This window comes from Stenotrophomonas sp. X (assembly GCF_055721025.1).
The window spans coordinates 3590776-3815234 of record NZ_CM146756.1; the positions used below are offsets into that span (position 1 = coordinate 3590776).

206 protein-coding genes, 1 tRNA gene and 2 riboswitches (2 of these 209 only partly in view) are annotated in these 224459 nt (G+C 66.8%); of the genes, 83 read left to right on the forward strand and 124 right to left on the reverse strand.

Going from position 1 to position 224459, the window contains the following annotated elements; translation table 11 throughout:
• Positions 1–189, reverse strand: partial view of a glutamate--cysteine ligase gene (locus ACZ75I_RS16500; RefSeq protein WP_061479603.1) — the start only. 1176 nt of this gene lie to the left of the window's left edge; only the first 189 of its 1365 coding nucleotides appear in the window; its start codon is at positions 187–189; its stop codon lies beyond the left edge, outside the window.
• Positions 190–341: 152 nt separating this feature from the next.
• Between ACZ75I_RS16500 and ACZ75I_RS16505 the strand changes: the two genes are divergently transcribed.
• The 3 genes from ACZ75I_RS16505 to ACZ75I_RS16515 all read left to right on the forward strand — a co-directional run bounded on the left by ACZ75I_RS16505 (position 342) and on the right by ACZ75I_RS16515 (position 3458).
• Positions 342–1046: a VIT1/CCC1 transporter family protein gene (locus ACZ75I_RS16505; protein ID WP_180867666.1), complete on the forward strand. Its 705-nt coding sequence runs from the start codon at positions 342–344 to the stop codon at positions 1044–1046.
• A complete protein-coding gene (locus tag ACZ75I_RS16510) occupies positions 1043–1867 on the forward strand; it encodes a helix-turn-helix transcriptional regulator (protein WP_180867668.1) in 825 nt (274 codons plus the stop codon). Before ACZ75I_RS16505 ends, ACZ75I_RS16510 begins: the two co-directional genes overlap by 4 nt.
• A gap of 616 nt (positions 1868–2483) precedes the next feature.
• Positions 2484–3458 carry an MBL fold metallo-hydrolase gene (locus ACZ75I_RS16515; RefSeq protein ID WP_134969190.1) on the forward strand — a complete coding sequence of 325 codons (975 nt, stop codon included), beginning with the start codon at positions 2484–2486 and terminating at the stop codon, positions 3456–3458.
• A 99-nt stretch (positions 3459–3557) separates the two neighbouring features.
• On the opposite strand, the gene yihA is transcribed toward ACZ75I_RS16515, so the two are convergent.
• Complete coding sequence (gene yihA, locus ACZ75I_RS16520; protein ID WP_049414655.1) at positions 3558–4160, reverse strand: ribosome biogenesis GTP-binding protein YihA/YsxC; 603 nt, start codon at positions 4158–4160, stop codon at positions 3558–3560.
• A gap of 156 nt (positions 4161–4316) precedes the next feature.
• Here yihA and ACZ75I_RS16525 point away from each other — a divergent pair, with 156 nt between their 5' ends.
• From ACZ75I_RS16525 to ACZ75I_RS16540, 4 genes are all read left to right on the forward strand, one after another.
• Positions 4317–5117, forward strand: coding sequence for a c-type cytochrome (locus ACZ75I_RS16525; RefSeq protein WP_019660638.1), 801 nt, complete (start codon positions 4317–4319; stop codon positions 5115–5117).
• A 106-nt stretch (positions 5118–5223) separates the two neighbouring features.
• Positions 5224–5874 carry a thiol:disulfide interchange protein DsbA/DsbL gene (locus ACZ75I_RS16530; RefSeq protein ID WP_111176759.1) on the forward strand — a complete coding sequence of 217 codons (651 nt, stop codon included), beginning with the start codon at positions 5224–5226 and terminating at the stop codon, positions 5872–5874.
• A 106-nt stretch (positions 5875–5980) separates the two neighbouring features.
• Complete coding sequence (locus ACZ75I_RS16535; RefSeq protein WP_180867671.1) at positions 5981–6817, forward strand: thiol:disulfide interchange protein DsbA/DsbL; 837 nt, start codon at positions 5981–5983, stop codon at positions 6815–6817.
• A 53-nt stretch (positions 6818–6870) separates the two neighbouring features.
• Positions 6871–7608: an endonuclease/exonuclease/phosphatase family protein gene (locus tag ACZ75I_RS16540; protein ID WP_172412138.1), complete on the forward strand. Its 738-nt coding sequence runs from the start codon at positions 6871–6873 to the stop codon at positions 7606–7608.
• Between the two features lie 110 nt (positions 7609–7718).
• Here the strand turns inward: ACZ75I_RS16540 and ACZ75I_RS16545 are convergent, their stop codons facing one another.
• Positions 7719–8588, reverse strand: a complete 870-nt coding sequence (locus tag ACZ75I_RS16545) for an EamA family transporter (protein WP_180867674.1) — start codon at positions 8586–8588, stop codon at positions 7719–7721.
• Between the two features lie 72 nt (positions 8589–8660).
• Between ACZ75I_RS16545 and ACZ75I_RS16550 the strand changes: the two genes are divergently transcribed.
• The 3 genes from ACZ75I_RS16550 to fhuE all read left to right on the forward strand — a co-directional run bounded on the left by ACZ75I_RS16550 (position 8661) and on the right by fhuE (position 12120).
• Positions 8661–9143: an Lrp/AsnC family transcriptional regulator gene (locus tag ACZ75I_RS16550; protein ID WP_049414645.1), complete on the forward strand. Its 483-nt coding sequence runs from the start codon at positions 8661–8663 to the stop codon at positions 9141–9143.
• 77 nt (positions 9144–9220) lie between these two features.
• Complete coding sequence (locus tag ACZ75I_RS16555) at positions 9221–9772, forward strand: M23 family metallopeptidase (protein ID WP_072167157.1); 552 nt, start codon at positions 9221–9223, stop codon at positions 9770–9772.
• A gap of 185 nt (positions 9773–9957) precedes the next feature.
• Complete coding sequence (fhuE, locus tag ACZ75I_RS16560; RefSeq protein ID WP_180867676.1) at positions 9958–12120, forward strand: ferric-rhodotorulic acid/ferric-coprogen receptor FhuE; 2163 nt, start codon at positions 9958–9960, stop codon at positions 12118–12120.
• Positions 12121–12252: 132 nt separating this feature from the next.
• Here fhuE and ACZ75I_RS16565 read toward each other — a convergent pair whose 3' ends face one another.
• Positions 12253–15063, reverse strand: a complete 2811-nt coding sequence (locus ACZ75I_RS16565; RefSeq protein ID WP_428986740.1) for a TonB-dependent receptor — start codon at positions 15061–15063, stop codon at positions 12253–12255.
• Positions 15064–15474: 411 nt separating this feature from the next.
• On the opposite strand from ACZ75I_RS16565, the gene ACZ75I_RS16570 reads away from it, so the two are divergent.
• On the forward strand, positions 15475–15798 hold the full coding sequence (locus ACZ75I_RS16570) for a hypothetical protein (RefSeq protein ID WP_180867681.1): 324 nt from the start codon (positions 15475–15477) through the stop codon (positions 15796–15798).
• Between the two features lie 27 nt (positions 15799–15825).
• Here ACZ75I_RS16570 and ACZ75I_RS16575 read toward each other — a convergent pair whose 3' ends face one another.
• Positions 15826–16233, reverse strand: a complete 408-nt coding sequence (locus ACZ75I_RS16575) for an ExbD/TolR family protein (RefSeq protein ID WP_346477006.1) — start codon at positions 16231–16233, stop codon at positions 15826–15828.
• 151 nt (positions 16234–16384) lie between these two features.
• On the opposite strand from ACZ75I_RS16575, the gene ACZ75I_RS16580 reads away from it, so the two are divergent.
• From ACZ75I_RS16580 to ACZ75I_RS16590, 3 genes are all read left to right on the forward strand, one after another.
• Positions 16385–18370, forward strand: coding sequence for a transglycosylase SLT domain-containing protein (locus tag ACZ75I_RS16580; RefSeq protein ID WP_346477005.1), 1986 nt, complete (start codon positions 16385–16387; stop codon positions 18368–18370).
• 68 nt (positions 18371–18438) lie between these two features.
• Entirely contained in the window at positions 18439–18675 is a 237-nt protein-coding gene (locus ACZ75I_RS16585; protein ID WP_065178058.1) for a hypothetical protein, read from the forward strand.
• A gap of 55 nt (positions 18676–18730) precedes the next feature.
• The gene (locus tag ACZ75I_RS16590) at positions 18731–19951 is read left to right on the forward strand and encodes a multifunctional CCA addition/repair protein (protein ID WP_180867686.1); all 1221 of its coding nucleotides are present in this window, start codon (positions 18731–18733) and stop codon (positions 19949–19951) included.
• Positions 19952–20293: 342 nt separating this feature from the next.
• On the opposite strand, the gene ACZ75I_RS16595 is transcribed toward ACZ75I_RS16590, so the two are convergent.
• Positions 20294–20728, reverse strand: coding sequence for an SseB family protein (locus ACZ75I_RS16595; RefSeq protein ID WP_005419309.1), 435 nt, complete (start codon positions 20726–20728; stop codon positions 20294–20296).
• Between the two features lie 685 nt (positions 20729–21413).
• Between ACZ75I_RS16595 and ACZ75I_RS16600 the strand changes: the two genes are divergently transcribed.
• A complete protein-coding gene (locus ACZ75I_RS16600) occupies positions 21414–22052 on the forward strand; it encodes a hypothetical protein (protein WP_180867692.1) in 639 nt (212 codons plus the stop codon).
• Positions 22049–23533, forward strand: coding sequence for an XVIPCD domain-containing protein (locus tag ACZ75I_RS16605; RefSeq protein WP_180867694.1), 1485 nt, complete (start codon positions 22049–22051; stop codon positions 23531–23533). Before ACZ75I_RS16600 ends, ACZ75I_RS16605 begins: the two co-directional genes overlap by 4 nt.
• A gap of 89 nt (positions 23534–23622) precedes the next feature.
• Here ACZ75I_RS16605 and ACZ75I_RS16610 read toward each other — a convergent pair whose 3' ends face one another.
• Together ACZ75I_RS16610 and ACZ75I_RS16615 are read right to left on the reverse strand one after the other, a co-directional pair.
• Positions 23623–23949 (reverse strand): hypothetical protein, encoded by a 327-nt coding sequence (locus ACZ75I_RS16610; protein ID WP_180867697.1) that lies wholly within the window; start codon positions 23947–23949, stop codon positions 23623–23625.
• Complete coding sequence (locus ACZ75I_RS16615) at positions 23946–24986, reverse strand: S41 family peptidase (protein WP_180867699.1); 1041 nt, start codon at positions 24984–24986, stop codon at positions 23946–23948. The genes ACZ75I_RS16610 and ACZ75I_RS16615 overlap by 4 nt, the downstream gene beginning before the upstream one ends.
• 374 nt (positions 24987–25360) lie before the next feature.
• Between ACZ75I_RS16615 and ACZ75I_RS16620 the strand changes: the two genes are divergently transcribed.
• Positions 25361–25795 (forward strand): hypothetical protein, encoded by a 435-nt coding sequence (locus ACZ75I_RS16620; protein ID WP_180867702.1) that lies wholly within the window; start codon positions 25361–25363, stop codon positions 25793–25795.
• Between the two features lie 103 nt (positions 25796–25898).
• Here the strand turns inward: ACZ75I_RS16620 and ACZ75I_RS16625 are convergent, their stop codons facing one another.
• The 6 genes from ACZ75I_RS16625 to ACZ75I_RS16650 all read right to left on the reverse strand — a co-directional run bounded on the left by ACZ75I_RS16625 (position 25899) and on the right by ACZ75I_RS16650 (position 34838).
• Positions 25899–28925, reverse strand: coding sequence for an autotransporter family protein (locus ACZ75I_RS16625; protein WP_346476999.1), 3027 nt, complete (start codon positions 28923–28925; stop codon positions 25899–25901).
• A 262-nt stretch (positions 28926–29187) separates the two neighbouring features.
• Positions 29188–30255: an acyltransferase family protein gene (locus ACZ75I_RS16630; RefSeq protein ID WP_065178052.1), complete on the reverse strand. Its 1068-nt coding sequence runs from the start codon at positions 30253–30255 to the stop codon at positions 29188–29190.
• On the reverse strand, positions 30255–31403 hold the full coding sequence (gene nagA / locus ACZ75I_RS16635; RefSeq protein ID WP_180867709.1) for an N-acetylglucosamine-6-phosphate deacetylase: 1149 nt from the start codon (positions 31401–31403) through the stop codon (positions 30255–30257). Before nagA ends, ACZ75I_RS16630 begins: the two co-directional genes overlap by 1 nt.
• Positions 31403–32431: an SIS domain-containing protein gene (locus ACZ75I_RS16640; protein WP_180867711.1), complete on the reverse strand. Its 1029-nt coding sequence runs from the start codon at positions 32429–32431 to the stop codon at positions 31403–31405. The genes nagA and ACZ75I_RS16640 overlap by 1 nt, the downstream gene beginning before the upstream one ends.
• 7 nt (positions 32432–32438) lie before the next feature.
• Complete coding sequence (locus tag ACZ75I_RS16645; protein WP_005411045.1) at positions 32439–33506, reverse strand: LacI family DNA-binding transcriptional regulator; 1068 nt, start codon at positions 33504–33506, stop codon at positions 32439–32441.
• Between the two features lie 39 nt (positions 33507–33545).
• The gene (locus ACZ75I_RS16650; protein ID WP_005419333.1) at positions 33546–34838 is read right to left on the reverse strand and encodes a sugar MFS transporter; all 1293 of its coding nucleotides are present in this window, start codon (positions 34836–34838) and stop codon (positions 33546–33548) included.
• A gap of 375 nt (positions 34839–35213) precedes the next feature.
• Between ACZ75I_RS16650 and ACZ75I_RS16655 the strand changes: the two genes are divergently transcribed.
• The 3 genes from ACZ75I_RS16655 (at position 35214) to ACZ75I_RS16665 (ending at position 41506) form a co-directional block, all read left to right on the forward strand.
• Entirely contained in the window at positions 35214–36230 is a 1017-nt protein-coding gene (locus ACZ75I_RS16655) for a glucokinase (protein WP_180867713.1), read from the forward strand.
• A gap of 143 nt (positions 36231–36373) precedes the next feature.
• The gene (locus tag ACZ75I_RS16660) at positions 36374–39037 is read left to right on the forward strand and encodes a TonB-dependent receptor (protein ID WP_061479627.1); all 2664 of its coding nucleotides are present in this window, start codon (positions 36374–36376) and stop codon (positions 39035–39037) included.
• 111 nt (positions 39038–39148) lie between these two features.
• Entirely contained in the window at positions 39149–41506 is a 2358-nt protein-coding gene (locus tag ACZ75I_RS16665) for a family 20 glycosylhydrolase (protein ID WP_180867715.1), read from the forward strand.
• Positions 41507–41624: 118 nt separating this feature from the next.
• Here ACZ75I_RS16665 and ACZ75I_RS16670 read toward each other — a convergent pair whose 3' ends face one another.
• Together ACZ75I_RS16670 and ACZ75I_RS16675 are read right to left on the reverse strand one after the other, a co-directional pair.
• Positions 41625–42017: a VanZ family protein gene (locus ACZ75I_RS16670; RefSeq protein WP_061479675.1), complete on the reverse strand. Its 393-nt coding sequence runs from the start codon at positions 42015–42017 to the stop codon at positions 41625–41627.
• On the reverse strand, positions 42014–43198 hold the full coding sequence (locus ACZ75I_RS16675) for a class I SAM-dependent methyltransferase (RefSeq protein WP_061479676.1): 1185 nt from the start codon (positions 43196–43198) through the stop codon (positions 42014–42016). Before ACZ75I_RS16675 ends, ACZ75I_RS16670 begins: the two co-directional genes overlap by 4 nt.
• Positions 43199–43257: 59 nt before the next feature.
• Here ACZ75I_RS16675 and ACZ75I_RS16680 point away from each other — a divergent pair, with 59 nt between their 5' ends.
• The gene (locus ACZ75I_RS16680) at positions 43258–43995 is read left to right on the forward strand and encodes a pteridine reductase (protein WP_005419347.1); all 738 of its coding nucleotides are present in this window, start codon (positions 43258–43260) and stop codon (positions 43993–43995) included.
• 60 nt (positions 43996–44055) lie between these two features.
• Here ACZ75I_RS16680 and folK read toward each other — a convergent pair whose 3' ends face one another.
• Positions 44056–44541: a 2-amino-4-hydroxy-6-hydroxymethyldihydropteridine diphosphokinase gene (gene folK, locus ACZ75I_RS16685; protein WP_053498221.1), complete on the reverse strand. Its 486-nt coding sequence runs from the start codon at positions 44539–44541 to the stop codon at positions 44056–44058.
• Between the two features lie 90 nt (positions 44542–44631).
• Between folK and ACZ75I_RS16690 the strand changes: the two genes are divergently transcribed.
• Positions 44632–45372 carry a proteasome-type protease gene (locus tag ACZ75I_RS16690; protein WP_154351430.1) on the forward strand — a complete coding sequence of 247 codons (741 nt, stop codon included), beginning with the start codon at positions 44632–44634 and terminating at the stop codon, positions 45370–45372.
• Between the two features lie 284 nt (positions 45373–45656).
• Here the strand turns inward: ACZ75I_RS16690 and ACZ75I_RS16695 are convergent, their stop codons facing one another.
• From ACZ75I_RS16695 to ACZ75I_RS16710, 4 genes are all read right to left on the reverse strand, one after another.
• Positions 45657–47168, reverse strand: coding sequence for an ATP-binding response regulator (locus ACZ75I_RS16695; protein ID WP_111201871.1), 1512 nt, complete (start codon positions 47166–47168; stop codon positions 45657–45659).
• A 4-nt stretch (positions 47169–47172) separates the two neighbouring features.
• Positions 47173–47613, reverse strand: coding sequence for a response regulator (locus tag ACZ75I_RS16700; RefSeq protein ID WP_005411057.1), 441 nt, complete (start codon positions 47611–47613; stop codon positions 47173–47175).
• Positions 47610–49427, reverse strand: a complete 1818-nt coding sequence (locus ACZ75I_RS16705) for a sensor histidine kinase (RefSeq protein ID WP_472958338.1) — start codon at positions 49425–49427, stop codon at positions 47610–47612. Before ACZ75I_RS16705 ends, ACZ75I_RS16700 begins: the two co-directional genes overlap by 4 nt.
• 231 nt (positions 49428–49658) lie before the next feature.
• Positions 49659–50045, reverse strand: coding sequence for a BON domain-containing protein (locus ACZ75I_RS16710; protein WP_053498227.1), 387 nt, complete (start codon positions 50043–50045; stop codon positions 49659–49661).
• A 171-nt stretch (positions 50046–50216) separates the two neighbouring features.
• Between ACZ75I_RS16710 and ACZ75I_RS16715 the strand changes: the two genes are divergently transcribed.
• Positions 50217–51260 carry an oxidoreductase gene (locus ACZ75I_RS16715; protein WP_061479680.1) on the forward strand — a complete coding sequence of 348 codons (1044 nt, stop codon included), beginning with the start codon at positions 50217–50219 and terminating at the stop codon, positions 51258–51260.
• A gap of 184 nt (positions 51261–51444) precedes the next feature.
• Here ACZ75I_RS16715 and gnd read toward each other — a convergent pair whose 3' ends face one another.
• The 7 genes from gnd to ACZ75I_RS16750 all read right to left on the reverse strand — a co-directional run bounded on the left by gnd (position 51445) and on the right by ACZ75I_RS16750 (position 58903).
• Positions 51445–52350 carry a phosphogluconate dehydrogenase (NAD(+)-dependent, decarboxylating) gene (gene gnd, locus ACZ75I_RS16720; RefSeq protein ID WP_180867721.1) on the reverse strand — a complete coding sequence of 302 codons (906 nt, stop codon included), beginning with the start codon at positions 52348–52350 and terminating at the stop codon, positions 51445–51447.
• A 10-nt stretch (positions 52351–52360) separates the two neighbouring features.
• Positions 52361–53599, reverse strand: a complete 1239-nt coding sequence (locus ACZ75I_RS16725) for a hypothetical protein (RefSeq protein WP_219626868.1) — start codon at positions 53597–53599, stop codon at positions 52361–52363.
• Positions 53600–53616: 17 nt separating this feature from the next.
• The gene (locus tag ACZ75I_RS16730; RefSeq protein ID WP_180867726.1) at positions 53617–54207 is read right to left on the reverse strand and encodes a DUF2242 domain-containing protein; all 591 of its coding nucleotides are present in this window, start codon (positions 54205–54207) and stop codon (positions 53617–53619) included.
• Between the two features lie 234 nt (positions 54208–54441).
• Complete coding sequence (locus ACZ75I_RS16735) at positions 54442–56619, reverse strand: carboxy terminal-processing peptidase (protein ID WP_005419368.1); 2178 nt, start codon at positions 56617–56619, stop codon at positions 54442–54444.
• A 278-nt stretch (positions 56620–56897) separates the two neighbouring features.
• On the reverse strand, positions 56898–57908 hold the full coding sequence (gene lipA / locus ACZ75I_RS16740) for a lipoyl synthase (RefSeq protein ID WP_061479683.1): 1011 nt from the start codon (positions 57906–57908) through the stop codon (positions 56898–56900).
• A gap of 18 nt (positions 57909–57926) precedes the next feature.
• Positions 57927–58637 carry a lipoyl(octanoyl) transferase LipB gene (lipB, locus tag ACZ75I_RS16745; protein ID WP_134968132.1) on the reverse strand — a complete coding sequence of 237 codons (711 nt, stop codon included), beginning with the start codon at positions 58635–58637 and terminating at the stop codon, positions 57927–57929.
• The gene (locus ACZ75I_RS16750; protein ID WP_005411067.1) at positions 58625–58903 is read right to left on the reverse strand and encodes a YbeD family protein; all 279 of its coding nucleotides are present in this window, start codon (positions 58901–58903) and stop codon (positions 58625–58627) included. The genes lipB and ACZ75I_RS16750 overlap by 13 nt, the downstream gene beginning before the upstream one ends.
• Positions 58904–59254: 351 nt before the next feature.
• Here ACZ75I_RS16750 and ACZ75I_RS16755 point away from each other — a divergent pair, with 351 nt between their 5' ends.
• Positions 59255–60313, forward strand: a complete 1059-nt coding sequence (locus tag ACZ75I_RS16755; RefSeq protein WP_080376906.1) for a lipid A deacylase LpxR family protein — start codon at positions 59255–59257, stop codon at positions 60311–60313.
• A gap of 244 nt (positions 60314–60557) precedes the next feature.
• Here ACZ75I_RS16755 and ACZ75I_RS16760 read toward each other — a convergent pair whose 3' ends face one another.
• The 9 genes from ACZ75I_RS16760 to ACZ75I_RS16800 all read right to left on the reverse strand — a co-directional run bounded on the left by ACZ75I_RS16760 (position 60558) and on the right by ACZ75I_RS16800 (position 72351).
• Entirely contained in the window at positions 60558–61778 is a 1221-nt protein-coding gene (locus ACZ75I_RS16760) for a D-alanyl-D-alanine carboxypeptidase family protein (protein WP_061479685.1), read from the reverse strand.
• Positions 61779–61878: 100 nt separating this feature from the next.
• A complete protein-coding gene (locus tag ACZ75I_RS16765; RefSeq protein ID WP_053498246.1) occupies positions 61879–63150 on the reverse strand; it encodes a septal ring lytic transglycosylase RlpA family protein in 1272 nt (423 codons plus the stop codon).
• On the reverse strand, positions 63147–64292 hold the full coding sequence (mltB, locus tag ACZ75I_RS16770) for a lytic murein transglycosylase B (protein WP_346477102.1): 1146 nt from the start codon (positions 64290–64292) through the stop codon (positions 63147–63149). The genes ACZ75I_RS16765 and mltB overlap by 4 nt, the downstream gene beginning before the upstream one ends.
• Positions 64293–65277: 985 nt before the next feature.
• Positions 65278–66372: a rod shape-determining protein RodA gene (rodA, locus tag ACZ75I_RS16775; protein ID WP_180867738.1), complete on the reverse strand. Its 1095-nt coding sequence runs from the start codon at positions 66370–66372 to the stop codon at positions 65278–65280.
• A 130-nt stretch (positions 66373–66502) separates the two neighbouring features.
• A complete protein-coding gene (gene rodA / locus ACZ75I_RS16780) occupies positions 66503–67615 on the reverse strand; it encodes a rod shape-determining protein RodA (protein ID WP_097048867.1) in 1113 nt (370 codons plus the stop codon).
• Entirely contained in the window at positions 67612–69684 is a 2073-nt protein-coding gene (gene mrdA / locus ACZ75I_RS16785; RefSeq protein ID WP_472958340.1) for a penicillin-binding protein 2, read from the reverse strand. Before mrdA ends, rodA (ACZ75I_RS16780) begins: the two co-directional genes overlap by 4 nt.
• Positions 69685–69687: 3 nt before the next feature.
• Positions 69688–70173, reverse strand: a complete 486-nt coding sequence (mreD, locus tag ACZ75I_RS16790; protein ID WP_005419400.1) for a rod shape-determining protein MreD — start codon at positions 70171–70173, stop codon at positions 69688–69690.
• A complete protein-coding gene (mreC, locus tag ACZ75I_RS16795) occupies positions 70170–71183 on the reverse strand; it encodes a rod shape-determining protein MreC (protein ID WP_472958341.1) in 1014 nt (337 codons plus the stop codon). Before mreC ends, mreD begins: the two co-directional genes overlap by 4 nt.
• A gap of 121 nt (positions 71184–71304) precedes the next feature.
• Positions 71305–72351 carry a rod shape-determining protein gene (locus ACZ75I_RS16800; protein WP_005419402.1) on the reverse strand — a complete coding sequence of 349 codons (1047 nt, stop codon included), beginning with the start codon at positions 72349–72351 and terminating at the stop codon, positions 71305–71307.
• 283 nt (positions 72352–72634) lie between these two features.
• On the opposite strand from ACZ75I_RS16800, the gene ACZ75I_RS16805 reads away from it, so the two are divergent.
• A complete protein-coding gene (locus tag ACZ75I_RS16805; protein WP_061479692.1) occupies positions 72635–73573 on the forward strand; it encodes a carbohydrate kinase family protein in 939 nt (312 codons plus the stop codon).
• Positions 73574–73794: 221 nt separating this feature from the next.
• Here the strand turns inward: ACZ75I_RS16805 and ACZ75I_RS16810 are convergent, their stop codons facing one another.
• The 4 genes from ACZ75I_RS16810 to ubiE form a co-directional block, all read right to left on the reverse strand.
• Positions 73795–74427: an HAD-IA family hydrolase gene (locus ACZ75I_RS16810; protein ID WP_180867742.1), complete on the reverse strand. Its 633-nt coding sequence runs from the start codon at positions 74425–74427 to the stop codon at positions 73795–73797.
• Entirely contained in the window at positions 74415–75146 is a 732-nt protein-coding gene (locus ACZ75I_RS16815; protein WP_472958343.1) for a hypothetical protein, read from the reverse strand. The genes ACZ75I_RS16810 and ACZ75I_RS16815 overlap by 13 nt, the downstream gene beginning before the upstream one ends.
• A 127-nt stretch (positions 75147–75273) precedes the next feature.
• On the reverse strand, positions 75274–77202 hold the full coding sequence (locus ACZ75I_RS16820; RefSeq protein ID WP_472958344.1) for a M1 family metallopeptidase: 1929 nt from the start codon (positions 77200–77202) through the stop codon (positions 75274–75276).
• A gap of 183 nt (positions 77203–77385) precedes the next feature.
• The gene (gene ubiE, locus ACZ75I_RS16825) at positions 77386–78147 is read right to left on the reverse strand and encodes a bifunctional demethylmenaquinone methyltransferase/2-methoxy-6-polyprenyl-1,4-benzoquinol methylase UbiE (RefSeq protein ID WP_005419407.1); all 762 of its coding nucleotides are present in this window, start codon (positions 78145–78147) and stop codon (positions 77386–77388) included.
• A gap of 81 nt (positions 78148–78228) precedes the next feature.
• On the opposite strand from ubiE, the gene ACZ75I_RS16830 reads away from it, so the two are divergent.
• The 4 genes from ACZ75I_RS16830 to ACZ75I_RS16845 all read left to right on the forward strand — a co-directional run bounded on the left by ACZ75I_RS16830 (position 78229) and on the right by ACZ75I_RS16845 (position 80044).
• Positions 78229–78681, forward strand: a complete 453-nt coding sequence (locus tag ACZ75I_RS16830) for a nucleoside deaminase (protein ID WP_049399252.1) — start codon at positions 78229–78231, stop codon at positions 78679–78681.
• 198 nt (positions 78682–78879) lie between these two features.
• Positions 78880–79140, forward strand: a complete 261-nt coding sequence (locus ACZ75I_RS16835; protein WP_053497535.1) for a hypothetical protein — start codon at positions 78880–78882, stop codon at positions 79138–79140.
• Positions 79141–79215: 75 nt separating this feature from the next.
• On the forward strand, positions 79216–79551 hold the full coding sequence (locus tag ACZ75I_RS16840) for a hypothetical protein (protein WP_005411085.1): 336 nt from the start codon (positions 79216–79218) through the stop codon (positions 79549–79551).
• A gap of 70 nt (positions 79552–79621) precedes the next feature.
• Complete coding sequence (locus ACZ75I_RS16845) at positions 79622–80044, forward strand: low affinity iron permease family protein (RefSeq protein WP_069139167.1); 423 nt, start codon at positions 79622–79624, stop codon at positions 80042–80044.
• 83 nt (positions 80045–80127) lie between these two features.
• On the opposite strand, the gene smeF is transcribed toward ACZ75I_RS16845, so the two are convergent.
• From smeF to smeD, 3 genes are all read right to left on the reverse strand, one after another.
• A complete protein-coding gene (gene smeF, locus ACZ75I_RS16850) occupies positions 80128–81513 on the reverse strand; it encodes a multidrug efflux RND transporter outer membrane subunit SmeF (RefSeq protein WP_180867748.1) in 1386 nt (461 codons plus the stop codon).
• A 97-nt stretch (positions 81514–81610) separates the two neighbouring features.
• A complete protein-coding gene (smeE, locus tag ACZ75I_RS16855) occupies positions 81611–84733 on the reverse strand; it encodes a multidrug efflux RND transporter permease subunit SmeE (RefSeq protein WP_061479697.1) in 3123 nt (1040 codons plus the stop codon).
• 12 nt (positions 84734–84745) lie between these two features.
• Positions 84746–85930: a multidrug efflux RND transporter periplasmic adaptor subunit SmeD gene (gene smeD / locus ACZ75I_RS16860; protein WP_472958347.1), complete on the reverse strand. Its 1185-nt coding sequence runs from the start codon at positions 85928–85930 to the stop codon at positions 84746–84748.
• 207 nt (positions 85931–86137) lie between these two features.
• On the opposite strand from smeD, the gene smeT reads away from it, so the two are divergent.
• Entirely contained in the window at positions 86138–86797 is a 660-nt protein-coding gene (smeT, locus tag ACZ75I_RS16865) for an efflux transporter SmeDEF transcriptional repressor SmeT (protein ID WP_224328590.1), read from the forward strand.
• Between the two features lie 45 nt (positions 86798–86842).
• Positions 86843–87835, forward strand: a complete 993-nt coding sequence (locus ACZ75I_RS16870; protein WP_180867755.1) for a Gfo/Idh/MocA family protein — start codon at positions 86843–86845, stop codon at positions 87833–87835.
• Between the two features lie 96 nt (positions 87836–87931).
• Here the strand turns inward: ACZ75I_RS16870 and hslU are convergent, their stop codons facing one another.
• The 8 genes from hslU to ACZ75I_RS16910 all read right to left on the reverse strand — a co-directional run bounded on the left by hslU (position 87932) and on the right by ACZ75I_RS16910 (position 95411).
• Positions 87932–89305, reverse strand: a complete 1374-nt coding sequence (hslU, locus tag ACZ75I_RS16875; protein ID WP_061479701.1) for an ATP-dependent protease ATPase subunit HslU — start codon at positions 89303–89305, stop codon at positions 87932–87934.
• Positions 89306–89399: 94 nt separating this feature from the next.
• Entirely contained in the window at positions 89400–89951 is a 552-nt protein-coding gene (gene hslV / locus ACZ75I_RS16880; RefSeq protein ID WP_005411093.1) for an ATP-dependent protease subunit HslV, read from the reverse strand.
• An 85-nt stretch (positions 89952–90036) separates the two neighbouring features.
• On the reverse strand, positions 90037–90933 hold the full coding sequence (gene xerC, locus ACZ75I_RS16885; protein WP_180867757.1) for a tyrosine recombinase XerC: 897 nt from the start codon (positions 90931–90933) through the stop codon (positions 90037–90039).
• 16 nt (positions 90934–90949) lie between these two features.
• A complete protein-coding gene (locus ACZ75I_RS16890) occupies positions 90950–91624 on the reverse strand; it encodes a DUF484 family protein (protein ID WP_005419445.1) in 675 nt (224 codons plus the stop codon).
• Positions 91621–92472 (reverse strand): diaminopimelate epimerase, encoded by an 852-nt coding sequence (gene dapF / locus ACZ75I_RS16895; RefSeq protein ID WP_180867759.1) that lies wholly within the window; start codon positions 92470–92472, stop codon positions 91621–91623. The genes ACZ75I_RS16890 and dapF overlap by 4 nt, the downstream gene beginning before the upstream one ends.
• The gene (gene lptM / locus ACZ75I_RS16900; protein WP_134968366.1) at positions 92465–92737 is read right to left on the reverse strand and encodes an LPS translocon maturation chaperone LptM; all 273 of its coding nucleotides are present in this window, start codon (positions 92735–92737) and stop codon (positions 92465–92467) included. The genes dapF and lptM overlap by 8 nt, the downstream gene beginning before the upstream one ends.
• Positions 92738–92819: 82 nt before the next feature.
• Positions 92820–93245, reverse strand: a complete 426-nt coding sequence (locus ACZ75I_RS16905) for a YbaN family protein (protein ID WP_111201669.1) — start codon at positions 93243–93245, stop codon at positions 92820–92822.
• Between the two features lie 54 nt (positions 93246–93299).
• Entirely contained in the window at positions 93300–95411 is a 2112-nt protein-coding gene (locus ACZ75I_RS16910) for a S9 family peptidase (protein WP_134968367.1), read from the reverse strand.
• 143 nt (positions 95412–95554) lie between these two features.
• On the opposite strand from ACZ75I_RS16910, the gene ACZ75I_RS16915 reads away from it, so the two are divergent.
• On the forward strand, positions 95555–96739 hold the full coding sequence (locus ACZ75I_RS16915; RefSeq protein WP_180867761.1) for a pyridoxal phosphate-dependent aminotransferase: 1185 nt from the start codon (positions 95555–95557) through the stop codon (positions 96737–96739).
• A 109-nt stretch (positions 96740–96848) separates the two neighbouring features.
• Here ACZ75I_RS16915 and ACZ75I_RS16920 read toward each other — a convergent pair whose 3' ends face one another.
• Both ACZ75I_RS16920 and ACZ75I_RS16925 read right to left on the reverse strand, forming a co-directional pair.
• Positions 96849–98945, reverse strand: a complete 2097-nt coding sequence (locus tag ACZ75I_RS16920) for a prolyl oligopeptidase family serine peptidase (protein ID WP_235646987.1) — start codon at positions 98943–98945, stop codon at positions 96849–96851.
• Between the two features lie 69 nt (positions 98946–99014).
• On the reverse strand, positions 99015–99314 hold the full coding sequence (locus ACZ75I_RS16925; protein WP_072167208.1) for a hypothetical protein: 300 nt from the start codon (positions 99312–99314) through the stop codon (positions 99015–99017).
• Between the two features lie 128 nt (positions 99315–99442).
• Here ACZ75I_RS16925 and ACZ75I_RS16930 point away from each other — a divergent pair, with 128 nt between their 5' ends.
• Entirely contained in the window at positions 99443–100042 is a 600-nt protein-coding gene (locus ACZ75I_RS16930; protein ID WP_049438993.1) for a lipocalin family protein, read from the forward strand.
• A gap of 93 nt (positions 100043–100135) precedes the next feature.
• On the opposite strand, the gene ACZ75I_RS16935 is transcribed toward ACZ75I_RS16930, so the two are convergent.
• The 3 genes from ACZ75I_RS16935 to ACZ75I_RS16945 form a co-directional block, all read right to left on the reverse strand.
• Positions 100136–100825 carry a methionine ABC transporter permease gene (locus ACZ75I_RS16935; protein ID WP_180867763.1) on the reverse strand — a complete coding sequence of 230 codons (690 nt, stop codon included), beginning with the start codon at positions 100823–100825 and terminating at the stop codon, positions 100136–100138.
• Positions 100822–101829, reverse strand: a complete 1008-nt coding sequence (locus ACZ75I_RS16940) for a methionine ABC transporter ATP-binding protein (protein WP_005419464.1) — start codon at positions 101827–101829, stop codon at positions 100822–100824. The genes ACZ75I_RS16935 and ACZ75I_RS16940 overlap by 4 nt, the downstream gene beginning before the upstream one ends.
• Positions 101830–102008: 179 nt before the next feature.
• Positions 102009–102905 (reverse strand): DMT family transporter, encoded by an 897-nt coding sequence (locus ACZ75I_RS16945; protein WP_019660712.1) that lies wholly within the window; start codon positions 102903–102905, stop codon positions 102009–102011.
• A gap of 151 nt (positions 102906–103056) precedes the next feature.
• Here ACZ75I_RS16945 and ACZ75I_RS16950 point away from each other — a divergent pair, with 151 nt between their 5' ends.
• The 3 genes from ACZ75I_RS16950 to ACZ75I_RS16960 all read left to right on the forward strand — a co-directional run bounded on the left by ACZ75I_RS16950 (position 103057) and on the right by ACZ75I_RS16960 (position 105006).
• Complete coding sequence (locus ACZ75I_RS16950; protein WP_005419468.1) at positions 103057–103539, forward strand: YajQ family cyclic di-GMP-binding protein; 483 nt, start codon at positions 103057–103059, stop codon at positions 103537–103539.
• 100 nt (positions 103540–103639) lie between these two features.
• A complete protein-coding gene (locus tag ACZ75I_RS16955) occupies positions 103640–104206 on the forward strand; it encodes a DUF1415 domain-containing protein (protein ID WP_061479870.1) in 567 nt (188 codons plus the stop codon).
• Positions 104203–105006, forward strand: a complete 804-nt coding sequence (locus tag ACZ75I_RS16960; RefSeq protein WP_111096771.1) for an SDR family oxidoreductase — start codon at positions 104203–104205, stop codon at positions 105004–105006. Before ACZ75I_RS16955 ends, ACZ75I_RS16960 begins: the two co-directional genes overlap by 4 nt.
• A 104-nt stretch (positions 105007–105110) precedes the next feature.
• On the opposite strand, the gene ACZ75I_RS16965 is transcribed toward ACZ75I_RS16960, so the two are convergent.
• Positions 105111–107141, reverse strand: a complete 2031-nt coding sequence (locus ACZ75I_RS16965) for a M3 family metallopeptidase (protein WP_472958355.1) — start codon at positions 107139–107141, stop codon at positions 105111–105113.
• Positions 107142–107306: 165 nt separating this feature from the next.
• Here ACZ75I_RS16965 and ACZ75I_RS16970 point away from each other — a divergent pair, with 165 nt between their 5' ends.
• Positions 107307–107711, forward strand: a complete 405-nt coding sequence (locus ACZ75I_RS16970) for a hypothetical protein (protein WP_061479872.1) — start codon at positions 107307–107309, stop codon at positions 107709–107711.
• A 47-nt stretch (positions 107712–107758) separates the two neighbouring features.
• On the opposite strand, the gene ACZ75I_RS16975 is transcribed toward ACZ75I_RS16970, so the two are convergent.
• Complete coding sequence (locus ACZ75I_RS16975; protein WP_180867764.1) at positions 107759–108871, reverse strand: PLP-dependent cysteine synthase family protein; 1113 nt, start codon at positions 108869–108871, stop codon at positions 107759–107761.
• A 126-nt stretch (positions 108872–108997) separates the two neighbouring features.
• On the opposite strand from ACZ75I_RS16975, the gene gloA reads away from it, so the two are divergent.
• The gene (gene gloA, locus ACZ75I_RS16980; RefSeq protein WP_472958357.1) at positions 108998–109516 is read left to right on the forward strand and encodes a lactoylglutathione lyase; all 519 of its coding nucleotides are present in this window, start codon (positions 108998–109000) and stop codon (positions 109514–109516) included.
• Between the two features lie 95 nt (positions 109517–109611).
• A complete protein-coding gene (locus ACZ75I_RS16985; RefSeq protein WP_019660719.1) occupies positions 109612–110040 on the forward strand; it encodes a VOC family protein in 429 nt (142 codons plus the stop codon).
• A gap of 67 nt (positions 110041–110107) precedes the next feature.
• On the opposite strand, the gene ACZ75I_RS16990 is transcribed toward ACZ75I_RS16985, so the two are convergent.
• On the reverse strand, positions 110108–110539 hold the full coding sequence (locus ACZ75I_RS16990; protein WP_033834978.1) for a CBS domain-containing protein: 432 nt from the start codon (positions 110537–110539) through the stop codon (positions 110108–110110).
• A 544-nt stretch (positions 110540–111083) separates the two neighbouring features.
• Positions 111084–111362 (reverse strand): hypothetical protein, encoded by a 279-nt coding sequence (locus tag ACZ75I_RS16995; protein ID WP_472958358.1) that lies wholly within the window; start codon positions 111360–111362, stop codon positions 111084–111086.
• Between the two features lie 186 nt (positions 111363–111548).
• Here ACZ75I_RS16995 and ACZ75I_RS17000 point away from each other — a divergent pair, with 186 nt between their 5' ends.
• Positions 111549–111689 carry a helix-turn-helix domain-containing protein gene (locus ACZ75I_RS17000; RefSeq protein ID WP_472958360.1) on the forward strand — a complete coding sequence of 47 codons (141 nt, stop codon included), beginning with the start codon at positions 111549–111551 and terminating at the stop codon, positions 111687–111689.
• 25 nt (positions 111690–111714) lie between these two features.
• Here ACZ75I_RS17000 and ACZ75I_RS17005 read toward each other — a convergent pair whose 3' ends face one another.
• The 3 genes from ACZ75I_RS17005 to glmS form a co-directional block, all read right to left on the reverse strand.
• Positions 111715–112344, reverse strand: coding sequence for a hypothetical protein (locus tag ACZ75I_RS17005; protein ID WP_472958361.1), 630 nt, complete (start codon positions 112342–112344; stop codon positions 111715–111717).
• Positions 112341–113417 carry a hypothetical protein gene (locus ACZ75I_RS17010; protein WP_472958363.1) on the reverse strand — a complete coding sequence of 359 codons (1077 nt, stop codon included), beginning with the start codon at positions 113415–113417 and terminating at the stop codon, positions 112341–112343. The genes ACZ75I_RS17005 and ACZ75I_RS17010 overlap by 4 nt, the downstream gene beginning before the upstream one ends.
• A gap of 488 nt (positions 113418–113905) precedes the next feature.
• Positions 113906–115744: a glutamine--fructose-6-phosphate transaminase (isomerizing) gene (gene glmS / locus ACZ75I_RS17015; protein ID WP_472958364.1), complete on the reverse strand. Its 1839-nt coding sequence runs from the start codon at positions 115742–115744 to the stop codon at positions 113906–113908.
• 203 nt (positions 115745–115947) lie between these two features.
• Here glmS and ACZ75I_RS17020 point away from each other — a divergent pair, with 203 nt between their 5' ends.
• The 7 genes from ACZ75I_RS17020 (at position 115948) to ACZ75I_RS17050 (ending at position 123741) form a co-directional block, all read left to right on the forward strand.
• Positions 115948–117225, forward strand: coding sequence for an efflux RND transporter periplasmic adaptor subunit (locus tag ACZ75I_RS17020; RefSeq protein ID WP_472958366.1), 1278 nt, complete (start codon positions 115948–115950; stop codon positions 117223–117225).
• A 35-nt stretch (positions 117226–117260) separates the two neighbouring features.
• A complete protein-coding gene (locus ACZ75I_RS17025) occupies positions 117261–117986 on the forward strand; it encodes an ABC transporter ATP-binding protein (RefSeq protein WP_014038558.1) in 726 nt (241 codons plus the stop codon).
• Positions 117987–117996: 10 nt separating this feature from the next.
• Positions 117997–119295 (forward strand): ABC transporter permease, encoded by a 1299-nt coding sequence (locus ACZ75I_RS17030; protein WP_005419489.1) that lies wholly within the window; start codon positions 117997–117999, stop codon positions 119293–119295.
• A 20-nt stretch (positions 119296–119315) separates the two neighbouring features.
• Positions 119316–120533, forward strand: coding sequence for an ABC transporter permease (locus ACZ75I_RS17035; protein ID WP_472958368.1), 1218 nt, complete (start codon positions 119316–119318; stop codon positions 120531–120533).
• 16 nt (positions 120534–120549) lie between these two features.
• A complete protein-coding gene (locus ACZ75I_RS17040; protein ID WP_472959065.1) occupies positions 120550–120921 on the forward strand; it encodes a hypothetical protein in 372 nt (123 codons plus the stop codon).
• A gap of 124 nt (positions 120922–121045) precedes the next feature.
• Positions 121046–122392: a sigma-54-dependent transcriptional regulator gene (locus ACZ75I_RS17045; protein WP_180867774.1), complete on the forward strand. Its 1347-nt coding sequence runs from the start codon at positions 121046–121048 to the stop codon at positions 122390–122392.
• A complete protein-coding gene (locus ACZ75I_RS17050; protein WP_180867776.1) occupies positions 122389–123741 on the forward strand; it encodes a sensor histidine kinase in 1353 nt (450 codons plus the stop codon). The genes ACZ75I_RS17045 and ACZ75I_RS17050 overlap by 4 nt, the downstream gene beginning before the upstream one ends.
• A 56-nt stretch (positions 123742–123797) precedes the next feature.
• Here the strand turns inward: ACZ75I_RS17050 and ACZ75I_RS17055 are convergent, their stop codons facing one another.
• Entirely contained in the window at positions 123798–124331 is a 534-nt protein-coding gene (locus ACZ75I_RS17055) for a GNAT family N-acetyltransferase (RefSeq protein ID WP_134968205.1), read from the reverse strand.
• On the reverse strand, positions 124300–125667 hold the full coding sequence (gene glmU / locus ACZ75I_RS17060; RefSeq protein ID WP_180867778.1) for a bifunctional UDP-N-acetylglucosamine diphosphorylase/glucosamine-1-phosphate N-acetyltransferase GlmU: 1368 nt from the start codon (positions 125665–125667) through the stop codon (positions 124300–124302). Before glmU ends, ACZ75I_RS17055 begins: the two co-directional genes overlap by 32 nt.
• An 83-nt stretch (positions 125668–125750) precedes the next feature.
• On the opposite strand from glmU, the gene ACZ75I_RS17065 reads away from it, so the two are divergent.
• Complete coding sequence (locus ACZ75I_RS17065; protein WP_154351453.1) at positions 125751–126134, forward strand: GtrA family protein; 384 nt, start codon at positions 125751–125753, stop codon at positions 126132–126134.
• Positions 126135–126217: 83 nt separating this feature from the next.
• Here ACZ75I_RS17065 and ACZ75I_RS17070 read toward each other — a convergent pair whose 3' ends face one another.
• The 9 genes from ACZ75I_RS17070 to ACZ75I_RS17110 form a co-directional block, all read right to left on the reverse strand.
• A complete protein-coding gene (locus tag ACZ75I_RS17070) occupies positions 126218–126640 on the reverse strand; it encodes a F0F1 ATP synthase subunit epsilon (RefSeq protein ID WP_005419509.1) in 423 nt (140 codons plus the stop codon).
• Between the two features lie 113 nt (positions 126641–126753).
• On the reverse strand, positions 126754–128160 hold the full coding sequence (gene atpD, locus ACZ75I_RS17075) for a F0F1 ATP synthase subunit beta (protein WP_005419510.1): 1407 nt from the start codon (positions 128158–128160) through the stop codon (positions 126754–126756).
• A 37-nt stretch (positions 128161–128197) separates the two neighbouring features.
• Positions 128198–129061: a F0F1 ATP synthase subunit gamma gene (gene atpG, locus ACZ75I_RS17080; RefSeq protein ID WP_005411129.1), complete on the reverse strand. Its 864-nt coding sequence runs from the start codon at positions 129059–129061 to the stop codon at positions 128198–128200.
• A 97-nt stretch (positions 129062–129158) separates the two neighbouring features.
• Positions 129159–130706 carry a F0F1 ATP synthase subunit alpha gene (gene atpA, locus ACZ75I_RS17085; RefSeq protein WP_005419511.1) on the reverse strand — a complete coding sequence of 516 codons (1548 nt, stop codon included), beginning with the start codon at positions 130704–130706 and terminating at the stop codon, positions 129159–129161.
• A gap of 44 nt (positions 130707–130750) precedes the next feature.
• Complete coding sequence (locus ACZ75I_RS17090) at positions 130751–131278, reverse strand: F0F1 ATP synthase subunit delta (RefSeq protein WP_005411131.1); 528 nt, start codon at positions 131276–131278, stop codon at positions 130751–130753.
• 2 nt (positions 131279–131280) lie between these two features.
• Positions 131281–131751 (reverse strand): F0F1 ATP synthase subunit B, encoded by a 471-nt coding sequence (locus ACZ75I_RS17095; RefSeq protein ID WP_005419512.1) that lies wholly within the window; start codon positions 131749–131751, stop codon positions 131281–131283.
• A gap of 106 nt (positions 131752–131857) precedes the next feature.
• The gene (gene atpE, locus ACZ75I_RS17100; protein ID WP_005411133.1) at positions 131858–132163 is read right to left on the reverse strand and encodes a F0F1 ATP synthase subunit C; all 306 of its coding nucleotides are present in this window, start codon (positions 132161–132163) and stop codon (positions 131858–131860) included.
• A gap of 73 nt (positions 132164–132236) precedes the next feature.
• The gene (atpB, locus tag ACZ75I_RS17105; protein ID WP_010481316.1) at positions 132237–133037 is read right to left on the reverse strand and encodes a F0F1 ATP synthase subunit A; all 801 of its coding nucleotides are present in this window, start codon (positions 133035–133037) and stop codon (positions 132237–132239) included.
• Between the two features lie 31 nt (positions 133038–133068).
• Positions 133069–133434, reverse strand: a complete 366-nt coding sequence (locus ACZ75I_RS17110; protein WP_014648497.1) for a hypothetical protein — start codon at positions 133432–133434, stop codon at positions 133069–133071.
• A gap of 456 nt (positions 133435–133890) precedes the next feature.
• On the opposite strand from ACZ75I_RS17110, the gene ACZ75I_RS17115 reads away from it, so the two are divergent.
• Positions 133891–134709, forward strand: a complete 819-nt coding sequence (locus ACZ75I_RS17115) for a hypothetical protein (protein ID WP_472958371.1) — start codon at positions 133891–133893, stop codon at positions 134707–134709.
• Between the two features lie 642 nt (positions 134710–135351).
• Here ACZ75I_RS17115 and lpdA read toward each other — a convergent pair.
• The 3 genes from lpdA to ACZ75I_RS17130 all read right to left on the reverse strand — a co-directional run bounded on the left by lpdA (position 135352) and on the right by ACZ75I_RS17130 (position 139671).
• Positions 135352–137160, reverse strand: coding sequence for a dihydrolipoyl dehydrogenase (gene lpdA / locus ACZ75I_RS17120; protein WP_154351455.1), 1809 nt, complete (start codon positions 137158–137160; stop codon positions 135352–135354).
• Between the two features lie 106 nt (positions 137161–137266).
• Complete coding sequence (aceF, locus tag ACZ75I_RS17125; protein ID WP_180871152.1) at positions 137267–138988, reverse strand: dihydrolipoyllysine-residue acetyltransferase; 1722 nt, start codon at positions 138986–138988, stop codon at positions 137267–137269.
• 167 nt (positions 138989–139155) lie between these two features.
• On the reverse strand, positions 139156–139671 hold the full coding sequence (locus ACZ75I_RS17130; protein WP_061479890.1) for a DNA-deoxyinosine glycosylase: 516 nt from the start codon (positions 139669–139671) through the stop codon (positions 139156–139158).
• A 186-nt stretch (positions 139672–139857) separates the two neighbouring features.
• Between ACZ75I_RS17130 and ACZ75I_RS17135 the strand changes: the two genes are divergently transcribed.
• From ACZ75I_RS17135 to glpK, 3 genes are all read left to right on the forward strand, one after another.
• A complete protein-coding gene (locus ACZ75I_RS17135) occupies positions 139858–140493 on the forward strand; it encodes an OmpW/AlkL family protein (protein ID WP_180871155.1) in 636 nt (211 codons plus the stop codon).
• Between the two features lie 191 nt (positions 140494–140684).
• On the forward strand, positions 140685–142169 hold the full coding sequence (gene glpD / locus ACZ75I_RS17140) for a glycerol-3-phosphate dehydrogenase (protein WP_180871157.1): 1485 nt from the start codon (positions 140685–140687) through the stop codon (positions 142167–142169).
• A 102-nt stretch (positions 142170–142271) separates the two neighbouring features.
• The gene (gene glpK, locus ACZ75I_RS17145; RefSeq protein ID WP_180871159.1) at positions 142272–143771 is read left to right on the forward strand and encodes a glycerol kinase GlpK; all 1500 of its coding nucleotides are present in this window, start codon (positions 142272–142274) and stop codon (positions 143769–143771) included.
• Between the two features lie 176 nt (positions 143772–143947).
• Here the strand turns inward: glpK and ACZ75I_RS17150 are convergent, their stop codons facing one another.
• On the reverse strand, positions 143948–144742 hold the full coding sequence (locus tag ACZ75I_RS17150; protein ID WP_049413241.1) for a MetQ/NlpA family ABC transporter substrate-binding protein: 795 nt from the start codon (positions 144740–144742) through the stop codon (positions 143948–143950).
• Between the two features lie 26 nt (positions 144743–144768).
• Positions 144769–145740, reverse strand: a complete 972-nt coding sequence (locus ACZ75I_RS17155; protein WP_061479894.1) for a helix-turn-helix transcriptional regulator — start codon at positions 145738–145740, stop codon at positions 144769–144771.
• Positions 145741–145820: 80 nt separating this feature from the next.
• On the opposite strand from ACZ75I_RS17155, the gene ACZ75I_RS17160 reads away from it, so the two are divergent.
• Both ACZ75I_RS17160 and ACZ75I_RS17165 read left to right on the forward strand, forming a co-directional pair.
• Positions 145821–146423, forward strand: a complete 603-nt coding sequence (locus ACZ75I_RS17160; RefSeq protein WP_154351458.1) for a LolA-like protein — start codon at positions 145821–145823, stop codon at positions 146421–146423.
• A 106-nt stretch (positions 146424–146529) separates the two neighbouring features.
• Entirely contained in the window at positions 146530–147306 is a 777-nt protein-coding gene (locus tag ACZ75I_RS17165; protein ID WP_049413237.1) for a DUF481 domain-containing protein, read from the forward strand.
• Positions 147307–147434: 128 nt separating this feature from the next.
• Here the strand turns inward: ACZ75I_RS17165 and hemC are convergent, their stop codons facing one another.
• The 5 genes from hemC to mdoH all read right to left on the reverse strand — a co-directional run bounded on the left by hemC (position 147435) and on the right by mdoH (position 153421).
• Positions 147435–148346 carry a hydroxymethylbilane synthase gene (gene hemC / locus ACZ75I_RS17170; protein ID WP_061479896.1) on the reverse strand — a complete coding sequence of 304 codons (912 nt, stop codon included), beginning with the start codon at positions 148344–148346 and terminating at the stop codon, positions 147435–147437.
• Between the two features lie 650 nt (positions 148347–148996).
• Entirely contained in the window at positions 148997–149728 is a 732-nt protein-coding gene (locus tag ACZ75I_RS17175) for a LytR/AlgR family response regulator transcription factor (RefSeq protein ID WP_061478104.1), read from the reverse strand.
• 10 nt (positions 149729–149738) lie between these two features.
• Positions 149739–150782 carry a sensor histidine kinase gene (locus ACZ75I_RS17180; protein ID WP_061478105.1) on the reverse strand — a complete coding sequence of 348 codons (1044 nt, stop codon included), beginning with the start codon at positions 150780–150782 and terminating at the stop codon, positions 149739–149741.
• A gap of 3 nt (positions 150783–150785) precedes the next feature.
• Entirely contained in the window at positions 150786–151445 is a 660-nt protein-coding gene (locus tag ACZ75I_RS17185) for an alpha/beta hydrolase (protein WP_180871077.1), read from the reverse strand.
• A gap of 50 nt (positions 151446–151495) precedes the next feature.
• A complete protein-coding gene (gene mdoH, locus ACZ75I_RS17190) occupies positions 151496–153421 on the reverse strand; it encodes a glucans biosynthesis glucosyltransferase MdoH (RefSeq protein WP_346476954.1) in 1926 nt (641 codons plus the stop codon).
• A gap of 496 nt (positions 153422–153917) precedes the next feature.
• On the opposite strand from mdoH, the gene ACZ75I_RS17195 reads away from it, so the two are divergent.
• Positions 153918–155951, forward strand: a complete 2034-nt coding sequence (locus ACZ75I_RS17195; protein WP_346476955.1) for a TonB-dependent receptor domain-containing protein — start codon at positions 153918–153920, stop codon at positions 155949–155951.
• Positions 155952–156011: 60 nt separating this feature from the next.
• Here ACZ75I_RS17195 and ACZ75I_RS17200 read toward each other — a convergent pair whose 3' ends face one another.
• The gene (locus tag ACZ75I_RS17200; RefSeq protein ID WP_005419553.1) at positions 156012–156182 is read right to left on the reverse strand and encodes a hypothetical protein; all 171 of its coding nucleotides are present in this window, start codon (positions 156180–156182) and stop codon (positions 156012–156014) included.
• A gap of 214 nt (positions 156183–156396) precedes the next feature.
• Here ACZ75I_RS17200 and ACZ75I_RS17205 point away from each other — a divergent pair, with 214 nt between their 5' ends.
• Positions 156397–156783: a DUF2628 domain-containing protein gene (locus ACZ75I_RS17205; RefSeq protein ID WP_014648516.1), complete on the forward strand. Its 387-nt coding sequence runs from the start codon at positions 156397–156399 to the stop codon at positions 156781–156783.
• A gap of 77 nt (positions 156784–156860) precedes the next feature.
• Here the strand turns inward: ACZ75I_RS17205 and ACZ75I_RS17210 are convergent, their stop codons facing one another.
• The 3 genes from ACZ75I_RS17210 to ACZ75I_RS17220 all read right to left on the reverse strand — a co-directional run bounded on the left by ACZ75I_RS17210 (position 156861) and on the right by ACZ75I_RS17220 (position 161508).
• Positions 156861–159392, reverse strand: a complete 2532-nt coding sequence (locus tag ACZ75I_RS17210; protein ID WP_061478109.1) for a methyl-accepting chemotaxis protein — start codon at positions 159390–159392, stop codon at positions 156861–156863.
• A 212-nt stretch (positions 159393–159604) separates the two neighbouring features.
• On the reverse strand, positions 159605–160498 hold the full coding sequence (locus ACZ75I_RS17215; RefSeq protein WP_061478110.1) for an NAD-dependent epimerase/dehydratase family protein: 894 nt from the start codon (positions 160496–160498) through the stop codon (positions 159605–159607).
• Between the two features lie 98 nt (positions 160499–160596).
• Entirely contained in the window at positions 160597–161508 is a 912-nt protein-coding gene (locus ACZ75I_RS17220; RefSeq protein ID WP_472958375.1) for a S41 family peptidase, read from the reverse strand.
• Between the two features lie 50 nt (positions 161509–161558).
• Here ACZ75I_RS17220 and ACZ75I_RS17225 point away from each other — a divergent pair, with 50 nt between their 5' ends.
• Complete coding sequence (locus tag ACZ75I_RS17225; RefSeq protein ID WP_346476959.1) at positions 161559–162023, forward strand: MarR family winged helix-turn-helix transcriptional regulator; 465 nt, start codon at positions 161559–161561, stop codon at positions 162021–162023.
• Positions 162024–162344: 321 nt separating this feature from the next.
• Complete coding sequence (locus ACZ75I_RS17230; RefSeq protein ID WP_346476960.1) at positions 162345–162647, forward strand: KGG domain-containing protein; 303 nt, start codon at positions 162345–162347, stop codon at positions 162645–162647.
• 125 nt (positions 162648–162772) lie between these two features.
• On the opposite strand, the gene ACZ75I_RS17235 is transcribed toward ACZ75I_RS17230, so the two are convergent.
• The 3 genes from ACZ75I_RS17235 to ACZ75I_RS17245 form a co-directional block, all read right to left on the reverse strand.
• Positions 162773–163123 (reverse strand): VOC family protein, encoded by a 351-nt coding sequence (locus tag ACZ75I_RS17235; RefSeq protein WP_346476961.1) that lies wholly within the window; start codon positions 163121–163123, stop codon positions 162773–162775.
• Between the two features lie 104 nt (positions 163124–163227).
• Entirely contained in the window at positions 163228–163428 is a 201-nt protein-coding gene (locus ACZ75I_RS17240; protein ID WP_346476962.1) for a hypothetical protein, read from the reverse strand.
• A 91-nt stretch (positions 163429–163519) separates the two neighbouring features.
• Complete coding sequence (locus ACZ75I_RS17245) at positions 163520–164038, reverse strand: SLOG cluster 4 domain-containing protein (protein ID WP_472958378.1); 519 nt, start codon at positions 164036–164038, stop codon at positions 163520–163522.
• A gap of 175 nt (positions 164039–164213) precedes the next feature.
• Between ACZ75I_RS17245 and ACZ75I_RS17250 the strand changes: the two genes are divergently transcribed.
• Positions 164214–167564, forward strand: a complete 3351-nt coding sequence (locus ACZ75I_RS17250; protein ID WP_472958380.1) for an autotransporter domain-containing protein — start codon at positions 164214–164216, stop codon at positions 167562–167564.
• Positions 167565–167697: 133 nt separating this feature from the next.
• Here ACZ75I_RS17250 and ACZ75I_RS17255 read toward each other — a convergent pair whose 3' ends face one another.
• The gene (locus ACZ75I_RS17255; RefSeq protein WP_346476965.1) at positions 167698–168150 is read right to left on the reverse strand and encodes a PA2169 family four-helix-bundle protein; all 453 of its coding nucleotides are present in this window, start codon (positions 168148–168150) and stop codon (positions 167698–167700) included.
• A gap of 467 nt (positions 168151–168617) precedes the next feature.
• Here ACZ75I_RS17255 and ACZ75I_RS17260 point away from each other — a divergent pair, with 467 nt between their 5' ends.
• Complete coding sequence (locus tag ACZ75I_RS17260) at positions 168618–169259, forward strand: glutathione S-transferase family protein (RefSeq protein WP_472958382.1); 642 nt, start codon at positions 168618–168620, stop codon at positions 169257–169259.
• A 23-nt stretch (positions 169260–169282) separates the two neighbouring features.
• Here ACZ75I_RS17260 and ACZ75I_RS17265 read toward each other — a convergent pair whose 3' ends face one another.
• Both ACZ75I_RS17265 and ACZ75I_RS17270 read right to left on the reverse strand, forming a co-directional pair.
• Entirely contained in the window at positions 169283–169690 is a 408-nt protein-coding gene (locus ACZ75I_RS17265; RefSeq protein ID WP_061478117.1) for a hypothetical protein, read from the reverse strand.
• Between the two features lie 49 nt (positions 169691–169739).
• Positions 169740–170159, reverse strand: coding sequence for an H-NS histone family protein (locus ACZ75I_RS17270; RefSeq protein WP_005419573.1), 420 nt, complete (start codon positions 170157–170159; stop codon positions 169740–169742).
• Positions 170160–170277: 118 nt separating this feature from the next.
• Here ACZ75I_RS17270 and ACZ75I_RS17275 point away from each other — a divergent pair, with 118 nt between their 5' ends.
• On the forward strand, positions 170278–170676 hold the full coding sequence (locus ACZ75I_RS17275) for a DoxX family protein (RefSeq protein WP_164092861.1): 399 nt from the start codon (positions 170278–170280) through the stop codon (positions 170674–170676).
• Positions 170677–170807: 131 nt separating this feature from the next.
• On the forward strand, positions 170808–172172 hold the full coding sequence (chrA, locus tag ACZ75I_RS17280; protein ID WP_428986738.1) for a chromate efflux transporter: 1365 nt from the start codon (positions 170808–170810) through the stop codon (positions 172170–172172).
• A gap of 660 nt (positions 172173–172832) precedes the next feature.
• Here chrA and ACZ75I_RS17285 read toward each other — a convergent pair.
• The 4 genes from ACZ75I_RS17285 to dtd form a co-directional block, all read right to left on the reverse strand.
• Positions 172833–172908 (reverse strand) — tRNA-Ile (locus ACZ75I_RS17285).
• A gap of 40 nt (positions 172909–172948) precedes the next feature.
• Positions 172949–173260: a hypothetical protein gene (locus ACZ75I_RS17290; RefSeq protein ID WP_151354729.1), complete on the reverse strand. Its 312-nt coding sequence runs from the start codon at positions 173258–173260 to the stop codon at positions 172949–172951.
• 265 nt (positions 173261–173525) lie between these two features.
• On the reverse strand, positions 173526–175379 hold the full coding sequence (gene rpoD, locus ACZ75I_RS17295) for an RNA polymerase sigma factor RpoD (protein ID WP_005419586.1): 1854 nt from the start codon (positions 175377–175379) through the stop codon (positions 173526–173528).
• Between the two features lie 90 nt (positions 175380–175469).
• A complete protein-coding gene (gene dtd, locus ACZ75I_RS17300) occupies positions 175470–175910 on the reverse strand; it encodes a D-aminoacyl-tRNA deacylase (RefSeq protein WP_005419588.1) in 441 nt (146 codons plus the stop codon).
• A 61-nt stretch (positions 175911–175971) separates the two neighbouring features.
• On the opposite strand from dtd, the gene ACZ75I_RS17305 reads away from it, so the two are divergent.
• The 4 genes from ACZ75I_RS17305 (at position 175972) to ACZ75I_RS17320 (ending at position 180227) form a co-directional block, all read left to right on the forward strand.
• Positions 175972–176892 carry a lauroyl acyltransferase gene (locus ACZ75I_RS17305; RefSeq protein WP_005419590.1) on the forward strand — a complete coding sequence of 307 codons (921 nt, stop codon included), beginning with the start codon at positions 175972–175974 and terminating at the stop codon, positions 176890–176892.
• Between the two features lie 87 nt (positions 176893–176979).
• The gene (gene ribA, locus ACZ75I_RS17310) at positions 176980–178116 is read left to right on the forward strand and encodes a GTP cyclohydrolase II RibA (protein ID WP_346476978.1); all 1137 of its coding nucleotides are present in this window, start codon (positions 176980–176982) and stop codon (positions 178114–178116) included.
• 75 nt (positions 178117–178191) lie between these two features.
• Complete coding sequence (locus tag ACZ75I_RS17315) at positions 178192–178692, forward strand: PH domain-containing protein (protein ID WP_005419594.1); 501 nt, start codon at positions 178192–178194, stop codon at positions 178690–178692.
• The gene (locus tag ACZ75I_RS17320) at positions 178689–180227 is read left to right on the forward strand and encodes a PH domain-containing protein (RefSeq protein WP_346476980.1); all 1539 of its coding nucleotides are present in this window, start codon (positions 178689–178691) and stop codon (positions 180225–180227) included. Before ACZ75I_RS17315 ends, ACZ75I_RS17320 begins: the two co-directional genes overlap by 4 nt.
• A gap of 91 nt (positions 180228–180318) precedes the next feature.
• Here the strand turns inward: ACZ75I_RS17320 and ACZ75I_RS17325 are convergent, their stop codons facing one another.
• Positions 180319–181377: a CDP-glycerol glycerophosphotransferase family protein gene (locus tag ACZ75I_RS17325; protein WP_180868921.1), complete on the reverse strand. Its 1059-nt coding sequence runs from the start codon at positions 181375–181377 to the stop codon at positions 180319–180321.
• Here ACZ75I_RS17325 and ACZ75I_RS17330 point away from each other — a divergent pair.
• Positions 181376–182182 carry a glycosyltransferase family 2 protein gene (locus ACZ75I_RS17330; protein ID WP_061478126.1) on the forward strand — a complete coding sequence of 269 codons (807 nt, stop codon included), beginning with the start codon at positions 181376–181378 and terminating at the stop codon, positions 182180–182182. The genes ACZ75I_RS17325 and ACZ75I_RS17330 overlap by 2 nt on opposite strands.
• A gap of 30 nt (positions 182183–182212) precedes the next feature.
• On the opposite strand, the gene ACZ75I_RS17335 is transcribed toward ACZ75I_RS17330, so the two are convergent.
• The 5 genes from ACZ75I_RS17335 to def form a co-directional block, all read right to left on the reverse strand.
• A complete protein-coding gene (locus ACZ75I_RS17335) occupies positions 182213–183469 on the reverse strand; it encodes an O-antigen ligase family protein (protein WP_180868928.1) in 1257 nt (418 codons plus the stop codon).
• Positions 183470–183621: 152 nt separating this feature from the next.
• Entirely contained in the window at positions 183622–185331 is a 1710-nt protein-coding gene (locus ACZ75I_RS17340) for an ArnT family glycosyltransferase (protein ID WP_072167255.1), read from the reverse strand.
• 22 nt (positions 185332–185353) lie between these two features.
• Positions 185354–186685: a 16S rRNA (cytosine(967)-C(5))-methyltransferase RsmB gene (gene rsmB, locus ACZ75I_RS17345; protein WP_346476981.1), complete on the reverse strand. Its 1332-nt coding sequence runs from the start codon at positions 186683–186685 to the stop codon at positions 185354–185356.
• A gap of 3 nt (positions 186686–186688) precedes the next feature.
• On the reverse strand, positions 186689–187612 hold the full coding sequence (gene fmt, locus ACZ75I_RS17350) for a methionyl-tRNA formyltransferase (protein WP_472958387.1): 924 nt from the start codon (positions 187610–187612) through the stop codon (positions 186689–186691).
• A gap of 120 nt (positions 187613–187732) precedes the next feature.
• On the reverse strand, positions 187733–188245 hold the full coding sequence (gene def, locus ACZ75I_RS17355) for a peptide deformylase (RefSeq protein WP_005419619.1): 513 nt from the start codon (positions 188243–188245) through the stop codon (positions 187733–187735).
• Positions 188246–188371: 126 nt separating this feature from the next.
• Here def and ACZ75I_RS17360 point away from each other — a divergent pair, with 126 nt between their 5' ends.
• The 9 genes from ACZ75I_RS17360 to ACZ75I_RS17400 all read left to right on the forward strand — a co-directional run bounded on the left by ACZ75I_RS17360 (position 188372) and on the right by ACZ75I_RS17400 (position 197911).
• Positions 188372–189502: a LysM peptidoglycan-binding domain-containing protein gene (locus ACZ75I_RS17360; RefSeq protein WP_072167258.1), complete on the forward strand. Its 1131-nt coding sequence runs from the start codon at positions 188372–188374 to the stop codon at positions 189500–189502.
• A gap of 110 nt (positions 189503–189612) precedes the next feature.
• Positions 189613–190740, forward strand: a complete 1128-nt coding sequence (dprA, locus tag ACZ75I_RS17365; protein ID WP_180868915.1) for a DNA-processing protein DprA — start codon at positions 189613–189615, stop codon at positions 190738–190740.
• Between the two features lie 43 nt (positions 190741–190783).
• Positions 190784–191257 carry a DUF494 family protein gene (locus tag ACZ75I_RS17370; protein WP_005419622.1) on the forward strand — a complete coding sequence of 158 codons (474 nt, stop codon included), beginning with the start codon at positions 190784–190786 and terminating at the stop codon, positions 191255–191257.
• 39 nt (positions 191258–191296) lie between these two features.
• Positions 191297–192055 carry a pilin gene (locus ACZ75I_RS17375; RefSeq protein WP_111200423.1) on the forward strand — a complete coding sequence of 253 codons (759 nt, stop codon included), beginning with the start codon at positions 191297–191299 and terminating at the stop codon, positions 192053–192055.
• Between the two features lie 49 nt (positions 192056–192104).
• Entirely contained in the window at positions 192105–193034 is a 930-nt protein-coding gene (locus ACZ75I_RS17380; RefSeq protein ID WP_472958389.1) for an RDD family protein, read from the forward strand.
• A gap of 193 nt (positions 193035–193227) precedes the next feature.
• Entirely contained in the window at positions 193228–195711 is a 2484-nt protein-coding gene (locus ACZ75I_RS17385; RefSeq protein ID WP_134969340.1) for a DNA topoisomerase I, read from the forward strand.
• Between the two features lie 131 nt (positions 195712–195842).
• On the forward strand, positions 195843–196433 hold the full coding sequence (tsaC, locus tag ACZ75I_RS17390) for an L-threonylcarbamoyladenylate synthase type 1 TsaC (protein ID WP_005419629.1): 591 nt from the start codon (positions 195843–195845) through the stop codon (positions 196431–196433).
• 43 nt (positions 196434–196476) lie between these two features.
• Complete coding sequence (locus ACZ75I_RS17395; protein WP_180868894.1) at positions 196477–197166, forward strand: DUF4124 domain-containing protein; 690 nt, start codon at positions 196477–196479, stop codon at positions 197164–197166.
• A gap of 34 nt (positions 197167–197200) precedes the next feature.
• A complete protein-coding gene (locus ACZ75I_RS17400) occupies positions 197201–197911 on the forward strand; it encodes a hypothetical protein (RefSeq protein WP_180868891.1) in 711 nt (236 codons plus the stop codon).
• 94 nt (positions 197912–198005) lie between these two features.
• Here the strand turns inward: ACZ75I_RS17400 and ACZ75I_RS17405 are convergent, their stop codons facing one another.
• Positions 198006–198782: an SDR family oxidoreductase gene (locus ACZ75I_RS17405; RefSeq protein WP_180868889.1), complete on the reverse strand. Its 777-nt coding sequence runs from the start codon at positions 198780–198782 to the stop codon at positions 198006–198008.
• A 111-nt stretch (positions 198783–198893) separates the two neighbouring features.
• Here ACZ75I_RS17405 and ACZ75I_RS17410 point away from each other — a divergent pair, with 111 nt between their 5' ends.
• The gene (locus ACZ75I_RS17410) at positions 198894–199112 is read left to right on the forward strand and encodes a hypothetical protein (protein WP_180868887.1); all 219 of its coding nucleotides are present in this window, start codon (positions 198894–198896) and stop codon (positions 199110–199112) included.
• Positions 199113–199237: 125 nt separating this feature from the next.
• Here the strand turns inward: ACZ75I_RS17410 and sppA are convergent, their stop codons facing one another.
• The 4 genes from sppA to ACZ75I_RS17430 form a co-directional block, all read right to left on the reverse strand.
• Entirely contained in the window at positions 199238–201160 is a 1923-nt protein-coding gene (gene sppA, locus ACZ75I_RS17415; protein WP_061478137.1) for a signal peptide peptidase SppA, read from the reverse strand.
• A 115-nt stretch (positions 201161–201275) separates the two neighbouring features.
• The gene (locus ACZ75I_RS17420) at positions 201276–202640 is read right to left on the reverse strand and encodes an MATE family efflux transporter (RefSeq protein ID WP_005419642.1); all 1365 of its coding nucleotides are present in this window, start codon (positions 202638–202640) and stop codon (positions 201276–201278) included.
• 206 nt (positions 202641–202846) lie between these two features.
• Positions 202847–203428 carry a DUF3106 domain-containing protein gene (locus ACZ75I_RS17425; RefSeq protein WP_180868885.1) on the reverse strand — a complete coding sequence of 194 codons (582 nt, stop codon included), beginning with the start codon at positions 203426–203428 and terminating at the stop codon, positions 202847–202849.
• The gene (locus tag ACZ75I_RS17430; RefSeq protein ID WP_138952333.1) at positions 203421–204425 is read right to left on the reverse strand and encodes a hypothetical protein; all 1005 of its coding nucleotides are present in this window, start codon (positions 204423–204425) and stop codon (positions 203421–203423) included. The genes ACZ75I_RS17425 and ACZ75I_RS17430 overlap by 8 nt, the downstream gene beginning before the upstream one ends.
• 413 nt (positions 204426–204838) lie before the next feature.
• On the opposite strand from ACZ75I_RS17430, the gene ACZ75I_RS17435 reads away from it, so the two are divergent.
• A complete protein-coding gene (locus ACZ75I_RS17435; protein ID WP_180868926.1) occupies positions 204839–207016 on the forward strand; it encodes a primosomal protein N' in 2178 nt (725 codons plus the stop codon).
• A gap of 82 nt (positions 207017–207098) precedes the next feature.
• Here ACZ75I_RS17435 and ACZ75I_RS17440 read toward each other — a convergent pair whose 3' ends face one another.
• Entirely contained in the window at positions 207099–207719 is a 621-nt protein-coding gene (locus tag ACZ75I_RS17440) for a glutathione S-transferase family protein (protein ID WP_180868882.1), read from the reverse strand.
• Between the two features lie 112 nt (positions 207720–207831).
• The gene (locus ACZ75I_RS17445; RefSeq protein WP_049470953.1) at positions 207832–208611 is read right to left on the reverse strand and encodes an NYN domain-containing protein; all 780 of its coding nucleotides are present in this window, start codon (positions 208609–208611) and stop codon (positions 207832–207834) included.
• A 123-nt stretch (positions 208612–208734) separates the two neighbouring features.
• On the opposite strand from ACZ75I_RS17445, the gene ACZ75I_RS17450 reads away from it, so the two are divergent.
• On the forward strand, positions 208735–210015 hold the full coding sequence (locus tag ACZ75I_RS17450; RefSeq protein ID WP_180868880.1) for an NAD(P)/FAD-dependent oxidoreductase: 1281 nt from the start codon (positions 208735–208737) through the stop codon (positions 210013–210015).
• Positions 210016–210095: 80 nt separating this feature from the next.
• Here ACZ75I_RS17450 and ACZ75I_RS17455 read toward each other — a convergent pair whose 3' ends face one another.
• The 3 genes from ACZ75I_RS17455 to ACZ75I_RS17465 form a co-directional block, all read right to left on the reverse strand.
• Positions 210096–210548 carry a hypothetical protein gene (locus ACZ75I_RS17455; RefSeq protein WP_180868878.1) on the reverse strand — a complete coding sequence of 151 codons (453 nt, stop codon included), beginning with the start codon at positions 210546–210548 and terminating at the stop codon, positions 210096–210098.
• Positions 210549–210551: 3 nt separating this feature from the next.
• Positions 210552–210983 carry a nuclear transport factor 2 family protein gene (locus ACZ75I_RS17460; RefSeq protein WP_180868876.1) on the reverse strand — a complete coding sequence of 144 codons (432 nt, stop codon included), beginning with the start codon at positions 210981–210983 and terminating at the stop codon, positions 210552–210554.
• A gap of 144 nt (positions 210984–211127) precedes the next feature.
• Complete coding sequence (locus ACZ75I_RS17465; RefSeq protein ID WP_072167269.1) at positions 211128–211403, reverse strand: GIY-YIG nuclease family protein; 276 nt, start codon at positions 211401–211403, stop codon at positions 211128–211130.
• A gap of 40 nt (positions 211404–211443) precedes the next feature.
• Positions 211444–211533, forward strand: a riboswitch (glycine riboswitch).
• 13 nt (positions 211534–211546) lie between these two features.
• A riboswitch (glycine riboswitch) is annotated at positions 211547–211650 on the forward strand.
• An 84-nt stretch (positions 211651–211734) separates the two neighbouring features.
• Between ACZ75I_RS17465 and ACZ75I_RS17470 the strand changes: the two genes are divergently transcribed.
• Positions 211735–212352, forward strand: a complete 618-nt coding sequence (locus tag ACZ75I_RS17470) for a trimeric intracellular cation channel family protein (protein WP_005411215.1) — start codon at positions 211735–211737, stop codon at positions 212350–212352.
• A gap of 206 nt (positions 212353–212558) precedes the next feature.
• Here the strand turns inward: ACZ75I_RS17470 and ACZ75I_RS17475 are convergent, their stop codons facing one another.
• From ACZ75I_RS17475 to ACZ75I_RS17500, 6 genes are all read right to left on the reverse strand, one after another.
• The gene (locus tag ACZ75I_RS17475) at positions 212559–213632 is read right to left on the reverse strand and encodes a 3-deoxy-7-phosphoheptulonate synthase (RefSeq protein ID WP_111175333.1); all 1074 of its coding nucleotides are present in this window, start codon (positions 213630–213632) and stop codon (positions 212559–212561) included.
• A gap of 295 nt (positions 213633–213927) precedes the next feature.
• Positions 213928–214185: a hypothetical protein gene (locus ACZ75I_RS17480; protein WP_005419663.1), complete on the reverse strand. Its 258-nt coding sequence runs from the start codon at positions 214183–214185 to the stop codon at positions 213928–213930.
• Between the two features lie 185 nt (positions 214186–214370).
• On the reverse strand, positions 214371–215111 hold the full coding sequence (locus ACZ75I_RS17485; protein ID WP_180868873.1) for a DNA alkylation repair protein: 741 nt from the start codon (positions 215109–215111) through the stop codon (positions 214371–214373).
• On the reverse strand, positions 215108–215608 hold the full coding sequence (locus ACZ75I_RS17490; protein WP_472958392.1) for a MarR family winged helix-turn-helix transcriptional regulator: 501 nt from the start codon (positions 215606–215608) through the stop codon (positions 215108–215110). Before ACZ75I_RS17490 ends, ACZ75I_RS17485 begins: the two co-directional genes overlap by 4 nt.
• Positions 215609–215679: 71 nt before the next feature.
• Positions 215680–216978 (reverse strand): sensor histidine kinase, encoded by a 1299-nt coding sequence (locus ACZ75I_RS17495; protein ID WP_180868868.1) that lies wholly within the window; start codon positions 216976–216978, stop codon positions 215680–215682.
• A 32-nt stretch (positions 216979–217010) separates the two neighbouring features.
• The gene (locus ACZ75I_RS17500; RefSeq protein WP_053496943.1) at positions 217011–217718 is read right to left on the reverse strand and encodes a response regulator; all 708 of its coding nucleotides are present in this window, start codon (positions 217716–217718) and stop codon (positions 217011–217013) included.
• 106 nt (positions 217719–217824) lie between these two features.
• Between ACZ75I_RS17500 and ACZ75I_RS17505 the strand changes: the two genes are divergently transcribed.
• Together ACZ75I_RS17505 and ACZ75I_RS17510 are read left to right on the forward strand one after the other, a co-directional pair.
• A complete protein-coding gene (locus tag ACZ75I_RS17505; RefSeq protein WP_061478146.1) occupies positions 217825–218748 on the forward strand; it encodes an aspartyl protease family protein in 924 nt (307 codons plus the stop codon).
• Positions 218749–218816: 68 nt separating this feature from the next.
• Positions 218817–219977 (forward strand): serine hydrolase domain-containing protein, encoded by a 1161-nt coding sequence (locus tag ACZ75I_RS17510; RefSeq protein ID WP_472958394.1) that lies wholly within the window; start codon positions 218817–218819, stop codon positions 219975–219977.
• A gap of 70 nt (positions 219978–220047) precedes the next feature.
• Here ACZ75I_RS17510 and ACZ75I_RS17515 read toward each other — a convergent pair whose 3' ends face one another.
• The 3 genes from ACZ75I_RS17515 to ACZ75I_RS17525 all read right to left on the reverse strand — a co-directional run bounded on the left by ACZ75I_RS17515 (position 220048) and on the right by ACZ75I_RS17525 (position 222815).
• Positions 220048–220659 carry a DUF6445 family protein gene (locus ACZ75I_RS17515; protein WP_154351487.1) on the reverse strand — a complete coding sequence of 204 codons (612 nt, stop codon included), beginning with the start codon at positions 220657–220659 and terminating at the stop codon, positions 220048–220050.
• A gap of 137 nt (positions 220660–220796) precedes the next feature.
• Entirely contained in the window at positions 220797–222446 is a 1650-nt protein-coding gene (gene groL, locus ACZ75I_RS17520; protein ID WP_005411226.1) for a chaperonin GroEL, read from the reverse strand.
• A gap of 81 nt (positions 222447–222527) precedes the next feature.
• Positions 222528–222815 carry a co-chaperone GroES gene (locus ACZ75I_RS17525; protein WP_005411227.1) on the reverse strand — a complete coding sequence of 96 codons (288 nt, stop codon included), beginning with the start codon at positions 222813–222815 and terminating at the stop codon, positions 222528–222530.
• Positions 222816–223126: 311 nt separating this feature from the next.
• Between ACZ75I_RS17525 and ACZ75I_RS17530 the strand changes: the two genes are divergently transcribed.
• Positions 223127–224459, forward strand: the 5' portion of a protein-coding gene (locus tag ACZ75I_RS17530; protein WP_472958398.1) for an endonuclease. Its footprint extends 458 nt past the window's final position; only the first 1333 of its 1791 coding nucleotides appear in the window; its start codon is at positions 223127–223129; its stop codon lies off the right edge, out of view.

Below are 224459 nucleotides of genomic sequence, written 5' to 3' on the forward strand. Positions count from 1 at the left end.
GAGCAGTGCTTCGATGCCGCGCTCCCCCTCGAAGGTCGGCGGGCGCAGGTCATCCAGGCGGAACCCGAACTTCTCGTGCTCGGTGCCGATGCGCCACTGCGCGCGGGGCTTCTCGCCGGAGGCGATCACCTCCACCAGCTGCGAGCGGTCGGTAATGGGGGTATCGGCGACGTGGCTGGGGCTCGACAAGGGGAAGGCTCGCTGGACGGTGGCGGGGGATGTGGGGCTCGCGGCCTTCCATCGCAAGGGCGCACTATAGCGTGGCACCTCGTTGCGTCATGCGACGGTGACGGGTTTCAGCATCCTACCGACGCCCTCTTGACCCTCGTACACTCAACGTCATGAGCCGCCATTCACGACACCCCGAACTGCACCGCTCCGAGCGCGTCGGCTGGCTGCGTGCCGCCGTGCTGGGCGCCAATGATGGCATCGTCTCGGTGGCCGGCCTGGTGGTGGGCGTGGCCGCCGGCGGCGCCTCCGCTACCACCATCCTCGCCACCGGCGTGGCCGGCACCGTGGCCGGCGCGATGTCGATGGCCGCCGGCGAGTACGTCTCGGTACAGACCCAGGCCGACACCGAGGACGCAGACCTGGCAATGGAAAGGCGCGAGCTGCGCGAAAATCCGCACAGCGAGCTGGAGGAGCTGGCCGCGATCTACCGCCACCGCGGCCTGGAGCCTGCGCTGGCACGGCAGGTGGCCGAACAGCTCACCGCCCATGATGCGCTGGGTGCCCACGCCCGCGACGAACTGGGCATCACCGATACCCTGCGCGCCCGCCCGCTGCAGGCAGCGCTGGCCTCGGCCGGTGCGTTCACCTGCGGCGCGGCGCTGCCGGTGCTGACCGCCCTGCTCGCGCCGGTCGACAGGGTCGCACTGATGACCACGGCCAGTACCCTGCTCGGCCTGTGCCTGACCGGCGCGGTGGCGGCCCGGGCCGGGGGCGCACCGCCTGTGCGCGGCGCGATCCGGGTGATGTTCTGGGGCGCGTTGGCGATGGCTGCGGCGGCCGGCGTCGGTCGCCTGTTCGGTGCCCAGGTGTCATGACCGGCATGCTGCCACCGGCCACTGCAGTGCTGGCCGAGATGGCCAGTCTGGCCGGCTGCGGGCGCGCCGAGGGCTACGCCTGCATCACCGCGCGCCGCGAGCATGGCGCAAGTTCGGTAGAGGTTCCGCAGCCGCAGTTCGCGATCCTGCTGGAAGGCCGCAAGCAGGTGCGTACCGCGCACCAGTCGCTGGAGTTCATCCCCGGCGACATCCTGCTGCTGACCCAGCGCTGCCGCATCGATGTGGTCAACACCCCCGACCCACGCAGTGGCCGCTACCTCAGCGCCATCGTGCCGCTGTGTGCCGAAGTGCTGGCGGCCGCACGTACGCTGTGGAGCGGGGAGCTTCCCGCCGCCGGTCATGCGATGGCGCGACTGCCGTTGATCGATCATGGCGTGGTGCTGCGCCAGTGGCGGCAATCGCTGCAGGACGGCCGTTACAGCGAAGCGCGGCTGGCCCTGGCCTCGTTGATACTGACCCTGTGCCGGCAGGGCCACGGCAACCTGCTGCTGCCGCAGGCGCCGAGCCTGGGCGAACAGATCCGCGACCGCATCGCCGCCGAGCCGGCTCGCGACTGGCAATCGCGTGATGTGGAAGCGCTGTTCGCGCTGAGCGGCGCGACCCTGCGCCGTCGGCTCGCCGCCGAGGACACCAGCCTGCGCCAGCTGCTCACCGAGGCCCGGCTGGCGCATGGCATGCAGTTGCTCTACACCACCGACCTGCCGCTGAAGACCGTAGCCGCACGCGCGGGCTACCGGTCTGCGGCCAGTTTCAGCAAGCGCTTCGCCGAGCAGTACGGGCTGGCTCCCACAGATATTTGAGGGGGTTCGGCAGGGCTTGCAGCCCTGCACCTGCAGAGGCAACGGCAACGGCCGAAGCAACAGCAACACCGGGCTATCCGTGGGATGGCAGGGCGGTGCCGGAGTGCGGGGACGCCGCAAGTACGTCCCTGTAGGCTTGGCAGCCGCATCCATGCGGCTGACACCCCGCACTCCGACACCGCCCCACCTTCGACAGGTTCACTCGGCTGTTGGTAGGTGTCGACCTTGGTCGACACATCTGTCAGATATCGAATGAAACTCTGGGGTCAGATCCGTTTTCCTGCGGAAAACGGATCTGACCCCAAGAGCATCTCCAACAGTTCGCGGAAAACTGTCGAAGGCGGGGTGGGTTCGGTTGCGGGGGCGTGAGCGCCATGGATGGCGCGACCGAGCCTACAGGGACGTATTTACGGCGTCCCCCGCAACCGGACCCGCCCCGCCATCCCACGGATAGCCCGCTGTTGCTGTTGCTGTTGCTGTTGCCTCTGCGGGTGCAGGGCGCAGCCCTGCCCCACCCTTCCCTGAGCATTCCACGTAGTGGTTTGAGCGCCGTGCACACGCCGGCCGCGGCACGCTATGCAGCAACGGAATCGCCCGTCGTCCACCGAGAACCGCCATGACCCTGCGTTACCTGCCCCTGCGCACCGCCCTGCTGCTGGCCCTGTCCGCCCTGCCACTGGCCGCGCTGGCCGAAGCCACCTCGCCCGCCCCCACCCAACAGGTACCGGGCGTCTACCACCAGCGCGTCGGCGCCTTGCAGGTCACCGCCCTGTTCGATGGCGTGGTCGCGCTGGGCCGGCAGGAAGTGGTGGACGTGCCGCCCACCCTGGTCAGCCGCCTGTTGGAAGGCCGCTACGTGCCCGAAGACAAGAAGGGCCTGCAGACCGCGATCAACGCCTTCCTGGTGCGCCAGGGCAACCACCTGACCCTGGTCGATACCGGCACCGCGCAGTGCTTCGGCCCCGGCCTGGGCCAGGTGCTGGGCAACCTGCGCGCCTCCGGCGTGGATCCGGCCGAGGTGGACGAGGTGCTGCTGACCCACGCCCATCCGGACCACCTGTGCGGGGTGCTCGATGCGCAGGGCAAGCCGGCCTACCCGAATGCCACGGTGTGGCTGTCCAGGGCCGATGCCGACTACTGGCTCAACCCGGCCAGCGAGGCTTCTGCGCCGAAGGGTGTGCGCTTCGCCTTCCCGCTGGCGCGCAACGCGGTGGCGCCGTACCAGGCCAGTGGCCACCTGCGCACGTTCAACCCCGGCGATGCCCTGCCCGGCGGCGCGGTGGCGATGGACACCCATGGCCACACCCCCGGCCACGTCTCCTACCGGTTCGACAGCCAGGGCCAGTCACTGCTGGTGTGGGGCGACGTGCTGCACTTCCATGCGGTGCAGTTCGCGCACCCGGAGGCCGCGTTCGAGGCCGATTCGGACCGCAAGGCGGCCATCGCCAGCCGTCGCGGGCTGCTGCAGCAGGCCACCGCCAACGGCTGGTGGGTGGCCGGTGCGCACCTGCCGTTCCCCGGCCTGGGCCACGTCCGCAGTGAAGGCCAGGCCTATGCGTGGGTCCCGGCGGAGTATTCGCCGTTGAAATGACCTCGTGTAGCGCCGAGCCCATGCCCGGCTACCACGCGCAGCGTGCCGGGATTCCGCAGCCGAGCGTAGGCTCGGCTCTACAGGAAGGCAGGGAAGGCCTTATTCCAGCCCCAGCCAGCCGCCGATCACGGCGCGGGCTTCGTCCACGCCGGTACGGTCTTCGCCGGAGAACACCTGCACGCTGACGCTGTCACCGTAGGCCGATTGCAGCTCCTTGCGCACCTTCTGCAGGGACTGCATCTGCTGGCTGCGGCTGAGCTTGTCGGCCTTGGTCAGCAGGGCGTGCGCCGGCAGGCCGCGCTGCACGGCATAGGACAGCATCTGCCGGTCGTAGTCCTTCAGCGGATGACGGATGTCCATCACCACCACCAGCCCCTTCAGGGCCTCGCGGGTGCGGAAGTACTTGTCGATGAAGGCCTGCCAGTGCGCCTGCAGGTCCAGCGGCACCTTGGCGTAGCCGTAACCGGGCAGGTCGACCAGATGCGCCTCCGGGGTGACCTGGAAGAACACCAGCTGCTGGGTACGGCCGGGGGTCTTGGAGACACGCGCCAGGGCGTTCTGGCGGGTCAGCGCGTTGAGCGCACTGGACTTGCCGGCGTTGGAGCGGCCGGCGAAGGCCACTTCGGCCCCTTCGTCGGGCGGCAGCTGCCGCACGTTATGGGCCGAAAGGTGGTAACGGGCGCGTTCGATGAGCAATGACATGTGCCTAGGATCGCATGTTGCGGCGCCGCGCGCCCGTGCCGGCGGCCTTTGCGGGCATTTTGCTGCACTGCTGCGTTGACCGTGCGCGGAAACGGCGTTGATAATCCGAACGATGCCGGCGGCCACCGCCCGGCCCGGTCCATACGGAGCTTCAGCATGCGCCACGCTCGCGTTCTTGCCGTATCCGCCCTTGCCACTGCTGTAGTCGTTGCCGCTGCTGCGTTCGCGCAGACCACGTTGACCCCGCTACCCGACAATGGGCCAATCAATACCGCCTCGCTGGAGGTGGATTTCAGCAAGACCCACTGGGGCGATGCCAAGGCCGGCCAGGCCAAGGCCTCGGCCTGCGCGGCCTGTCATGGCGTCGACGGCAATTCCACGGTGGAGATGTATCCGTCCATTGCCGGCCAGAGCGAACGCTACGTGGCCCAGCAGATGGCCCTGATCGCCAATGGCCAGCGCAGTTCCGGCGCGGCAGTGGCGATGGTGCCGTTCGTGCAGAACCTCACCCCGCAGGACATGCGTGATATCGGCGCCTACTTCGCCACGCAGAAAGCCAACGCCGGCATCGCCGATGACACGGCGGTCACCGAGGGCCCCTACAAGGGCATGAAGTTCTACGAGATCGGCCAGCAGCTGTACCGCGGCGGCGATGCCAAGCGTGGCCTGCCGGCCTGCATGGCCTGCCATGGCCCCAGCGGTGCCGGCAATCCCGGCCCGGCCTATCCGCATCTCGGTGGCCAGCACGCCAGCTATGTCGCGCGCCGCCTGCAGGAGTACCAGGCCGGCCAGACCAACGAGACCGACAAGGCGCACTTCCAGATCATGGCCACGGTCGCGCAGAAGCTCAGCGAGCAGGAGGTGCAGGCGCTGTCGAGCTACCTGCAGGGCCTGCACAACAAGGCCGACGATGTGGCCGCCGCGGCCACGCCAACACAACCGGCTGCCGCCCCCTGACCACCACTGGTCGGCCCGGGCCGCGACGCCGGCCCACGGCTGCGGTATGTTTCCTTCACGCCGGCGGCTGCGCCGGCGTTGCTTTTTTCAACGGAGATGCGTGTCGATGAGGTTGATTTCCCGCCTGCTGTTGTCCGTGCTGGTGCTGCTGCCGCTGGCAGCCTGCGCCGCCACTCCCGCCAATGCCCCGCTGGTCGAGGGCAAAGACTACGAGCGCATTGCCCAGCCGGGCCCGTTCCAGCCGCTGGCCGGCAAGATCGAGGTGGTCGAAGTCTTCGGCTACACCTGCCCGCACTGCGCCCATTTCGAACCGCAGCTGGAAGCCTGGGCGGCCAAGCTGCCGGCCGACGTGCGCTTCACCCCGGTCCCGGCGGCCTTCGGCGGTGCCTGGGATGCCTGGGCCCTGGCCTACTACGCCGCCGACGAAGTCGGCGTGGCCAAGCGCAGCCATGCCGCCGTGTTCAAGGCCCTGCACGAGCAGGGGTCGCTGCCGATGCAGAACGTCTCGGCCGATGAGCTCGCCACCTTCTACAAGGCCTACGGCGTGACCCCGGACCGCTACATCCAGGCCCTGCGCGGCGATGCCGTGCAGAAGAAGGTCGACGCCGCGCGGGCGTTCGCCCAGCGCACCAAGATTCCGGGCACCCCGGCCATCATCATCAACGGCCAGTACCTGGTGCGCGGCAACAGCTTCGACGACCAGCTGCGCATTGCCTCGGCGCTGATCGCGCAGGCGCGCGCCGCCCGCGGCCGCTGAACCAACACCCACCACCGACACGGCGTTGTCGCCGCCGCATGTCATCATTTCCCCTTGGCCGGCGCCTGCCGCCGGCCCCACCTTTCCAGATGCTGGAGACGTTTCCATGAAGATCCGTTACGCCCTCGCCCTCGCAGCGCTGCTGCCGATCCTGGCCGCCTGCAAGGCCGACGACGGCAGCACCAACACCACCGCAGCCCCGGCCGAACCGGCAGCCCCCCCGGCAGCCAGCACCGAACCGGCTGCTGCGCCGGCAGCGGGCAGCGAAGGCGCCGCGCCGGCTGCCGCTGAAGGCGAGAAGGCCCCGGCCGAAGCGGCGCCGGCCGCCGCACCGGCCCCGACCACCGCCGCACTGACCGGCCCGGCTCCGGTGGAAGGTGCCGACTACCAGGTGATCCCGAACGGCCAGCCGTTCCAGCCGGCCGCCGGCAAGATCGAAGTGACCGAGATCTTCGGCTACGTCTGCCCGGCCTGCGCCGCGTTCCAGCCGCTGGTCGGCCCGTGGAAGGCCGGCCTGCCCAGCGACGTGAACTTCGTCTACGTGCCGGCCATGTTCGGCGGCACCTGGGATGACTACGCGCGTGCCTTCTACGCCGCGCAGACCCTGGGCGTGCAGGAGAAGACCCACGAAGCGCTGTACGCCGCCATCCACTCGCAGAAGACCCTGAAGGGCGAGCGCGGCCGTGACTCGGTGGAAGACATCGCCAAGTTCTACGCCGCCTACGGCGTCGATCCGAAGCAGTTCGCGGCCACCATGGGCAGCTTCGCGGTGAATGCCAAGACCAACTCGGCCAAGCAGTTCGCCCAGCGCAGCCAGATCAGCGGCACCCCGTCGATCATCGTCAACGGCAAGTACCTGGTGAAGGGCAAGAGCTTCCCGGACATGCTGCGCATCGCCGATCACCTGATCGCCCGCGAACGCGGTGCGGCCCAGGCTCACTGATCCAAGAGAAGCATTTCCCGGCCGTGAATTCCCCCCGTACACGGACCCTGCGCTTGCTGACGGCCAACATCCAGGCCGGCTCAAGTACCCGCCGTTACAGCGACTATGTGACCCGCAGCTGGTCACATGCGCTGCCGGCGGGTCGCAAGCGCAGCAGCCTGGACGCGATCGCCACCTTGGCGCGCGAACATGACATCGTCGGCCTGCAGGAGGCCGACCCGGGCAGCCTGCGCTCGGGCTTCACCAACCAGACCCATTACCTGGCCCAGCGCGCTGGCTTCAACTACTGGAGCCACCAGCCAAACCGGCGCATGGGCGGGGTCGCCTCCAGCGCCAATGGCCTGCTGAGCAAGCTCGAACCGGTGGAAGTGCAGGACCACGCCCTGCCCGGCCGCATCGGCGGGCGCGGCGTGCTGCTGGCCAAGTTCGGCGACGGTACCGACGGCCTGGCGGTGGCGGTGGCGCATCTGTCATTGGGCGCGGGATCGCGGATGTCGCAGCTGGGCTTCATCGCCGAACTGCTGTCCGACCATCCCAACGCGGTGCTGATGGGCGACTTCAACTGCCTGGCAGAACGCCCGGAAATGCAGGTGCTGTACCAGAAGACCCGGCTGCAGCCGCCCGGCTGCATCGTGCCGACCTTCCCCAGCTGGCGCCCCGACCGCGCCATCGACCACATCCTGGTCAGCAGTGGCCTGCAGACCCGCACCGTGGAAGCCATACCGGCCGCGTTCTCCGATCACCTCGCGCTGGCGATGCAGATCGACGTCCCGGCCGACGCCCTGCGCTGAACCGCCCCCCTGGTAGGTGCGGACCGTTGGTCCGCACGCTTCGCGCCTGCCGCCGCCTGGCGCCCCCTAAATCAGGGCATGAACGACTTAATCCCCTCCGTCCCCTTTTTTCAGGCGGTGGCCGACGCCTTCAACCCCCGCGCAGTCATCGTGCTGCCCACCGAAGCCAGCACCGTGCAGCCGATCGCCAGCCACTGCAATCCATGCAGGTGCTCGTGCAGCAGCAGCATCGCCCACAGCGCGGCCACCGCCGGCTCCATGCTGATCAGGATGCCGAAGGTCTCCTTAGGCAGGCGCTTGAGCGCCATCATCTCCAGCGACATCGGGATCGCACTGGACACCAGCGCCACCAGCAGGCCGGCTGCCAGGATCTTCGGATCGAGCAGCGCGGTGCCGGCATGCACCACGCCCACCGGTACCACCACCAGCGATGCCGCCAGCAGCCCCAGCGACACCGAATGCCCGGCGTGCAGGTGGCCGGCACGCTTGCCGAACACGATGTACAGGCCCCAGCACGCCGCTGCGCCCATGGCATACAGCACGCCGGCCGGATCCAGTGCCGGCCCGCCGCCGATCGGCAGCAGCAGCAACAGCCCCACCGCCGCGCACCCCACCCAGAGGAAGTCGATGGGGCGTCGTGATGACAGCATCGCTACCGTCAGCGGCCCGGTAAATTCGATGGCCACCGCAATGCCGAAGGGAATCGTGCGCAGGGCCATGTAGAACAGCAGGTTCATCAGGCCCAGGGTGAGCCCGTAGCGCAGGAGGGTGATGGCATCCACGCGGCGGGTCTTCCAGCGCCATGGCCGCCAGAACAGCAGCAGCAACAGCGCCGAGAAGCCCACGCGCAGCGCACTGGTGCCCTGGGCGCCGATCAGCGGGAACAGGTGTTTGGCGTAGGAGGTTCCGATGGCCAGCGAGGTGACCGAGCCGAGCACCGCCAGCGCCGGCAACATCGGCGCGAGTCGTGAGGTCTGCATGGGCAAAGTCTATTGCGCCGGCGCCGAGCACTTGGCTCAATTGACAGTCCGTTCGTGCAACTTCTGCTCGCCATGGCCACCGCCCCCGTGCTCGACAGCTTCGACCGCGCCATCCTCGACCTGCTGCAGCGGGACAACACCCTGCCGCAGCGCGAGATCGCCGAGGCCGTGCACCTGTCCACCCCGGCCGTGCAGCGCCGCATCAAGCGGCTGCAGGACAGCGGCGTGATCGCGGCCAATGTGGCGGTGGTTGCCGCAGCCAAGGTCGGGCGGCCACTGACCATCATCGTCGAGGTGCGCGTGGTCAGCGAGCTGCGTGAACGCGTAGCGCCGTTCAAGCGCCGCGTGCAGGACGACCCGGCCGTGCAGCAGTGCTACTCGATCACCGGCGATGGCGATTTCCTGCTGCTGCTTTCGGCCGCGTCGATGGAGGAGTACGAAGCGATCACCGAGCGCCTGTTCGGTGGCGATGACAACATCGAGCGCTTCCGCACCTCGGTGGCACTGGGAACGTTGAAGCGCAGTTTCGAAGTGCCGCTGGCCCCGGTTCTGTAGCGCTGAGCCATGCTCGACTGCGCTTTGACCACAAAGTAACAGCCGCCGAGCATGGCTCGGCGCTACAGTCGGAGACCATGAACACACCGCCCTCCCCCGCCCGTCGCCTGCGCCGCTGGCTGCTGCGCGGCCTGTGGCTGGTCATCGCGATCGTTGCCGCGATGGCGCTGTGGAACAGCCCATGGGCTGCTGCACCGAAACTGCTGTGGACACTCTCGCGGATGCCTCCGGCCACCGAGCTTCCGGTGCCGGTGGAAGGCGTGCGGCCCCGCCAGATCGCCGATACGTTCGGCGCTCCGCGCGGCCGTGACCGTTCCCACGCCGGCATCGACATCTTCGCCAGGCGCGGCACCCCGGTGCGCAGTGCCACCGCCGGCGTCGTCGTGGATGTCAGCGACCGCGGCCTCGGTGGCCGCCAGGTGTGGGTGATCGGGCCCGGGCGCGAGCGCTACTACTACGCCCATCTGGACGACTGGGCCGAGGGCCTGGCGCGCGGCCAGGTGGTCCAGGCCGGCGACCTTCTCGGCCACGTCGGCGACAGCGGCAACGCCAAGGGTACGCCGCCGCACCTGCACTGGGGCATCTACGGCGCCGACGGCGCCCGCGATCCACTGCCGCTGCTGCGCTGAACGCCGTGTGCTGCGTCGAGTCCTGCGTGAGCGCCTTCCGCGTTCATGATTTGTAAATAGGAATAGTTCGTATTACCATTTATTTCGTTTCCGGTGGTGCCAGGACGGCCTGCCCGCCCGTTTCCCACCCGTAGCGCCTCGCCTTCTGGATGCTGGCCGAGCGCGCGTGCTCGTCCAGGACCCCCATGAACCGTTCCGCCTTCCGTATCCCGCAGCCGCAACGGCTGTCCGTTGCCGTGCTCGCTGCACTCTGCGCCGTGGCCCCGGCCGCCTTCGCCGACACCGCCGCCGACCCGACCACGCTCGACAAAGTGGTGGTCAAGGGCGAACGCGCCGAAGGCTATTCGGTGCGCCGCACCTCGGCCGGTACCCGCTTCGACCTGGCGCCGCGCGAGATCCCGCAGTCGCTCAGCATCATCAGCCACCAGCGCATCGAAGATCAGAACCTGGACGACATCATCGACGTGCTGGCCAACACCACCGGCGTCAGCAGCACCCAGTCCGACAGCGAGCGCACCGAGTTCTATTCGCGTGGCTTCTACATCGACAGCTACCAGTTCGATGGCCTGCCGACGCAGATGGTGCAGAACTGGAGCTACGGCGATTCCGGCCTGGACCTGGCGCTGTATGACCGCGTGGAAGTGGTGCGTGGCGCCACCGGCCTGCTGACCGGTGCCGGCAACCCGTCGGCGTCGGTGAACCTGGTGCGCAAGCACGCCGACAGCGCCGAACTGACCGGCAGCGTCTCGGTGAACGTCGGCAGCTGGGGCCGCACCCGCAGCACCGTGGACGTGACCACCCCGCTGAACAAGAGCGGTTCGGTGCGCGCCCGCGTGATCGGCAGCTACCTGGACACCGACGCGCAGATGGACCGCTACAACCAGCACAAGACGCTGGGCTACGCCGTCATCGACGCCGACCTGACCCCGGACACCCAGCTGAGCGTGGGCTACGACTACCAGCAGAAGCGCGCCAACGGCGCCACCTGGGGTGGTTTCCCGATGCTGTTCTCCGATGGAACCAGCACCGGCTACGACGAATCGTTCAATCCGAACCCGAGCTGGACCTACTGGGACACCACCAGCAAGCGCGCGTTCGCCACGTTGGAACACGCCTTCAACGATGACTGGAAAGTCCGCATCGGCGCCACCCACGACGAAACCAAGGCCGACGACAAGCTGTTCTACCCGGCCTACAACGACTGGGTCACCGGCGCTTCGTTCTTCGACAAGAACACCGGTGCCGGCATTTCGCCGTCGGCCGGCTTCTACAACACCGAACGCAAGGTCAATGCGGTGGACGGCTACTTCAGTGGCGCGTTCGAGCTGTTTGGCCTGAAGCACGAAGTGATGGGCGGCCTGAGCTACAACAAGCGCGAGTACGCCAACTACGGCGACTACCAGATCGGCGGCGCCGGCCTCGCCTGGGACCCCTTCTCCAGCTACCTGAACTGGAACGGCAACATCAGCGAACCGAACTGGAATCCGCTGGCCCTGGCCAGCGAAGGCACCATCACCCAGAAGGCCGCCTATGCTGCAGCACGCCTGTCGCTGGCTGATCCGCTGAAGTTGATCGTGGGCGCGCGCTACACCGACTGGAAGAGCGAAGGCGAAGGCGCCGACCGTTCGCACAAAGTCACCACCCCTTATGCGGGCCTGGTGTTCGACATCAATGACACCTACTCCACCTATGCCTCGTACACCGAGATCTTCCAGCCGCAGATGCTGAAGGACCGCAACGGCAGCTACCTGGACCCGGTGGACGGCAAGAGCTACGAAGTGGGCGTGAAGGGTGCCTGGTTCGACAACCGACTGAATGCCTCGGTGGCGGTGTTCCGCATCGAGCAGGACAACGTCGGCCAGTCCACCAGCGAGCCGGTCATCGGCGGCACCGGCGGCGAAACGGCCTACGTGGCCGCGCGCGGCACCGTCAGCCGTGGCTTCGAGTTCGAAGTGAACGGCGAACTGGCACCCGGCTGGAACGCGACTTTCGGTGCTTCGCGCTATGTTGCCAAGGACATCAACGGCGCCGACATCAACACCAACCTGCCGCAGACCGCACTGAAGCTGTTCACCAGCTACACCCCGCAGTCGCTGCAGGCACTGACCGTCGGCGGCGGCGCCAACTGGCAGAACCGCATCTACTACGCGGTGCCGGCTTACGGCCGCATCGAACAGAGCGGCTACGCCCTGGTCAGCGCCTTCGTGCGTTACCGCCTGTCGCCGGAATGGAGCGTGCAGGCCAACCTGAACAATCTGCTGGACAAGAAGTACTTCTCGCAGATCAACGGCTACGGTGCGTACGGCGATGGCCGCAATGGCTCGCTGACGTTCACCTGGGCGTTCTGATCAGACGCGGGGTACGACCACCCCGCACCTGTAGAGCCGAGCCCATGCTCGGCTCAGAGAATCAGCCGAGCGCTGGCTCGGCCCTACATCCGCAAGGCAGCGCCGGAACTGACCGGCGCTGCCACCCTCACATCAGAACCGCAGGTCCGCGCGCAGGTACCAGTAACGGCCACGCGGGATGTCGTAGGTCGAGGCGTCATACCCGTTCAACGAGCACGACAGGCAGATCGGCGGATCCTTGTCGAACACATTGTTCAGGCCCGCGGTCAGCTGCAGCCCCTTCATCCAGTCGATCTTGTAGCCCACCTGCATGTCGTGGAAGGTGGTGGCCGAGAGCGTGTTGGTGCCGTCGGCCTGGTTGCTGCACACCGGGAATGCCACGGCATCGCCGCAGTTCTCGGTCAGCTCGGAGATGTGCCGCACCGTCCAGTTCGCACTCCAGCGATCCATCGTCCAGGCGATGCTGGCGTTGCTGGTCCACTCCGGAATGGAGCTGTCGGCCACTTCCACGCCCGGCTTCTGCGGCTGCTTCTGCCCGGCCGCGCCGGTGGCTTCGTAACGACCGACGAACGTGTTCTTCCAGGCCAGCTTGAACTGGCCGAAGGAGGTCTGCGGCAACGTCCAGAACAGGTCCACGTCCCAGCCGTCGGTCTTGATCGAGCCCAGATTGGTCAGGCGGTTGTTGAAGCTGCTGACCGCACCGGTGCTGGCGCGGGTGATGCCATCGCAGTACACCGGGTCGAGCGTGTCCACGCACAGGTCCAGCTGGGTCTGCGCGTTGATGGCCTGGATCGCACCATCGATGGCGTGGCGGTAGAAGGTCACCTCCACATCGAAGCGCTCCGACCACGACGCGTTGTTGCCGAACCACGGGCTCCACACGAAGCCAGTGCTGAAGCTGCGCGAGCGCTCCGGTTCCAGATCACGATTGCCGCCGGTGGTCACCGAGATCTGCGAGTTGGCCTGCTGGAAGCCGGCCGGCACGCCCAGCGCGGCACAATTGGCGGCACTGCCACGTGGCGGCGTACCGCCCAGGCCCACCGAGCACGGATCGAACAGCTGCAGGTCCGCGCGCGCAGCCGAACCGTACAGCTCACCGATCGACGGCGCGCGGAAGCCCTCGGCATAGGTGGTGCGCAGCACGAAGTCATCGGTCACCTGCCAGCGCAGGCCGTACTTGGGCGTGAACTCGCCACCGAAAGTGGAGTAGTCCGAATAGCGGCCGGCCAGGCTCAGGTCCAGCTTCTTGCCGAACGAGGAGTCGGCGAAGATCGGCACGCTCAACTCCAGGTAGGCCTCGTTGACGTCGTAGGAACCGGAGGTCGGCTGCGACGGCACGCCGTTGTAGTGGCCGATCACCGTCAGCGGATCCGGCTGGTACCAGCCCTCGTACTTGCGGTACTCAAAACCGGTGGCGAAGGACACCGGGCCGGCCGGCAGCGAGAACAGCTCGCTGGACAGGTTGGCGGTGAACAGGCTCAGCTCGTTCTGGCTGCGGTCGTGCACCACCGGCTGGATCCACTTCAGCATGTCCGGGGTGATCGAACCGACGCCACCGAAGATGTTCAACGGCACGCAGCCCGGGGTAGCCGCGCACACCGCCGGGTCACCCAGCGCCATGTTGACGTTGTAGATGTTGTAGCTGCCGTAGTTGGTCTGTTCGGCCTTGTTCTTGCTGTACATGCCGTTGACGTCCCAATACCAGCTACGGTCGGCCGCCTGGAAGTTGCCGACCAGGCCGGTGGCCACGTAGGTCGTGTTGACCTCCTGCTTGAACACGCGCGCACCGCCTTCCACAGGGCGACGGCCGATCAGGCTCATGTTGCCCGAGGACACCAGGTCGAAGCCGAACGGGTTGTACGGATTCAGGCGCGAGACCACGATGTTGTCGGCCAACGGATTGCCGGTGGCGCCATCGGGGCCGAAAAACAGCGGCTCGGGGCCGGCCTGGTTGGTCGACTCGCGGCGGTTGCCCAGTGCCTTGATGTACCACTGCACGTTGTCAGTGATGTCGAAGCGGAACTGGCCGAACAGGCCTTTGCGCTCGGACGGCGTGAGCACCATGTTGTATTCGGCGAAGTTGAAGCGGTCGGCGCTGGTGAAGCAGTGGTAGTCATCGCTGCGGTTGCAGCCGGCGCTGCCGTCATAGCGCGGGTTGGGCACGCCGCTGTTGGGCACGATGTCCTGCTCGGCGCCGGTGTTGGGGTCGACGAAGGCGAAGCGGCCCTGCGGAATGCCGCCGCTGCCGAAGGCCAGGCCGGTGCCCGGAATCGGGAAGCGTGACTGCTCGCGATCCTTAGCGAATACCGGGTCCTGCTTGGTCCAGCTGGCGCCCAGGAACAGGCTGAAGCGATCACCGCTCTTGCCCCACGCCAAGTCCACGCCCTTCTGGGTGCCGTCACCCTTGCTGTACTCACCATAGTTCAGGGTCACCTGGCCGCCATCGAAGTCGCGGCGGGTGATGATGTTGACCACGCCGGCGATGGCATCGGAGCCGTACAGCGACGACGCGCCGTCTTCCAGCACCTCGATGCGTTCGACGATGGCCAGCGGAATGGTGTTGAGGTCGGTGGCCGCACCGACGCCCGATGCGGACGACTCGTTGACCCAGCGGATGCCGTCAACCAGCACCAGCACGCGCTTGGCACCCAGGTGGCGCAGATCGACCTGCGCCGAGCCGGCACCCACGCCACTGCCATCGGGCGGGAAACCGAAGTTGCCGGACGAGTTGAACTTGGCGTTGAGCGCGGAGCCGGATCCGGTGAGCTGCTGCAGCACTTCGCCGATCGAGGTCAGGCCGGTGCGTTCGATGTCGCCACGGGTCAGGGTCTGGATCGGGACCTGGCCTTCGACTTCAGCGCGCTTGATGCGGGTACCGGTCACTTCCACCGCGTCCAGGTTGGTGGTGGATTGTGCAGCGGCACCCAACGGGGCCAGGGCCATCACGCACAGCGCGACGGCAACCGCCAACGGGCGGTGGTGCAGGTGATTCATTCGCTCTCTCTCCAAAGGAATGTCGGGACATGGACTGCCGCGCTCCCCCTGCATGGCGGCAGCGTCTCCTTTGTAAACAAGCGGTAAAAATCACGGCGTGACGATCGACACTCTTTCACGCGGAATTGACGCAATTGCATGACATTTGCGTCAGATGAGTGCCGTTTAGAACCGGACGGTAATGTTCCGCCGCCTTCGCTTTGATGCTGGCCGCGACAGCGCGCGCCGGGAACTGCCGCGCGCATGAAAGTGCCTTTGCCGAACCATTTCAGGAATAGTTTGAAATTCCTTCATTCAGAAGGCCCGGTTGATCGACCCGGTGCAAACTCGCATCTCCAGCCATTCGCGGGAGGATCGATCATGAAAGCACTGACTGCCGTGCCGAGCGTCATGATGGTGATCACGCTGCTTCTTCCTCTGGCAGGTGAATCGAGGGCAGGCGGCGTGCTCGAGTGCAACAACTGCCTCTCTCCCAGCGATGCGGCCTCGGCCTCAGGAGAGGGGTTGACGGTTGTGGTGGATTTCGAGAGAGCCGAGTTGTCCGCTTTCAACGTTGAACATGACCCTCAGACCAGAAGGTGGCTAGCACATCCGACCCCGGTTCCGGCGCAGATTGAAATGGCTTTTCTGCGGATCCTGGATGCGACGCTGTCAGCAGGGCAAGCGCCGCTCATGCAGCAATAACCGCATGAGCGGCAGTGAGACAACGCTCTATCGCACGAAGGCAATCCGCGCCATGCCGGTCGCCTCGGCCGCAGCCAATATCCTCGCCATACCTTCGTATTCGGCCGCGGGATCGGTGGCGATGCGAAGCTCCGGCAGGTTGCCGGCATGTTCACCGGCCTGCGCCTGCAGGCGCGCCTGCAGCTCGCCGATCGCCATCGGCTGGCCATTCCAGCTGAGCTGGTTGGCAGCGTCCAGGCGCAGCTCGATCGGCGGCGGCGGTTCAAGACGGTCGACCACCCGATCGGTGGCCTGCGGCAACTGCACCGCAATCGGCCGGGCCACGATGGGCGCGGTCACAATGAAGATGATCAACAGCACCAGCATCACATCCACCAGTGGCGTGACATTGATGTCCGCCAGCGGGCCGCTTCTTCCTGCGCTACTGAACGCCATGTGCCGCTCCCTGCAGCCGGGCCGTTCGCCCAAGGCCGACGTTACGACGCCTGCGACCCCGTGCGGCAGGGGCCTGCGCTGATTCATTCAGCTGTCGTTGCCGACGCCGGGCGTGCACGCAATGCGAAACTGAATTCAGCCACTGCCCGCTATGCTGCATGCCATGACCCGACGCACTTCGACCGCCCTGTCCCTGCTGCCCTTGGCCACCACGCTGCTGATCGGCTGCGCCAATGCCCAGTCCCTCGATGCCCAGAACGCGCAGCTGAAAGCCGCGATCGCAGCCGCCGAACGCGGCCAGTACGATCCTGGCCAGGCCGCTGCGCTCAGCCGTCATCCGGCCTATGGCTGGCTGGAGTACGCCAACCTGCGGCGCAACATCGACACCGTCGATACCGCGCAGGCCCAGGCCTTCCTCAAGCGCTACGACGGCCAGGCCGTGGCCACCACCTTCCGCAGCGTGTGGCTGCCCTCGCTCGCACGCCGCCAGGACTGGCCCACCCTGCTCGCCAACTGGGTGCCCACCGACAACGCCGGCCTGCGCTGTGCGCAGCTGACCGCGCGTCAGGTGACGGGCAAGGTCGATCCGCAGTGGATCAGCGAGGCGCAGGACCTGTGGCGCAAGAACGGCAAGTCGCTGCCGGACGGCTGTGATGCCGTTTTCGCCGTGCTGCAGGCGCAGGGTGGCCTGAGCGACGCCCTGCGCTGGGAACGCATCGATGCCGCCGCCGATGCCCAGCAACCGGCGGTGATGCGCAGCGCCGCACGCGGCCTGCCCGCCGCCGACCTGGCGCTGGCGAACAATTACGCCGCCTTTGTCGACAAGCCCAACGCCAGCGCGTTGAACTGGCCGCGTAACGAGCGCAGCCGGCGCATCGCCACCGATGGCCTGGCCAAGCTGGCCAAGGCCGACCCCGGCGCCACCGAGCAGCAGCTGCCGCAGTACGCCCAGGCGCTGGGCCTGAGTGCCGACCAGCAGGGCCAGGTGCTGTACCAGATCGCGCTGTGGACGGTGGCCTCCTACCTGCCCGATTCGGCACGCCGCCTCAACGCGGTGCCGGAGTCGGCCTATGACGAACGCCTGCACGAGTGGCGCGTGCGCGAAGCGATGTCGCGCGGCGACTGGCCGGCGGCGCTGACCGCGATCCGCAAGATGGGCAGCAAGCAGCGCAGCGACCCGCGCTGGCGCTACTTCGAAGGCCGCATGCTGGAGAAGACCGGCCAGGCCCAGCAGGCGCAGCCGCTGTTCCGCGAAGCCGCACGCGCACCGACCTTCCACGGTTTCCTGGCCGCCGACAAGCTGCAGCAGGGCTACACCCTGTGCCCGTGGAAGCCGAACGACAGCGCGCAGGCACAGGCAGCGGTCGCGCGCGACCCGGCCATCCAGCGCGCGATGGCGCTGTACCAGATCGACCGCGCCGGTTGGGCCGTGGCCGAATGGAACAGCGCGCTGTCGCGCTTCGACGACACCCAGCGCCGCCTCGCCGTGCGCGTGGCGCAGGACAACGGCTGGTTCGACCGTGCCGTGTTCGCGCTCGGCAAGCAGCCGCAGGAACAGCGCCTGTATGACCTGCGCTTCCCGCTGCACCACGACGCCACCATCCGCCGCGAGTCGGCACGCAACGCGATCGATCCGGCCTGGGTGGCGGCGGAGATCCGCGCCGAGAGCACGTTCACCCCGCGCGCGCGCTCGCCTGCCAACGCCATGGGCCTGATGCAGGTGCTGCCGGCCACCGGTGCCAGCGTCGCCAAGTCGATCGGCCTGACCGGCTACGGCGGCGCCGACAGCCTGTACGACCCGGACACCAACATCGCCATCGGCACCGCCTACCTGCGCCAGCTGATGAACAAGTACGACGGCCTGCCGTACGTGACCATCGCCGCCTACAACGCGGGGCCAACGCCGACAGCACGCTGGCAGAGCCAACGCCCGGGCTTCGATCCGGATCTGTGGATCGAGACCATCAGCTACAAGGAAACCCGCGAGTACGTCGCCCGCGTGCTGGCCTTCAGCGTGATCTACGACTGGCGCCTCAATGGTGATGCGCTGCCGCTGAGCGACCGCCTGATGGGCCGCCTGGTGGACAAGCGCAAGAAATTCAGCTGCGCGGCCGACGCTGAGCAAGGTGGCGATTGATCGCACTGCGGTCGTGCCGGCTTCTGGCTGGCACGACCTGGTAGCCATTTCCCGGGGAGGGGAACGCAATGAGCCTGTTGGCCTGGATCGGGATATTCGCCGCCTGGAGCCTGTTCGCCACCTGGGTACTGCGCTGGGGTGGCGCGGCCTGGATGGAAGGCTGGAAGTCGCTGGCCTTCGTCGACAGCTGGGGCAGCCTGTGGGACGAAGCCCAGATCAAGCTGTACGTCCTCTGCCTGTGGATCGTCTACTGCCTATGGTTCCTGGCCGGCCTGTTCGTGCCGGAGTGGCGCGGCCTGCCGTGAGGCCTCAGCATCGGTCGTGCCGGAACATCTGCGCCGGCCATGCGATCATCCCCCCATGAAGATCTATCTTGTCGGCGGCGCCGTACGCGACCGCCTGCTGCAGCGCCCTGCCGGCGACCGCGACTGGGTGGTGGTCGGCGCCACGCCCGCGCAGATGGAAGCACAGGGCTACACCGCAGTCGGCCGTGATTTCCCGGTGTTCCTGCACCCGAAGACCGGTGAGGAATACGCACTGGCGCGCACCGAGCGCAAATCCGGCCGCGGCTATCGCGGCTTTGTGGTCGATGCCGATCCGGCGGTGACGCTGGAAGAAGACCTGCAGCGCCGCGACTTCACCATCAATGCGATTGCCTGCGACGAAGACACCGGCACGCTGGTCGATCCCTATGGCGGTGTCCGTGACCTGGAACAGCGCGTGCTGCGCCATGTCGGGCCGGCCTTCGTCGAGGATCCGCTGCGCGTGCTGCGCGCGGCGCGCTTCATGGCCCGTTTTGCACCACTGGGCTTCAGCGTCGCCGAAGAGACCATGGCACTGATGCGCGAGGTCGCCGCCAGCGGTGAACTGGACGCACTGGTGCCGGAACGCGTCTGGCAGGAACTGCGCAAGGCGCTGGTCAGTGAACGGCCCTCCGCCTTCCTGCGCACGCTGCGCGATGCGCAGGCACTGGGCCCGATCCTGCCCGAACTGGAAGCACTGTACGGCGTACCGCAGCGTGCCGAATTCCACCCGGAAGTCGACACCGGCATCCACCAGGAAATGGTCAGCGACATGGCCGCGAAGCTCGCCCCCGGCGATGACCTGGTCGGCTTCGCTGCCCTCACCCACGATCTCGGCAAGGGCCTGACCCCGCCGGAGGAATGGCCGCGCCACATCATGCACGAGCAGCGCGGCATCAAGCCGTTGAAGGCACTGTGTGCGCGGTTGAAGATTCCAGCCGAGCACCAGCAGCTGGCTGAAGCGGTGTGCCGCGAGCACTTGAACGTGCACCGCATCGACGAACTGCGCGATGCCACCGTGCTGGAACTACTGGGCCGCTGCGATGCACTGCGACGGCCAGAGCGCGTGGCGCGCATCGCACTGTGCTGCGAAGCCGACAAGCGCGGCCGGCTCGGCTTCGAGGACGTCGACTACCCGCAGGGCGAAACGCTCAAGCGCCTGCACCAGGCGGCGTTGTCAGTGCAGGCGCGGGATCTGGATACCACGCATCTGAAGGGGCCGGCCATTGGCGAGGCGCTGGCCAAGGCGCGGGTGAAAGCCATCGCCGCCGCCCGCTGAAGCACCTGGTGATGCCGGCTGCTGGCCGGCACCGATCGCCCGTCTAACGACGGCGCTTCCGCGAGAAATGGTCAACAGCATGAGCACCCAACATGATGGGTTGCATCAAGAGGAACAGCCATCCACCCAGCCGGAGCGTCTCCACCGGATTGAACCGGGTGATGAACGCAGCTGCCAGAGTCAAACCCACAAGAAGGCCGATCTCATAGACCCACAGCGATCGGTTAGAACGCCTGCCCACGATGCTCCTCTCCATTGAACAGGACGCACTTGCAAGCCATCGCCGCCGTCCGGCACCACGGGTAGTGCCGGCCGCTGGCCGGCAACCAGACAATCGCGGGATCAGTGCGCCATCCCACGGGTGATCGCCGCCGCACGCTGCTTCAGCTGGGCCACGGCATCGGGAATCATCTCCATGCCCACGTCCAGGCCCGGGTTCAGCACCAGGCCGACGCCGTCGCCGATACCGGCCAGCAGCGCGTGCACCGCGATCGGCATGGCATGCGCAAACTGCGGCAGCTGCTCGTGCCACAGGCCCGCGCGCTCGGGGGCAGTGAACACCGCGAACATCGGCTCACCGCTCTCGCTGGTCAGCACCAGCGGCGAGATGCTCTCGTCCCAGGCGCCATCTTCGCCGATGGCCTTGTCCAGCAGCACGAACGCCGTCGAGGTCAGCAGGCCGTCGAGAAACTGCGCTGCGGTCAGCGTACCGTCCTGGGCCTGCAGCAGGCGCACCTCGAGGTCGTTGAGGGGTTCGAACGGGGTGTCGTGGTCCATGGTCGGTTCCGGTACGTGGTTGCAGGGCAGACTTTAACAGGCCTAGGGTGAGGCACGACAGCGCATTGGCAGGGACACGCAGGGCGTCGGCGACCGTTATACCAAAGCGCCCAGCGCTCACCGGTCTGGATCCAGCCAAAGGGAATCGGGGCCGCGGAAATCTTGATGGCCTTGGGAGGAAAGCACGGCGGGCAGGATACGGCCGGCCGCTGATTCTGCGAACGCTGCTCCCCCCTGAACCGTTCGACGAGGTAATTGTTAAGGCCCTGCTCCAACAGTTTGACGAAATCGTCAATGTGTCCGATTCGCTTGTGACCCTGTGCCGGCGTCGCTTCACTCAATCCTGGAAGGACGTTGAGACTGGCATGACCGAGAGCTTTGAGCACGGCTGGAGCGGATCGTATAGTCGGATGACGTAGAGCAACGGAACGCCGATGAACGCTACCTCGCAAGGCCTCGCGCCACAGGCATGCATGGATGAAGGCCAAGGAAGCTGGCAGCACGAGCGGCGCAACCTGTCAGATGTGCCCCGTAGCGCGGTACATAGCGCCGTCTTCCTCGGCCTTCCCTCCTGTCCAGCCGATCAAGGATCAGGCCAATCCTGCCGGTATCGTCACGCGCAGAGAACCGTGCCCCGTAGTAACCCTGAAGAGGCGCCTACCTCAATCAGCGACATGGACCGCTCATGCTGAAACCCTCCCCCCCCCTCACTCACGTGGCGTTGATCGCCTTGATCACACTGGCCGTTTCTGGATGCAACAAGGAACGCTCATACCCGGTCTATCGCGAGAATCCTGCACCCAAGGATGCACTACCGATTGTGATCCGGGTCCACGATGCGCCTGTGGAGCTCACCCTCCCGAAGGTTTTCGTCTCCTACGAGATAGATCCGCTCTGCCTCCCACCGATCAACAACTACGAGGGTGTGCAGTACGCCCCCCAACGGCAGTCAGTAGAGTTCCCAGTACAACGCGTCAGTGCAACCGAGTTCAGCAGCACCGTGTTCGAGGACGGCATGGCAGTCGCTGACTATTACGGGCGTGGGCCATGCGAATGGAAACCCAGCATCATTCGAGCTTCATTCCCAGTCATTTCCGAGGGACGCGAAGGCTTCATATCAGTTGCCGTCCACCATCTCGAACTGAAGAAACTACTCACATCGATTTCGTACGCAGACAGTCAAATGACCCTGCAAACAAAGAGTTCGGCGCCTGGGTGGGTGCGAACGCAGTCCCAGTATAGCTACAACAGATTGTCTGATATCGAGAAGCAGAAGTACTTTGCCATAGAGATATCGTCTCCTTCGAAAGGAATCGTCCCATGAGACCTCTAACCAATGCAGCCCTGGCCAATGCAGCCTACTCCCCACCGTCACATCCAGCTCCAGGCGATAAGGAATCGCTGCGCGTTGATGGTGAAGACTTCGAAGTTCTAGGGCGACGTGACGCAGTCAGCGGCTATCAAGGCGTTGTGTACCGGAACATCAAGACCAACGAGATCATCATCGCCCACCGAGGCACCGAGTTTGATCGCCAGGCCATACTTGATGGCGGCGTCGACGCAGCGATGGTCAGCGCCAGAGTCAACGCACAGATTAATGATGCCCTCGTACTGACCAAGCAGGCAATCAAGCAAGCTGAGGAAAACGGATATGGCCCGGTGTACGTCACTGGACATTCCCTAGGCGGCGCACTCGCGCAGATCACTGCCCACCACTACAATCTTCCTGGCGACGCCTTCAACCCCTACGGCGCTGCCGGGCTGGCGTATCGCCTGCCTGAAGGCCAGCCGGCCAACGCGGCGCCCTTCACCAACCATGTGATGGCGGGCGACCTGGTTAGTGCGGCCGGCCCTCATTACGGCAAGGTTGAGATGTACGCACTCCCCAAGGATCTGGGAGTCTTGCGCGATGCCGAGCAGGGCCAGCGCATCGCCTCGCTCGTATCGCTTGGGATGAAAAGCGGCCATGTCATGTCCGCTGCGGTTGCGGTCCAGTTGGGTGATTCCCATCGAATGGTTCACTTCATTGACCGTATGACCGACAAGGGCCCAGTGCAGTCCGTACTGGACGACCCCGAGGCGCGGATCACTGATGCCGAGGACCTACGCCGGATAGCGGAGTATCGCAAAGACATCCACCAGTTGCGGCTGGGGGCGACCGTACTTGTCGGCGGTGGCCCTGGACTCCTGCGCGACGGGATCAATCACCTTCGCGGCACTGAGGAAGCCGGAGCGTACGCCCGTCGCGAAGCCGAAGCCGTGCAGCGCGCAGAAAGTGCATTGAAACCTGGGGAGCGTTTGGTCCATGAGACAACCGAAAAGGGCTCGCCCTCTCTAAGCAACCCAGGCTTCGCTCCCAAGAGTCCATTGCAGGAAAGCATCGAATCAACCTTGGACAAGGCAGGCCTGGATCCCCGAACGGACGGCCACCCCGATCATGCGCTCTACCGGCAGATTCGCGACGGTGTATCTGCCGTGGATGCCAAGCACGGGCGCAGCTTCGATGAAACCAGCGAGCGGATGACGGCCAGCCTGCTTGCAAAGGCCAAGCACAGCGGCCTGGAACGCGTCGATCATGTTGTCTTGGGCGATCCTCCCAGCGATGGTTCAGGCCCTCGCATGTTCGTCGTGCAGGGAGCGCTCGACAATCCGGCACACTTGCGGGCGTCGATCGCGGTCAGCGAGGCCGTCAATACACCCGTAGAACAGTCGCTCGCCAAGGCCGAGCAGATTTCGCAGGCACAGCAGGTCGCCCAGCACGAGCAAACCCAAGAGCAGATTCGAACCGCGATGCGCATGGGCTAGGCCAGCGTGATTGCTTGGCCCTACTTGAGGCCGGCGCCCGTTGGAACGACCTGCTGAGGCCATGTCGGCCCGCCCTCTCTCTAGGAGGCCTACAGGTGCCGCCACATCCATCCGACCACCGCCAGCGCGGCGACCCCTAACAGCATCAACGGCAGGCCGAAGCGGTGCCGCCACGGGATCGGTACCCCGCCCAGCTGCTGGTCCATGGTCTCGGTATCCAGCACCCAGCCGTGCTCGCAACGGGTACAGGCCAGTTCGTAGCGGCGCTGGTAGGTGAAGCCGAACAGCAGGTCGATGCGCGCCATCTTGTAGCGCAGCTGCGGGGCGAATTCGGTTTCGGTCTGGCAGCGCAGGCAGTGGTGGGCTTCGGTGGGGCCGACGATCAGCACCCGTTCCTGTTGGCCGATCAGGATCATGACCGGGTGCCCTGGCAGGCGGGCTGGGCCAGCAGCCAGGCTTGGGCGGCGGCCACGGTGGCGGCGTCCCCCTCGACGCGCTGGTCGGGCTCGATCTTCAAGCCATCACCACGATCATTGCGGTCCCGCATCACGCTGGTGGTCAGCAGCAGCGCGCTGCCATCAGCCAGCGGCCGCATCACGTTGGCGGTGGACAACCCCGAGGTGGGTTGGCCGAAACTGCGCGTCTGCGGCCGACCGCGGAAGGAAAGTACGGTGGCCTCTCCGGAGCTGGCAGTGCGCGGCCCGGTCAGCACGGCGACGGGCGCCCCCGGATGTTTTAGCAGATAGCCGGGCCCACCAAGATCGATCCGCACGCGACCGCCAAGACGCACACTGGACGAGGTCAGCTGCCAGAGCGACGGTCCATCTGCGGCAGCGAAGGAACCCACGTTCTCGTCGGCGCTGGGCGTGACGCGCAACAGCGGCGCCACGCCCAGCAGCATCGGCCACATGTTGCCACCGGTGTTGCCGCGCAGATCGACAATCCAGCCGCAGCGGCTGCCGTTGTCCTGGTCGTCGATGATCGCCTGCCAGCGCTTGGCACGCTCCTTCATCTGCTGGTGCGCCGTGGGGCCCTGCATGACACCGTAGGCCTCGATCTGTACCCGGCCGATGCGCGGGTCAAGCGCTTCGGCCGGGGCCGTCGTTGCTTTCTGGGCCGCTGTTGCTGCGCCATTGGCGCGCGCCTGGCGTTCTGCCTTCGCCTGCAGCTGCTTTGCGCTGATCCAAGCCCCGTGCCCGCCGGAACTGCGGCCGATGGCCTGCCGGAGCACCGCGCGGGCCTCAGCCGGGTCGTTCTGCGCCGCCTTCAGGCGCGTGCGGATGGCCCGCCAGTCCACGCGGTCGCGGTACAGCGATTCCTTCTCCAGCATATCCAGCAACTGGGCCTGTGCCTGTGCTGTCGGCAGGTCGATGGCGTCTGGTGCCACGGCCTGTGCGGTGGTGCAGAACAGGGCGCCGAGTGCAGTGGCCATCACGCGGAGATCAATAGACATTCGACGTTCCTTCGTCGTGAGCAGGTACCGCAGCATACGCGCTTGCCGCCGCCGTTGTGTGTCGGCTTTGGCACTCCCCATGCGGGGCATGATTTACAACTTTGCTCATGTCGTTGCTCGAGTGAAAGCGCGAAGGTGGCTGCGCCAACGTACTTTGCGCTGGCCGGGATTGGCGTCCTGAATCAAACATCGAAGCGATCGATTTGCCGCATCAACGGCAATCGCGACAATGCACCGGCTTGCCCATGGCGGGCGGTGCGTGGGGATCCTCGTGATCCGTCGGCTTTTTTCGCTTTGATTTTGACCGGCACGCCAACCCGCACCGCCCGCCACCTTGCATCCCGCAGGTGGCCTTGCCTTGTGAGGTTGCTGCCATGAACACGCCCTACCCCACCTATCCACGCCTGCAAGCACTGCTCGGCGCTGCCCTGCCCGGCCTGCAGCTGTCCACTACGGCCGCCGAAGCGCTGGAAGATGCGCTCACCGAAGCCAACGAACAGGCGCCGCCGTCGGCGTTCTTCGCCCGGTTGCGCGGCATCGCACACAGCCACGGAGCCGACGGCCAGGCGTGGCGCGAGCGGCAACTCAGCGAGGCACGCGGTCGGGAACTGGCCGAGGCGACGCGCTGTCTTGCCGCATTGTCCGCCTGCGGCGGTGTGTTGCTGGCCGCACAATCGGCGCGCGACATGGATGACGCGCAGGCACAGTGTCCACCGCAGGTGGAGGAAGGGCTGCTACATGCGGTGGTGGTGTTGGCCGATCATGCCGGGGCGCTGGTGGAACCGGATGCTTGCGCACCGCTGTTGTAGAGCCGAGCCTATGCTCGGCTGCGCGGAGGTCATGGCGCCGGTGGGATTCGTGCCGACCAAGGTCGACACCCACCAGAGCGGGTCATGACATCTGCACCGCGCGCTACCAGTCCGCGCGCAGCCCGATGTTGCCTTCGATGATGCGGCGCTTCTCGTTGCGGTCGCCGCCCAGCTCGCGCGTGTAGTCGGCCACGGCATAGGCGCTGATGGTGCGGTTGAAGCGCCCTACCACACCTACACCGGCTTCCAGCGCGCGCGAGCGCTGCGAATTGATGATCGTATCGTTGTCGAAGCCGACGCGGTCCTCGCCGGAACGACCATGCCAGTAATTCAGCTTGAAATACGGTTGCCAGCCGTTGTCGGCCAGCTGGTAATCGCCGGCCAAACGCAGGCCCACACGGCCGGTCCAGGCGTTGTCGTTGTCGAAGCGCACGCTCGATACTTCATCGCGACGGTCATCCAGCGACGTGCGCTGCCAGATCACCTGCACCTGCGGTTCCAGCCACCATGCGGACTGCCCGACGTGCAGCAGCGGCTTGCCGGCCTCCACCGACACGCTGGTGCCGTCGCCGCTCAGGCCGAAGCCGAGCCCGCGCGAGGAACGCACGCGGCCGTCGTAGCGGCTCTGCATCGCCACGGCGTCGATGTAGCCACCGCTGCTGTCGGTGAAGGTCCAGTACAGGCCCACGTGCTTGTCGTCCAGGCGGTTCTGGCCCACCTGTACGTTCTCCCAGCCCAGTGCCAGGCCGGTGGTCTTGCCCTGCGCGCGGGTACGGCCGACGAACACGCCGATCTGGTTGCGGTGGTTGTCCGACGCCGCGGCCCACACGTCGAGGCCGGCCTGCAGGCCCATTACATCGCCATCAAAGCCGGGCTGCGCATCGCCCTTCCAATGGATCTCGCTGCTCTGCCCCACCAGGCGGCCCCAGGCGGTGCGGAATGCGCCCTGGTTGTACAGCAGGCGCTGTTCGCCCTGCCGCTCGTGGAAGGTACCGAGGCTGGCCAGCGAGGTCTCGCGCAGCAGCGGCGGCACCACGGCATAGGCGGCGGTTTCCACGCGGTACAGCGGTACCACCGCGCCTTCGGCCGGGCGTGCACCCGGCGTCGGCGGTGCACCGGTACCGGGCAATGCACCGCCGGCCACGGGCACATCCGGCACCGCCGGATCGCTGGGCGGTGCCACCGGCGCCGGTTCCGGCGGCGGTGGTGGTGGTGCGGTCTCGCCTGCGGTCAGGTCCGGATCGGTGGCGCCTTCGGGCGGCGGTGGCGGCGCCGGGGTAATGGGAGGCGGTGGTGCCACCGGCGGCGTCGGCGGCGGCGGGGTGGCACTGCCACCACCGTTGGGTGCCGGCGTCGGGCCGGTCACCAGCGTCGAACGCAGGTACCAGTTCTCGCTGGTACCGGCACTGACACCGCCCTTGAACAGGAAGTACTCGTAGGCACCGGCCGCGACCGGTGCGAACAGCGAGAACGCGCCCGGCGCGGTGCGGCCACCATTCAAGGCCTGCACCACCAGGATGCCATCGGCCAGCGTGGCCGCGCCGCTGCCACCGGCATTCAGCACGCCGATGCCGGTGGTTCCGGTGGCGGTACCGCCATCGATCACCAAGCGATCGCTGGGGGAGTTGTCCGCGCCCAGCACGGTGCGCAGGTACAGGCCACCACCGTCACCGCGGTAGTTGCCACGCACGGTGAACACGTCGCCGGCGCCGGTACCGGTCAGGTCGATGCGCCCGGCATTGACCATCTCCACCAGTGCAGCACTGTTGAACGGGCGGATGGCATGGCCGCCACTGCCCGCGTAGACGGTGCTGGTGTCGTCCACCGTGAGCGTACCGGTGCCGGTTGCGCTGTCGCCCAGCACCAGGTCGCCATCGAAGCTCAGCTCCGTGCTGTTGGCCAGGCTGATCGCCTCCCAGTTCTGGAAGCGGCCCACGCCTGCGGTCTTGACGTTGCTCAGGTTGAGCTGGTCGATGCCACTGCCCCCGTCGAACAGCGGCACCGCACCCAGGTTGCCCTGGTTGAGGTTGCTGAGGTTGGCCACGTCGTTGTCCGGGCCCATGTCGATCGCACCGTAGACGATGCCACCGCCGTTCCAGTTGAAGGTGTCATCGCCGGTGCTGAGCAGTACCTGCCCTCGCACGGTGCCGTCGGTGATGGTCACGCTGTCGTTGCCGCCGCTGACGCTGATGTTGCCGCCGATGTAGGCCGTGCCCGAAATGATGATGGTGTCGGTGTCGAAGCCGGTCACCACGTTGCCATCCACGGTGCCGCCGGACTGGTCCCACAGGTTCTTGTCCAGCTTCATGTTGACGCGGCCGATGCGGCCAGCGGTCATCCAGGCCTGGTCGCCATCCTCGAACGCGCCGATGATGCGACCACCGCTCATGCGGAAGGTATCGATGTTGTCGCCCTGCTGCAGCGCGCCGATCGTGCCGCCACTCATGACGAAATCATCGCGGCCACTGCCCTGCGCTACCAGGCCGGTGACGGTGCCGCCGGTGACGGTCATCTGGTCATCGCCACTGCCCTGGTCGACGCTGTCGATGGTGCCATTGCCCAGCAGCAGCACGTCGTTGCCATCCCCTTGCAGGACACCGCCGCTGATGCTGCCGGCCTGCATGTCCAGGCGGTCGTTGCCTGAATCGAACTGTACGCCGGTACGCCCACTGATCGCTCCGCGGTTGACCAGTACGCTGTCGCCCGCACCGACGAACTGCAGCGCGGTGTTGTTGCCGGTGCTGATGCTGCCCGAATTCTCGACACGGCTGCCGCCACCGAGCTGGACCGCCACACCCCCCACCGAACTGATCGCGCCCTGGTTGGTCAACAAGTGACCACTTGCACCGACCAGGGTAACGGCCGACGCCCCACCGCTCTGCTGCAACTGGGCACCGCTGGCGACGTTGACGGTGATGCCCGCTTCGCCGCTGGCCGAGATGGGCACCGTCTGCGGATTCGGCGCGTTGGCGTCGCAGGTGACCGTCTGGCCGGCGACCGGAGCGACGGTGCTGCAGCCGGCCCAGGCGGCGCTGGCGGTCAACAGCACCATGGACGGGACTGCCAGTGCCTGAAGCATGGAAACGGTGAGGCGGCGCGGACGGAAAGCGCGCGGGACGGCACGGGTCATACAGTCCTCCTGGACAGGGAATCAGGAACTGCAGATGCACGCTGCTGCGTGTGCAGTCTGCCGTCATGTGAACCGTTTCGATAGGTGAACTTGCGTGCGGGAAATCACACTTCGGATATGAAATCGCCGGGCCCTCACGCCAATGTGATATGGCTGAAATCGTTCATTTTTTCTGGGCACTGGGAGCCGCACATGCGTGGATGCCGTTGGCGGATCGGGTCAGGGCCCTTTCCTGCGGAACGGGGTCCGACCCCGAGACTGCTCAGATCTTCAAGTAGATCTTCCGACGGTCCAGCCACCAGGCCACGCCCCACCACAGCGCGACAAACGCCAGTGCCTGCAACATCGACGCCAGCTCCAGCGCACCCGGCATCGCGTTGGCCAGCTGCTGCCAGATCCAGCCCCAGGCACCGCTGGCCATCAACGCCACCGACATCACCGAGGCCCCCAGATACGCGGTGATCGCATTGACGCCGAAGCGCCGGCCCAGCGCCGGCCATCCCTTCAGGTCGATCAGCACGTGGCCCAGCCACAGCGCCAGCGCGGCCAGGCCGCCGGTCCACAGCACGTAGCTGGGCGTCCACAGCTGCTTGTTCAACGGCAGCACCCCGGCCAGCAGCAGGCCCAGCACGGCGGTCGCCACGCCCAGCCCGGCCAGTGCCGTCGAACGCCCGCTGCGCAGCAGGCCACCGGCCAACAGGCCGAGCACGGTACTGGCCAGTGCACCCAGCGTGCTCAGCAATCCTTCCGGGTCATGGCCGAGGCCGGTATCGGCATGCCATTGATAGATCCACGGTGCGAACAGCGTGGTGTCCAAGCGGCTGGCCGGGTTGGTCCACGGCGCCAGGTCACCCATGCCGAGCAGCAGCATCGTGTACCCCACCAGCAATCCAACAAGCACGCCGGCCTGCATGCGCGGCCGTGCATACACCGCCAGCACGCCCACCAATGCCGCGCACACGGCGATCCGTTGCAGCACGCCCCAGATGCGGAAGTGGTGCGTATGCAGCGCCCACCAGATCAGCAGATGCAACAGCACGCCGGCCACCAGGATGCGCAGTGCGCGCTCCAGCACGCCGCGCGCCAACACCGGGCGTGCGGCGGCATCCAACGCGCGCGGTGCCACGCTGAAGGCCATCGACACGCCCACCAGGAACAGGAAGAACGGGAACACCAGGTCGGTGGGCGTGCAGCCATGCCATTCCGAATGGCGCAGCGGCGCGAACACTGCACTCCAGTCGCCTGGATTGTTGACCAGCAGCATCGCCGCCACGGTGATGCCGCGCAGGGCATCGATCGAGCCCAGACGGCGTGGCGGCGTACTGTTCATCAGGCGGCCTCGTACTGACCTGCAATCCAGGTGCCACGCACCTGCAGGGCGTCATCCAGCAGCACCAGGTCGGCCTGGTAGCCCTCGGCGATGTGGCCCAGGCGGTCGTCGACGTTGAGGAACTGTGCCGGGTAGGTCGAGGCCATGCGCGCGGCCTCGGCCAGCGGCTGGCCCAGCAGCTGCACGGTGTTGCGCACCGCCGTGGCCATGTCAAGCGCAGAACCGGCCAGCGAACCGGCGGCATTGCGCACCACGCCATCGATGGCGGTGATGGTTTCGCCATACAGCACGTAGCTGGGATCGTCGGCACCGACCGGCGGCATCGCATCGGTCACCAGCAGCAGGCGACCGCGCGGCTTGGCCGCCAGCGCCACGCGCAGGCTGGCCGGATGCACATGCACGCCATCGACGATGATGCCAATCCAGCTGTCGCGGTCTTCCAGCGCAGCGCCCACTGCGCCAGGCTCACGGCCCTGCAGCGGCGACATCGCGTTGTACAGGTGGGTGAAGCCGCGTACGCCGGCATCCAGGCCGGCGCGGATCTCTTCGTACGTGCCTGCGGTATGGCCGGCGGCCACGATCACGCCACGTTCGACCAGCGCACGGATGGTTTCCAGTGGCACGCGCTCCGGCGCCAGCGTCAGCAGCGTCACGCCGTTATCCAGCGACGCCGCCAGCGCGATCTCTTCTTCGTCCGGCACGCGGAACTTGCTGGCATCGTGCGTGCCCTTGCGCGCCGGCGCGATGTAGGGCCCTTCCAGATGGATGCCGATCACGCCCGGCACGCCCTGCACGATCGCCTCGCGCATCGCACCGATGGCTTCGCGCATCACCGCCACGTCATCGCTGATCAGCGTGGGCAGCATCGCGGTGGTACCGAAACGACGATGCGCCTGCGCAATGGTGCGCAGCGCCGCCACGTCCGGCGTGTTGTTGAACAACGCGCCGCCACCGCCATTGACCTGCACGTCGATGAAGCCGGGCAGCAGCCAGCCACCGCCCAGGTCTACCTGCTCGGCAGCGGGACCCAGCTGTGGTGCGGCGTCGGGCAGCAGCGCGCTGATGCGACCATTTTCGATCACCACGGCCAGATCGTCGCGGAACTCATCGCCTGCCAGGATGCGGGCATTGCGCAGCACGGTTGCCATCACACGGTCTCCGTCACCTTGTTCAGGTGCGGCGGCAGGTCCGGGTTGAAGCCACGGCGCAGCGCCAGCGCGTTGATCGCGCGATAGAAGCTCTGCACGGTCAGCAGCGGTGCGCACAGCGGGTGTGGCGCGGGCGCCACCGGCAGGTTGCCGCCGGCACCGGCCAGCCACACCTGCGCGCCGCGCGAAGTGAACTCCTCGACCACCGCTCGGGTGCCGGCACCGGTTTCATCGGGCTGCGCGAAGGCCAGCACCGGGAAGCCACGGTCGACCAGTGCCATCGGGCCATGCTTCACTTCGGCCGAGCTGTAGGCTTCGGCGTGCAGGCTGCAGGTTTCCTTGAACTTCAGCGCCGCTTCCTGCGCCGCACCCAGGCCCAGGCCACGGCCGAGCACGAACAGGTTGGTGGCCTCGACCAGGCCTTCGGTCACCGCGCTCCAGTCGCACTGCCAGGCTTCACGCATCGCGTCCGGCAGCAGGTCCAGCGCGTTGCGCAGGCTGCTGTCCTGCTTCCAGTAGGCGGCCAGCTGCAGCAGCGCCGCCAGCGAGGCCAGGTAGCTCTTGGTTGCCGCCACGCTCTTTTCGGCACCGGCATGCAGCGGAATGACCGTGTCGGCCAGCTGCGCCAGCGGCGAATCCTCGACGTTGACCAGCGCGATCACGCGTGCGCCAGCGGCCTTGGCCGCCTCGGCGTTGCGCAGCAGGTCCGGGCTCTTGCCCGACTGCGAAATGACGATGAACAGCGCACCGCGCAGCTGCAGCGGTGCGGCATAGACCGAGCCTACCGACGGCGACGCGGAGGCGACCACCAGGCCCAGTTGGGTTTCCAGCAGGTACTTGCCGTAGGTGGCGGCATGGTCGGAGCTGCCGCGTGCACAGGTGACCACGAACGGCGGCGGCGCGGCGCGCAGGCTGGCGGCCAGGGTTTCCATGGTGGCGTGGTTGCGCGAGAACTGGCGGGCAACCACGTCGGCCGCTTCAGCGGCCTCGGCGAACATCAGGGTGGCGGTGGGGTCTGACGGCGACATGGCAGGCTCAGGCAGGATCGGAAGGAAGGGGGCGTGCGCCGGCCGGGCGCATCGGCGCGGTCGAACCGCGCACCACCAGTTGCGGCACGAAGCCCTGGTTGTGCAGCGGTGCCGGCGCATCGTCGTAGGCGTCGCTGCGCAGTTGTGCGATCAGCAGGCGCGCGGCATGGCGGGCGATGTCCTCGGTGGCCTGCTTGGCGGTGGTCAGCGGCGGCCACGACTGGCGCGAGAACGGGCTGTCCTCAAAACCGGCGATGGACAGGTCGTACGGCACGTTCATGCCGGCCGACTTGGCGGCGGCCAGCACGCCGGCAGCGATTTCGTCGTTGGAACCGAAGATGGCGGTGGGCGGTTCGCGCAGCGCCAGCAGGCGGCGCGCCCCACGGAAACCATCATCGAAGGTGTAATCGCCCTGCACCACCAGGTGCTTGTCCACGGTCATGCCGTAGTCCTTCAGCGCGGCTTCGTAACCGGCGTAGCGTTCGCCCGAGGAGCGGTGCGAGCTGCCGCCCCAGAGGAAGCCGATGCGCTGGTGGCCCAGCTGGATCAGGTGCTCGGTGATCTCGTAGGCCGCCTCGCGGTCGTCGACGAACACGCAGGCGCCGTCGGCCGGGTCTTCAGTGGCGGCGATGATGCGCACCAGCTTGATGCCACGCGCGGTCAGCGCCTGGATCAGGTCGCGGCGCTCGGACATCGGCGCGGTCAGCACCAGCCCCGCCAGCCGCGAGCGCTGCACCCAGTCGGCCAGTTCATCGGCCAGCAACGGCGAGCTCGAATCACAGGGATGGATCTGCAGGCCGAAACCGGTCTCGCGGCACGCGGCCAGCACGCCGTTCTGCACGCCGATGATGTGGTACGGGTTCGGGTTGTCGTAGACCAGCCCGATCACGAAGGTAGTGCCGCTGCGCAGGTTGCGCGCGGACGGATCGGGCTCGTAGTCGAGCTCGGCGATGGCACGCAGCACCCGCGCACGGGTGGCCTGCATCACCGAGGGCTCGTTGTTGATCACCCGCGAGACTGTCTTCAGCGAGACCTTGGCCTTCTCCGCAACGTCCTTGATGGTCGCTCTGCGCATGGGTTTTCCCTGGGGTTGGCTGCCGTCCATCATCGCCGATCAGGCCTTGTCCTGCGGCAGGCCGGCACGATGGCCGATCACCGAGTAGAACAGGATGTACAGGTAGCACGGCACCATCAGCAGCACGAACACCAGCTGGAAGTCGATGTGCTGCTTGAGCACGGCGAACAGCTGCGGAATGATCGCGCCGCCGGCGATGCCCATCACCAGCAGGGCCGAGCCGGTCTCGGTGAAGCGGCCCAGGCCGCGGATCGCCAGCGGGAAGATGGCCGGCCACATCATGGCGTTGGCAAAGCCCAGCAGCGCCACGAAGGCCACCGAGACGTAGCCGTGCGTAGCCCAGGCGCCCAGGCAGAACACCACGCCCATCACTGCCGAAATGGTCAGGTAGCGCGACTGCGAGACCAGGCCGGGGATCGCCAGCAGGCCGACCACGTAGCCGGCCAACATCGCACCCAGCGTCAGCGAGGTGAACATCTTGGTCTGGTCCAGCGGCAAGCCGAAACCGTGGCCGTAGGTGCCGATCGCATCACCGGCCATGACTTCCACGCCTACGTACACGAACAGGCACAGCACGCCCAGCCACAGATGCGGGAACTGGAAGATGCTGCGGCGCTCGGCCGTTCCCGGTGCCCCTGACGGCGTTGCATTGGCTTCGGAGGACTTGATCTCCGGCAGAGGCGAGAACAGCACGGCCACCGCCAGCACCACCAGCAGCGCGGCCATCGCAAGGTACGGCGCATGGATCTTGGCGGCGAATTCGTTGAGCAGCGCAACCTTGGTGACCGCGTCGGCGGCCTGCACCTGCTTGTCCAGGTCGCCGATGCCATGCAGCACCAGGGTGCCGATCAGCACCGGGGCGAGCATGCCGGCGATCTTGTTGCAGATGCCCATCAGTGCGATGCGGCGTGCCGCCGTCTCGATCGGGCCGAGGATGGAGATGTAGGGGTTGATCGCGGTCTGCAGCAGCGCCAGGCCGCTGCCGATCACGAACAGGCCGCCGAGCGCGCCCGGGTACCAGCGCTGGGTGGCGAATTCACCGAACAGCGCGGCACCACCGGCCATCACCAGCAGGCTCAGGCTCAGGCCCTTCTTCATGCCGGTGCGGCGCAGGATCCAGGACGCCGGCAGGGCGAGGAAGAAATAGGACAGGTAGAACACCATCAGCACCAGGAAGGCGCCGACCTCGCTGAGTTCGAAGGCCAACTTGACGAAGGTGATCAGCGGGCCGTTGAGCCAGGTGAAGAAGCCGATCAGGAAGAACAACACGCCAACGATGGCGATGGAGGTGGCCACGTTCGGGCGCGCGCTTGCAGCGGGGACGGCGGACATCAGGAGGGCTCCTGCGGCGACGGCCGCAGAACGCGGCGTCGGAGAGTGGCTGGGAACAACGTTGTCACATTCTTTCGATGGACAACGGCGGTTTGTCAACTTCCATGCACGCCTGCCTGAACCTTGTGCTGCACTGCGCAAGTCCGCCGCGGTACGCCCCGCTGAATACGCGGCAGGCCTAGAGCCCCGTGCGCCAATGGTTCCCATGTGAAACCCGCACTCACACCGTGTAAACGTTTACTGCGCGCCGCATTCGTTGCGACGCAGCAACGAAAGTGTCACGAACTCGTTGACATCGTTGTCAGCGCGGTTACAGACTCCGCCCCAATCGCCGCCCCCGATCCCCGGGCCGGCCCACCTGCAGCAGGAGCCCGCGTGACCGCCAGCCACCCCGCCCCGTCGCATGTCCTGTCCCGCGTCGCGCCCTCGTTCCTGGCCGCCGACGTCGGTGGCACCCATGTGCGCGTGGCCCGGGTCCAGGCCAGCGGTGACGCCACCCATCCGGTGCAGGTGCTGGAGTACCGCAAGTACCGCAATGCCGACCATGCCGGCCTCAGCGCGATCCTGTCCGACTTCCTGGGCGAAGGCCCGCGGCCCACGCATTGCGTGGTCGCCAGCGCCGGCTATGCCCGCGAAGACGGCACAGTGATCACCGCCAACCTGCCGTGGCCGCTGTCGGCGCGCCAGGTGGAAGCCGAGGTCGGCCTGCAGCGGGTCTACATCGTCAACGATTTCGAAGCGGTGGCCTACGCCGCCGCGCAGGTGGACGCCAGCGGCGTGCTGCACCTGTGTGGACCGGAAACTGCCACACGTGGCCCGACCCTGGTGGTCGGTCCCGGTACCGGTCTGGGCGCCGCGCTGTGGATCCCCACCGCGCACGGCCCGGTGGTCCTGCCCACCGAAGCCGGCCAGCCGACCCTGGCGGCCAGCACCGAACTGGAAATGGCCATCGTCCGCTACATGCAGCGCGACCGCGCGCACGTGTCGATCGAGCATGCGATCTCCGGCCCCGGCCTGATGAACCTGTACCGTGCGGTGTGTGCACTGCAAGGGCAGGCGCCGACCCTGGCAAGCCCCGACGCAGTCACCGCCGCCGCCATGGCCGATACCGATGCACATGCGCGCCAGGCGCTGGACGTGTTCTGTGGCCTGCTCGGCAGCACCATCGGCGACATGGCGCTGTTCTACGGCGCCCACGGTGGCGTCTACCTGGCCGGCGGCATCCTGCCGCAGATCCGCGAATACCTGCACGCCAGCACCTTCGTCGAACGCTACCTGCAGAAGGGGCCGATGGGCGAAGCGCTGGCACGCATCCCGGTGAAGGTCGTCGAACACGGCCAGTTGGGCGTGGTCGGCGCTGCCAGCTGGTACCTGCAGCAGTCGGCCGCCTGACACCGCAACAGGCTTCAACGCAATCGCAGCACGCAGTACGTGGCACGCCAACGCACGGGACTTCGCCGCCGCCCCGCGCATGTCATCGCAACCGTAACCGAACACCGCCGCCGGCACCCAATCGAGTGATGAGGAGAGACATCATGAACACCCGCAAGACCCTGCTTTCGGCCGCCATCGTCAGCTGCATCGCCTTCAGTGCGCACGCGCAGCAGGCGGCCCCGACCGCCACCGATCTGGACACCGTGACCGTTACCGGCATCCGTGGCTCGATGGAAAAGTCGCTGGACACCAAGCGCGAAGCCAATGCGCGCGTGGAAGTGGTCACCGCCGAAGACGTGGGCAAGCTGCCCGCGCACAACGTTGCCGATACCCTGCAGCGCCTGCCGGGCGTCAACATCAGCTCGTCCAGCGCCGACGAAGGTGGCTTCGATGAAGCTGACCGTGTCAGCCTGCGCGGCACCAGCCCGAGCCTGACCCAGACCCTGATCAACGGCCACACCGTCGGCTCCGCCGACTGGTTCGTGCTCAGCCAGGGCAACAACGTCGGCCGCAGCGTCAGCTACTCGCTGCTGCCGTCGGAACTGGTCAGCTCGGTGGAAGTGAACAAGTCCTCGCAGGCCAAGCTGCAGGACGGCGGCACCACCGGTACCGTCAACATCATCACCCGCAAGCCGCTGGAATTCTCCAAGCCGTTCACCGCGGAAGGCTCCATCGGTGCGGTGCGTTCGGACCTGGCCAAATCGACCGATCCGCAGTACTCGGCATTGTTCAATTACAAGAACGACGAAGGCACCTTCGGCGTGATGGTGCAGGGCTTCAGCCAGAAGCGCGAACTGCGCCGTGAAGCGCAGGAAATCCCGGGCGGCTTCTTCAAGATCGGCGCCGGCGACCCGGTCGCCAAGACCAATCCGGACCTGATCGGCGTCAACGTGCCGGGCCTGCTGGGTTCGACCCTGTTCGAACAGACCCGCGAACGCAAGGGCGGCCTGGTCTCGCTGCAGTTCAAGCCGAGCGACAGCCTCACCTTGGGCCTGAATGGTTTCAGCTCCGAGCTGAAGGCCAACAACTACAACCGCAACTTCATGATGTTCGGCAACAGCTTCGCCAAGTCGCAGGCGCCGGATCCGGGCTATGTGGTCAAGGACGGCGTGCTGACCAACGCCACCTACCGGGGCGTGCCCGGCACCGACTATGCGGTGTACGACATGATCTACCGCGAGTCGAAGGCCAAGTCGAGCTATGTCACCTTCGATGCCGACTGGCAGATCAGCGACAGCCTGACCGCCACGTTCCAGGCCGGCAGCACCAAGGGCACCGGCGAGACGCCGCGCCAGTACATCGCCGAGGTCACCCTGGCCAACGGCGGCGGCGCCAGCTGGGCCACCCACGGCAATGGCTCGCCGATCGACTGGAACGTCGGCGGCGACCTCTCGCCCAACGGCGTGACCAGCTTCGGCACCTGGGGCAACCAGCAGGTCACCGCTGAAGACAAGGAGAAGTGGGCCACGCTCGACTTCAACCAGTACTTCAATGATGGCGGCGTACTGAGCTCGATCGACTTCGGCCTGCGTTTCGCCGACCACAAGCGCGAAGCGCTGTCGCCGGAAGGTGCAACCCCGGGTGACATCTGGAGCGCGCTGAAGAACGGTGCCACGGCCAACTATCCCAGCGGCTTTGCCGGTGACATCGGCGGCACCTTCCCGCGCAACCTGTGGTACTTCACCCCGGGCGCGCTGAAGGATGCGGTGACCAACAACTCCACCTGGCTGGCCGGCAATGATGGCCCGACCGGTCGCCACAACTATGGCGCCGAGTGGAAGGTGAAGGAAAAGAACTTCGCCGGCTACGTGCAGGCCAATTTCCGCGGCGACTGGTGGAGCGGCAACGTCGGCCTGCGCTACGTCAACATCAAGCAGGACATCGACACCTACAACGCCGTCAGCAAGGCCGCCGACGCCGATGTCAGCAGCCTGTTCGGCATGTGGGAGCGCCTGGCCTTCCAGAACAAGCGCAACCGTGTCCTGCCCAGCGCCAACATCAAGTTCGACCTGGACGACTCGCTGGTGCTGCGTGTCGCCGCCTCGCAGACCCAGACCCTGCCGGACTACTCGGCACTGGGCGCGTCCTCGTACGGCTCTGACCTGAACCGCACCGGCGGCGGCGGCAATCCGAACCTCAAGCCGACCCTGTCGACCAACCTGGATGCCAACCTGGAGTGGTACTTCATGCCGCGCGGATTGCTGTCGGTGGGCGCGTACCACATGAAGCTGAAGGACTACATCGCCTTCGACGTGGTCTCGCGCCAGCTGTACAGCGAACTGACCAACCAGCTCGAGACCTACCAGATCTCCACCCCGATCAATGCCGACGGCAAGGTCACCGGCGTGGAAGTGGCCTACGAGCAGCCGATCGGCGAGTACTTCGGCATCAATGCCAACTACACCTACGCCAACGGCACCACCTCGCACACCTGGTCGGATGGTTCGCACAACCTGCTGGGTACTTCGAAGAACACCTACAACGTGGGTGCCTACTTCGAGAACGAGCGCTTTGGCGCCCGGGTCAGCTACACCCGCCGTTCCTCGTTCCTGATCAGCCTGTCGGGCACCAACCCGTACTACCAGGATGACTTCGGCACGCTGTCGGCATCGCTGAGCTACAAGGCCACCGACTGGCTGAGCATCAGCCTGGATGGCCTGAACCTCAACAACCCGACCTACAAGTACTACCAGACCGCGGCCATCCCGACCTCGTTCTACAGCAACGGCCGCCAGTACTACCTCAACTTCCGCTTCAAGTACTGATCCAGCGGCAGCAACATCGCCGAGTCGTGCACGCACGCCGGGCCTGGGTCATTCCGGGCCCGGCGTTTTTCATGTATAGCGTTCATCGCACCGTTCCAAGGAGTCGTTCCGATGGTCAAGCCTTCCCGCGCCCAGATGCGCAGCGCAGTACTGCTGGGCAGCCTGCTCGCCCTGCTGCCGGCGCTACCCGCGCTCGCCGCCGATCCCACGCCGGCCGCTGAAGCACCGGGCCCGCAGCTGCGCGCCGGCAGCCTGATGCTGATTCCCGCGCCCGCTACCGTGCAGCACGGCCAGGGTAGCGGCATCACCGTACGCGCCGATACCGCGCTGCAGGCCGAAGGCGAAGCCGCGCAACGGGTCGCCACCCAGTTCGCCGACCTGCTGGCGCGCAGCGGCGGTCCGCGCCTTACGCCGGCCCAGGGCAAGGCGGCAGGCACGTCGGGCAGCATCCGCTTCCAGATCATCCCGACCTTCCGCGACAGTGGTGAGAGCTACACGCTGGAAAGCACCGCGCAGGGCGTGCTGGTGCAGGCCGGCAACGAAACCGGCCTGTTCTACGGCGCAACCACGCTTGCCCAGCTGGCCACGGGTGGCAGCAACGGCGTGCTGCCGGCGGTGCAGATCCAGGACGCGCCGCGCTTCGGCTGGCGCGGTTTCATGCTCGACTCGGCGCGGCACTTCCAGAGCCTGGACGAGATCAAGCATGTGCTCGATGCCATGGCCGCGCACAAGCTCAATACCTTCCATTGGCACCTCACCGATGACCAGGGCTGGCGCATGGAGATCAAGCGCTACCCGAAGCTGACCGAGGTGGGCAGCTGCCGCCTGCCGGCCGGCGACGGTGGCATCGATCCGGCCAGTGGCAAGGAGCATCCGTACTGCGGCTTCTACACGCAGGAGCAGATCCGCGAAGTGATCGCCTATGCCGCCAGGCTGCATATCCAGGTGATTCCAGAAATCGACGTGCCCGGCCATGCCACCGCGGCGATTGCCGCGTACCCGGAACTGGGTTCGATCAACACCCCGCTGAAGCTGATCAGCGAATGGGGCGTGTTCCCGAACCTGTTCAACGTGGAAGACAGCACCGTCACCTTCCTCGAGAACGTACTGGAAGAAGTGATCGCGCTGTTCCCTGCGAAGTACGTGCACGTGGGCGGCGACGAGGCGGTCAAGGACCAGTGGGAAGCCTCGAAACAGGTGCAGCAGCGCATGCGTGCGCTGGGCATCAAGGATGAAATGGCCTTGCAGAGCCACATCATCAAGCGCCTGGAGACCTTCCTGGAGCAGCACGACCGGCGCCTGATCGGCTGGGACGAAATCCTCGAAGGCGGCCTACCACCGCAGGCCACGGTGATGTCGTGGCAGGGCACCGAAGGTGGCCTGGCTGCAGCCAGTGCCGGCCATGACGTGGTCATGTCGCCGGTGGGGTACCTGTACCTGGATTACCTGCAGACCGCCTCGCCGAATGAACCACCCGGTCGCCCGGCCCAGGTCAACCTGGGCAAGCTGTACAACTTCGAGCCGGTGCCGGCCGAGCTGGCGGCCGACAAGCGCCAGCACATTCTCGGCCTGCAGGCCAACATGTTTACCGAGCACACGCGCACCTACGCGCGCCTGCAGCACAACCTGTTCCCGCGCCTGGCCGCCGTGGCCGAGACCGGCTGGAGTACGCCGGAACATCGCGACTTCCGCGATTTCCTCGCGCGCCTGCCCGCGCAGCTGCAGCGCTACCGTGCCTGGGGCCTGGCCTACGCGCAGACCCCGTTCGAAGTGGGCGTGGACTACACCGATGATCGCGCGAAAAACTCCGTGACCCTATCGCTGGCCAACCCGCTGGGTTATGAAGTGCGCTACAGCACCGATGGCCAGCCGGTGACCGCGCAGTCGCCGTTGTACCAGCAGCCGCTGACCGCGACGCTGCCGACCACCGTGCAGGCCGCTGCGTTCTACCAGGGCCAGATGCTGGCCGCGAAGCCGACCATCGCCACGTTCACCGCGCAGTCGCTGCTCAGCCGCCGCAGCGATGCGCTGCTCAGCTGCGTGGGCAAGAAGGGGCTGGTGCTGCGCCTGGAAGACGACGGCCCGCGCGAGGGAACGCGTGCGGTGTTCAACGTCGACATCTTCCAGCCGTGCTGGCGCTGGCCGCAGGCGCAGCTGGACGGCATCGGCAGCGTGGAGGTCCGCGCGGGCCGCATTCCGTACTACTTCCAGCTGGCCCACGATGAAGCCAAGCGTCGCTTCGAAAAGGCCCGGAGCGCACACGGCGAAATGCTGATCCGCCGCGGTGATTGCACGGGCAAGGTGCTGGCTCAGGTACCGCTGCCGGCCACGCCCGATGCCGATGGCTTCGTGACCCTGCGTGCGGCGCTGCCGAAGGGCACGCAGGGCACGGGTGACCTGTGCATCAACTTCACCGGCGATACGCGCCCGGCGATGTGGGTGCTGGATGAGGTCACGCTGAAGAAGTAACCGCAAGCCTGTCCTGGCGCAATCCATCCACGCATGGCGTGGATCTACTGTAGAGCCGAGCCCATGCTCGGCTGCCTTTCGGGAGGAAGCCGAGCACGGGCTCGGCTCTACAGGAACCTCAGCCCCGCCAGCGCACCAGCAGATCGCGCAACGGGGTCAGTGCCGTGGCCATGCCGGCCAGCACGCCGATCGTGTTGGCAATGGCGTCCATCGGGTCGGCAGTGCGGTTGCTGGTCAGCGCGCCCTGCGCGAACTCGATGCCGACGCCCATCAGCACCAGCCCCACGCCCACCCACAGCAGCGGGCGCCCCGGCCGGAACAGCTGCACCGCGCTGCCGGCCAGGATGAAGTAGGCGAGGAAGTGCTCGCCCTTGTCGCTGTTTTCCGGCAGTGGAATCGGCGGCGGTGGGATCAGGCAGACCACGACCACCAGCAGTACCGCCAGCACCCACAGCACAGTCCACAGCCGCGGCCGCCGCAGCGGCTTGATCAGCGGCAACGCACTGCTCACAGGCGCCAGCTCAGGTCGCCCAGTTCGAACGCCGGCTCGAAGTCGACGCCGCGCTGCAGGCCGATGGCCTGGAAGCGCTCGCCCATCTCGGTCGGCAGGGTCAGCTTCTTCACCTGGTCACGCAGCTGGATACGGCCGACCTCATCCGTACGCTCTTCGGCCAGCAGCAGCACCTGGTCCAGGCCGTTGCCGAGCAGGAAACTGGCCTGGCTGCAGTACCCCGCCAATTCGAAACCACCGTGCATGCCCGCCTCGGCCATCGCGGTGAAATCCACCGACGCGGTGATGTCCTGCAGGCCGGGCCAACGATGCACGTCGTTGTGCACGTGGTGGCGGTAGAACGCGCGGACTGTGCCATCGTCGCGGTCGTGCTGGTAGAACTCGCTGCGGCTGTAACCGTAATCGACAAACAGCATCGCACCACGCTGCAGGCCGCCAGCCACTGCCTGCAGCCAGTACGGCAGCTGCGGCAGCACCTCGGAGCGGTAACCGTCGGCAAAGGGCTTTTCCAGGTAGCGCTCGATGTGGCGCACCGCACCGTTGAGCAGGATGTCAGCCGGCTGCGCGCCACGGATGAAGTTGCCTTCGCCATCAAGCTCGACGGTTTCCTCATAGACCTCGCCGTCCCGGATCAGGAAACGCGGGGTCGGCAGCGCGTCGATCACCTCGTTGGCGAACACCACGCCCTCCCAGTCCTCCTCGAACGGGCGGTCGATCCAGTCCACGCGCGCGGCCAACTCGGCCGGCAGGTTCTGCTGCAGGCGCTGCTGCTGGCGCTCGCGCAGGTCGGCGCTGGGTTCGAGGATGGCGTAGCGCGATGGCAGCGCGTCCAGTTCGGCCAGGCGCAGCAGCACGGCCTCGGCGAAGGCGCCGGTACCGCCGCCCAGTTCCAGCATGCGGGCCTGCGCGCCCAGCTGGGCGAACACTGGCGCCAGCGCATTGGCCACGCTGCCGGCGAACAGGCTGCCGAGCTCGGGTGCGGTGGTGAAGTCGCCGCTGCCACCGAACTTGCTGGCGCCGGCGCTGTAGTAGCCCCAGCCGGGGGTGTACAGGCACAGCTCCATGAAGCGCGAGAACGGCATCGCCCCGCCCTGCGCAAGGATTTCGGCGCGCAGGGCGGCCGCCAGCTGGTCGCTGTGGGCCAGGGCATCGGCTTCGGGCAGGGGGAAGGTGGGCTGCATGGCGTCTTCGAATGCGGTGACAATGGTGCACAGGATAGCCGAGCCTTGGAGGACCCTCGATGAGCGATACCCACCCCGTGGTCCTGATCACCGGCAGCGCGCGCCGGATCGGTGCGGCCATCGCCCGCCAGTTCCACGCCTGTGGCTGGTCGGTGGTACTGCATGCCAACACCTCCAGCGCCGAACTGCAGCAGGCCGCGTTCGATTTCGACAACGTGCGGCCCGGAAGCGTGCTTGCGCTGCAGGCCGACCTGCGTGACGCCGACGCCCTGCCCGACCTGGTGGAACAGGCCGTTACCCACTTCGGCCGCCTGGACGCGCTGGTCAACAACGCCTCCAACTTCTATGCCACCCCGCTCGGCCAGGTCACCGCCGAGGCGATGGACGAGCTGTATGCGGTCAATGCGCGCGCGCCACTGCTGTTGTCACAGGCGGCCGCGCCCTACCTGCGCCGCCAGCAGGGCTGCATCGTCAACCTGACCGACCTGCACGGCACCGACCCGATGCGCGACCACATCGCCTACACGATGGCCAAGGCCGCGCTGGAGATGGCCACCCGTTCGCTGGCGCTGGAGCTGGCGCCGAAGGTGCGGGTCAATGCGGTGGCGCCCGGCGCGATCCTCTGGCCGGAACAGGGCAAGGACGATTTCGCCCGCGAGGCCCTGCTGGCGCGCACGCCTTTGGCGCGGATCGGTACGGTCGAGGAGATCGCCGAAGCGGTGTACTGGCTGGTGGCCGAAGCCAGCTTCGTCACCGGCCACACGCTGCGCGTGGATGGCGGGCGCACGGTCAGCTGAGAGGTTGCCGGCCAGCGGCCGGCGCTACCGGTCATGCCGGCCGCTGGCCGGCAACCTCCATCAATCCAGGTCAACCACCTCGAACGCCTCGCCAAACTGCGCGTGCGCGCGCCACAGCGTCGCCAGGTCCAGCCCGCTGACCGGATCGATGAAGTCGGGCGCGATATCGGCCAGCGGCTTCAGCACGAAGGCATGCTTCAGTTCGGGACGGGGAATGCGCAGGTGGCCGGGACCTTCCACCACCAGGTCGCCGTAGAACACCACGTCGATATCCAGGGTCCGGTCGGAGAAGCGCGGCCCACTACGGTCGCGGCCGTGCGCGTCCTCCAGCGCATGCAGCCAGTCGTCCAGTTCCTGCAGCGGCAAGTCCGTCTCGATCGCCACCGCGTTGTTGAGGAAGGCCGGGCCGTCGAAGCCGACCGCGGCGGTACGGTAGGCCGGCGAGACCTGCAGCGCGCCGAAGCGCTCGCGCAGGGCCGCCACCGCGGCGTGGAGGTAGCGGCGGGGCTGGACATTGCTGCCCAGGCTCAGGAGCACGGTCGTCATGCGGTTCAGGTGGCAGCGATGGGGGGCGTGGACATGCCGTCGTCACGGCGGCCTGCCTACAATCCGGGACGCACATGATAGGGCTCCGACATGACCTATTGCGTTGGAATCGAGGTGGACGAGGGCCTGGTCTTCGCTGCCGACACCCGGACCAATGCCTCGCTGGACGATGTACGCGTGCATCGCAAGCTGCACGTGTTCGAATATCCCGGCCAGGCAGCCTACGTGCTGATGGCGGCTGGCAACCTGGCCACCACCCAGCTGCTGGTGTCGCGCCTGGGCCGCGATGCCGCAGAGCGGCGCGTGCCCAACCTGCGCGACATGACCCACCTGTTCGAAGCCGCCGCGTATGTGGGGCAGCTGCTGGTGGACAGCCAGGTGCACAGCAGCCACAGCGAACACGGCCATGACGGGGTCAACACCCAGGCCACGCTGATCTTCGGCGGCCAGATCGCCGGCGAGCGGCCCGGGCTGTACATGATCTACCCGCTCGGCAACGCCATAGCCGCCTCGCCGGAGACGCCCTACCTGCAGATCGGTGAATCCAAGTACGGCAAGCCGATCCTCGACCGCATCCTCAGCCCCGCCACGCGCCTGGAGGATGCCGCCCGCACGGCGATCGTCTCGTTGGACTCCACCATCCGTTCCAACCTGTCGGTAGGCCTGCCGATCGACCTGGCGCTGCTGCGCGACGGTGAACTGCGCATCGGCCAGCAGCTGCGGCTGGGCGCGGATTCCACGCTGTATGCCGACATCCACCAGAACTGGTCGCGGCGGCTGGAACAGGCGGTGGACGCGCTGCCGCGGTTCCCCTGGGAAACCGTGGATTGATCGACCTGACCTGCCGCCGGGCATGGCCCGGCGCTACCGAAGGCGGTGGGTAGCGCCGGGCCATGCCCGGCGATGCTTACTCAGCCCAGCGCTTCGGCCACCGCGCGGAAGACCTGCTGCATCTGCAGCGGCTTGCGCAGTACATGGACGTCCACGCCGGCCGGGAAGGCATCGGCAGGCACCGCCACCGCCGCGTCCCTGTAGAGCCGAGCCCATGCTCGGCTGTCGAGGTCAATGCGAATAGCAGCCGAGCATAGGCTCGGCTCTACAGAACCCCAGCGGCATCAGCCCAGCGCCTCGGCCACTGCCCGGAACACCTGCTGCATCTGCAGCGGCTTGCGCAGTACATGGACGTCCACGCCGGCCGGGAAGGCATCGGCAGGCACCGCCACCGCCGCGTCCTCCAGCACCAGCGCCGGGCCGCGATAGCCCAGCGCAGCCATCTCGCCCAGCAGCTGGCTGGCCGGCAGCAGCTTTGAGCCGGCGTCTGCAATCACCAGCGCCGGCATCGCCTCCTGCTGCATCCAGCGCAGCGCCGCCGGGCCATCGGAGGCCAGCTGCAGCTGATACCCCTGGCTGGACAGCGCGTTGCCGAGCAGCGACAGGCGCGTGGCTTCGCCGTCGACCACCAGGATCGACTGGCCACTGCCCAGGGCCACCAGCTGCTCGATCGGCTCGCTGCCGTCGCTGGCTTCGTGCATCGGCAAGCGCAGCTCGAAGCAGGTGCCCTGCCCCGGTTGGCTGCTGACATGGATGCTGCCGCCGGCGCCTTCGACGATGCGCTTGCAGGAAATAAGGCCCAGGCCGGTGCCATCGGCCTTGGTGGTGAAGAACGGATTGAACAGGTGCGACAGCGTGTCCGCATCCATGCCGATGCCTTCATCGGACACGCAGATCTGCATCCAGTCCACGCCATCGCGCTGGCCGGCATGGCTGGCGGTCAGGCTCAGGCGGCCACCGTTGGGCATCGCCTGGATCGCGTTGAGCGCCAGGTTCAGCATTACCTGCTGCAGTTCGGTGTAGTTGGCGTCGACCACCAGGCCTTCGTCCTGCACCTGCAGTTCCAGGCGCACGGCATCGGGCACGTTGCTGCGCAACAGCAGCGCCACCGCATCGAACAGGCCCTTGATCTCGATGCGCTCGCTCGGCTTGCGCGAACCACGCACGAACGACAGCATCGACTCGGCCATCTCATGGCCGCGGCGGCCGCACTCGGCGATGACGTCGGCCAGGTGGTGCAGCTGCGGATCCTCGGTACGGGCCTTCAGCAGGTCCGGCATGATCAGCAACGGCTGCAGGATGTTGCGCAGGTCGTGGCTGAGGCCGGCGGCGAGCAGTGAAAGGCTTTCCAGGCGCTGCGCACGCATCAGTTCGGTTTCCACGCGTGCGCGCTCGACCGCACTGCGTGCATCGCGGATCGCACGTGCGACCGCCGAAGGCAGGCGCGCAGGCTGGTGCTTGATGATGTAGTCGTTGGCGCCCTTCTGCAGCGCCGCCACCGCATTCTCCTCACCCATCGTGCCGGAGACGAAGATGAAGGGCACCTCCGGCGAGGTCTCGCGCACGATGCGCAGCGCGTCGTCACCGGAGAACCCCGGCATGCTCAGGTCGGACAGCACGATGTCCGGCTGGAACACCGCCAGTGCCTGGCGCAGTTCCGCCTCGCTCTCGACACGCTCGAAACGGGCCTCCAGGCCCGCGTCGAGCATCTGTTCGGACATCAGCTCGGCATCTTCCGGTGAGTCTTCCACCAGCAGGATGCGCAGCGCCCCCAGGGCGGGACCGGTCAGGGGCATGGGCTCACTCGAGTTCCGGTGCCTGGTTGATCAATGCCCAGAACTTGCCCAGGGTCTGCACCGCGCCGAAGAACTGGTCCACGTCCACCGGCTTGACCACGTAGGCGTTCACGCCCATGTCCCAGCTGCGGGCCAGGTCGCTTTCCTCGCGCGAGGACGACAGGATCACCACCGGCAGGCGCTTGAGTTCTTCGTGCTCGCGGATCTGCCGCAGCACTTCCAGGCCATCCATGCGCGGCATCTTGATGTCCAGCAGCAGCACCGCCGGCAAGCCTTCCTCGCGGTTGGCGAAGGCACCGCGGCGCAGCAGGTAGTCCATCACTTCCACGCCGTCCTCGACGTGCACGATGGGATTGGCCAGACGCGCTTCCTCCAGGGCGTCGATCGCCATTTCGGCATCCGCCGGGCTGTCTTCAGCGAGAAGAATGGTGCGCAGAGTCGTCATGCAGAAGGACCTTGTTTGTCCGCGTCGGTCGCGGGGGGCAGGTAGAAGTGGAAGGTGGCGCCGACGTCCGGTTCGGCCTCGGCCCAGATACGGCCACCATGGCGGGTCAGCACGCGGCGCACGCTGGCCAGGCCGATGCCGGTCCCCGGATAGTCACTGGCCTTGTGCAGGCGCTGGAACACACCGAACAGCTTGCCGGCGTAGGCCATGTCAAAGCCTGCACCATTGTCGCTGACCGTGAACTGATGGCCGCCGTCGGGCTGCTGCTGGTAGTCAACGCGGATCTTCGCCGGCTCGCGGTTGCCCGAGTACTTCACTGCGTTGCCGAGCAGGTTGAGCCAGACCTGGCGGATCATGTTCTCGTCGCCCACCACGATCGGCAGCGGCGCGATGTTCCACTCCACCTGGTGCACATGGCCGCTGTTCTCGGCCTCGGCCTGCAGGTTGGAATCGAGCATGGCCCGGGTGTCGGCCACCAGCGACTGCATGTCCACCGCCTGCTGCCGCATCGCCGCACGGCCAAGGCGCGAGTAGACCAGCAGGTCGTCGATCAACGCTGCCATGCGCCGGGCCGAACTGGAAATCACGTCCAGATAGTGGCGGCTCTTGTCATCGGCCTGATCGCCGAGGTGGCGCGACAGCTTGTCGGAGAATCCGGCCACGTGGCGCAGCGGTGCACGCAGGTCGTGCGAGACCGAATAACTGAAGGCCTCCAGCTCGCGGTTGACCTCGGATACCTGCGCAACCTTGCCTTCCAGCTGGCGGTTCAGCTCTTCCACGCGCAGCTGTACTGCGCGCTGCATGGTGACGTCGCTGATGGTCAGCAGCACCACCTCGTCATCGCTGTCGGGCAGCGGCATGCGCCGCGCGTTGAGCAGCATGTAGCGCACCATGCCGTCAGCGGTGCGCTGCTCGTGCTCGAAGTCCCACAGTTCGCGACCGCGCGACAGCACGTCGGCCAGGCGCTGCCGGACCACCGGGTCCTGCCATGCATTGTCGCCAACGTTTTCCAGCAGCAGGCCGTCGGCGCGCTCGTCCTGCAGGCCGTACAGCTCAGCGAATGCTGGATTGTGCAGCTGCACGCGCAGGTCGCGGTCGAGCAGCACGATCGGTTCGCGCACGGTCTGCAGCACCGACGCCGCACGTGCAGCCGAGCGCAGCGATTGCCGCTCGGCATGCAGGCGACGGCCGATCTGCCGCTGCAGCAGCCACAGCACTAGGCCGAGCAGCGCCAGCTGGATCACCAGCGAACTCCACGACACCAGTTCGGTCTGCTTGCGTTGGCGCGCCGCCTGCTCGGCGCGCAGCGCCAGCAGCTTCTGCTCGCTGGCCTGCAGTTCTTCCACCAGCCCGCGGATGGGATAGCGCGTACTCAGGTCCTGCACCAGCTCGCGCTGGTCGCTGTTCGGCTCGGACCTGGCCAGCTCGCGGGCGAGTGTCATGCGGCCTTCCAGCATCGATTCGATCCGACCGATGCGGATCAGCTGGTCGGGATTGTCGCGGGTCATCCGGCCCAGTTCGGCCAGGCGCCCGGGAATTTCATCGGCCCGGGCCATGCGCTCGCGCAGGACGGGGGCATCCACGCCCTTGGACAGGGTCAACGCGGCCGATTCAACATCACGCACATCGGCCTGCAGTTGCTGCAGTGCCACGCCCACGGCCTGGGTGTGGTTGACCCAGGCCATCGCTTGTTCGCTGTCCTGCTGCAGTTTACGCAGGGTCAACCACGGCACCACGATGATCGCGGCGGCGGCCAGCGCCAAGGCCGGCAACCGCCAGCGGTCCCAGATGTCGTCACTGAAAACCAGCGCCATAGTTCCTCGTCAGCTCTGCCGCGACGCGTTGGCCGGGTCGAGCCCGGTTGCGGCGGAACCGGCAATATAGCGCAGGCGGTCACAACTCTGGAATTTCCAGCGCGGCCAGCTGAACGGGTTGGCAATCAGACCTGTAGGGCCAAGCCGATGCTCGGCTGCCTTGGAGTTCCAGCCGAGCGTGGCTCGGCTCTACAGGTCAGCGGGCGCCCCACGCAGGGGCGCCCAACCGGTTCAGCGCTTGGCGGCAGCGCTGACCTTCAATGCGGCGGCATCGACGCGGGTCACGCCCTTGATGCCCTTGGCGGTGGTGACCGCCTTGTCCTTCTCGGCCTGGGTGGCCACGGTGCCGCTCAGGCTGACCACGCCGTTCACCGTTTCCACCTTGATCTCGGTGCCCGGGACGTTGCTGCTGGTCAGCAGGTCCGCCTTCACCTTGGTGGTGATCCAGCTGTCGGTCACCGGTTCGTTGGAATCATGGCGATCCGCATGGGTAGCCGGATGTGCGCTGGTGGTCGGCGGGCTCTTCGCGGCCGGGTCCTTGGCGAAGGCGGCCGAGGAGGACAGTGCCAGGCCCAGCGTCAGGGCAGAAGCAATCAGCGTGCGAGTGGTATTGCTCATCGTGTCGTTCTCCTTCGGGATGTGCTGCCAGTCTGGACAAGCGCACGTAGAGCAGGCGTGGCGTCGCGGTCATGCCGCCGTGAATCGAAGCGTTTCCAACGGCAACGGTTCAGTTTTGGGCTGTCCGCATCCGTCGTTTACCCTGCCCTTCCCCCCTGCCGGAGCTCTGCCATGCGCCCCGACCTGCACCTGGCCCTGATCGGCTACGGCCTCGCCGGCCGCGTCTTCCATGCGCCGCTGATCCAGCACACGCCCGGCCTGGTCCTGCACAGCATCGTCAGCTCGCAGCGCGACACGTTGCTGCGCACGTTCAGCAACGTACACGTGCGTGCAACGCCACAGGACGTGTTCGACGATCCAGCGGTGGATGCGGTGGTGATCGCCACGCCGAACGAACAGCACGCGCCACTGGCGATGGCCGCGCTGGCCGCCGGCAAGCACGTGCTGGTCGACAAACCCTTTGCGCTGGATGTGGCCGAAGCGGAAACGGTACTGGCCGCAGCACGCGACGCCGGCCGCATCGCCACCGTGTTCCAGAACCGGCGCTTCGATGCCGACTTCCTCACGCTGCAGGCGCTGCTGTCCGAAGGCACGCTGGGCGAGGTGGCCGAATGCCATGCGCATTTCGACCGCTACCGGCCGCAGGTGCGCGACCGTTGGCGCGAACAGGACGGGCCAGGCAGTGGCCTGTGGTACGACCTCGGCCCGCACCTGCTGGACCAGATGCTGGTGCTGTTCGGCTGGCCCGACGCCATCGATGCGGATCTGGCCGTGCAGCGCCAAGGTGGCACCGGCATCGATTACTTCCACGCCGTACTGCACTACCCGCGGCATCGCGCCATCGTGCATGCCGGTTCACTGGTGGCTGCCCCTGCCCCACACTTCAGCGTGCATGGCAGCAAGGCCAGCTGGATCAAGTACGGCCTGGATGTGCAGGAGGCCCAGCTGCGCCGCGGCGTAGCGCCGGGTGCGCCCGGTTGGGGCATCGATCCCCGGCATGGCGAACTGGTGCGCTGTGATGCAGAAGACAATGTTCTGCGCAGCACCGTCGACAACCTGCCCGGCGACTATCGTCGGTTGTATGCGCAGTTCGCAGCGGCGATGCACGGCGACGGCGAAGCGACGGTCAGCCCGATGCAGGCATTGCAGTTGATGCGGCTGCTGCAGGCCGGCATGGACAGCGCGCGCGAAGGGCGGCGGATCGCGTTGGACTGACCAGTAGATCCACGCCATGCGTGGATGACGTGGCAACGATCGGAGACGGCTTTTGTAGAGTCGAGCCATGCTCGACTGGCTGCATGGGGTCAGAACCCTTTCCTGCGGAAAGGGATCCGACCCTGATCTGCCCGGGGTCGGATCCCTTCGGCAACGCCGAAGGGCTCTGACCCCACCGCAGTGCTTACGACTTCTTGATGGCGTGGCCGCCGAATTCATTGCGCATCGCCGACAGCAGGCGGTCGGTGAACGAATTCGATTCGCGCGAACGCAGGCGTTCCAGCAGCGACAACGTGATCACCGGTGCCGGCACGTCCAGCGCGATGGCTTCGGCCACGGTCCAGCGGCCTTCCCCGGAATCCTCCACGTATGGCGCGATGCCTTCCAGCGACGGATTGCGCTTGAGTGCTTCAGTACTCAGGTCCAGCAGCCACGAACGCACCACGCTGCCGTGGCGCCACACCTCGGCGACCTGGGCCAGGTCCAGTTCCATTTCCTGCTTGCGCTCCATCAGCGCGAAGCCTTCGGCATAGGCCTGCATCATCCCGTACTCGATGCCGTTGTGGACCATCTTGGTGAAATGGCCGGCGCCGGATGGACCAACACGCGCCCAGCCGCGATCCTCCGCCGGAGCCAGCGTGCGCAGCAGCGGTGCGATCTGCTCCACCACCGGCGCTTCGCCACCGACCATCAGGCTGTAGCCTTCCTGCAGGCCCCACACACCGCCGCTGGTGCCGCAGTCGACGTAGCCCAGATCGTCCTCGGCCAGCGCCATGGCGCGACGGATCGAGTCCTGGTAGTTGGAGTTGCCGCCGTCGATGACGATGTCACCCTCGGCCAGGTGCGGGGTCAGCTGTCCCAGCGTCTGGTCGACGGTTTCACCCGCCGGCACCATCAGCCACACCACGCGCGGCACCGGCAGCGCGGCCACGGCGGCGGCCAGCGAATCAACCACTTCCAGGCCGGCCTCTGCAGCGCGCTGGCGCGCACTTTCGCCCGGGTCGTAGCCGACCACGCGGTGGCCGCCGCGATGCAGGCGCTGGGCCATGTTGGCGCCCATGCGGCCGAGGCCGATCATTGCAATATCCATTGTTTCACCTTCAGTTGGGGTCTAGGGTCAGGCTGCCTGGCCTGCCGGTAGCCGCGCAGTGGCGCAGCTGCGCCTCGCGCCAACGCCGGTAGAGCGTGGTATGCAGATTGTGCACCGCCAGGTCGATCGAAAACGGCGTTCTCGGGTTGCGATCGAGCAGGCGGACGATGTGGTAGCCGATAGGACGTATACCGCGCGGATGCACGTAGATCACGAACTGCTGGTAGAACGGATCGTCCAGCAGCTGATCCATGCGCACCAGAGCCGCGTGGTAGCGCGGCGCCAGGCGTGCGCGCAGCTGTGGATCGCGCTCGAACAGCAGGCGCTCGAAATAGCGCTGGCCGATGCGCGGGATGTCCTGCGCCAGTTTCCAGAGCTCGGCATTGCGCTGGTCGTACCAGGCCAGGCCGGCGTGCAGCGCCAGCGCCTGCGCAGCGCCCTCGCCCACCTCGACCACCACGAAGTTCTCGGCCTGGTTGCTCAGATCGTCCAGCGTGCCTTTGTCGTACACATGTTCGATGAAACCGGGCACGCCCACGAACGCCTGCCGCCCCATCGCCGAGGTGCGCACCGCCTTGCCATCGGCGAAGAGGTCGCCCGCATGCGCGCCGAGCAGGATGCTGTCGGTGTCGTGCAGCGCGAGGAAGGTGCCGATCGACAGTTCCTCCGCTGCGAACCCGGTGTCGAACGCAGCATCGCCATACAGCTCGCGCTGGGTGGCCAGCTGTGCGACCTGGCGGCCGACACCGCATTCGGCACGCACGGCACCGCTGTAGAACGCCTGCAGCGCATGGCTGTTGCCCGCGCGGGGCACGAAGCCACGACCGAAACTGCGCGTACGCTGCCAACCCTGTGCCGGTGCGCCCTGCAATCCGAAGCCGATCCATCCCAGCTGCGGGCCGGAGAAGCGGAACGTGGGATTGCCCTGCAATGCCGAAGTCGCGCGCCGCGTGGCCGCCCCCAGCTCAAAGGCATAGGCGCAGACGGTGGCGGGGTCATCCAGCAGCTGCTGCAGCAGTGCCTGCCGAGCGGCAGCGGGCAGCGCCGCCGGCCACCGCACCTGCAGGTCGCCGGCCGCTTGTGAATCAGCCAGCGAGGCACGCGTACATACGGGACCACCGCGCACCTGCGGCGGGGTGAGGGACGCTTCTTCGAAGCGCCACCCCAACCGCTGCAGCAGGCCCTGCGTACAGTCCGGGGATGGCGCTGCCACGACCCACGCGGGCACCAGCAGCAGGGCTGCAATCAGCCACCTGCCGCGCACACTCAGCCCTGGTCCGTGACCGCCGGTGCGGGTTCCGGCGCCGCTGCCGGCGATGGCGATGGCGTGCCAGCCGCGGCCGGCAGATACTGCTGCAGGCGCTGGAAGAAGCGACGATAGAACTCGGCATCCGTGACCGTGCTGCTGGCCACCTTCACCAGCGAGTCGTCGTTGCTGCCGAACGGGAGCGACACCGAGCCCAGCGCACCCACGCCGACACTGGCCGAGGTCGGGCTCTTCTTCAGCGCGTAGCGGTCCTGCACGGCACTGACGAACACCAGCGTCTGGCTGCCGCGCGGGGCGCAGGAGATGCGCAGCACCAGCTGCTCATGGTCATCCTCGCGCGGCTGGAAGTTCTTGTTGCCCTCCACCTGCGCATCATCGGAACGGGCGATGGCATAACCTTGGCTGAGCAGCGTGCGGCGCGCGGCCTCGCAGGCTTCGCCGGGGCGTCCCTCAACGGTGCGCGAGAAGGTATCGCCGGAATCGAAAGACTCGCGCAGCACGGTGCTGTCGGCGGCGTGGCCACCACAGGCCGAAAGGATCAAGGCGCTGGCGCACGCCACGGCAGCGCTGGAAAGACGGGAGGCCCGCATGGGTACTCCTGCGAGAACGGAAGCACCAAGGGTAGTCCCGCCCCCGTGTGCGGCAGGTCGATATGGCCCCCCACGTTGCTCCCGGTTCATGCACGTAAAAGGGGACGGAGGGGATCAAGTCGTTTGCGGCACTTCACTGGCCCGGGCATGGCCCGGCGCGACCGGGAATGGGCTTCCCAAACAGAAAGGGGCCGGCAATGCCGGCCCCTGCGGATGTCGCGCGCCGCCTCCGGCTCAGTCCGCCCAGCGCCCCGCGCCGGTGGACTGCGGCAGCACCTGGGCCGACAGCGGACGGTCGTTGGCCAGCAGGTTCACCGCGTCGGCCAGGATCGAGGCCGACTCGCGCAGCAGCGGGTCCGGACGCTTTTCGGCGGCCTTCTCGCGGGCGGCATCCTTCACGATGTCGCGCTCGTTGCCGGTCAGGCCATCATCACTGCTGTCATCGGCCAGCGGGTCCAGGGCCAGGCCCAGCTCCTTGCGCTGCAGCTGGCGTTCCTTGCGCTGGGCGTCCTGGCGCTCGCGTTCGGCGCGACGGGTGGCCTCGTTCAGCGAGATGTACTTCTTCGCCGCCTCGGTCCGGAACTGCTGCACGTCCTCGTTCCACCACTGGAATTCCTTGTCGGTGGCGATTCGCGCGTCGTGGCGGGCCTCCAGCTTCGGCAGCAGCGGCGCGAAGTTGCCATACTGGGTGTGCGGCACGGCGGCGATGCGGGTCCACGGCAGGGCGTTATCGTAGGTGCTCTCGCCGAACTCGGTGGCATCGACGCTGGCCGGGAAGGCCAGGTCCGGCACCACGCCCTTGTGCTGGGTGCTGCTGCCGCTGATGCGGAAGAACTGGGCGATGGTCAGCTTGACCTGGCCGAAGCGCTGGGTCTCGCCACTCGGCCAGCGGTCGAGGTCGACGATGTTCTGCACGGTGCCCTTGCCGAAGCTGGTTTCACCGATCACCAGGCCACGACCGTAATCCTGGATCGCGCCGGCGAAGATCTCCGAGGCCGAGGCCGAACCGCGGTTGATCAGCACCGCCAGCGGGCCATCCCACGCCACGCCCTGGTTGCGATCGCTGTTGACGGTGACGCGGCCACCGGACTCGCGCACCTGCACCACCGGGCCCTGCTCGATGAACAGGCCGGTCAGTTCGATGGCTTCATCCAGCGAACCGCCGCCGTTGTTGCGCAGGTCCAGCACCACGCCGTCCAGCTTGTCGTTCTTGAAACCAGCCAGCAGCTTGGCCACGTCACGGGTGGCCGAGGCATAGTCGGCCGCGTTGCGGCGGCGGCCTTCGAAATCCTGGTAGAAGGTCGGCAGCTTGATCACGCCGATCTTCCGTGCCGGCTCGCCGTTGGCGGCCGGAATGGTCATGGTCTCGCCCTTGGCGGCCTGTTCGGCCAGGCGCACCTTCTGCCGGGTCAGCACCAGGGTGTGGTGCTTGCCATCGGCACCTTCGGCAGCTGGAATGAACTCCAGCTTGACCTGGGTGTCCTTGGCGCCGCGGATCTTGGCCACCACATCGTCGATGCGCCAGCCGATCACGTCCTCGACCTGGCCAGACTTGCCCTGGCCAACGCCGACGATGCGGTCACCCGGCTTCAGCGTGCCGTCCACCGCAGCCGGGCCGCCGGCGATGATCTCGCGGATCACCACCACGTCGTCCTGGCGCTGCAGCTGCGCACCGATGCCTTCCAGCGACAGCGACATCGCCTGGTTGAAGTTCTCGGCCGTGCGCGGGGTGAAGTAATCGGTGTGCGGATCAACCGCGCTGGTGTACGAATTCATGAAGAACTGGAAGACGTCTTCGCCCTTCAGCTCGTTGACCGACTTCTCCAGCGTCGCGTAGCGCTTGTCCAGCGTCTTGCGGATGTCGTCCGGCTTCTTGCCTGCCAGCTTCAGGCGCAGCCAGTCGTTCTTCACCGACTTGCGCCACAGCTCATCCAGCTCGGCGCTGCTGGCCGCCCACGGCACCTTCTTGCGGTCGTACTCGAAGCGCTCGTCGGTGGTGAAGTCCGGCTCCTGCTTGAGCAGCTTGCGCGCAAAGGCCACACGTTCGCCGACACGCTGCTTGTAGACCGCGAACACCTGGAACGCCGGCTCAAGCTCGCCGCCACGGATGGCCGAGGAGATGTTGGCTTCGAAGGGCGCAAAGCGCGCCACGTCGGCCTGGGTGAAATACTGCTTGGCGCCGTCCAGCGTCTCCAGATAGCGCTTGAACACGTCCTTGGAGGTGGCCTCGTCCAGCGCACGCGGGCGGTAGGCGTAACGACTGTCGGACAACAGGCCATACACCAGCTTGGAGGTGGTCACCTGATCGGCAGTTGCCGCAGCGGGCAATGCAGGCGAGTCGGCCTTGGCCGCCAGCGCCAGCGGCGCGACCAGCGCCAGGGCCATCAGGAATGCGGGGGCTTTGAATTTCATTGACGTGCTCGAAGGCGCCTTGCCAAGGGAGAGACTGCAGGGTGTTCAGACACCCCGACAGTGCCGAAAGTTGCCGGGTTTGTCACCCGGCCGCGCTCGGTGGAAAACCAGCCTAGCCGGGCCGGTGTAGCAAATTGTGAATGCATGTAGAGCCGAGCCCATGCTCGGCTGGCCGGCAGCAAGCAGCCGAGCATGGGCTCGGCTCTACGGCAGGCAGAGGTGTGCGGACCAACGGTCCGCACCCACAGGAGAAGCAGCTCCCACCCACCGGCAGGATGTCAGGAAACGCCGGCGCCCTTGGCCTGCACGTCGGCGTGGTACGACGAGCGCACCATCGGGCCGGAGGCCACGTGGCTGAAGCCCAGTTCGTAGCCGTAGACTTCCAGCGCCTTGTAGTCCTCGGGCGTCCAGTACTTCAGCACGGGGTGGTGGTGCGCGGTCGGCTGCAGGTACTGTCCGATGGTGATCATGTCCACGTCGTGCGCGCGCAGGTCACGCATCGTGGCCTTGATCTGTTCGAAGTCCTCGCCCAGGCCCAGCATGATGCCGCTCTTGGTCGGCACGTCCGGATGCTGCGCCTTGAAGTTCTTCAGCAGGTTCAGCGACCACTGGTAGTCCGCACCCGGGCGCACGTTGCGATACAGGTCCGGCACGGTCTCGATGTTGTGGTTGAACACATCCGGCGGGTTCTGCGCCAGGATCTCCAGCGCACGTTCCATGCGGCCTTTGCCGCGGAAGTCCGGGGTCAGCACCTCGATGCGGGTACCCGGCGACTTCTCGCGGATGGCGGTGATGCAGTCAACGAAATGCTGGGCACCCCCGTCGCGCAGGTCATCGCGGTCGACGCTGGTCACCACCACGTACTTCAGGCCCATGTCTGCCACGGTCTGGCCGAGGCTGGCCGGCTCGTTGGCATCCGGCGGCTTCGGGCGGCCATGGGCCACGTCGCAGAACGAGCAGCGCCGGGTGCAGACCTCACCGAGGATCATGAAGGTGGCGGTGCCATGACCGAAGCACTCGTGGATATTCGGGCAGCTGGCTTCCTCGCATACCGTCACCAGGCGGTTCTCGCGCAGCTTGGCCTTCAGGTTCTGCACGGCATTGCCCGAAGGAATGCGCACGCGGATCCAGGACGGCTTGCGCAGTACCGGCGCATCGGCGAACTGCACCGGCGAACGGTTGATCTTGTCACCGCCCAGCTGCTTGACCCCGGCCTGCAACGGCGCGGTGGACGGAGAATCGCCCTGCACGATCTGCAGGGGAATGGAACGGGCGGTGGTTTCAGTCATGGCAGTTCCGGGGAGCGGTCAGGCGGCCGCAGAAAGATCGGGCAGTTCGGGCGTGTGCTGCAGCAGCAGGCCAAACTGGCGGGCCAGGTGGTCCAGCAGCACCGGCTTGACGGCGTCCATCCCCGAGGGGCCGCCCAAGTCCAGCACCGAGGTCACCTGCAACCCCTGATAGCCACAGGGATTGATGCGGTGGAAGGGTTCCAGGTCCATGGCCACGTTGAAGGCCAGCCCATGGAAGGTGCAGCCGCGGCGCACACGGATGCCGAGTGCGGCAATCTTGGCACCACCGACGTAGACGCCCGGGGCGCCCTCGCGGCGTTCGGCGCCGATGTTCCACTCGGCCAGCGTATCGATGATCGCCTGCTCGATGCGGCACACGTAGTCGCGCACACCGATACCCAGCCGTGGCAGGCGCAGCAACGGATAGATCACGATCTGGCCGGGACCGTGATAGGTCACCTGGCCGCCGCGGTCCACGTGCAGCACGGGGATGTCGCCCGGCGCCAGCACATGCTCGTCCTTGCCGGCCTGGCCCAGGGTGAACACCGGATCGTGCTCGACCACCCACAGCTCGTCGGCATCGGCGTCGCTGCGCTGGTCGGTGAAGCGCTGCATGGCGCGCCACACCGGTTCATACGGCTGGCGGCCGAGGTCACGGACCAGCGCCGGACGCGGCGCACGGTCCTCCGGGGCGGCTTCGGCCGGGCAGGAGTCGGCTACAGCGTCCACTTCACTTCCGGGTGGTCACGCAGCGCCTGGTGCGCCAGGTCGTACTGTTCGCGGCTCTCGGCCTTGAACACGATGCGGACGGACACGTACTTGCCGTTGGAGGAGTGCTTCCAGCTGATGCGTTCGTTCACCACATCGATGCCGGCGGCCAGCAACAGGCGGGGAAGCTCATGCTCCAGGCCGCGGTTGGCCGGGCCCATGGCGCTGAGCTCGAACTGGCCGGGGAACTGGAAGCCGTGGTCGGGGTTGTCGGACTTGATTTCCATGGCCCCATTATCGGGCCGCAGGGCAACAAACCCAAGAGTATTCATCAACGCCAGGACCGCACCGGCGGTCTGCTGCGTTGCAGGCGGCCCAAAGGGACGGGCCTGAGGCCCAACGGCAGCTGACTGCAATCTCCTGACCATCACCAGCGCGAACATCGTACGGGCGGCCCGCGACCGCCTTCACGCCCGGCCTGCGGCGCGTACGCGGGTAACAAATTGTGCCCGCCGGACAATGTTGTTTTCGGAACAGACAAGTGATCTGGACGTGCTCGTTCCGACGCGCGGGCACGAGTACCGTAGCGTTGCAGAAAACGACTGAAAACCGCCCCCTTCCCCATGAGCATTCCATCCATGCGTAGTGTCGCAGCTCTCGGGCTCGCCGGCCTGCTGGCCTCTGCCCTCCCCCTTGCCGCCCAGGCGGCCGAACAATGTGGCCCGGACGCCATGCGCGACCACCCGCCGCAGGTCAATTTCCGCGTCGACAACGACCTGTTCGGCGGCCGCCACCAGGATCAGGGCTATACCAACGGTGCGCTGTTGACCCTGGTCTCCCCCAATCTGGTCGATTACACCGACGACCCCTGCCTGCCGCGCATGGCGCGCTGGGTAAACCGGTACCTGGAAGGGCTGCATCCGGGCAAGTTCGAACAGCAGAACATGATCTTCAGCATCGGCCAGGGGATCTTCACCCCGACCGATTTCACTCGCAGGGACCTGATCGAGGACGACCGCCCTTACGCCGGCGTGCTGATCGCGAACTTCGGTTTCAATGCGCGCAGCGGCGACCGCCTGCAGACCACCCAGCTGACACTGGGCGTGGTCGGTCCGTGGGCACAGGGCAAGCAGGTGCAGAATGCCGTGCACGACGTGCTGGGCGACGAAAAATTCAAGGGTTGGGACAACCAGCTGCACAACGAACCACTGTTCATGCTGACCCATGAGCGCATGCGCCGCTGGCCGGGCGATGCCAGCGTCAATGCCGACGGTTGGGGTTGGGACGCGATCAGCCACTACGGCGGGTCGATCGGCAACCTGGAAACCAAGGCCAATTTCGGCGGTGAAGTGCGCTTTGGCTGGAAGCTGCCAGACGACTTCGGCAGCACGCCGCTGCGCCCGGCCGGCGAAAACACCGCGCCGACCCGCCGCGGCCGCCCCAGTGGGTGGTCCTGGCACCTGTTCGCGACCTCGGACGCTGCCTGGGTGATCCGCGATATCACCCTGGATGGCAACACCTTCCGCAACAGTCACAGCGTGGACAAGCGCCATGTGGTGGCCTACGGCGGGTACGGCGTGGCGGTGATGTACGGCCGCTGGAAGTTCGCCGCCGCGCGCTACCACAGCACGCGCGAGTTCAACGGCCAGCGCGAGGCGCCGGTGTTCGGCAGCTTCACCATCAGCCGGTCGCTGTAGGCGAGGGGCTGATGGTGAAGCGGGCAGGTGCCGACCGTTGGTCGGCACACCGGTTATTGCATCGCTCGCTGCAAGCGAGCGGGTGAGGGTAGTGCCGGCCGCTGGCCGGCTGTTGGCACATCCGGATGGGTTCAAGCGGAGCCGGCCAGCGGCCGGCACTCCCCGCATCCGCACGCAACCGGCATCCCGAAACAGAAAAGGCCGGCATTCGCCGGCCTTTTCGTTCACCACGCCGGGGCGTGGATCATTCCGATTCCCACCACATCCAGAAGCTGTCCCACAGGCGCTTGAAGAAGCCGGCCTGCTCGACGGCGGCCACGGCCACCAGCGGCGCTTCGGCGACGACCTTGCCATCCAGGGTGACCTTCACGGTGCCGATCTGCTGGCCGGCGGTGAACGGTGCTTCCAGGGTCTTGGGCACATCAATGCTCGGCTTCAGGTCGTTGTAGCGGCCGCGCGGCACGCTCACCAGCATCGGCTGGGCCACGCCCAGCTGCACCTTGTCGGTGGTGCCCTTCCAGACCTTGTGCTCGGCCACGGCCTTGCCCGGCTCGTACAGGCGGTGGGTCTCGAAGAAGCGGAAGCCCCAGTTCAGCAGGGCCAGGCTGTCATCGGCGCGCTGCTTTTCCGACGCACCGCCCAATACCACGGCGATCAGGCGCTGGTCGCCGCGCTGCGCCGAACTCATCAGGCAGTAACCGGCTTCGGAGGTGTGGCCGGTCTTGATGCCGTCCACGCTGCCGTCGCGCCACAACAGCAGATTGCGGTTCGGCTGCTTGATGTTGCCGACCTGGAATTCCTTGATCTTGTTGTACGCGTAGGTTTCCGGGTAATCACGCACCATCGCGCGGCCCAGCAGCGCCAGGTCGTAGGCAGTGCTGTGGTGGCCTTCGGCAGTCAGGCCGTGGGCGTTGACGAAGTGGGAGTTCTTCATGCCGATCTTGGCGGCGTAGCTGTTCATCAGCGACGCAAAGGCTTCTTCGCTGCCGGCCACGTGCTCGGCCAGGGCGATCGCGGCGTCATTGCCGGACTGGATCGCCATGCCCTTTTCCATGTCTTCCAGGCGTGCGGTCTGGTTGACCGGGAAGCCGCTGTAGCTGCCATCGGTGCCGGCGCCGCCTTCGCGCCAGGCGCGCTCGCTCATCATCACCTGGTCATCCGCACGGACCTTGCCGTTCTTGACCTCGGCGGCAACCACGTAGGACGTCATCACCTTGGTGATGCTGGCCGGCGCGAGCTGCTCGTGGATGTTTTCGCCAGCCAGCACCTGGCCGGTGGCGTAGTCCATCAGCACCCAGGCCTTGGATACGCTCGGCACCGGCGCCGGCGGGGTGGCAACGGTGGCCGGGGCGGCAGCGGCGGCGGCGGGCGCCGGCGTGGCCGGGGTCGGCAGCGGGGTCTGGGCGGAAGCCAGGCCCACCACCAGGGTGGCGGCCAGGGCGGTGGCGGCGGAACGGAAATTCATTGGACAGCAGGCTCCAGGGGACGGCCAGGAATGGAGGGTGGAACGTAGTGGCCATTGTAAGGCCGGGGCAGCATGGGCCGGCAGCACCGGCCCGGGCGGGTCAATCCTTGACGATCTGCGGCGAACCCAGGCCCAGACCGGCAATGCGGCCGACAAGTTCCGCGGCACTGGCATGGTCGCTGGCGGGAACGCGCAGGCGGAACAGGGTGCGGCCACCGGCGGCGATGTCGCTGATGGTCGCGCCAACGATGCCGGCGGCGTTGAGCTGGCCCATTGCGCGGTTGGCATTGTCGCGGCTGGAGAAGCTGGCGACCTGCACCATCACCGCGCCTACCACCTGCTGCGACAGGCTGGGGGCCGTCGGTGTGGCCGGCGTCGTACGCGCCGGCGCCGGCGTGACCGCGCGCGGCGCCGCGCTGGCGACGGCAACCGGTGCCACAGGGGCGCTGCGCGCCGGCGGTGCGCTCGGCGGCAGGCTGCTGACCGCCACGTCCGGCACGGCGCTGGCCACGCCCTGGGTGGTGGCCGGCTGGCCACGCGCAGGCATGGCGTCGGCCGGCAGGCGCTTGACCAGGCGATCAATGTCGCTGTCGGCGGTGGCACGCGCAGCCGTTACCGGGCGCGTACTGGCCGCCGCGACAGCCGTTTCGGCGGCACGGCGCTCGCGGCGCGACGGCTTTTGGGCCAGCAGGTTGCTCTCGCCCGGTTGCAGCGCACGCACTTCCACGTTGCCGGTACCGCGCTGGGTGATGCCCAGGCGTACCGCGGCGGCATAACTGAGGTCGACCACGCGACCATCATGGAACGGGCCACGGTCGTTGACGCGCACGATCACCGACTCGCCGTTGTCCAGGTTGGTGACGCGGGCGAAGCTGGGCAGCGGCAGCGTCTTGTGCGCGGCGGTGAACTGGTACATGTCGTAGACCTCGCGGTTGGAGGTCAGGCGGCCGTGGAACTTGGCGCCGTAGTACGACGCCGTACCGCGCTCGACATAGTTGCGGGTGTCGTCGAGCACCTTGTACGACTTGCCCAGCACCACGTACGGCGACTTGTTGCCGATGGCCGAACGCTCTTCGGCGGTCACTTCCGGCTCGGGAATGCAGGCGACGTTGGGAATGTAGTCCGGGGTGCTGTCACGCACGCCGGGCTTGTACAGCCCCCCGGCGGTGTAGTTGCCGCGCGTGTTCGGGTCTTCCTTGGCCGCGGCATAGGGCGAGCCCTCCGGGCAATGCGCCGGGCGCGAGCCGCGACCCTGCACCACCGTGCCGCTGGGCTTGCCACCGTGGCCGGCCGTGGCCGGCTTCTTCGGCGCACTGCTGCAGGCAGCCAGCGCGAGGACGATCAAGCTCGGGACCAGCCATCTGATGTTCATGCCGGGGGCAGCTCCTGTCCGGCGATGGCCTGCGACAACTGGAACACGGCCATCGCGTACATCTTCGAGAGGTTGTAGCGGGTGATCGCGTAGTAATTCTGGAAACCCAGCCAGTACTGCTTGCCGGTGCTGCCCTCAAGCGTGATCGGCGTTGCGGTGGCGCCCGGCTGCACCGCAGCGCTGGGCTGGTAGCCGCGCTGTGCCAGGTCGGCCAGCGACCAGGTCGGCATCCATTCGGTCGGGTTGAACTCCTCGCGCCCCGGCGCCAGCGTGGCCGGTACGGCCACCTGGCCACCACGGACCCAGCCGCCCTTCTTCACGAAATAATTGGCGATGGACGAGAACACATCGTCGTAGCTGGTGAACAGGTCGCGACGGCCATTGCCATTACCGTCCACGGCGTAATCGAGATAGCTGGACGGCATGAACTGGCCCATGCCCATCGCACCGGCATAGCTACCCTTGAGCGTGGTGATGTCCAGCTTTTCCTCACGGCCCAGCTCGAACAGCTTGGCCAGCTCATCGCGGAAGAACAGCTCGCGGCGCACTTCGCGTTCCAGCTTGGCCGGGTCGCCACTGCGCGGGTAGTAGAACGCCAGCGTGTACAGCGCATCGAGCACGCGGTGGTTGCCGGCATTTTTCCCGTAACTGGTCTCCACGCCGATGATCGCCACGATCACTTCGGCCGGCACGCCGGTGCGCTGCTGCACGCGATCCAGTTCGGCACGATGCTGGGCCAGGAACGCGCGGCCGCCATCGATGCGTGCCTTGCTGATGAACATTGGCCGGTATTCGTTCCACGGTTTGACACGTTCGGCCGGGCGCGACATGGCGGCGATGATCGGCTGGCGCACCTGCGCCTGGTCGAGCACGCTGCTGATCTGCTCTGGCTTCAGGCCATAGCGCTTGGCCGTATCGGCAACAAAGCGGGCCCGTGCGACCTCGAACGGCACCGGGGTGAGATCGACCGGCGGCGCTGTAGCAGCGGCCGCTTCGGGCGCGGCCTCGGCCGGGCCGTGGGCCTTGGTGGCGGGCTGGCGCGGCGTACTGCTGGCCTGGGGCGGAGACGGTGGGGACTTCGGCTGGGTCGCGCAGGCGACCAGGCCGAGGGTGAGCATGCAGGCCAGAGTGCGTCGAATCATCGTCGCAGGTTAGCAGGTCATGGATGAATTAAAACCCCTAACACCATGAATCACAACGATTTGCCCGCGTTCAGCGGGAAATGTGAAGACGTCGTGATCGAGCTTCCCCATTCAGATAGAGGTGGCCGGTTGCGTCCCCATCCCCGCAGACGCAACCGGCGACCGGATCCGGTCGGTACCTGCGCGGCTGCCGCTCCCCAGTGGCAGTTCCCCGCGCTCCCTGTACCCGTTGGATCAGTACTGCTCCCGCCCGACGCCCCCTCGCGCTGCATCGATTGACGGCGCGCCGTGCCGAACGGGCCGCCATTGTGCAGGCCGATTACGACAAGTCCATTGATCAAGATCAACGCGGTGTAAAAATGTGAACCAGCTAACGTTTTTTGCGGACTTTCGTCGGGGAGCGTGTTGCGTCGCATTGTTGTGAGAACGCTTCCACAACGGGCAATGCGCAGCGCCAGGAAGTCTTCGGCCAACGGCGCCGCCCCTCGTGGGTGGTCGCGAAAAGCTGTTCGCGGGTGGGGCCGGGTTCCGGGCGCGTCCACCCACGGAGAAGAAGAGAAGAACAAAATCAAAAGCAGCCTGGCTGGCCGCTTTCTGTAAAGCCGAGCCCGCGCTCGGCTGCCTTCCGGCCTGTCCGGGAAGCCGAGCATGGGCTCGGCTCTACGCGAGCAAGCGCAGCGCTGCGATCCGCTGTTGACCTTCTTTTTCTTCTCCGTGGGTAGACGCGCCCAAAAACTGTCAGGGGGCGGGCGCGGTGGGTTCGCGGGACTGTTGGCGCCATGGATGGCGCCATCGAGCCCCCAGGGGTGAGGGCGCTTTGCTTGCGAAGCACTGCTTCGCAAGCGCCCGAACGCACAGCCGCCAGCGGCTGGGCCGGACCCCGGAGGGGGGTTTACGGCGTGTCCCGCGAACCCACCGCGCCCGCCCCACACATGAGCCGCGTTACACGACCACCCACGAGGGGCGGCGCCGTTGGCTGGAAACCCTATCCCCCGTGCACGGGCCGGTGCCCGCGTACCGCCATCACCAACCCGACGCCGGCCAGCAACGAGACAGCGGATGTCCCGCCATAACTGATCAGCGGCATCGGAATGCCCACCACCGGCAGCAGGCCGGAAATCATTCCGCCGTTCACCAGCACGTAGACGAAGAACGCCAGCCCCAGGCTACCGGCCAGCAATCGCGCGTGCGTGTCGCGCGCGTGCACGGCAATCCACAGGCAACGCCCCACCACGAACAGGTACAGCGCGAACAGCGTCGCCACGCCGATCCAGCCAAACTCTTCGGCCAGCACCGAGAAGGCAAAGTCGGTGGTGTACTCGGGCAGGAAATCCAGCGTGGCCTGTGTGCCCTGCCCCCAGCCACGTCCTTGCCAGCCCCCGGAACCGATCGCGATGCGCGATTGCAGGATGTTCCAGCCGGTACCAAGCGGGTCGGCCGCCGGGTCGAGGAAGGTCAGCACACGATCCTTCTGGTATTGCCGCAGCAAGCCGAACCACGCCAGGGGTGCAGCCATTGCCAGCCCTGCGGCTCCGGTCGCCAACCAGCCCCAGTGCAGGCCAGCCAGCAACAACGCGAACACGCCACTGGCAGTGACCAACGTGGCGGTGCCGAGATTGGGCTGCATGAGGATCAGTACCGCCGGCACGCCGATCAGCAGCGCGGCAGTCAATACCGTGCGCGGCGAGGGCGGCAGTGGTTGCCGATGCAGGTACCACGCCATCATCAGCGGCAGGCTGAGCTTGAGCAGCTCGGACGGCTGCAGGTAGAACACGCCGAGGTTCAGCCAGCGCTGCCCGTACTTGCCGGTGCCGATGACGTACACCGCCATCAGCGGCAGCATCGACAGCGCGTAGATCGCAGGGGTCCACGCACGCAATCGCAGCAGCGAAACACGCGACAGCAGCCACATCGCCAACAGACCACCGGCAAAGCGTGCCGCCTGCCCGGCCACCGGGCCGGACACGCTGTGCAGCACCGCCAGGCCGGCGCCCATCAGGATCAACAACGCGCCCAGCAACGGCAGATCGATCGTGCGCAGCGCCTCACGGCAGCCGCCAAGCAGTCGTTTCCATTTCACGCGGGCACGGTAGCAACGGGTGCTTGCGTGAAGCTGTCATTGTGGTCCTGCGTTTGTAGAGTCGAGCCATGCTCGAGTGCATTTCCGGCAGTCGAGCATGGCTCGACTCTACAGAAGCGCGCAGCCGGTGTTACCCGTAACCCCCGTGCACCGGGTTGTGGCTGCGCACCGCCATTACCAGGCCGAAACCGGCCAGCAGCGACACCGCCGAAGTACCACCGTAGCTGATCAGCGGCATCGGCACGCCCACCACCGGCAGCAGGCCGGAAATCATCCCGCCGTTGACCAGCACGTAGACGAAGAACGCCAGACCGGTGGCACCAGCCAGCAGGCGCGAATAGGAATCGCGCGACTGGCTGGCGATCCACAGGCAACGCCCGATCACCACAAGGTACAGCGCCAGCACGGTGGCCACGCCGATCCAGCCGAACTCCTCGCTCAGCACCGAGAACGCGAAGTCGGTGGTCTGCTCGGGAATGAAGTTCAGGTGCGACTGCGAGCCTTCGCCCCAGCCCTTGCCATCGAAGCCGCCGGAACCGATCGCGATCTTCGACTGGATGATGTTCCAGCCGGCGCCCAGCGCGTCCATCTCCGGGTCCAGGAACATCATGATGCGGTCCTTCTGGTACGGCCGCAGCAACCAGAACCAGGCCACCGGCGCAACCGCTGCCACGCCGCCCACGCCCAGCCCAACCCACCACCACGGCAGGCCCGCCAGCAGCAGCACGAACACGCCGCTGGCGGCGATCAGCACGCCGGTACCGAAGTCCGGCTGCAACATCACCAGGCCGGTGGGTACGCCGATGATGACCAAGGCCACGAGCACGGTATTGAAGCGCGGCGGCAGCGGCATCTTGTGCAGGTACCACGCCACCATCATCGGCAGGCTCACCTTCAGCAGTTCGGCCGGCTGCAGGTAGAAGAACTTCAGGTCCAGCCACTGCCGGCCATATTTACCGGTGCCCAGCACGAACACCGCCAGCAGCGGGATCATCGAGATCGCGTAGATCATCGGCGTGGCCGAGCGGATGCGCAGGATCGGCACCCGCGAGATGCCCCACAGTGCGGCCATGCCCACCGCGAAACGCGCGCCCTGCGCCATCACCAGGCTGTCGCCACCAGCGCTCTTCAGGGTCGCCAGGCCAATCACCATCAGCGCGCCCAGGGCCAGGCACAGCACCCAGTCCAGCGTGCTGAAAAAGCGGCGCAGCATGTCGCCGGCCCAGCGCAGGAACACTCTCATCGTGCGGGCTCCGCAGGGGTCGGGCGGGGCGTGGCGGGCAGCGCGGCGGTCGGCGCCCTCGGCTGCGGCGCAGGCGCCGGCTCCGGTGCGGGTGCACCGATCAGCACCGGATGCTCTCCCACCTGTGCAGCGGCGAGGTCACCGGCCTGACGTGCGCCCGCGTCTTCGTTGTCGAACGCGGTGGCGCCGATGGCGGTGGTGCCGCGCTCGCTGTCCAGCGGCTGCATGCCTTCGGGCATCTTGCCCAACAGGTAAGCGTCGAACACCTTGCGCGCGATCGGCGCCGCGGCCGAACCACCATAGCCACCACCTTCCACTGCCACCGCAATTGCGATGACCGGGTTTTCGACCGGCGCGAAGCCAACGAACAGCGCGCGGTGGCGCAGGTGCATCGGCAGGCTCTTCGGGTTCACGGCGGCGGTACCCTTGCGGCTGATGACCTGTGCGGTACCGGTCTTGCCGGCCATCACGTACGGCGCACCGACCGCGACGCGCCAGCCGCTGCCGCCGGGCCGCATGGTTGCCATCATGCCCTCGCGCACGGCCTGCACGTTGTTGGGATTGGGGCTGACCGGCTTGCTTTCGCCGGCCGGCATTGCCGTCCAGTCGCTGTCGAAGCCGTCGCGCTGCTGGATCACCAGGTGCGGGGTGCGCAGCTGACCGTCGGCCAGGCCGCTGACGCCGCGCGCCAGCTGCAGCGGGGTGACCTTCCAGTCACCCTGGCCGATGCTGATGTTGACCGTATCGCCGGGATACCAGGCTTCCTTGCGGGTCTTCCGTTTGTAGGCCGGCGACGGCAGGATGCCGCCGATCTCGCCGGTGAGGTCGATGCCGGTCGGCTGGCCGAAGCCGTAGTACTCCATGTAATGGTCGAAGCGCTCGATGCCCAGGTCCAGCGCCAGCTTGTAGTAATAGGTGTTGACCGATTCGGCGATGGACTTGCGCAGATCCGTCCAGCCGTGGCCGCCACGGTGGGCGTCACCCCAGCCGCGCGAGGTGCCCGGCAGGTAGAACATGCCGGTGGACAGCACCTTGTCTTCCGGGCGGCGCACGCCGGAGTCCAGTCCCGCCAGGCCGATCAGCGGCTTCAGCGTGGAGCCGGGAGCGACGCCACCGAGCACCAGGCGATTGAACTGTGGCCGAGACGGGTTTTCGTTCAAGGCCTTGAAGTCGGCATGGGAAATGCCGTTGACGAACAGGTTGGGGTCGTAGGACGGCAGGCTGACCATCGCCAGCACTTCGCCAGTGCGCGGATCCATCGCCACCGCTGAACCCTCCTGGTCGCCGAACGCGGCCACCATCGCGCGCTGCAGGTCGGCGTCGATCGACAGCCGCAGGTCGGCGCCGGACTGCGCGGCGACGCGGCCGATGGTGCGGATCGCGCGGCCCTGCACGTTGGTCTCGACCTGCTCGTAGCCGACCTTGCCGCGCAGCTGCTGCTCGTAATAGCGCTCCAGGCCGGACTTGCCGATGTGGGTCAGCGCGGCATTGCCTTCGCCGAGGATCTCCAGATCCTTGTCATCGACGCGACCGACGTAGCCGATGATGTGCGCGAACAGATCGCCATAGGGATAGCGCCGGGTCAGGTAGGGTTCGAGCTCGACGCCGGGGAAACGCCAGCGGTCGACGGCGAAGCGCGCCATCTCCTCGTCGCTCATGCGCAGCTTCAGCGTGACCGGCAGGAACTTGCGGCGCGCCTTGCGCGACCTGTTGAATGCTTCCAGCTCTTCCGGGCTGATGTTGATGATCTTCGCCAGCCCTTCCAGGGTGGCATCCATGTCCTTGACCTTGTCCGGAGTCACGTCCAGGCGGAAGGCCGGCACGTTTTCGGCCAGCAGGCGACCGTTGCGGTCGTAGATCATGCCGCGCCCCGGCACCACCGGCCGCGGCTTGATGCGGTTGGCCTCCGAGCGCGTGGCGTAGACGTCGTGGTCCAGCACCTGCAGCTTGAAGTACCAGCCGCCCAGGCCCAGCAGGCAGACCAGCACGCCCAGGAAACCCAGCGCCGCACGACGGCGGAACTGTTCGGCTTCGGCGTGCGGGTTCTTGACCTGGCGGCGCGGGATCATGGCTCAGCGCCCGCGCTTGCCGAAGCGCACCGCGTCCAGCAGCACGAACACCAGCGGCCACAGGCCCATGCCCAGCAGCGGCGCCCACCAGTACGACCAGGGCAGCGTTGGCTCATCCACCACGATGTGGACCAGCGCGCTGACGATGCGATCGTTGAACAGCAGGCCGCCGATGGCCAGCATCTGCTGCGACATCGGGAAGAAGCGGATGCGGGCACGGAAGCGCTGCAGGATGAAGGCCAGCATCACCAGCCGCAGTGCCTGTTCGCCCAGCACGCCGCCGTACAGCAGGTCGGCCACCACGCCGCTGGCGAAGGCGATGCCCAGGCCGACGCGTTCGGGAGCTTCGATCACCCAGTACGCCAGCACCAGCGCCAGCCAGTATGGGCGCAGCGGCTGCAGCAGCGCCGGCAGCGGCAGCAGGCCCAGCAGCAGCGCCACCACCAGGCTGGCCGGCAGCACCCACGGGTTGTCGCGCAGGCGGCTCATCGCTGGCCCTCCGGCGTGATCGGTTGCCGGCCAGCGGCCGGCACTACCGGGGCGCTGACCGGAGCTGGCGTCGTTGCCGCTGGCGCGGTTCCCACGGGCACGGTGGCGCCGGTGGCCGGGCCACCCGGGGCGGTTTCTTCCAGCTGCAGGCGCAGCTCCGGCGGAATGCGGATCGCCGCGCCCGGGCGCAGCAGCAGCACGTCGCGGCCGCGGTCGAGCTGTGCGGCCGGCTTCAGTTCGCCGACCAGGAACGCATGGGTGTCGTCCGGGCGCAGGCCGGTGATGGTGCCGACCGGGAAGCCGGCCGGGAAACGCCCGCCAAGACCGGAGGTGACGATCTCATCGCCCACTTCCACGCCGGCGCTGAGCGGGATGTCGCGCAGTTCCAGCGTGTCGCCGCGGCCGTAGACGATCAGGCGCACGCCGTTGCGGGCCACGGTGACCGGCACCGCGTGGTCGGGATCGGTCAGCAGCAGCACGGTGGAGGTGCCGCCGGTCACGCTGATCACCTGCCCCATCAGGCCGCCGGCGTCGATTACCGCCTGGCCGACGTGCACGCCCTCGCGACTGCCTGCGTCGAGCACCAGGCGCTGCTTCACCGGGTCCAGGTCGATGTCCAGGATCGGCGCCAGCTGCACGTCCAGGCCACTGCGCTCGGCCACGTTCAGCAGTTCGCGCAGCTGGGCGTTGTCCAGCGCGGCAGTCTGCAGGCGAGTCAGGCGCGCGTTGGCCAGCAGCAGCTGGTTGCGCAGCTCACGGTTTTCGGCGACCAGCTGGGTATGGCTGGCGGCGGAATCCTTGACCTGGTTGCCGAGCTTGCCGGGCAGGCCAGCCAGTGCCCATACCGGCTGTACCAGGCTGTTGGCCTGCTCGCGCAGGCGTGCCAGCCAGCCGGCCTGGTCATCGAGCACGATCAGGGTGATGGCCAACGCGAGATAGGCCAGCAACCGCAGGGGACTGGCGGCATCACCGGATCGGGAGGCGACGGGAGGACCGGCGTAGGGCGGCACGGCAACGATTCAACTGGCAGAAGGCGGAAGGGAAACACGCGGGCGCCCCGCCGGTGCCGGCCCGCCATCACGGCGGGCCGCACCCCGGAAGGGCGCGGCGGGCAGGAACGGCCGGGACGGCTTATTCCGGCGCAAAGAACTCGTTGCCGTGCATGTCCACCAGCTCCAGCGCACGACCGCCGCCGCGGGCCACGCAGGTCAGCGGATCGTCGGCCACCTGCACGTGCAGGCCGGTCTCCTCGGAGATCAGGCGGTCCAGGTCGCGCAGCAGGGCGCCGCCACCGGTCAGCACGATGCCGCGCTCGGCGACGTCGGCGCACAGTTCCGGCGGGGTCTGCTCCAGCGCCAGCTTGACCGCGCTGACGATGCCCGACAGCGGTTCGTGCAGGGCCTCGAGCACCTCGTTGGAGCTGATCTTGATCATCTTCGGCACGCCCTCGGCGAGGTTGCGGCCGGAGATCTCCATCTCGATCACTTCCGCCTGCGGGTAGGCGCAGCCCAGCTCGACCTTGATGCGCTCGGCGGTGGCTTCACCGATCAGCATGCCGTGGTTGCGGCGCACGTAGTTGGTGATGGACTCGTCGAAGCGGTCGCCGCCGATGCGGACCGAGGCCGAATAAACGATGCCGTTGAGCGAGATGACCGCCACTTCGGTGGTGCCGCCGCCGATGTCGATGACCATCGAGCCACGGGCTTCGGTGACCGGCATGCCGGCGCCGATCGCGGCGGCCATCGGTTCTTCGATCAGGAACACGTCACGGGCACCGGCTTCCTCGGCCGATTCCTTGATCGCGCGGCGCTCGACCTGGGTCGAGCCGGCCGGCACGCAGACGAGCACGCGCGGGCTCGGGCGCAGCACGCGCGACTTGTGCACCTTCTTGATGAAGTGCTTGAGCATCGCCTCGGTATAGGTGAAGTCGGCGATGACGCCGTCCTTCATCGGGCGGATGGTGGTGATGTGGCCCGGGGTACGGCCCAGCATCTGCTTGGCTTCGGCGCCGACGGCTGCCACCGAGCGGGTGCCACCGATGGCACGGTCCTGGCGCACGGCCACGACCGACGGCTCGTTCAGCACGATCCCCTGCCCGCGCACGTAGATGAGGGTGTTGGCCGTGCCCAGGTCGATGGACAGGTCGTTGGAGAACATGCCACGGAGTTTCTTGAACATCTGAGGAAGGAGTCCTGAGGGGTGTCGTGCCCGCCGCGGGATGGCGAAAAAATGGGCAGAAATCGAGGCCGACAAGCCTAGCAACCCGCCTGCCGCCGAGCAAGGAAAAAACTAGCTGAACCCGCGTCTTCACAGGCTTTCGGCCTGATCGGGTCTCACCCGGTTCTGGCCCTGAGCGGCACCAGCGGGTAACCTTTGCGCCGTCGGGCGCCCAAGGGCGCCGTTTGCTTGCCCGCTGAACCGGGCCGGCCCACCCCAAAATTCACCGCATAGGCTTACATCGATGTCCGCTCTGATCTGTGGTTCTCTTGCCTTCGACACCATCATGGTGTTTCCGGACCAGTTCAAGAATCACATCCTGCCGGACAAGGTGCACATCCTGAACGTGTCCTTCCTGGTGCCGCGCATGCGCCGCGAGTTCGGCGGCTGCGCAGGCAACATCGCCTACAACCTGCACCTGCTGGGCGGCCAGCCGATCCCGATGGGCACCGTGGGTTCGGACTTCGGCCCGTACCGCGAATACTTCGAAGGCCTGGGCATCGACCTGTCGCGCGTGCGCGTGATCGATGAGCTGTTCACCCCGCAGGCGTTCATCACCACCGACCACGACAACAACCAGATCACCGCCTTCCACCCGGGCGCGATGATGCGTTCCTACGAGAACCACGTGCGTGGGGTGCCGGGCGTGACCCTGGGCCTGGTCGGCCCGGACGGCCGCGAAGGCATGATCCAGAACGCGCAGGAATTCCACGAAGACGGCATCCCGTTCATCTTCGACCCGGGCCAGGCCATGCCGCTGTTCAACGGCCCGGAACTGCGCGCCTTCATCGAGCAGGCCGACTACGTGGTGGTCAACGACTACGAGTCGAACCTGCTGCAGGAGCGCACCGGCTGGGACGAAAAGGAGATCGTCAGCCGGGTCAAGGCCTACATCACCACCCGTGGCCCGAAAGGCGCGGTCATCCACACCCCGGAAAAGAGCTATGACATCCCGCCGGCGCACGAGCGCCGCGTGGTCGACCCGACCGGCTGTGGCGACGCCTTCCGCGCCGGCCTGATCTACGGCATCCAGAAAGGCTACGACTGGCTGACCATCGGCCGCATGGGCAACCTGATGGGCGCGCTGAAGGTCGAGCATCCGGGCACGCAGAACCAGCGCTTCACCTTCGATGAGTTCAACGAGCAGTTCAAGCAGCAGTTCGGTTACGCGCTAAGCGCGTAAACCGAACTGCCCGCGCATTCCACCTTATCCCCGCGCCTTCGGCGCGCCCCCTTGAACAACAAGGGGGCTTTCCACCCGATGCGCCGCTGGGAATGCTGTTGGTAGGTGTCGACCTTGGTCGACACACTGTTTGATTCCTGTAGAGCCGAGCCATGCTCGGCTTGCGCGCGCCAGCGCGATCTGACCGGAGAGCAGCCGAGCGTGGGCTCGGCTCTACATCATCAGGCGCCCTGCCAGGCAGCCAACAAGGCGCGGCAATCGGCGAAATGCCAGTCGGCACGGCCCGGCCACGGGTTTTCCGGCAGGTTGACCAGCACGGTATGGGTGCCTGCGGCACGGCCGCACTCCAGGTCGTAGGCGTGGTCACCGACCATCACCGCCTCGGCAGGCCCGATGCCCCAACGCCGCAGATGCTGCTGCAGGCCCTCCGGTGAGGGCTTGGGCACCGCTTCATCGCGGCCGATGATGTCGGCATCGTCGAACAACGCCCCGATCCCGATCGCGACCAACGTCAGCTTCGCCAGCGCATGATCATTGCGGGTCAGGATGCCGAGCCGGCAGCCTGCCGCCGACAACGCGCGCAGCAGCTTCACCGCACCCGGTGCCGGCAGTGCGTCCTCGGCCAGCGCGCGCTCATGATCCAGCAACCACTCACGCTTGGCCTGCGCCGGCGCATCCGGCAACGCCGCGATATGGTCGAGGATGTCTTCCTCGGCCGTAATCTGCAATGCGCGGCGGATCGCGGCGAAATCATGCACGGCCACAGTCAGCGTGCCATCCATGTCGAACACCCAGTGCCGGATCGCGGACAACGCGTGCACTGCGCTGCCCGCCGCCCCCGTCACTGCCACCACTGCGGCATGCGGCTGGCGTCGACGCCACCCGTTTCGAACACCGCCGTGCGGGTGCTGCCGGCCTTGACCGGGAACTCGATGCTGATCGACCTGCCCTTGCGCGCCAGCTTCCACAGCGCCTTCTGGTCGGTGATGAACAGGGCGATGGCCTCATCGGTCTTCGGGCGCCAGGCCGCCATCGACACCGGCTTGCCATCGTCCACGGTCACCTTCACCGTGCACTGCGGGCAGCGGAAATCGCCAGCCTGCAGCACCAGGTAGGCGTGCCGCTTCCACTCCGGGTGATCGCGGAACACCAGCTGCACCGGCTTGGCACCACTGCCGTCCACGTCCACCCGTTCCTTGCTGTAGATCGACGCCGAGACCTGGCTGCCCTTGCTGCCGACCGGAATCTGGTTGTACTGCCACAGCCCCTGCATGCGGCGCAGGTCGCGCGCGGCATCGCCCTTGGCCTTTACTTCATCGAAACCGGCGGCGATGCGCTCGGCGGCGGCGGTGTCCTTGTACTGGTCCAGCAGCGAGGCACCATGCAGGCGCGCGCGTTCCCAGTCCTGCGCGGCCACAGCCATGTCGTACTGCTTGGCGACGTCCTCGGCCTTGGCCTCCTTCTGCGCCTGCACGGCGGCCGCGGCGGCTTCCTGCGCCTTGCGTTCCTCTTCCGGGTTGCTGCAGGCGGCCAGGGCCAGGGTGCAGACGGTGAGCAGGATCAGTCGTTTCATGGCGGAGGTCCTTTGCGAGTGCATCCCGATTCTATCGGCAGCGAAAAGCGGATACACCAACGGCGGGTTTCCCCGCCGTTGGTGGTGAAGCAGTGACCGGTTGCCGGCCAGCGACCGGCACTACCGCTTACTTGGCTTCAGCCTTGGCCAGCATGTCCTGCACCGAGGCGGTGGTGATCGGGTGGTAGCCCGGCTTGGCCTTTTCGAAGGCCTGCTTGGCCAGCTCCAGCCCCTTCGGGGTCTTCACCAGTTCGGCGTAGATCGGCAGGATCAGCTTGCGACGGCCGACGCGCTCGATGAACGCGGCAGCACCTTCATTGGCCTGCTCGTAGCCGCTGCGGATCGCCAGCGGGTACCAGCGCATGGCGATCTCGCCATTCGGGGTGCCGGTGAAGTGGAAGGCCTTGTCCAGCGTGGCCAGCTTGTCCAGCGGCTGGGTCGCGCCCAGGCCATCGATGAAGCGCACCCATTCCTGCGTGCTCCAGTCGGCGATGACCTGGCTGCTCGGCACGGTGCCGGCGCTGGCGAAGGCGATGCGCGCGGTATCGACGCTGCTGAAGTTGCGCGACTGCGCCTTGGCCGCGAACGCCGGAATGCCCGGCTCGTCCATCCATGCCTTCAGTTCGGCCTCGGTCACTGCCGACGGATTCTTCGGCAGCAGGTTCTTCTTCATGTAGTCGACGAACTGGTCGGTGTTCGCGCTCTGGAAAGCATGGTCATCGAACCAGCCACGCAGGAACGGATCGAAGGTCTCGCGGCCGAAGCGCTGCTCCAGGAATTCCAGGAACCACGCACCCTTGACGTAGGCCACCTGGCTGAGCGCTTCGTCGGGATCACGCTCGTTCAGCGGCGGCAGCGCCAGCGCCTGGTCGGCCGGGCTCATGTCCTTCACTTCGGCCAGCAGGTCGGTCTGGTCGATCTGCTTCTCCATCTCGGCCATTTCCTTGCCGTACAGGGCTTCGGTGATGCGGCCCTGGACGTAGGTGGTGAAGCCTTCATTGAGCCAGATGTCCTTCCAGCTGGCGTTGGTCACCAGGTTGCCCGACCAGCTGTGCGCCAGTTCGTGGGCGACCAGCGAGACCAGCGACTTGTCGCCGACGATCACGGTCGGGGTGGCGAAGGTCAGGCGCGGGTTCTCCATGCCACCGAACGGGAACGACGGCGGCAGCACCAGCATGTCGTAGCGGCCCCAGCGGTATTCGCCGTACAGCTTCTCGGCGGCACCGATCATCTTCTCGGTGTCCTCGAATTCCTTGGCGGCCTTGTTGACCATGGTCGGCTCGGCCCAGACGCCGGAGCGGCCAGAGATCGGCTCGAACACCAGGTCGCCAGCGGCGATGGCCAGCAGATAGGACGGAATCGGCTGCGGCATCTTGAAGGTGTAGTCACCATCACGCGCGGCCTTCGGATCGTTGTCGGCGCTCATCAGCACCATCACGTCCGGGCGCGAGACCACGTGCGCGCTGTAGGTGAAGCGCACGCTCGGGGTGTCCTGCAGCGGCACCCACGAACGGGCGTGGATGGCCTGGGACTGGCTGAACATGAAGGGCAGCTTCTTGCCCTCGGTCATCGACGGTGCCAGCCACTGCAGGCCCGATGCGGTCGGCGCGGTGTGGTAGCTCACTTCCACCTTGGCCGGCTGTTCCGGGGCCTCGATGGTCAGCTTGCTGCCGAACACCTTGTCAGCCGCGGCCAGCTCGAACTTCAGCGGGCTGCGCGCGCCATCGGCGGCGACGGCCTCGACCTTGGACACGGTCAGCTCGCGAGTGTCGAGCACCAGCTGCCTGGCGTCCTTCTGCTTCCATTCCAGGGTGTAGGTGGCGGTGCCGCCGATCTGCTTCTGGTCGAAGTCCAGCTTCAGATCCAGCGCGATGTCCTTGATGACGACCTTGTCCGGCTCGGCGTACGAGCTTTCGTCGTGGCTGCGGTTCTCGGCGTTCACGGGGGCGGCAGGGGCCTTTGCGGCAGTCGGGGCGGCGGCGGGCGCGGCCGCCTCCTGGGAGCAGCCGGCGGCCAGGGCCACGGCCAGCGGAAGGAGCATCAGCGGATTACGCATGAATCGGGACCGTTACGGGGATCAAACCCCAATGGTACCTCCCTCGGGCCCGGCAGGCGTTGCGCGGTGCGGGGTAATGGCCGGCACAGCGCCGGTAGTGCCGGCCGCTGGCCGGCAACCCCGTCGCCCGGTGGTTGCCCGCGCAGGTGCCGGCCAGCGGCCGGCACTACCGGAACACCGGGCTTACAGCTTGTAGCCGGAGTGGATCGAGACGATGCCGCCGGTCAGGTTCTTGTAGTGGCAGCGCTCGAAGCCGGCCTGCCCCATCATCGCCTTCAGTTCGTCCTGCGGCGGATGCTTGCGGATGCTCTCGGCCAGGTACTGGTAGCTGTCCGAATCGTTGGCGAACAACTTGCCCAGCCTGGGCAGGATCTTGAACGAGTGGAAGTCGTAGATCGGCTTGAACCAGTCGGCAGTGACTTCGGAGAACTCCAGCACGCGGGCCTGGCCGCCCACCTTCAGCACGCGGTACATCTCGCGCAGGCCGGCGTCCTTGTCGGTCACGTTGCGCAGGCCGAAGGCAATGGTGACCAGGTCGAAGCTGTTGTCCGGGAACGGCAGGGCTTCGGCGTTGCACTGCACGTAGTCCAGGCCAAGCACCAGGCCGCGGTTGGTCAGGCGGTCCCGGCCGACCGACAGCATGCCGGCGTTGATGTCGCCCAGCACCACCGAGCCCTCGGCGCCGACGCGTTCCTTCAGCAGGGCGGCGATGTCGCCGGTGCCGCCGGCCAGATCGAGCACGCGGTCGCCCGGCTTCACCTGCGCGGTCGCGACGTAGTAGCGCTTCCACGCCCGGTGCACGCCCAGGCTCATCAGGTCGTTCATCAGGTCGTAGTTGCGCGCGACCGAGGTGAACACCTGGCCGACCAGCTTCTGCTTGTCCTTGGCGGCGACGTCGCGGAACCCGAAATGGGTGGTACCGGCTTTGTAGGGGGATTCGCTCATGGCCCCGATTATCGCACCGCCGGGGGCCAGCGGCACCCCCTGCCCGTATGATGGCGGGCCACGACTGACCGGAGCCCCCGCATGATCACCACGCCCGACTACCAGGCCCTGCTGCAGACCGCCATCGCCGAAGCCCGCCAGGGCCTGGCCGAGGGCGGCGTGCCGATCGGCGCGGCGCTGTACCACAACGACGGCCGCCTGCTCGGCTGCGGCCACAACCGCCGCGTGCAGGAAGGCGACCCTTCGGTGCACGGCGAAACCGACGCCTTCCGCAAGGCCGGCCGCCAGCGCCGCTACCAGGACACCATCATGGTCACCACCCTGGCACCGTGCTGGTACTGCTCGGGCCTGGTGCGCCAGTTCAACATCGGCACCGTGGTGGTGGGCGAATCGCGCACGTTCCAGGGCGGCATCGACTGGCTGCGCGAGAACGGCGTCAACGTGATCGACCTCGACAACCAGGAATGCGTTGACCTGCTGGGTGGCTTCATTGCGCAGCATCCGGAGATCTGGAACGAAGACATCGGTGAATGAGCACCGTGCAACGTGTCATTGAACCCGTTTAATGAACGCTTCAGCGCGGGCACATTCTAGTGCCCGCAGCGTTTGCGGCCGATGCCGTGAACCCGTGCACAGTCAGCTGCGCTGCGTGCATACACTGCGGTAACACCCCACCCGGCCGAGGCGCCTAGGGTGGGGTTACCGGGGTCCCTTTCCCCGGCGGAGCCAGCCATGTGCGCGCACGCCGTACGTCCCCCGCCCGACCCGATCCTCGATGCCATCCGCGAGCGCCTGCAGCAGCAGTACGCGCTGCACCAGCGTGGCGCCAGGTTCTGGACCGCCTACCAGGGCCTGCAGCTGGAACTGGTGCGCGATCATCCGCTCGACCAGGAGCGCCTGTGCAATGCAATGGCCGACATGGCCGAGGACCTCGGTGCGGTCGAGCATGCGCAATTGATCGGCAATCGCCACGCCGGCTCCACATCCCGCTGACGCGGCATGCACCGCCATATACGCCACACTCCGATGAACCCCCACTCCCTTTCCACTCAACCGAACTGGATTGTCATGCACGCTGAAGTCCCCACCATTCCTCCGGTCATCAACGTAGACGCCGAGCTTGACCACTGGCGCCGCCAACATGCCGAAGGCGCACTGCCGCACAACTCGTTCGGCTCGTACGTGCCGTGGATCAAGTTCGCCTGTGATTCGCTGATCACCCAGCCGCGCGCCAGCGAGGCCGAACGTGATGAGATGTTCCAGACCCAGTACGCCCTGCAGATCATGCCGCGGCTGAGCGAAGCCCAGGCCCGTGAGTTCGTCGACCGTTGCTGGCAGCACGTCTACCAGAGCAGCCCGGTGCGCAGCCTGCAGGCGCCACGACTGCAGCGCATGCGCGCCTGACCGGCGCTGCACGGCGCCTGCACGGGTCACTGCCGATCATCCTCGTCACCTGAGTGGGAACACGACGACGATGAAAGCGCGCAACCTGTTCAATACGATCGCCAAGAAGGCCGCGACAGCCACCGGCTCACCGTGGACCTTCCTGGCCGCGGTAGGGATCGTGGTGATCTGGGGCATCAGTGGTCCGGTGTTCGGTTTCAACGACACCTGGCAGCTGGTGATCAACACCGGCACCACCATCATCACCTTCCTGATGGTGTTCCTGATCCAGCACACGCAGAACGCGGACACCGCCGCGATGCAGATCAAGCTGGACGAGCTGATCCGGGCGACGGCCGAAGCCAACAACGAACTGCTGGATCTGGAAGAACTGGACGAAGCGCGCCTGGAAGAGATCCGTGCCGAGTACGAGCAGATGGCCCGCGAAGCAGGCGATGCGCTGGCGCGCGTTCGCGCCTGCCATGCGGCGCGGCGCGACGATGAAGCGGTGTAGCGGGCCCCGGAATGACAATGCCGGCCAGCGGCCGGCACTACCAACGATCGTCCAGGTAGAGCCGGCCGCTGGCCGGCTTTCTCTCAGCCGCGCTCGTGCCAGCCACCACCCAGCACCTTGTACAGGGTGATGCGGTTGGCCTGCTGGGCCAACTGCGCCTGCAACTGGGTCTGCTGCGCGTTGTAGGCAGTACGTCGTGCGTCCAGCAGGGTCACGAAGCTGTCCAGGCCGGCGTCGTAGCGTGCCTGCGACAGGCGGTTGGCCTGTTCGGCCGCTTCCACCAGGCGCTGCTGTGAACTCACCTGTTCATCCAGGCTGACATTCAACGCCAGCGCATCGGCGGTTTCGCGGAAGCCCACCTGGATCGACTTCTCGTACTGCGCCAGTGCGATATCACGATCAGCGTTGGCGACGGCCAGGTTGGCGCGCAGCTTGCCACCCTGGAAGATCGGCAGGGTGATCTTCGGCAGGAAACTCCATACGCGAGTGCCGCTGTCGAACAGGCTGGACAACTCGCTGGAGCCACTGCCAATGCTGCCGGTCAGCGAGATGCTCGGGAAGAACGCAGCACGTGCCGCGCCGATGTTGGCATTGGCGGCCAGCAGCTGGTGTTCGGCGGCCATGATGTCCGGGCGCTGCAACAGCACATCGCTGGGCAGACCGGCCGGCGGCGGCGCCAGTGCCAGCAGCTGCGGTTCGATGCCGTCCGGCAGCAGCGCTGGATCCAACTGGCCACCCGCCAGCAGCGCCAGCGCGTTGCGGTCCTGGGCCAGCTGGCCGCGCAGGCGCGCGGCGTCGGTACGCGCGGTTTCCACCAGCGTGCGGGTCTGGGTCAGCTCCAGCGCCGAGCTGCCACCACGCTCGTGGCGGGCCTCGGCCAGGCGCAACGAATCCTCGTAGGTCTTCAGCGTGGCATCGGCGATCTTCAGACGCTGGGCATCGGCACCGTAGGTCAGCCACGCCGTCGCTGTCTCAGCCACCAGGCTCAGCTGCGCGTTGCGACGATTGGCAGCTACGGCAAAGTACTGCTGCAGTGCCGCTTCGCTGAGGTTGCGCACGCGGCCGAACAGGTCCAGCTCGAACTCGGCCACGCCGACACCGGCGGTGAACTGCTCGGTGACGCCAGCGTCGGTGCCCTGGCGCTGCATCTGGCCGGTGACGGCCACGCCGGGCACGCGGTCGGCGCGCTGCACGCGGTACTGGCCGCGCGCGCGTTCAACGTTGAGCACGGCCACGCGCAGGTCGCGGTTGTTCTGCAGCGACTGCTCGATCACCTGCTGCAGGCGCGCATCGGTGAAGAAATCGCGCCAGCCGACGGCGGCGACATCAGCCACCTGGCCCTGTGCAGCCTCGGCCGGCCACTGCGCCGGAATTGCCGGAGCGACCGCGGTGTTCTTCGGCACCAGAGTGGAGCAGCCGGCCAGCGCGAGCGCGGCGGCCAGGGATACAGCAAGAGAAGAGAATTTCATGGCGACACCTTGGGGGTCACGGTGGTAGCGCCGGGCCATGCCCGGCGGCTACGCGGTGAGGCATCCGCCGGGCATGGCCCGGCGCTACCGGATTTCATCACTCGGCGGTCTTGCGCTTGAACACGCGCTGCACCACCACGAAGAACAGCGGTACGAAGAACACGCCGAGCACGGTGCCGACGATCATGCCGCCGAGCACGCCGGTGCCGATCGCCTGCTTGGCGCCGGAGCCGGCACCGGTGGAGATCGCCAGCGGTACCACGCCCATGCCGAAGGCCAGCGAGGTCATCACGATCGGGCGCAGGCGGTCGCGCACCGCATGCATGATCGCCTCGATCAGGCCCGCGCCCTTCTCCAGGTTTTCCTTGGCGAACTCGACGATCAGGATCGCGTTCTTGCTGGTCAGGCCTACCGTGGTCAGCATCGCCACCTGGAAATAGATGTCGCGCTCCAGGCCCTTGAAGGTATTGGCCAGCACTGCGCCGAGGATACCCAGCGGGGCCGCCAGCAGCACCGCCGTCGGCACGCTCCAGCTTTCGTACATCGCGGCCAGGCACAGGAACACGATCATCAGCGACAGCGTGTACAGCAACGGCGTCTGCGAGCCCGCCTGGCGTTCCTGGTAGGACATCGCCGTCCACTCGATGCCGAAGCCCGCGGGCAGCTGCTTGGCCAGTTGCTCGATCTCGGCCATGGCATCGCCGGAGGCAACACCCGGGGCCGGTTCGCCCTGGATCTCCATCGCCGACACACCGTTGTAGCGCTCCAGGCGCGGCGAACCGTAATCCCAGTGCTTGGTGGCGAACGCGCTGAACGGCACCATCTCGCCCTTGTCGTTCTTCACGGACCAGAGGTCGAAGTCCTCCGGGACCATGCGGAACGGCTGGTCGGCCTGCACGAACACGCGCTTGACGCGGCCACGATCGACGAAGTCGTCGATGTACGAGCTGCCCCACGCAGCGGCCAGCGTGCCGTTGATCTGGTCGATCGACAGCCCCAGCGAGGTCGCCTTGGCCGCGTCGATGTCGATGCGGAACTGCGGCGTGTCCTCCTGACCGTTCGGGCGCACGTTGGCCAGCTTCTTGCTGCCGGCGGCCAGGCCGAGCAGCTGGTTGCGTGCGGCCACCAGTGCCTCGTGGCCCTGGCCGCTGTTGTCCTTCAGGAAGAAGGTATAGCCCGAGGCGGTACCCAGTTCCGGAATGGCCGGCGGCGGGAAGGCGAAGATGAAGGCATCCTTGATCTGGCCCAGGGCTGCCATCGCACGACCGGTGATCGGCATCACGCCATTGTTGGCGTCACGCTCGCTCCAGTCCTTCAGCTTGACGAACGCCATGCCGGCGTTCTGGCCCATGCCGGCGAAGCTGAAGCCCTGCACGGAGAACACCGAATCCACCGCATCCTTCTCGTTCTGCAGGAAGTGGTTCTCCAATGCCGCGATCGATTCCAGCGTGCGCTCCTGGGTGGCGCCGACCGGGGCCTGCACCAGCGCCATCAGCACGCCCTGGTCTTCGTTGGGCAGGAACGAGCTGGGCAGGCGCACGAACAGCACGCCCATCAGCACGAACAGTGCCGCCACGATGCCCATGAAGCGCCACGGACGATGGATGATGCCGCGCACACCACGCTGGTAACTTTCGCTGGTGCGGTCGAAGCCGCGGTTGAAACCGTTGAAGAAGCGACCGGCCAGGCCGCGGTGGGCAACATGATGCTCGCCCTTCTTCAACGGCTTGAGCATGGTCGCGCACAGTGCCGGCGTCAGCACGATCGCCACCAGTACCGACAGCGCCATTGCAGAGACAATCGTGGCCGAGAACTGCCGGTAGATCACGCCGGTGGATCCGCTCATGAAGGCCATCGGCACGAACACCGCCGACAGCACCAGGCCGATACCCACCAGCGCACCGGTGATCTGGCCCATCGACTTGCGGGTCGCTTCAAGCGGCGACAGTCCTTCCTCGGACATGATGCGCTCGACGTTCTCCACCACCACGATGGCGTCGTCCACCAGCAGGCCGATCGCCAGCACCATCGCGAACATGGTCAGCATGTTCACCGAGAAGCCCAGCATCGCCAGCACGCCGAAGGTACCCAGCAGCACCACCGGCACGGCGATGGTCGGGATCAGGGTGGCGCGGAAGTTCTGCAGGAACAGGTACATCACCACGAACACCAGCACGATCGCTTCGAGCAGGGTCTGCACCACGCCCTTGATCGACACGCGCACGAAGGGGGTGGTGTCGTACGGGATCTCGGCCTTCAATCCGGCCGGGAAGAAGCTCTTCATGTCGTCCAGCGCAGCATCCACGCCGGCAGCGGTATCCAGCGCATTGGCGCCGGTCGCCAGGGTGACCGCCAGGCCGCTGGCCGGCTGGCCGTTGTAGCGGGTGACGAAGTCGTAGGACTCGGCACCCAGTTCGACGCGGGCGACATCACCCAGGCGCAGCTCGGCACCGTCCTGCGCGCCGCGCACGATGATGTTGCGGAACTGTTCCGGGGTCTGCAGGCGCGACTGCGCGTTGATGGTGGCGTTGAGCTGCTGGCCCTTCACCGACGGCGCACCGCCGAGCTGGCCGATCGCCACCTGGGCATTCTGCGCCTTGATCGCCGCAGTCACTTCCGCGACGGACAGGCCATAGGTATGCAGCTTGTTCGGGTCCAGCCAGATGCGCATGGCGTACTTGCCACCGAATACCTGGATGTTGCCCACGCCCGGCACGCGGCTGAGGCGGTCGACGACATTGGAACCGACGTAGTCGGCGATGTCGTTGGCGTCCATGCTGCCGTTCTCGGATACGAACGCGATGACGTTCAGGAAGCCCGAGCTGGACTTGGCCACATTGATGCCCTGCCGCTGCACTTCCTGCGGCAGCAGCGGCATGGCCAGCTGCAGCTTGTTCTGCACCTGCACCTGGGCGATGTCCGGGTTGGTGCCGCTCTCGAAGGTCAGGGTGATGGTGGCCTGGCCGTTGGACGAGCTGTTGGAGGAGAAGTAGATCAGGCCATCAAGGCCCTTCATGTTCTGCTCGATGATCTGCGTCACCGAGTCTTCGACCACCTTGGCCGATGCACCCGGGTAGGTGGCGCTGATTTCCACCGCCGGCGGCGCGACGTTGGGGTACATCGAGACCGGCAGCTTGAACAGGGCGAGGCCGCCGGCGAGCATGATGATGATGGCGATCACCCACGCGAAGATGGGTCGATCGATGAAAAAGCGTGCCATGGGGTTCTCCGCTTACTTCGCGTCGCCGGCCGGGGCGGCAGGCTGGGCGGCGGCCGCCGGCCTGGCCGGTACGTCGCCCTTTTCGGTGGCCTTGACCGGCATGCCGGGGCCGATCTTCTGCAGGCCTTCCACGATGACCTTGTCACCGGCCTTCAGGCCGTCCTCGACCAGCCACTTGTCGCCAACCGTGCGGCTGACCTTGACCGGGCGTACTTCGACCTTGTTGTCCTTGCCGACCACCATCGCCGTGGTATCGCCCTTCGGATCGCGGGCGATGCCCTGCATCGGCACCAGCACGGCATCACTGCGCACGCCGCCGCCGATCACCGCACGCACGTACATGCCCGGCATCAGCAGGCCGTCCGGGTTGTCCACCTTCACGCGCAGGCCGAAGCTGCCGGTGGTCGGATCGACGCTGACTTCGGAGAACTCCAGCGTGCCCTTGTGCTCGAAGGTGCTGCCGTCTTCCATCAGGATGCTGACCGGCAGGGTCTGGTTGTCCTGCAGGCGGCCGGCAGCCAGTTCGCGGCGCAGCTGCAGCAGCTCGGCCGAGGACTGTGTCAGGTCGACATAGATCGGATCCAGCTGCTGCACCGTAGCCAGTGCATTGGCCTGGCCGGCGCTGACCAGCGCACCCTGGGTGACGCTGGACTTGCCGATGCGGCCGCTGATCGGCGCGGTGATGCGGGCGTAGCCCAGGGTGACGTTGGCTGCGTCCAGCGATGCCTTCGCGGCACCGACATCCGCCTCGGCCTGCTTCTGCGCGGCCACGGCATTTTCCAGGTCCTGCTGGCTGACCGCATCGACCTTGGCCAGCTCGGTGATGCGCTTGGCGCTCAGCCGGGCGGCGTTGGCGGTGGCCTCGGCGCGGGCCAGCTGGGCACGGGCACTGTTGGCCTGGGCGCGGTAGCTGGCGGCCTCGATCTGGTACAGCGGCTCGCCGGCCTTGACCATGCCACCTTCGGAGAACAGGCGCTTGGCGACGATGCCACTGACCTGCGGCCGCACTTCGGCGACCAGGAAGGCGTTGGTACGGCCCGGCAGTTCGCGGGTCAGGCCCACGGTCTCGGACTTCAGCGTGACCACAGTGACGTCACCCGGGCCCTGCTCGGGGGCCTGGGGTTGGCCGCCGCAGGCAGCCACGGTCGCGGCGATCGCCAGCGACAGTGCAAAGGGTCGGATTCTGCTCAGCAACATGACGGAAAGGCTCTTAGGGGAAGGAATCTCAAATCGCGCTGATACAGGCCGAAAGCGCCAGCAGGCAACGCTCACCAGCGGGGAGTGGAAGCCGGACCGGCCTGCCACGCACACGACGGGAATGATGGGAGCGAAATATACATACATGATTGTTTGTTTGTAAACCGGTACAATTCAGCCACGTTTCACCCGCACTCGTACCCATCCATGGCCCGCAAGACCAAAGAGGACACCCAGGCAACCCGGGAAGGCATCCTTGACGCCGCCGAAGCCTGCTTCCATGAACACGGCGTGGCCCGTACCACGCTGGAGATGATCGGTGCCCGCGCCGGCTATACCCGCGGTGCGGTCTACTGGCACTTCAAGAACAAGAGCGAGGTGCTGGCCGCGATCGTCGAGCGCGTGCATCTGCCTTTCATGCAGGAGCTGGAGCGCACCTCGACCGACCAGCGCGACACGCCGGTGCACGACCTGCGCGCGGTGATGATCCACTCGTTCATCGAACTGTCCGAGGACGAGCGCCTGCGCAAGACCATGGAGATCATGCTGCGCAGCGATGCGTCGGCTGATACCCGGGTGCTGACCGAAATGCAGCAGGCCGGTTTCCGCGATGGACTGGACCGGATGGAGCGCGCCCTGCGCCGCGCCCGCGATCTGGGCCAGCTGCGCGAGGGTGCAGACCCGAAGATCGCCGCACGCATGCTGCACGCCACCGTGCTGGGCGTACTGCACGGTGCGATGGTCGAACCGGAACTGATGGACCTCAAGCGCGATGGCATGCTCGCACTGGACATGACCCTGGCCGCCTACGTGAAGGACGGCGTGTTCGTTCCCGGCACCGTGCCCGAGCCGCTGCCCGAGGCATGAGCGGGGTCGCTGCCGCCACCGCAGCCCCGATGTGAGGACAGACCCATGATCCTGGACAACGTGGTGTGGGGCTTCATCGGCTGCGGCAGCGTCACCGAGAAGAAGAGCGGCCCCGCCCTGGCCAGCACACCCGGCTCACGGGTGGCGGCGGTCATGCGCCGCAATGCCGCATTGGCCGAAGACTATGCGCGGCGCCACGCGGTGCCACGCTGGTACACGGATGCCGACGCGCTGATCGGCGATCCGGACGTGAACGCTGTGTACGTTGCAACACCGCCCTCCACGCACATGCAGTACGCATTGCAGGCGATTGCGGCGGGCAAGCCGGTCTATATCGAGAAACCCATGGCCCTGGACCTCGCCGAATGCGAGCGCATCCTGGAAGCCAGTGCACGCCGTGGCGTGCCCGTGTTCGTCGCCTACTACCGCCGCGCCCTGCCCCGATTCGCGCAGGTGAAGCAGCTGCTGGACAGCGGCGCGATCGGTACACCGCGCAGCGTTCGCGCCACCCTGCATCGGCCGCATTCGGTGAATGCCGCATCGCCGGACTTCTGGCGGACCAATCCCGCGATCTCCGGCGGCGGGCTGTTCGTCGATCTGGGCTCGCACACCTTGGACCTGCTCGATCATCTACTGGGGCCGCTGAGCGATGTGCGCGGCCTGGCCAGTTCATTGGCCGGCGCTTACGCCGCCGAGGACAGCGTCTCGATGTGCTTCCGCATCGGGCCAGGCGTGCATGGCATCGCGCAATGGAGCTTCTGCGCGTTCCGCCGCCAGGATGAGATCGAGATCACCGGCGACCGCGGCCAGCTGCGTTTTGCCACCTTCGAGGATGTACCGGTGGTGCTGGAGACCGAAGCCGGTGTGCAGACGTTCGACATCCCCAACCCGTCGTCGATCCAGCAACCGTTGATCGCGCATCTGGTGGACGAGTTGCGCGGCAGCGGCCGTTCGCCCTCGACCGGCGTAAGTGCTGCCCGCACCAGCGCGGTGATCGACCAGGTACTGCAGGACTACCGCGCCCGGCAATCGTGCTGAGCGCCAACGCAAAAGGCCGCCCTGCGGCGGCCTGTTCTGTTGCAGTGGATGGAGTCAGGGCCCTCGCCGTGACGAGGGATCCGGCCGGATCGGGCGTTACAGGATGTAGCGGCTCAGGTCCGGGTCCTGCACCAGCTCACCCAGGTGTGCATCGACGTAGGCGCTGTCGATGGCCAGGGTTTCGCCATCGCGGTCCGGTGCCTCGTAGCTGAGCGAATCCAGCAGGCGCTCCAGCACCGTATGCAGGCGGCGCGCGCCGATGTTTTCCTGGCGCTCGTTCACCTGGAAGGCGATCTCGGCCAGGCGCTCGATGGCATCGGCGGTGAAACTGACCTTGACGCCCTCGGTGGCCAGCAACGCTTCGTACTGCTTGGTCAGCGCAGCCTTCGGCTCGGTCAGGATACGCACGAAATCACCCTTGCTCAGCGCACCCAGTTCCACGCGGATGGGGAAACGGCCCTGCAGCTCCGGAATGAGGTCGCTGGGCTTGGCCAGGTGGAACGCGCCCGACGCGATGAACAGGATGTGGTCCGTCTTGATCGTGCCGTACTTGGTGGACACGTTCGAGCCTTCCACCAGCGGCAGCAGGTCGCGCTGCACGCCTTCGCGGGAGACATCGCCACCGCCCACGTTGTCGCCGCGCTTGGCAACCTTGTCGATCTCGTCGATGAAGACGATGCCGTGCTGCTCGCAGGCCTCGATCGCCGCGGTGCGGATATCGTCTTCGTTGACCAGCTTGCCGGCTTCTTCCTCGATCAGCAGCGGGCGCGCAGCCTTGATGGTCAGCGTGCGCTTGTGCGCCTTCGCGCCGCCGCCGAGGTTGGCGAACATCGACTTCAGCTGCTGGCCCATTTCCTCCATGCCCGGCGGGGTCATGATGTCCATGCTGACGTTGGCGGCCAGGTCGAGCTCGATCTCGCGCTCGTCCAGCTCGCCGTTGCGCAGCATCTTGCGGAACTTGATGCGGGTCTCGTTGTCCTGCGCCGACGGCTCGTTGCGGGCGGCTTCCGGATCGAAACCGATGCCACCGCTGCGGCGCGGCAGCAGCGCATCGAGGATACGGTCTTCGGCGCGTTCCTCGGCCTGGGTACGCACGCGCACCTTGGCCTGTTCGCGGTACAGCTTGACCGCGGTATCAGCAAGGTCGCGGATGATCTGCTCGACGTCCTTGCCGACGTAGCCCACTTCGGTGAAGCGGGTGGCTTCGACCTTCACGAACGGCGCGTTGGCCAGCGTAGCCAGGCGGCGCGCGATCTCGGTCTTGCCGACGCCGGTCGGGCCGATCATCAGGATGTTCTTCGGCATCACTTCATTGCGAAGCTCCGGCGCCAGCTGCATGCGGCGCCAGCGGTTGCGCAGGGCGATGGCCACGGCTCGCTTGGCGTCGTGCTGGCCCACGATATGCCGGTCCAGTTCCTGCACGATCTCGCGCGGGGTCATGGTGGCGGAGGAAACTTCGATCTTCGACATGGATGTGCTCACGGATTCAGATGCATGTAGAGCCGAGCCATGCTCGGCTGACGGGCAGCCCTGCCGAGCATGGCTCGGCACTACAGAAGAGCGGTCACAGCTCCTCGACCACCACGTTGCGGTTGGTGTAGATGCAGATGTCGCCGGCGATGCCGATCGCTTCACTGGCGATGGTGCGTGCATCCAGCTCGGTGTGCGCCATCAACGCGCGCGCGGCCGACAGTGCATAGGAACCACCGGAGCCGATGGCGATGATGCCGTCCTCCGGCTCGATCACATCACCGGTGCCGCTGATGATCAGCGAGGTTTCCTTGTCAGCCACTGCCAGCAGAGCTTCGAGCTTGCCCAGGCGGCGCTCGGTGCGCCAATCCTTGGCCAGCTCGACCGCAGCGCGCTGCAGCTGGCCGTGCTTTTCCAGCTTGGCCTCGAACAGCTCGAACAGGGTGAAGGCATCGGCGGCGGCACCGGCGAAACCGGCCAGCACCTGGCCGTCGCGGCCAAGGCGGCGCACCTTGCGCGCGTTGCCCTTCATCACGGTGTGGCCCAGCGTGACCTGGCCGTCGCCGGCAATGGCCACGTGCTCGCCGCGACGGACGCAGACGATGGTGGTGGCGTGGAAAACGTTGGGGTTCTGACTGGGGTCCATGATGCCTCCGGGGTGACAGAACCAGAGGTGGGGACTGCGCTGCGCCCTTCAAGCCACCCGCGACCGGCTGACGCAGGGGCAACGTTCAGCTTTCTCCGCTGCCCTCATTGCTGCGTCGACGCTTGGCGCGCGGATGCGCGGCGTCGTAGACCTTGGCCAGGTGCTGGAAATCGAGGTGGGTATAGATCTGCGTGGTGGCGATGTCGGCATGGCCCAGCAGCTCCTGCACACCACGCAGGTCGCCGGACGATTCCAGGATGTGGCTGGCGAAACTGTGCCGCAGCATGTGCGGATGCACCTGCTTGAACAGGCCCTGGCGCTGCGCCAGCTGGCGGATGCGGATCTGCACCGCACGCTGGCTGATTGGCCCGTTGCGACCGGGGAACACCGGCGATGCCGGACCACCGCCACTTTCCGCGCGCCACGCCTGCAGCGCTTCGCGTGCCGGCCGCCCGAACGGCACCCGGCGCTGGCGGTTGCCCTTGCCCAGCACGTTGACCAGCCCGCTGTCGAAATCCAGGTCGCGCCAGGTCAGCGCGCAGACTTCGCTCAGGCGCAGGCCGGAGGAATAGAACAGTTCCAGCAGCGCACGGTCACGGCGGCCGAGGTCACCTTCCGGCTCCAGTTCGACCAGCTGCACCGCCTCATCGGCGTCAAGGACCTGCGGCAACCGGCGCGGCGCGCGCGGTGCCTTCAGCGTCGCTGCCGGATTGACCTCGATGCGCCCGTGCTTGAGCAGCCAGGCATAGAAGCTGCGGCAGGCCGACAGGCGGCGTTGCAGGCTCTTGGCCGACAGGCCGCGGCGATGCTCGTCGGCGACGAACTGGCGCAACGCATCGGCATCGAGCGCCTCCACCGCTACGCCACGCGGTTCGGCCCAGACCGCTAGCGCGTCCAGGTCGCGGCGGTAGGCGTCAAGCGTATGCGCCGACATCCGCCGCTCCACCTGCAGGTGCTGCAGGAAGGCCTGTACCGCGCTCATCGTCGTCCGGTCCTGCTCAGTCGTGGAAGCGCTTCAGGCCAGTGGCCAGGGCGTCGCCCATCATGCGCAGGAACAGCGTGCCCATGCCCGGGTAGAAGCGGTTCGGGTCGTGGCTGCCGACCGCGATCAGGCCGACGCCCGGCAACGGCAGCAGCGCGGTGGTCTGCACTTCCTCGCTGCGCACGCCATACAGGACGGCATTCTTTTCCGGCTGCAGGCGGCCGCAGATCGGCTCGCCGTCGTTCAGGCAATCGCGGAACGGGCCCAGTTGCGGATCATCGGCAGCAATCACCTGCAGCCAGTCGGCCTGTTCCAGCCCGGCCACCGGCGCATGCACCACCAGCCGCACCAGGTCGCCGGCGAAGTCTTCCTGCAGCGATGCGGCCATCGCGCGCAGGGTATCGGCCGCGTTGTCCTGCTTCATCAGTGCCAGGGTCAGCTGGTGCGTGCGCACTGCCAGGCGTTCATTGACCTGGGCGGTGGCGCCCAGGTCGGCCAACCGTCGTGCCAGCTCGCGGTTCTTCTCGCGCAGCACTTCCAGCTGGTAGCTGGCCAGCGATGCGGTCGGGCCGTCATCGCGCGGCACCACCAGGGTCAGGGCCAGGTCCGGGAACTGCTTGAGGAAGCCGGGATGTCGCCGCAACCAGGCAGCGACTTCATGGGCCCCGAGCTTGTCGACGGTTTCGGTCATGCCATCCACTCCCCTTCGAAGACGAATGCGGTCGGGCCCGCCATCACCACCGGCTGGCCATCGCCCGGCCACTGGATGCGCAGGTCACCTCCGGGCAGGCTGATGCGCGCATCGCGCTGCAGGCGGCCGCGCTGCATCAGGGTCACGGCGGCGGCGCAGGCGCCACTGCCGCAGGCCAGGGTCTCGCCGACACCGCGCTCGAACACGCGCAGGCGGGCGTGCGCCGGGCCCATCACCTGGGCGAAGCCCACGTTCACCGAGCGCGGGAACGACGCGTGCTGCTGCAGCAGCGCACCGACGCGCTCGACCGGTGCAGCATCGACCAGGCCCACTTCGATCACCGCATGCGGGTTGCCCATCGACACCGCAGCAAAGCGGACGCTCTCGCCCTGCAGCGGCAGCAGGTATTCCTCGCGCGGATGGGCGAAGCCCATCAGTGGTACGTTGGCCGGCTCGAACGCGGGCACGCCCATGGTTACCGCGAATTGCCCATCACCGAGCACCTTCACTTCATGGCTGGCCAGCGGGCTGTCGATGACGAACGCATCGCCCTGCGCACTGCCCTCGCGCACCAGCCAGGCCGCGATGCAGCGCGCGCCATTGCCGCACTGCTCGGAATTGGAACCGTCGGCGTTCCAGATGCGGTACGAGGCCACCGAGCCTTCCGCACGCGGCGCCTCGATGGTCAGGATCTGATCGCAGCCGACGCCGGTGTGGCGGTCGGCCAGGCGCGCGGCCAGTTCAGGCGTGGGCGGCGCAGTACCGTCACGCAGGTCGATCACTACGAAATCATTGCCCGCGCCATGCATCTTGCTGAAGCGCAAGGCCCTGGAACCGGCCTTACTCATTCCCGCTGCCCGCCTTCTTCGCTGGCGCGGGTGCCGGCTGGGTGGTCGTTGCAGCCGGGTCGACGGTCGTGGCCGGGGCAACGGCGCCCTGGCCCTCGGCCGGGGTCGCCTCGGTGGCGGGCTCGGCGGCCGGTTCGACGGTTTCTTCCACCGGCACCGGCTTCTGCGGCAGTACCAGCGGGCCCTTGTTGCCGCAGGCGGCGAGGAGCAGCAGCGAGGCCGCTGCCAGCGGAATCAGGATGGCGTTTCGATGGGGGATCTTCATGCCCCGAGTATAGCCATTGGCGGCTGAGCGGTTCGTGCAGGGAATCGGGTTGCCGGCCGGCGGCCAGCACTACCGCAGGCGCTCAATCCGCGGGGGGCGGAAGCGGCCGCGTCCACAGCCAGATCGCCACCACGGTCATGCTGCCGATCGAGAACCACTTCACCCAGGCGACCGGCACGCACCACAGCATGATGGCGGCGCACACCGCCATGGTGATCGTGGCCATCCACTTGCCGTAGCGGCTGACCGCACCATGTGCCTGCCAGTTGGCGATGGCCGGGCCGAAGCGCGGGTGCTGCAGCAGCCAGGTGTGCAGGCGTTCGGACCCACGTGATGCAGCCCACGCCGAGATCAGGATGAATACGGTGGTCGGGAGGCCCGGCACGAAGATGCCGACGATGCCGGTGCCCAGGCTGACGTAGGCCAGCAGCCACCACGCCCAGCGGAAACGCACCACGCGCGGTGGCGTGGCGGTATCGCGGGATGCGGAGGGCTCGGGCAGGCTCATGGCCGCAAGGATAACGGTTCGGGGTGCCCGGCAACGCCCGGCACCCCTTCGCCGTTACGGCTGGGCGATGCCCAGCTGCTGCAGCACGAACGCGTACGACTCGGACAGCTCGCGGTAGCGCTGGAAGCGCCCCGACTTGCCGCCGTGGCCGGCTTCCATGTTGGTGCGGAACAGGATCGGGTAGGGGCCGGTGTTGTGATCACGCAGCTTGGCCACCCACTTGGCCGGCTCCCAGTACTGCACCTGCGAATCCCACAGGCCGGTACCCACGAACAGCGCCGGGTACGCCTGCTGCTTCACGTTGTCGTAGGGCGAGTAGGACAGCATGTAGTCGTAATACGGCTTCTGCTCCGGGTTGCCCCACTCATCGTATTCGTTGGTCGTCAGCGGAATGGTCGGGTCGAGCATGGTGGTGACCACGTCGACGAACGGGACCTGCGCCACCATCACCCGGTAATCCTGCGGGGCCTGGTTGGCCACCGCGCCCATCAGCAGGCCACCGGCGCTGCCGCCGGACGCGGCGACACGATCCTTCGCCGCCCAGCCCTGTGCGACCAGGCCGCGGGTGACGTCGATGAAGTCGTTGAAGGTGTTCTGCTTGTGCAGCAGCTTGCCGTTCTCGTACCAGTCGCGGCCCATTTCCTGGCCGCCGCGGATATGGGCGATGGCATACACCACGCCGCGGTCGAGCAGGCTCACCGCCGTCTGGTTGAAGTACGGGTCCATCGACATGCCGTAGCTGCCGTAGGCGTACTGGAACAGCGCGCCCTTGCCGTCCTTCTGGTAGCCCTTGCGGTAGACCAGTGACACCGGCACCTTCACCCCATCGCGTGCGGTGATCCAGACGCGGTCGGTTTCGTACTTCGAGGCGTCATAGCCGATCACCGGCTGTACCTTCAGCTGGCGACGCTCACCGGTGGCGGTGTTCAGCTCGAACACGGTGGTCGGGGTTGTCATCGAGGTGTAGACGTAGCGCAGCCACGGCGTATCGGCCTCGGTGTTGTCGCCCAGGCCCATCGAGTACGCCGGCTCATCAGCCTTCACGTAGTCGCTGCGGCCATCCTTGAACAGCAGGCGGATGCGCTCCAGGCCCTCGGAACGTTCGGCGATGGCGGTGTAGCTGTCGAACAGCTCGAAGCCTTCGATGAACACCGCATCGTCATGCGCGATCCAGTCCTTCCACTGCGCACGCGAGGTGGCATCGGTCGGTGCGGTGACCAGCTTGAAGTTCTTCGCACCGTCGTTGGTGCGGATCACCCAGCGGCCGTCGTAGTGGTCGGCGTCGTACTCGACGTCACGCTGGCGCGGGGCCAGCACGGTGAAGGTGGTCGGATCGCTGGCCGGTGCGTAGCGCTCTTCCGAGGACACCGTGCTGTGCACGCCGATGGTGATGAAGCGATCGTCGCGGGTGCGGCCGATGCCCATGTAGAAGCTGTCGTCCTTCTCTTCGTAGACGACGGTGTCGGCGCTGGCTGGAGTGCCCAGCACGTGCTTCTTCACGCGCACGGTGAGCAGCGTTTCCGGATCGTTCTCGACATACAGCACGGTGCGGTTGTCGTCGGCCCAGACCAGGTCGCCGGAGCTGCCGGTGATCACATCGGGCAGCACCTTGCCGGTGGCCAGATCCTTGAAGCGGATCGTGTACTGGCGGCGGCCGACATCATCATCGGCCCAGGCCAGCAACTGGTTGTCCTGGCTGACTTCCATCGAGCCGACGCTGAAGTAGCCCTTGCCCGCAGCCATCGTATTGACGTCCAGCAGGATTTCCTCGGCGGCCTCCATGCTGCCCTTGCGGCGTGCGTGGATGGGGTAGTCCTGGCCGGTCTCGAAACGGCTGTAGTACCAGTAGCCGCGCTCGCGCGCCGGCACGCTGGAATCGTCCTGCTTGATGCGGCCGACGATCTCCTTGTACAGGGTGTCTTCCAGTGGCTTCAGCGGTGCCAGCAGCTGATCGGCGTAGGCATTCTCGGCCTGCAGGTAGGCCAGCATGTCCTTGTCCGTGCGCTTGTCATCGCGCAGCCAGTAATAGTCATCGTTGCGGGTCGCGCCGAACGGCGCCTTGACCACGTGCGGATGCCTGGCGGCGTCCGGCGGAACGGGCGGAGTGGCGGCGGTAGCAGTCGTGGTCATCAGGCTGGCGAGCAACAGGCAGAGGGTGGACTTCATGAAGTAGGGTTCCTGGCGCATCAATGCAATGGTCTTCGGCGGGGTCAGATCCCTTTTCCCGAAAAGGGATCTGACCCCAATCGCAGCCAAGCGGCAACCCTGCGGATCGTCATGGGCCATGCCGACCGGCGTACCATGGATCCATGAGTACCCTGCCCCACACGCCGGGCTACAGCCGGCGCAGCCATGAAATCGCCCCGTTCCATGTGATGTCCCTGCTGGCCCGCGCGCAGGCGCTGGAACAGGCCGGCCACGATGTGATCCACCTGGAAATCGGCGAACCGGACTTCACTACCGCCGAACCGGTCGTGCGGGCCGGCCAGGCCGCACTGGCCGCCGGCCATACCCGCTACACCGCCGCACGTGGCCTGCCGGCCCTGCGCCAGGCGATCAGCGGTTTCTATCGCAGCCACTACGGTCTGGACATCGATCCTGAACGCATCCTGGTCACCCCGGGTGGGTCCGGTGCGCTGCTGTTGGCCAGCAGCCTGCTGGTCGATCCCGGCCGCCACTGGCTGCTGGCCGACCCCGGCTACCCCTGCAACCGCCACTTCCTGCGCCTCGTCGAAGGCGGCGCACAGCTGGTGCCGGTCGGCCCGGACACTGCGTACCAGCTCACGCCGTCCCTGGTGGAACAGCATTGGAATGCCGACAGCGTCGGCGCGCTGGTTGCCTCACCGGCCAACCCGACCGGCACCGTGCTTTCCGCCGACGAACTGGCTGCACTGTCGCAGACCCTGCACGCGCGGGGCGGCCACCTGGTGGTGGACGAGATCTATCACGGCCTGACCTACGGCCTGGACGCGCCCAGCGTGCTGCAGGTGGACGACAACGCATTCGTACTGAACAGTTTTTCCAAGTACTTCGGCATGACCGGGTGGCGGCTGGGCTGGCTGGTGGCGCCGCCGTCCGCAGTACCGGATCTGGAGAAGCTGGCGCAGAACCTGTACATCAGCGCCTCGAGCATCGCCCAGCACGCCGCGCTCGCCTGCTTCAGCGAGGAATCCATGGCGATCTTCGAGCAGCGCCGCGACGCGTTCCGCCAGCGTCGCGACTTCCTGCTGCCGGCACTGCGTGAGCTGGGTTTCCGTATCGAAGTCGAGCCACAGGGCGCGTTCTACCTGTACGCCGACGTCAGTGCATTCACCGACGACGCGCAGGCATTCTGCGCGCATTTCCTGGAAAGCGAGCACGTGGCGTTCACCCCGGGCCTGGATTTCGGCTTCCATCGTGCCAACCAGCACGTGCGCCTGGCCTATACCCAGGAGGTGCCGCGATTGCAGGAGGCGGTGGCGCGGATTGCGCGTGGGTTGAAGCATTTCCGGTAGCGCCGGGCCATGCCCGGCGGCATCCTGCCGCGCTACGCGCGCGCCGGGCATGGCCCGGCGCTACCCGATAACGGAAAACGCCGCCCTGGGGCGGCGTTTTCCGTTCTGCTTACTTGCCGCCCAACCGCTCCCACAGGAAGCTGTAGGCCAGCGCCGACATGTGCGCGGCCTGCGCGTTGTTGGCGGCGCCGCCGTGACCCCCTTCGATGTTCTCGTAGTAGGTCACGTCCTTGCCGGCGTCGATCATCTTCGCCGCCATCTTGCGGGCATGCCCCGGGTGCACGCGGTCGTCGCGGGTCGAGGTCGTGAACAGCACCGGCGGGTAGTTCTTCTTCGCGTTGAACAGGTGGTACGGCGAGAAGGTCTTGATGAACTCCCAGTCACTGGTATCCGGGTTGCCGTACTCGGCCATCCACGAGGCACCCGCCAACAGGTGGCTGTAGCGCTTCATGTCCAGCAACGGCACCTGCACCACCACCGCACCGAACAGCTCCGGGTACTGCGTCAGCATGTTGCCGGTCAGCAGGCCACCGTTGCTGCCGCCCTGCACGCCCAGGTGCTTGGCGCTGGTGATCTTGCGCTTGACCAGGTCCCGCGCCACTGCGGCCATGTCTTCGTAGGCCTTGTGGCGGTTCTGCTTCAGCGCCGCCTGGTGCCAGCGCGGGCCGTACTCGCCGCCACCACGGATGTTGGCCACCACGTACACGCCGCCCTTCTCCAGCCAGGCGCGGCCCATGCCACCGGAATAGCTCGGGGTCAGCGAGATCTCGAAGCCACCGTAGCCGTACAGCAGCGTCGGATTGGAGCCATCGAGCTTCATCGCCCTGTCGTGCACCACGAAGTACGGCACGCGGGTGCCGTCCTTGCTGGTGGCGAAGTGCTGCTCGATCACCTTGCCCTTGGCATCGAAGAAGGCCGGCATGGTCTTCAGCGTTTCCGGGGCCTGGCCGATCTCGGCCAGGGCCAGCGTGGTCGGGGTCAGGTAGTCGGTGGCGGTCAGCCACACCGCGTCGCTGTCATTGCTGTCCACTGCAGCCACGCCCAGCGTGCCGAAGGCCGGGGCGCCGACGAAGCGGCTGGCCTGCCAGCCATTGGCGCCCGGGGTCAGCACCGACAGGCGGTTCTTGACGTCGTCCAGCACGTTCAGCACCAGGTGGCTTTTGGTCCAGGTGGCGCTGGCCAGCGAGGTGGTCGCGGTCGGGGTGAACAGCACCTCGAAGTCGCGCTTGCCGGCCAGGAAGTCGTCCAGCTTGGTCGCCAGCAGCGAACCGGACGCATAGGTCTTGCCGCCCACGGTCCACGGATCGCGCAGTTCCAGGGTCAGCCACTGCTTGTGCAGGCCCTTCTCGGCCGAGTTCGGCGCGTCGATCTTGGTCAGCGTGCCGTCGTCGCCACGCAGGTAGAGTTCGTTGTTGTAGAACGCCAGCGTACGGCTGACCAGGTTGCGCTCGAAGCCCGGGGTGTCATCGTGCATCGCCGCGATGTACATGTCTTCCGGCTTGCCTTCGTACACCACGGTGGCCGAGGCCATCGGCGTGCCGCGCTTCCACAGCTTGGCCACGCGCGGATAGCCGGACGTGGTCATCGTGCCGGCACCGAAGTCGGTGTAGACGAACACGGTGTCGCGATCCACCCAGTTGAGGCCCCCCTTCGACTCCGGACGGAAGAAGCCGTCCTTGATCCAGGTCTTGTTGGCCAGGTCGAACTCGCGGGTGACGTCGGCGTCGGCGCCGCCGCGCGACAGCGCGATCAGGCAACGGCTGTAATCCGGGCGCAGGCAATCGGCGCCATGCCAGACCCAGTTCTCACCCTCGGCCTTGTTCAGCGCATCCAGGTCGAGCACGGTCTCCCACTGCGGCGACGCCTTGCGGTACTCGGCCAGGGTGGTGCGCCGCCACAGGCCGCGCTCGTGCTGCTGGTCCTTCCAGAAGTTGTAGTAGTAGTCGCCGATCTTCTGCACGCCCGGAATCTTGGCATCGGAATCGAGCACCTCGCGGATGCGGGTCTCCATCTGCTTGAAGGCCGGGGTCTGCGCCAGGCGCGCCTCGGACTTGGCATTCTGTTCCTTGACCCAGGACAGCGGCTTGTCGCCGGTGACGTCCTCCAGCCAGGCGTAGCGGTCGGTATCTTCAGCGGCCACGGCGGTCCCCACCGAGGCAGCGGTCATCATGCCGGCCAACAGGCAGGCGGAAGCGAGTCGTGACATTGCAGCTCCAGGCAGTCATAAGCCGTGGAACGCTAGCACGGAATGCCGCGGCCTCCCCCGTGTCGAAGGTCAGGCCGTGGCCGCCGGGCCGCGCCGGCGACGCGCCTGTCCACCGGTACGCCGCACCTTCGGCAGCCGCGACAGGCGCGGCAGCGGGAAGCGCAACAGCGCCCACCAGGCCGCGAGCGGCATGCCGATCAGCCACATCGGCAGCCAGCCCAACCACGCGCTGCTGCCACGTGCCGCTGGCCAGACCAGTACCAGCGCCAGTCCGGCCAGCGCCAGTTGCCGCACGCCACGCAGCAGGCGCGGGTCGGCGCGTTCGATGATGCGTTCAGTTGCAGGGTGACGGACGGAACGTGTGTTCATGGGCCTTCTCCGGTAGACAATGCAACACAGCTTGGTCAAGCCCCTTCTCACAGATTGCGACACCATTGACGGATCGCGCACGCTCAGTCGACCATGCTCAGGCAAAGCCCTCCTGAGCCCGCTCCCGCATGACTTCGATCCGCCCGCTCTGCGCCGTGTTGCTGGCCCTGTCCCTGGCGGGCCCCGCCATGGCGGTCGGTGAGCCGCCATCACCCCGTGCCAGCGCCCCGCGCGCCGATCCGGATGCCCCGATCGACCTCAAGCGCTTCATGGGCACCTGGTACGTGATCGGCCGCGTGCCGAACTTCATCGAACGCGGGCACGTCGCCAGCGTCAACGAGTACGAGTTGCGCGACGAGCACAAGGTCGGCATCACCTACCGCTACCGCGACGGCTTCGGCGAACCCCTGCAGGAGATCCGCGCACGCGCCAGCGTCGACCCGGACAGCGGCAACCACGGCTGGCGCACCTGGTTCTACCGCGTGGTGCCGACCCACTCCCGGGTGCTGGACGTCGCCCCGGATTACTCGTGGGCGCTGATCGGTTATCCGGGCCGTGAGATGGCGTGGATCTTCTCGCGCACGCCGGACATGGACAAAGCCCTGTACAAGGAGCTGGCCGAGCGCCTGCGTGACGAGTACGGCGTGAACACCGACAAGCTCAAGCGCGTGCCGCAGCACCCGGAGCAGGTCGGCAAGCTGGGCTACGAAGTACCGAACGCGCGTTGACCGCACGTGGAATTGCCGGCCAGCGGCCGGCACTACCGTTTCCAGGCAATGGGGTAGAGCCGGCCGCTGGCCGGCTACCGGCATGCGTAGCGGTTACTTGCGGCTGTAATGCGCGACCAGGCGGTCGCCGAGCATCTGCAGCAGCTGCACCAGGACCAGCAGCAGGACCACGGTGACCAGGGCCACGTCGGTGTGCGAACGCTGGTAGCCATCGCGGAACGCCAGGTCGCCGAGGCCGCCGGAACCGATCGCACCGCCCATCGCAGTGAAGCCGATCAGGGCCACGGTGGTGACGGTGGCACCGGCGATCAGGCCGGGGCGCGCTTCCGGCAGCAGCACGCGGGTCACCAGCTGCCAGGTGGTGGCGCCCATCGCCTGGGTCGCCTCGATGACGCCTCGATCCACTTCGCGCAGCGCGGTCTCGACCAGGCGCGCATAGAACGGCGCTGCGCCGATCACCAGCGGCACGATCGCGCCGCGCACGCCCAGCGAGGTTCCCATCAGGAACAACGTGACCGGAATCAGCACGATCATCAGGATGATGAAAGGCACCGAGCGCAACAGGTTCACCGCCAGTGCCAGCGCGCCATAGGCGAACGGCCTCCGCTTCATCTGTGGCGCGCCGAACAGGTACAGCAGCACGCCCAGCGGCAGGCCGATGGCCAGGGTCAGCGGCAGCGAACCGAGCAGCATCAGCAGCGTGTCGAAGGTGGCCTGGCCGATGTCGGCCCACTTGCCCGCATCCAGGTGACGGAAGAAGCCGCCAGCAGCAGCAATGATCATCGACGCAGCTCCTCGACGTGCACGCCGGCGGCCACGAAGGCAGCCTGCGCGGCGGACTGGTCGCCGCCCACCAGGGCGACCACCAGCTGGCCATACGGGGTGTCCTTGATCCGGTCGATACGGCCGGACAGGATGTTGTAGTCGACCCCGGTCTGCCGCGCGACGCTGCCGAGCAGGGGTTCGTAGGTGTCGCCACCAAGGAAGGTCAGGCGCACGATACGGCCGCCAACGGCATCGAAATCACGGTGCAGCGCCCCCTCGTCCACATGCTCCGACTCACTGACGAAACGGCGGGTGGTCGGATGCTGCGGGTGCAGGAACACCCGGGTGACCGGACCGGTTTCGACCATCTGGCCGGCATCGAGCACCGCAACGCGGTCGCAGACACGGCGGATCACGTCCATCTCGTGGGTGATCAGCACGATGGTCAGGCCGAGCTCGCGATTGATCTTCGACAGCAGCGACAGCACCGAAGCGGTGGTCTGCGGATCGAGCGCACTGGTGGCCTCGTCGCACAGCAGGATCTGTGGACGGGTCGCCAGCGCGCGGGCGATGCCGACGCGCTGCTTCTGGCCACCGGACAGCTGCGCCGGATACTTCTGCGCATGCGCTTCCAGGCCCACGGTCTGCAGCAGCTCGGCCACGCGCGCGTCGATTTCCGCCTTCGGCGTGCCGGCCAGTTCCAGCGGGAAGGCGACGTTGCCCGCCACCGTGCGCGACGACAGCAGGTTGAAGTGCTGGAAGATCATGCCGATGCGCCGGCGCAGCGCGCGCAGGCCGTCCGCGTCCAGCGCGGTGACATCCTCACCACCGATCAGCAGCCGGCCACCGCTGGGTTCTTCCAGGCGGTTGATCATGCGGATCAGGGTCGACTTGCCGGCGCCGGAATGGCCGATGATGCCGAAAACCTCACCGGCCTCGATGGTCAGGTCCAACGGTTGCAGCGCGCTGATCTCGCGGCCGGCAACGGCATAGGATTTGTGCAGGCGCTGGAACTCGATCACGGGCGTGGCTCACCGGCTGGGTGACGGAAGGGGGCGTGCAGCCTACCAGCGCAGGCGGTCGCGCGCCCGCGCCATGGGCCAGAATGTTATTCCTTTTGGTTCTAACGTACCTGCTCCGGCGCGGGTTCCGGGGTCGGATCCCCGCAGGGGCTCTGGCCCCGCTTCCCGGCCAAACCGGTTCAGGGATGATCCAGCGGCTTCGGCGGCTCCTGCCGGTTCACCCGCTCGCGGTGCAGCAGGTAAAGCCCCGAAGCCACGATGATCGCCGCGCCCACCCAGGTATAGCCATCGGGCAGCTGGCCCCAGAAGGCCAGGTCCCAGCCGATCACCCAGACCAGCCCGCTGTACTCCAGCGGCGCGATCATCGAGGCCTCGCCCAGCTGGAAGGCCCTGGTCAGGGCGATCTGGCCCAGCGCCCCGGCCAGGCCCATGCCACCGATCAGCGGCGCATGTGCCAGCTGCAGTGGCACCCAGCCGGGAAGGGCCAGCAGCCCGGCACCGATGGCCATGATCACCAGGAACCAGACCACCATCGACTGCGAAGTATCTGTGCGGGTCAACAGGCTGACCGTGATCGCGGCTACGGCATAGGCGGTGGCCGCGGCCAGCACCATCAGCCCCGGCACCGAGATGAAGCCATCGACGCCCGGCCGCAGCACCACCAGCACACCGACCAGGCCAATCCCGATGGCGACCCAGCGCCGTGGCCCGACCCGCTCGCCCAGCAGCGGCACCGACAATGCGGCGATCAGCAGCGGGGCAACGAAATAGATGGTGTAGGCAGTGGACAGCGGCAGGTCGCGCAGGGCGAACACGAAGCAGCCGATCATCGCCATGCCCAGCGCACCACGCAGCAGGTGCAGCCCCCAGCGGCGCGGCACCAGCGAACGCGGCCCGGCGCTGGCCAGCACCCAGACCAGCACGAACGGCAACGAGGCCGCGCCGCGCAGGAAGGTTACTTCCAGGGTGGGGTAGCTGGCCGACAGCTGCTTCATGCCAGCATCCATCAGCGAGAAGCAGGCGACCGCAGCGACCATCCAGGCCACTGCGCGCGAGGGGGAGCGTTGCACGTTCATGACCCATTATCGCCGACCGCACGGGATTGTAGAGTCGAGCCATGCTCGACCGCCTTGTGAAGAGCAGTCGAGCATGGCTCGACTCTACAAAGGGCGGGCGTGGGGCCCTCGCGATAGAATGGCTGCCACTGAATCCTGCGGAGCATCGCCCATGCCTTCCTTCGACGTCGTGTCTGAAGTCGACACCCACGAACTGACCAACGCCATCGACCAGGCCAACCGCGAACTGGCCACCCGCTTCGATTTCAAGGGCGTGGATGCCAAGTTCGAACGCGATGGCGATGTGATCAACCAGTTCGCGCCGACCGAGTTCCAGCTCAAGCAGATGAACGACATCCTGCGTGCACGCCTGGCCGCGCGCGGCATCGATGTGCTCAGCCTCGAATTCGGCGACATCGAGACCAACCTGGCCCAGGCCCGGCAGAAGATCACCGTCAAGCAGGGCATCGAGCAGAAGATCGCCAAGAAGATCGCCGCTGCGCTGAAGGAGGCCAAGCTGAAGGTTGAAAGCCAGATCAATGGCGACAAGCTGCGCGTGCAGGGCAAGAAGCGTGATGACCTGCAGGACGCCATCGCCGTGCTCAAGGCCGGCAAGTTCGAGCTGCCGCTGCAGTTCAACAATTTCCGCGATTGATCTGGCCGCCGGGCATGGCCCGGCGCCGGCACCTGCGGTACGACGGCGCGTTGCAAGCGACGCGCCTACAATGTCCGCCCCGCCAGCCGACGTGCCCGCCATGACCGACGCCCAACTGCCCACCGAGGACCCGATCGCCGCCACCCGCCTGTGGCTGGAACGCATCGTCATCGGCCTGAACCTGTGCCCGTTCGCCAAGGCGGTCTACGTGAAGGACCAGGTCCGCATCGTGCTCAGCGATGCGACCACGACGGAAGCCCTGGTTGAGCAGCTGGCCGAGGAACTGGTCCTGCTGCGCGATACGCCGGCCGAGCAGATCGATACCACGCTGATCGTGCATCCGCAGGTGCTGACCGATTTCCTCGACTACAACGACTTCCTCGACAACGCCGACGCGGCGATCGAGGCGCTGGACCTGCAGGGCATCCTGCAGGTGGCCAGCTTCCATCCCGACTACCAGTTCGACGGCGTGGCCGCGGACGACGCCAGCAACTACACCAATCGCGCGCCCTTCCCCACCCTGCACCTGCTGCGCGAAGACAGCGTGGCGCGCGCGGTGGACGTCTATCCGGATCCGGACGTGATCGTCGAGCGCAACATCCAGACCCTGGACCGCATCGGCGTGGACGGCTGGCATCGCCGCCTGCGTGGCGAAGACCTGTCGTGAGCACGGTGCCGCCGATTGCCGCTTGGCCGGCCGCGCCGCTGTCGGGCAAGGTGGTGCTGGTCACCGGCGGCGCCAACGGCATCGGCCGTGGCATCGCGCAGGCCGTGCTCGGCGCCGGTGGCCGCGTGCTGATCGGCGACCTCGACGTGGAGGCCGGCGAGGCGTGCCTGGCGGAATGGCAGCGTGGTGAGGATGCCGTGTTCCAGCGCCTGGACATCACCGACGAAGCCAGCGTGCGCGCCTTCATCGCCGTGGCCCTGCAGCGTTTCGGCCGCATCGACGGGCTGGTCAACAACGCGGGGATTGCCAGCCCGCACGGCACGCTGCTGCAGGACATGGACTGGGACGAGTGGCAGCGCCGGCTGTCTTCGCTGCACGGCGCGTTCCTGTGCAGCAAGCATGCGTTGCCGGCGCTGACCGCCAGCGCCGCCGGTGCGATCATCAACATCGCCTCGACCCGCGCCTGGCAATCCGAAGCACACAGCGAAGCCTATGCCGCAGCCAAGGGCGGACTGGTCGCGTTCACCCATGCGCTGGCGATCAGCAGCGGCCCGGCGGTGCGGGTGAACAGCATCAGTCCCGGCTGGATCGGCACCTGCGAGTGGCAGGCACCCTCACGGCGACACGCACCGGAGTATTCGGCCACCGACCATGCGCAACACCCGGTCGGCCGCGTCGGCCAGCCGGAGGACATCGGTGCGTTGGCCGTGTACCTGCTGTCATCACTGTCCGGTTTCAGCACCGGCCAGGATTTCATCGTCGACGGCGGCATGACCCGGAAGATGATCTACGCCGAATGACCCACCACCGGTAGTGCCGGCCGCTGGCCGGCATTCCGGTAGATCCACGCCATGCGTGGATGGCGGTGAAGTGCCAACCTAAGGTTGGCACCCACCACCATGGATTACGCCATGCCCGAGTGGCGCAGCAGCGCATCGATCTGCGGCGCACGGCCGCGGAAGGCCTTGAAGTTGTCCGCCGCCGGGCGGCTGCCACCGCGCGACAGGATCTCATCACGGAAGCGTGCGCCGGTTTCAGCCAGTGCCTGCGGCGCTTCCTCGAAGGCGGCATAGGCGTCGGCGCTGAGTACCTCGGCCCACTTGTAGCTGTAGTAACCCGCGGCGTAACCGCCCGCAAAGATGTGGCTGAACTGGTGCGGGAAGCGGTTCCAGGCCGGCGGGTGGTTCACCGCCACTTCCGCGCGCACGCGGTCGAGCAACGCCAGCACGCTGTCCTGCGCTGGTTCGAACTGGCTGTGCAGCAGCATGTCGAACAGGCCGAACTCCAGCTGGCGGACGGTGGCCATGCCGCTGTGGAAGTTGCGCGCGGCCAGCATGCGCTCGTACAGCGCGCGCGGCAGCGGCTCGCCACTGTCCACGTGCGCGGTCATCGCCTGCAGGTGGTCCCATTCCCAGCAGAAGTTCTCCATGAACTGGCTGGGCAGCTCCACCGCATCCCATTCCACGCCGTTGATGCCAGCCACGCCCAGTTCGCCGATGCGGGTCAGCAGCTGGTGCAGGCCGTGGCCCATCTCATGGAACAGCGTGGTCACTTCGTTGTGGCTGAAGGTGGCCGGCTTGCCGTTGGCACCCCGGCCGAAGTTGCACACCAGGTAGACCAGCGGCGTCTGCACGCTGCCGTCGGTGCGCACGCGACGGTTGCGGCAATCATCCATCCACGCCCCGCCGCGCTTGCCCTCGCGGGCGTACAGGTCCAGGTAGAACTGGCCAACCAGCGCGCCCTGCGCATCGACCAACCGGAAGAAGCGCACATCCTCGTGCCACACCGGCGCGCTGTCCTCCTGCACGCGCAGGCCGTACAGCTGCTCGATCACCGAGAACAGGCCGCCCAGTACCTTCGGCTCGGTGAAATACTGCTTCACCTCCTGCTCGGAATAGCTGTAACGCGCCTGCTTCAGGCGGTCGGCGGCGAAGGCCAGGTCCCAGGCCTGCAGGCTGTCGATGCCGAGCTGTTCGCGCGCGAACTGCTCCAGCTCGGCGCGGTCCCTGGCGGCGAACGGCTTGGCACGCGCGGCCAGGTCACGCAGGAAACCGAGCACTTCGGCCGGGTCCTGCGCCATCTTGGTCGCCACCGAGTAATGGCCGTACGAATCGAAGCCGAGCAACGCCGCCAGTTCGGCGCGCAGGGCAAGGATGCGGTCGATGTTGCCGCTGTTGTCCAGTGCGTCATCGCCGAATTCGGACGCACGCTGGGCGCTGGCGCGGTACAGGATCTCGCGAAGGTCGCGGTCCTCGCCCCAGGTCTGCACCGGCAGGTAGCACGGCATCTGCAGGGTCAGTTTCCAGCCGGCCTTGCCGTCCTTCTGTGCTGCGGCATGCGCGGTGGCCTTCACGTCTTCCGGCAGGCCCTTCAGCCGCGCTTCGTCTTCGATGATCAGCGACCAGGCATCGGTAGCGTCGAGCACGTTCTGCGAGAACTTCGCCGACAGCGCCGACAGTTCTTCCTTGATCGCAGCAAAACGCTGCTGGACCTCGGGCGCCAGCTCGGCGCCGCCGAGGCGGAAGTCGCGCAGGGTGTTGTCCAGCACCTTGCGCTGGGCTTCATCGAAATGCGCCGCCTCCGGGCTGGCGGCCAGCGCCTGGTACTGCCGATACAGCGCCAGGTTCTGCCCCAGCGCACTGGCGAAGCGGGTCACTCGCGGCAGGTTGCTGTTGTAGGCCTCGCGCAGCTCCGGGGTGTTGACCACGCCCTGCAGGTGGCCGACCAGGCCCCAGGCGCGCCACAGGCGCTCGGTGGCATCGTCCAGCGGGGTCACGAAGGTCTGCCAGGTGACCGGCTGCACCTGCTCGGCTGCGCTGACGGCGGCTTCGGCCTCGGCCAGCAGCACATCCAGCGCCGGCGCCACGTGCTCGGGGCGGATCGCCTCGAAGCGCGGCAGGCCGGAAAAATCGAGCAGGGGGTTGGCAACGGTCACGGCAGGTCTCCAGGGTACGGGCCCGGCAGGCGGGCAGCCCGGTAGATATGGCGCTGCCAGGCATCGCTGACAAGGGGGCACGGCATTCACATCGGCCTTACGCACGCCCCCCGAAGCTCTGGGTGCGGGGGAGTCCGCAGCGGCACGTACCGAACGAGGCCCTACATGGATGGTCTGGCTGCAGTTGCATCCGCCTCACCGGCGCGGTCGCTGGCACTGTCTGCCAGCGCGGCCGAACTGGCCTGGATCGCCGCGCTGTGCGATGCCGGCGACGACGCCCCGCGCCACCTGCAGCAGTTGCAGGCGGTGCTGCAGCAGGGCGGCACGTTCAATGAAAGCCAGGAGTGGTACCCGTTCGAAGTGGTCGAGCGCGGCGCCAGCCAGCTGCAGCTGGGCCATGAGCGCGAGTTCGTGATCTGCGTGCTGCTGTGGTTGCAGGCATTGGCCCAGGGCCGCGCCAGCATCCTGGATCCCACCCTGCACCTGGATGATCGTGCGATGGACATCGAGGCGTTGCCTGATGCGCTTCGCGACGCGGTGCTCGACGCGTTCACCGCGGCGGGGTACTGAGACACCGTCGCTTTCGCCGGCATGGCCCCGCGCGAGCGTCGTCCGTGCTACAGCGCTTCCAGGCTGCACCACGGCAGCTCGGGCAAGCCCTGCCCGGCGACCGCAGCGGCCAGCTGCGCATCGGCGCCGTCGACATCGATACCCTGGCGCAGGTACCACGCCGGGTCGTAATAGCTCTGCGCATAGCGTTCGCCGCTGTCGCACAGGATGCTGACGATGCTGCCCCGGTGGCCCGCCTCGCGCATCCATTGCGCCGCCTGCAGCACGCCGATGAAGTTGGTGCCGGTCGAGCCACCGACACGGCGGCCGAGCTGGCGGCTGACATGGCGCATCGCGGCCAGGCTCAGTGCGTCGGGTACCTTGACCATCGCATCGACGCTGGTCGGGATGAAGCTCGGCTCCACCCGTGGCCGGCCGATGCCTTCCACGCGCGAACCCCCACTGCAAGTCAGGTCGCGCCAGTCCTGTTCACCGGCCACGGCGGCCCGGTAGCCGTCGAAGAACACCGACACTTCCGGGTCCGCGCACAGGATGCGGGTGTCGTGGCGGCGGTAGCTGACATAGCGGCCCAGGGTGGCAGCGGTACCGCCGGTGCCGGGGCTGCACACGATCCATTCCGGAACCGGGCTGGGCTCTTCGGCCATCTGCTTGAAGATGGACTCGGCGATGTTGTTGTTGGCACGCCAGTCGGTCGCGCGCTCAGCGTAGGTGAACTGGTCCATGAAGTGGCCACCGGTTTCACGGGCCAGCTTTTCCGAATCACAGTTGAGGTCGCAGGCGCGTTCGACCAGGTGGCAGCGGCCGCCTTGGAACTCGATCGCGGCGATCTTTTCAGGCGAGGTGGTGGCCGGGATCACTGCAATGAACGGCAGGCCGAGCAGGCGCGCGAAATAGGCTTCGGACACCGCCGTCGAGCCGCTGGACGCCTCGATCACCGGTCGCCCTTCGCGCAGCCAGCCATTGGCCAGCGCATACAGGAACAGCGAGCGCGCCAGCCGGTGCTTGAGGCTGCCGGTGGGATGGCTCGACTCATCCTTCAGGTACACATCGATGCCCTCGAACCCGGGCAGCGCCAGCGGGATCAGGTGGGTATCGGCGGAGCGGTTGAAATCGGCTTCAATCTTGCGGATGGCGGCGGCCACCCATTCACGCTGCGACATGGCGGGCAATCGTTGTCAGGACGGAACGGTGCGATCCGGCCATTGTACGTCGCGGTGCCGTCAGGTGCTGGCCGGTAGAATGCCCCCATCCGGCCGGCAACGGCCCTGTCTGAAGGACCTCCCCCCATGACCATTCCCGCCCTGCGCGATGTCCCCGGCGTCGCCGCCCAGGCCCCGGCCGAAACCACCGGCTTCGTGTTCAACCACACCATGCTGCGGGTGAAGGACATCACCGCCTCGCTGGACTTCTACACCCGCGTGCTCGGCTACCAGCTGATCGACAAGCGCGACTTTCCCGAAGCCCAGTTCAGCCTGTACTTCCTGGCCTACGTCCCAGCTGGCGTGGCGGTTCCGGAAGATGACAGCCAGCGCCGCCTGTGGATGGCCGGCCTGCCGGGCGTGCTGGAACTGACCCACAACCACGGCACCGAGAGCCAGGACGGCGCGGTCTACCACGACGGCAACAGCGACCCGCGCGGCTTCGGCCACATCTGCGTGTCGGTGCCGGACATCGAGGCGGCCTGCCAGCGCTTCGAGGACCTCGGGGTAGCCTTCCAGAAGCGCCTGACCGACGGCCGCATGAAGAACCTGGCCTTCATCAAGGACCCGGACGGCTACTGGGTCGAGATCATCGCCAACGTCTGACCCCGAAAAGGGGACGGAGGGGATTAAGCCGTTTCTGGCACTATTGTGCTGGAAGCGACTTAATCCCCTCCGTCCCCTTTTTCTGTGAGGTTCGTATGGAAACGATGGAACTGCACCGTGGCCGCCTGATCGACCACATCCAGCTGGTGGTGCGTGACCTGGCCGCCAGCCGCCGCTTCTACCAGGCAGTGTTCGATACGATCGGCATCCCACTGGGCGGCGAAGGGCCAGACTTCTTCTGGGCCGACGAGCTGTTCATTTCCAGCGCCAGCAGTCGTGCCGCCGCCGGCCAGTTGACCGGCCGCCACCATCTCGCCTTCCAGGCCCGCGACAGCGCAACTGTTGATGCCTTCCACACTGCCGCGATCGCCGCCGGCGGTACCGACAATGGCGCGCCAGGCGAACGCCCCTACCACCCGGGCTACTACGGCGCCTTCGTGCTCGACCCCGATGGCAACAACATCGAAGTGGTCTATCACGGCCCGGCGAACTACAGCGCCGATTCGGTGAAGGTCACCTTCTGATATCACCGGCGCGGTGAATGAAGAAGCCGGGCAATGCCCGGCTTCTCTGCTTCCAGCGCTGCGGCCCTCAGTGGGCGGCCATGTAGATGTCCTGCAGCACTGCCTTTTCCAGTTCCAGCTCGCCCAGCAGGTTCTTCACGATATCGCCCAGGCTGAGGATGCCGACCAGGCGGGTGCCTTCAGTGACCATCAGGTGACGGCGCCGCGAGTACGTCATCAATGACATGGCCTGTTTCAGCGTGGCGTCCGGCGCAATGCCCTCCAGACCGGTGGACGGCAGGCTGGAAATCACCCGGCGGCCGGCCTGCGGGCCGTCGTCGGCCAGGGTGCGCACGATGTCCTTCTCGGAAATGATGCCGACCGGGGCATCGTCCTTCATCACCACCAGCGCAGCGATCCTGTTCGCGCTCATCTTGTGGGCGGCGGCACCGATCGTGTCTTCGGCGTCGATGGTGATGACAGCTTCTTTCTTGGATTGCAGGAGTTCGCGGACGTTCATTCTTGTTTCCTGGTGCAGGTCACTGAAGTCAAAAAAGTGTGCTCTTCCGATACGCCCCCTCCCCGGGAACAGACCTTTCAGCGCACGTCTGGCGCACCCGGCTGCCGCTTGGAATGACTCGGCAGACGATGTGCTGCAACGCGAACGAGGCGGGTTCAATCGCTCTACCCGAACCTCGGCCAGATCGATTCTACGACTGCGACCCTCGGTCACTACCGGCATCGATAGGACAGTTCGTCGTGGGAACCAACTGACGATCCAGAGAATGGCACCGTGGCTGAAACCGCCGCTGAATACAGGCGGCTTCGCGCATTAAAGAATGATTGCCTGCTGCCGACGACGGACAGAACGCCCGGCGGCTGTCCCACTTCGTACTGCGTCCGGCACAAACGAAAGGGGCCTCGCAGGCCCCTTTCGCATGCAGCATCCCACAGATCCGGGAATGCCTTACTCCACCGTCACGGAATTGTTTCCAACGGGGGTCAACCGTTTTCCCGGCGGACCCCGCATCGGCAGCGCTATAAACTTACTGGCAGACCCCTTCTTAAGCTTGTAGCCCTTCGGCTGCTGCGGGATACGCCCGTCGCCCACGATTGGCTTCACGAAGCGGATTCCACGCCTCTTCGGTGAAACTCGGTTGAGATGTCTTCTCGGATGTCTTCTCGCACGTCAAGGCAACTAACTCCGCCTTCACTTCTTCTGGCGTTAGCGCCGATGCAGGCTTGACACCTTCGAGGCTGCCCGGCTGCGAACCGGAACAACCCGCAACCAGCGCAGCCATCACAGCGGCGCACAACCCCACCCTCCAATCCACCAGCTTCATGCTTGCCCCCTATCAGGCGTCTATGGAACTTTAAAGTAGTCTGCCTTTAAACCTGTAGAGCTAAGAGGAGGCTACCTATAGGGTGTCGGCATGACCGACCACCTACTCCGCAACCTCGGGAGAGCCCTTAGAGCGCGACGTGAAGCCGCTGGCTACAGCTAGGAGAGCTATGCGGACATCATAGGGATGCATCGCACCTACTACAGCGCTATTGAGAGGGGAGAGACAAACCTCCAGCTGGACACCCTGCAACGAATTTGCGCAGGGCTCAGGTGCCATATGTGGGAGGCACTGAAGGACGCGGAGACCTTGACCCAGAAGCAATAGGCTATGGAGCCCGCGCAAGTGCAGATCACTCAGCGACGGGCGGAGGGTGCCCCATAGCAATAGCCATGCGACGCTGAGTGGATGTAAGCGCCCTCCATATCGCGTGAACTTGACTCGCCGGCATGGCTTTCAGGTCTTCCTTGTACTTCGACTTCTTCAGGCTGACCTTGAAGAACGAGGGGCTGTGGTCAATTCCATTTTTTTGCAGGCGCCACATCACGACGAAGGCGAACTTCGGAGTTAGATACTTGTTCTTCCGATAGTAGGCTAGTGCATTCCGGAGGATGCTGTTGTCCTCAGCGGCTGCCAGTCGCTCGAGTGCTTTGATGCACGATTCAAGCCGCATCTGCTGCATCAGGCGATCAAGCTTCTTCTTCGCCCCGGCTGGCGACAGGCGCAGTCCACTTTCGAAGACTGACAATCCAAACTTGAGAATGCACTGCGAGCCGACCCATAAGGTCTTTCCCGTCAGCGCATTCCTGATTTCAAAGTGGTAGCGCAAATCCTCTTGCTCGCAGAGCTGGCAAGTCTCGACTGGCTCTTCGTGATCCTCAGTCCGCTCAGTGAACGACCATTCTTCAAATGCCTCTGGCAATGTTGAGCCAACTGACAACGGGAGAATGTTGTCGCGCACTCTCTGTGGGTAGCTCTTCATGCGCCAACCTCAAGTACCAACGCCTCGGCTGCGGCAAGCACCATTAACTGCGCTGTGATCGCACAGCATCGAAACAGGTACTCCGCGTAGCTAAGCGCTCGGACCGCACCATCACCCCCTTCGCGGTATGTAATTACCGAACGATCGTGACTGAGGCGCAACCATCTATGATGCGATGCATTTCTAAGACGATTGTCATATTCCGCCACAAGCCATGCCAGCTCAGGATTTGCGCCTAGAGTCTCGTTGCGCCGACCCTTATCGCTACCACGGTAGTCCCGCAAAGAAATTCGACTTAGTTGGTCAAATTGCCTCCCGGAAACAATATTGTTCGCGGCAGCTAGCAGATCGATGTGAGACCCAAGAACTTCAAACGCCTCACCGTAGTACATGCGAGTTCGCTCAAAGTCAGTTGATGGCGCGTACGGGTCATCTGGCAGATTGGTAGCGCGCCTAACGTACATGAAAGTTTGATTGAACTCGTCATAAGCGCGAAAGAAGTGATCGAATACGTCAACGTACTCATCCATTCGATCCCAGCGAAACTGCCGGAACTCAGCCTGAAATCGCTCAAACTCTTGCTCGTTTAACTCGCGTGCCCGTGCAAACTCAGTCGTCAACCTGTGTAAGCCTCCTTCCCCATGCGGCTCTAGTACTCGCACAAAGAAGCCAACCAAGGCTCGTTCGATAGTCAGCTCGTCGTCTGGAACTTCATCGCCAGCCAACTGACGCAGATGCGCACGCATAAGATCTTGCTGCCCGGTTCGGCTAAAGCGGTACGCATTTCTTAGCAGGCGCCAGTACTCCGTCGCATTTGGTAAACCTCCCAACAAAACTGTGAGGTCAACCATGATTGGACCGTCGACGCCCTCGGGACGCGAGTTCTGGATAGCCCGCAGCGTGGCTTCATCAGGCTCAGGCAGGTCATGGACAGGGAAGTACTGGTCCTCATGCACGCGCGCACGGGGAATAACAAAACCAGCACTAATGTTTAGCACTCGCCCCTCTTCATCCGTGCGTTCACAGTTCTCGTCGAACTCGACCCCAACATTTGGCGGATGGTCAAGGATCAATCGAAGTCGAAAGGGGGTGTGGCACTCAGGGCAGACAGAAGCAACTCGTTGAACACTTTCATGTCCAACTTGTACGCGCGCAGTTACTGCACACTGGCACGCAAGGCAACGAAGACGAAGCCGAGTGATCATGAAGAATACGCCTCAATACGAGGGCATTCACATGCCCCAGATTGCCCCTAACTACCCGTCCGAAATCACAGAAACTTCCGTGAGCCGCACGACCCGTTCTCTCTTCTCGCGCTGCAACTTCTGACTCCACTTCCGGTAGATCGAGTACACAAGCGCCGGATAGAAGGGCTTGCCCCGAGGACTCAACTGTCCCGACGAGTTCAGCTCGTCCGCGATCCGGGCAAACTCCAAGCCCCCTTGATCACGGAGCCGCTGGACTTGCTCCGCGAGCGCCCGATGCCCCTCAGGGTGGCTAGGCTGCCACAGCTGAGGGGTGGTCACTATGACCGTATAGTTCAGGCTACCCCCGTTGGAAACTATTCCACCGTCACGCTCTTGGCCAGGTTGCGCGGCTTGTCCACGTCGGTGCCGCGCGCCAGCGCGGTGTGGTAGGCCAGCAGCTGCACCGGGATGGTATGCACGATCGGGCTGAGCACGCCGGCATGGCGCGGCGTACGAATCACGTGTACGCCTTCGGACTCATTGAAGTTGCTGTCCTGGTCGGCGAACACGAACAGTTCACCGCCACGCGCACGCACTTCCTGCATGTTCGACTTCACCTTCTCCAGCAGGCTGTCGTTCGGCGCGATCACCACCACCGGCATGTCCTCGTCCACCAGCGCCAGCGGACCATGCTTCAGCTCACCGGCCGGGTACGCCTCGGCGTGGATGTAGGAGATTTCCTTGAGCTTGAGCGCGCCTTCCAGCGCGATCGGGTAATGCAGGCCGCGGCCCAGGAACAATGCGCTGCTCTTGCGCGCGAAACGCTCGGCCCAGGCGGCGATCTGCGGTTCCATGTTCAGCGCGTGCTGCACGCTGCCCGGCAGGAAGCGCAGCTGCTCCAGGTAGTCCGCTTCCTGCGCCGCGTCGATGCGGCCATGCAGCTTGCCCAGCACCACGGTCAGCTGGAACAGTGCCGCCAGCTGGGTAGTGAAGGCCTTGGTCGAGGCCACGCCGATCTCGGCACCGGCGCGGGTGTAGCAGACCAGTTCGCTGGCGCGCGGAATCGCACTTTCCGGCACGTTGCAGATCGACAGCGTGTGCTGGTGGCCCAACGATTTGGCGTACTTCAGCGCTTCCATCGTATCCAGCGTTTCGCCGGACTGCGAGATGGTCACGATCAGATGCTTGGGGTTCGCGTAGGCCGCGCGATAGCGGTACTCGCTGGCAATCTCCACGCTGCACGGCAGGCCGGCGATGGCTTCGATCCAGTAGCGCGCGGTCAGGCCGGCGTAGTAGCTGGTGCCGCAGGCAATGATCTGCACGCCTTCGATGCCCGACAGCACCGCTTCGGCGTTCTTGCCGAACAGCCCGGCCGGGAAACCACCGGCATCGATCGCCGCCTCGATGGTGTCGCCCAGCGCGCGCGGCTGCTCGTGGATTTCCTTCTGCATGAAGTGGCGGTACGGGCCCAGCTCCAGCGAGGCCAGCGACACGTCGGACAGGTGCACATCGCGCTCGACCGGCTGGTCATGCTCGTCGAAGATGCGCACGCCATCGCGACGGATCTCGGCGGTGTCGCCCTCTTCCAGGAAGATCACCTTGCGGGTGGCCGAGATCACCGCCGAGACGTCGGAGGCGACGAAATTCTCGCCCTCGCCCAGGCCGATCAGCAGCGGGCAGCCCATGCGCGCGCAGACGAAGCGCTCCGGCTCGGCGCGGCTGACCACGGCCAGCGCATAGGCACCAGTCAGTTCCTTCACCGTGTGCTGCAGTGCCACCAGCAGATCGTCGCCATCCTTCAGATGATGATGGATCAGGTGCGCGATGACTTCGGTATCGGTCTGCGATTCAAACGTGTAGCCCAGCGCGCGCAGCTTCTCGCGCTGCTCTTCGTGGTTCTCGATGATGCCGTTGTGCACCAAGGCCACACCGTGGCTGATGTGCGGATGTGCATTGGCCTCGGTGACACCGCCGTGGGTGGCCCAGCGGGTGTGGCCGATGCCCAGCACCGCATTGAAGCCCTCAGCCTCGGCCGCCATGGCCATTTCCGACACGCGGCCGGTACGACGCACCCGGCGGACTTCCGGACGCTCGCTCTGGTCGATCACGGCGATGCCCGAGGAATCGTAGCCACGGTATTCAAGGCGCTTCAGACCCTCGATCAGTACCGGTACTACGTCGCGATCGGCGATCGCACCCACGATTCCACACATGTCACGCGTTTCCTTGAAGACGATTGCCGCATTCTAGCCTGCGTGTCCGGCTTCCCCCTCCTGTCCGCTTAATGAAAGTGTCCGGAAAGGTGTCCGCGGACACCCGGACACTTCCCCGAAACTCCCAACCCATTGACCTGAAAGGAAATAAAGTTGGCACGCTACGTGCTTGGTACTGGCTACCACCGTCAGGCACGCACCCGATGATCCGCGACACTTCCGCACAGGACCAGATCGTTTCCTCCGCCCCGGCCGGCACCACCCGCGCAAGCTGGCACCGCTACCGCTGGCCGGCGCTGGGTGCCATCGCGCTGCTCGCCGGCATCGGCTGGGCGGTACATGCCTGGTCCAATGCCAGCCGCTCCTTCGACAGCAGCCGCGTGCGCATCGCCGAGGTGAAGCGGGGTGACCTGGTCCGTGACATCGCTGCCGACGGCCGCGTGATCGCCGCCAACAGCCCGATCCTGTACGCGATCTCGGCCGGTACCGTGGACCTGAAGGTCGTCGCCGGTGACGTGGTCAAGAAGGGCCAGGAGCTTGCGATCATCGACAGCCCGGAACTGCGCAGCAAGCTGGCCCAGGAACAGGCAACGCTGGCCGGCCTGGAAGCCGAGGCCAGCCGCGCCGCGCTGGACGCGACCCTGGCCCGTGCCAAGTCACGCAAGGAAACCGACCAGGCCACCATCGAGCGGCAGGCCGCCGACCGTGACCTGCAGCGCTACCAGCGCGGCTACGACGGCGGCGCGGTACCGCAGATCGACCTGGCCAAGGCCAAGGATTCGCTGAAGAAAGCCGACATCGCCCTGGCCAATGCCACCACCGATGCGCGCCTGCAGAGCCAGGGCGCCGACCTGGATGCCCGCAACAAGCGCCTGCTGGCCGACCGCCAGAAAGCGGTGGTGGCCGAAGTGCAGCGCCAGGTCGATGCGCTGACCCTGCGCGCGCCCTTCGATGGCCAGGTCGGCCAGGTGCAGGCCGTGCAGTCCACCAACCTGGCCGCCAACGCGCCGGTGCTGGGCGTAGTCGACCTGTCCAAGTTCGAGGTCGAGATCAAGGTGCCGGAGAGCTTCGCCCGCGACCTGGCGATCGGCATGCCGGCACAGCTGACCGGCGGCAATGGCCAGCCGTTCCCGGGTGAGATCAGCGCGGTGTCGCCGGAAGTGGTCAATGGCGAGGTCAATGCCCGCGTGCGCTTCGCCAGCGCGCAGCCGGAAGGCCTGCGCCAGAGCCAGCGGATGTCGGTGCGCGTGCTGCTCGATACCCGCAAGAACGTGCTGAAGGTCGAGCGCGGTCCGTTTGTCGAACAGGGCAACGGCGTGGCCTACGTGATGGATGGCCGCACCGCCGTGCGCCGCCCGGTGGAACTGGGCGTCAGCAGCCTGGGCGAAGTGGAAATCAAGTCGGGTGTGCAACCGGGCGACCGCATCGTGGTCTCCGGCAGCGACCTGTTCAAGGACGCCGAACGCGTCTCCGTCAACTGATACCTGAACCCTGAATCCTGGAGAGAGGACACCCCATGTACATGCTCGAAATGCGTTCGGTCGCCAAGGTCTTCCGCACCGAACAGGTGGAAACCCACGCACTGCGCTCGCTGGAACTGCAGGTCAAGGAAGGTGAGTTCGTCGCCGTCACCGGCCCGTCAGGCTCCGGCAAGACCACCTTCCTCAACATCGCCGGCCTGCTGGAAACCTTCACCAGTGGAACCTACATGCTGGACGGCCAGGACGTGAGCACACTGGGCGACGACGCCCGCAGCCGCCTGCGCAACCAGAAGATCGGCTTCATCTTCCAGGGCTTCAACCTGATCCCCGACCTGAACCTGTTCGACAACGTCGACGTGCCGCTGCGCTATCGCAAGATGAGCGCCAACGAGCGCCGCGAACGCATCGAGAAGGCGCTGACCCAGGTCGGCCTCGGCTCGCGCATGAAGCACTACCCGAACGAGCTGTCCGGCGGCCAGCAGCAGCGCGCGGCGATCGCACGTGCCCTGGCAGGCAGCCCGCGCCTGCTGCTGGCCGACGAACCGACCGGCAACCTGGACACACAGATGGCCCGCGGCGTGATGGAGCTGCTGGAGGAGATCAACGCTGCCGGCACCACCATCGTGATGGTCACCCACGATCCGGAACTGGCCGCGCGCGCGCAGCGCAACGTGCACATCGTCGATGGCCAGGTGACCGACCTGGTGCGCGAGCCGGTGCTGGCCACGCCGCCGCGCCACATCGTCGCCGTCAACGAGTGAGGGCCCCACCATGTTCGCCTACTACGCCCGACTGGCGGTGCGCAGCTTCCGCCGCAACAAGGTCCTGACCGCGCTGATGGTGGTTGCCATCGCGCTCGGCATCGGCGCCTCGATGACCACCCTGACCGTGTTCCACGTGCTGTCCGGTGACCCGATTCCCGGCAAGAGCGACCGCCTGTTCTACGTCCAGCTCGACGCCGCGACCGGCGCCTACGTCGCCGGCGAGGAACCGGAAACCCAGCTGACCCGCTTCGACGGTGAAGCCCTGCTGCGCGAAGCCAAGGGCGAGCGCCAGGCGCTGATGAGCGGCGGCGGCGGCACCATCGAACCGGACAACAGCACCCTCAAGCCCTTCAGCATCGACACCCGCTGGACCTCGGCCGATTTCTTCCCGATGTTCGAGGTGCCCATGCAGTACGGCCGCCCGTGGACGCGCGAGGACGACGAAGGCCGCGCACGCGTGGTGGTCATCTCCAAGGCGCTCAACGACAAGCTTTACCAGGGCGCCAACAGCGTAGGCCGCGACCTGCGCATGGAAGGCCAGAGCTACCGCATCGTCGGCGTGATGAAGGAATGGAGCCCGGAGCCGCACTTCTACGACCTGACCACCGGCAGCTACGGCAAGAACGAAGACCTGCTGCTGCCGATCTCCACCTCGTTCGACCTGAAGCTGGGCAGCAACGGCAACATGAACTGCTTCGGCGAGAATCCCGACGGCAACAGCTACTCGCTCAATGCGCCGTGCGCGTGGCTGCAGTACTGGGTGGAAATGGACCCGGCCAAAGCCGCCGACTACCGCCGCTACCTGGAGAACTATTCGAGCCAGCAGCGCCAGGCCGGCCGCTTCAAGCACCCGCCGAACGTGCGCCTGCGCACCGTGATGGAATGGCTGGACTTCAACGGCGCGGTGCCCAGCGATGTGCGCCTGCAGCTGTGGCTGGCACTGGGCTTCCTGGGTGTCTGCCTGGTCAACACGGTGGGCCTGCTGCTGGCCAAGTTCCTGCGTCGCAGCGGTGAGATCGGCGTACGCCGCGCGCTCGGTGCCAGCCGCGGCCAGATCTTCCTGCAATGCCTGGTGGAAGCAGGTGCGGTCGGCGTGGTCGGTGGCGTGCTGGGTATCGGCCTGGCCCTGCTCGGCCTGTTCGCGGTGCGCCAGCAACCGGTGGAGTACGCAAAGCTGGCCCACCTGGACGGCAACATGCTGCTGCTTGCGCTGGGCTTGACCCTGTTCGCCAGCCTTGCCGCCGGTTTCCTGCCTGCCTGGCGCGCCATGCAGGTCACTCCGGCCATCCAGCTCAAGTCGCAGTAAGCACCCGAACGAGGACTCCCATGGACATCCGCCCCATCCTCAGCACGCTGCGCCGGCACAAGACTGCCGCTGCCCTGATCGTGCTGGAAGTCGCACTGACCTGCGCCATCGTCTGCAACGCGCTGTTCCTGGTCAGCCAGCGCGTGGAGAAGATCAGCATGCCCAGCGGCATCGCCGAGAACGAACTGGTGATGCTCCGCGTCAGCGGCATCGGCAAGCAGACCGATGCCATGGCCCGCACCCGCGAGGACCTGGCATCGCTGCGCGCAATTCCTGGCGTCAGCAGCGTCACCATCATCAACCAGGTCCCCTTCCGCAACGGCTCCTCCAGCAGCAGCATCTCGCGCGAGGTCGACCAGGAACGGCCGACCACCAACGCCTCGATGTACACCCTGTCCGAGAACGGGCTGGCCACGATGGGCATCAACCTGATCGCAGGCCGCGATTTCCTGCCCGACGAATACCAGAACTTCGAAGACGCCAGCAAGGGCGGCGCCAAGGAAAAGGCGATTCCGGTGATCTTCACCCAGGCCACCGCCGCCAAGATGGAACCCAGCGGCAGTGCGCTGGGCAAGACCTACTACATGGGCAAGCAGCCGCTGCATGTGGTCGGCATCGTCGACACGCTCAGCACGCCCAATGGCTGGAATGACAACTGGACCAACTCGATGCTGCTGCCCATGCGGCGCACCTTCGATGAAGGTGGCACCTATGTGCTGCGCACTTCGCCAAAGCGCCGCCAGGAGGTCCTCGATGCCGGTGCTGCCGCGCTGGAACGCAACGATCCCAACCGGCTGATGCGCGACAAGCTGACCTATGAAGACCAGCGCAAGGACTTCTTCAAGAACGACCGCGCGATGGTCGGCCTGCTGATCACCGTCAGCATCTCGCTGCTGGTGGTCACCGCATTGGGCATCATCGGCCTGGCCAGCTTCTGGGTGCAGCAGCGCAGCAAGCAGATCGGCATCCGCCGTGCGCTGGGCGCGACCCGCGGGCAGATCCTGCGCTACTTCCAGACCGAGAACTTCCTGCTGGCCTCGCTGGGCATCGTGCTGGGCATGCTGGCGGCCTACGCGATCAACCTGGCGCTGATGAACCTGTACGAGCTGCCACGCATGCCCTTGTTCTACCTGCCACTGGGTGCGCTGCTGCTGTGGGTGCTGGGCCAGATCGCGGTGTTCGGACCGGCCCGGCGCGCAGCAGCGGTACCGCCCGCGGTCGCCACGCGGGGCGCGTGAGATGCGTGCGCGCTGGTTGCTGTTGATGATGCTCCTGCCACTGCCGGCTTTGGCCGGCGGTGGCAGCTCGCAGACACTGGAATGGCGCCAGAACGATGCACGCCTGACGCTGCGCTCGACCGAGGGCCAGGTGCGCGTGGACGCGGCCATTCCGGAAGCCCGCTTCGGCGTGCGCAGCGGCGATCGCATCCTGCGGGTGGACGACACCGCCGTACGGCGGATCGAGCACCTGGCCGACGCCCTGTGTCACTCCAACGCTTCGACTGCGTATCTTCTGCTGCGCCGCGACAGACGCGAGTTCACCGTCCCGGTGGATGCTGCCGCCTGGCGGCTGGCCCTGGTCGCTCCACCGCCACCGGCGCCACCGCCTCCCCCACCGCGGCGCTGAGACCGGCCCGCCCCCTGCGGCCACGGCTTTGGCTATGCTTGATGGGTGGCGCCGGGCTCTCCCGGCGTATGGATACGAACACGGCTCCATCGGCGCCGCCCATCCCTTTCTGCAGAACTGCTTGATGCCTTCGATCCTGATCATCGACGACAACGCCAGCGTGGGCACCGCGCTGGACGTGCTGTTCTCCCTGCATGACATCGACACCCTGCAGGCGCAGAGCCCGGCCGAAGGGCTGGCCCTGCTCGAGTCGCAGCCGGTCGACCTGGTGATCCAGGACATGAATTTCAGCGAGGACACCACCTCCGGCGAAGAAGGCGAAGACCTGTTCGCACAGATCCGCGCGCGCCACCCGGACCTGCCGGTGATCCTGCTCACCGCCTGGACCCACCTGAGCAGCGCGGTGGACCTGGTCAAGGCCGGTGCCGCCGACTACCTGGCCAAGCCCTGGGACGACCGCAAGCTGCTGACCACGGTCAACAACCTGCTCGAGCTGTCCGAGGCGCGGCGCGAGCTGGACCGCCGCCGCAGCCGTGAGCTGCGCCAGCGCAATGCGCTGGAAGAAAAGTACGAGCTGTGTGGTGCGGTCTTCGCCGATCCGGCCAGCGAGCGCATCATCGCGCTGGCTTGCCAGGTCGCGCGCTCCGAACTGCCGGTGCTGATCACCGGCCCCAACGGCGCTGGCAAGGAGAAGATCGCGCAGATCATCCAGGCCAACTCGCTGGTGGCCAAGGGCCCGTTCATCACAGTCAACTGCGGCGCCCTGCCCTCGGAACTGATCGAGGCCGAACTGTTCGGTGCCGAGGCCGGCGCATATACCGGCGCCAACAAGGCACGCGAGGGCAAGTTCGAAGCCGCCGACGGCGGAACGCTGTTCCTGGACGAGATCGGCAACCTGTCGCTGGGCGGCCAGATGAAGCTCCTGCGTGTGCTGGAAACAGGGCGCTTCGAGCGTCTTGGCTCCAATCGCGAGCGCCAGGTCAAAGTCCGCGTGGTCAGCGCGACCAATGCCGACCTGCCGGCGATGATCCGCGACGGCACCTTCCGCGAAGACCTGTACTACCGCCTCAATACGGTGGAACTGGTACTGCCACCATTGGCCGAGCGCCCGGGCGACATCGTGCCCCTGGCCGAGCGCTTCCTGACCGCCGGCAAGCCACTTTCCAGCGCCGCCACCGCGGCCTTGCAACGGCACCCCTGGCCCGGCAACGTGCGCGAACTGCGCAACGTGATCCAGCGGGCCGAGCTGCTGGCGACCGGCAACCGCATCGAAGTGGCCGACCTGAACCTGCCGCGCGCCGCACCTGCGCCGCGACCGGCAGCCAGTGCCGGCAATGATCCTGACCGTGCGCGCATCGAGGATGTGCTGGCGCGCAACCACGGCGTCATCGCCCAGGCCGCCGCCGAACTCGGCCTGAGCCGCCAGGCACTGTACCGGCGCATGGACCGGCACGGCATCCCACGCGAATGAAACGGCGCTCGTTCACCTTCCGCCTGTTCCTGCGCCTGCTGCCGGTGCTGGCGCTGGCCGCCGCGTTGCCGTGGCTGCTGGCCTACTGGATGGACCACGGCTGGGTGGTGACCACGGTGTCGGCGCTGATCCTGCTGTCGCTGATGTGGTGGACCCTGCGCCGTGCCACCGCGCCGGTACGTTCATTGATGCGCGCCTTGGCCGGCACCACCAGCAGCTACCGCGACGGTGAGTACAACTTCGGTGTGTACTGGCCGGGCAACGACGAACTGGGTGACCTGGTGCAGGCGCACCGCGAACTGGGCGACGTGCTGCGCGAGCAGCGGCAGGGCCTGGTGCAGCGCGAACTGCTGCTGGACACCATGGTGCAGAACACCCCGGTGGCGATGTTGCTGATTGCTTCCGGCGGCGACGGCATCGCCCGCGTGGTGTTCTCCAACCTGGCCGCGCGCAAGCTGCTGCATGGCGGCTGGAAGCTGGAAGGCCAGCGCCTGGAAGAGGTGCTGGAACAGGTGCCGGTGGAACTGCGCGATGCCATCGCCCGTGGCGGTGACAGCCTGTTCGCGGTGCATGCCGAGGGCGAGGACGGCGACGAGGATGACGAGCAGGTCTACCATCTCTCGCGCCGCGCGTTCCAGCTCAACGGCCGCCCGCACGACCTGTTGCTGGTGCGGCTGCTGACCGCCGAACTGCGCCGCCAGGAAGTGCAGACGTGGAAGAAGGTGATCCGGGTGATCAGCCACGAGCTCAACAACTCACTGGCACCGATCGCCTCGCTGGCCCACTCCGGTGGCGTGCTGGTGCAGCGCGAGCGCTTCGATCGGCTGCCGGAGATCTTCACCACCATCGAAGACCGCGCGCGCCACCTGGAAGGATTCATCCGTGGCTATGCGCGCTTCGCCAAGCTGCCGCAACCGCAACTGCAGACCGTGCACTGGGCGCCCTTCCTGTCCAGCCTGCGCCAGCAGATTCCGTTCAGCATGGAACGTGAACCGGACGAGGAACTGAGCAGCCGGATCGACATCGCGCAGTTCGGGCAGGCGCTGTTGAACCTGCTGAAGAACGCGCATGAAGCCTGTGCCGAAGCCGATCCGCCCAATGATGACGTGCAGGTGCAGCTGACGCGGTTGCCGCAATGGCTGCGCCTGGATGTGCTGGACCGTGGCAAGGGCATGAACGAGCAGGTGCTGCAGAACGCACTGATGCCGTTCTATTCGACCAAGCGCAACGGTACCGGGTTGGGACTGGCACTGACCCGCGAGATCGTGGAGGCGCACGGTGGGCGGGTGTCGCTGCAGAACCGCGGTGATGGCGGGCTGTGCGTGTCGATCCTGTTGCCAGTGGGGTGAGCGGGCCGATCGGGTAGATCCACGCCATGCGTGGATGTGCCGACCAGGGTCGGCACCTACCAGACCCGCCGCATCGCCACCCGCAGGTGCATCGGAAACCCGAGCGCAGCCTCTTCGGCCATGACGGCGCGCAGGCCATCATTCCACTCCGCCTCCGGCACTTCAACGAATCCTTCGCTGGCATAGAAGGCTGCATTCCACGGCACATCGCTCAAGGTGGTCAGCACCGCCGCAGCAAAGCCGGTGGCCCTGGCCTGCGCCAAGGCATGCCGCAGCAATGCACGGCCATGGCCACGACGCGCGTGCGCTGGATCCACATCCATCTGCAGGACATGGAACTCGCCTGCCAGGTCGCCGGCCAGCAGGTAGCCGGCAATGCCGCCGCCGGCGCCATCCACCACCCAGAGCTGTCCACGCTCACGACCTTCCTGCAGCGTCGGCAGGTCCAGGCCGTGGCCGGCAAACACCGGATAGGCCTCGTGGCCCCTCAGCAGTTCACCGGCACGCTGTTCGATCGCCGGCAGCACACCCAGCTCATCGGTGCGCGGCACCCGTGGCTCAGGACTTCTTGACCGGGCGCTTCCAGCCATCGATGGTTTCCTGTCGTGCACGTGCCAGCGTCAGCTTGCCGTCCGGTGCGGTGCGGGTGATGACCGACCCGGCAGCGATGGTCGCGCCCTCGCCGATGGTGATCGGCGCCACCAGCGAGCTGTTGGAGCCGATGAAAGCGTTGTCGCCGATGGTGGTGGTCGACTTGTTCACGCCATCGTAGTTGCACGTGATGGTGCCGGCACCGATGTTCACCCTGCTGCCGATCACCGCGTCACCCAGGTAGGTGAGATGGTTCGCCTTGCTGCCGACGCCGAGGGTGACCTTCTTGGTTTCGACGAAGTTGCCGACGTGTACGCCATCGGCCAGCACGGTACCCGGCCGCAAGCGTGCGAACGGGCCGACCTGCGCGGCACCTTCGGTGACCACGCCTTCCAGGTCGCAATGCGCGCGCACTTCGGTGCCGGGCCCCAGGTTGACGTCCTTCAGCCGGTTGAACGGGCCAACGGTAACGCCGTCACTGAGCACGACGTTGCCTTCAAGAACAACGTCGACATCGATCAGCACGTCGCTGCCCACGGTGACGGTGCCACGGATATCCAGGCGTGCCGGGTCGCGCACGCGCGCGCCCTGAGCGCACAGTGCACGCACCGCACGGCGCTGCCAGGCGCGTTCCAGCTGCGACAGCTGCCACGGATCATTCGCGCCCTCAGCCTCCTGTGCATCGGCGACCAGGGCCATCTCGGCCGGGGTGTACTCATGCGCGGCGAACGCGAACACATCGGTAAGGTAGTACTCGCCCTGCGCATTGCTGTTGGACAGCTGCGACAACCAGCGGCGCAGCGCGGTCGACTCTGCGGCGATGATGCCGGTGTTGATCGTGCGCACGCGCAGCTGGTCGTCAGTGGCGTCCTTCTGCTCGACGATGGAGCCCACCCTGCCCTCTGCATCGCGCAGCACCCGGCCGTAACCGCTCGGGTCATCGACATCGGCCACCAGCACTGCCAGCCGGCCCGGCTGCGCCAGCAGGTCGCGCAGGGTCTGCGCGCGGATCAGCGGTACATCGCCATACAGCACCAGCACCTGCGCAGCGTCTGGAACCTGCGGCATTGCCTGCGCCACTGCGTGGCCGGTACCGAGCTGCTGGGCCTGTTCGGCCCACTGCAGGTCGGGCTGGCCGGCGAAGTACTGACGCACCGCCTCGCCACCATGGCCGTAAACCACGTGGATGGCCGCTGGCTGCAGCTCGCGGGCCGTATCGATCACGTGCGCCAGCATCGGCTGGCCGGCGATCGGCTGCAGCACCTTCGGCAGCACCGACTTCATGCGCTTGCCGGCGCCGGCGGCGAGGATGATGACGTGCAGGGCTTGGGTCATGGGAGCAGCAGTCCGTAGTTCGTTGCCGGTGATTCTAGAGCGTGGGCCGTTAACATGGGCATCCCTCCTCCTTCACCATGCTGATGAGCCTGCTCCGCCAGGGAAGCACCTACCTTGTGATCGGGCTCGTGCAGCTGCTGGTCGATTGGCTGGTGTTCGTGGTCGCCACCGCGCTGGGCATGCCGGTCGAGCCGGCCAACATCGCCGGTCGCCTGGCCGGCATGCTGCTGGGCTTCTGGCTCAACGGCCGCTACACCTTTGCCGAGGCCGGTGCCGGCAAGCTGGGATGGAAGCGCTTCGCACGCTTCTTCGGGCTGTGGCTGCTGCTGACGGCAGCGAGCACGCTGCTGGTCAGCCTGGTCGACCAGGCGCTGGGCCTGCAGTACGCGTGGCTGGCCAAGCCGCTGGTGGAAGGCGGGCTGGCGTGCGTGTCGTTCCTGTTGATGCGCCATGTGGTGTATCGCTGATACCACCGACACACGCCCGGCGCTGCCAGCAGAAACAAAAACGCCGGCACAGGGCCGGCGTTCTCGTGGGTGCAGCGCGAACCTCAGTGCTTGAGATTCTTGCGCAGGCGTTCCAGTGCCTGCAGCTGGACGACGGCTTCAGCCAGCTTCTGCTGGGCTTCGGCCACTTCCATCGCTTCGCCGCGGTTGGCCAGGATGCGCTCGGCTTCTTCCTTGGCCTTGCGGACCGAGGCTTCGTCGATGTCCTGCGCGCGGATCGCGGTGTCGGCCAGCACGGTCACCACCTGCGGCTGCACTTCCAGGATGCCGCCGGAAATGGCGAAATCCAGCTGCTCGCCGTTCGGCGTGGTCACCACCACCTTGCCCGGCTTCAGGCGGGTGATCAGCGGCGCGTGCTTGGGCGCGATGCCCAGTTCGCCCAGCTCACCGGTGGCCACGACCAGGGTCGCTTCGCCACGGAAGATTTCCTGCTCGGCGCTGACGATGTCGCAACGGATCGTGCTCATGCAAATCTCTTCGCTGTTCGCGGCGGCGCAATGCCACCGTGGGGGTCCACCGGCGCGGGCGGTTGCCCGGCGCCGGCGTCAGGTCGGCCAGGATCGCTCCTGCCCGTCCCGGATCAGGCCTTCTCGGCCATCTTCTTGGCCTTCTCGACCGCTTCTTCGATGCCGCCGACCATGTAGAACGCCTGCTCCGGCAGGTGGTCGTACTCGCCATCGACGATGGCCTTGAAGCCACGGATGGTGTCCTTCAGCGGCACGTACTTGCCCGGCGAACCGGTGAACACTTCGGCCACGTGGAACGGCTGGCTGAAGAAGCGCTCGATCTTGCGGGCGCGCGACACGGCCTGCTTGTCCTCTTCGGACAGTTCGTCCATGCCCAGGATCGCGATGATGTCCTTCAGTTCCTTGTACTTCTGCAGGGTCTGCTGGACGCGCTGGGCGGTGTCGTAGTGCTCGTGGCCGATCACCAGCGGATCCATCTGGCGGCTGGTGGAATCCAGCGGATCGACGGCCGGGTAGATACCCAGCGAGGCGATCGAACGCGACAGGGTGACGGTCGAGTCCAGGTGGGCGAAGGTGGTCGCCGGCGACGGGTCGGTCAGGTCGTCCGCGGGAACGTAGACGGCCTGGATCGAGGTGATCGAGCCGTTCTTGGTCGAGGTGATGCGCTCCTGCAGGACGCCCATTTCCTCGGCCAGGGTCGGCTGGTAACCCACCGCGGACGGCATACGGCCCAGCAGTGCCGACACTTCGGTACCGGCCAGGGTGTAGCGGTAGATGTTGTCGACGAACAACAGGACGTCCTTGCCCTTGCCGTTTTCGTCCTTCTCGTCGCGGAAGTACTCGGCCATGGTCAGGCCGGTCAGCGCGACGCGCAGGCGGTTGCCCGGCGGCTCGTTCATCTGGCCGTACACCATCGCCACCTTGTCCAGGACGTTGGAGTCCTTCATTTCGTGGTAGAAGTCGTTGCCCTCACGGGTACGCTCGCCCACGCCGGCGAACACGGACAGGCCGCTGTGCGCCTTGGCGATGTTGTTGATCAGCTCCATCATGTTGACGGTCTTGCCGACGCCGGCGCCGCCGAACAGGCCGACCTTGCCGCCCTTGGCGAACGGGCACATCAGGTCGATGACCTTGATGCCGGTTTCCAGCAGCTCGGTGGCCGGGGACTGGTCTTCATACGACGGCGCAGCGCGGTGGATTTCCCAGTTGTCGCTGGCAGCGACCGGGCCGGCTTCGTCGATCGGACGGCCCAGCACGTCCATGATGCGGCCCAGGGTGCCGGCGCCGACCGGCACCGAAATGCCGCGGCCGGTGTTGACGGCAACCAGGTTGCGCTTCAGGCCGTCGGTGGAACCGAGGGCGATGGTACGCACCACGCCGTCGCCCAGCTGCTGCTGGACTTCGAGGGTGATCTCGGTGTTTTCGACCTTCAGTGCGTCGTACACCTTCGGCACCGATTCACGCGGGAATTCGACGTCGACGACCGCGCCGATGATCTGAACGATCTTGCCCTGACTCATTGCTGCATCCTCTAATGTGTGCTTTGAACGAACGCGGTCAGACTGCTGCCGCGCCGCCGACGATTTCGGAGATTTCCTGGGTGATCGCTGCCTGGCGCGCCTTGTTGTAGACGAGCTGCAGGGTGCCGATCAGCTTGTTGGCGTTGTCGCTCGCCGCCTTCATCGCAACCATGCGTGCGGCATGCTCGGAGGCGACGTTTTCCAGCAGTGCCTGGTACACCAGCGACTCGATGTAACGCGTCATCACGTGCTCCAGCACGGTCGCGGCATCGGGTTCGTACAGGTAGTCCCAGTCGTGGTGAGCGACCTGCTTCTCGGCCGGCGGCAGCGGCAGCAGCTGATCGAAGCTGGCCTTCTGCACCATGGTGTTCACGAAGCGGTTGTAGACCAGGTACACGCGGTCGATCTTGCCTTCGGTGAAGGCGTCGAGCATGACCTTGATCACACCGATCAGCGATTCCAGCTTCGGCACGTCGCCGATGTGGGTCACGCTGCCGACCATGTTGACCTTCACGCGGCGGAAGAAGGTCGATGCCTTCTGGCCGATGGTCACCAGGTCCACTTCGGCACCCTTGTCCTGCCATGCCTTGGCTTCGCCCAGCATCTTGCGGAACAGGTTGTTGTTCAGGCCGCCGGCCAGACCGCGATCGGAGGAGATCACGATGAAACCGACCCGCTTTACCTGCTCACGCTCGACCAGGAACGGATGCTGGTAGTCGGTGCTGGCCTGGGCCAGGTGACCGATCACCTGCTTCATCGCCTGCGCGTACGGACGCGAGGTCTTCATCCGATCCTGCGCCTTGCGGATCTTGGAGGCCGAGACCATTTCCAGGGCGCGCGTCACCTTGCGGGTGTTCTGCACGCTCTTGATCTTGGTTTTGATTTCGCGTCCGCTTGCCATCTCTTGTTTCCCGTGGCGCGGGGCTGATGCCCCGCGTTGTTCAACCGTTTGTCATCTGGTCCAGCGGAGCCGGTGGCTCCGCTCTACAGGACCGCGATTACCAGCTGCCGGTGGTCTTGAACTCGGCGATGCCCTTCTTGAAGGCACCTTCGATGTCGTTGTCCCAACCGCCGGTAGCGTTGACCTTGCTGATCAGCTCGCCCTGGGTATTGGCGAAGTGGGCGTGCAGGCCTTCTTCGAACGCCAGCAGCTTGTTGACCGGCACGTCGTCGAGGTAACCCTCGTTGACGGCGTAGATCGACAGCGCCTGGTTGGCGATCGACATCGGCGCGTACTGCTTCTGCTTCATCAGCTCGGTGACGCGCTGGCCACGCTCCAGCTGCTTGCGGGTCGCTTCGTCCAGGTCCGAGGCGAACTGCGCGAAGGCAGCCAGTTCACGGTACTGGGCCAGCGAGATACGGATGCCGCCCGACAGCTTCTTGATGATCTTGGTCTGGGCCGAGCCACCGACGCGCGACACCGAGATACCGGCGTTCACGGCCGGGCGGATGCCGGCGTTGAACAGGTCGGTTTCCAGGAAGATCTGGCCGTCGGTGATCGAGATCACGTTGGTCGGAACGAACGCGGACACGTCGCCGGCCTGGGTTTCGATGATCGGCAGCGCGGTCAGCGAACCGGTCTTGCCGGTGACCTTGCCTTCGGTGAACTTCTCGACATATTCCTCGGACACGCGGGCAGCGCGTTCCAGCAGGCGCGAGTGCAGGTAGAACACGTCACCCGGGTAGGCTTCGCGGCCCGGCGGGCGCTTCAGCAGCAGCGAGATCTGGCGGTAGGCGACAGCCTGCTTGGACAGATCGTCGTACACGATCAGCGCGTCTTCGCCGCGGTCCATGAAGTACTCACCCATGGTGCAGCCCGAGTAGGCGCTGATGTACTGCATGGCAGCCGATTCGGAAGCGGTCGCGGCCACCACGATGGTGTGGGCCAGCGCGCCGTTCTCTTCCAGCTTGCGCACGATGTTGGCGATGGTCGAAGCCTTCTGGCCGATCGCAACGTACACGCACTTGATGCCGGTGCCCTTCTGGTTGATCACCGCATCGATCGCCATGGCGGTCTTGCCGGTCTGGCGGTCACCGATGATCAGCTCGCGCTGGCCACGGCCGATCGGGATCATCGAGTCGACCGACTTGTAACCGGTCTGCACCGGCTGGTCGACCGACTTGCGCCAGATCACGCCCGGAGCAACGCGCTCCACCGGAGCGGTCAGGTCGGTGCCCAGCGGGCCCTTGCCGTCGATCGGCTCGCCCAGCGCGTTCACGACGCGACCCAGCAGTTCCGGACCGACCGGCACTTCCAGGATGCGGCCGGTGGTCTTGGCGACATCGCCTTCGCGCAGGTGCTCGTAGTCACCCAGGACCACGGCGCCGACCGAGTCGCGCTCCAGGTTCAGGGCCAGTGCGAAGGTGTTGTTCGGCAGTTCGATCATTTCGCCCTGCATCACGTCGGCCAGACCGAAGATGCGCACGATGCCGTCGGACACGCTGGTCACGGTGCCTTCGTTGCGCGATTCCGCGGCCAGCTTGACCTTCTCGATGCGGTTCTTGATCAGTTCGCTGATTTCGGAGGGGTTGAGCGTGGTTGCCATCGTCAAGTCCTAGTGCCGGCAGCGGGGCCGGACGTTAAATGAATTCAGTTAGCGAGCGCGGTCTGCAGACGGGCCAGCTTGCCCTTCAGCGAACCATCGATGACCACGTCGCCGGCGTCGATCACGGCGCCGCCGATCAGCGAGGCATCGACCGCGGTGGTCACGTCGACCTCGCGGTTGAAGCGCTTGCGCAGCGCGACCTTGATCGCGTCCAGTTCACCGGCCGACAGTTCGGCAGCCGAGGTGACGGTGGCCTTGACCACGTGCTCGGCTTCGGCGCGCAGGGCGTCGAACATGCCGGAGATTTCCGGCAGCAGCGGCAGGCGATGCGATTCGGCCAGGATGGCCAGGAAGCGCGAGTAGGTCTCGCCGTGGGACACCGGCGCCAGCAGGGCGACGGCGTCGTCACGACCCAGCTCCGGGTTGGCGAGCAGGGCCGCCACGCGCGGATCGGCGGCGACGTGGGCGGAGAACGCCAGGGCGTCCGACCACGGCGCGAACGCGCCTTCGTCGCGCGCGGTCGCGAACGCGGCGCGGGCGTACGGGCGGGCAAGCGTGAGGGCCTGGCTCATCCTTAGATCTCCGAGGCCAGCTCGTCGAGCAGCGCCTTGTGGGCGTTGGCGTCGATTTCGCGCTTGAGCAGCTTTTCGGCACCGGTCACGGCCAGCGCGGACACCTGCTTGCGCAGATCTTCACGGGCACGGTTGGCGGCGGCGTCGATTTCAGCCTGGGCCAGTTCCTTCTGACGGGTGGCTTCGGTGATCGCTTCGTTGCGGGCAGCATCAACGATCTGGTTGGCACGCGCATGGGCCTGATCGATGATCTCGTTGGCCTTGGTGCGGGCTTCCTTCAGCGCTTCGTTGACCTTCTCCTGCGCCTGGGCCAGATCTTTCTGGCTGCGGTCGGCAGCAGCGAGGCCTTCAGCAATCTTCTGCTGGCGCTCTTCGATCGCGTTCATCAGCGGCGGCCAGATCTTGGTCGCGATGATCCAGATCAGACCAGCGAAGGCCAGCGCCTGCGCAAGAAGGGTGAAATTGATATTCATGGTTAGCTCGATCGCTGGTTTCGGGGTGGACGCGCCGCCGAAGCGGCACATCCGGCCTTCATCCGAAACCGGGTGCATCAGCACCCGGTCGTCTCAAACCGCTGTATCAGCCGGCCAGAGCCTTGGTGACGGCGCCAGCGAAGGCAGCCGACAGCGGGTTGGCGAAGGCCAGCAGCAGGCCAACGGCGACCGAGATGATGAACGCGGCGTCGATCAGGCCGGCGGTGATGAACATGCGGACCTGCAGGACCGGGATCAGTTCCGGCTGGCGGGCGGCCGACTCCAGGAACTTACCAGCCATGATGGCCAGACCCAGACCGGCGCCCAGCGCGGCCAGGCCGATCATGATGCCGACGGCAAGGGCGGTGGAGCTCTGAATCTGCGCGAAGTTGGTCAGGACGGCGAAGTACATGGTTATCTCCAGGAACTTAAGTTGCTAAGGGTGATGAAACGGATGAAGGTTGAAACGCGTTGAAGCTTGAAACTCAGTGAGCGTCTTCCGACAGGCTCAGGTACACGATCGACAGCATCATGAAGATGAAGGCCTGCAGCGGGATCACCAGCAGGTGGAACAGCATCCAGCCGAGGCCGAACACACCACCGGCAATGGCACCGAAGAAACCGGCACCACCCAGCACCCAGATCAGCAGGAACACGATTTCGCCGCCGAACATGTTGCCGAACAGTCGCATCGCCAGCGAGATCGGCTTGCTCAGCCACTCGACGATGTTGAGGATCAGGTTGAACGGCATCATCCACTTGCCGAACGGCGCCGTCAGGAATTCTTTGATGAAACCGCCCAGGCCCTTGGACTTGAGCGCGAAGAACAGCATCAGGAAGAACACGCTGATGGCCATGCCCAGGGTGGCATTGACGTCAGCGGTCGGCACCGGCTTCCAGTAGTGCACGCCCACCCATTCCAGCGGCTTGGCGATGAAATCGGCCGGGATCATCTTCAGCAGATTCATCAGCAGAATCCAGAAGAAGATGGTGATGGCGATCGGCGTGACCAGCTTGCTCTTGCCGTGGTAGGTGTCCTTGGCCTGGCGGTCGACGAACTCCAGGCAGATCTCGACGAAGGCCTGCCACTTGCCCGGCACGCCGGCGGTGGCCTTGCGGGTGCCCAGCCAGAACGCGACAACGATCACCAGGCCCATCAGGACCGCAGTGAGGAAGGTATCGACGTGGATATGCCAGAACATACCCTCACCCTTGCCGACCGGCGCGGTCAGGTTGTGCAGGTGATGCTGGATGTAGCTGGTAGGGGTTAGAGCCTCGCCCGCCATGTGTCCGGAACCTTCAGTTAATTGAATTCTGTCAACGCCTGGCCATGGCCAGGACCTGGAACATCAAGCCGACGGCGATACCGGCCAACAGCGCCAATGCAGGCAGCTTGAAGACCAGGAACCCCACCAGCAGGACGCCGAAAACCACGACCCACTTGGCCACGATCGCAATGATCAGGCGAGCCATCGCCGATCCTGCGGCCACCGCACCGCCCCCCAGCGCCATCCTTGCCGCCACCCAGCCACCGGCCGAAATGGCCACACCGGACGCCAGCGCGCCGAGGGCGTATTTCGGACCGACCAGCAGGAAGGCCAGGGCCAGGACAGCGACCGCGGCCAGCGGGTAGACCGCGGCGCGCAGCATCAGTCGCCGACCCGCGTCAACGGAGTTCAGCACAGGACGTCCCGCGTGGTTGCAAGTGGAAGGCTGAGGCGGCTACAGCAGGGGGGCCTCATCGAGCCGCCAAATTATAGCAATGGGACAATTTGCGAGACAACCGCTGCCTGTTCATCCCGGGAAGCCGCAAGTTGCGGTAACGGTTACATTTTTGCGTACCACCCGGGGGACAATGACGTCCGCATGATGCTGCACCGCAGTATTGAACTTTGGTCGAAGGCGAGGAACTTTCGCCGGATGCGCAGGTCCGATCTTTCGACCTGCCTGCAGCATCCTCGTCGGCTCCACCCCGCAGGTCCCACGATGGCCCCGAAGCCCGTCTCCGGGGCCATCTTTTTGCATCGTCGCGACAGCACTGAACCGTGCACATGGCGTGGACCATACGTTCACGGATGGTGGACGGGCCTGTCCGGCACAGTGGTCTTCATTCTGATGAACCACTGCAAGGACTCTTCGATGCGCCCCGTACCCACCCTGCTCGCTCTCTCCCTGCTCGCCGCCGGCGCCTCGTTCGCCCACGTCGCCCACGCCGCCGAAGGCGACGACCGCTTTGCCCTGCGCCTGGGTGCGATGAACATCGACTCGGACAACACGCTCCGCGGCAAGACCAATGTCGCCGGGCAGGACATCGGCTTCTCCGAGGACTTCAAGCTGGGTGGCAAGGAGTGGGAGCCGCGCATTGACGGCATGTTCCGCATCAGCAACCGCCAGCGCCTGCTGTTCAACTATTTCAAGTACGACAAGGACCGCCGCGAGACCCTCGGCCAGGACATCTCCTTCGGTGACGTCAACGTGCCGTCCGGCAGCTTCGTCAAGGGCGAACTGAAGTACCAGGTGGCCAGCCTGGTCTATGACTACTCGGTGGTGGACACCGATACGTTCGACCTGGGCCTGCAGCTGGGTGCCGAGTACGCCAAGGTCAGCACCAAGGCCTACGCCGATCTGGGCACCGTGTACGAAGGCCAGTTCCTCAACGAGAAGACCGACGGCGTGGCGCCGGTGGTCGGTGCGCGATTGAGCTTCACCCCGTCCGAGAAGTGGATGATCACCCTGCAGGGCCAGTACCTCAACACGCGCTGGGGCAGCTTCGATGACTACAAGGGCGATCTGAGCCGCGCCAACGCCATCGTCGATTACCGCTTCACCAAGAACTTCGGTGTGTTCGCCGGCTACGACTGGTTCAAGCTCGATGCGGACAAGAAGGGCAGCGACGGCACCATCGGCCTGAAGCAGGAATTCAAGGGCCCGGTGGCCGGCGTCAGCTTCGTGTTCTGACACCCGCCCCTTCCACGGCATTCTCTCTCCTGGCGCGGCCTCCGGAACATCGGGGCCGCGCTTTTTTGTTTGCACGGTCAAGCAGAAGCGGGTTGGTCGAGCGCGGGGGGAGAGGGGCTTGCGTGCGAATGTCCCCCGGCGCCGGCCTACGGCCGACGCCTCCTCCTTTACTTCGCACACAAGCCCCTCTCCCCCCGCGTGTCAGGCATCCGAGCGGCCTTTGCAGTGGCAGTGGCTCTACTTTCAGCGAGCCGAGCCGCTGCGAGCGGTGGCAGTTGCCGCAGATGCAAGCTGGGTCGAGCGCTGGAGGGAGCGGGGGCTGCGTGCGAATGTCCCCCGGCGCCGGCCTGAGGCCGACGCCTCCTCCTTTACTTCGCACACAGCCCCCGCTCCCTCCGCGTGTCATGCATCCAGGCGGCCTGAGCACCGACTCTCGACTTTCCGCAAGCCGAGCCGCTGCGCGGGTGGCAGGCATTTGGACAAAGTAAAGGAGGAGGCGACCGCCGCAGGCGGGCGACGGGGGACATTTGTCCAAATGCCTGCCACCCGCGCAGCGGCCCGAACGCTCGCAACGGCGTCGAACGAAGAAACAAAAAGCCCCGGCAGATGCCAGGGCTTTTCGTTCGTGAAGGCGCAGGCGCCTTACTTCTTCTTCGGCATGTACAGATCGGTGATCGTGCCGTCGTAGATTTCCGAGGCCATTGCCACCGATTCGCTCAGTGTCGGGTGCGCATGGATGGTGTGGCCGATGTCTTCGGCTTCGGCACCCATCTCGATCGCCAGGCCGATCTCGGCCAGCAGGTCACCGGCATGCACGCCGACGATCGCGCCGCCGATGATGCGGTGGGTCTCCTCATCGAAGATCAGCTTGGTGAAGCCCTCGGTGCGACCGATGCCGATCGCGCGGCCGCTGGCGGCCCACGGGAACTTGGCCACGCCGACCTTCAGGCCCTTGGCCTTGGCTTCGGTCTCGGTGACGCCGACCCAGGCGATTTCCGGGTTGGTGTAGGCCACCGACGGAATCACCCGCGCCACCCACTCCTTCTTGTGGCCAGCGGCCACTTCAGCCGCCAGCTTGCCCTCGTGCGTGGCCTTGTGGGCCAGCATCGGGTTGCCAACGATGTCGCCGATGGCAAAGATGTGCGGCACGTTGGTGCGCATCTGGCGATCGACCGGGATGAAGCCACGGTCGGTGACCTGCACGCCGGCCTTCTCGGCATCGATCTTCTTGCCGTTCGGCGAGCGGCCCACGGCCACCAGCACGCGGTCGAAGGTGCCCTGCGCCAGCGCCGGCGCCTGGCCTTCCTCGGCCGCCTCGAAGGTCACGGTGATGCCCTTGGCATCGGCAGTGACGCCCGAGGCCTTGGTCTTCAGGTGCACTTCGATGCCCTGCTTCTTCAGGCGGTCGGCCAGCGGCTTGACCAGGTCCTTGTCGGCGCCCGGCATCAGCTGGTCCATGAACTCGACCACGGTGACCTTGCTGCCCAGTGCGCTGTACACAGTGGCCATTTCCAGGCCGATGATGCCGCCGCCGACGACCAGCAGCGAGCCCGGCACTTCGGCCAGCTCCAGCGCGTCGGTGGAATCCATCACGCGCTTGTCGTCCCACGGGAAGTTCGGCAGCTTCACCGCCTGCGAACCCGCGGCGATGATGCACTTCTGGAAGCGCAGCAGCTGGGTGCTGCCGTCTGCGGCGGTGATCTCCAGTTCGTTGGCCGAGATGAACCTGCCGACGCCCTGCACGTTGCGGACCTTGCGCTGCTTGGCCATGCCGGCCAGGCCCTTGGTCAGCTGGTTGACGACCTTTTCCTTGTACTGGCGCAGCTTGTCCAGGGTGATGGTCGGCTTGCCGAACTCGACGCCGAAATCGCCGGCGTGGGCGACTTCGTCGATCACCGCGGCGGCGTGCAGCAGCGCCTTGGACGGAATGCAACCGACGTTGAGGCAGACGCCGCCGAGGCTGGCGTAGCGCTCGACCAGCACCGTATCCAGGCCAACGTCGGCGGCGCGGAAGGCGGCGGTGTAGCCGCCCGGGCCGGAGCCCAGCACGACCATTTCGCATTCGATGTCGGCCGGCTTGCCACTGGACAGCGCCGGCTTCGGTGCCACCGGCTCGGCCGGGGCGCGGTGCGAGGGGGTCACCGGCGGCTTGCTGGCCGGAGCGGCCGCAGCCGGAGCCGGCGCAGCGGCCTTGGCCGGGGCATCGGCGGCGCCTTCAGCGTCCAGCACCACGACCACGGCGCCTTCGGACAAGGTGTCGCCCAGCTTGACCTTGATCTCCTTGACCACGCCGGCCGCCGAGGACGGCACTTCCAGGGTGGCCTTGTCCGACTCCAGGGTCACCAGGCCCTGGTCCTTCTTCACCGTGTCGCCGACGGCGACCAACACTTCGATCACCGGCACATCGCTGTAATCGCCGATGTCGGGAACCTTGACTTCAATCGTGGCCATGGTGGTTTTCCTTGTGCCCGGCCGGCAGGGCCGGCGGGCTGTCACTGCATCTGTTCACGCGGCCGCGCCAGGGGCAGCGGCCGCACGGTGGGGGCGAAGCGATGCCTTACAGCAGCACGCGGCGCATGTCGGCCAGCACCTGCGACAGGTACGTGGTGAAGCGTGCGGCCAGGGCGCCGTCGATGACGCGGTGGTCGTAGCTCAGCGACAGCGGCAGCATCAGCTTCGGCGCGAACTCCTTGCCATTCCAGACCGGCTGGATGGAGGACTTGGACACGCCCAGGATGGCCACTTCCGGTGCATTGACGATCGGAGTGAACGCGGTGCCGCCAATGCCGCCCAGCGAGCTGATCGAGAAGCAGCCGCCGCTCATGTCGGCCGGGCCCAGCTTGCCGTCGCGCGCCTTCTTGGCCAGCTCGCCGGTTTCCTGCGCGATCTGCACCACGCCCTTCTTGTCCACGTCGCGGATGACCGGCACGACCAGGCCGTTCGGCGTATCGGCGGCAAAGCCGATGTGGAAGTACTTCTTCAGGGTCAGGTTTTCACCGCTGGCGTCGAGCGAGGCGTTGAATTCCGGGAACTTCTTCAGCGCCGCGGCGCTGGCCTTGATCAGGAAGGCGAGCATGGTCAGCTTGATGCCGGCCTTCTCGTTCTCCTTGTTCAGCGCCACGCGCAGGGCTTCCAGGTCGGTGATGTCGGCCTGTTCGAACTGGGTGACGTGCGGGATCATCGCCCAGTTGCGGGCCAGGTTCGCGCCGGAGATCTTCTTGATGCGCGACAGCGGCTGGACTTCGGTCTCGCCGAACTTGCTGAAGTCGACCTTCGGCCACGGCAGCAGGTTCAGGCCACCGCCGGCAGCGACGGCAGCACCACCGGCAGCCGGCACACCACCGCTGAGCGCGGCCTTGACGAACTTCTGCACGTCACCCTTGGTGATGCGGCCGCCCTTCTCGGTGCCGTTGATCTGCAGCAGGTCCACGCCCAGCTCGCGGGCGAACACGCGCACCGCCGGGGTGGCGTACGGCACCTTGGCCGGCAGCACGCCATCGGCGTTGAACTGTACCGGCGGGCTGGACGGGGTGCCGGCCGAGGCGATCTCACGCGCCGCCAGCTTGTCCGGCTGCGCCGGCACAGCGACCGGCTCGACCTTGGTGGCGGTTTCGGCGGCGGCCGGGGCAGCAGCAGCGGCGGCCTTGCTCGGGGCCGGCGCCGCAGCGCCTTCGGCCTCGATGATGGCAACCACGTCGCCCTGCGACAGGTTGTCGCCCACCTTGACCTTGATCTCCTTGACCACACCGGCCACAGACGACGGCACCTCCATCGTGGCCTTGTCGCTTTCCAGCGTGACCAGGCCCTGGTCCTTCTTGACCGTGTCGCCGACAGCGACCAGCACTTCGATGACCGGGATGCCGGCGTAGTCGCCGATGTCCGGCACCAGCGCTTCCACTGCGCCACCGCTGGTGGCCGGAGTGGCCGGAGCGGCCGCCGCAGCAGCGGCCGGGGCCGGCGCGCTCTGGGTGGCGGCAGCCGGGGCAGCGGACTTGGACGGTGCGGGCGCGGCGGCGGCCGGCGCGGCGGCTTCGCCTTCGGCCACTTCGATCAGCGCCACGACCTTGCCTTCGGACAGGCTGTCGCCCACCTTGACCTTCAGTTCCTTGACCACGCCTGCCACCGAGGACGGCACTTCCATGGTCGCCTTGTCGCTTTCCAGCGTCACCAGGCCCTGGTCCTTCTTGACCGTGTCGCCGACGGCGACAAGCACCTCGATTACCGGGATATCGCTGTAGTCACCGATATCGGGGACAAGTGCTTCCTTGATTTCGGCCATGGGGATAACTCCGGCAATCTGGTGTAGGGAAACGTCTATTGTGCGGCCAGCGGGGTCCAGCGCCAACCGTTACAGGTGTTTTCAGTACGCACGCAGCCGGGACAGGCTGTTGCCCACGGGTCCCGGCCGCGACCAGTCGGTAGCGTATTGTCCGGACGATGTCCGCTTCATGTCGCCAGTGCGTCTGCAACCGGCTGCCAGGCCTGGCGCAGGCGCGGCAACGACCACGCCGCATTGGCCGGGCTGGTCGAGGGCAATGCAACCACCTGTGGCGGGGCCTCCAGCTGCGGCAGCACCCAGCGCTGGAACGCCTGCCATGATGCACCGCCATTGCAGCCGATCAGCGTCAGCTCAGGCAACGTGGCGATCAGTTCCGGCAGTGCATTGGCCACTTCCGTGCCACGCACGATGTCCGCATCCAGGCTGCCTCGGCGCTCGCAGCGACCGATCACATCCCACAGACCGATGCCCGCGGCATTCAATGCCTGCAGCCGCGCGGCGTAGGCCAGATCCGCCTCGAAACCACAGATGTCGGCCATCAGCGGCCAGAAGCGGTTGCGCGGATGGGCGTAATAGCGCTGCTCCTGCAGGGACGCCACGCCCGGCATCGAGCCCAGCAGCAGCACCCGGCACTCCACGTTCACCTGCGCTTGCAGGCCGATGCACAACGTTGCTGTGCTCACATCTCCTCCAACTGCATGAATGTCCCCGAGCGCCTAAAACCCCATGGATACAGGCGTTCCGTACCCGTCGCTGAACAAGGAAAACTATTTTTTAACGTGCGTCGGATTCGATTCATGTTGGGGCGACTACGGTGTGCTCGCCCCGCAACCGGGGGCCCAAAACAAGAAACATTAGGAGATACCCCCATGCGCTCCATCCGTATCCTGAGTCTCGCCCTGCTGACCTCCGCCGCCTTCGCGCCGGCCGCTTTCGCCCAGGACAGCAGCAGCACCGACACCGCGTCGGGCAAGCATTTTGCCGTTGTTGGCGGCATCTCGCTGCTGGAACCGAAGAACGACCCGATCTCCGGCGTGAAGAAGACCGATGGTGGCCCGGCGCCGACCGTCAGCTTCAGCTACTACTTCAACGACAACTGGGCCGTTGAACTGTGGGGCGCCGCTGACAAGTTCGACAACAAGTTCAAGGGCCCGAACAACGCCCGCCTGGGCTCGGTCGAGCAGCAGCCGGTCGCGCTGAGCGGCCAGTACCACTTCGGCCAGGCTGACAACGTGTTCCGTCCGTTCGTGGGCGTCGGCTACTACCAGTCGAGCTTCAGCAACGAGAAGCTGGGCAACGGCGCTGACACCGACATCCGCTTCAAGGATGCCAAGGGCGTGATCGGCACCGTCGGCGTCGACATGAACATCAACTCCACCTGGTTCGCCCGTGCTGACGCCCGCTACATGCGCGCCCGCCCGGACATCAAGGTTGGCGGCGAGAAGATCGGCGAAGCCAAGATGGATCCGTGGACCGTCGGCTTCGGCATCGGCGCCCGCTTCTGATCCAGGCTGCACCTGCTTCACTGATGCAACGCGACGGGCCCTTCGGGGCCCGTCGTCGTTTCCGTCACCGGCGTTCCGCGTGTAGAGCCGAGCCCGCGCTCGGCTGCTTTTTTGTAGAGTCGAGCTTGCCCGGCTGACCCGGAAAGCAGCCGAGCATGGGCTCGGCTACAGACACAGGACGCGGAGACACGATGGACGACGTCGACCTGCTGGTGATCGGTGGCGGCATCAACGGTGCCGGCATCGCCCGTGACGCCAGCGGCCGCGGCCTGCGCGTGCTGCTGTGCGAGCAGCACGACCTGGCCGCGCATACCTCCAGCGCCAGCAGCAAGCTGATCCACGGCGGCCTGCGCTACCTGGAACAGGGCGAGCTCGGGCTGGTGCGCAAGGCGCTGGGCGAACGCGAGGTGGTACGCCGGCAGGCGCCCCATCTGGTCCATCCATTGCGCTTTGTGCTGCCGTGGGAACCCCATCTGCGCCCACGCTGGATGCTACGCGCGGGACTGTGGCTGTATGACCACCTGGGCCGTCGCAGCCCGGCATTTCCCGCCTCGCGCGCCCTGGACCTTCAGCGCGATCCGCTCGGCCCCTGGCTCTCGCCGGATCTGCGGCAGGCCTTCAGCTACGCCGACGCGCAGGTCGATGACGCGCGACTGGTGCTGCTCAACGCCCTGGATGCCGCGCAGCGGGGCGCACAGGTGCGTGTGCGCAGCCGCTGCATCGACCTGCAGCCCTTGCAGGGCCGGTGGCAGGCCGTGCTGGAATCCGCCGATGGCCAGCAGCAGGTGACCGCGCGCGCCGTCGCCAATGCGGCAGGGCCATGGGCCGGCGACCTGCTGGAACGGATGGAGGCACGCAGTGGCGGCCCCGCGCTGCGGCTGGTACAAGGCAGCCACATCGTCCTGCGCCGGCCCTGGCCCGATGACAGCGCGTGCCTGCTGCAGCAACCCGATGGACGCGTGGTGTTCCTGTTGCCCTTCGCCCACGACCACCTGCTGGTTGGCACCACCGACACCGACTATCGCGGCGACCCGGCGCGCTGCAGCGTGCTGCCTTCAGAGGTGGCGTACCTGTGCGAAGCGGCCAATCGCTACCTGCATGAACCCATCGCGCCGGAAGATGTGGTCTGGCAGTTCGCCGGCGTCCGTCCGCTGCTGGCTGATCCCGATCCGCGCGCGGCAAGACTCAGCCGCGATTACCGCCTGCAGCTGCAGGTGGACCCGGCACCGGCACTGCATGTGCTGGGCGGCAAGCTGACCACCTACCGGGTGCTGGCCGAGGAAGCGCTGGAGCTGCTGCGGCCCGCCCTGCCGCAGATGGGAGCGGCGTGGACAGCAAACGGAGACCCGCTGCCAGGCAGCGACTGGGGCGACGCCGCGCAGGCGGGCGCGCATCTGCAGGTATCGGCACCCTGGTTGCCCGCAGGTATCGCGCGACGCTGGGCCGGGGCCTATGGCAGTCGCAGTGCGGAACTGCTGCAGGGGGTACGGGGCCTGCGCGATCTTGGCGAGGGGTTTGGCGGCGGTCTGCATGCCCGGGAAGTGGCCTTTCTGCGCGAGCATGAGTGGGCGCGCACTGCCGAGGACGTGCTGTGGCGAAGGAGCAAGCTGGGGTTGCGGCTGGACGCTGCGCAGGTGACACGGCTGCAGGCGTGGATCGAACACTCCACTCTGTAGAGCCGAGCCATGCTCGGCTGCGTTGTGCAAATGCAGCCGAGCATGGCTCGGCTCTACAGAGAGAAAGGTAAGTTACCCTGACCGTTCTACCGGAGACGCTGCATGACGCCCCGCTACGTGCTGGCCATCGACCAGGGCACCACCAGTTCGCGCGCGATCCTGTTCGACCGTGCCGGCAACATCATCGGCAGCGCGCAGCGCGAGTTCGCGCAGATCTTCCCGCAACCCGGCTGGGTCGAGCATGACCCGCGCGAGATCCTTACCAGCGTCTATGCCACGCTGACCGAACTGCTCAGCCGCGGGCAGATCGACCCGCGTCATATCGCCGCACTGGGCATCACCAACCAGCGCGAAACCACCGTGGTCTGGGACCGTGCCACCGGCCAGCCGATCCACAACGCCATCGTCTGGCAATCGCGGCAGAGCCACGCCATTTGTGAACGCCTGAAGTCCGAAGGCCATGAAGCGCTGATCCGCGAGCGGACCGGCCTGCTGATCGATGCCTATTTCTCTGCGACCAAGGTGCGCTGGATCCTTGACCACGTGGAAGGTGCGCAGCAGCGCGCCGAACGTGGCGAGCTGCTGTTTGGCACCGTCGACAGCTGGCTGGTGTGGAACCTCAGCGGTGGCCAGGCGCATGTGACCGACTACAGCAACGCGGCGCGCACGCTGTTGTTCAACATCCACACGCTGGACTGGGATGACGATCTGCTGGCCCTGCTCGACATCCCGCGCGCGATGCTGCCGCAGGTGCGCGACTCCAGTGCGGTGTACGCACACACCCGGCCGCAGTTCTTCTTCGACCACCCGATCCCGATCGCCGGCATCGCCGGTGACCAGCAGGCCGCACTGTTCGGCCAGGCCTGTTTCCAGCCGGGCATGGTCAAGAACACCTATGGCACCGGTTGCTTCATGTTGATGCATACCGGCGCGCAGGCGGTGCGGTCGCGCAACGGCCTGCTGACCACCATTGCCTGGGGCCTGGAGGGGCGCGTGGAGTATGCGCTGGAAGGGTCGATCTTCATCGCCGGCTCGGTGGTGCAGTGGCTGCGCGACGGACTGCGCATGATCGAACGCGCCAGCGACAGCCAGGCACTGGCCGCGCAGGTGCCCGACAGCGGCGGCGCCTATCTGGTGCCGGCGTTTGTCGGCCTGGGTGCGCCCTATTGGCGCAGTGATGTGCGCGGTGCGATGTTTGGCTTGACCCGTGGCACGCGCAAGGCGCACTTCGTGCGCGCCGCGCTGGAAGCGATGGCCTACCAGACCCGCGACGTGCTCGATGCAATGCAGTCCGATGCCGCTATCGCACTGACTGAGCTGCGCGCCGATGGCGGTGCGATCGGCAACGACTTCCTGGCCGGCTTCCAGGCAGACATCCTCGGTGTGCCGCTGCTGCGGCCGCGGTTGACCGAAACCACCGCGCTCGGTGCGGCCTATCTGGCCGGCCTAGCCGTCGGGTTCTGGTCCAGCCGCGAACAGATCGCTGCACAGTGGGGCCTGGACCGGCGCTTCGAGCCACAGATGGAGGTGTCCCGGCGCGAGAAGCTGTATGCGGGATGGCAGCAGGCCGTGGCGGCTACCCTCGCCTTCCACGTCGATTGAAACCGCCCCCCCGTCCTGCTGCGACATCTGGGTTGACCCTGTGGAGCCGAGCCATGCTCGGCTGCCGTTGTTGGGGCGCCGCAAAAAAGCAAAGCCGAGCATGGGCTCGGCTCTACAGGGAAGGCAGTGTCGACCAAGGTCGACACCCACCATTCAAATCAACAGATCAGCCGCAATCAGAACGCCGGCAGCACCGCGCCCTTGTACTTGGTCTCGATGAAGGCCTTCACCTGCGGGCTGGTCAGGGCCTTGGCCAGCTTCTGCACACGGGCGTCGTCCTTGTTGTCCGGGCGCGCGACCAGGAAGTTCACGTACGGCGAATCCTTGCTCTCGATCGCCAGCGCATCCTTGGTCGGGTTGAGGCCGGCGTCCAGCGCATAGTTGGTGTTGATCAGGGCCAGATCGACCTGGTCCAGCACGCGCGGCAGCATCGCCGAGTCCAGCTCGCGGAACTTCAGGTTCTTCGGGTTGGCGGTGATGTCACGCTGGGTCGACAGCGCGTTGGCCGGGTCCTTCAGTTCGATCACGCCGGCCTTGTGCAGCAGGATCAGCGCGCGGCTGTTGTTGCTCGGATCGTTCGGGATCACCACGTCGGCACCGTCGCGCAGCTCGGCCAGCGACTTGACCTTGCGCGAGTACGCACCGAACGGCTCGATGTGCACGCCGATCACCTTCACCAGGTCGGTCTTGCGGTCGCGGTTGTAGGCATCCAGGTACGGCTCGGTCTGGAAGTAGTTGGCGTCCACCTGCTTCTGCACCAGCTGGTCGTTGGGCTGCACGTAGTCGTTGAATACGCGCACGTCCAGGTCCACGCCTTCCTGCTTGAGGATCGGCTTGACCACCTCGAGGATCTCGGCATGCGGCACGGCCGTGGCGGCCACCACCAGCTTCTGCGAGGGCTCGCCGGACTTGCCGCAGGCGGTCAGGGCCAGCGCAGCGGCGAGCAGGGACAGCAACAGGGTCTTCTTCATGGGGGACGGGGTTCTCGGGGGGAGTGTCAGGATTTTTCGTAGTTGCTCAGGGCCAGCTCAAGCAGCGCCTTGGCCTGCTCGCGCAGCATGATCGGCTCGATGATCTCGGCATCCGAACCATAGTGCAGCACGTCCATCAGCAACTCTCGCGAGACGCTGTACGGCACCTTCAGTTCGTAGCGGCCATCGGCCAGGAAACGACCCTGCTGCTTGGAATGCCAGTGCTCGTCGGCCACCCAGCGCGCAGCCTTGGCGCTGAACAGGATGGTCGCCCAGCCCTTCGGGGCACCCGAAAAAATGCCATAGCTGGCGCCGAGCTGCTCGTCCAGCTCGCTGTCGGCGACATCGCGGGCGGCATTGTCGATTACCCGTGCCTTGTGGATGCGGTCCACCGCGAAACTGCGCAGCGCCTCGCGGTCATGGTCCCAGGCATCCAGGTACCAGTTGTCGCGATAATGGGTCAGGCGCTGCGGCGAGACGGTGCGCTTGGTCGGCTCGTCGGTGGAGCGGGCGCGGTATTCGAACGCCAGCTGGCGGCGCTCCAGCACCGCCGAGGCCACGCTGCGGAAGCTGCCTTCGTCGAACTTGCGGCCACGGTGCGGAATCACCCGCACGCGGTCGACCGGCCAACTGGAAACACCGGCCTGCGCCGCCAGCAGGCTCTCGATGCGCTGCTGCAGCGGCGCCAGCACCGACGACAGCACGCCGCCGCCGGTACGCGCCAGCAGGTGCTGCGAGGCCAGCAGGGCATGCAGCTCCTCCGAGCTGAGCCACAGGCCGGGCAGCTCGAAGCGGTCGCTCTCGTCGGCCTGGTAGCGGAAGCCGGCCTCGCCGTCGCCCTCGATCGGTGCCATCAGCGCATCGCGCAGGAAGGCCAGGTCGCGATAGACGGTGGCACGGGAACAACCGAGCTTGTCCTGCAGGGTCGCCACCGTCACCGGATAGCGCGCGGACTTGAGCAGACGATGCAGGGCGGTGATGCGTTCGTATCGGTCCATACCCCCGATTATGTCCGAGTCGCGGGTCTTGTGTGGAACGTTTGGGCTATCGTGGTCGCCCCCACCCCATGGAATGCCCGATGCGCCGGTTGCCTGCCCTGTCCCTGCTGGCCTGCCTGCTGCTGGCCGCCTGCGATCGCGCGCCGGCGCCGGCGGGCACCGGGGCCCCGGTACCCGCCGCCGATCCGGCACAGGCGGTGCTGGGCGCCAGCCAGCGTTTCGCCGCCCTGCGCAGCTTCCACGCCGAACTGGAGGTGCTGGGCGCGCCGCAGCGGGTACGCAGCGCCATGGACTTCGTTGCACCCGACCGTTTCCGGGTGGAGACCCCGGCCGGGCCGCAGACCATCATCGGCGACACCCTGTTCCTGCAGGCCGACGGTGCGATCCGCCAGGTGCCGGCCCCGCCCGGCCTGCTCGAGCAGTGGCGCAACCCGCTGCCCGCCGACGCCCTGCCCGCCGACCTGAAGGCCGAAGACCTCGGCAGCCAGGCGCTGGACGGGGTCGAGACCCGTCACTACCGGCTGCGCGGCAACCAGCCCGGCGAACGCCTGGAGTACTGGGTGGATGCCCAGGGCCTGCCACGCCAGATCGTGCGCAGCGGCAGCAGCAATGGCCGCAGCTTCCAGCTGCGCCTGCGCTATTCGCGCTTCAACGACCCCGCATTGCGTGTCGATCTGCCCTGAATAGGCGATCGCGGCAACGTTCGCTGAAGCACGCTTTGGATCGATTCGGACCGCCATCACGCTTCCAGTATCATCACCGGCTGTTAACCGTTCCGGAGAAGCCTCGATGTCCCTGCGCGTGTCCCTGCTGATCCCCCTGCTGCTGTGTGCGCCGCTCGCATACGCGCAGGATGCCTCCGAACTGGCGGCGATGTCCTCGCCGTGGAGTGGCAGCGGCGGCGAGCTCGGCTTTGCCTCGGCACGCGGCAACAGCAGCACCGAGAGCTTCAACGGCCGCCTGCGCCTGCGCTACACCGACGGCGACTGGGTGCACAGCATGGACCTGTTCGGCCTGCGCTCCAGCTCCAAGGTGACCGAGACCAATGACGACGGCACCACCACCCGCCGCAGCAACACCACCGCCAACCGCTACACCGGCAGTGCGGGCAGCGCGCTGCAGCTGGGCGAGCACCGCCAGCTGACAGCCACGGTGCGTACCGAGCGCGACGACTTCGCCACCTACGACCGCCAGAGCTCGTTCGGTCTGGGTTACGGCACCCGCCTGTGGAACACCGAGCGCTTTTCGTTCGACGCGCAGATCGGCCCCGGCGTGCGCCGTACCCACAGCACCGAGGATGACCGCACCCGTACCGGCATGATCGGCCGTGGCCTGTTCGACCTGAAGTACTCGCTGACCGACAACACCGACCTGGTGAACACGCTGCTGGTCGAGTCCGGTTCGTACAACACCTTCGGCCAGAACGACTTCGGTGTCTCGGTGAGCATGAACGAGCACCTGGCGCTGAAGGCCGGCTGGCAGGCGCGTTACAACAGCGACGTCGCTGTCGACAAGCGCAAGACCGATACGCTGACCACGATGAACGTGGTCTACAAGTTCAAATAAGCAGAACGGGCGCCCAGGGCGCCCGTTTCGTTTTTGTAGAGTCGAGCCATGCTCGACTTGAGCGCGAAGCCCGGGATTTTCCCGGCGAAGAGCAGCCGAGCATGGCTCGGCTCTACAGACATCGGGGCTCAGACGTTCAGCAGCTCGCCAGCACCATCGTCCAGCAGCAGCTTCGCCACCTGCTGGCCCAGCGCTTCCGGATCGCGGGCCGGGCCCACCGCTTCGGCACGCACGGCGCGGCCATCACTGGCGCTGCCGACCAGGCCCTGCAGGTGCAGGTCGTCGCCCTGCCACTGCGCGATCGCCGCCACCGGCACGTGGCAGCTGCCATGCAGCGCGCGGTTCATGGCCCGCTCGGCTTCCACGCAAGCGCGCGTGGCGGCGTCATCAAGCGTGGCGAACAGCGCCATCAGGCGCGTGTTGCCTCCGTCACACTCTACCGCCACCGCGCCCTGCGCCGGCGCTGGCAGCCACTGCGGCGGTTGCAGGCGCGCGACGATGCGCTCGCCCAGGCCCAGGCGCTCGAGGCCGGCCACCGCCAGCACGATGGCGTCGTAGCCACCGTTGTCGAGCTTGGCCAGGCGAGTATTGACGTTGCCGCGCAGGTCCAGCAGTTCCAGGTCCGGGCGCAGCGCGCGCAGCTGGGCCTGGCGGCGCAGCGACGAGGTGCCGACCCGCGCGCCGATCGGCAGCGCGTCCAGCGAGGCGTACAGGTTGGAGACGAAACCATCGGCCGGGTCGTGCCGGGTCAGCATCGCCGGCAGCGCGAAGGGCGCGTCCAGTTCCATCGGCACATCCTTCAGCGAGTGCACGGCGCAGTCGGCCTCGCCCCGCAGCATGGCCAGCTCCAGTTCCTTCAGGAACAGGCCCTTGCCACCGATGGCGGCCAGCGAGCGGTCCAGCACCTCGTCACCGCGGGTGCTCATCGGCACCAGTTCCACGTGCAGGCCGGGGTGGGCCTGGCGCAGGCGGTCGGCGACGTGTTCGCTCTGCCAGAGGGCGAGCGGGCTCTTGCGGGTAGCGATGCGGACAGTTTCCATCCGGTCATTATCGCGCCTTCGGCGCGGATACGGCCAACGGCGGAGCCCCTCGTGGCTTGGAGCTGCAGTTGGGCTTGGCCGTGCGGGGTGGGTTCGCGGGGGACGCCGTGAATCCGTCCGTGGAGGCTTGGCCGCGGCATCCATGCCGCGGACACCCCCGCGACCCCACCCCGCCCGACCTCTGACAGTTTCCGTGTGCGCCAGCCACGGAAGATCAAAAGAAAAGAGCAGAAGCAAAAGCAACAGCTGGCGGCTTCCGGGGTCAGATCCCTTTTCCGCAGGAAAAGGGATCTGACCCCTCTTTCCAAGCCAACAACACCAAAGGTCTTGCTGTCCGACGCAGTAGACAACGAGAGGGTTGGGCCGGGGTGGGGGCGCGGGACCGTTGGCGCCATGGGCCCGAGGCATGCCTCGGGCGGGTTGGGCAGGACGCCCAACCCCGGTCTTGCCGTGTGCGCAGGACAGCGCACACGAGCAAGGCGCCATCGAGCCCCCATGGAAGGGTTTACGGCGTGTCCCGCGCCCCCACCCCGGCCCGACCCAGCACGTAGCAACACCGAGCCATGAAACGCTGTTGCTGTTGCTGTTGCTGTTGCTGTTGCTTTCGATGTTGCTCGCAAGCAGTCGCGGCCGCAGGCCGCGCGGGACTCTCACAAGTGCCGCAGTTCCTGCTTCAGCGTCGCCACGCACCGGCGGCTGACTTCCAGCGGCTGCTTGCCATGCCGCAATACCGCCTGCACCTGCCCGCCCGAGCCCCGACGCAGCTCCACCAGCTCGTGGCGTGCCACCAGGCAGTTGCGATGGATGCGGATGAAACGACTGGCGAACTCTTCTTCCAGCGACTTCAGCGATTCCTCGATCAGGTCCTCGCCGCGCGCGTGGTGCACCACCACGTACTTCTCCTCGGCCTGCAGGTAGTGGATATCGTCCAGCGGAATCAGGCGCAGGCTGCCGCGCAGGCGTGCGCACAGCACGCTGCGTGCCTGCTGCCCGCTGTGCTCCTGTGGCCGGCCACCGCGGCCGGCCAGGAACGTGCGCGCACGCGCGATCGCCGCCGCCAACCGTTCGGCACGCACTGGCTTCATCAGGTAGTCGATCGCTGCGGCCTCGAACGCCGACAGCGCATGCGCATCGTAGGCGGTGCAGAACACCACCGCTGGCCGGGGTTCGAAGCTGGCCAGGTGGCGGGCCGCTTCCAGGCCATCCAGCCCGGGCATCGCGATATCCAGCAGGACCAGGTCCGGCTGCAGCTCCGCGCACGCGTGCAGGGCCTGCTCACCGTTGCCGGCCTCGGCCACCACGTCCACGCCGTCCTGTGCCGCCAACAGGCTGCGCAGGCGCTCGCGCGCCAGCGGTTCGTCGTCGGCGATGACTACCCTCACGATCGTTCCCTCACTGGATCGGCACTGTCACCTGGCAGGCATAGTAGCCCTCGCTCCAGCCAGCCGTCATCCGCGCGGCGCTGCCGAAGCGCCAGGCCAGCCGATGGCCGATGCTGTGCTGGGCATGGCCGGCGCCGCGTGCCAGCGCCAGCCCCGGCGCCTGCGGATCGGGTGCCGGGTTGCGTACGCGGATCTGCAGCTCATTGCCCTCGCGCGCCAGCTGCAGTTCGATGGTGCCGCCGTCGGGCAGGCGCGAGATGCCGTGCAGCACGGCATTTTCCACCAGCGGCTGCAGTACCAGCCTTGGCAAGGGCAGGTCCCATGGCAGCGGCTCGTCGCGCTGCCAACGCACCTGCAGGCGTTCGCCCAGGCGCAGCGATTCGATCGACAGGTAGCGCTCGGCCAGCTCGCATTCGTCGCGAAGGGTGGAATCGCCCTCGCCCGCCCCCAGCGCGGCACGGAACAGATCGGACAGGTCCAGCACCGCGCGCTCGGCGACTGCCGGGTCACGATGCAGCAGGCTGGCGATCAGGTTCATGCTGTTGAACAGGAAATGCGGGCGGATACGCGCCTGCAGCGCGTCGGCCTGCGCGCGCGCGTTGGCCTGCACCTGCGCGGCCCAGCGATCGCTTACGTAGAAGTAGCGCAGCGCCAGCGCGGCGATCAGCGCCGTGGTTGCCGCGCTGCCGAGGGTGAAACGCCAGAAGCTGATGCCACTGGCGAAGTTGTCGCCCAGCACCGCGTACAGCGCGTGCACGATGCCGGCGCAGACCACCGCGATCAGGGTGGCCAGCACGGTCGCCGCAATGGCGCCCATCACCGGCGGCAGCCGCGACAGGGTCGGCCGCAGCAGGCACAGGCTGGCGGTCACCGCCAGCGCCAGCCACAGCGCGAATCCGCTGGCCGACAGCAGTTCGCCGAAGGTCCAGTGACGGCTGCCGTCCGGCGCCAGCGCCAGTACCACCACCACCAGCTCGGCCAGGCCGAGCATCGCCGCCAGCCGTGGCAGGCGGCACAGTTCCGGCATCCACGGCGGTGTGCTCGCCGGCGACATGGCTCAGGCGGCGCCCAGGCGTTCCTGCAGCCAGTCACCCAGTGCCTGGATCTCCTCGGCGCAGACCTGGTGGGCCATCGGGTAACTGTGCCACGCCACATCCAGGCCCAGCGTACGCAGCGCCTGCGCGCTGTGCGCGGCGACGGCCTGCGGGATCACCGGGTCGCCACTGCCATGGGCCATGAACACCGGCACCTGCACCGCGCCGTCAACACGCGTGGCGCTGTCGGCTTCGGGCAGATAGGTCGACAGCGCGATCAGGCCGGCCAGTGGCGCGGTACGCGAGAGCGCGGCCGTCAGGATGATCGCCCCACCCTGCGAGAAGCCTGCCAGGAAGATCTTCTCCGGCGCGATGCCGCGCTCGATCTCGCGCGCGATCAGTGCGTCCAGCTGCACCACCGATTCCTGCACGCCGGCCATGTCGGCGCGCGAACGGAAGTCCATGCCCACGATGTCGTACCAGCCGCGCATCGGCACGCCGTTGTTGATCGTGATCGGCCGCACGGGTGCGTGCGGGAACACGAAGCGCAGCGCCGGCCAGTGCGGCCCCACCAGTTCCGGCACGATCGGCGCGAAATCATGGCCGTCGGCGCCGAGGCCGTGCAACCAGATCACCGACCACTGCGGCGAGGCGCCGGTTTCCTGTTCCACCGTTTGCAGCATGATGCGGCTCCTTCAAGTTCGAGCCGCATTATGCCGCTGGCGCGGGGCAATCAGTACAGCGGCGGTTGCTCGGCCGCTTCCCGCCGCAGCTGCGCGGCGCGTACCAGCACCGGTGGCGGAATGTTCTCTTCCGGAATATCGAGCAGGCCGAGGCGATGCAGGAAAGCACCGGGGCCGCGCGAGGAGGTCAGCGCCACCACCGGAACGGCCAGAACCATGCCGATCACCACCGGCGCCATCCAGGCCGCCAGCGACGGCGATACCGCCCAGGCCAGCACGCCCATGAAGGCGCCGAACACCCCCAGGCCACCGTAGCCACGGATCAACGCCATCCACGAGATGCCGCCGTCGTCACGCTGCTGCGCGTCCCAGCCGGAATCGCGCCCGGACAACACTTCGGCCACGCCGCGTGACTGCACGTACATCACCACCGGCGCCATCAGCGCGGCGAGCACGGTTTCCACCAGCATCGATACGAAGGCACGGATCGGACCGCCACAACCGCGGCGGTCGACCGGGTCCAGCAGCATTGCCAGGTAGCCGAGCACCTTGGGCAGCAGCAGCACCGCCATGGTGGCGGCGAACAGGCGCACCACCTGCTCTTCATCCTGTGCGCGCCAGTACACGCTGGGCGACAGGTGCAGCAGGGCGTTGAAATCGATGCCTTCCTGGAACAGCGGGATGGCGATGCCGATCAGCATCAGCATGGCCCACATCGGTGCGGTGAAATAGTGGCCGATGCCGATCAGCATGTGCGTGCGGCTGATCCAGTGCAGCCCGCGGCTGCCAACCACCTTGCCGTGCTGCAGGTTGCCCTGGCACCAGCGGCGGTCGCGCACCAGCAGGTCGGTCAGCGTCGGCGGGCCTTCCTCGTAACTGCCACCGAGGTAGGGCACCATGTGCGCGGCCCAGCCGCCACGACGCATCAGCGCCGCTTCGACGAAATCGTGGCTGAGCACGTGGCCGCCGAACGGCTTGCGCCCGGGCAGCGCCGGCAGGCCGGCGTGGTCGGCGAAGGCACGGGTACGGATGATGGCGTTGTGGCCCCAGTAATTGCTCTCGGCACCGTGCCACCAGGCCACGCCGCGGGCGATCACCGGCCCGTACACGCGGCCACCGAACTGCTGCATGCGCGCGAACAGGGTGCGGCCGCCGATCACTGACGGCAGGGTCTGGATCAGTCCGACGTCGGCGTTGTGTTCCATGCCGGCCACCAGGCGCACGATGCTGTCGCCGGTCATCAGGCTGTCGGCATCAAGGATCAGCATCTGCGGATAGGCACCGCCGAAGCGGCGGACCCAGTCAGCGATGTTGCCGGCCTTGCGCCCGCTGTTGTCACCACGTCGACGATAGAACAGGCGCGTCTGCCCCTCCGGCACACGCTCGCGCAGCTCGGCGAACACCTGTTCCTCGGCAGCGGCGATGTCCTCGCGGCGGGTGTCGCTGAGCACGAAGAAGTCGAAGCGGTCGAGCTGGCCGGTGGCCGCCACCGACTCGTAGATCGCCTGCAGGCCCGCCAGCAGGCGGCGCGGGTCTTCGTTGTAGGTCGGCATCAACAGCGCAGTACGGCTGTGCACGACCGGCAACGGCTTGTCCGGGTCGATGCCGAGCCGATAGCCCCGGTCGAACACAGCGGTCAGGAAGCCGGCCAGGGCGCTGGCAAACGAGAGCGCGATCCAGGCAAACAGGCCGACGAACAGCACCAGCAGGCAGGCTTCGAGCACGCTGATGCCATTGGCCGACAGCACCCGCCACATCATCCGCGTAGCCACGGCGGTCATGCCGAGCGTGCCACCAAACAGGTACAGCCGGCGCAGGCCGATCAAGCGCGGCGAGGTGCGATGCCGCCGGACCTTCAGCGCGCCTTCGCGCAGGGTCTGTTCGGGCATCGGCAACGGCGATTCAGCGGGCAGCAGCGCCCAGCCGGCATCGAGCCGGGGCGTTCCTGCTTCCGCATGGATGGTCTGCACCCCCATCGTCGCTTACTCCGCGCCGTCGGCACGGCCGGCCATCCCGGCCGGGCTGCATGCACCAAGGTTCCCGGCGCGCTTTCCCGGCGCCCGCACTTGTCCTGGCTGTGTCGGCCTCACGCCGCACAGTCGATGTCTGTCACTACCGGAACCCACACGATCTCCAACGGGGCGGAATCGAAAATGCGGCCCAGTCTAGGGCGCAGAATGTAAGCCGGGTGCGAAGGTCTACACCGGGATTTGTCCCCATTCAGCAAATAGCAGGCGATCACGCCAGGGCATGGCCAGATGTCACTGCATCGCCCCCGGTACTGGATCGTAACAAACGCGAACGGTTATCATTTAATCAACCAGGCAGGTCACCGTCCTCCGCACGGCCGCGACCCACCCAGCTGCGCCGGTCCTGACCGCGCACCCGACGACCCACGGAAGGGGGGGCTGCCTGCTGTCTGCCTGCGCCTGCTGCTTCCACCGGGTCACCCCACCTCCCATGGAAGCCGTCATGTCCCTGTCGTCCCGTTCCCGTTCCGCGCGCCTGCCGCGCACCCGCCTGGCCACCGCCTGCCTGCTGGCCCTGCCAGGCCTGGCCGCCGCAGAGGCCGCCGCCGATGCCTCCACCAAGGACCTGGATACCGTGGTGGTCACGGCTTCAGGCAGCCAGCAGTGGATCAAGGATGCCCCGGCCAGCATCAGCGTGATCAGTCGTGAGGACATCGAGCGCCAGCCGGTACCGGACCTGGCCGCCCTGCTCAGCCGCGTACCGGGCGTGACCGGCGGCCTCAGCGCCGTCGGCGAGCAGTCCAAGATCAAGCTGCGTGGCATGCCGTCCAACTACACGCTGGTGCTGGTGGACGGCAAGCGCATGGGCAGCTCGGCCTCGACCAACTATCGCCCCGACCTCGGCCGCCAGGACCTGAACTGGATCTCGCCGGACCAGATCGAGCGCATCGAAGTGGTGCGCGGGCCGATGTCGTCGCTGTATGGCTCCGATGCGATGGGCGGGGTGATCAACATCATCACCCGGCGCATCGGCGACGAATGGAACGGCAGCGCCACCCACAGCTACACCCGCCCGGCTGACGGCAAGCGCGGCGATACCCAGCAGATCGGCGCCACGTTCTCCGGACCGCTGGGCGAACGCTTCGGCCTGCGCATCGGTGCCAACAGCATGCGCCGTGATTCGGACCGCTCCAACGGCGGTGTCTACGGCAACGCCTATGCCGGCGAAAAGGACCGCAACGTCGATGCGCTGCTGCAGTGGAAGCTGAGCGACGCACAGGAACTGTCGCTGGAAGCCGGGCACGGCGTGCAGCAGGCCTTCATCGATGCGTCGCTGGAAAAGCAGGACGAAGGTGCCTGGGGTGCCAGTGAGCTCAAGCGCAGCTCGCTGGCGCTCAACCACGATGGCAAGTGGCGCTTCGGCAATTCGAAGATCAGTGCGTACTGGACCGAGTACAGGAACGACATCGGTGCTGCCGGCCGTTCCGAAGCGACCGATACGATCATCGAGGGCAGCCTGACCACGCCGTTCACCCTCGGCGTTGAACACCAGTTCGCCGCAGGCGGCCAATGGAAGCGGCAGGAGCTGACCAACACCGACACCATCGGCCGCGCGCCGATCGACTATGCCGGCAACGCGGTCAGCGGCTCCACTCTGGACGTGGACACCTGGGCGCTGTTTGCCGAGGACGAGCTGAAACTGCACCGCACCCTGGCCCTGACCGTGGGCGCGCGCCTGGACCATCACGAGCAGTTCGGCGGCCACGTCAGCCCGCGTGTGTACCTGGTGTGGCACCCGGCCGAACAGTGGACGATCCGCGGTGGCGTCTCCAAAGGCTTCCGTGCGCCCAGCCTGACCGAGAACTCGGCCAGTGCCGCTACCCAGTCCGGGGGCCGCGGCTGCACCTCGCTGATCCCGCTGGGCTACACCCGCGGCGGGTGCTACATGGCCGGCAACCCGGACCTGGATCCGGAGACCAGCACCAACCGCGAGATCGGCATCAGTTTCGACAATGACCTGATCGATGTCGGCGTGACCTATTTCCACACCGACTTCCGGAACAAGATCGAGTACGCACCACTGGGCCGGTTCAACGGCATCTGGTGGACGCGCATGAGCAACGTACAGCGCGCGCGCACCCGAGGCATGGAAGGCAACCTCAACGTCCGCTTCGGCGAGCAGTGGCGCTGGCGCACCTCGGCGACCTGGATGAAGGAAGCCAGGAACCTGACCACCGGCCGCAACCTGATCGATACACCGGAGTTCTCCGGCTATTCGTCGCTGGACTGGGCGCCCAGCACGGTGTTTTCCGGCAGCCTGTCGGCGCAGTACACCGGCAGGCAGACCGGCACCGCCACGACCTTCCTCAAGGCCTATACGCTGTATGACCTGACCGCGGCATGGAACGTCAACGAAGTGCTGACCCTGCGCGGTGGCGTCAGCAACCTGGCCGACAAGAAGCTGTATGCGGAAGGCTCCACCGACTACTTCGTCGCCGGGCGCAGCTACTTCCTGAGCATGACCGCGCGGTTCTGACCGGCGGCACGCGCCGTGATCGCGCTGGCGACATGCCAGCGCGATCGACGGTGTTGCGGGTTACTCGCTTTCCAGCGCGGCCGGAGCCGCATCCCGCGTGGCGGCCGTGCGCGCACGGTCCATCGCCACCGCCAGTTGCTGGCGCGCGAGCAGTTGTTGTGCCTGCACCACTTCAGGTGTCGGCAGGAGCACCGGTCCCGGTGCGTTTTCCGGTGTAGCAGGTGTGGTCATGCAACCTCCATGGACATCCCGCCGCCGCACGGGTTCAGCCGGGGCGGCAGCGGAACTGCGCACCCTATCCTAAAAACAAGGCGGGTGGGTGACGGCGCGGCGCTTGGCCGCAGGCGCGGGAACAAGGCAGGCGTCACATTCTTGACGCTAGCGCTTGGATCCTGAATAGGACTTGCCCTATCATGAAAACGTTTTCTCACAGGGATGTTTCCCAATGAATACCACCGACCTGTCCCAGTTCAGCCCGAAGTGGCAGTTCCGCTTCAACTTCTTCCGCCAGCACGGCGCCCCCAAGAACCCCGGCTTCAAGCAGGCCTGGAAGGCACTGTCCTTTGGTGACCGCCTGAAGATCAACCTGAACTTCTTCGCGTTGTTCTTCGGTGCCATCTACCTGCTGATTCTCGGCATGTGGCGCAAGGCACTGGTGGTGATCGGCATCAACATCGCGCTGGCCATCGTCAGCATGTTCCTGCCGGATGTCGTCGGGCGCATGCTGTTCATCGCCATGAACCTGCTGGTCGCCTCCAGCACCAACTACAGCTACTACCTGGAAAAGGTGGAAGGACGGGCCAGCTGGAATCCGTTTGAAGGAATGTTCTGAGCCATCAGACCTGCGCAGGATGCGCGGCAAGGATGCATCCGACGCCCGGCAGCCGCCGGGCGTCTTCGTTTCCGGCATCAAGCCGCGCGGCGGGCCATGCCCTCCGGCTCGGCCTGCAGGCGGAAGCGCGACACCGCCACTGCCAGCTGCTCGGCCTGCTCCTCCATCGCACGGGCGGCGGCACTGGCTTCCTCCACCAGCGCGGCGTTCTGCTGGGTGGTTTCGTCCATCTGCACCACGGTCTGGTTGACCTGCTCGATGCCGGCCGACTGTTCGCGCGACGCGGCCGAGATCTCGGCCATGATCTCGTTGACCCGGCCGACCTGACCGACGATGTCCTGCATGGTGCGCCCCGCACCGTGCACCAGCTGCGCGCCGGCACCGACCTGGGCCACCGAGGCGTCGATCAGCTCCTTGATCTCCTTGGCAGCACCCGCCGAGCGCTGCGCCAGCGCCCGCACTTCACTGGCCACCACTGCGAAGCCACGGCCCTGTTCACCGGCGCGCGCCGCTTCCACTGCGGCGTTCAGCGCCAGGATGTTGGTCTGGAACGCGATGCCATCGATCACCGAGATGATCTCGGCGATACGCTGCGAAGACGCCTCGATCTGCTCCATGGTGTGCACCACCTGGCTGACCACCTGGCCGCCTTCGCTGGCCACGCCCGCTGCGGAACCGGCCAACGTGTTTGCCTGCAGCGCATGGTCGGCATTCTGGCGCACGGTGGAGGTCAGTTCTTCCATCGACGCGGCGGTTTCTTCCAGGTTGGCGGCCTGCTGCTCGGTGCGGCGCGACAGGTCGCTGTTGCCGGCGGCGATCTCACCGGCGGCCAGGCGGATGCTGGCCGCCGACTGCTGGATCTGGCCGACGATCTGGGTCAGCTGCTGCACGGTGCTGTTGGCATCGTCGCGCATCACCGCAAACACGCCGTGGAAGTCGCCCTGCATGCGCGCACTGAGGTCACCGGCGGCGATCGCGCGCAGCAGCGTCGACAGTGCCGCCAGGTTGTGGTCGCTGACCTGCATCATTGTGTTCAGGGTCTCCACCATGCGGCGGAAATCATGTTCGAAGCGCAGTGCATCACCGCGCACGGCGAAGTCACCGGCGGCGGCGGCGGCGGCCAGTTGCTGGATCTGCTCGTTGATCGCCGCCAGGTTGCGCTTGGTGGTGGCCATCGCGGCAGTGAACACCGCCTTCTCGCCCGGGAGCACTTCCATGTCCACGCTGAGGTCGCCCACGGCATAGCGCTGCATCACTTCAACCAGGCGCTGGGTGACCGCATTGCTGGAGGCCACCAGCTGGTTGCTGTCGGCCACCATGCGGCCGTACTCGCCCGGGAAGGCCGCAGCATCCATGCGATAGCTGAGTTCACCGGCATCGTGCCGGCGCGCCATTTCGGCCTGCGCAGCCATCACCGACTGCAACTGCCCACGCATGCCCTGCATTGCGTCCAGCAGGCGCCCCACTTCGTCGTTGCTGCGCGCCGGCAGCGTGCTGTCCAGCTTGCCGGCGGCGACATCTCCGGCCACGCGTACCGCTTCGGCCAACGGGCGGATCGCCAGGCGGCGCAGCAGCACGTAGACGCCGGCGCTGAGGGTCAGCGCGGCGATCACGCCGACCAGCAGGGTCAGCCACAGCAGCTGGCGTGCCTCAGACACGATCACCGCATGCGGCATCACCACGCCCAGCGCGAAGCGTTGCGGGGCGTCGCCCACGCGCAGCGGCACATACACGCGTACATTGCCGGCTGCGTCGGGGCTGAAGGCCTCGAACGGACGGTCGGCGGCGATGTCGGCCAGCATGCTGCGGGTCAGGGCATCGTTGCGCGGCTTGCCGATCTCGGCGGCATTGGCCGAGGCCAGCACCACGCCCTTGGGCGACAGCAGTTCGACGCGGCCAGCCCCCATCGGCTTCAGCGTTGACAGGTGCTTCTGCAGCGCTGCCAGCGAGAAGTCGACGGTGAACACGCCCAGGAATCTGCCGTTCTCGATGATCGGCGTGCTCAGGGTGCTCATGAGCACCTTCTGGCCGGCGATGTCATAGGCGTAAGGTTCGCTGACCTTCGGCAGCTTGTCGCGGCTGGGCACCATGTACCAGTCACCGGAACCGCTGGCAGTCTCGGTGTAGTCGGTCATCACCGACTGCTGCGGTTTGCCGTCTTGCCAGGCCCAGTAGCTCATGTAGCGGCCGGTGGCATCGTGTGCTTCGGTATTGACGAACTCCGCATCCTTGCCGTCGAAGGCATCGGCCTCCCACATGGTGCTCTTGCCCAGCCATTGAGGATGAGCACGCAGCTGTTCGCCGAGCACCGCCGCCAAGCTGGCGCGGTCGGGTATATCACCACGGGCACGCTGGGCCAGCACGGCCTCGACCATGGCGTCATTGCTGGCGAAAGCGGTGCCCAGATCAGCCGCCACCTGGCGCGCCTCAGCGTTGGCCTCGCTGGTCATGGTCTGGCGCGAGGCGCTGATCAGACTGGCGCTGGCCTGCCGGTAGATCAGGAAGGCGGTCAGGCCGAAGCACAGCAGCGCGATCACGGCGGTGCCCAGCATCAACTTGTGGGCGATGCTGCCCGGGCGTTGGGCAGCGGCAGAGCGGGAAGAAGACATGGGAGGGTCCGCAAGGCAGTTCAGGACGACCGGCACCACGAGGGCACCGCGCAGGCGCGCGATCCGTCGCGCAGGCCACCGGCCGCCGGGGCGCGCCCGGCGCTGGAAGCGCACTGGGTTAGCGGCCGCCCGCCAACGAGGTTGAGGCGGTCGGCCTGCACATTCCTGAATCCGCTCAGGGTCGGCTCAACGCTCCCCCTCTCGCGATGCCCTCACTCGGCCACGCGGTCCTTGATCCACTGTGCCCGCGGCAGTACCTCGATGCTGCCGACGGCATACTGCTGAAGCACGTCGTCCGGCCCGAAGCACGGTTGCCAGCCCAGCTCGCCGCGCAGGCGGGCACTGTCGTAGACACGGTCGATGCTCAATGGCAGCGGCCAACCACGGCGTTCGAACTCGGCCAGCAGCTGCGGCGCGCGACGGGCCAGCACGCTGCGCGGGTGGGTGGCCAGTTCCAGGCAGTCCTCGCGCCGGAACGGCGTCGGTGCGCAGGCGAGATAGCGCGCGAACCGGGCGCCTTCGTCGAGCAGCAGTGCAGCATGTGCGCTGGCCACATCGCGGGCGTCGATGCCGCGATGCAGGCGGAACATCGCCATCCGTTCGGGCGGTTCCGGAAAACACCGGCCCATGCGCAGCACGCGAACGCTGAAGCCCGGCGTGGCGGCGGCTTCGGCCAGGGTCTCTGCCTGCAGCTTGGTACGGTGGTAGATCGTGCGCGGCAGCGGCTCGGTGTCTTCGTCGATCCAACGGCAGCCACCGGCCACCACGGCATGGCCATACAACGCAGTGGTGCTGGTCAGCACGAAGCGCCGTGCACCGGCTTCGCGTGCCGCCTGCAGCAGGTGTGCGGTGGCCTCCACGTTGATCTGCTGGAACACCGCATCCGGCACCAGGCCGACATGCGGGGCATGCAGGGCCGCGGTATGGATGACCGCATCCACGCCCTGCACCGCGCGCGCGACGGCCTGCCGATCGCTGACATCGGCAATGATGCGCGTGGTGGCAAACGGACTGCGGTCCAGCCCCACCACTTCGTGGGCAGCCGCCAACGCACCGAAGATCGCGCGCCCGATGCGGCCGGAACTGCCGGTCAACAGAATCTTCATTGAGTCCATTCACTCGAAGCGCCCGGGAACTACCGGGATGCTTCGATTCTAGGCATGCAATCGCGCATCCGCGATAGGACAGCCATGCAATCGTGCGTTCATCTTGACGACTTCGCAGGCGCCAGCAGTTGCCGCGCGATGAACAGCGGATCGTCGCCGCCGGCCACATCAGGCCTCACGCCAGTACGTTCCCAGTTTCCACCGGTGCGCAGATTGATGGGTTGCCGGTCGGGAATACTGATCTGATAGCCATCGGGCAGCAGCACAGGATCACCAAACATATGCGCGGCACCGCCACTGCGCGTACCGACAATCCGCGCGCGGCCCAGTGCCTGCAGCGAATAGGCGACGAACTCGGCCGCCGAACCGGTTCGGCGGTCGATCAGCACCACCAGCGGTTTCAGGTACGCAGGCAGGTTGGCAGGCGGCAGCGGGACCGGCGTGCGCCGGCCGCGCTGGTCCAGCTGCTGCACCGCATCGATCTTCGCGTCCAGCAGCGTGCGTACCAGCAGGTCGGCACTTGCATCGTCGCCGCCCCCGTTCTGGCGCAGATCCAGCACCAGGCCATCGGTGTCGGCCAGCAGGGCAAGGGCCGCAGCGAACTTCGGGCGCGCCAGATCCAGCGGATAGAAGGTACTCAGCCGCAGGTAGCCAATGTTGCCCTCCATCACCCGCACCTCGCGCACGCCGGCACCATTGCTGCGGGCATCGGCGCGCCAGGCCATCAACCAATCGTCCTGGCCGGCCGCTGCGTCCACGCGTTCAACATGGAAGTGGCCATCGAACATGTCCAGGTCCTGGTTCAGGCGTGCGCTGAATGCAACCGGATCCGAACAGCTGTCCGCAAAGCGCTGCTGCACCGACCAGGTGCGCAGGGCATCGGCGATACGGGCGCCCTCCGCCTCGTCAAGGTACTGCGCCTGCACGGCGGTGGCCGCCGCGCGCAGCACTTCGTCCTGCGCCGGGCAGGCCCCTGCCAGCAACGCAACGAGCATCCAGGACACGGCCATCAACCACCTCCGCGTTGAAGATATATAAGCGCTTATATATCATCCCGGTCATGGATCTCCAACACGCCACGCTCGGCACGTTGCTGCGCGCCCTGCTCGACCAGCTGGACCCGGCGGTCGAGCAGGCCTACCGGGACCTGCAACTGGACTACCGGCCCCGCTACACACCGGTGCTGCGCACGCTGATGGCGCAGGGCCCCTGCCGGATCAAGGACTTGGCATCGGCCTGCGGGCTCAGCCATTCGGCGCTCAGCCAGACCGTGGCGGCGATGGTGCGCGATGGTTGGCTGCACGCGTCCAGCGGCGACGATGGACGTGAACGCATCCTGCAGTTGAGCCCCCGCGCACAGCGCGCGATGCCTGCGCTGCAGGCGCAATGGCAGGCCACCGCGCGTGCGGCGCGCAGCCTCGATACCGATCTGGGGCAGCCGCTGGAGCAGGTACTACGCGACGCCCTTGCAGCGCTCGCACAGCGGCCCTTCGCGCAGCGCCTGCAGGACGCCCGCCGGCGCTGAAGCCTTGCTGCTCTGCGGCCATTCCGATTTCGCTGAGGAAGGTCCAGCCGCCGTTTGCCCAGGCGCAGCTCCAGCGTGCGGCACTGCGCGGCCAAAGGGTCTGTATTGCCGAGCACGTACTCCTCTTCGGTCGAGCCCATCACGCCGGCCTGGGTGAAGGGTGCAGTTCGTCCTAGCCACGCAGGGCGATGCGCGCAGCGGCGTACCTGCGCCGTGAAAAGCAGTACGGTGCGGCGTGAAGGCAGCCGCACCGGTGCGGACACTCCGTTAGCCGGGCACCGGCAAGGATGAGCTTCCCTTCCATGCAACGGGAGCCTTCCCATGGCCGACCATCACCACGGCACTTCCCATCGTGGCTTCGCCTCGATGGACCAGGACAAGCAGCGCGCGATCGCCGCAAAGGGAGGACGCGCCGCGCATGCGTCCGGCAATGCACATGAGTTCAGCCCGGCCGAGGCACGCGTGGCCGGCCGCAAGGGCGGCGAGGCGATCAGCCGCAACCGCCAGCACATGGCAGCGATCGGCCGCGAAGGCGGGCACGCTCGCCACGCCAATGCACGGCAGCAGCGGCAAGCGGCCGAAGCGACGCCAACGGGGGACGGTCCACAACGCCAGCAGGGCTGACCGCGGCGCGTTCAGGCGCGCCTGGGCTGCCGGAGCAGCCCGGATGCCGCGAGCAGGGCCAGCACTCCGGTAGACGGTCATCGTCCCGCGCGCACCGTCAGGCGTGGCGAGGCACCATCCACCGCTCAGGCGTGGGCGAGGATGTTCAACAGCCGACCGAACGGATCGCGGACGAAGAAGCGCCGAACGCCCCAGGGTTCGTCGGCCGGGCCATATTCCAGCGCGATGCCGGCCGCGCGCATGCGCTGCAGCACGTCCTGCAGCTTGTCCACTTCGATCGACAGGTCCGGCACCGGCGTGCCCGAACCCCCTTCACTGGCGAAGCTGACCTGCGCCAGCGCACTGCCCTGCCCGCCGTGGGTGACGATCCAACCATGGTCCATCACCACCGGCATGCCGAGCAGCTCGCCATAGAACGCAGCGGCACGTGAGGGATCGGGCGTGGCGATGTTGGCGACGACACGCTTGACGGCCATGTTCCACTCCACCAGGAAGAATGTGTCGAGACTGCCCGACCTTGCGCACGAACAGAAGAGCCCCGTCACGGACGGGGCCCGTCTTCAGCCGAGCATGGTTGGGCTTACACCGCGCCGCAGCGGTCCATGACACATCGATCGTATTCGTACTGGCATTCCATGGCATCACCACCACCGGACACACATGCCTGGTAAGCCTTCCAGCAGGGTAGATCGCAGGGCTGGACCGGTCCGGCCACGGCCACCGAGCCGCTGCAGGCCAACGCGAACACAACACCGGCGATCACTTTCCCGAAAGTACGCATCGACATCGCTCCTTGATAAGCCTGGTGATCCCAGGCCGGGCCACCTTAGCGCTGCACACGGGACGCTGGGTGAAGGCCGATGCCGCTCGACTCAGCGGTGCAGCAACCCCAGCACACGCAGCTGCCCGGCCAACTCATCAATGTTGCGCCACGGCAGGATCGGCGAATTGCCGCGCTCGTCCGGCGGGTTGTCCGGCAGCGCATCGGACCAGCCACCGGCCCCGACAAGCGGCAGCAGCGGCCGCTTGTGCAGGCAGGCCAGGCAAACCTCCGAGATCGTACCGGCGCGCCCGCCGATCACGATGCAGGCATCACCGGCCAGGGCCATGATCAGGTTGCGCGCATCGCCCATGCCACAGGGCACCACCACCGTGGCGGGCCAATCGGCTGCCGGCATGCCGCTTTCCGGGATCACGCTGAGCACCTGGCCACCGGCGGCTACCGCCTGCTCGGCAGCTACCCGCGTAGCGGCACTGCCACAGCCGCTGACCAGCGTGATGCCCTGCTCGGCCAGGAAACGCCCTGCTTCAGCTGCGCGCTCGAACGCGTCGCTGCGAGGATCGGCACTACCCAATATCGCCAACTGTGGTTTACGCAATGCGTTACGCATAGACGGCTCCAAGGCCTCGGAAAGAAGGATCGCGATGCCCGGCCCGGCGGAGCCATGTCATGCACCGATCACACAACATTAACACGTTCATAAAAATCTCTTCACATTTACTGGGGGATATCGCCATGCCTTTGCGTTAACGGCCTTGTTGTCCGTCAACCAAGGAAGTTGTCCGATGAATCACCCGCTGTACGGCCGTTCGTCCCGCTCCCTGTCGCACCGCCCGCTGGCGCTTGCCGTCGCCAGCTCGCTGCTGCTGGCCACCACACTGCCAGCCATGGCCAGCGAATCACTCGAGGCCTGGCAGCAGCAGCGCCAGATGCAGGCTGCATGGGCGCAGCCTGCTGCCAACGCTGCACCCGCAGCGACGGCCGCTGCACCTGCCGCCAGCAGCACCGCCGTTCTTGGCAACCCGGGCGATCCGGCCAGCTGGCGCAGCGATGAATTCAACGCCGATTGGGGCCTGGCTGCGATGGGCGCGGACTACGCCTATGCACGCGGCCTGACCGGCAAGGGCGTACGCCTGGCGCTGTTCGATTCGGGCTCCGCGCTGGCGCATCCGGAGTTTGCAGGACGCAATACCTCCAGCATCACCATCGGTGCCGACTGCGCGACGCCGGGTGTGGTCGCGGGGACCGGTGCCTGCGGGCAGACCCGCGGCGAACAGCCCGGCTACAACTACTACGGCCTCGGTGCCGGCGTTCCGGCCGCACTCGCGGCACGCCTGATCGCCGCCGGCCAGCCCTATGGCTTCAGCTACGCCGACCACGGAACGCATGTGCTTGGCACCATCGGCGCCAACCGCAATGGCACCGGCATGCATGGCGTGGCCTTTGGTGCGGATCTCACCGCCGCCCGCGTGTTCGGCGACACCTACTATGAGTGGCGCCTGGATCCGGACAACTACTATCGCCCGCGCGCGGTGTACCGCACCGATCCGGATGACGCCGCCACGCTGGACATGTATGCACAGATCCAGGCGCAGGGCGTGCGTGCCATCAACCACAGCTGGGGCATCTCCACGCGCAACATGACCGCCGCCGCGCTGGACCAGCAGTACGCCAACATCGGTGCCGACTACGGCGTGTACGGCAGCATCTACGCCAGCAATGGCGATACCCCGGGCTCCACCCTCATCCAGGTGTGGTCGGCTGGCAACGGCAGCGGCGCCGTCGCCGGAATCACGGCCGCCATGCCGCGCTGGAAGCCCGAACTGGAACCGTACTGGCTCGCGGTCGCCAACGTCCGCCGGCCCAACGCCGCTGCGGGCGAAACCGACTATGTGATCGATGGCAGTTCCAGCATCTGCGGCGTTGCCGCCAACTGGTGCATCTCGGCACCCGGCACCGACATCGTCAGCACCATCGTGTCCGGCGATATCCAGGGCCGCGTCGAGAACACCTCCGCCTATGTGCGGCTGATCATCGACAGCGAGAACACCCAGTACGTCTATGGCACCAAGACCGGCACGTCGATGGCGGCGCCGCACATCACCGGCGCGCTCGGCCTGCTGATGGAGCGCTTCCCCTATCTGGACAACGCGCAGGTACGCGACGTGCTGCTGACCACCGCACGCGACCTGGGTGCAGCAGGCATCGATCCGATCTACGGCTGGGGCATGGTGGACCTGAAGAAGGCCATCGAGGGCTACGGCTCGCTGCGCGTGGACACCAACGTGGTGATGAACCAGAAGGCCGGCGGCCTGAAAGCCTGGGAAGGCGATGCCTGGGACAACTGGACCAACGACATCGGTGGCCCTGGCAAGCTGACCAAATCCGGTATCGGCTGGCTGCGCCTGAGCGGCAACAACAGCTTCAACGGTGCGGTACTGCAGGACGGTACGCTGGAATTGAACGGCACCAACACCCTCACCTCGGCAGTCGAAGTACAGGGTGGCCAGTTGCTGCTCAACGGCAGCCTGGTCTCCACCGCACTGACCACTACCGGTGGCGTGAGCACGGTCAGCGCCAGCGGCGTGCTGAACAACAGCAACCTGGTGATCAACGGCGGCGTGGTGTCCTTCAACGGCACGCAGACCGGCGGCACCACCACGGTCGGCGCCAATGGCCTGCTGAAGGGCGTCGGCACGCTCGGCAATACCCGCGTGGACGGCATCATCGCGCCGGGCAACTCGATCGGCACGCTGACCATCAACGGCAACTACGTGCAGGGCGCCACTGGCGTCTATGCCGCCGAGCTGGCCCCGGGTGGCCGCAGTGACCAGTTGCACGTGACCGGCACCGCCACCCTTGGCGGCACGCTGGTCGCGCTGCCGGAGCCGGGCGTGTACTACCTCGGCGAGCAGTTCAACTTCCTGCGTGCCGACGGAGGCGTCAACGGCCAGTTCGCCAAGACCGACTTCAGCGCGTTCTCCCCGTTCCTGCAATTCAACCTGGCCTACGGCACCAACGGCACGCGAATCGACGTCGCCCGTGGCGCTTCGCTGACCACGGCTGCCAACACGCCCAACCAGCGTGCAGTGGCAGCGGCCGCCGACCTGCTGCCGATCGCCCAGGGCCTGCCCAAACCACTGACCCAGCTGTTCCCGCAGCAGGTTGGAGGCGTGCTCGATGGCCTCAGCGGCGAGCTGCATCCGGCCACGGCCATCGCCTTGGTCGAGGGCAGCCGCTACGTGCGCGATGCCGCGTTGTCACGCCGTGCCGGCGCCGCCGCACCCGGTAGCGACGTGGGTGACGCGACGGGTGCATGGGTGCAGGCCATCGGTGGCAACAACAAGCTGGACGGTGACGTCAACACGGCCCGCACCGAAGCCAACAGCAACGGCCTGCTGGTCGGCATCGACCGCGAGTTCTCCGGCTGGCAGGTCGGCGTGCTGGCCGGTACGGGCCGCACCGACGTGAAGCAGCAGGAGCGTCGCGCCAAGTCGAAGATCGACAACACCCACTTCGGTGCCTACGCCAGCCACAACTGGGGCGGTTTCGGCCTGCGCGGTGGTGTGGCATGGAGCAAGCACGAGGTGAAGAGCACGCGTGATGTCGCCTTCGCAGGCTTCAGCGACAGCCTGAGCGCGCGCTACGACGCCCGTACCCGCCAGGCCTTCATCGAAGCCGGCTACCGCTTCGGTGGCCCGGAAGCCGGGCTGGAGCCCTACCTGCAGGTCGCACGCGTGGAAGTGGACCTCAAGCGCGTCAACGAACGCGGCGGAGCAGCGGCACTGCAGGGCAAGGTGGACGATACCGGAACCACGATCGCCACTGCCGGCCTGCGCTTCGACAAGGGACTGAAAGCTTCGTTCCAGCAGGAGAGCTGGCTGCACCTGCGCGGTGGCGTCGGCTATCGCCGCGCTTCCGGTGATCGCAGCCAGGTCGCCAACCTGGCCTTCGCCAACGGAAGCACGACGTTTGCGGTCAACGGCGCGCCGATCGCCGACAACGCGGTGGTGGCCGAACTGGGCCTGTCGGCCTGGCTGACCGAGCGCCAGCAGCTGGAACTGGGCTACAGCGGCCAGTACGGCAGTGAAAGCCGCGACCACAGTGCGAATGTGCGCTGGTCGGTGCGGTTCTGATTCCGAAAATGTGCGCTTGAAGCATCGGGGCGGCCTGATGGCCGCCCCCTTCTAGCAGCACACCGGCAGGGTGGCCGGGGCAGCGGTGCCGCCCCGGCCGCGGCGTCCCTGGGGAGTGGGACGCCGCTGATCGTCAGGCCGCCTTCATCGCATGCTTGCGCGCGCGCATCACGTTGTGGCACTCCTGCACTTCCGGCAACAGCTGGGTGACTTCCTGGCGTACCGCCGGCGGAAGCTCGTTGTCCTTCAGCACGTCCTTGAACGCGCCCAGCAGGCGGTCCTCCGATTCTTCCAGTTCGGCCACATAGCCGTAGTTGGTGTCACCGAAGGCTGCACGCACCTTGCCGTAGAACTGCTGCATCGAACCCACCACGGTGCCATGCTCGGCCGGCTTGCCGCCGCTGGCAGCCACCGAGCCACTCAATGCGCCCACGATGCGACCCTTGACACCGGCAATGCGGGTGAACAGGGCCGACAGCTCGGCATCCTTCACCTTGGTTGCGGCTTCTTCATAGAACGACTTGCCGTCACGGGCGATCTCGATCAGGTCGTTGAGACGGTGTTCGATGGTGGACTGGGTGCTCATGGCGTTGCTCCTCTGTCGTCGTTTCGGGGGAGAAAAGCAGCCTCGACTGCGCTGCCTGTGGATCCACTCTGGACACGCTCGTGTGGTTCGCAGGTGAGCAACGATTGATACGTACATCACTTCACCCAACCCGCACTGACTTTTTCACGCGGCGGTGGCGCGTGGATCACATCAAGCGATCCTGCGCAGGGTCACCAAGGAACAAAGAGGATGATCAGCACGATCACCAGGACCGCAACGAGTGCTCCCATCAGCACGTTTCTCTGGCGCCAACTGGGCTTGGGTTTTCCGGGGGTATTCATGCCTGTTACCTGTCTCTGCGGATGACCCCGGCAGACTGATGTATCCAGGACAGTGCGTGCGTGCAGAGCACGTGCAGGCAACGTGCAGGGCACCGCCCGCATGTCGATTTACGGCGCACTCGCTCGTCAGATCATCAAAGCCCTCCTTGACCGCGGACCGCTCCCATGCCTCCCATCCTCACCGCCTTCGCCACCTCCCCCGACCGCGGCCAGGGCCTGGCCCGTGACATGCGCGTGCGCTGGGCACTGGAGGAACTGGCCGTAGCCTATGACGTACAACTGCTCACCTTCACCCAAATGAAGCAGCCCGCGCACCTGGCACGGAATCCGTTCGGGCAGATTCCCACCTGGCAGGAGGGCGACCGGACCCTGTTCGAATCCGGCGCCATCGTCCTGCATCTGGCCGAACAGCACCCCGGCCTGCTGCCGCGCGCTCCGGACGCCCGCATGCGCGCGATCATGTGGGTGTTCGCTGCGCTGAACACAGTGGAACCCCCCATCGTTGAGCGCTCCGTGGCCTGGGTGCTGGAGCGCGAGCAGCCGTGGTACGCACAGCGGCTGCCAATGCTGGATGAGCGGGTTCGGGCGCGACTGGCGCAACTGTCGACATGGCTGGCCAAGGCGCCGTGGCTGGATGGCGATTTCAGCGTGGGCGACCTGATGATGGTCTCGGTGCTGCTGCGCCTGAAGAGCAGCGGGCTGCTCGACGAGTATCCGACGGTGGCCGCCTATGTGGCCCGCGCGACGCAGCGGCCCGCCTACCAGCGCGCCTTCGCCGCGCAGCTGGCGGTATTCCAGAACGGGTAGTTCCACGCCATGCGTGGAAACACTCAGCGCAAGCTGCGCCGGCAGGCGGCCTGCACCAGCATCAGCTGCGCCACCAGGATCAGCATCGCGCAGCCCGACAACAGCCAAGGGTCGATGTACCACTGCTCATTGAAACTGAAGTCGCCTGCGGAAATGCGTTTCCAACCGTTGAAGTGCTGCATCGCTGCGACCACGAAGGCGAAGCCACCCGCTGTGTACGACAACCAGGGCACGATGAGGCTCCCAGGGCGCGCGAACAGCGTCAGCAGGCCGAGCACGCCGATGACCGTGCGCTGCACGCGGCAGTACGGGCAGACATAGGCCATCCCGCTCCATTCCACCGCCCAGGCCAGCAGGCTGACCAGCACGGCCGCGCCTGCGGCGGCGTGCAGGACTTTCGGCGTGATCGTCATGCCACTCGCGTGTGCCATCCCGTGTTCCTTGGTTGAAAGACCCGGGCAGGGTAGCAGTGCTGCAGCCTCATCCCTTCTTGATGACGGTCCGCTTGCCGATGGTGCTGGTCTTGCCAGCGGTCGGCCTGGCCAAGCCAGGAATCAGGAAATCGGTGACCTTGTGGCCCATCGACACCTTGGACGCCAACCAGCGCGGCATGCGCCCGCGACCGGTCCAGGTCAGGCGCTTGTATTCCGGGTCGCGATACTTGGGCGCGACTTTGCCGGATTTACGGCGGGCGGGTTTGCGGGCGGGCGCAGGTGTTTCCGAGGCTTGGCCGCCAAAGAGTTCTTCGAGGGTGTATCCGGCTTCGGCGGCGGCGGCCTTCAGCATCCGCCGCACCGCGCTGGCCGGACGGCGGCTGGAAATGAGCTGTTTCCGCTGTTCAGCGGCAACCACCAGGGCACCCAGCTCGCGAAGGCTGAGCGATTCAATATCGATCGTCATGCGGGAAAGGTCTACTGCAGCGCGGCAGCTGTCAAGGCGCCCTGCCCGGCGCGTAGACACGGGCTTCACCGCCGGTGGGCTCCGATCGCCTGCGTCGGCCATCTCCGAGGACCTCGACGTGAGCACTTCATCGCATTCGCTCGCCTACCTGCTTGCACGCATCCTGCTGATGGCCCTGTTCCTGGTCTCCGGGCTGGGCAAGCTCGGCGATCTCAGCGGTACCCAGGGCTACATGGAGGCGATGGGAGTACCCGGCATCCTGCTCTGGCCGACCATCGCCTTCGAGATCGGCAGCGGCCTGTGCATCCTGCTCGGCTTCCAGACCCGGCTGGTGGCGGTCGTGCTCGCAGGCTTCAGCCTGGTCACCGCTTTCATCTTCCACCACAACTTCGCCGACCAGACCCAGCAGATCATGTTCCTGAAGAACCTGGGCCTAGCCGGCGGCTTCCTGCTGCTGGCCTGCACCGGGGCGGGACGCTACAGCATCGATGGGCGTGAGCGGCGCACGCAGCTGTAACGCCAGACCAGGGCAGCGAGAGTACCCTCGCCGGATGCGGGAGGCACTGGACCAGGACGATCAACGGCTGACCGCGACTTCCGTCATTGCTGACGGCTGGCTGGCCAACCTCGTCAGGGAATCGTCTCAACGTGAAGCACACAGTGCAGGACACGCAGGATCCGCTGCAGCCACCGCGATCGGTCAGCTTCCGGGAGGCCGTTGCCTTCTGGCTGAAGCTCGGCTTCATCAGTTTTGGCGGTCCCGCCGGTCAGATTTCGATCATGCACCAGGAGCTGGTCGAGCGTCGGCGCTGGATTTCCGAACGGCGCTTCCTGCATGCACTGAACTACTGCATGTTGTTGCCCGGGCCGGAAGCCCAGCAACTCGCCACTTACATTGGCTGGCTGATGCACCGTACCTGGGGCGGGGTGGTTGCCGGGATGCTGTTCGTGCTGCCCTCGCTGCTCATCCTGATCGGGCTGTCATGGCTCTATGTGACGTTCGGTGAAATGCCCGTGGTGGCCGGGTTGTTCTACGGGATCAAGCCGGCCGTCACGGCCATCGTGGTGCATGCCGCCTATCGCATTGGCACGCGCGTGCTGAAGAATGCTTGGTTGCAGGTGATCGCCGCTGCCTCGTTTCTGGCCATTTTCGCCTTCGGTCTGCCCTTCCCGCTGATCGTACTGGGTGCTGCGCTGATCGGTTATTGCGGCGGACGATTCGCCCCACGGATGTTCGGCGCCGATGGTGACCAACGTGCCCCGCGGCAGACGTTCGGACCTGCGCTGATCGACGACGATACCCCTGCGCCGGCGCATGCGCGCTTTCGCTGGCGGCGCCTGATCGTGCTGGCGGCCACAGGCGCGGCGCTATGGGCGTTGCCCATGGGCGTGTTGACCGCGCTGTTTGGTTGGGAAGGCACGTTGACCCAGATGGGCTGGTTCTTCACCAAGGCCGCAGTGCTGACCTTTGGCGGCGCCTATGCGGTGCTGCCCTATGTCTACCAGGGCGCGGTGGTCCACTACGGCTGGGTGACACCCACGCAGATGATTGACGGCCTGGCCTTGGGCGAGACCACGCCGGGGCCGCTGATCATGGTGGTGGCCTTTGTCGGCTTCGTCGGTGGGCATGCCGCTGATGCAGTGGGTACTGGTCAGGCATTCCTGGCTGGCGCGGTGGCTGCCAGCGTGGTCACCTGGTTCACCTTCCTGCCCTCTTTCCTGCTCATTCTCGTGGGTGGCCCGCTGGTGGAATCGACGCACAACGAACTGAAGTTCACCGCGCCGTTGACGGCCATCACCGCCGCCGTGGTCGGCGTGATCCTCAACCTGGCCCTGTTTTTTGGCTACCACGTGTTCTGGCCGCAGGGGTTTGTCGGCCCGTTCGATTGGCCATCGGCGCTGCTCACGCTGTTCGCCGTCGTGGCCCTGTTCCGTTTCAAACGGGGTGTCATCCAGGTATTGGCCTGCTGCGCGCTGCTGGGTTTGGCTGTGTACCTGATGCGGAACTGGTGAGTGAGCGTGCGCGTGGAGCACCATGGGCCGCACAGGGGCGTAGGCCACTGGCGCACAGCCCGGCGAACGTCCGGTGGAGGCGACGTGACTGTCCCTGAAATCCCGTTCGCCGATCTCCTGGGTTCCGGCACAGCCCGTACTGCGGCGGGGTGGTCGGGACACGCTGGCGAAGATCTAAATGGATACCTCTGAACCCGACATTTCCCTGCAGGACGAGATCAAAGCTCTCCGCCAGCGGTTGGCGGTCCTTCGTTTCATATTTCAGGCAAGGAGTGGCTCACTGTTGACGAGGCCGCGCACTATTGCGGCTGTCGTCCGGCCAGTTCCCGAAGAACGCTCCTGATCTCGGCCTTGTCCCTAGGAACTTCATGGGCAAGCAGCTCTATGAGAAGAGTGAACTGTAAGGGGCTATTCACAATGCCAGCCACTGGGCCATGCGTGGGCGTGTTGGCTCCAACACTCCATCTGTTGCACCGAGGTCTGCGCGGGTGGAAGAGGCTCTTGCCCGCTTGAGCCGCTGTGACCAACGAAGGGGAAGCGCTGATGGATCAGGCTAACAAGCTGATGACGCTCGCTCAGGCGGCGGAGCTTTGTGCATGCCACCGGGTTGCGCTGGCTCGACGAAAAGACACTGCAGATAATTCCAAGTGCCTGATTCGATGGTGGGCCCATCAGGATTCGAACCTGAAACCAAGGGATTATGAGTCCCCTGCTCTAACCGTTGAGCTATAGGCCCTGCGCAGCGCCACAGTGTAGTGGAGGCCGCCCACGATCGGCTACCCGGCAGCAGCAAGAGCCTCAGCAACGCGCCCCAACCGCTTCTCCGCCGCTTCCGCAAACCACATCTGCCGCCGCAGATGTGCCTGGAACAGCGCCACCGTCCTCCTGGCCTCTTCCAGTCCCTTCTGGTTGCCGCCGCTGAAGCCGGCAAGCAACCCAGCTTCAGACAGCGTCAGCAGCGCATACGTCGTCCGACGTGCAAACCCCAACGGATCCTCACACTCATCCCGCATCACCTCATCCCAGTTCAGCAGCGGCGGGAAATCGATTTGCACGGGCTCAGGCATATCGTGCTCCACATCATTCATGGCGTGACTCCAGATGCATGACGAATCAGTGCCGCAGGCCGCATGTGATGTACGTGACCTGCTGCGCGCTTGCATCAGCGCCGATGAAGATCGGCCTGCCTACGCGATGTGTTGAGCATCTGCACGGTCAGCGTGCGACCGCCGCGGGACGTAATCAAATGGCAGATGCGACATCGTCGGGATCCGACCGGCATGGCCGGGAGCTACCAAAGAAAAACCCCGCACCAGGCGGGGTTTCTCTCAACGCTTCAACAGCCGCTGGAAATCAATCGATATCCAGGAAGCTGCGCAGCTGCTCCGAACGGCTCGGGTGACGCAGCTTGCGCAGGGCCTTCGCTTCGATCTGGCGGATGCGCTCGCGGGTCACGTCGAACTGCTTGCCGACCTCTTCCAGCGTGTGGTCGGTGTTCATGTCGATGCCGAAGCGCATGCGCAGCACCTTGGCTTCCCTCGGGGTGAGGCCGGCCAGCACGTCGCGAACGGTTTCAGACAAGTTGATGTTGGTGGTGTTCTCGATCGGGGACTCCACGTTGGTGTCCTCGATGAAGTCGCCCAGATGGGAATCCTCGTCGTCGCCGATCGGGGTTTCCATCGAGATCGGCTCCTTGGCGATCTTCATCACCTTGCGGATCTTGTCTTCCGGCATGTCCATTTCCTTGGCCAGCTCCTCCGGCGTAGCCTCGCGGCCATACTGCTGGAGCATCTGGCGGGAAATGCGGTTCAGCTTGTTGATCGTCTCGATCATGTGCACCGGAATACGGATGGTGCGCGCCTGGTCGGCGATCGAGCGGGTGATCGCCTGGCGGATCCACCAGGTGGCGTAGGTCGAGAACTTGTAGCCGCGGCGGTACTCGAACTTGTCCACGGCCTTCATCAGGCCGATGTTGCCTTCCTGGATCAGGTCGAGGAACTGCAGGCCACGGTTGGTGTACTTCTTGGCAATCGAGATCACCAGGCGCAGGTTGGCCTCGACCATTTCCTTCTTGGCCTTGCGCGCCTTGGCTTCGCCGTAGGCCATGGCACGGCTGATTTCCTTCAGCTCTTCCAGGTCCAGCTGGGTCAGCTTCTCGATGTCGATCGTCGCCTGCTGTTCGGCGATGATCTGGTCCTTCACTTCGCGCAGGGCCGACGACCACTTCTGCTTGCGCTTCAGTGCGTCTTCCACCCACTCCAGGTTGGTCTGGTTGCCTTCCCAGGAACGGATGAAATCCTTGCGCGGCATGCGCGCGGTGACGGTGGCCAGGTTCAGCACACGGCGCTCATGCGACTTGATGTCGGCCATGGTGTCGCGCAGCTGCTTGGTCAGTACGTCGGTCAGCGGCAGCGGCAGCTTCAGGGTGACGAACACCGCCGACATCTCTTCGCGCAGGCGCGGCAGGTTCTTCTTGTCGCCCTTGGTCGCGGCCTTCTTGAAAGCGTTGAAGGCATCGCTCAGTGCCTGCATGCGCGCGGCGACTTCCTCCGGATCCGGACCGGTCGGTGCGGCTTCTTCATCGCCACCGTCGACATCGTCGTCCTCGTCCTCGTCGCCTTCGGCGTCCGCATCGGCGCTGTCATCGGCAACGACCGCCGGCGGTGCCGGCTCTTCGTCGACCAGGTCGTTGAAGCCGACGATCACTTCGGCCAGGCGCTTCTTGCCTTCCTTGTGGGCTTCGTAGTCGTTCAGCAGCGACTCGACCGAAACCGGGAACTGGCCCAGGGCCGCCTGGACCTGCGAAAGGCCTTCCTCGATGCGCTTGGCGATGGCGATTTCGCCTTCGCGGGTCAGCAGCTCGACGGTGCCCATTTCGCGCATGTACATGCGCACCGGGTCGGTGGTACGGCCACCTTCGGTGTCGAGCGCGCTCAGCGCGGCGGCAGCTTCTTCAGCCGCGGTGTCATCGACTTCGCGGTTGCCGGTGTTGCCATCGTTGAGAAGCAGGGTTTCCACATCCGGCGCAACTTCATGGACATCGATGCCCATGCCGTTGATCATGCCGATGATGTCTTCGATCTGTTCCGGGTCGACCATGTCGTCCGGCAGATGGTCATTGACTTCGGCGTAGGTCAGGTAGCCCTGTTCCAGGCCCTTGCTGATCAGTTGCTTGATTTCGGATTGGGCAGGACGTTCGTTGGCCATGTAGTGCTCGCGCCACCGGCTAGGGAGAAATAGGGAACGTAGCATTATACCAGCCCGGGGCCCCGCCTGCCGGGCGGTGGTCCCGCAGGCTCAGGGCCTGAGAAGGAAGGTCACGGGACCGTCATTGACCAGGCTGACGACCATATGGGCACCAAATCGGCCCGTTTCCACCCCGGGCGCGTGATTTTCACGACAGATCTCGACAAATCGATTGAACCCGCGTTCAGCCTCGTCCGGCGGTGCGGCGGTCGTGAAACTGGGGCGCATGCCCGAACGGGTATCGGCGGCCAGGGTGAACTGGCTGACCAGCAGCAGGCCGCCGCCCGTGTCGCGCAGCGACCGGTTCATCTTGCCGGCCTCGTCGGCGAACACCCGGTAGCCCAGCAGGCGCTCGGCCATCCGTCGCAGCTGGGCCTCGGTATCGCCCGGTTCCATGCCGACCAGGGCCAGCAGGCCGGGGCCGATCTGCCCCACCACTTCCTGGTCGACGTGGACGGCGGCCTGGCTGACGCGCTGGATCAGGACGAGCATCGTGGGCTTCCAATGAACAGGGCCGGCCACGATAGCAGCGCCCTTGGCTAAACTGGCGCCGATGAATCCGCAACGCAAAGCCCGGCTGGTCTACCGCGCCACCACTCTGTTCGCCCGCCTGCCCTGGCCAGTGCTGCGGGGATTCGCGCATGCCCTGGCGTGGACGTGGGTCCGTCTCAACGCTCGCGAGAGCCGCGTCACCCGGCGCAACCTGGAACTGGCTTACCCGGAACTGGACGGTCCGGCGCGCGACCGCCTGCACCGCGAGCTGCTGCGCTCCACCGCCCTGCAGGCCATCGAGACGCTGCGGCTCTGGAGCCAGAGGCCGGCCGACAACCTGCGCCTGCACCTGAAGCAGCGCCACGGCGAAGCCCTGTACGACGCGGCGCTGGCCAGCGGGAAGGGCGTGATCGTGGCCGCACCCCACTTCGGCAACTGGGAGCTGCTGAACCAGTGGCTGGCCTCGCGCGGGCACATCGCCATCGTCTACAAGCCACCGGAGGACGAGGCCAGCGACGCCTTCCTGCAGCTGGTGCGGGGCGGCCAGAACGTGCAGCAGGTGCGCGCCGAGGGCCCCGCCGTGCGCCAGCTGTTCAAGGTGCTCAAGGACGGCGGTGCCACCGGCATCCTGCCCGACCAGCAACCCAAGGCCGGCGACGGCGTGTTCGTGCCGTTCTTCGGCGTGCAGGCACTGACCATGACCCTGGTCAACCGGCTGGCCGAGCGCACCGGCGCCACCGTGCTGTATGGCTGGTGCGAGCGCATCGGGCCGGACATGGAATTCGCCCTGCACATCGAGCCGACCGACCCCGCCGTGGCCGACCCGGACCCGCAGGTGGCGGCCACCGCGCTCAACGCCGGCATCGAGCGCATCGCCCGCCGCGACCCGACGCAGTACCAGTGGACCTACAAGCGCTATACGCTGCGGCCACCAGGCAGCGGCGAGGAAGACCCGTACGCGACCGAAGAGCATCCGCACTGACGGTCGCATCACGCGGGCCCGTCCGGCCCCTGCGACCGGCGGCCGCACCACGTTGAATACGACGCCGTCGCCCCCATAGAGACTGCGATGTCCGCCTCCCCCGGTCCTGCCATGCCTGCTGCCTCTTCCCTGTTCGGCGACCCCGCCGCGATCCGCTGCGAACGCGCGGTGGCCGAACTGCGTGCCGGTCGCCCGGTACTGCTCCACGATGGCCAGGGCCAGCGCCTGGCGGTGATTGCACTGGACAGCGCCACTGCCAGCAGCTTTGCCACGTTCGCCGCTGCCGCGCGCGAGCGCCACTACCTGTTCCTGACCGCGACCCGCGCCCGCGTGCTCGGCGTGGAAGCACCGGCAGGCGCGCGCCTGCCGCTGGCCGGCATTGCCTTCGATACCCTGCCCTCGCTGGGTTACCTGCGCGAGCCCGGCCCCATGCCCGACGGCTGGGCGGCCGGCGACGCCTTCGATGCCGGCGCGGTGGAGCTGGCCCGCCTGGGCCTGCTGCTGCCGGCAATGGTCGCGGTGCGCCTGGACGTGGATGACCACACGTTCGACGGTGCCGCCGAGGTGGCCCTGTGCGACCTGGCCGAAGGCGCAGCACATGCGGCCCACGACTACGAACTGGTGGCGCGTTCGCCGGTACCGCTGCGCGACGTCGGCATGACCACCTTCGCGGTGTTCCGCGGCGGCGTGGCCCAGCGCGACCAGGTCGCGATCATCGTCGGCGAACCGGACCTGTCGTCGGTGGTACCGGTACGCGTGCACTCCTCGTGCCTGACCGGCGACCTGTTCGGCTCGCTCAAGTGCGACTGCGGCGACCAGCTGCGGCGCGGGCTGCGCAAGCTGAAGGAACTGGGCGGTGGCGTGCTGCTGTACCTGGACCAGGAAGGCCGCGGCACCGGCATTGCCGCCAAGATGCGCGCCTACGGCTACCAGCACGACGGCCTGGACACCATCGACGCCGATGCACAGCTGGGCTTCGGTGCCGACGAACGCCGCTACGGCAGTGCGGTGGCGATGCTGCATGGCCTGGGCATTTCGCGCGTGGCTCTGCTCAGCAACAACCCGACCAAGGCACAGCGCCTGCGCAATGCCGGCATCGAGGTGCTGGACTGCATTCCGGTCACCGGCGAGATCACCGCCGAAAACGAACACTACCTGCGCACCAAGGCCGATCGTGCTGGTCACCTGCTGGATGTCGATGCGCTGATCCAGGCTGCCCAGTAACGCAGCCGACCTGCTACCGTCTGCGCGGTGCGGCCGCCGCCGCCGCCGCTCGCCCTGCCACCTGACGGAGCCCGCGTGACCGACGTCGCCCCTATCGCCCCGACCACCGAAGCCTGGCAATCGCTGCCGCAACGTGCCGCCCGCCTGGCCGCACTGGAAGGCGCCTTCGGCGGACTGTTCGTACCGGGTCTGCCACTGGCCGCAGCTGCCTGGTTCTTCGATCTGCCCGGCGGCCTGTGGACTGCTGCCCTGGGGCTGCTGATCGGCATCCTCTTCGGCGCCTGGCTCGGCCGCCGGCGACTGACCCGCACCCGCTGGCGCCTGGATGACCAGGGCCTGGGCCTGCGCCGCGACCTGATGTGGCAGCTGGAAACCCGGATTCCCATTTCGCGCGTACAGCACCTGGACCTGCGCCGGGGCCCGTTGGAGCGACGCGCCGGCCTGGCCACGCTGATCGTGCACACTGCCGGTACCCGCATGAGCGCGGTCACCGTCAACGGCCTGGATGAAGCCGACGCCGAGCGCCTGCGCGACACCCTCTCGCACCAGCTCGACCAGGACGCCGACGCCCTGTGAGCCTGCCGCCGCCCCTGCCCGCATCGCTGCCTGCCGGTGGCGAGGACCATCGCCTGCACCCGTGGTCGTGGTTGTTCGTGCTGCTGATGCAGCTGCGACACTACTTCCTGCCGCTGGTCGCGCTGCTGGTGTTCGGCCAGCGTGGTGAGCGCGACCCGATGTGGGCGCAGTTGATTCCACTGTCGGCGATCGCGGCACTGGTGCTGGTCTCGGTACTGCAGTACCTCAGCTACCGCTACCGCATCGGCAGCGATGCCATCACCGTGCGCAGCGGGCTGCTGGCGCGCAACCGCCGCGAGATCCCGTTCGCCCGCATCCACAACGTGGAAGTGCGGCAGAACCCGTTGCACCGGCTGTTCGGTGTGGCCGAGCTGCGCCTGGAATCGGCCGGCGGCGTGCGGCCGGAAGCCGAGATGCGGGTACTGAGGCTGGACCAGGCGCTGGCGCTGGAACGGCTGGTGCGCCAGCGTGGGCAGGCACCGCAGCCCGCTGGCGCCGTTGCCACTCCCTCGATCACCGGGGCCGACACCGAACAGGTGCTGCTGCGCCTGTCGAGCTGGGACGTGGTGCGCATGGGCCTGCTCTCCAACCGCGGATGGGCACTGGCGATCGCCGCCTTCGGCGTGCTGTTCCAGACCGTGCCGCGGCCGGTGATGGACGCGGCCATCCAGCGTGGTGGCAGGGAGGCCTTCGGCTACGCAAGCCACCTGCATCCCGGCGTGGCCGGCGCATTCCTGCTGCTGGCCGCAGCCCTGCTGCTGGGCTGGCTGGCGCTGCGTGCGTTGTCGGTGGTGCTGACCCTGCTGCGCTATCACGGCTTCACTCTCAGCGAGCAGGATCGCCGGCTGACCGTCTCGGCTGGCCTGGTCAGCCGAACCCGCAGCAGTGTCGCGCGTCGCCGCATCCAGGCCTGGACGCTGTACGAGACCACCCTGCATCGCTGGTTCGGCCTGCGCCAGCTGCGCGTCGACAGCGCCGCCGGCGGCCCTTCGCGGGACCAGGACCGCGCTCTGCGCGAGCTGGCACCGCTGGCCCCGGCAATGCGCTGCGAGCAGCTGGTGCAGCACCTGTTGCCTCAACTGCAGTGGCCGCCGGCGCAATGGCAGTCCATTCCGCAGCGTGGCTGGTGGCGGCTGTGCCTGGGCGCGCTGCTGCTGGTTCCCCTGCTGGCCGCCGCCGCGTACTGGCGCTGGGGATCATGGGGCCTGATCGTGCTGGCCTGGCTGCCGCTGGCGCTGCTGGTGGCCCACCGGCAGATGGCGCGCATGGGCTGGTATCTGGATGACCACTACGTCGCCGTGCGCGGCGGCTGGTGGAAGCGCTGGTGGCGCTGGGCCGAGCTGGACAAGGTGCAGGGCCTGCGCCTGCTGCGCTCGCCACTGGACAAGCTGCTGGGCACCAGCAGCCTGCAGCTGGATACCGCCGGCGCGCATGGCGATGTGGTATTGATCCTGCACTACCTGCCGCAGGCGCAGGCGCAACAGGTGATGGATCAACTGGCGGCCGCGCTGGCGCGGCGCAAGCTGCGCTGGTAGGTAGTGCCGGCCGCTGGCCGGCACTACCGCGGCCTGGGGTCGCGCGTCCACGCATGGCGTGGATCTACTTTGAGCCGAGCCCACGCTCGGCTTACCGCTGCGACGGCCCCCAATACCCCAGGTCCTTGCGGATCTGCAGGTCGCGCACCCAGCTGCCGAACGGCTTGCGCCGCAGCACGCCCATTTCACCGGACAGGAAATCCTCGGTAGCCGCAATCACGCGCTCGCTGGACAGGCCATCGCGGTACGGATGGATGGCATCGGCGTAGCGCATGATCTCCGCCTGCAGCGCGGCGTCGGGATGCAGCGCGCGCTGCAGCATCGCAGGCAGCTGCACCGGGTCATCGAAGTCGATCATGTGCGGCTTGGGCACCCGGTTGCGGAAGGTGACCACCGGCTTGTGCTGGACGATGAACTCCGAAACGATCGAGGACGTATCGGACACCAGCACATCGGCAGCGCGCTGTGCGGCCATCACCTGCTCCGGCTCGATGAAGCGCGCATTGGCACCGGCCAGCGCGCGGTAGCGTTCGAACAATTCCGGTGGGCACTTCGGGTGCAGGGTCAGCAGCCAGTAGCGGTTGCCCTCTGCGATGTCGGCAGCAATCTGCGCATGCAGGTGCGGGGCTGCGCTCAGGCGTTCGGTGAAGGTCGAACCGAACAGGATCACCGGGCGTCCTCCAGCGGCGGCGCGCAGCGCGGCGCTCTCGCCACCATCGTCGCGGAACAGCGGATCCAGCTTCGGCCAGCCGGTCTCGGCCACCGCGAAGTGGCCCTGCAGGGCCGCGATCTCACGAAACGGCCCGGTGGTGGCCGGCCCCTGCGTGCAGTACAGGTCGAACATGCCGCGCACCCGGAAGTGGCCGCGCGCACTGTCCCGCTTCTCCACGTTGAAGCCATGGAACAGCTGCACCTTGGCGCCTGACAGGAAGGTCGGCACCCAGTTGGCGGCGCTGAACACCGCCCGCGGCCGCATTGCCAGCGCCTGCTTGAGGCCGATGTTGGGCACTCCCGGCAGCTGGCTGCCGGCCGCGCCGCCCTCGAACCAGGCCGCCACCTCCTGCCCGGAGGCGTGCAAGGCCTGCGCCAACGGGGCGAGAATAGGCAGCGCATAGCGCTCCGTCGCAAACAACAGGTACCCGGCCATCATGTCCTCCACGACCGCTCCCATCGAACGGCCTCGCATCTCGGCCTGCATTATCGCGTTCAACGAGGCCGGCCGCATCGGCGACTGCCTGGCCTCGCTGGCCTTCTGCGATGAGATCGTCGTCGTGGACTCCTACTCCACCGATGCCACCGTGGCCATCGCCGAGGCCGCAGGCGCCCGCGTGCTGCAGCGCCCGTTCGACGGCTTCCGCAGCCAGAAGGCGTACTGCGTCGAGCAGGCCGGCCACGACTGGGTACTGTGCCTGGACGCCGATGAGCGGATCAGCCCGGAACTGCGTGAGGCCATCGAACAGGCCCGCGACGGTGGCTTCGCTGGCCATGCCGGCTATCGCTTCGCACGCCTGTCGGAGTACTTCGGCAAGTTCCTGCGCCATGGCAATGCCTACCCGGACCGGGTGATGCGCCTGTTCGACCGCCGCCGTGGCGGCTGGCGCGGCAAGCGCGAGATCCACGAGGCCGCCAGCGTCGATGGCAGTGTCGGTACCCTGCGCGGCGACCTGGTCCACTATCCCTACCGCTCCTTGCAGCAGCAGCTGGCCAAGACCGAGAAGTACGCGCGGATGATGGCCGAGCACGAGTTCGCGCGCGGCAAGCGGGCCACACTGGGCAAGCTGGTGCTGGCACCGGCCTGGCGGTTCTGGCGCGGCTTCGTGTTCCGTGGCGGCTTCCGCGACGGCTGGCATGGCCTGGTCTACGCTTATGTACGCGCCAACTACGTGCGCCAGAAGACCATCATGCTGTGGATGCTGGGCAACGGCCAGGCCGTGGCCGACCCGCCGAACCCCTGATCGCCGGGCCCTGCCCGGCGCGCCGATGCGTCACGCCCCGGTGACTGCCCGGTGGCGCGCGCCTTCGACGATCGACAGGCCGGTCAGCAGGCCGACCAGGGTCACGTAGAAACTGGCCGTCATCTGGTGCGCGAACATCGACTGGGTCAGGCCGCACAGCGCATAGGTGATCACCAGCAAGATGCCGGCTGCGGCCGGCCCCCGGAAGGTCGACCGTCCGCTGCGGCGATGAAGCCGCACGAACAACCCTAGCGGGATGCCATACACCGCCAGCAACAGCAGCAGGCCCGGTACGCCCTGGGTCGCTGCCCATTCGGCAACATCGTTATGTGCATGCCCTAGGTGGCAACGCAACTCTTCCGGATTCTCACGGCAGACCGGCACGCGCAGCATCGCGCTGTCGAAATGCCCGATGCCAACGCCCACCAGCGGGTGATCGAGGAAGGTCTCCCAGGCCACCTGCAGGCGTTCCACGCGGGCACCGGCGGAAGAATCACTGTCGCCCAGTTCCATCCGCTGCACGTCACTGTGAAGCTCGCTCAGGCGCACCTGGTGACGCAGCTCCGGTACCGACAGCAGCAGGGTCGCACCGATCGCCAGCATGCCGGCCAGCACCGACAGGCGCGCCGCACCGGTGCGCCAGCGCAGGCTCAGTGCCAGCACCACCAGCAGCGCCAGCAGGGCGGCGAACACGCCGCGGCTGCCGGTCAGCACGATGGTGCCGCAGCCGGCGGCCATGCCGAGGATCACCAGCGACCAGCGCCGCGACGGGCGACAGAACACCAGCAGCACCATCAACACCATCACGATGTCGGCCAGCACGATGGCGTTGGTGAACAACTCTGCGCGCGCGGCGCCACCCAGCACCTGCCACAGCGACATCGCGAAGGTGGCGAGCAGGCCGGTCAATGATCCGTACCAGAGCCACCGCAGGTTGGGACGCAGCGCGCAGACCCAGAGCGCAATCCACGGGATCACCACGAATCGCGAGCGGTTGTCGACGTCACGCAGGCCCTGCTCGAACAAGACCACCGACAGTACGCCGAGCGCCAGCACCGCCAGCATCAGCCAGGCCAGCACTTTCACCGGCTGACCGGCCATGCCGCGCGCGCGCCACAGCAGCTCCGGCGCCAGCAGCGTGCTGAGCAGCAACAGCAGGCCATACGGCAGCAGGTTGATCGGCACGGTCAGCACCAGTGCCGGCAGGCAGAACAGGCCCAGCTGGGCCAACGCATGCGCGACCCCATGGCGCCCACCGGCGGGAACGCCCAGCGGGTCGCCGGCCAAGGGGTTCAGGTTGTCCGGTGAAGCTGGCACGTCGGGAAGTATCGCTGCAATCTGCGGGAAGAACGGGAAGGACCAACGGGGGCCGTCCCAGCCTGCTGTTTTACTGCCTTTGGGCCCGCTTGGGCAGACTGGACAAGCCGGAATCGTGGTGGCTAGTCATGTTCCTGCAAACGCCGTTCACGTTCGCGCTCCTCTGCAGTGACCACGCAGGGCACCTTCACCGCTGCTGCCGGCACCAGCCACCAGCGCCGCCGGTTGGCCACGCCGGCCAGTTCAGAACGGTTGCGGTCGACGCACGACAGCATCGCGTATTCGTGCACCAGCAACCAGCGGCGTCCGGGCGCCAGCCGCTGCCAGCGCGTGGCCGCAATCAGCTGCTCGTCCCAGTCCGTCTCGAAACCGAAGGTCGCTGCAGGACGGTCGGCCAGCAGCAGATGCTGCTCCTTCCAGGCCACCAGCCCCAACTCGGCATCCGGGCCCAGACGGCTACCAACCGTGCGCATCAGGCCGCGGGCGGAACTGGAATCGTTCAGCAGCGGATAGCCGACCAGGCTGTACAGCACCCAGACCATCCCCAGGGTCGACACCAGCGCCAGATGCCGGCGACGGCCGCAGGCCAGCAGGCTCAATCCGCCCCACACGCCCATCGCCAGGATCGTCCAGGCCAGTGCGTCGACAGCGCCGGGCGCCAGCCCGCGGCTGTGGGTCAGGCGCAGCTCGAAGGCCGGCTCGCCCAGCACCGCCATCGCACCGGCCAGGGCCAGGCCCAGTGACAGCAGGCCGGTGAACACCCCCACCACGGCCTGCACATCGCGCCGCCTCAGCAATCCAGGCAACAGCGGCGCCAGCACCAGGCAGAACATCGGCAGTGCCGGCAGGATGTACACATCGCGCTTGCCGGCGGGAATCGAGAAGAACAGCACCACCATCAGCCACCAGGCCAGCGGCAGCAGGTAGCGCGGGTCGCGGCGGCGAAGCCGGCGGCGCCACGCCGGAATCGCCCAGGGCAGGGCCAGGAACGCCGGGATCCACATCAGCGGCATCGTCGCCAGGAAGTACCAGGCGGGCTGGTGATGGTCCCAGGAATGGGCGTAGCGCCGCGCCGTCTGCTGGAACAGGATGTCGTCCATGTAGGCCCGGTACTCGTCCGAGCCGGTGGCAAAGCCGGCCAGCAGCATCGGCGCCAGCCACAACGACACCGCCAGCAGGAAGGCCAGCGGTGCCAGCCAGAAACGCGCGTCGCGCGCATGCAGTCCCACCCGTGGCCACTGCAGCGCCGCGGCGATCGCCGCAGGCACGAGCATCAGCAGCGCCAGCATCCCCACGCCCTTGGTGATCACGCCGATGCCAGCAAAGAACCAGCCCAGCCACCACCAGCGCCAGCTGGGTCCCAGCAGAAGGTGGCGCAGCAGGCCGTAGTTGGCCAGGGTGATGAACAGCAGCAGCAGTGGGTCGATCTGCGCCTTCTTCGCCTGGAAGGTGAACTGCAGCGCGAACAGCAGCGCCCAGCCGGCGTACAGCCCCACCCGCCGCGTCCACAGGCGCCGCCCCAGGTCGACCACGCACCACAGCGTGCCCAGGGCCGCCAGCAGCGACGGCAGCAGGAAGGCCACGCGCCACTGCCCGACCAGGCTGTACAGCGTCGCCTGCCACCACATCAGCATCGGCGGCTTGTCCGAGTACAGCTCGGTGCCGCGATGCGGGAACAGCCACTGCCCGCTGTCGAACATCTGCTTGGCCACCAGCGCGAAGCGCGGTTCATCCGACGGCCACGGATCACGAAGGCCCAGCCCGGCCCCCAGCACCAGCAGGGCCATCACCACGAACAACCACGTCTCGCGCGACGCGCGGGATTTCAGCATGGGACTCGGAACGTCAGCGGGGTCAGGCTGTTTTTAGCAGACGCGCGTAAAAGAAACCGTCAGCATCGTTGTCACCCGGCAGGCGCTGGCGCGCAATCCCTTCGCAATCGAGGCCGAATGTGTCATCCAGAGGCTGCGCCGCTGCGTCCGGATGCCACTTCAGGAAGGCCCGCACCTGATCGACGTTCTCGGCGCGCAGGATCGAACAGGTGGCGTACAGCAGCACGCCTCCCGGGCGCAGCATCGACCAGCAGGCCTCCAGCAGGCGGGCCTGCACGCCGACCAGCGCATCGATGTCCTCGGCGCGGCGGTGGAACATCACGTCCGGCTGGCGTCGGATCACGCCGGTGGCCGAGCACGGGGCATCCAGCAGGATGGCGTCGAACGGTGTGCCGTCCCACCAGGCCCCGGGATCGCTGGCATCGGCCACCCGGGTCTGCGCGCCCTCGCCCACACCGGTGCGGGTGTAGGTATCGCGGGCGCGCGCGAGGCGACGCGCATCGATGTCGAGCGCCAGCAGGCGCAGACTGGGGTCACGTTCCAGCAGGTGCGCCGACTTGCCACCGGGCGCCGCACAGGCGTCCAGCACGCTGGCGCCGGTCGCGGGCGCCAGCGCGTCGGCTGCGCATTGCGCCGACAGGTCCTGTACCGACAGTGCACCGTCGGCAAAACCCGGCAGCTGGTTCACCGCAACGGGGGCTGCCAGGCGCAATGCATCGGCGCAGAGCGCGCTGGGTTCGGCAGCAATGCCCGCCTCGGCCAGTGCCGCCAGTGCCTTGTCACGGCCACCGTGCTGGCGGTTGGCACGCAGCCACAACGGCGCCGGTTGCAGGCTGGCGCTGAAGATCGCGTCGGCCTGTGCCGGCCAATCGCGTTCCACCGCATCGGCCAGCCATTCCGGGAAGGCATCACGCGCCGGCTGCTCCGGGAAACCCTCGCGTTGCGCGCGGCGCAGGATCGCATTGACCAGGCCGGCCTGGCGTTCACGGCCCAGCGCACGCGCGGCATCGACCGTGGCCGACAGCGCCGCATGCGCCGGCAGCTCCAGCACGTCCAGCTGGACGAAGCCCACCATCAACAGGGTGCGCAGGTCGGCGTCGCGCGCCGACAGCGGCTTCTGCATCCACGACTGCAAGGCAGCGTCATAGGTACTGCGGCGACGCAGGACCGCAAAGCACAGCGCTTCCAGCAGGGCACGATCGCGGCTGTCGGCCAGCTTCGGCAGCGCCCAGGCCAGTTCGGCCTTCAAGGAACGGCCACGGGTGAACACCTGTGCCAGCACACGCGCGGCCAGCATGCGCGTGGCCGCGCCCGGCGCCGCCTTGGCCACGGAGAAATCGTTCTGCTTCGACACCGCTTATGCTCCCACGCGCAGATCACGGCGGGCGTTGAGGTAGTCGGCGGCGGTGATCGCCTTGCCGCCTTCGCGCTGCAGCGTACGCAAGCGCAGTGCACCCTGCCCACAGGCGATGTCGATGCCATCGCGGCTGGCCGCCAGCACCGTGCCCGGCGCTTGGCCGTGGGCCGCATCCAGCGCCACCGCGCCATGGATGCGCACGCGTTCGCCAGCCAGCGTCGCTTCGGCGATCGGCCACGGATTGAAGGCACGCACGGTACGCGCCAGCACATCGGCGCCCTGCGCCCAGTCCAGACGGGCTTCGGCCTTGTCCAGCTTGTGCGCATAGGTCACGCCCTGCTCCGGCTGCGGCCGCGCGATCGGCTTGATGCCGGCCCGCAGCAGGCCCAGGCCGTCGGACAGGACCTGTGCACCCAGCTCGGCCAGCTTGTCATGCAGCTGGCCACCGGTATCGGTGGCAGCGATCGGCAGTTCCTGGTGCAGCAGCACCGGGCCGGTATCCAGGCCCGCTTCCATCTGCATCAGGCACACACCGGTCTTTGCGTCACCGGCCTGGATCGCGCGCTGGATCGGCGCAGCACCGCGCCAGCGTGGCAGCAGCGAGGCATGCACGTTCCAGCAGCCGTGGGTCGGGATCGCCAGTACCGCCTTGGGCAGGATCAGGCCGTAGGCCACCACCACCATCAGGTCCGGCTGCAGGTCGCGCAGCTGCTGCTGTGCAGCCTCGTCCTTCAGTGATTCGGGCTGGTAGACCGGAATGCCACAGGCCACGGCCTCGAGCTTGACCGGCGACGGTGCCAGGCCACGGCCACGGCCGGCCGGCCGGTCAGGCTGGGTATAGACGGCCACGACCTCGTGGTGGCGCGCCGCGGCGCGCAGCGACGACACCGCGAATTCCGGCGTACCGGCAAAGACAATCCTCATGGCTACCCCACTTGCAGGATGGATTCGTGCAGGAAAGAAAACGGCGCCGTCGGCCGGCGCCGTGCAGCCCGCGCGCGTCGCGCAGGCACGGGCCACCCGAAGGGCGGCCCGGATGGGCGATCACGCCACGTGCTTGCGCTGCTTGGCCAGCTTCTTGCGGACCATCTCGCGCTTGAGCGGCGACAGGTAGTCAATGAACAGCTTGCCGTCCAGGTGGTCCATCTCATGCTGGATGCAGGTGGCCAGCACTTCACCGGCCTCCAGCTGCTGTTCCTGGCCGTTGCGGTCCAGGTACTTCACGGTGATGGTGTCGGCGCGGGTGACGTCGGCGAAGATGCCCGGGACCGACAGGCAGCCCTCCTGGTACACCCGGCCCCCGTCCCTGGCGACGATTTCCGGGTTGATGAACACATGCGGTTCATTCTTTTCTTCGCTGACATCGATGACCATGAAGCGCTTGTGCACGTCCACCTGGGTGGCCGCCAGGCCGATGCCCGGGGCGTCGTACATGGTCTGGAACATGTTGTCGATCAGTTCCTGGAAGGCCGGCGTGGTGACTTCGGCGGCGTCGATCAACGCAGCCTTGGTACGCAGGCGCGGATCGGGGAACTCGAGAATGGGGAGAAGGGCCATGGCTGTTTCCGGATAGGGGGCCGGCACGCCGGCATACGTCGCAGATTCTAGCTCCAACGCTTGCCTTGCGCCCCGGTTTCTGGACTATAGTGCGCGGACCTGTTGGGGAATCAGGGCTTCACACCTATGTTGCTTCGTTTTCGTACGGTCGTCGCCGCGGCGATGCTGACCGTGGCTGCCTATGCTACCGCCGTGGAAGTGAATGGCGGGCACCCGGACACCTATGTGGTCCGAAAAGGGGATACGTTGTGGGATATCGCCGCACGTTTCCTGCAGAAGCCTTGGCTGTGGCCGGAAATCTGGCAAGCCAATCCGCAGATCGCCAACCCGCACCTGATCTATCCAGGTGACGTGCTGAGCCTGGCCTACCTGGACCGGGTGACCGTGTCCCAGGCCGGCCCGCGCCAGGAGGCCCCGATCGACGCCATTCCGCTGGCCCAGGTCGAGCCGTTCCTGAAGCAGCTGAGCGTTGTCGACAGCATCAAGCAGCTGCCCTACGTAGTCGGCCTGGAGGACAGCCGCCTGCGCGTGTCCGGCGGTGACACCGTCTACGTGCGCCTGGCCGATGCCCAGGTGGGCCAGCGCTGGGCAGTGGTACGCCCGACCGTGCGGTACGCCCAGCCCAAGCCGACCGAAGACCTGACCGCCAATGGCGACGTGACCCCGGGCAGCGGCAACCTGTGGAAGGCCTACAACGCGCCCAACGCCCGCCGTGGCGTGCTCGGCTACGAGCTGGCCCAGGTCGCTACCGGCACCATCACCCAGATTGCCGGCGGCAAGGTCGAGGCCTCCACGCTGGTGCTGGACAAGAACGACGGCGGCCGCGAAGTGCGCGCCGGTGACCGCCTGGTGCCGGTCGAAGCCAAGCCGTACGACCTGCAGTTCATCCCTCATGTACCCGCTGCCGGTGTCGAGGGTGTGGACGTGCGCGTGCTGGCCGTCACCGACATGTTCAACGCCGGTGGCCCGCGCGACGTGATCGCGATCTCGGCCGGCCGTGCCCAGGGCGTGGACAACGGCACCGTGTTCTCGCTGTGGCGCCCGGGCCGCCATGTGGCGCACCGCATGAAGTACCCGGGCTCCTCGCGCATGGACGACTCGCTCAGCACCGGCGCGGGCCGGGTCTCGTTGCCGGACGAGTATGCCGCGCACGCGATGGTGTTCCGTACCTTCGACAACGTCAGCTACGCGCTGGTGATGCAGGGCGTGAAGCCGGTGCAGGTGGGTTACAACGCGCTGCACCCGGACGCAAAGTAACCGTTGCCGGGCGTGCCGGCCGCTGCCCGGCAGGCGTCTGCGGGAAAACCTGACGATCACATGCGAAGGCGCCCTAGGGCGCCTTTGTTGCGTGCGGCCGATAGTGGGGGATGACCACGCATGCATATGAGGCGCTGCTGCGCCTGTTGATGGCGGGAGGCGCACTGGCGCCACGACGGGCCCTGCTGCAGGCCGCGGGCGGTGCGCAAGCCGCCATCGCGCAAGGCCCGGCGAACTGGCGCGCGCACGGCTGCACGCCGGAGCAATGCGCCGCGCTGGAACGTCCCGACGCCCGGGCGTGTGCATCCGCCCTGCGCTGGCTGGAACAGGACAACCATCACCTGCTGCCCTGCACCGATCCGGCCTTTCCACCCTCGTTGCTGGAGGTGCCCAACCCGCCGCTGGCGCTGTTCGTCGCCGGAGACCCCAGCCTGGCTTGGCGCCCGTCGGTGGCGCTGGTCGGCAGCCGTTCCCCCACCCCGGGCGGGCGCGCACTGGCCGCGCGTTTTGCCGGCTGTTTCGTCGAGGCGGGCCTGGCGGTGACCAGCGGCCTGGCCGCAGGCATCGATGCGGCTGCGCACCAGGCCACGCTGGAGGCCGGTGGCTGCACCGTGGCGGTGATCGGCACGGGCCCTGACCGCGCCTATCCGGACAGCCACGCCCGGCTGCAGGCGCGCATCGCCGCCGAGGGCGTGGTGCTCAGTGAGTACCTGCCGGGTACGGCGGCCCGCCCAGGCCACTTCCCCGCGCGCAACCGGCTGGTAGCCGGGCTGGCGCTGGCCACCGTGGTGGTCGAGGCCGCGCAGCGTTCGGGAGCGCTGATCACCGCGCGCCTGGCCGCCGAGGCAGGCCGCGAGGTCTGTGCCCTGCCCGGATCGGTGCTCAACCCGCGCGCGGCGGGCTGCCACCGCCTGATCCGCGAGGGCGCGGCGCTGGTCGAGCGCCCTGAGGAGGTTCTGGAACTGCTCGCCCCCGCCCTTCGCCAGCAGCTGCCGGGCTTGCAATCGCGGCTGGCCACCCCCACTGAACAGGCACTGCCGGCCCTCCTGCCGGCGCGCTGGGCCGACGACCCTGACTACCAGTGCTTGTGGCGAGCCCTGGACCACAACCCAAGCGGTATGGATTCACTGATCACGCGCTGTGGATTGACGGCGTCCCAGGTGTCCTCCATGCTGCTGGCCATGGAACTGGCGGGAATCGTGGTGTGCGTACACGGCCGCTACTGTCGAACTCCCTAGTTTCTTCACCTCCACAGCGTCGCGCGACGCAGGCCGAGGGGCAATGAAAGAAAGCATCCTGGATGTACTGCTGTACCTGTTTGAACACTATTTCAGCGAAGATGCGGACCTGATCCGTGACCGCGATTCGCTGCAGAACGGCCTGATCCAGGCCGGTTTCAGCCCCACCGAGATCAACAAGGCGTTCGACTGGCTCGATGCCCTGGCCGCCCAGCGGCCGAGCGTGGCCCAGGCGCGGGTCGACGGCCCCGTGCGCATCTACCATGGCCCCGAGCTGGACAAGCTGGATGTGGAATGCCGCGGCTTCCTGCTGTACCTGGAACAGCACGGCATCCTCGACGCCGACCAGCGCGAGCTGGTGCTGGACCGGGCGATGGCCCTGGACCAGGACGAACTGGACCTGGACGACCTGAAATGGGTCGTGCTGATGGTGCTGTTCAACCAGCCTGGCTCCGAAGCGGCCTATGCCTGGATGGAGACGCAGATGTTCATGGACGAGCCAGAACCCCTTCACTGACCGTACACTTGGGGGCATAGCGCATTCAGGAGCGTCCCCGTGAGCGAGTGGTTCCATGCAGAAGGCAACCGGCAGCAAGGCCCGCTGCCGGCGGAACAGTTGGTCGAGTTGTTCCGAAACAACCAGATCTCCCTGGACACCCTGGTCTGGCGCGACGGCCTGCCGCAATGGCAGCCCTTGCGCACCGTTGTCGACGAGCTGGGCCTGATCGTGCCGGCGCTGGACGTTGCTGCGCCGGCCCAGCAACCCGAGCCGGAACCGGAACCGGTGCCCCCCCCTCCGCCGCAGCCTCCTGTGCTGCCGCCGTCCACGCCGTATGCCACCCAAGCGGCGGCCGGGGTCCTGCCGCCGCCGAAGAAGAAGCTCTCCGGTTGCGCCCTGACCGCGATCATCGGCGGCGGCCTGCTGCTGGTACTGGTACCGATCCTGGCCATCCTCGCGGCGATCGCGCTGCCCGCATACAACGACTACACCGTGCGTGCCAGGATCGCGACCGCGGTCAATGCCCTGCAGCCGCTGAAACAGCAGGTGCAGCACTTCGCCGACGATGAAGGCCGCTGCCCCGGCGCCAACGATGCCGGTTTCCCGGCCCCGGGTGACTTCACCCAGGCCGGCCTGTCGGCGGTGAACATCGGCCGCTTCAACAACGGCCACTGTGGCATCGAAGCAACACTGGCCGTGCCCGGCAAGAGCCTCGATGGCGACCTGCTGTGGCTGGAATATGATCGCGACAGCGGCCGCTGGGAATGCAGCGGTGAAAGCGACGACAAGTACCTGCCGACGTCATGCCGCGGCTGAGCCACGCGCACGGCAGCACCTCCAAGGACGATCCAACAGGGAACATGCAATGACTGAGTGGTACTACGCCGTAGGACAGCAACGCCAGGGCCCGCTGTCGGTCCAGGAGGTCCGCCAGCGCTTCCAGCGCGGCGAACTGAACCTGGACACCCTGGTCTGGCGCGAAGGCATGGCCCAGTGGGCTGCACTGCGCCAGGTGGTCGATGAACTGGGCCTACAGACGCTGGCCGACGCCAGCACCGCCACTGCCAGTGGCGGCTTCGACCTGCGCAGCGACTACGCCGCCATCGACAACGGCACTGCGCCGCTGCCTGGCACGGGCGCGCTCAGCAGCTCGCCCTACAACGCCCCGGCCGCCGCCGCTGCCGGTGGCGCGCGGCCGGTGATCGGCGGCGAGGTGGTCTACGCCGGCTTCTGGAAGCGCGTCGCGGCCTACATGATCGACTACTTCGTGCTGGCCGTGCCGGGCGGCATCATCGGCGCCATCATCGGCGTGGTGCTTGGCGCCAGCATGGGCGCGGTGGGCAGTGGCGAAACCTCCATCGAAATCGTCGCGCAGCTGGCCAGCGCGCTGATCAACATGGCCATCGGCGTGGCCTACTACACCTGGTTCCATTCCTCGCAGGGCGGCGCCACGCTGGGCAAGATGGCGGTCGGCATCAAGGTCGTGCGCAGCAACGGTGACCGCCTGACCCGTGGCCGCGCCTTCGGTCGCTACTGGGCCATGCTGCTGAGCAGCTTCACCCTGGGCATCGGCTTCCTGATGGCCGCCTTCACCGAGCGCAAGCAGGGCCTGCACGACATGATCTGCGACACCCTGGTGGTCGACCGCTGGGCCTACACCGACCAGCCGCAGCTGCAGCGCCATGAGCTGGGTACGGTCACCATCGTGATCCTGGTACTGACCGGCCTGCTGACGGTGGCGGGCCTGGTGCTGCTGGTGGCTGCGGTCGGCTTCATCGCCAAGATGGCCTCATGAACGGCCATCCTCACGTCTGGCTGCTTGACAGGGGCTGGCCGGGCGTGATTCCTCTAATAAGGTGAAACCTGAACGCCCGGCACACTACCGGGCGTTCAGCGTATTGATTTGTCCGTGGCCGCTTCACTAATGCGGCCGTTTGCTCCACCCTAGCGGCCCCTTCCCTGCGGCTCGCCCCACAGACACTGCTGCCATGCCCAAGCACCTGCTCATCGTCGAATCGCCGGCCAAGGCCAAGACGATCAACAAATACCTCGGCAAGGACTACACCGTCCTGGCCTCGTATGGGCATGTGCGTGACCTGATTCCGAAGGAAGGCGCGGTCGACCCGGACAACGGGTTCGCCATGCACTACGACGTGATCGACAAGAACGAAAAGCATGTCGATGCGATCGCCAAGGCCGCCAAGGGCGCCGACGACATCCTGCTGGCAACCGACCCGGATCGCGAGGGTGAAGCAATCAGCTGGCATATCGCCGAGATCCTGAAGGAACGCGGGCTGGTCAAGGACAAGCCGATGCAGCGCGTGGTGTTCACCGAGATCACCCCGCGCGCCATCAAGGAAGCGATCAGCCAGCCGCGCGCGATCGCCAGCGACCTCGTCGATGCCCAGCAGGCCCGCCGCGCGCTGGACTACCTGGTCGGCTTCAACCTGTCGCCGGTGCTGTGGCGCAAGGTGCAGCGCGGCCTGTCCGCCGGCCGCGTGCAGAGCCCGGCGCTGCGCATGATCGTCGAGCGCGAGGAAGAGATCGAAGCCTTCATCGCCCGCGAGTACTGGTCGATCGCTGCCGAGTGCGCGCACCCGTCCCAGCACTTCAATGCCAAGCTGGTCAAGCTGGACGGGCAGAAGTTCGAGCAGTTCACCATCACCGATGGCGACACCGCTGAAGCGGCGCGCATGCGCATCCAGCAGGCCGCGCAGGGTTCGCTGCACGTCACCGACGTGGCCAGCAAGGAGCGCAAGCGCCGCCCGGCGCCGCCGTTCACCACCTCCACCCTGCAGCAGGAAGCCTCGCGCAAGCTCGGCTTCACCACCCGCAAGACCATGCAGGTGGCGCAGAAGCTGTATGAGGGCGTGGCCATCGGCGACGAAGGCACCGTCGGCCTGATTTCGTACATGCGTACCGACTCGGTGAACCTGTCGCAGGACGCGCTGGCGGAAATCCGCGACGTGATCGCCCGCGACTACGGCATCGCCTCGCTGCCGGACCAGCCCAACACCTACCAGACCAAGTCGAAGAACGCCCAGGAAGCGCACGAAGCGGTGCGCCCGACCTCGGCCCTGCGCACGCCGTCGCAGGTCGCCCGCTTCCTGACCGACGACGAGCGGCGCCTGTACGAGCTGATCTGGAAGCGTGCGGTGGCCTGCCAGATGATCCCGGCCACGCTCAACACCGTCAGCGTCGACCTGTCGGCCGGCAGCGAACACGTGTTCCGCGCCAGCGGCACCACCGTGGTCGTGCCCGGCTTCCTGGCCGTGTACGAGGAAGGCAAGGACAACAAGAGCGCCGAGGACGAGGATGAGGGCCGCAAGCTGCCCGCGATGAAGCCGGGCGACCGCATCCCGCTGGAACGCATCCTGGCCGAACAGCATTTCACCCAGCCACCGCCGCGCTACACCGAAGCGGCGCTGGTGAAGGCGCTGGAAGAGTACGGCATCGGCCGTCCTTCGACCTACGCCTCGATCATCCAGACCCTGCTGTTCCGCAAGTATGTGGAAATGGAAGGCCGCAGCTTCCGCCCGTCCGACGTGGGCCGCGCGGTGTCCAAGTTCCTGTCCAGCCACTTCACCCAGTACGTGGATTACGACTTCACCGCCAGGCTTGAGGACGAGCTCGATGCCGTCTCGCGCGGTGAGGAAGAATGGATCCCGCTGATGGCCCGTTTCTGGGAGCCGTTCAAGGAACTGGTCGAAGACAAGAAGGAATCGGTCGACCGCGCCGAGGCCAGTGGCGCGCGCGAGCTCGGCACCGACCCCAAGACCGGCAAGCCGGTCAGCGTGCGGCTGGGTCGTTTCGGGCCGTATGCTGCCATCGGCAGCACTGCCGAGGACGCCGAGGAAAAGCCGAAGTTCGCCTCGTTGCGCCCCGGCCAGTCGATGCACACCATCTCGTTGGAAGACGCGCTGGAACTGTTCCTGATGCCGCGCGCGCTGGGCGAGGACAATGGTGAGCCGGTCAGCGTCGGCATCGGCCGCTTCGGCCCGTTCGCCAAGCGCGGGAGCACCTACGCCTCGCTGAAGAAGGAAGACGACCCGTACACCATCGACCTGGCCCGCGCCGTATTCCTGATCGAAGAGAAGGAAGAGATCGCGCGCAACCGGATCATCAAGGAGTTCGAGGGCAGCGACATCCAGGTGCTGAACGGCCGCTTCGGCCCGTACATCAGCGATGGAAAGATGAACGGCAAGATCCCCAAGGATCGCGAGCCGGCCTCGCTGACCCTGGCCGAAGTGCAACAGCTGATGGAAGAAACCGGCAAGCCGGTGCGCAAGGGCTTCGGCGCCAAGAAAGCCGCCGCGAAGAAGGCGCCGGCCAAGAAGGCTGCAGTGAAGAAGGAAGCAGCGCCGAAGAAGGCAGCGGCCAGGAAAGCGCCGGCCAAGAAGGCGGTGAAGAAAGCTGCCGCAAAGAAGGCACCGGCGAAGAAGGCCGTCAAGAAGACCGCCGCAAAGAAGTAGATCCACGCCATGCGCGGATGAGGGGCAGTGCCGGCCGCTGGCCGGCAACACCTGGAAGCGTCGGATGCCGGCCAGCGGCCGGCACTACCGAGTGGGTGCGTTCCACCCCTTCTGCACGCAGCGGGGGGATAATGGAGGCCCACGCCGGGCCGGTCGCCGTCATGAAAGAACTCACCCTGAACTCTGCTGTCGCCACGCTCCGCGCCGGTGGCGTGATTGCCTATCCGACCGAAGCGGTCTGGGGCCTGGGCTGCGATCCGTCACATGAAGCCGCGGTGCACGCGGTGCTGCGGCTGAAGCAGCGCCCGATCGAAAAGGGCATGATCCTGGTCGCCGCCGAACTGTCGCAGCTGGAGGGCTGGGTCCGCCTGCAGGCATTGCCCGACGCCCGCCAGCGCGCGGTGCTGGCCAGCTGGCCGGGCGCCAACACCTGGATCCTGCCGGCCGGTCCGCACGCGCAGCCCTGGGTCACCGGCGAACACAGCGGTATCGCGGTGCGCATCAGCGCCCACCCGCTGGTCGCCGCCCTGTGCCGCGCCTGGGGTGGCCCGCTGGTCTCCACCAGCGCCAACCTGGCCGGTGAACCACCGGCCCGCAGCCGTGCCGAGCTCGATCCGCGCCTGCTGCGCCTGCTCGATGGCCTCCTCGACGGCGAGACCGGCGGCCTGGCCCAGCCAACCCCGATCCGCGACGCGCTAAGCGGCAACGTGCTGCGCTCCTGAACCGACGATTGCACTGCCACGGACAATCACGCACCCTGCCGCCATGAACCTGCTGCGCACCGCCCTGGGCCTGTGCCTGTTGCTGCCGTGGACCGCACCCGCCGCCGAGGACGTGCGCGTATACCGCTGTGTCGCCAGCAACGGCGCCGTGGCCCTGCAGGACAAGCCATGCAGCAGTGGCCGGCAGGAAGTGCGTGACCTGCAGCGCCCGCGCGACCCGGCCCCCCGGGTGGTGCGCAGCGACGCGGCACCCGCCCGGCCGGACGAGGTTCCGGTGATGCGTGATCGTGAGATCCGCCACGTCTACCTCCAGCCACCACAACCATTGTACGAGTGCGTAAGCGACGACGGTCGCCGCTACACCAGCGATAACAACGAGGGCAATCCGCGCTGGGTGCCGTTGTGGACCAGCGTCTGGCTCCCGCATGGGCACCACGGCCCGGTCCATCCCGGCCCACGCCCGGCCTTCGGCACGCCGGTCGGCACCCCCATCGGTGAAGGAACCGGCTACCGGCCGCCAGCGGTAGGTGTCGGTGTGCAGGTTCCGGCCGGCAGCGTGCTGGTCCGCGACAGCTGCCATGCGCTGCCGCCACAGGAAGTCTGCGCGCGCCTGCGCGACCGCCGCTGGGAACTGGACCGCCGCTACAACAGCGCGCTGCAGAGTGAACGCACCGCCATCAGCAACGAACAGCGTGGCATCGACGCGCGCCTGTCGCGCGACTGCGAACGCTGAGCGCAGCACCTGCCGTGGCATGTACGCTGTGCGCATGAAGAACCTGATCTGGCTGGCCCTGGGCCTGTTCGCCGGCAACGCAGTGGCCGACGACGGGGTGATCTACCGCTGCACCTCCAGCAACAGCGATGTGCCCACCCTGCAACGTACGCCCTGCCCTGCCGGCAGCAAGCAGCAGGTGGTGCGGATTCCGGCCGCTGCCAGTGCGTCGCCCACGCCGGCCCCTGTGCCGTCGCCACCCGAACCGGCGGCGGCGGGTATGCCGCCGGCTTCCGCGCCCAGCCCCCGCCGCCCCGGCGAAGGACGCACGATCATGGAAGCCGGCATGGTCGAACGCGAGGGCGGCGATCTGATACTCGACAGTGCATCGCTGCCACGCCAGGCCGATGCCGCGCCGGACAGCAATGCGCCGCCGAAGCCGCCGCTGCCGCCCATCTTCCAGTGCACCGACAGCCAGGGCGGTGGCTACCTGCACGAATACGAAGCTGCCCCCGGCCGCTGCGAACTGATGACCGTGCAGGGCCTGGGCGGCGCCACACCGGTCAATGCTGCAGGCTGCGAAGTGGTGCGCGACCGCTGCGAGGAACTGCCGGACGCGCAGCGCTGCAGCAGCTGGCAGCAACGCTTCCGCGACGCACGTGGCCGCGAGCGGTTCGCCTCGCCGGAGAACCGCGACAACGCCCGGGGCGAACGCGAACGGTTGCAGGGCGTGCTGGAGGCCAGCAACTGCCCGGTACCGGGGTGACCGCCATGCGGTAGTACCGGCCGCTGGCCGGCAACTGCAATCAACTGAACATCGTGTGGTTGCCGGCCAGCGGCCGGCACTGCCTTTCGGAAGATCAGAACCCGTAGCGCAGGAAACCGCCATCCACGGCGATGCACTCGCCGGTGACATAGCTGGCCGCCGGCAGGCACAGGAAGCCTACCGCGGCAGCCACTTCCTCCGGCTCGCCGATGCGACGCATCGGCGTGCGGTTGATGACTTCTTCGTAGTAGTCCGGGTCCGACAACGGACCGGACGTGCGCCGCGTGCGGATGTACCAGGGCGCCACCGCGTTGACCCGGATGCCATCCTCCGCCCACTCGACGGCCAGGTTGCGCGTCATCTGGTGCATCGCGGCCTTGGTCATGCCATAGACCACGCCACTGCGCACGTGGGTCAGGCCGGACACGCTGCCGACGTTGACGATGGACGACGACGCATGCCGCGCCAACAGCGGATGCGCGTAGCGCGACAGCTCGAAGGCCGAGAACAGGTTGGTCTCGAAGATCTTGCGCCATTCGTCCTCGGAATACTCCGTGGCCGCCTTGGTGACGTTGCCGCCAGCGTTGTTGACCAGGATGTGCAGGCCATCGCTGTGGTCTTCCACCCAGTCCAGGATCTGCCGCCGGTCCTCGTCATCGGAGACATCGGCAGCCAGCGCGTGCACCTGGTGCTGCGGATACAAGTCCAGCAGTTCGTCGCGCGCCGTCTCCAGCATATCGATGTCACGGCCCACGATCATCAGGTCGGCACCGAGGCCGGCCAGTTCGTGCGCGATGGCCAGGCCAATGCCGGCGCTGGCGCCCGTAATCAGGGCAGTCTGGCCGTCCAGGCGCCACCGTTGCTGGGTCATGTGTTCTCCGGGGCCGCGCCCGCTGTGTTTCGGTGCCGCAAGGATACGCGCTCACGGCAGGGCGTTGCCGGAGATGCGACACTGCGCGAACGCCCACCGCGGAGTACCGCCATGCGCATCCTGATCCTGTTCTTGTCCCTGCTGGCCATCGTGCTGCTGGTGGCCTGCCAGCGTCCGCCGACGCCGAATCCGGAGAAGCCACCGGTACCCAAGGCGATGTCGCGTGCGATGCAGGAGCCGCTGGACCGCGCCAAGGGCGCGCAGAAGGCCGTGGACGAAGCCGCCGCACGCGAGCGCAAGGCCGAGGCCGAGGCCGACGCGGCGCGATGACGAGTGGCCTATGGGGTCAGAGCCCTTTGCGAAACCAAGGGATCAGACCCCATGAACGAGAACGCCCGGCCAAGGCCGGGCGTTTCGCTGTCCAGTAGTTCCACGCCCTGCGTGGATGGCTTCCGTCAGAACCCGCAGAAGCAGTAAGCAAGCGCCTTCACCGGTGCGCCATTGCCCTTCTCGCGGGCCGCGTTCTCGACGAAGCGCAGCTGCGTGTCCACTTCCGGCATCGTGCGTGCCAGCATCATCCGCGCCATGCCCGAATCGGACAGCATCCAGGCACCGGCGCGGCTGCCGGCGAAACCGCTGACGAACTGTGCGAACGGCGTGGCCGCCTTCTCGATGTAGCGCACGCGATAAGCGTCGGCCTTGCCCAGCTTGGCACGGCTGGCAGCGTCGGCCACGGCATCCTTCAGGCCACCGAAGGCATCGACCAGGCCGCGTTCCTTGGCCTGCGCACCGCTCCACACGCGGCCGCGAGCCACCTCGTCCACCGCCTCGACCGGCTTCTTGCGGGCGTCGGCGACGCGACCGGTGAAGTCGGCGTAGCCCTTGTTGATCACCGACTGGATGACCTGGCCCACGGCCGGATCCATCGGGCGGGTGACATCGAATGCACCGGCGAAACGGGTGGTGCCGACACCATCGGTGTGCACGCCGATCTTGTCCAGCGCGCGGCTGAAGTTCGGCACCATGCCGAAGATGCCGATCGAACCGGTGATGGTCGACGGATCGGCGTAGATGCGATCGGCATTCATGCTGATCCAGTAGCCACCGGAGGCAGCCAGGTCGCCCATCGACACCACCACCGGCTTGCCGGCGGCCTGCAGCGCCACCACTTCACGGCGGATCTGCTCGGAGGCGAACACCTCACCGCCCGGCGAATCGACGCGCAGCACCACGGCCTTCACGTTGTCGTCGTCGCGCGCGGCGCGCAACAGCGCTGAGGTCGACTCGCCGCCGATGCGGCCGGCCGGCAGGTCGCCACCGCTGATCTCGCCGGCAGCCACCACCACGGCCACCTGCGGACGCGAGTCCACCGGGTTGCGACGGGCGTCGAGCAGGGCCAGATAGCGGCCGAAGTCGACGTTGCGGAAACCACCGTCGGCATCTTCGTCGGCCACGCCGCGCTCGATCATCAGATCCTCGAATTCCTCGCGGGTCTTCAGCGCGGTCACCAGCTTCTGCTGCAGGGCGAACTTGGCCAGGTCACCACCGGCGGCGGCGATGCCTTCCGGCAGCGTGTCGATGCCGGCAGCCAGCTGCGCCGGATCCAGGCGGCGCGCCTTGGCGATGTCGCCCAGATAGCGCTGCCACACATCGTTCATCCAGAACAGGTCGGCTTCCTTGGAGGCCGGCGACGCGGCGTCGAGCACGTACGGTTCGGCCGCGGACTTGTACTCGCCCACCTTGAACAGGTGCACGTCCACGCCCAGCTTGTCCTGCAGGCCGGTGCGGAAGTACTGGCGGTAGCGGCCGAGGCCTTCGAGCACGACCGAACCCATCGGGTCCAGGTAGACCTCGTCGGCCTGCGCGGCCAGCAGGTACTGCGACTGGCCCATGCTCTCGCTGTAGGCCACCAGCTGCTTGCCGGAGGCACGCAGATCCTGCAGCGCGGCGGCCACTTCACGCAGCGAAGCGAAGCCGGACGGCTGCAGCTTGTCCAGCTCCAGCACCACGCGCTCGATCTTCTTGTCGTCCTTGGCCGACTCGATCACCCGCAGCAGATCGCGCAGCTGGATCTCTTCGGCACCGTTGTCACCCACCGCCTTGGCCAGTGCGCGGCTGACCGGATCGGCACTGAACTGCTCGACCAGGCGGCCCTCCGGCGCGATCACCAGGGTGGTGCGGTCCTGCAGTGACTTGCTGGCACCGGCGCCCATGCCGGCGGCGATGACGAACATCACCAGCAGCAGGAACAGCAGGCCGAAGAACACCAGGTTGAGGATCAACCGGCGGGTGAAGTTCATGACGTCCCACAGCCCGATGAAAAAACTGGCGACGGGGTTGCGACGCGCCGGGGGCAGCGGGGGCACGGGTTGATTCATGGAACGCTCCGGATGGCTTCTTGCCGTGGTACCAGCATAGCCGGTGCCGCGTGATGCGGCATCGGACACAAGTCAGGGGATCGCCCGCCATGGGTCGGCATGGCGGGCAGGAAGATCAGGACAGCGCGGACTGCCCGATGCGCTGGCTGCTGCGGCGCAGGCGCCAGCCCATCAGGATGGCAGCGGCGGTCAGGCCGACGATCAGGCCGATCCACATGCCCTGCGGGCCCATGCCCAGCCCCAGGCCGAGCCCGGCGCCGAGCGGCATGCCCAGGCCCCAGTACGCGAACATGGCGATGAACATCGGCACGCGGGTGTCCTTCAGCCCGCGCAGCGCGCCCGCCGACAGCACCTGGATGCCGTCCGGGAACTGGAAGGTGGCCGCGTACAGCAGCAGGGTCGAGGCCAGGCCGGCCACTGCCAGGTCGTTGGTGTACACACCGACGATGGCATCGTGGCCGAACAGCAGCACCGCCGCTGACAACGTCTGCGTGCCCATGATGATCGCGTAGCCGGCCCAGGCCGCACGCCGCACGCCGAAGCCGTCACCACGGCCGACCGCATGGCCGACGCGCACGGTGGTGGCCTCGGCCACGCCCATCGGGATCATGAAGCACAGCTGCGCGACGTTGATCGCGATCTGGTGTGCCGCCGCTTCATTGGCGCCCAGGCGGCCGATCAGCAAGGCGGTGACGATGAACAGGCCACCTTCCATCAACACGGTGATGCCGATCGGCAGGCCGGTACGCAGCAGCTCCCAGATCGCCTTCCAGCGCGGTCCCTCGAAGTGCGAGAACAGCTGCAGATGGGCGAAGCGCTTGGTCCGCCACAGATACAGGGCGAATGCGGTCGCCTGCAGCCACATCATCACCGCCGAAGCGATGCCCAGGCCCTCGGCCCCCAACTCCGGGAAGCCGAGCTTGCCATTGGCCAGCACGTAGCCCATCGGTGCCAGCACCAGCAGGCCACCGAAGCCGAGCAGCATGGTCGGCAGCGTCCAGTGCATGCCCTCGCTGAGATAACGCATGCAGAAGTACAGGGTCAGCGCCGGGCCACCCCAGCGCACCGCATGCAGGAACGCGGTCGCCCCCGGCACGATGTCCGGCGCGATGCCGAAGGCCGGCAGCAGCGGCGGCACCACGGTGAGGAAGGTGAACATGATCAGCCCCAGCCCCAGCGCCAGCCACAGTGCCTGGCGGAACAGCGGGCCGATCTCGCGCTCGCGGCCGGCGCCGTGCAGCTGCGACACCGAGGCGGTGAGCGAGATCAGGGTGCCGATCGGAATCAGCATCGGCAGCCACAACAGCGCCGTACCGATGGTGACTGCGGCAAGGGTCGCCGTAGCGTGGTGGCCGGCAATCACGTTGTCGACGAAGGAGATCAGACCGGTGGACACATGGCCCAGCACGAGCGGCAGGGCGAGCAGACCGGTGGCGCCGACTTCCTTGCTGAAGCGCGGCGTGGAGGTTGCAGTAGACATAAGGTGCTTGACGCGAACTGCGGTTGCGCGCGAAGGGCACAGGCACCGGGTTGCGGGCGCTCATCTTACGCGGGCGGCGCCTGCATTCCCATGACATGGCGTGAATGCTGGGTTTCAGCCGCCCCACACAAAAAAGGGACGGAGGGGATTAAGTCGTATCAGGCCAGTCAGTGCCGGATGCGACTTAATCCCCTCCGTCCCCTTTTCTACTGGCCGGCCTGGCGCTTCAGCCAGCTGTCGCGCTCGGCGGCGGGCACGGCGAGGAAGGCGCTGCGCACCGTGTCGCGCTCCTGCGGCGGTGTGCGCTGCGCGACCAGGGCCAGCTGGGCCAGCTGCGCCGGGTTGAGCTGGCGCAGCACGGCCAGAGCGGTCTCGCGTTGCTCCGGTGGCACGAATCCGAACAGTCCGTGCAGCTTGGGGAATTCAAGGCCCAGCTGCGGGCCCAGCCGCCATCCGGCGCGGAACGCCTGATCCTGCGCCTGGAATTGCTGCCGCATGCGCTGCTGTTGATCGGCCGGCAGCGAATTGAAGCGCGCAGCCGCCTGACGGATGCGCTCGCGCTCTGCTTCCGGCAATGCGCGCCAGGCGGCGTAGTCGGCACGGCGCTGTCTCTGCTGCTGCGTATCCAGCTGGGCGAATTCGGCAGGTGCTGTTGCAGCGGCCGACGCCGGCGTGGCCGGCGAACTGCCCGGAACTAGTGGCGGCAACGGCACGCTCAACGGCTGCGGTGCGGCGGACAGCGACAGCGGCAGGGCCAGCAGCAGGCTGGCGAGCACGGACTTATTCATCGGCGGCAGCAGTTTCCAGCGTGGCACTGGCCGGCTCCGGCCGGCTCGGCTTGGCTTGCGATTCATCCACCGGCAGCGGGCCGCCCGCGGCAGTCCACGCGTACAGGTCGGCATCGGCGACCAGCGGGTAGTCGCGGTCTGCCAGCATCGCTGCGTCATCATTGGCTTGCGCCTGGCCCGCGTCCGGTGTGGCGTCGACCTTGCTCGGTGGCAGGGCTTCCACGGTCACCGGACCGGCTTCGCCCACCACGCCCTCCGGCAAGGGTGCATCGCTGCCGAACGAATGTCCCTGCAGGTAGCGCCAACCCAGCGCCGCGGCCAGCAGCACCGCCACGGTCGCCAGCAGGATCAGCGGACCGCGCCAGCGCGGCTTGGCACTCGCCCGACGGCGCTTGGCGATGGCGGTGGCCCGCTCGTCGCGCTGAGGGGCGCGCCAGCTGGACGTGGGCGCCTCGTTGTGGGCGGCGGGTGCGGCCGGCTGCTGGAGCTGCTGCAGGCGCGTGGCCGGCAGTTCACGGATACGCGCCTGCACCTGCTCGGCCAGCTGGCGCCAGGCTGCGGCGTCTGGCTGGCCATGGGCATCCCGCGGGCACGCGTCAGCCAGCAGGTGCTGGTATCCGGCCTCGTCCTGGTCGAGCACGCGCATGGCGATGCCCTCGTCCAGGCTGCCGCCCACCCGCAGCAGCAGCGCCAGTCGTGGAAGTGGCGGCATCGCGCCCAACGCGGCCAACGACGGCGCCCACTGCCCGCCCGCCGGCTCGCGCAGCGCCTGGCGCTGGCCCAGCAGGGTCCAGAAGCGGGTCGGCCATTGCGCCATCGGCAGGTCGCTGGCGACCGCCGCAAACGCGCGCATCACTGCCACCAGGGTCTGCTCGGCACGGGCGGCATCGCCGCACTGCAGTTCAGCCACCACCAGGGCGCGGCGTTCGACGCCACGCAGGAACGCCGACAGCGCGCCGGCCGCGGTCGAGGAAACAGGGGCGGGCACAGCCGTCATCGGTCACTCCAAAGGTCTGCCGGCATGATAGCTGCAGCCCATCGGCACCCGTAGGACTTGCGCCCACAGGCACTTCGTGCTGCAGGTTGTGCACAGCACCACGCTCCCCGCGCGGGAAATTGCGGCATGCAGCTGAACTCACTCTGTTTCAGCAATGTTTCACACTCAAGCTGTTGATTTTGAATGCCTTTTAAGTGTGGCGATTTTTTGACCAACCCAAGCGTGAGCTCGTCGCCATCGGCCTCCTGCGTTGCCGTCGACCGGTAACGCACAACGTTATCCACAGAACATGTGGATAAGCCTGAATCTCCAATGGACACCGATATTTAGGTGACATTTATGATTCAACGGTCGTCGCCCGGGCACGTCTGCCCCCTGCCATTCGCGCGCGCATGGCCCGTTACACTGGCCCGATGCTTTCGCCCATTCCGACCCTGCAGGTCGCCCTGCCCGTCCCCCTGCCCCGCCTGTTCGACTACCTGTCGCCGGAGGGCGATGGCCCCACGGCCGCGGTCGGCTGCCGCCTGAAGGTGCCGTTCGGCAACCGCGAGCTGGTCGGCGTGGTGGCCGGCTACGGCCAGACCGGCGACGGCCAGGGACTGCGCCAGGCGCTGGCCTGGTGCGACCGGCAGCCGCTGCTGCAGGGCGAACTCTGGCAGAGCCTGCAGTGGCTGGCGCGCTACACCCATGCGCCACTGGGCGAGGTGCTGAGCACCGCCCTGCCCGGCCCGCTGCGCCATGGCGAGGCCCTGCCCGACACCCACCACTGGGGTTGGCAGCTGACCACCGAAGGCCACGCCCAGCGCGAAAAGCTGCGCGCCGGCAGCCGTCCGCGGCAGCTGGCCGAGCTGCTGGCCGGGGCGATCGTGGATGAGGACGTGCTCGGCGAACGCATGGCCGACTGGCGCACCGCTGCACGCAGCCTGGCCAAGCGCGCGCTGGCCGAGCGCGTGGCGATGACGGTGGCACCGCAGCATGCGCAGCCGCTGCCCGGCCCCACGCTTAACCCGGACCAGGCCGGGGCGGTGGCTGCGATCAACGCTGCCGACGGCTTCCAGCCGTTCCTGCTGGACGGCGTGACCGGCAGCGGCAAGACCGAGGTCTACCTGCAGGCGATCATCCATTGCCTGGCGCAGGGCAGGCAGGCGCTGGTGCTGGTGCCGGAAATCGGCCTGACCCCGCAGACCCTGGCACGTTTCCGCGGCCGCCTCGGCATCGCCGTGCACGCCTTGCATTCGGGGTTGAACGACAACGAGCGCGCGCGCGTCTGGGCGGCCGCCTCACGTGGCGAAGCACGGGTCATCGTCGGCACCCGCTCGGCGGTGTTCACGCCATTGCCGCAGGCTGGCCTGCTGATCGTCGACGAGGAACACGACGGCAGCTACAAGCAACAGGACGGCATCCGTTACCACGCGCGCGATTTCGCCCTGGTCCGGGCCAAGGCACTGGGCATTCCGGTACTGCTCGGCAGCGCCACCCCTTCGCTGGAAACGCTGCACAACGCCTACGCAGGGCGCTACACGCACCTGCGCCTGAAGCAGCGCGCCGGCGATGCACGGCCACCGCGCGTGCGCATCCTCGATGTACGCAAGCGGCCGCTGCACGATGGCCTCTCGGCCGATGTGCTGGCCGGCATCGGCGAACACCTGCAGCGTGGCCAGCAGGTGCTCGTGTTCAAGAACCGCCGCGGCTACGCACCGGTGCTGCTGTGCCACGACTGCGGCTGGACCGCGCCGTGCCAGCGCTGCGATGCGCCGATGACCGTGCATGGCGGCGGCCGACGCCTGCAGTGCCACCACTGTGGCGCGCGCCAACCGGCGCCGTTGGCATGCCCGGCCTGCGGCAGCCTAGCGCTGCAGCCGCAGGGCATCGGCACCGAACGCCTGGAAGAACACCTCACCGCCGCCTTCGCCGATTTCCCGGTGGTGCGCATCGACCGTGGCACCACCTCACGCCGCGATGCGCTGGAACAGCAGCTGGCGAAACTGGGCGACCAGCCCGGCATCCTGGTCGGCACGCAGATCCTGGCCAAGGGCCATGACCTGCCGAAGCTGACCCTGGTGGTGGTGGTGGGCATCGACGAAGGCCTGTTCTCCGCTGACTTCCGCGCCAGTGAGAAACTCGCGCAACAGCTGATCCAGGTGGCCGGTCGCGCCGGGCGCGCACGTGACCCCGGCGAGGTCTGGCTGCAGACCCATCACCCGGGTCACCCGCTGCTGGAAACCCTGGTGAGCGGTGGCTACCACCCGTTCGCGCAGGCCGAGTTGAACCAGCGGCAAGCCGCAGGGTTCCCCCCGTTCGCGCACCTGGCGCTGATGCGCGCCGAAGCGCAGCAGGTCGAGCACGCCAATGCGTTCCTGCTGGCAGCGCGGCAGCTGCTGGGCGAGCAGAACGTGGTGGAGGCGTACGGCCCGATGCCGGCGCCGATGCCGCGGCGCGCGGGCTACCAGCGCACACAGCTGCTGCTGTCGGCGCCGCAGCGGCCACCCTTGCATGGCGTGCTCGCGCAGCTGGTGCCGCAGCTCTATGCGCTGCCGGAAGCACGCAAGGTGCGCTGGTCGCTGGATGTGGATCCAACGGACCTGTATTGATCCCGTAGAGCACTGCCGAGCATGGCTCGGCACTACCGTAGAGCCGAGCCATGCTCGGCTGCGTTTCAGTACCGGGCAGTGCTTACGTCAGCGGCGACATCACGCCGCGCTGGTAGGCCGGCCGCTCGCGCAGGCGCGCATACCAATCCGCCAGGTGCGGAAGCTCCGGTCGCTGGATCGGCAGTTCGAACCAGGCATAGACCAGCGAGCCCAGCGGGATGTCGCCCATCGCGAACTTCTCGCCCGACAGCCACGGCTGCCTGGCCAGGGTGGCGTCGGCCATCGCCAGGTAGTCACCGGCGCGCACGATGGCGGCATTGATCCGCGCTTCGTCGCGGTCGGCCGGCGCGGTGCGCATGATGCCCCAGACCAGGTCGCTGTACAGCGGCGCCATCCGCGAAGTGCTCCAGTCCATCCACTTCTCGGCCTGGGCGCGCTCCATCGGGTCTGCGGCGTATAGCGTGCCCAGCGCATAGCGCGCGCTCAGATAGCGCACGATGGCGTTCGATTCCCACAGCGGCAGGCCGTGGTCTTCGATCACCGGCACCAGGCCGTTGGGATTCATCGCCTGGTACTCCGGCGTCTGCGTGCCGCCGTGGCTGCCGCCGACCTCGATGGATTCGTACGGCAGGCCGATTTCCTCGGCACACCACAGCACCTTGCGGACGTTGCTGGAATTGCGGCGGCCCCAGATCTTCAACATGCGGGTTTCCTTTGCTGGCAATGCGAGCGGCAACGATACGCCTGATCGTTACGGGTGTGTGCGTGCCGGATGCGGGATCGGGCGCCTGCGCGCTGCCGGCCAGCGGCCGGCACTACCGGTTCTTTTTTGGCAGCGCGCGCACGTAGGACGACTTGCCATCCTTCTTCAGTTCGAACAGGCCGATCGCCGCCAGCAGGTCGCTGAGCTTGCCGTAGCCATAGTTGCGCGGATCGAACGAAGCCTGGTTGCCGATCTGGCTGCCGACCGGGCCGAGGTGCGACCAGCCATCCTCACCCTCGGCCGCGGACACCGCACGGCGCAGCATCTTCACCAGCCGGGTGTCACTGCGCATTTCCGCACCGCTCTTGCGCGGACGCGCATCGTCGTTGGCCACCGGCTCGTTCGAGGCCTGCTCGCTGGACGCCTGTTCGGCATCCGGCACGCTGGCATGGGTCTGGCCCAGTGCCTCCAGGTAGGTGAACTTCGAGCACGCATTGACGAATGGCTCGGGCGTCTTCTTCTCGCCGAAGCCATATACCTTCACGCCATCGGTCAGCAGGCGCATCACCATCGGGGTGAAGTCCGCATCGCTGGAGACGATGGCGAAGCCATCAAGGTTGCGCGCGTACAGCAGGTCCATGGCATCGATCACCATCGCCATGTCCGAAGCGTTCTTGCCCTTGCTGTAGGCGAACTGCTGGATCGGGCGGATCGCATACTCATGCAGCACCGCTTCCCACCCCTTCAGTCGCGGGCTCTTCCAGTTGCCGTAGGCACGGCGCACGTTGGCCACGCCGTAGCGGGCGACTTCCGCCAGGACCTCGTCGATCTTCGAGGCCGGCGCATTGTCGGCGTCGATCAACAGGGCGATGCGCTTTTCCGGTTCGCTCATGGGCTCCTCACGGGCCGTTGCCTGAACCCGAGTATCGCCGATCCGGGCCGGCGCTGACGTGACAGGTGGCCGCCGTGCGAAGATGCCAGGCGCTTCCCCCGATGCCCCCACTGGAGTGAGTCGATGAGTCGCGAACGCGTTCCCCACCTGGTCGTTGTCGGCGGCGGTTTTGCCGGTCTCTGGGCCACCCGTGCCCTGGCCCGCGAGCGCATACGCATCACCCTGGTCGATCGCCGCAACCATCACCTGTTCCAGCCGCTGTTGTACCAGGTGGCCACCGCCGGCCTGTCCGCGCCGGATATCGCCGCACCGCTGCGCCACATCCTCGGCCACCAGCGCAATGTGGAAGTCCGCCTCGGCGAAGTGGTGGCCATCGACAAGCAGGCGCGGCAGATCCGCATGGCCGATGGCAGCACGCTGGACTACGACAGCCTGCTGCTGGCCACCGGCGCCACCCACGCCTACTTCGGCAACGATCAGTGGGCCGATGATGCGCCCGGCCTGAAGACGCTGGACGATGCCATCGCGCTGCGCCGCAAGCTGCTGCTGGCGTTCGAACGCGCCGAGGCCGAACCGGACCCGGCGAAGAAGGCGGCGTGGCTGAGTTTCGCCATCGTCGGTGGTGGTCCCACCGGCGTCGAACTGGCCGGCACCCTGGCCGAGATCGCGCGCCACACGCTGCGCAACGAATTCCGCCACATCGACCCGGCCAGCGCCAGGGTGCGGCTGGTCGAGGCTGGGCCGCGCGTGCTGTCCTCGTTCCCGGATGTGCTTTCGCTGAAGGCGCGCCGCCAACTTGAAAAACTGGGCGTGGAAGTGCTGACCGGAACCCCGGTGAGCGACATCGACAGCCAGGGCTTCAAGCTCGGCGAACAGTTCATACCGGCGCGCACCGTGGTCTGGGCCGCCGGCGTGGCCGCTTCACCGCTGGCGCGCACGCTGGACGTGCCACTGGACCGCGCCGGACGCGTGCCGGTGCAACCGGACCTGACCCTGCCCGATCACCCGGAGCTGTTCGTGGCCGGCGACCTGGCCGCATTGAGCCAGGCCGACGGCAAGCCGGTTCCCGGTGTGGCACCGGCCGCCAAGCAGATGGGCAAGTACGTGGCCGAGGTGATCCGCGCACGGCTGCACGGCAAGCCCGAGCCCGGTCCGTTCAAGTACGCCGACTACGGCAACCTGGCCACCATCGGCCGCATGGCCGCGATCGTGCACCTGGGCCGACTGCAGCTGTCGGGCGTGCTGGCGTGGTGGTTCTGGCTGGCCGCGCACGTGTTCTTCCTGATCGGCTTCCGCAACCGCATCGTGGTGCTGCTGAACTGGGCGGTCGCGTACTGGAGCTACCAGCGCAGTGCGCGCATCATCTTCGGTGATGACCGGGATGACCGGCGGCCGAGGCGGTAGGACTGCACGCAACGGGGTCGGATCCCTTTCCGCAGGAAAGGGCTCTGACCTCGTCAACACTCTCCACGCATGGCGTGGATCTACTGGTTCATCGCGCCACCGGACACCCGCCGTTTCGACCAGGTCCGGCAGAAGTCCTCCTTCCTCGCGGTGTCGGCAATCTGCGCAGTACTCCAATGCCGGGTGATCCAGATCGTCAATGCGGTACTGCTGAGCTGCCAGCGCAGCATGCCGCGCTGCGGTTGCCGCCACAGGTGGCGCCGGGCAATCCAGAAGGCCTCCCGCTCCACTTCAGGCACCTTCTTCATCGCGTCGTTGTCGAAGAACTGGGCGGTGAAGCGCCAGGGGTTCATCGGCTGATACCCCGCCCGTGGCTCGCTACTGCACGCAGCCACACCACTGGGCGCACGGTCGACTGGCTTCGGCCGACCGCCTGCCAATGCCAGCCCGAGCAGGTACAGCAGGCCAGGCAGCAGCGCGATGCCGGCAACCAGGACGACGACGGAGATCCATGCTTTGCCGGCGGCACGCATCGCTCACTGCGCCTTCGGTTTCGGGTACCACAACGCGTTGACGATGACCCAGCGCTGGTCGAAGCACCCCATGTGGAAGTAGTCGACGAACCACGGGGTCTCCAGCCGCACCGAGGCCGCGTTGCCGGTCACGTCCAGCACCGTGCAGCGACGATCCCATTGATCCTTCGGGGTCTTCAACGCGCCCTGCTTCGTCAACGAGACCAGTTCTTCCTTCGACATCCGGCGCAGGCCCAGCCGTTCGTCGGGTGTATCGCCGAGCACAGCGCGCTTGGCCAGGTCCGGGTGCAGGGAACGGGCGACGCGCTGTGGGTCCGCCTCCAGCTGGCCATCGACGTAGTCATGGCAGGTGGCTTCGATGGCCGCGAGGGTGGCCGGGTCGGCGGCAGGGCTCGTTGCGGCGGAAAGAGCGAACAGCAGGGCGATCGTCGACATCCGGGTCTCCAGCTCTGGGCGCGGGGCGATCATCGCATGGGCCGGGTAGCCCATCCACGCACGGCGTGGATCTACTGTAGAGCCGAGCCCATGCTCGGCTTCACCATCAGGCAGCAGCAACAACAGCCGAGCGTGGGCTCGGCTCTACAGAAGCGCAGGATCCAACGCCTGCAGCCAGGCCAGCTTGCGTTCGCGGGGCTGCTGCTTGAGTTGCCACTCGGCGCGTGAGGCGGCGGCCCGGTCCGGGTATTCGCGCACGGCCAGCACGCGCAGCGGTGGCCGGGCCCGGGTGTAGCGCGCGCCCTTGCCGGCCTGGTGGGCGGCGAAACGCGCGTCCACGTCGGTGCTGATGCCGGCGTAATAGCTGCCATCGCGGCATTCGAGCAGGTACAGAAACCACGGGCGGGCGGAAGGGGCCATGCCTGGATTATGCCGTGCTGCACTGCAGCGGATATACTGGCGCCCGAATGCAGGAGAGAGGCGCCGCGCTGGCGCCCGCCGAAGGCGCAGGCTCCCATGATCGCTCAGGCCGGTGGGCTGGAATCCCACCAACCATGCATTCGACTCGCCGAGCTGGAGAGAGGTCACCGGGCATGCCCGGGACGATCCGCCGAAGGGGCACGCGGCCAACGCCGCTGAACTCTCAGGCAAAAGGACAGCGGGAGCGGCACCGGTCATCGTCATCCCGTCATTGCGCAGGCAGTGGCGGTAGTCGCGCATGGCCGGCCCCACCGCGCCCGGAGCCTGTTCCATGCTGCTGTCCATCATCTACCTGATTGCCATTTCCGCCGAAGCCATGACCGGTGCACTGTCTGCCGGCCGTCGCCGCATGGACCTGTTCGGTGTGGTCATGATCGCCTGTGTCACTGCCCTCGGTGGTGGATCACTGCGCGACATCCTGCTCGGCCACTATCCGCTGGGCTGGGTGAAGCATCCCGAGTACCTGGGGTTCACCGTATGCGCGGCGCTGATCGCCACTTGGGTTGCACGCTGGATGCACCACTTCCGCCGCACCTTCCTGGTACTCGACGGACTGGGCCTGATCGCCTTCACCCTGATCGGCTGCTCGATCGCGCGCGAAGCCGGCCATGCGATGCCGATCGTGCTGATCGCCGGCATGCTGACCGGGGCGTTCGGCGGCGTGCTGCGCGACATCCTCTGCAACGAGGTGCCGCTGATCTTCCAGAAGGAGCTGTACGCGATCATCGCGCTGCTGACCGGCGCGGCGTATCTGTTGCTGCTGCACTGGGGCGTGGCCGACGCCACCGCGATCCTGTGCTGCCTCGGCGGCGGCTTCGCGCTGCGCCTGCTGGCGATCCACTACCGCTGGGAAATGCCGAAGTTCGTGTACCACGACGAAGTGCATTGAGGTTCGCGTTCGCCTGGGGTTCCATGCTGGGCGCGGATCGACTGCACCACCCCGGCGATGTACCTGGCGCTGTCGCTCATGCGCAGCGCCAGGCGCATCGCCGGTGCAGATGGGCCGGTCTCCAACTCCGGCCGGCCCTGATCGCGGCCGCACCCCCGCAGGCGCTGGCCGCCATCCACACACGTGCCGCCATCAGGCGGCTTCATTCACGCCGCTTCGGACACCTTCACTTCACGACGGGCACGCACGGCCGCAGCCAGTCGCTCCAGCACGGTCACGGTGGTGTCCCAGTCGATGCAGCCATCGGTGATGCTCTGCCCGTAGACCAGCGGCTGGCCTTCCACCAGTTCCTGGCGGCCCCCGACCAGATGGCTCTCGATCATCACGCCCACGATGCGCTGTTCGCCGTCTTCCATCTGAGCGGCGATGTCGTCGATCACCTTCGGCTGGTTCTCGGGGTTCTTCAGGCTGTTGGCATGGCTGGCATCGATCATCAGGCGCGCCGGCAGCTTGGCCTTGGCCAGCACCTGGCAGGCCTCAGCCACGCTGCCAGCGTCGTAGTTCGGTTGCTTGCCACCGCGCAGGATCACATGGCAATCCGGGTTGCCGGTGGTCGACACGATGGCAGTGCCACCCTGCTTGGTGACCGACAGGAAATGATGCGGGTTGGATGCCGCACCCACCGCGTCGGCGGCGATCTTCACGTTGCCATCGGTGCCGTTCTTGAAGCCGACGGGGCACGACAGCCCCGAAGCCAGCTCGCGATGCACCTGGCTTTCGGTGGTGCGTGCGCCGATCGCGCCCCATGCCACCAGGTCGGCGATGTACTGCGGCGAGATCACATCGAGGAATTCAACACCGGCCGGCAGGCCGAGCTTGTTGATGTCGCGCAGGAGGCCACGGGCGATGCGCAGGCCCTTGTCGATCCTGAAGCTGCCGTCCAGGTCCGGGTCGTTGATCAGGCCCTTCCAGCCCACCGTGGTGCGCGGCTTCTCGAAGTACACGCGCATGACGATTTCCAGCTCGCCAGCCAGCGCGTCGCGCAGCGGCTTCAGGCGCTGGGCGTACTCGATGGCGGCGTTGGGGTCATGGATCGAGCACGGGCCCACCACCACCGCCAGGCGGTCGTCACGGCCGTGCAGGATCTGGTGCAGGGCCGCGCGCGAGGCGCTGACGGTGTCGGAAGCCTCATCGTCACAGGGCAGCATCGCCAGCAGCTGGGCGGGCGGTGTCAGCGGTTCGATGGTGCGGATACGCAGGTCGTCGGTGTGCGGGGGCATTGCAGGAGATCTCCGGAACGTTGGGGGTCCCCAGCGTGGCGGCATGAAAAAAGCCGCCAGGTTCGCTGGCGGCTTTCGGGAATGCGTCTGAAGCTTTCTTCAGGGTGAGCGCAGTCCTTCCTCCGCCAGTGGCTTCGGAAAGTAATACCAGTAAAAGCGGGTGGCGGCTGCGTTCATGGGATCTATTGATAGCACAGCTTTTGCGCAGTGCAAAATGTTTCATCCGCAACTGGGCGCGCGGTTCAGTGATGCGCCTGACCGCGCAGCCCACGCGGTGGCCGCCGTGCAAGGTCGCTCATCTGCCATGCACTTCCACGTCCAGCAGCAGGCCTTCGTGGATGTCGGCCCAGCGCTCCAGCACGCGGTCCAGCTCCTGCCGGGCCTCGTCCAGCTGCTCGGGATTGAGCAGGGAACGGGTGGTGTAGAGATCGGACACCAGCCGGCGCAGTACCGCTTCCGGGATGGCCACCGAGGGCCCTTCCATCTGCGGCAGCTGCAGTGCCGGCGTATCGCCCTGTGGGCCGTACAGCGTTACCTGGAGCGTGCTCTGCATGATCAACTTCCCTGCGGATGGACATGGGCAATGTCCTGTTTACCGCGTCCGGGTGACAGGCGCATGTGCCATGCGCCTCCGGAGGCGCTGCTACAAGGCGGGCAGAGCGGTGTAGAGCTCGATGAGGGTGTAGGACATGGAAGGCCTTCCTTGAGGTTGATGAGATTGCCGGCCTGCAGCCGGTACTACCGCAACGAGCGCATGGCGCGTTTGCGGATGTAGGCGTTGGCATCGCCCGGGTGCTGCTGTTGCCACCGCGCGCACAGCTCACGCAGCCACTGCGGTTGAGTCTTGCCGGCATCGTTGAGCCAGTTCCCGACCGAGTCCTGCACGTAGCGCTCCGGGTCGTTGGCCATTGCTTCCAGCATCGGCAACGCGAGTTCTGGATGCTGCTTGAACAGCGCGATATGCGTGGACCACACGCCTCGTGGGCGCAGCGCTTCGCAGGCGAAGCGGCGCAGGTAAGGCGATGCTTCCTGCGTCCACACCTGCAGGTACTCAAGCGCCTGCAACGGTGCGGCAACGATGTCGCTGCGCAGCGCCAGCCATGCCCATTCGCGCACGCCGAAGTGCGGGTCGTCAGCCAGCGGACGCATCGCCCGCAGCTTGGCCGGCAGCGCCGCGCCGGCATCGCCGCCAATCAGGTAGCAGGCCCAGCCACGCACGGTGTCTGATGCGTGTGCCTGCCAGTGCGCGGGATCACCCTGCCCGGCTTCGTGCAGCAACCGCGCCGCCAGCGCCATGCGCTGGGTGATGCCCTTGCCGGAGGCATCGCGCATACGTTGCAGCGCTTCCGGCTCGAGCACAGGTGCCACCGCCTGCAACAGCGCGGCGAAATCCACTGCCAGGCATTCGGCCAGATGCGTGGCAGCGGCACTACCGCTGTTGAGTGCACGCAGCCGTTCCGCGGGAATGGGCGTGCTCATGCGGCGGCTTCCCGCCCGGTGTCCGTGCGCTGCCAGACCTTGTGCAGCAGTTGTGACAGCTGCTGCCGTTCATCAGCATCCAGGCCGTTGAACAGGCCGCTGATCCATTGAGTGTGCCGCTCGAACAGCGACTCGGCCAAACGCTTGCCCGGTGCGGTCAACACGATCTGCAGACGACGGCCATCCTCGTCATCGCTGCGACGCTGCAGCAGGCCTTCGCGCTGCAGGCCATCGAGCAGGCCGCTGATGGTGGCCCGGGTCACGCCAGCGCGCTCGGCCAGCGCGTGCGGCGCCAGTGCGCCGCCGGCCCCGTGCAGCAGGAACAGCACGATGAAGCGACCCTCGCTGAGCCCGTGCGGTGCCAACCGTGTAGCGCAGTCGCGATCGATCGACGAGGACAGCGAGAGCAGCTGGAAGCACAGGCGCAGCTGCGCGATGTTGGCGTGGCCGCGCCGCTGCGCTTCCTCCAGCAACGCCTGATGCTTGGCTTCGATCATCCTTTCCTCACTGAATGATTAGGCGCCTAATCATATGGAGGAGTGGCCAGTGGAAGCAAATCGGAGTTGACTCAGGAAGTGCGTCCCAGCAGCAGCCGCGCGATCAGCCCCCCGCCCTCCCGGTGCAACAGCTGAAGTTCGCCCGCGTGGCGCTTCGCCACGTTGGCAGCCACGGCCAGTCCAAGTCCGGCGCCCCCGGTGGCGCGGCTACGCGAGCCCTCGCTGCGCTGGAACGGTTGCAGCAGGCGTGCGCGATCGATCTCGGCGATGCCAGGGCCGCGGTCCATCACGTCCAGCTGCACTCCATCCCCCGCCATGGCGACCCACAGCTCCACGGCGCCCGCGTAGCGCTCGGCGTTGTCGATGAGGTTGTCGACCGCGCGCCGGAGCAGCAGCGCATCGCCATGCCACGGCAACGTATCCGGGCCCTGAAGGGAAATGTCGACCCCGCGCAGCAGCGCCGCCTGCACGCAGTCCTCCAGCAGCGCTGAAAGATCCAGCATCCGCATCTGCAACGGCTGCAGCTCACCGCGTGCGTAGTCGAGCACCTGCTCGATCATCGTATCCATGCGCTCGATGTCTGCCACCATCCTGGCGGCCTGTGGCGCGGGAGCGAACTCCGCGCGCAGGCGCAGGCCGGTCAAGGGCGTGCGCAGGTCATGCGCCACGGCCGCCAGCATATGCGTCATGTCCCGTGCCTGGGCGCGCAGACGTTCGCGACCGGTGCTGATCGCTGTGGCCAGTACCTGCACTTCGCGTGGACCGTCATCAGGCAATGGCGTTTCGGCCTGCAGGTCGACCCGTGCGCTGGCTTCAGCCAGGCGTCGCAGCGGGCGCCCCAACCGGATCGCCGCCCACGCCGCCAGAGGGGCCAGCAGGATCGCACCGCCCAGCAGGGCGAGCATCACCTGGCGGCGCCAGGCCGCCAGGTCACTGTGGTCGCTGCCGACCACCCGCCATCGGCCATCGGCTTGCCGCATCCCCAGTTCGAACGGCGGCCACTGCATGGCGGTCAGCAACGCGGCCTGCGATTTCAGCACGCCAGCACGAGCGGAGGCGTCCAGTACCGCGCCACCCTCGATGACCTGCACATCGGGCGCCCTGCCCTGCCCCGTCCACACCAGGCGTACATTCCTGGCCGGCAGGTCCATCTGCAGCGCCGCCAACTGGGTGAGCCAGTCACTGGCGCTGCCCCGGGGTGGCGCGTCCTGCGTCGACATATGCAATCCCAGTGGCGCCGGCGCCTGTTCCCCACGCAGCACCTGCATCGCATGGTCCAGCCGCATCGGTGGCGGCGCGGGCCGGGGCATCCACCCCACTACCGCCACGCTGACCAGGGTTGCCAGCAGCAGGCTGGCCAAGGCCAGCATCGCGATCCAGCGGGTGGTTGACCACCGGCTGCTCACAACACCCCTACCTCCGCGTTGAAGCGGTACCCTTCGCCACGCAGTGTCTGCACAAGGGCTTCAGCGCCGGACGCGGCCTGCCCGAGCTTGCGGCGCAGGCGGCTGATCGCAAGGTCGACGGCACGGTCCACGCTGTCGCTGGCTTCGCCGCGACTCAACTGCAGCAGCTGTTCGCGCGCCAGCACCCGCCCGGGACGTTCAGCCAGTGCCAGCAGCAGGGAGAATTCACCGCGGCTCAGCGCCAGTTCGGCGCCATCCGGCGCGAACAGGCGACGCTGGTCAGGCAGCAATCGCCAGCCATCAAACCGCAGCTCGCTGGCCACCTGTGCGCGCAGCTTGTCCTGCCTGCGCAGCAGCGCGCGTACCCGCGCCAACAGCTCGCGCGGGTCAAACGGCTTGGCCAGGTAGTCGTCCGCGCCCATCTCCAGGCCGATCACGCGATCCGGCGCGGCCCCCATCGCCGACAGCATCAGGATCGGGATCGCCCGCGCCTGCAGCCGGCGGCAAACCGACAGGCCATCCTCACCGGGCATCATCCAGTCGAGGATGATCAGGTCAGGACGTTCAACCTGCAGCAACACGTCCAGCGCTGTTGCATCCGCCGCCACACGGACCTGGTAGCCGTGCAGCAGCAGGTGGTCGGCGATGGCGTCACGAATGCTGGCATCGTCATCGACGACGATGACGCGGATGGGAGTGTTCATTCGCCCAGTATCCCGCACCTGTGTATCAGGACGGTATCAACGCCGATATCGCGGTGATACGCCGCTGCGCGCCAATGGTCGCCCACGATCACTGCGGAGTCTCCCCTTGCGCCTGTTCCTGCTACCCCTGTTCGCCATCCCCTTGCCGGCGCTCGCCTCCGATGCCGCCGAGCACGTCCTGCCGATGTGGATGCAGGGCGGTCATCCGGCAGTGGCCGTCTCGCTGGACGGGCGTTCAGAGCCGCTGCGCTTCGTGGTCGACAGTGCCGCCGGGGCAACCCTGGTCGATGCACGCGTAGTGCGGCGCTATGGTTTGCAGGACGCGGAAGCGGCAATGTCGCAGGCCCAGGGCGCGAGCGCGAAGGCGGCGCGGTTGCAGCGCATGCGCAGCACAGCGTGGCAGCTGGGCAGTTGGCAATTGAAGGCCAGCGGCATGCAGGTCGACCTGTCATCGCTGGCGAAGGGCGATGATCCGGCCATTGACGGCTTGATCGGCAACGACCTGACCGGGCGCTGGGACACCCGTTGGGACTTCGGCCGCAATCAACTGGCGCTGTGGACACCCGGCGGCTTGGACCTGGAAGGACCGGGTTGCCAACCCAATGCGCTGCCCGGCCGCGATGACGGCCTGCGCCAGTTCGGCTTCATCACGCTTGCCTTGGGTACGCCCGGCGTGGACGCCATCGCCGTGGTCGACACCGGTGCCGCGCAGACCGTCCTCAACGCCGAAGCAGCCCGCGCACTGGGCCTGCGCACCGACGGCAGCGATGCTCGGGTGCGTGCACGTGAAGAGGGCACCGAGGGGCTGGGTGGCGGTGCACAGGCAACCTGGCTGTACACCCTGCCCGGCATGACCGGCGGCAACTGGCAGCACCCGCCGATGGAGGTCCGGATCAGCGAACTGCCGGTGTTCAGGGCGATCGGCCTGGAGGCGCGACCGGCCTTGATCCTCGGTGCCGACGCGATGCGCGGTGGCCAGGTGGACATCGGTGCGGGTGCCGCGCGGATCTGCCTGCGCCGACCCGGCTGACGTCTGGCGCATGACGGCGGGAGCTGGCAGGCGTAGCATCGCGCCACGTCCCGCCAGGAGTTCCACGCATGCGCCGTGCTGTCCTGCTGTTGCTGACGCTGCTCCCGCCGGCCGTGCTGGCCGCGCCGCCGCTACCCTCGCCCGCGCGCATCGATGCCGAAGCACAGCGGCTGATGCAGGCGGCCCATGCGCGCGGGATGGCGCTGGCGGTGATCGATGGCGGCAAGGTGGTACACGTGGCCGCCTACGGCGAACGCAACGCCGCAGGCGAGCCGCTGCGCACCGATACCGTGATGTACGCCGCCTCGCTGACCAAGATGGCGTTCGGCCACCTGGTCGCACAGCTTGCCCAGGATGCGCGGATCGAGCTGGACGCCAGCATCGCCACGGCGCTGGACAAGCCGCTGCCGGACTACCCGCCGGAGCCGAAGAAGTACGCCGACTACAGCGTACTGGCCGATGATGCGCGCTGGCGCCAGCTCACCCCGCGCCTGCTGCTCAACCATTCCAGTGGCTTCGCCAACTTCGGCTTTCTCGAACCGGATGGCCGGCTGAGGTTCCACTTCGATCCCGGCAGCCGCTACGGCTATTCCGGCGAAGGGCTGATCCTGTTGCAGTTCGTGATCGAGCGTGGACGGCTTGGCCAGGACGTGGGTGCATTGATGCAGCGGCAGGTATTCGACCGCTTCGGCATGGTCCGCACCAGCATGATGTGGCGTGAGGATTTCGCCGCCAACCTGGCCGATGGCTGGACAGCGGAAGGCACGGCCGAGCCGCACGATGAACGCAGCCGCGTGCGTGCGGCCGGTTCGATGGATACCACCATCGCCGACATGGCGCGCTTCGCCGCCGGCTATGTCCGCGGCGATGGGCTGTCGCCTGCAATGCGCAGGGAACTGGTGCGGCCGCAGCTGCCGATCACCACCGCCAGCCAGTTCCCCACGCTGCAGCCGGAGCTGCCCGTGGCGCAGCAACGCAAGGATCTGGCCGCGGGCCTGGGCGTGGTGACGTTCCGCGGCCCGCAGGGCGCAGGCTTCTACAAGGGCGGCCACGACGATGCGGTCGGCAACACGCTGGTGTGCATCGAACGGCACAAACGCTGCGTGGTGATTCTGGGCAACGATGTACGGGCGGAAGCTGCGTTCCCGGCACTGGTGGCATTCGTACTGGGCGATACCGGCGTGCCGTGGCAGTGGGAGTATGGTGCGGCGAAGGCATTCGTCGAATGAGGGTGCGATCACGCCTGCATGGCGAACGCGGCCAGGGGGGAGCATCCACGCCATGCGTGGATGGCACTCCTCAGCGCGCCTGCTCGAAGAACATCAGGTATACCAGCCGGCCATTCTCCGGTCGATCACCGAACGCTGGCCCGGCGGTGTGCCAGAACCAGGGCCGCAGCAGCACCAGCCGGTTGAAGCGCATCGGAATGCGCATGGTCATTTCCCACTGGCTGTCGTCGTTGCTGTCGCGCTCGATGATGTCGCGATGCATGTCGCCGCCGTCGGCGTAGCCCAATGCGGCCAGCTCCGCCGCGTCCAGGGCCATGCGCTCGGTGCCGGTACGGCGATGGCGGAAGAACTCGGTGCCGCCCTCGCAGTGCTCCGGTGCACTCAGGTAGAGAATGCCCGACCAGTGCGAGTGGTCGGCGTGTACCTTGGCGCGGCCGATGTCGCCGGCGAGGGTAAGGCGGAACTTGCCGTGCGACTGCAGCGGGTTGACCGGCCGCAGCGGTTCGTTGACCAGTCGCGAGACCGCACCGGACAGTCCCTCCAACTCCAGCCGCTGCTGTGAATTGCGGCCGGGGAATGCGCCCTCCTGGACGGGATAGTCCAGGCCCAGTGCCGCCTGGCGCAACCCTTGCGCATCGGCGGGAGAAAGGAAGTCGTCAACGACGATGAACGAGGTAGGCATGGTCACCGAGCGTAGCGATGCACTGCGGCGACGGCAACCGGGCAACGAAAAACCCCGCCTTGCGGCGGGGTTCTTCTTTACATCACATCGGGAAGGCGTGCCGACCAAGGCCGGCAACGACCGCCGGAGGCGTGGACTTAGAAGTCCATGCCGCCCATGCCGCCCATGCCGCCCATGCCACCAGCGCCGCCCATGGCCGGCTCGTCCTTCTTCGGAGCTTCGGCAACCATGGCTTCGGTGGTGATCATCAGGCCGGCGATCGAGGCCGCGTTCTGCAGGGCCGAACGGGTCACCTTGGTCGGGTCCAGGATGCCGAACTGCAGCATGTCGCCGAACTCGCCGGTGGCCGCGTTGTAGCCGAAGCTGCCGGTGCCTTCCTTGACCTTGTTGATGATGACGGACGGCTCGTCGCCAGCGTTGGCCACGATCTCGCGCAGCGGGGCTTCCATCGCACGCAGGGCAATCTGGATGCCGTGGTTCTGGTCTTCGTTGGCACCCTTCAGGCCGGCCAGCGCGGTGATCGCGCGGACCAGGGCAACGCCGCCGCCCGGGACCACGCCTTCTTCAACGGCTGCACGGGTGGCGTGCAGGGCGTCGTCGACGCGATCCTTCTTTTCCTTCATTTCGATTTCGGTCGAGGCGCCGACCTTGATCACGGCAACGCCGCCGGCCAGCTTGGCCACGCGTTCCTGCAGCTTCTCGCGATCGTAATCCGAGGAGGTGTCCTGGATCTGGGTCTTGATCTGCGCCACGCGTGCATCAACGTTGGCCTTGTCGCCGACGCCGTCGATGATGGTGGTGTTCTCCTTGGAGACCTGCACCTTCTTGGCGCGGCCCAGGTCCTTGATGGTGGCCTTTTCCAGCGACAGGCCGACTTCTTCGGAGATCACGGTGCCGCCGGTCAGCACGGCCATGTCTTCCAGCATCGCCTTGCGACGGTCACCGAAGCCCGGGGCCTTGACGGCCACGACCTTGACGATGCCACGGATGGTGTTGACCACCAGGGTCGCCAGCGCTTCGCCTTCGACTTCTTCAGCGACGATCAGCAGCGGCTTGCCGGCCTTGGCGACGCCTTCCAGCACCGGCAGCAGGTCACGGACGTTGGAGATCTTCTTGTCGTGCAGCAGGATGAACGGGTCATCCAGGTCAGCGGTCTGCGACTGCTGGTTGTTGATGAAGTACGGCGACAGGTAGCCGCGGTCGAACTGCATGCCCTTGACCACGTCCAGCTCGTTGTCCAGGCCCGAGCCTTCTTCAACGGTGATGACGCCTTCCTTGCCGACTTCCTTCATCGCGTCAGCGATGATCTGGCCGATCGACTCATCCGAGTTGGCCGAGATGGTACCGACCTGGGCAATCGCCTTGTCGTCGGCGGTCGGCTTGGAGATGTTCTTCAGCTCGGCGACGGCAGCCGAAACGGCCTTGTCGATACCGCGCTTGAGGTCCATCGGATTCATGCCGGCGGCAACGGCCTTGGCGCCTTCGCGGATCAGGGCCTGGGCCAGCACGGTGGCGGTGGTGGTGCCGTCGCCGGCATCGTCGTTGGTGCGCGACGCGACTTCCTTCACCATCTGCGCGCCCATGTTCTCGAACTTGTCAGCCAGTTCGATTTCCTTGGCGACGGAGACGCCGTCCTTGGTGATGGTCGGGGCGCCGAAGCTCTTTTCCAGCACGACGTTGCGGCCCTTCGGGCCCAGGGTGGCCTTGACGGCATTGGCGAGAACATTGACGCCGCGCACCATGCGCGAACGGGCGTCTTCACCGAAACGAATATCCTTGGCAGCCATTGCATTTACCTCATTGGTAGCGCCGGACGATGCCCGGCGGCTGGGAGTTTGGGATCAGGTTGAAACAGGTCGCGCCGGGGCTCAGCCGATGACGGCGAGCACGTCGTCTTCGCGCAGGACCTTGTATTCGACGCCTTCGCTCTTGTACGAGCTGCCGGCGTACTGGCCGTAGATGACCTTGTCACCGACCTTCAGCGACGGCGCGCGCACGTTGCCGTTGTCCAGCGGCTTGCCCGGGCCGACGGCCACGACCTCACCCTTGGTGGACTTTTCCTTGGCCGAGTCGGGGATGACGATGCCACCGGCGGAGATTTCGTCGGCTTCGATCGGCTTGACCACAACGCGGTCGTGCAGCGGCTTGATGCTCATAGGAGACCTCTTAAGTGATTGATTGGTCTAAAAAAGTCCGGCGATGTTAGCACTCACCCCAGGCGAGTGCCAGAACCGCACGTGAAGAAACCCGACAACGTCGGGAGCAGGGCAGAGATGGAGCCCTGCCGCCCCCTTTCAAGGGCGGAATGAAAAAATTTTTTCGCCCGCGCGCCTCGGCCAGGGCGTCGGTCCAGATCAATTTCGGTGACAAGCGTCGCACTGTCAGATATCTGACGTTCATTTACGACAAAGTGTCACTGGATCGGCCTTAGGCTCGGTCAGGCATTCCCAATCACAAGGAGTAGTCGATGCGATTGCTGTCCCCGCTTGCCGCCGCCTGCCTGCTGGCGCTGGCCGCCGCGCCGGTCCAGGCCGAGGTCTTCATCAATGAACTGCACTACGACGACAGCACCGCCGCCGGTGACGTCGGCGAAGCGATCGAGGTCGTAGCCACTGCCGGTGAGGACCTGTCCGGCTACCGCCTGTACCTCTACAACGGCAGCAACCCGTCGGCCGCCACCGTCTACGCCAACAATCCGGTCCCAGCCGGCACCGCCGCCGGCTGCGGCAGCGCCACCATCGCCGTGGTCAACTACCCGACCAACGGCCTCCAGAATGGTCCGAACGACGGCATCGCCCTGGTCGATGCCAGCGGCAAGGTGGTCCAGTTCCTCAGCTACGAGGGTGCCATCACCGCCTCCGGCGGCCCTGCCGCGGGCATGACCAGCCAGAACATCCCGGTGGCCGAAAGCAACAGCACCGCGCCGGGTACGTCACTGCAGCTGACCGGCAGCGGCAGCCAGTACGCCCACTTCACCTGGGCCGAATCGGCCGGGCAGACGTTCGGCAGCTGCAACAACGGCCAGACCTTCAGCGGCGGCGGCACGCCAGGCCCCAACACGCCGCCGTCAGTCTCCACCACCACCCCGGCGCAGGGCAGCAGCACCTTCCCCGCTGCCGCCGACCTGGAAGTGGTGTTCAGCGAGACGGTGAACCTGGCCAGTGGCGCCTTCGCCCTGAGCTGCGGCACCTCCGGCACCGTGCCGCTGACCTTCCCGGCCAGCGGCCGCAGTGTGAAGCTGTCCACCAATACCGCGCTGGTGGCCGGTGAAGCCTGCCGCTTCGACATCCGCGCCGCGCGCATCACCGACCTGCAGGGCGCGCATCCGGCCGCCGACAGCCGCATCGCCTTCACCGTGTCCAGCACCGGCGGCAATCCGGACCCAGGCAACCCGGGCGTGCCGGCCGGCTACTACTCCAGGGTCAACACCAGCAGCCCCAGCCAGCTGCGCTGCTCGCTGCACGCCACCATCAAGGGCCATACCGCCTACCCGTACAGCGGCTCGGGCACCAGCACCTGGACCATCCTGGAAATCGCCGACGAGGATCCGAACAACCCGAACCGCATCCTCGATGCCTACCGCAACCGCAGCTACGCCAAGGTCAGTGATCGTGCGGGCACCGGCAGCGGGCTGACCTACAACCGCGAGCACACCTGGCCGAACTCGCTGGGCTTTGCCACCACCACCGGTGACAAGGGCCTGCCCTACGCGCCGTACACCGACACGCACATGCTGTACCTGACCGACGCGCAGTGGAACGCCGACCGTGGCAACAAGCCGTTCGCCAAGTGCGATGCCA

Excerpts from the sequence above, each read along its gene's own strand:
- ACZ75I_RS16505 (WP_180867666.1), top strand. The coding sequence starts at position 342 with ATGAGCCGCCATTCACGACACCCCGAACTGCACCGCTCCGAGCGCGTC.
- ACZ75I_RS16510 (WP_180867668.1), top strand. The coding sequence starts at position 1,043 with ATGACCGGCATGCTGCCACCGGCCACTGCAGTGCTGGCCGAGATGGCC.
- ACZ75I_RS16515 (WP_134969190.1), top strand. The coding sequence starts at position 2,484 with ATGACCCTGCGTTACCTGCCCCTGCGCACCGCCCTGCTGCTGGCCCTG.
- yihA (WP_049414655.1), bottom strand. The coding sequence starts at position 4,160 with ATGTCATTGCTCATCGAACGCGCCCGTTACCACCTTTCGGCCCATAAC.
- ACZ75I_RS16525 (WP_019660638.1), top strand. The coding sequence starts at position 4,317 with ATGCGCCACGCTCGCGTTCTTGCCGTATCCGCCCTTGCCACTGCTGTA.
- ACZ75I_RS16530 (WP_111176759.1), top strand. The coding sequence starts at position 5,224 with ATGAGGTTGATTTCCCGCCTGCTGTTGTCCGTGCTGGTGCTGCTGCCG.
- ACZ75I_RS16535 (WP_180867671.1), top strand. The coding sequence starts at position 5,981 with ATGAAGATCCGTTACGCCCTCGCCCTCGCAGCGCTGCTGCCGATCCTG.
- ACZ75I_RS16545 (WP_180867674.1), bottom strand. The coding sequence starts at position 8,588 with ATGCAGACCTCACGACTCGCGCCGATGTTGCCGGCGCTGGCGGTGCTC.
- ACZ75I_RS16550 (WP_049414645.1), top strand. The coding sequence starts at position 8,661 with ATGGCCACCGCCCCCGTGCTCGACAGCTTCGACCGCGCCATCCTCGAC.
- ACZ75I_RS16555 (WP_072167157.1), top strand. The coding sequence starts at position 9,221 with ATGAACACACCGCCCTCCCCCGCCCGTCGCCTGCGCCGCTGGCTGCTG.
- fhuE (WP_180867676.1), top strand. The coding sequence starts at position 9,958 with ATGAACCGTTCCGCCTTCCGTATCCCGCAGCCGCAACGGCTGTCCGTT.
- ACZ75I_RS16565 (WP_428986740.1), bottom strand. The coding sequence starts at position 15,063 with ATGGCCCTGGCCCCGTTGGGTGCCGCTGCACAATCCACCACCAACCTG.
- ACZ75I_RS16570 (WP_180867681.1), top strand. The coding sequence starts at position 15,475 with ATGAAAGCACTGACTGCCGTGCCGAGCGTCATGATGGTGATCACGCTG.
- ACZ75I_RS16575 (WP_346477006.1), bottom strand. The coding sequence starts at position 16,233 with ATGGCGTTCAGTAGCGCAGGAAGAAGCGGCCCGCTGGCGGACATCAAT.
- ACZ75I_RS16580 (WP_346477005.1), top strand. The coding sequence starts at position 16,385 with ATGCTGCATGCCATGACCCGACGCACTTCGACCGCCCTGTCCCTGCTG.
- ACZ75I_RS16585 (WP_065178058.1), top strand. The coding sequence starts at position 18,439 with ATGAGCCTGTTGGCCTGGATCGGGATATTCGCCGCCTGGAGCCTGTTC.
- ACZ75I_RS16590 (WP_180867686.1), top strand. The coding sequence starts at position 18,731 with ATGAAGATCTATCTTGTCGGCGGCGCCGTACGCGACCGCCTGCTGCAG.
- ACZ75I_RS16595 (WP_005419309.1), bottom strand. The coding sequence starts at position 20,728 with ATGGACCACGACACCCCGTTCGAACCCCTCAACGACCTCGAGGTGCGC.
- ACZ75I_RS16600 (WP_180867692.1), top strand. The coding sequence starts at position 21,414 with ATGCTGAAACCCTCCCCCCCCCTCACTCACGTGGCGTTGATCGCCTTG.
- ACZ75I_RS16605 (WP_180867694.1), top strand. The coding sequence starts at position 22,049 with ATGAGACCTCTAACCAATGCAGCCCTGGCCAATGCAGCCTACTCCCCA.
- ACZ75I_RS16610 (WP_180867697.1), bottom strand. The coding sequence starts at position 23,949 with ATGATCCTGATCGGCCAACAGGAACGGGTGCTGATCGTCGGCCCCACC.
- ACZ75I_RS16615 (WP_180867699.1), bottom strand. The coding sequence starts at position 24,986 with ATGTCTATTGATCTCCGCGTGATGGCCACTGCACTCGGCGCCCTGTTC.
- ACZ75I_RS16620 (WP_180867702.1), top strand. The coding sequence starts at position 25,361 with ATGAACACGCCCTACCCCACCTATCCACGCCTGCAAGCACTGCTCGGC.
- ACZ75I_RS16625 (WP_346476999.1), bottom strand. The coding sequence starts at position 28,925 with ATGACCCGTGCCGTCCCGCGCGCTTTCCGTCCGCGCCGCCTCACCGTT.
- ACZ75I_RS16630 (WP_065178052.1), bottom strand. The coding sequence starts at position 30,255 with ATGAACAGTACGCCGCCACGCCGTCTGGGCTCGATCGATGCCCTGCGC.
- nagA (WP_180867709.1), bottom strand. The coding sequence starts at position 31,403 with ATGGCAACCGTGCTGCGCAATGCCCGCATCCTGGCAGGCGATGAGTTC.
- ACZ75I_RS16640 (WP_180867711.1), bottom strand. The coding sequence starts at position 32,431 with ATGTCGCCGTCAGACCCCACCGCCACCCTGATGTTCGCCGAGGCCGCT.
- ACZ75I_RS16645 (WP_005411045.1), bottom strand. The coding sequence starts at position 33,506 with ATGCGCAGAGCGACCATCAAGGACGTTGCGGAGAAGGCCAAGGTCTCG.
- ACZ75I_RS16650 (WP_005419333.1), bottom strand. The coding sequence starts at position 34,838 with ATGTCCGCCGTCCCCGCTGCAAGCGCGCGCCCGAACGTGGCCACCTCC.
- ACZ75I_RS16660 (WP_061479627.1), top strand. The coding sequence starts at position 36,374 with ATGAACACCCGCAAGACCCTGCTTTCGGCCGCCATCGTCAGCTGCATC.
- ACZ75I_RS16665 (WP_180867715.1), top strand. The coding sequence starts at position 39,149 with ATGGTCAAGCCTTCCCGCGCCCAGATGCGCAGCGCAGTACTGCTGGGC.
- ACZ75I_RS16675 (WP_061479676.1), bottom strand. The coding sequence starts at position 43,198 with ATGCAGCCCACCTTCCCCCTGCCCGAAGCCGATGCCCTGGCCCACAGC.
- ACZ75I_RS16680 (WP_005419347.1), top strand. The coding sequence starts at position 43,258 with ATGAGCGATACCCACCCCGTGGTCCTGATCACCGGCAGCGCGCGCCGG.
- folK (WP_053498221.1), bottom strand. The coding sequence starts at position 44,541 with ATGACGACCGTGCTCCTGAGCCTGGGCAGCAATGTCCAGCCCCGCCGC.
- ACZ75I_RS16690 (WP_154351430.1), top strand. The coding sequence starts at position 44,632 with ATGACCTATTGCGTTGGAATCGAGGTGGACGAGGGCCTGGTCTTCGCT.
- ACZ75I_RS16695 (WP_111201871.1), bottom strand. The coding sequence starts at position 47,168 with ATGCCCCTGACCGGTCCCGCCCTGGGGGCGCTGCGCATCCTGCTGGTG.
- ACZ75I_RS16700 (WP_005411057.1), bottom strand. The coding sequence starts at position 47,613 with ATGACGACTCTGCGCACCATTCTTCTCGCTGAAGACAGCCCGGCGGAT.
- ACZ75I_RS16705 (WP_472958338.1), bottom strand. The coding sequence starts at position 49,427 with ATGGCGCTGGTTTTCAGTGACGACATCTGGGACCGCTGGCGGTTGCCG.
- ACZ75I_RS16710 (WP_053498227.1), bottom strand. The coding sequence starts at position 50,045 with ATGAGCAATACCACTCGCACGCTGATTGCTTCTGCCCTGACGCTGGGC.
- ACZ75I_RS16715 (WP_061479680.1), top strand. The coding sequence starts at position 50,217 with ATGCGCCCCGACCTGCACCTGGCCCTGATCGGCTACGGCCTCGCCGGC.
- gnd (WP_180867721.1), bottom strand. The coding sequence starts at position 52,350 with ATGGATATTGCAATGATCGGCCTCGGCCGCATGGGCGCCAACATGGCC.
- ACZ75I_RS16730 (WP_180867726.1), bottom strand. The coding sequence starts at position 54,207 with ATGCGGGCCTCCCGTCTTTCCAGCGCTGCCGTGGCGTGCGCCAGCGCC.
- ACZ75I_RS16735 (WP_005419368.1), bottom strand. The coding sequence starts at position 56,619 with ATGAAATTCAAAGCCCCCGCATTCCTGATGGCCCTGGCGCTGGTCGCG.
- lipA (WP_061479683.1), bottom strand. The coding sequence starts at position 57,908 with ATGACTGAAACCACCGCCCGTTCCATTCCCCTGCAGATCGTGCAGGGC.
- ACZ75I_RS16750 (WP_005411067.1), bottom strand. The coding sequence starts at position 58,903 with ATGGAAATCAAGTCCGACAACCCCGACCACGGCTTCCAGTTCCCCGGC.
- ACZ75I_RS16755 (WP_080376906.1), top strand. The coding sequence starts at position 59,255 with ATGCGTAGTGTCGCAGCTCTCGGGCTCGCCGGCCTGCTGGCCTCTGCC.
- ACZ75I_RS16760 (WP_061479685.1), bottom strand. The coding sequence starts at position 61,778 with ATGAATTTCCGTTCCGCCGCCACCGCCCTGGCCGCCACCCTGGTGGTG.
- ACZ75I_RS16765 (WP_053498246.1), bottom strand. The coding sequence starts at position 63,150 with ATGAACATCAGATGGCTGGTCCCGAGCTTGATCGTCCTCGCGCTGGCT.
- mltB (WP_346477102.1), bottom strand. The coding sequence starts at position 64,292 with ATGATTCGACGCACTCTGGCCTGCATGCTCACCCTCGGCCTGGTCGCC.
- rodA (WP_097048867.1), bottom strand. The coding sequence starts at position 67,615 with ATGAGAGTGTTCCTGCGCTGGGCCGGCGACATGCTGCGCCGCTTTTTC.
- mrdA (WP_472958340.1), bottom strand. The coding sequence starts at position 69,684 with ATGATCCCGCGCCGCCAGGTCAAGAACCCGCACGCCGAAGCCGAACAG.
- mreD (WP_005419400.1), bottom strand. The coding sequence starts at position 70,173 with ATGAGCCGCCTGCGCGACAACCCGTGGGTGCTGCCGGCCAGCCTGGTG.
- ACZ75I_RS16800 (WP_005419402.1), bottom strand. The coding sequence starts at position 72,351 with ATGTTCAAGAAACTCCGTGGCATGTTCTCCAACGACCTGTCCATCGAC.
- ACZ75I_RS16805 (WP_061479692.1), top strand. The coding sequence starts at position 72,635 with ATGTCCGCTCTGATCTGTGGTTCTCTTGCCTTCGACACCATCATGGTG.
- ACZ75I_RS16815 (WP_472958343.1), bottom strand. The coding sequence starts at position 75,146 with ATGAAACGACTGATCCTGCTCACCGTCTGCACCCTGGCCCTGGCCGCC.
- ACZ75I_RS16820 (WP_472958344.1), bottom strand. The coding sequence starts at position 77,202 with ATGCGTAATCCGCTGATGCTCCTTCCGCTGGCCGTGGCCCTGGCCGCC.
- ubiE (WP_005419407.1), bottom strand. The coding sequence starts at position 78,147 with ATGAGCGAATCCCCCTACAAAGCCGGTACCACCCATTTCGGGTTCCGC.
- ACZ75I_RS16830 (WP_049399252.1), top strand. The coding sequence starts at position 78,229 with ATGATCACCACGCCCGACTACCAGGCCCTGCTGCAGACCGCCATCGCC.
- ACZ75I_RS16835 (WP_053497535.1), top strand. The coding sequence starts at position 78,880 with ATGTGCGCGCACGCCGTACGTCCCCCGCCCGACCCGATCCTCGATGCC.
- ACZ75I_RS16840 (WP_005411085.1), top strand. The coding sequence starts at position 79,216 with ATGCACGCTGAAGTCCCCACCATTCCTCCGGTCATCAACGTAGACGCC.
- ACZ75I_RS16845 (WP_069139167.1), top strand. The coding sequence starts at position 79,622 with ATGAAAGCGCGCAACCTGTTCAATACGATCGCCAAGAAGGCCGCGACA.
- smeF (WP_180867748.1), bottom strand. The coding sequence starts at position 81,513 with ATGAAATTCTCTTCTCTTGCTGTATCCCTGGCCGCCGCGCTCGCGCTG.
- smeE (WP_061479697.1), bottom strand. The coding sequence starts at position 84,733 with ATGGCACGCTTTTTCATCGATCGACCCATCTTCGCGTGGGTGATCGCC.
- smeD (WP_472958347.1), bottom strand. The coding sequence starts at position 85,930 with ATGTTGCTGAGCAGAATCCGACCCTTTGCACTGTCGCTGGCGATCGCC.
- smeT (WP_224328590.1), top strand. The coding sequence starts at position 86,138 with ATGGCCCGCAAGACCAAAGAGGACACCCAGGCAACCCGGGAAGGCATC.
- ACZ75I_RS16870 (WP_180867755.1), top strand. The coding sequence starts at position 86,843 with ATGATCCTGGACAACGTGGTGTGGGGCTTCATCGGCTGCGGCAGCGTC.
- hslU (WP_061479701.1), bottom strand. The coding sequence starts at position 89,305 with ATGTCGAAGATCGAAGTTTCCTCCGCCACCATGACCCCGCGCGAGATC.
- hslV (WP_005411093.1), bottom strand. The coding sequence starts at position 89,951 with ATGGACCCCAGTCAGAACCCCAACGTTTTCCACGCCACCACCATCGTC.
- xerC (WP_180867757.1), bottom strand. The coding sequence starts at position 90,933 with ATGAGCGCGGTACAGGCCTTCCTGCAGCACCTGCAGGTGGAGCGGCGG.
- ACZ75I_RS16890 (WP_005419445.1), bottom strand. The coding sequence starts at position 91,624 with ATGACCGAAACCGTCGACAAGCTCGGGGCCCATGAAGTCGCTGCCTGG.
- dapF (WP_180867759.1), bottom strand. The coding sequence starts at position 92,472 with ATGAGTAAGGCCGGTTCCAGGGCCTTGCGCTTCAGCAAGATGCATGGC.
- lptM (WP_134968366.1), bottom strand. The coding sequence starts at position 92,737 with ATGAAGATCCCCCATCGAAACGCCATCCTGATTCCGCTGGCAGCGGCC.
- ACZ75I_RS16905 (WP_111201669.1), bottom strand. The coding sequence starts at position 93,245 with ATGAGCCTGCCCGAGCCCTCCGCATCCCGCGATACCGCCACGCCACCG.
- ACZ75I_RS16910 (WP_134968367.1), bottom strand. The coding sequence starts at position 95,411 with ATGAAGTCCACCCTCTGCCTGTTGCTCGCCAGCCTGATGACCACGACT.
- ACZ75I_RS16915 (WP_180867761.1), top strand. The coding sequence starts at position 95,555 with ATGAGTACCCTGCCCCACACGCCGGGCTACAGCCGGCGCAGCCATGAA.
- ACZ75I_RS16920 (WP_235646987.1), bottom strand. The coding sequence starts at position 98,945 with ATGTCACGACTCGCTTCCGCCTGCCTGTTGGCCGGCATGATGACCGCT.
- ACZ75I_RS16925 (WP_072167208.1), bottom strand. The coding sequence starts at position 99,314 with ATGAACACACGTTCCGTCCGTCACCCTGCAACTGAACGCATCATCGAA.
- ACZ75I_RS16930 (WP_049438993.1), top strand. The coding sequence starts at position 99,443 with ATGACTTCGATCCGCCCGCTCTGCGCCGTGTTGCTGGCCCTGTCCCTG.
- ACZ75I_RS16935 (WP_180867763.1), bottom strand. The coding sequence starts at position 100,825 with ATGATCATTGCTGCTGCTGGCGGCTTCTTCCGTCACCTGGATGCGGGC.
- ACZ75I_RS16945 (WP_019660712.1), bottom strand. The coding sequence starts at position 102,905 with ATGAACGTGCAACGCTCCCCCTCGCGCGCAGTGGCCTGGATGGTCGCT.
- ACZ75I_RS16950 (WP_005419468.1), top strand. The coding sequence starts at position 103,057 with ATGCCTTCCTTCGACGTCGTGTCTGAAGTCGACACCCACGAACTGACC.
- ACZ75I_RS16955 (WP_061479870.1), top strand. The coding sequence starts at position 103,640 with ATGACCGACGCCCAACTGCCCACCGAGGACCCGATCGCCGCCACCCGC.
- ACZ75I_RS16970 (WP_061479872.1), top strand. The coding sequence starts at position 107,307 with ATGGATGGTCTGGCTGCAGTTGCATCCGCCTCACCGGCGCGGTCGCTG.
- ACZ75I_RS16975 (WP_180867764.1), bottom strand. The coding sequence starts at position 108,871 with ATGTCGCAGCGTGAATGGGTGGCCGCCGCCATCCGCAAGATTGAAGCC.
- gloA (WP_472958357.1), top strand. The coding sequence starts at position 108,998 with ATGACCATTCCCGCCCTGCGCGATGTCCCCGGCGTCGCCGCCCAGGCC.
- ACZ75I_RS16985 (WP_019660719.1), top strand. The coding sequence starts at position 109,612 with ATGGAAACGATGGAACTGCACCGTGGCCGCCTGATCGACCACATCCAG.
- ACZ75I_RS16990 (WP_033834978.1), bottom strand. The coding sequence starts at position 110,539 with ATGAACGTCCGCGAACTCCTGCAATCCAAGAAAGAAGCTGTCATCACC.
- ACZ75I_RS16995 (WP_472958358.1), bottom strand. The coding sequence starts at position 111,362 with ATGAAGCTGGTGGATTGGAGGGTGGGGTTGTGCGCCGCTGTGATGGCT.
- ACZ75I_RS17000 (WP_472958360.1), top strand. The coding sequence starts at position 111,549 with ATGCATCGCACCTACTACAGCGCTATTGAGAGGGGAGAGACAAACCTC.
- ACZ75I_RS17005 (WP_472958361.1), bottom strand. The coding sequence starts at position 112,344 with ATGAAGAGCTACCCACAGAGAGTGCGCGACAACATTCTCCCGTTGTCA.
- glmS (WP_472958364.1), bottom strand. The coding sequence starts at position 115,744 with ATGTGTGGAATCGTGGGTGCGATCGCCGATCGCGACGTAGTACCGGTA.
- ACZ75I_RS17020 (WP_472958366.1), top strand. The coding sequence starts at position 115,948 with ATGATCCGCGACACTTCCGCACAGGACCAGATCGTTTCCTCCGCCCCG.
- ACZ75I_RS17025 (WP_014038558.1), top strand. The coding sequence starts at position 117,261 with ATGTACATGCTCGAAATGCGTTCGGTCGCCAAGGTCTTCCGCACCGAA.
- ACZ75I_RS17030 (WP_005419489.1), top strand. The coding sequence starts at position 117,997 with ATGTTCGCCTACTACGCCCGACTGGCGGTGCGCAGCTTCCGCCGCAAC.
- ACZ75I_RS17035 (WP_472958368.1), top strand. The coding sequence starts at position 119,316 with ATGGACATCCGCCCCATCCTCAGCACGCTGCGCCGGCACAAGACTGCC.
- ACZ75I_RS17045 (WP_180867774.1), top strand. The coding sequence starts at position 121,046 with ATGCCTTCGATCCTGATCATCGACGACAACGCCAGCGTGGGCACCGCG.
- ACZ75I_RS17050 (WP_180867776.1), top strand. The coding sequence starts at position 122,389 with ATGAAACGGCGCTCGTTCACCTTCCGCCTGTTCCTGCGCCTGCTGCCG.
- ACZ75I_RS17055 (WP_134968205.1), bottom strand. The coding sequence starts at position 124,331 with ATGGCTGGAAGCGCCCGGTCAAGAAGTCCTGAGCCACGGGTGCCGCGC.
- glmU (WP_180867778.1), bottom strand. The coding sequence starts at position 125,667 with ATGACCCAAGCCCTGCACGTCATCATCCTCGCCGCCGGCGCCGGCAAG.
- ACZ75I_RS17065 (WP_154351453.1), top strand. The coding sequence starts at position 125,751 with ATGAGCCTGCTCCGCCAGGGAAGCACCTACCTTGTGATCGGGCTCGTG.
- ACZ75I_RS17070 (WP_005419509.1), bottom strand. The coding sequence starts at position 126,640 with ATGAGCACGATCCGTTGCGACATCGTCAGCGCCGAGCAGGAAATCTTC.
- atpD (WP_005419510.1), bottom strand. The coding sequence starts at position 128,160 with ATGAGTCAGGGCAAGATCGTTCAGATCATCGGCGCGGTCGTCGACGTC.
- atpG (WP_005411129.1), bottom strand. The coding sequence starts at position 129,061 with ATGGCAAGCGGACGCGAAATCAAAACCAAGATCAAGAGCGTGCAGAAC.
- atpA (WP_005419511.1), bottom strand. The coding sequence starts at position 130,706 with ATGGCAACCACGCTCAACCCCTCCGAAATCAGCGAACTGATCAAGAAC.
- ACZ75I_RS17090 (WP_005411131.1), bottom strand. The coding sequence starts at position 131,278 with ATGAGCCAGGCCCTCACGCTTGCCCGCCCGTACGCCCGCGCCGCGTTC.
- ACZ75I_RS17095 (WP_005419512.1), bottom strand. The coding sequence starts at position 131,751 with ATGAATATCAATTTCACCCTTCTTGCGCAGGCGCTGGCCTTCGCTGGT.
- atpE (WP_005411133.1), bottom strand. The coding sequence starts at position 132,163 with ATGTACTTCGCCGTCCTGACCAACTTCGCGCAGATTCAGAGCTCCACC.
- atpB (WP_010481316.1), bottom strand. The coding sequence starts at position 133,037 with ATGGCGGGCGAGGCTCTAACCCCTACCAGCTACATCCAGCATCACCTG.
- ACZ75I_RS17115 (WP_472958371.1), top strand. The coding sequence starts at position 133,891 with ATGCGCCCCGTACCCACCCTGCTCGCTCTCTCCCTGCTCGCCGCCGGC.
- lpdA (WP_154351455.1), bottom strand. The coding sequence starts at position 137,160 with ATGGCCACGATTGAAGTCAAGGTTCCCGACATCGGCGATTACAGCGAT.
- aceF (WP_180871152.1), bottom strand. The coding sequence starts at position 138,988 with ATGGCCGAAATCAAGGAAGCACTTGTCCCCGATATCGGTGACTACAGC.
- ACZ75I_RS17135 (WP_180871155.1), top strand. The coding sequence starts at position 139,858 with ATGCGCTCCATCCGTATCCTGAGTCTCGCCCTGCTGACCTCCGCCGCC.
- glpD (WP_180871157.1), top strand. The coding sequence starts at position 140,685 with ATGGACGACGTCGACCTGCTGGTGATCGGTGGCGGCATCAACGGTGCC.
- glpK (WP_180871159.1), top strand. The coding sequence starts at position 142,272 with ATGACGCCCCGCTACGTGCTGGCCATCGACCAGGGCACCACCAGTTCG.
- ACZ75I_RS17150 (WP_049413241.1), bottom strand. The coding sequence starts at position 144,742 with ATGAAGAAGACCCTGTTGCTGTCCCTGCTCGCCGCTGCGCTGGCCCTG.
- ACZ75I_RS17155 (WP_061479894.1), bottom strand. The coding sequence starts at position 145,740 with ATGGACCGATACGAACGCATCACCGCCCTGCATCGTCTGCTCAAGTCC.
- ACZ75I_RS17160 (WP_154351458.1), top strand. The coding sequence starts at position 145,821 with ATGCGCCGGTTGCCTGCCCTGTCCCTGCTGGCCTGCCTGCTGCTGGCC.
- ACZ75I_RS17165 (WP_049413237.1), top strand. The coding sequence starts at position 146,530 with ATGTCCCTGCGCGTGTCCCTGCTGATCCCCCTGCTGCTGTGTGCGCCG.
- hemC (WP_061479896.1), bottom strand. The coding sequence starts at position 148,346 with ATGGAAACTGTCCGCATCGCTACCCGCAAGAGCCCGCTCGCCCTCTGG.
- ACZ75I_RS17180 (WP_061478105.1), bottom strand. The coding sequence starts at position 150,782 with ATGTCGCCGGCGAGCACACCGCCGTGGATGCCGGAACTGTGCCGCCTG.
- ACZ75I_RS17185 (WP_180871077.1), bottom strand. The coding sequence starts at position 151,445 with ATGCTGCAAACGGTGGAACAGGAAACCGGCGCCTCGCCGCAGTGGTCG.
- mdoH (WP_346476954.1), bottom strand. The coding sequence starts at position 153,421 with ATGGGGGTGCAGACCATCCATGCGGAAGCAGGAACGCCCCGGCTCGAT.
- ACZ75I_RS17195 (WP_346476955.1), top strand. The coding sequence starts at position 153,918 with ATGTCCCTGTCGTCCCGTTCCCGTTCCGCGCGCCTGCCGCGCACCCGC.
- ACZ75I_RS17200 (WP_005419553.1), bottom strand. The coding sequence starts at position 156,182 with ATGACCACACCTGCTACACCGGAAAACGCACCGGGACCGGTGCTCCTG.
- ACZ75I_RS17205 (WP_014648516.1), top strand. The coding sequence starts at position 156,397 with ATGAATACCACCGACCTGTCCCAGTTCAGCCCGAAGTGGCAGTTCCGC.
- ACZ75I_RS17210 (WP_061478109.1), bottom strand. The coding sequence starts at position 159,392 with ATGTCTTCTTCCCGCTCTGCCGCTGCCCAACGCCCGGGCAGCATCGCC.
- ACZ75I_RS17215 (WP_061478110.1), bottom strand. The coding sequence starts at position 160,498 with ATGAAGATTCTGTTGACCGGCAGTTCCGGCCGCATCGGGCGCGCGATC.
- ACZ75I_RS17220 (WP_472958375.1), bottom strand. The coding sequence starts at position 161,508 with ATGGCCGTGTCCTGGATGCTCGTTGCGTTGCTGGCAGGGGCCTGCCCG.
- ACZ75I_RS17225 (WP_346476959.1), top strand. The coding sequence starts at position 161,559 with ATGGATCTCCAACACGCCACGCTCGGCACGTTGCTGCGCGCCCTGCTC.
- ACZ75I_RS17230 (WP_346476960.1), top strand. The coding sequence starts at position 162,345 with ATGGCCGACCATCACCACGGCACTTCCCATCGTGGCTTCGCCTCGATG.
- ACZ75I_RS17235 (WP_346476961.1), bottom strand. The coding sequence starts at position 163,123 with ATGGCCGTCAAGCGTGTCGTCGCCAACATCGCCACGCCCGATCCCTCA.
- ACZ75I_RS17240 (WP_346476962.1), bottom strand. The coding sequence starts at position 163,428 with ATGCGTACTTTCGGGAAAGTGATCGCCGGTGTTGTGTTCGCGTTGGCC.
- ACZ75I_RS17245 (WP_472958378.1), bottom strand. The coding sequence starts at position 164,038 with ATGCGTAACGCATTGCGTAAACCACAGTTGGCGATATTGGGTAGTGCC.
- ACZ75I_RS17250 (WP_472958380.1), top strand. The coding sequence starts at position 164,214 with ATGAATCACCCGCTGTACGGCCGTTCGTCCCGCTCCCTGTCGCACCGC.
- ACZ75I_RS17255 (WP_346476965.1), bottom strand. The coding sequence starts at position 168,150 with ATGAGCACCCAGTCCACCATCGAACACCGTCTCAACGACCTGATCGAG.
- ACZ75I_RS17260 (WP_472958382.1), top strand. The coding sequence starts at position 168,618 with ATGCCTCCCATCCTCACCGCCTTCGCCACCTCCCCCGACCGCGGCCAG.
- ACZ75I_RS17265 (WP_061478117.1), bottom strand. The coding sequence starts at position 169,690 with ATGGCACACGCGAGTGGCATGACGATCACGCCGAAAGTCCTGCACGCC.
- ACZ75I_RS17270 (WP_005419573.1), bottom strand. The coding sequence starts at position 170,159 with ATGACGATCGATATTGAATCGCTCAGCCTTCGCGAGCTGGGTGCCCTG.
- ACZ75I_RS17290 (WP_151354729.1), bottom strand. The coding sequence starts at position 173,260 with ATGAATGATGTGGAGCACGATATGCCTGAGCCCGTGCAAATCGATTTC.
- rpoD (WP_005419586.1), bottom strand. The coding sequence starts at position 175,379 with ATGGCCAACGAACGTCCTGCCCAATCCGAAATCAAGCAACTGATCAGC.
- dtd (WP_005419588.1), bottom strand. The coding sequence starts at position 175,910 with ATGCTCGTCCTGATCCAGCGCGTCAGCCAGGCCGCCGTCCACGTCGAC.
- ACZ75I_RS17305 (WP_005419590.1), top strand. The coding sequence starts at position 175,972 with ATGAATCCGCAACGCAAAGCCCGGCTGGTCTACCGCGCCACCACTCTG.
- ribA (WP_346476978.1), top strand. The coding sequence starts at position 176,980 with ATGTCCGCCTCCCCCGGTCCTGCCATGCCTGCTGCCTCTTCCCTGTTC.
- ACZ75I_RS17330 (WP_061478126.1), top strand. The coding sequence starts at position 181,376 with ATGTCCTCCACGACCGCTCCCATCGAACGGCCTCGCATCTCGGCCTGC.
- ACZ75I_RS17325 (WP_180868921.1), bottom strand. The coding sequence starts at position 181,377 with ATGATGGCCGGGTACCTGTTGTTTGCGACGGAGCGCTATGCGCTGCCT.
- ACZ75I_RS17340 (WP_072167255.1), bottom strand. The coding sequence starts at position 185,331 with ATGCTGAAATCCCGCGCGTCGCGCGAGACGTGGTTGTTCGTGGTGATG.
- fmt (WP_472958387.1), bottom strand. The coding sequence starts at position 187,612 with ATGAGGATTGTCTTTGCCGGTACGCCGGAATTCGCGGTGTCGTCGCTG.
- def (WP_005419619.1), bottom strand. The coding sequence starts at position 188,245 with ATGGCCCTTCTCCCCATTCTCGAGTTCCCCGATCCGCGCCTGCGTACC.
- ACZ75I_RS17360 (WP_072167258.1), top strand. The coding sequence starts at position 188,372 with ATGTTGCTTCGTTTTCGTACGGTCGTCGCCGCGGCGATGCTGACCGTG.
- dprA (WP_180868915.1), top strand. The coding sequence starts at position 189,613 with ATGACCACGCATGCATATGAGGCGCTGCTGCGCCTGTTGATGGCGGGA.
- ACZ75I_RS17370 (WP_005419622.1), top strand. The coding sequence starts at position 190,784 with ATGAAAGAAAGCATCCTGGATGTACTGCTGTACCTGTTTGAACACTAT.
- ACZ75I_RS17380 (WP_472958389.1), top strand. The coding sequence starts at position 192,105 with ATGACTGAGTGGTACTACGCCGTAGGACAGCAACGCCAGGGCCCGCTG.
- ACZ75I_RS17385 (WP_134969340.1), top strand. The coding sequence starts at position 193,228 with ATGCCCAAGCACCTGCTCATCGTCGAATCGCCGGCCAAGGCCAAGACG.
- tsaC (WP_005419629.1), top strand. The coding sequence starts at position 195,843 with ATGGAGGCCCACGCCGGGCCGGTCGCCGTCATGAAAGAACTCACCCTG.
- ACZ75I_RS17395 (WP_180868894.1), top strand. The coding sequence starts at position 196,477 with ATGAACCTGCTGCGCACCGCCCTGGGCCTGTGCCTGTTGCTGCCGTGG.
- ACZ75I_RS17400 (WP_180868891.1), top strand. The coding sequence starts at position 197,201 with ATGAAGAACCTGATCTGGCTGGCCCTGGGCCTGTTCGCCGGCAACGCA.
- ACZ75I_RS17405 (WP_180868889.1), bottom strand. The coding sequence starts at position 198,782 with ATGACCCAGCAACGGTGGCGCCTGGACGGCCAGACTGCCCTGATTACG.
- ACZ75I_RS17410 (WP_180868887.1), top strand. The coding sequence starts at position 198,894 with ATGCGCATCCTGATCCTGTTCTTGTCCCTGCTGGCCATCGTGCTGCTG.
- sppA (WP_061478137.1), bottom strand. The coding sequence starts at position 201,160 with ATGAATCAACCCGTGCCCCCGCTGCCCCCGGCGCGTCGCAACCCCGTC.
- ACZ75I_RS17420 (WP_005419642.1), bottom strand. The coding sequence starts at position 202,640 with ATGTCTACTGCAACCTCCACGCCGCGCTTCAGCAAGGAAGTCGGCGCC.
- ACZ75I_RS17425 (WP_180868885.1), bottom strand. The coding sequence starts at position 203,428 with ATGAATAAGTCCGTGCTCGCCAGCCTGCTGCTGGCCCTGCCGCTGTCG.
- ACZ75I_RS17430 (WP_138952333.1), bottom strand. The coding sequence starts at position 204,425 with ATGACGGCTGTGCCCGCCCCTGTTTCCTCGACCGCGGCCGGCGCGCTG.
- ACZ75I_RS17435 (WP_180868926.1), top strand. The coding sequence starts at position 204,839 with ATGCTTTCGCCCATTCCGACCCTGCAGGTCGCCCTGCCCGTCCCCCTG.
- ACZ75I_RS17440 (WP_180868882.1), bottom strand. The coding sequence starts at position 207,719 with ATGTTGAAGATCTGGGGCCGCCGCAATTCCAGCAACGTCCGCAAGGTG.
- ACZ75I_RS17445 (WP_049470953.1), bottom strand. The coding sequence starts at position 208,611 with ATGAGCGAACCGGAAAAGCGCATCGCCCTGTTGATCGACGCCGACAAT.
- ACZ75I_RS17450 (WP_180868880.1), top strand. The coding sequence starts at position 208,735 with ATGAGTCGCGAACGCGTTCCCCACCTGGTCGTTGTCGGCGGCGGTTTT.
- ACZ75I_RS17455 (WP_180868878.1), bottom strand. The coding sequence starts at position 210,548 with ATGCGTGCCGCCGGCAAAGCATGGATCTCCGTCGTCGTCCTGGTTGCC.
- ACZ75I_RS17460 (WP_180868876.1), bottom strand. The coding sequence starts at position 210,983 with ATGTCGACGATCGCCCTGCTGTTCGCTCTTTCCGCCGCAACGAGCCCT.
- ACZ75I_RS17465 (WP_072167269.1), bottom strand. The coding sequence starts at position 211,403 with ATGGCCCCTTCCGCCCGCCCGTGGTTTCTGTACCTGCTCGAATGCCGC.
- ACZ75I_RS17470 (WP_005411215.1), top strand. The coding sequence starts at position 211,735 with ATGCTGCTGTCCATCATCTACCTGATTGCCATTTCCGCCGAAGCCATG.
- ACZ75I_RS17475 (WP_111175333.1), bottom strand. The coding sequence starts at position 213,632 with ATGCCCCCGCACACCGACGACCTGCGTATCCGCACCATCGAACCGCTG.
- ACZ75I_RS17480 (WP_005419663.1), bottom strand. The coding sequence starts at position 214,185 with ATGCAGAGCACGCTCCAGGTAACGCTGTACGGCCCACAGGGCGATACG.
- ACZ75I_RS17485 (WP_180868873.1), bottom strand. The coding sequence starts at position 215,111 with ATGAGCACGCCCATTCCCGCGGAACGGCTGCGTGCACTCAACAGCGGT.
- ACZ75I_RS17490 (WP_472958392.1), bottom strand. The coding sequence starts at position 215,608 with ATGATCGAAGCCAAGCATCAGGCGTTGCTGGAGGAAGCGCAGCGGCGC.
- ACZ75I_RS17495 (WP_180868868.1), bottom strand. The coding sequence starts at position 216,978 with ATGCTGGCCTTGGCCAGCCTGCTGCTGGCAACCCTGGTCAGCGTGGCG.
- ACZ75I_RS17500 (WP_053496943.1), bottom strand. The coding sequence starts at position 217,718 with ATGAACACTCCCATCCGCGTCATCGTCGTCGATGACGATGCCAGCATT.
- ACZ75I_RS17510 (WP_472958394.1), top strand. The coding sequence starts at position 218,817 with ATGCGCCGTGCTGTCCTGCTGTTGCTGACGCTGCTCCCGCCGGCCGTG.
- ACZ75I_RS17515 (WP_154351487.1), bottom strand. The coding sequence starts at position 220,659 with ATGCCTACCTCGTTCATCGTCGTTGACGACTTCCTTTCTCCCGCCGAT.
- groL (WP_005411226.1), bottom strand. The coding sequence starts at position 222,446 with ATGGCTGCCAAGGATATTCGTTTCGGTGAAGACGCCCGTTCGCGCATG.
- ACZ75I_RS17525 (WP_005411227.1), bottom strand. The coding sequence starts at position 222,815 with ATGAGCATCAAGCCGCTGCACGACCGCGTTGTGGTCAAGCCGATCGAA.